This is a genomic window from Duncaniella freteri (assembly GCF_004766125.1).
In the GTDB taxonomy this organism is placed as follows: Bacteria; Bacteroidota; Bacteroidia; order Bacteroidales; family Muribaculaceae; genus Duncaniella; species Duncaniella freteri.
In genome coordinates this window covers 1,033,847-1,264,532 of sequence record NZ_SJSA01000001.1, presented here as the reverse complement: position 1 = coordinate 1,264,532, position 230,686 = coordinate 1,033,847, and the positions used below count along the sequence as shown (strand labels likewise).

Below are 230,686 nucleotides of genomic sequence, written 5' to 3'. Positions count from 1 at the left end.
GCAGGCACCTATTCCCTGTGGTACACGGCAAGAAACAAGAGAACCGGCGTGGAATCACATGCCAAAGGCTCTCTGCGCCTTATCAGCTCGGTGTACGAAGGATGGATGGTGATGTCAAACAACGGTGCTGAAAAGACCATGCGCCTCGACATGATATTCACTGACTCAAAGGGTCGCGAACTGATAGCCAAGGATATCACCGGACCAAACGTGACCGGGCTGACCGAAGGAACACAGGCAATGTACCACCCGAGCCTCTATGCAGGAAAGGAATATGTAAACATCCTGACCAAATCGGGAAGCTACCGTGTGTGGGACGACATGCAGATGAACCCCGCCTACAACCTTAAGCTCCAGGACTTCATCCTCCCCACAGTGAAGGGCAATGCGACCCAAATAGCACAGATCCATTACTATGCCAGCTATGGGCCCACCGCCACGACATGCGTGACAAGCGAAGGTGACGCCTATGCCATCACCTCGTCAGGAGCCGGAGCGTCGTACGAATACCCGATGAACGCTACCACCGTGGGAGGAGACCCCGCCTACAAGGTGGCACAGACTATAGGGACAAGCATGGTGCGCACGGGCAACTCGACATCCGCCCTCTTCTATGACATCACCAACAAGCGTTTCATGGGTTGGAGCTACTATGCCCCCAACAAAAAACTCCTGTTCGCTCTCAACGACAATGACGAGAACCAGCCCCAGGGACTGTTCTCGTTCAATACCGGCATGGACTTTGTCGACATGGAGAGCACACGCTTCTCCAACGGACTTGTCTACACAGTGCTCCAGGACAATACCGGTCACCGCCACGTATACGGCATAAACCTCTCTGGCTACAACAGCATCAAGAAGGAGTCGGCATACGACAATATCAGCGGGGAGAACTTCGACACTGCAACAGACTATGCATTCCACTCACAGTTCCCCTACATGTTCTACTGCAAAGGGAACAAGGTGTATGCCTACGGTCTAACCGACAATGTGACAAAGGATGTGCTTACTATCGACGGAAGCGAGACTATATCCATGATCAAATTCAATCTGTACGGCAACATGGACCTCACATCCCTCAACAAATGGGACAGTGAAGAGTTCCAGAACATGCAGTACAAGCTTATCGTGTGCTCCTCGACCGGAGCAGAGGACGGCGGCATAGTGCGCTTCTACAACATAGACATCAACGGCAAAATGACTCTCTACAAGGAATACAAAGGATTTGGCGAAGAGATCGTGGATGTGACCTACCGCGAGCGCAGAGGATAACCATCCCTTGACAACATACATCAGCCGGAAGAGCTATAGGAAACGGAACACCTTTTTTTGGACTGAGTGTCACCGTCATTCCACAGCTCTTCCGGCTGACTTATTCTTCTTATAAAAGCTTTTCCAGAATCGGATATAAAATAATAAGGCGGGGAGAGTGTCCCCGCCTTATTTTTGTCATCGCACTTACGACATATAGCGCGTTGCTGTATATTGTTGTAAAGTACTTCCTACTCCACAGTGACCGATTTTGCAAGATTGCGTGGCTGGTCGACATTCTTGCCCTTGTTGACAGCAATATAGTATGCCAGGAGCTGAAGGGGTATTGATGCGACAAGCGGAGTAAGGCATTCCGGCACATCGGGTATCTCGATACAGAAGTTAGCAATATCCTTCATGGCTGTGTTTCCCTTGGATACAATCGCCACCACTGCGCCGCCTCGGCTCTTGACCTGCTGCACATTGGATATGATCTTGTCATACAGCGAGTCGCTGGGGGCGATGATCACGCTCGGCATCTCCTGGTCGATAAGGGCGATGGGACCATGCTTCATTTCGGCTGCGGGATAACCTTCCGCATGGATATAGGAGATCTCCTTCAACTTAAGGGCACCCTCAAGCGCGGTGGGATAGTTGTAGCCGCGGCCGAGATAAATGAAATTGTGGGCATAGGTGAAGAACATGGAGAGCTTCTGCACCGCATCATTGCATTTCAGGGTCTCCTCAATGGTCCCCGGCATGGCATTGAGTGCCGTAGCCACGCTCTGGACTGTGCTGCTGTCTATGACTCCGCGGAGCTGTCCCACAGCGAGTGCAAGGAGCGTGAGCACTGTCACCTGTCCGGTAAATGCCTTGGTGGACGCCACGCCTATCTCAGGCCCTACATGGATATAGGTACCGGAATCGGTGGCACGAGGGATGGAGGCTCCCACCACATTGCACACACCATATACGAACGCTCCCTTATCCTTTGCCAACTGTATCGCGGCAAGCGTATCGGCTGTCTCCCCTGACTGGGATATGGCTATGACTATATCCCTGTCGTTAAGCACAGGATTGCCGTAACGGAATTCTGAGGCATATTCCACCTCCACCGGTATCTGGCAGAAGTCCTGGATGAGACGCTTGCCGATGAGTGCCGCATGCCACGAGGTGCCGCATGCCACCAGTGTGATGCGCTCTGCCTGAAGAAACCTGTCCTTGTTGAGCTCCACTCCTGAAAGCGTGACGCGGGAACAGTCGCCTGTGATGCGTCCGCGCAGACAGTCGCGCAGAGTGGTGGGCTGCTCGAATATCTCCTTGAGCATAAAGGTGTCGTAACCGCCTTTCTCAAGCTGGGCAAGCGACAGTTTGAGCTGCTTTATGCTTATCTTGGACGGTGTATGTGAGTCAATCTCGAATATCGACAGCGGCTCGCCACGACGTATGACGGCCATCTCGTTGTTCTTGAGATAGATCACCTTGTCGGTATAACCGATGATGGGTGTAGCATCGGATGCGATGAAGGTCTCGCCGTCACCTACCCCTATCACGAGCGGTGAGCTCTTGCGTGCCACCACGAGGGTATCGGGGTCACCCTTTTCGACCACTGCCACTGCATATGCCCCCTCCACCTGGAGAAGAGCCTCACGCACAGCCTCGGCAAGAGAACAGTCGGGGGTGGTGCTCCTTACATAGTCCACCAGCTGCACGAGCACCTCGGTATCGGTCTCGCTCCTGAAGGTGTAGCCATGCTCCTCAAGCACCTTCTTGAGTACAGCATAATTCTCGATGGTGCCGTTATGCACGAGTGCGATATCCCCGCTCTGGGATACATGGGGGTGTGCATTGATATCGTTAGGCTCTCCGTGGGTGGCCCAGCGGGTATGGGCAATGCCTATTGACCCGGCAGTGCAACCTGCGGCGGCAGTCTGCTCAAGATTAGATACCTTGCCGCGCGACTTATGCACATTAAGGCTGCCATCGGCAGTCACAAGCGCGACACCGGCGGAGTCATAGCCTCGATACTCCAGACGCTTCAACCCCTGAATCAATATTTCATATGCTCCATTGGAGCCGAGGTAACCAACTATACCACACATATAGCGAATTTATTACAGATTAACTTTTTGAGATTAGGATTAGAGATAGAATAACCGACAGGATCAGGGACCCTGTCATGCATACTGATCGAATTTCCCGCAAAGATAGAAAAAATACTTTGATTTACAGTCATCGCGTCAGAGATTACCAGGGCTGGCGCATGAGATTTAACTCAAATTCAGTCAAAAATTCACCTGATTATGTGAAATAAACTTTCAGATATTGCATATGTTGCTGAAAATGGTTATATTAGAGGTATGCAAATAGAAATTTTCAGCAAAGTAAAAGACCCGCGCGACTTGGGCAAGGTTAAACATGAGCTTGAGGATGTGCTCCGAATGGCACTCATCGGCGTGTTGTGTGATTGTGAGGACTGTGACGACATATCGGATATGGTTACAGACCGAGAGGAAGAATTCAAGGCCGCCGGATTGCTGAAGCTTAGCAACGGTGTCCCGTGTGGTGACACGATACTTCGTGTTGTAGAGTCTGTCAATCCCGCTCAGCTCCGGGCAAGTCTTGATTGCTGCCGAGGCCACATAATCGAATCCCTGTGCGGCAATCAGGTCATCATTGACGGTAAGAAACTGCGGGGTGAAAATCCCAGGAGTCCCGGATGCCACGGACTGTATATCCTCAATGCGTGGGTATCTGAAACAGAAATCTGCGTTGCCGAAAAGCCGGTGGATGGCAAGACCAACGAACTTACGGTTCTGCCGTCCGTATTGTCCTCTTTATGGCTTACAGGGGCATTGGTTTCAGTCGACGCAATGGGGACCCACCGTAATATCGCAGAACAGATCATACTCCAGGGCGGCGACTATCTGATGGCGCTTAAAGACAATCAGCCGATACTCAAGGGCCTGACGGAGAGTATCTTTAGTAGCACTACTCCAATATCGGTATACACAACCGAGGAAAAGGGGCACGGAAGAGTTGAGAAGAGAACCTGTTCAATTATGGATACGACACTTTTGGAACAGGAGGGAATGTACGAGAAGTGGCCCGGTCTTAAACGTATCATAAAGATGGAGCGTGAGCGTACTGAGAACGGTGCCCGCTCGCGTGAAACAATCTACTATCTCAGCAGCGTGGAGAAAGATGAGGCTTCTTACTATGCGATGCGTATTCGTGCGCATTGGGGTATCGAGAACAAACTACACTGGCATCTCGACGTGACGTTTCAGGAAGATATGTGCCGCGTACGCGCCAAGAATGGCGCTGTCAATTTTTCAGCGATGCGCAAGTATGCATTGGAAATGCTTAAAAAGCAGAACGATAAACTCAGCCTTAAACGAAGACGCAAAAAATGTATGTGGAGCACTGAATATCTGTACAAAGTCTTTAAGGATAGTTAAATCTCATGCGTCAGCCCTGAGAGATTACTGAGATTTGGGAAAATTAAACAGCTACAGTCTTTTTTCTTCCCTATAAAAATTATAACTTAGTGCCGTAAAACCTTCTGCCATGAAAAGAATAGCAATATTTGCATCCGGTAACGGCACTAACGCCGAAAATATAATACGATACTTTCAAGCATCCGACCTTGACGGGGAAGTAGCTCTTGTGATAAGCAACAACCCTGAAGCCAAAGTGATACAACGTGGCAGAAACCTTGGGGTAGACACTAAAGTGATGACCCGGCATGAGATAAACACCCCAACACTGATGCTCGGACTGCTGGACGAATATTCAATCGACATAATAGTGCTTGCCGGATTCATGCTCATAATTCCGCCATTCCTGATCGAACGCTACCCTGACCATATAGTGAACATCCATCCGGCACTCCTTCCCAAATACGGAGGCAAAGGGATGTACGGACACCATGTGCATGAGGCTGTAGTGGCTGCCGGAGAGAATGAGACCGGGATAACCGTCCATTTCGTGAACGAAAGATACGACGAAGGCAGGATTATATTCCAAGCCAAGACATCCGTGACGCCCGAAGATACCCCCGCCGAGGTGGAGGAGAAGATACACATGCTGGAGAGCCGGCACTTCCCCCGCGTCATAGCCGAGACATTCTTAAAATAAACGGAGCCTGCATTCGCTCGACAGCCCGAAGGCTACGAGAACACTACCGTCTTGTTGGCATAGGTGAGGATCTTGCGCTGGATATGTTTTTCGACAGCGCGGGATAGCACTATCTTTTCCAGGTCACGGCCTTTCTTGACCAGGTCGTCCACTGTGTCCTTATGTGTGATGCACACTGTCTCCTGCTCTATGATGGGTCCGGCATCAAGATCGGTGGTCACATAGTGGCTTGTAGCCCCTATGAGCTTTACCCCCCTCTCGAAAGCCTGATGATAGGGCCGGGCTCCTATGAATGCCGGAAGAAAGTCACTATGTTTGCATCAGATTAGCTGACGGGGCGCTCAACGGGGGCTGTCTGCCCCCTTGCCGCTAAGGCTTTCCCCCGAGAGGAGTGAGGAGAAAAGATAGACGTAAGGGCAATTGCATGTAAATTTGTAAAAGCAAAATACATTAACAGCAAAACCGATACGTCTATGGTACAAAGTAACAAAAAAGATTTCAGCGGACAAAATATCTCTATTGGTATCGACGTCCATCTGAGAACATGGAGTGTCACGGTGCTCACCCCCTCTGGGTTTATGCGCACTCATACTCAAAAGGCTTCGGCCAAAGAGCTCTTTGAACATTTGAACAAGCATTATCCTAACGGTAGCTACCATGCAGCCTACGAGACGGGGTTTTCGGGCTTCTCGACCTATTATGCCCTGACTGAGCTTGGTATAAAATGCACCGTGGTACATGCGGCTGACGTTCCGACCACCCAGAAGGAAAAGGTCTCGAAGTCAGACCCGGTGGATTCAAAAAAGCTGGCCAAAGCCCTTATGCGCGGCGAGCTCGGCAGTGTGTACATTCACTCGAAGGACAGCCTCGATGACCGTGCGCTGGTACGCCACCGCGCCACTATTGTGAAGCTTTCCGGCGGCATAAAATCCAGAATCAAGCATCTGCTGTACAACAACGGCGTGGAGTACCCCGAAGAATATTTCCGAAGCAACCGCCACTGGACAAGAAGTTTCATAACGTGGTTGCAGAATGACGTGCGGTTGCTCTCCGACACCCGGGTCTCGCTTGACCTGCTCATTGCCGAGGTACTCCATTACAGGGAACGCCTCCTTGATGTCAACCGCAGATTGCGCTCGCTGGCGCGCAGCGACAGGTATGCCGAGAAATACGGCATCCTGATGTCGGTTCCCGGCATTGGTTCGACAATTGCCATGAGCCTGCTTACCGAGATTGATGACATCGGTCGCTTCAGTAACCAGCGCCAGTTCGCATCGTTCCTCGGACTCGTGCCGATGATGTCGTCAAGCGGCGACAAGGAATACGTCGGTGAGAAGACTTTCCGGGGAAACAAATTCCTCGGTCCAAAAATAGTCGAGGCCTCATGGATAGCCATACGGCACGACGCGGAACTCTCCGCAAAGTTCGGCGCATTGTGCACTCGCGGAATGAAGTCGCAGGAAGCCATAATCCGGATAGCCCGCAAGCTCTCCAACATAATATTTTCCGTACTGAAATCAAACCGCAGATATGAATGCCGTTAGATAATGCGACACACAAAAGTCTTATAGGCAAATACAGTAAGACGGCTACTCTCGCCTCCTTGATGAGCCTTGGCTGCATCTAAAAGAAAGGTTGTGGCGTCTTTCCTATTATGCTGAATAAGTAAACTGTCAGCCCGATGGGGCGTGACTGATAGAAGTTTGCCTGATAGGACTTTTTTTACTACAAGGCATTTCGGGCTCTAACCGATTGCCGGTTATTTGATTGGGGCAGAGGCCTCGATCATGACTCTTTTGTGCCTACACAATCGGCACAGAAATATAAGCAATTGATTTTTAACGTTAATCTTTTCTAAATCTCAACGAGAATTTTGGAATACAACATAGAAGGAGTGATGGATGTTGATGATGTGATTGGGATACCGGTCTATGAAGTCCTCCGAAAGCACCTGCATATAGCGGGCTAAGACTATAAAGTCAACTTCATAACGGTCAAGAATCTCAAATTCCCTCTGTTCCATCTCGGCTTTGTTGTCGCGTGTCACCGGCACCACCTCAAACGGTATGTCGAACTGCCTGCCAACGATAGCAAGATCAGGGTGGTTGGAAATGATCACAGGGATCTCCACATCCCACTCTCCGGCGATATATCGCGATAGAAGGTCATAGAGGCAATGCGACATCCTGGATACAAATATAGCCATGCGCTGACGATGGCTTGTGAAGCTCAGACGGTGAGTGAGCTGATAGCGCGTGGCATAGAGGGTCTGGAAATAGTCCTTGAGCTTCTCTTTAGGGATAAGGAAGTCGGTGATATCCCATTCCACGCGCATGTAGAAGATGCCGGTGGCACGGTCGACATACTGGTCAAGATAAAGGATATTGCCACGGTTGGAGGTTATAAAGTCGGTTATGACTGCAATTATGCCGGGCTGATCGGGACAGTGCATGCGCAGGACTGCGGTGTCGGCATGTTTCTTGTTTTCCATACTTTTATAAGTTTAGGGTGCAAAGTTAGCAAAATATCACACAAAACATGGCTTAAAAGCTTCTGAATGCAACAGATCTGACAAATCAAGAAAATAAATGTCACACTTACGGCTCATTAAAACAAAAAAAATCTCCCCTGTCGCCGCGAATAGCGACAGGGGAGCAAATAGATTGACGGTACGCAGGCAATGCATGCGGGGATCCGATGCCCCTACGCACTCATGAAAGTCATAGCAAGATTACTTGCCGGCGAGCTTCTCCTTAAGGCTTGCGAGAGCCTCAAGATCGCCGAGAGTAGTCTTTTCGAGCGGAGTGGTGAGAACTGGAGTCTCCTCAGCGCGACGGTTGCCGCCACGACGGCCTTCGCCACGGTTCTCACGCTTGCGGGGCTGCTCAGCGCGCTCGCCCTTCTGCTCGTCCTCGAAGGTACGGCTGTGAGAAAGGATGATGCGCTTGGAATCCTTGTTGAATTCGAGCACCTTGAACTCAAGCTTCTCATCGAGCTGGGCACGACTGCCGTCAGCCTTGGCAAGATGCTTGGGAGTAGCGAAGCCCTCTACACCATAGGGGAGAGCGATGACTGCGCCCTTCTCAACCACCTCGATGATAGTGCCCTCGTGAACAGAACCTACAGTGAAGATGGTCTCGAATACATCCCAGGGATTCTCTTCGAGCTGCTTGTGTCCGAGTGACAGACGACGGTTCTCCTTGTCGATCTCAAGAACCTGAACCTCGATGTCGGCACCTATCTGAGTGAACTCGCTGGGGTGCTTAACCTTCTTGGTCCAAGAGAGGTCAGAGATGTGGATAAGTCCGTCAACACCCTCCTCGATCTCAACGAACACACCGAAGTTGGTGAAGTTGCGTACGCGGGCAGTGTGCTTTGAACCTACAGGATACTTTGTCTCGATATTCTCCCAGGGATCGTTGCGGAGCTGCTTGATGCCGAGCGACATCTTGCGGTCCTCGCGGTCGAGGGTAAGTATCACTGCTTCGATCTCATCGCCAACCTTCATGAAGTCCTGAGCGGAACGGAGGTGCTGGCTCCATGACATCTCGCTTACGTGGATAAGACCCTCTACGCCGGGGGCGATCTCTACGAATGCGCCATAGTCAGCCATAACGACTACCTTGCCCTTAACCTTGTCACCAACCTTGAGCTCTGAGTCGAGAGCGTCCCAAGGATGGGGAAGGAGCTGCTTGAGACCGAGAGCGATGCGCTTCTTCTCGTCATCGAAATCGAGAATTACCACATTGAGCTTCTGGTCGAGCTGCACAACCTCCTCGGGATGGCTTACGCGGCCCCAAGAAAGGTCGGTGATATGAATGAGACCGTCAACGCCGCCAAGGTCGATGAACACACCGTAGCTGGTGATGTTCTTGACTGTACCCTCAAGTACCTGACCTTTCTCAAGCTTAGCGATGATCTCACGCTTCTGCTGCTCAAGCTCGGCCTCGATGAGAGCCTTGTGGCTGACAACGACATTCTTGAATTCCTGATTGATCTTAACGACCTTGAACTCCATGGTCTTGCCCACGAAGATATCATAGTCGCGGATAGGCTTGACGTCGATCTGTGATCCGGGGAGGAACGCCTCGATGCCGAATACGTCGACAATCATACCGCCTTTGGTGCGGCACTTGATGAAGCCCTTGATGACTTCGTCCTTCTCAAGAGCCTCGTTAATGCGGTCCCAAGAACGTGCTGCGCGTGCCTTGCGGTGAGAGAGGATGAGCTGGCCCTTCTTGTCCTCCTGATTCTCAATGAACACTTCGACAACATCGCCGACCTTGATCTCAGGATTGTAGCGGAACTCGCTCATGGGGATGATGCCGTCGCTCTTATAGCCGATGTTAACCACAGCCTCACGCTTGTTGAGTGAGATGATGGTACCTTCGATTACATCCTTGTCACGCACGGTGTTGAGCGATTCATCATAGGTCTTGGTGAGCTCTTCGCGCGACTTCTCGCCCTTGGTCTCACCCTTTTCAAATGCTTCCCAATCGAAATCCTCGATAGGGGAGTTTTTTACTTCTTCAGTCATTAAAACTGGATAATGGGGTTAATAAATATGGTTAATTAATATGCCTCACGCTATCAGGCGCATAAGCGGCGCAAAGATAGTGATTTTTTTTCAAACCGCAATGACTCAACGCAATAATTTCGCACCTGACAATCCATTACAAGAGAAAACAAGCACCCGCCCCATTGGATTTATTCAATCACATGAGGACGGGTGCTGTGGGTCTTGTATATGGACTGTCTTATTGCCTTTATGGGATGGCTCGCAGTGCTTGGGCACAAGGGTGCTTCTACCTGTAGTCCTTGAACTGAGCCTGCAGCTTCTTCCGGGCAAAGAATATGCGGCTCTTGACGGTGCCCAGGGGGAGGCCCATGCGCTCGGCTATCTCGTTGTACTTGTAGCCGGCGACGTGCATCGAGAAGGGCACTCTGTACTCCTCGGGGAAGGAGTCGATGGCGGCGGTGATCTCCCCTGCCCCGTACGACCCTTCAGGGCTCTCAAGGCCCGAGTCCTGCGAGAGGTTCAGGTGGTAGAGGTCCTCGGTCTGGTCTACGACGGTCTGGGACCGCACGCTGCGGCGGTAGTTGTTGATGAAGATGTTGCGCATGATGGTGAACACCCATCCCTTGAAGTTGGTGTTGTCGACGTACTTGCTTTCGTTGTCGAGGGCCTTCAGGGTCGTGTCCTGCAGGAGGTCGTAGGCATTGTCCCGGTCGGACGTGAGCATGTACGCGAAGTTCAGCAGGTTGCCCTGGAGGCTCATGAGCTTGCTTTCGAATTCCTTGTTTGCCATTATGGTGTCGCCTTTAGTGAATGTGTGAACTAGGTCCGGTCTGTGCGGAGGCTGGGCGTGCCATGCCGTTCCGGTGATCCAAAGTTACGGAGTTCCATCCGGTGCTCGCGCATATCAATGACGGTTTTTGGCGCCACGGCGGCCGCATGATGCCGGCAATGCAGGTCCATGCCTGTATGACAGGCAGTTGCATATGTGATGCTTTTGTAACAAAATTGTTACAGGTAACAGTCCGAGGGCCCATCTGACACATATCCGCGCTCCACTGGCGCACTCCCCCGGGCGGCGGACATGCGGGCAGGCCTGTGCCTGCCCGCATGTGCCTGTGAGGGCTCCCATGGGCTCCGGAAGGGCGGCGGAGGCATGGGGGTCCCGCCGCCCTTGGGGCACATAAAAGAATAGCCCCGGGGACTCTGGTCCTCGGGGCTCGGGAAGGGGCGGTTATCTACTTTCCCGCTTTCGCAGTATCATCGACGTGGTGAGGTTTAACTGCTCTGTTCGGAATGGGAAGAGGTGGAGCCCTCACGCTATGGCCGCCTTAGTTCGGTAGAAGAAAGGCACGCTGGAAGCTGCGAACCGTGACTCTTGACGGCACGATGACCGTCCTTGGTCCCCGGTAACACTCCGGCAAGCACCACCGGAAGGTGTGTCTGACGGACCCGCGATGATCGCACGCGGGACTCTCTGGCGTCGGACCACTCCCGGAAACGGGTCCTGTCGCCTCCGATGATGATGCCATCGCGGGGCCACCCGGCCGGTTTAATATTATTTACATGTTTTGAGGGATGTCTCCCTGAGAAAGGGTTTGGGCGATTAGTATCGCTCGGCTGAACGCGTTGCCGCGCTTGCACCTGCGACCTATCGACGTCCTCGTCTCGGACGGCCCTTATGTGGAGATCTTATCTTGAGGGGGGCTTCGTGCTTAGATGCTTTCAGCACTTATCCTGGCCCGACGCGGCTACCCGGCGGTGCACCTGGCGGTACAACCGGCTCACCGGTGGTCGGTCCGACACGGTCCTCTCGTACTAGTGTCGGGGCCTCGCAAATCTCCCGCGCCCACAACAGATAGAGACCGAACTGTCTCACGACGTTCTGAACCCAGCTCGCGTGCCACTTTAATAGGCGAACAGCCTAACCCTTGGGACCTTCTCCAGCCCCGGGATGTGACGAGCCGACATCGAGGTGCCAAACCACTCCGTCGATATGAGCTCTTGGGAGGGATCAGCCTGTTATCCCCGGAGTACCTTTTATCCTTTGAGCGATGGCCCTTCCATGCGGAACCACCGGATCACTATGCTCTAGTTTCCTACCTGTTCGACCTGTATGTCTCTCAGTCAAGCGCGCTTGTGCCATTACACTCCACGGCCGGTTACCAATCGGCCTGAGCGCACCTTTAGAAGCCTCCGTTACTCTTTTGGAGGCGACCACCCCAGTCAAACTACCCACCAAGCAGTGTCCCCGCACCGCGGGTTAGAGACCAAACGTGCGAAGGTCAGTATTTCAACGTCGGCTCCTCGGCGACTGGCGTCGCCGGTTCTCTGCCTCCTGACTATCCTACACATCGCACGCCCGGTCACAGTGCTAAGCTGCAGTAAAGGTTCACGGGGTCTTTTCGTCCCGTTGCGGGTAATCGGCATCTTCACCGATACTACAATTTCACCGAGCTCACGGTTGAGACAGTGTCCGGATCATTACACCATTCGTGCAGGTCGGAACTTACCCGACAAGGAATTTCGCTACCTTAGGACCGTTATAGTTACGGCCGCCGTTTACCGGGGCTTCAATTCAATGCTTCCATTGCTGTGACATCTCCTCTTAACCTTCCGGCACCGGGCAGGTGTCAGGCTGTATTCTTCATCTTTCAATTTCGCACAGCCCTGTGTTTTTGTTAAACAGTTGCCTGGACCTATTCTCTGCGCCCCTCCCGGAGGAGGGGACCCCTTATCCCGAAGTTACGGGGTCAGTTTGCCTAGTTCCTTAACCGTGAATCTCTCGAGCGCCTTGGTATGTTCTACCCGACCACCTGTGTCGGTTTAGGGTACGGGTCGGCATGGGATATGCTTAGCGGATTTTCTCGGGAGCATGGTTACCTCCGCTGTCGGCTCGCCCGGGGGCTCGCCGTACTGTCCCGCTTCGGCACTCCGCCCGGATTTGCCTGGGCGGCGTATACCTTTGCGGTTCAACGCGCTATTCCGTCAGCGCGCGGGAGTGTCACTTCTCCGTCTCCACATCGCTCTCATACCGAGTAACGGAATGTTGACCGTTTCTTCCATCGGCTACGCCTTGCGGCTGCGCCTTAGGTCCCGACTGACTCTGATCCGATTAGCGTTGATCAGAAACCCTTGGTCTTACGGCGGGGGAGTTTCTCGCTCCCCTTGTCGTTACTTATACCTACATTTGCTTTTCCGGGGCCTCCAGCCAGGCTCGCGCCCAACCTTCCGCGGCTACCGGAATGCTCCCCTACCACCCGCCGGAATACCGGCAGGTCCACGCCTTCGGCACCGGGCTTATGCCCGATTATTATCCATGCGGGACCACTCGACTAGTGAGCTGTTACGCACTCTTTAAATGAATGGCTGCTTCCAAGCCAACATCCTAGCTGTCCTTGCGGTCCCACCTCGTTATTGTCTTCAACTTAGCCCGGATTTCGGGGCCTTAGACGGTGGTCTGAGTTGTTCCTCTCTCGGACGCGGACCTTAGCACCCGCGCCCTCACTCCCGGGGACCGTGCCGTGGCATTCGGAGTTTGTCAGGACTTGATAGGCGGTGAAGCCCTCGCATCCTATCAGTCGCTCTACCTCCACGGTACTGAGCCCGAGGCTGCACCTAAATGCATTTCGGGGAGTACGAGCTATCTCCAAGTTTGATTGGCCTTTCACTCCTACCCTCAGGTCATCCGAAAGCTTTTCAACGCTTACCGGTTCGGACCTCCAGTGAGTGTTACCTCACCTTCATCCTGCCCAAGGGTAGATCACTTGGTTTCGCGTCTGCCGACGGTGACTGTGCACGCCCTCTTCGGACTCGCTTTCGCTCCGGCTCCGGGGCTGAGCCCCTTAGCCTCGCCGCCGCCGGCAACTCGTAGGTTCATTATGCAAAAGGCACGCCGTCACCCCACGAAAGGGCTCCGACCGCTTGTAGGCACATGATTTCAGGGTCTGTTTCACTCCTCTGTTCGAGGTTCTTTTCACCTTTCCCTCACGGTACTGGTTCGCTATCGGTCTCTCGGTAGTATTTAGCCTTGCGGGATGGTCCCCGCGGATTCGGCCAGGATTCCTCGTGTCCCGGCTTACTCAGGTGCCGCCTCTGTCACGACGCGCGTTTCGCCTACGGGGCTGTCACCCGCTGCGGCCCCACTTTCCAGTGGGTTCGGCTACGCTTGTCCTGTCCATTCTTTGGCGGTCCTACAACCCCGGTCGGTGCCTCGACACCGCCGGTTTGGGCTCCTGCGCGTTCGCTCGCCACTACTTGCGCAATCATTGGGTTATTTTCTTTTCCTCCGGGTACTGAGATGTTTCAGTTCCCCGGGTTCGCTCCACCCTTCAAGGGTGGTGACGCGGTCGCCCGCGCCGGGTTGCCCCATTCGGACATCCGCGGATCACAGGATATTTGCTCCTACCCGCGGCTTTTCGCAGCTTGTCACGTCCTTCGTCGCCTCCGAGAGCCCAGGCATCCTTCATGTGCCCTTCTCTCCTTTCTTTATGACCTGTAAGTAATCCAATCGGTTTTTCCAGTAGAACACCCTCGCCTGCATCATTCTCACTCAGCAGGGTTGCAGTGTTGCTTGCTCTTTGATTTGTGTTACTCGTTTTCTTCGATTCGCTTCGCATCAACTTTTAATTGATGCGCGCTTCCAGTATGTCAATGTCCTCTCTTCTGAGTAGTCCCTGGCAGAGTTGAACTGCCGACCTCTACATTATCAGTGTAGCGCTCTAACCAACTGAGCTAAGGGACTGTCCTGATCCCTTATGGCAAGGACTCGGGTGAATCCGCCTGCGGGCGGGGATCGTATGAGGTTGCAACGTGACGTAGAAGTGTGTGTCGAGGCGTGTTCTCCCTGTCGTATTGTCCATGTCCCGAAGTCCGAGATAGGTCCCGGCGGGCAGCCACGCCGCATCTGCGGCGGACCGTGAGAGCGGACGTCTCGTCTCGCTCCAGAAAGGAGGTGTTCCAGCCGCACCTTCCGGTACGGCTACCTTGTTACGACTTAGCCCCAGTCACCGGTTTTACCTTAGGGCGCTCCTTGCGGCTGCACACTTCAGGCACCCCCGGCTTCCATGGCTTGACGGGCGGTGTGTACAAGGCCCGGGAACGTATTCACCGCGCCATGGCTGATGCGCGATTACTAGCGAATCCAGCTTCACGGAGTCGGGTTGCAGACTCCGATCCGAACTGAGACAGGTTTTCGGGTTCCGCTCGGCGTCGCCGCCTGGCTTCCCGCTGTACCTGCCATTGTAACACGTGTGTCGCCCCGGACGTAAGGGCCGTGCTGATTTGACGTCATCCCCGCCTTCCTCGCAGCTTGCGCCGGCAGTCTCTCCAGAGTGCCCAGCTCTACCTGATGGCAACTGAAGATGGGGGTTGCGCTCGTTATGGCACTTAAGCCGACACCTCACGGCACGAGCTGACGACAACCATGCAGCACCTCGACGCAGGTCCTGAAAGGACTTTATGCTTTCACATACATCCCTGCGTCGTTTGAGCCCGGGTAAGGTTCCTCGCGTATCATCGAATTAAACCACATGTTCCTCCGCTTGTGCGGGCCCCCGTCAATTCCTTTGAGTTTCACCGTTGCCGGCGTACTCCCCAGGTGGAATGCTTAACGCTTTCGCTGTGCCACCCAGCCGTCATTCCGGCCGGACAGATAGCATTCATCGTTTACTGCGTGGACTACCAGGGTATCTAATCCTGTTCGATACCCACGCTTTCGTGCATGAGCGTCAGTTGCGCGCCGGTAGGCTGCCTTCGCGATCGGAGTTCTGCGTGATATCTATGCATTTCACCGCTACACCACGCATTCCGCCTACCCTTCGCGCACTCAAGGGACACAGTTTCAACGGCGGAGCGGGGTTGAGCCCCGCGATTTTACCGCTGACTTGTGCCTCCGCCTGCGCACCCTTTAAACCCAATAAATCCGGATAACGCTCGCATCCTCCGTATTACCGCGGCTGCTGGCACGGAGTTAGCCGATGCTTTTTCTTCAGGTACTCTCACAGCAGGTCCCGACCCGCCTCTTGCTCCCTGACAAAAGAGGTTTACAACCCGTAGGGCCGTCTTCCCTCACGCGACTTGGCTGGTTCAGCCTCCCGGCCATTGACCAATATTCCTCACTGCTGCCTCCCGTAGGAGTCTGGTCCGTGTCTCAGTACCAGTGTGGGGGACCTTCCTCTCAGAACCCCTACGCATCGTCGCCTCGGTGGGCCGTTACCCCGCCGACTAGCTAATGCGCCGCATGGCCATCCGCAGCCGATGAATCTTTAACCGCCGAGGGATGCCCCTCTGCGGTGTTACGCGGTATTAGACGGAATTTCTTCCGCTTATCCCCCTGCTGCGGGCAGGTTCCATACGTGTTACTCACCCGTGCGCCGGTCGCCGGCGGGAGCATTGCTGCTCCCCCGCTGCCCCTCGACTTGCATGTGTTAAGCCTGTCGCTAGCGTTCATCCTGAGCCAGGATCAAACTCTCCGCTGTTTTCTATTGTCTTATTTTCTTCTTTTCAGTTGAAATCAAGCAACAGAAACTGATTTGTTGTTCGTTGCTTTCGCGGAGAGACGAACCTCTCACCGCACCCATCCGGAGGATGGGGCGTGTCGCCCAGCGGACATGTCTGCCCTTAACGCCGGTCTATTTCGTTTCTTCTTGTATGGGATGGAAATTGACAGGAGAATCATATCGCCGCCGATCGGCAGCGACCGTCTCTTGTACTACTTCTATCGTTGCAATTCTTTCAATGTTCTCATGCCTGACCAGGGGCGTTCCCCGGAAAAGCGATGCAAAGGTACTGCCTTTTCCCATTCCATCCAAATTTTTATCCCTCTTTTAACAGTTATTTAACATATCAGAGCGAACTTTATTCCCAAATCGGTGTTACAGGACTGTTTTTGGCGCAAAATACATCCCACCCAAAAACATGCCCAATTCTGAAAAACGCCCCATATTATAATATTCGGAGACAATCCTCCTGTTAAAACAAGGCAGCATGCTAAAGATACTGATCAATCCCCCTTTCACAACGAGTGGCACCGGATGCAAGAGTGGCACGCAAGCGGTCACCATTACGAGCCAAGGACTCCTCGTCCTTACGCGAAGGATGATAAAGATGGAACTGGATGCCGGAAAAAACCATGGTGCGACGACGTATGCCGAGATTGTTAAGCCTTATGGCAAATTCACGCTCCTCTTCTCCCCATTGTGTAAATGACTCGTCGAATCCGTTGGCACGGATTGCATCATCACGCCAAAAAGCCATATTCGCCCCTATGAGCTGACGCACCGACTTGCCATGATGCTTCACAAGAAAGCGTGTGAGCCATGAGGCATGTATGGAGTGCAGACGCAAGCTCATGGGCGCACTGTACCATGTGAGCGGACCTCGGAATTCATTATTACGAAGCCTGTCGGAGACTTTCGGGTCGAGCATGGAACGCAACCCAGCCACATAATACCCGCTCCGGGCATTGCGCAGATGCTCGGCTATGAACCGACGGTCAAGTATCATGTCACCATCGATCATTATTATATAGTCGGACTTGGCGGCGGCTATGGCACGGTTGCGTATACGTGACAACTGGAAGCCCTCGTCGGGCTGCCACACATGCACGAGCCTGTCGCCAAATATCGGGCGGAAGCTTTCGATCATCTCACGCGTCGGTTCGCGCGAGCCGTCATCGGCTATAATGATCTCATCGGGCATCACGGTCTGCCTCGCTACTGAGAGCAATGTGCATCTGAGGTCGAGAGGAGCATTGTAGGTGGTGATGACAAGGGCTGTAGTCATTAACTATGATGATTTATATTGATTCCGGCTACAAATATAAGTATTATTATGTTACCCCACAACCAAAGGATGGAATGCGCCAACAAAATAAAACGCTGCCCCAAGCCTTACGGACATGGAGCAGCGCATATTGATAATGCCTATTGGTCAGCAGGGATTACTTCTCTACGTGGGGACCTGCGGCCACAAGTGCACGACCGGCATCATTGCCCTCGAACTTCTTGAAGTTGTTGATGAACATCTCGGCGAGCTTGTCGGCCTTGGCTGTCCATTCAGAAGCGTCAGCATAAGTGTCGCGGGGATCAAGAATGCTGGGGTCAACGCCAGGAAGCTGAGTGGGAACCTCGAAGTCGAAGATGGGGAGCTTCTTGGTGGGCGCGCTGAGGATTGAGCCGTCAAGGATAGCGTCGATGATGCCACGAGTATCGCGGATAGAGATACGCTTGCCTGTACCGTTCCAGCCGGTGTTAACGAGATAAGCCTTGGCACCGCTCTTCTCCATGCGCTTAACGAGCTCCTCGGCATACTTCACAGGGTGAAGCGAGAGGAATGCCGCGCCGAAGCATGCAGAGAATGTGGGGGTGGGCTCGGTGATGCCACGCTCTGTACCTGCGAGCTTGCTGGTGAAGCCTGAGAGGAAGTAGTACTTGGTCTGCTCAGGTGAAAGGATAGATACGGGAGGAAGCACTCCGAAAGCGTCGGCAGAAAGGAAGATCACGTTCTTGGCGGCGGGACCACGAGAAGGACGCACGATGTTCTTGATGTGGTCGATGGGGTAGCTCACGCGGGTGTTCTCGGTCACGCTCTTGTCGGTGAAATCGATCTTGCCGTCCTTGTCAACTGTCACGTTCTCAAGAAGAGCGTCACGACGGATAGCGTTGTAGATATCGGGCTCGCTCTCTTTGTCGAGGTTGATAACCTTGGCATAGCATCCGCCCTCGTAGTTGAACACGCCGTTGTCGTCCCAGCCGTGCTCGTCGTCGCCGATGAGAAGACGCTTGGGATCGGTTGAAAGGGTTGTCTTGCCTGTTCCGGAAAGTCCGAAGAAGATGGCGGTGTTCTCACCCTCCATGTCGGTGTTGGCAGAGCAGTGCATTGAAGCAATGCCGCGGAGGGGGTTGTAATAGTTCATGATAGAGAACATGCCCTTCTTCATCTCGCCACCATACCATGTGTTGATGATGAGCTGCATACGGTCGGTGAGGTTGAAAGCCACACAGGTCTCGGAGTTGATGCCGAGCTCCTTCCAGTTCTCAACCTTAGCCTTGGAAGCATTGAGCACAACGAAGTCGGGGGTGAAGTTCTTGAGCTCCTCCTCGGTGGGACGGATGAACATATTGGTCACAAAGTGAGCCTGCCAAGCCACTTCCATAACGAAGCGTACTGCAAGACGAGTGTCGGGGTTGGTGCCGCAGAAAGCGTCAACGACATAGAGAGTCTTGTTGGAAAGTTCCTTGTCGGCGATAGCCTTGAGAGCCTTCCAAGCCTCGGGAGTGATAGCCTTGTTGTCGTTCTTGTATTCTTCGGAGGTCCACCAGATAGAGTTCTCGCTTGTGCTGTCCTTCACGAAGAACTTGTCCTTGGGTGAACGTCCGGTATATATACCGGTCATTACATTGACTGCGCCGAGCTCGGTCTCCTGACCTTTCTCGTAGCCCTCAAGTCCGGGCTTAACTTCATCAATGAAAAGCTGATCGTAGCTGGGATTGTGGATCACCTGTGCACCGGTGATTCCGTACTGGGATAAATCAATTGTACTCATTGTAAACAGTTAGAGTGTTATTTGATATATAAAATGAATAATTGCCTTTTTCTACGTGTGCAAAGGTAGTGACTTTTTTGTTAACAGGACGCATAATTAAAGAAATTTTTCTTTATTAATTAAGATTTGCTGTCATTATGCACAATAGCCTTCACACATTGCATCAAAACCGGAACAAACCTATCCATAAAGGTGTTTAATGAAAATCAACCATCTTAACAATATTTAATAATCCACAGATCCACAGCCGATTGTTATATTATGTTAACCTGCAACTCTTTTGTGTAACAAATATGTTGGAGATTTGTAACTTAGTTGTAACTTTGCCACTGTAAAACACATGTGCAGTACGTAAGAATGGTTAAAAACATTCTCTCTTTGCACTTATGCTATCATTCAATTAGCCAATCACATTAAAATACAATAAACGTATGAGGATCAGTGTGAAATCAACTCTCTTCGCTATAGCCACCATGATTCTGGCAATAGGATGCCGCACATCCGGAGCGAACGATCACAACAAAAAAGACACCAGGACCATAGAGGCAGACATCAAATTTGACAGCGACAGCGCATATGCCTATGTGGAACGCCAAGTGGCAATGGGTCCACGCGTACCTGGCACTCCTGCCAACATAGAATGCTCCCGGTATATACTCTCGGAGCTCACACGCCACGGTGCCGACAGCGTGAGGGAACAGAAAGGGAAAATGACCGCCTACACAGGCGATGTCCTCCCTATCATAAACATAATGGGATGTTTCAATCCCGGAGCCAGGAAACGGATACTCCTTCTCGCCCATTACGACACACGCCCATGGGCCGACCAGGACATAAACCGCGACAACCATTCCACACCGATACCCGGGGCAAATGACGGAGCCAGCGGAGTGGGCGTGCTTCTTGAAATAGCCCGACAGCTGTCCGACCACACTCCCCCTATCGGGGTTGACATGCTCTTTGTCGATGCTGAGGACTATGGACAAGCATCGGGATTCTACAATCATGACGAGTCATGGTGTCTCGGCACGCAATATTGGGCTGCCCACATGCCCTACGCACAGGACTCACTGCCGAGCTATGCCATACTCCTTGACATGGTGGGAGGAATTGATGCCAAGTTCCATCGCGAATACTTCTCTGTGCAGGAAGCTCCCAATGTGGTAGACAAGGTGTGGGGAATAGCGGCACGATCCGGATATGGGCACAGGTTCCCTAACATCGACGGAGGCGCGATAGTGGATGACCATATATTTGTGAATAAAGCCGGCATACCTGCCATAAACATAGTCGAATCGAAAAACGATGTCACAAAATCATTCGCCCCGACATGGCACACCATGGACGATGACATGAACAATATCGACCGAAGCACCCTAAAAGCAGCAGGACAGACTGTTCTGAATGTGATATTCAACGAGAAGCCCTGACCAAAACATTAATGACAACATACAACGGTTCAGCCCCTATGCCAGAACAGGCACAGGGGCTGAACCGTCATATTAAAGGATATTCCCTACAGCATACGCAGCGGCTGAAGAAGCTCCAGGACATCAAGACGCGACAGCGTGCGGCGAGATGAAAGTGCCGAAGCAAAATCATGAGCCACCGCCTGCACACCCTGATGCGAGAAAAGCCTCCACAGGTAGGTATAACTCTTGTTGAATAGGCGGTCAACCTCATCAGGCTCAAGGGCGCAGGCCCCCGCGCCGTCGTCGTGAGCAGCCTCCTTGAGATCACGCGCCACCTCGTCGGGGACAGCATGACCGCCATGCACCAGATGACGGCACATGAGGTTGGCTATGAGCATTGACACGCCAATGCTGAAATTATTCACTATCTGGGTCCACGCAGCCTTAGCCGACACTACGGGATTCCCCGCAAAGAAGAAGTCAGGCGACATCTCCATAATGTCGTGAGGATCATCGGCATCAAGGTTTATCGAATACAGAAGGCTGTCCCCATCGTATATGACGAGACTTATAGCCATACCCGCGGCACCATATGCGCGGTCAACATCGTCGATATATCTGAATTTTTCCATATCATTATTAAGCCACCTACGAGCAGCGGCTTAAGGTTTTATAGGGTTACGCGGTTATAAGACTATAACCATTGGATTTAAACTAAAGTTGAACAACAGGTCAATTGACCACAAGGATTTTTGCCACCACATCACCGGCAGAGCTCTCCGCGCCCTGACCTGACGAAGATGCCAGCACATAATACACACCGCTGCGCACGCGCGTGCCGCCTATGTTGCACCCATCCCAGACTGCCATGCCGCCCTCGGAAGAGGTCTGATACACAAGACGCATCCCTGAGTCCATTATCTTGACAAGCGAGTCCTCCATCAGTCCGGTGATTGTGATCGGACCTGAATAGCCGGAAGTCACAGGGTTGGGATAAGCATAGACGTCGGAATAGTCCGACCTGGGAGGGGATGATGTGGAGGAGTATTCATAAAGCCCCGACAATGTACCTACAAACAGGGAACTGGAATTGGGATCACAGTACAGAGCGGTTATGACGTTGGAAGGAAGAGGAGAATTATCGATAGTGAAATGAGAGATAATCTCATCACCGTCCTCGCTGACAAGATACAGCCCGGAACCGTTGGTGCCTATCCACTTACGGTTGGAACTGTCGACAGCGATAGCAACAATGTGCTCATTGTCAAGAAGATAATCAGCAAGCCCGGAGCCATCGTTACGTGGCACCTTGATACGGTTGATGCGGAAATCATCATTGCATGCCTTTGCAGGATTTGAGACAGAGACCACACCAGCCCTGGTCCCGAACCAGACATGCCCTCGCTGATCCTCGACCAAACATGTCCACGCTTGAGGAGCAAACGACTTTCCATCCTGATCAGTCATCGCAGACCATCCCACAAAGATATCATCGGAGGGGTCGGCAGGAGTGCCACGGTGATTCACAGCAAGGAAACCGCGATTGTCAGTAGCATCTATGCCGAATATCATGCCGGAATGCCTGCAATGCAGCAATTTTATGTCCCTCACCTTCAGATAGAGGTCATAATCCGCAATCGCCCAGTCATCCATCGTCACTTCCGAAGGATCAAGCCGCCGCTTATCCGCAGGAAGGATCGCTATGGGATGCTTCTCGCCTCCCGCACGAGAACACACCCACAGATTCCCATCATTATCTATCGTCACCGATACGGTGCCGCAATAATAATTGGCATGCTTGTTGATGGTCGAGTTGGTGTTGTCGAATTTCTTCAACTCTACACCATCTTCAATAACATATACACCCTCGCAGCCACTGCCTATGTACAATCGCCCGGCGTTGTCGGGGTCCTCGGCAATCTGTGTCGGAGAGAATATGTATTTCCCATAAGATGACTGAGACCCCATGCCGGGACCGGTATTAGCCGTAACCCCTACAGGATCAATCTTTTCAACACCATCTCTTGTGACAAGGTTAAGTTTCAGCCGGATATTAAATCTGTCCCCATCCCCTACAGGATGGTGCTGGGTCATTCCGAGATTCGATATATAGAACCCGCGGTTATCGGATGTCGGAAATATATTGCATATCTCATTGAATGTGATGGCATCAGACGGCACACTTTTTTCCCGGAGCACCGTTACCCCGCCGTCATGTTCAATCCTGTAGTTGCCTATGCCGTCCTCGCCGGCAAACCACACCGAGCCAAGACCATCATGCGAGGCTATAAGATTACTCCTGAACTGTTCCGGCATAGCGATGTCCGCAACAAGAGTGCCGGAATCACTGTAATGCCCTACTATTCCATCCTTAGTGATAAATCTCACCACACCGTCATCCCCCTTAGTCAGACCGGTTGCATTGCATGCCGTGCCATTGAGAAGGATGTCGTGTAACACACATTCTCCGTCCGCACCTATGTCAATGCTGCCAAGGCGTCCGTTCCTGCTCACAGCATACCTCCTGCCATCAGTATCCAACATCCGGAAGTCGGTGATGAGATCCCGGTAGCGGCATATGAGCCTGAAGTTATCCGGTATGTTTATGGACGCGTCACGCCTCACTCCATAGAGAGCGTAATTACCGTTCTCAGGATTCATGCCCGCGAGTATAAGATATCCGGGGGCAGGGATAACAGTCCGGATCGGTAAATTGTACATACGTGACTCCCTCACTTCATAACGGTCGGTATCGTATATCACAAGTCCGCCTCCAGTAGCGACAAACATATCGCCACCATCAAAACTTATATCATTTATGGTCTTGTCGACTCCGGCTCCGGCATCCCTTATCTCCGGGAGGTTCACTCTGCTGCCGTCCGACAGAATCAGATCCATATTTCCGTCGGCATATGCAACGGCAAGAATGCCCTTATCACTGTCGTGACGGATCAGCTTTACAGTGTATCCCGAAAGAGCTCCGGAACCGCTGTAGAAACGTGTCTCGTCAGCATTCTTGTCGTAACTGTAGAGGCATCCTCCGGTAGCATACCACACATGACGGTCGGTCTCGACAAGGTCAGTGACCTCCCCGAACACAGGATACTGCTTCCAGGAGCCGACTGCGATCTGCGCCTGTCCGGAGACAAGAGCCAGCATCGACAGCAGAAATATGAATAATCGTAGTGTCATTAATTGACTAAATAGAATTCAGGTAATCAAGCAGCATGGCAGTCGCTCTCCCGCGATGGCTAATGGCATTCTTGGCATCCGCGCTCATCATTGCGAAAGAACAGTCCTCGCCATCAGGCCGGAACACAGGGTCATAACCGAATCCGCCATCCCCTTCCGGGCTATCGAGAATCGTCCCCTCGACCTTTCCGCAAAACGACATTTCCTTCCCGCCAAGTATCAATGCTATGACTGTGACAAACCGGGCTGTGCGCACCTCCTTGTCCTCCATGTTCTTCAGCAGAAGGCTCATGTTTGCCTTGCTGTCATGTCCGGGGCCGGCATATCGTGCGGAATACACTCCCGGAGCACCGCCGAGCGCATCGACCATAAGTCCGGTATCATCGGCAAAACAATCGTAACCGTAATGCTCTTTGACATAACGCGCCTTCTGCCAGGCGTTCCCTTCGAGAGTCTCAGCAGTCTCAGGAATGTCCTCATGACACCCTATCTCCTCTAACGACAGCACATTAAACCTGTCGCCTACAATACGGCGTATCTCTTCAAGCTTATGCTGATTATTTGTCGCAAATACTATTTCCTGCATATTGTAAATAACGTGTCCTAAGTTTAATTATTGAAACATGAAAGTTTAACATCACAAAAATACGGAAAATTTATGTCTTACGACATCATAATCCATAATCATTTCCCGACTAAAAACCTAAAATGCCGATTTACGACACATATTACAGGCAGACATAACGAAAACGCCACAACCGAAAACATGAATCCCCTCTCAAAATTACAGGTAAGCATCTGCGGATCGACATGAAACCCAAACCACATCACCCCCTTTATGAGAGAAAACATCATCAAATGAAATCCACATATTATCAGGGTCCCGTTTGAAACGAACCTGACAAACCCATTATCCCCGAACCACTCACACAGATACATGCACACCTGCATCATAGCAGCGATACCGAAGATACCCTCCAGGACAAACAACGGATAGCTGCCGTAATCGCAGATGAAGAACTGGATCGCAGAATTATGCCACCAAAGAGCCACCAGTGACACCGATGACACAGAAAGGGTAAGAAGGCACGGTCGTAGCATAAAGCCGAACCGGGATGAATTGTCCCTCACATAATTGCCGAACGCATAGAACCCCAATGCGGCGAATGCCGGACCAAGGCAGAACGGCAGTGTCGACACATGCTCAGAATTATATTCGCAATTTAAATAACTCACAGCCCAGGCAGCAACGGCAATCAGCCATCCATGGCCCACCTTTTTCCTTAAAGGATAATATATCATCTCCACCACAAAGAAACACAGCAAAGACCACAGCGGTATATCATGCACAAGTCCCGGAGGGATTCCTGCAACAATGGCCCATAACGGCTTATGCCAGGCAACAGTGTCGCCGGCATCATTTCCGAAATGCCTCAGGACCAAAAGCCATGCCACATACGCCAATAGATTGATCCACAGATATGGGACAACCAATTGCCGGAATCGCTTATAGGCAAACCTCTTGTAGTCGGGATTGCTCCTATAAGAAAACAGGAATCCGGATATGAAGAAGAACAACGGCAGCCTGAACGCACTCAGAAAGCTCGTAGTGGCATATGTGCAATGAGTGTGCAGAAGCACCACGAGAAATATCCCTGTCGACTTAGCATAATCAATCCATCCTACCCTCTTCATAGCTGAAAAAACTTTGGTTACTTACCACCGCGTCACTTTCCATGCCGGCGGCATCCGCTACAGAATGGAATATGGCATCCGTCGACCAGTCCATGGCTCTGTTCCTCTCCAACGCATATACCCGATGAGGATACAGTCGGGCGTATCTCTCCGAACACCACACAAGGCAAGCCGGGTTATGCAATTCCGGGAAATCATTTGCATGCAGATAATTCCCTTCCTCACCCAACGCCTCGCCATGGTCGGATATGTATATAAGCACGGCATTCCTGTCTCTGAGACAATCGATCACCTTACCCAAAAAGTCGTCCGTAGCCAGGATAGTATTATCGTAGGAATTGATTATCTGCTCACGAGAAAGCTCCGATATCACCCTGCTGTCAGTCTCCGGCTTAAATAGAGCCAATGAATCGGGATAATGTGACCTGTACCACCAATGCGACCCTATGCTGTGTATCACCATAAGCTTCTTCCTATCCGCGTGGCTGTTCAATAATGAATGTATGTCAGGAACAAGCTCAACATCCAGCCATTTATCAAAATTGTACATTGATTTGGCAGGATTTCCCATCACGAGAGAATCTGTCTCATGCATAAAGTAGGCATACGTAGAATTGGAATCCTGATTCGAAAGCCACACCGTGTGATACCCTGCCCTCTTGAACAGGGTGATGAACGACTGTTCCTCATATGCGATATCAGGATTGGCGGAATCGGCACGCGTCATGATGCGGGGCACACTCGTGTGAGTGCACCACGGCTCTGAAAACACATGTGCAAATGATATGAGATTGCTGTCACGGCTCAACCGCGGCATGGTGTTGCGGTGATAACCGTTCATCGGCACATGGTCCGACCTCAGGGACTCCCCTATTACTACCACCACATCCGGGGACACTTCAGGCACACTGACTCCGGTGTTGTCAAACGTGCTCCTCTCATTCCGAACCACCGTCCTGTTGCCCCAATAGTCCTTGACAGAGTAGTAGAACACATAAGGCATCCTGCCAATCACAGGAGCCTTTATGCGGGCTACATGTGTCGCGCCCGCTATTATCAAAACAGCGACTGCCGCATATACGGCATGGTGCCTGTCAGCCACATATCTCCATCGGCATACCACAGCTATGACAGATGCGACAACAGAAACGGCAAGGCACATTGCAAGACACACGCTCATCACCGTGCCCCATACATTCAGATTGTTGACCAATGCAAGCTCTATGCACATCGGTGTCAACGACACCCCCATAGTCAGCTTAAAATACCCCAAAGCCGCCGACATGGCCATAAGCACCGGAAAAGCCACCGAAAACACATATCTGTTTATGCCTATAAGCCCTATCACTCCTGAGGCAGAGACCGCCACCACACACCATTGCATAAGCAGGTTAAGAAATCCGGCAGCTCCCGAATAAGGATTGCCGATAAAGTCGACAGTAGTGAATATGAGCGAATAAAACAATGCCGTACCTGCCCAAAAATACAAGTACGGAATCCTTTTGGTCTTATTATAATATATGTCTGGCTCTTTAACCGACGACCTTGGTGTCATTTTTCAATTGGTATATTCCCTGATGTCCCGCAATATTTTATCAAGATATTCTTGTTACAATTCTGTTCAGGACAGGGATTTATTGCAAAGGTACGCAATATTAATATATTAAGCAATCGGATGTGGCTTTTTGAGTTGTCCTGCGTCCTGCCATTGAGCTCCGGAAATATGAAAAAACCGAATCTTGCTCAAAAAAATTATATGTTATATAACATAATTCAAAAACATTTTGTACCTTTGCAGCGTTTTTAAGATAAGTGATCAGAAGGTTATCGATAAGGTAAAAAAGATTCGTTTTTTTAATTATTTGTATTATGACTAACATTCTTAAGAAAGCAGCTAAACTGTACCGCACCGCCAGCTATTGCATGGCTCGTGCCGAGGTCTATCTCGATGAGGCTAACCGTGCAAACGAGAAATAAGCCGGAGATATCCGACCTGCAAGTCAACCAAACCACTCTAACCGCGCGTTCCTTCACAGATGAAAGGAGCGTTTTTTTATGCCCTTTTTTCTGTTACGCACCCCACTCTATATCTGATTGATAAAAATAAAAAGCAACGGATAGAAATCCTTGAGCAGTTCCCTCATGCGCACTTTGGATCGCTGACGTATCACTTTCACGGTGTTGAGACTTATCCCGAGAGCCTCGGAAATATCCTCGCTCTTCATCTTGTCTATATATGCCATACGGAACACCTGCCGGTAGCGCGGAGGCAGCGAGTCGATGGCATCACGCACCATACGTATGATCTCCGCCCTGACTATAGCCCTGTCACACTCATCTGCCGTGGGTATCTCCACCTGCTCAACATCCCCGAGAGTCACTGTGCGACCACCGTTGAGCCCGTTCAGATGGTCGATACACTGGTTGCGCACAGCAGCATAGACATATTGCCGGAAATGCAGCTCTGAACCGAACTCCACGCCTGACGTAATGATCTTGACAAAAACCTCCTGCACAATATCCTCGCATAGATCCCCATCACGCACCATATTCAACGCAAAGTAGCACAACGACTGGTAATATTTCCGGAAATAATCTTCCATGTCTAAAAACTGAATCTCAAAAGTATGGAATATATTGTTTTCAGGCAAACTTTTAGCCGGATAATTGGCAATTTACATAAAAATGATAAAAATTATTCATTTTTTATTGTTCTCAGTAATACTTTTGGTTAAAAATCCTGTATAGGATAATAGAAGCATAAAGCCATGGAAGATCCAATCATTTACTCCGACCGACTGTTCAGCCGCCTGACCGGCAACGGTGACAACGCCACCTCTTCTGACAAGCGTCCAGCCAAGGATACTGACTACGAGTCGGAAGCATTCATCGATAGCATGAATGATCCCGAATACATCGAATCCCAGATCCGAGAGATGGAACGGTTCGATGTCGATTCGGCATGGCGTCGTGTCAAACAACTATCTGACGCTCAAAATATTACCCCCCCCGATAGAAAAAAGTGGCATTCCCTCAGAATATTAAGGATATGGACATCCGTAGCTGCCATGATAGCTGTGGTGGCATGCCTGACGATATATCTGAAACAAAGCTCGCCGGATATCACTCCGCCGATGATAAGCGAAGAGATATCTCTGGCCATCGAGAAGTGCGAGAAAAGCGGGATGTCAGGAGCCATAATAGAGAAAGGGAGTGCTGTCTCCACTCAAAAATTTGCAGTCAGCAGAAAAAAGGAGACAACCGGACACCATTCGGAGCAAAAAGATGTGGTCGCCGACATGCTCAGTGCCACCAAAGTCACCACATATTACGACAAGGAATTTTGGCTGACACTTCCCGACGGCTCTGTGGTTCATCTCGGCAGCAACACCCGGATTATATATCCCGAGAGGTTTGACAACGACTCCAGGGATGTGTATCTCGAAGGCGAAGCTTATTTCATGGTGGCAAAGAGCGATGTAAGCCGATTCACAGTCCATACATCGACAGCCACCACCACCGTGTACGGCACCGAGTTCAACGTATCGGCACCCGGAGACGACCGCTGCGAAGTGGTCCTCGTCAAAGGCAGTGTCAGCATATCCACACCCACTTCCGGCGAACTTATGCTTAAGCCAGGAGAAGGAGCGGAAATAGCCGACGGGACGATAACTGTAAGCGAGGTCGATGTCACCCCTTACGAGGCATGGAACACCGGAAGGATCGACTTCACCGACTGGACTCTCGAAAAGCTCATGTCAGTGATAGGGAAATGGTATAATATGGATATAAGATTCAGCGATGAAGAGTTCTCTCAGATAGAAATAACAGGCAGCTTCAACAGGTATGAAACCCTGACACCCACCATCGAATCACTGTCGGTCATCACAGGGCTCACCATCACTGCCGATGGCAATACCATAATAGTGGCTCCGTGACTCTCATGTAATGGCGAGAGCAACATCCCGCCACCACACACATAGACAATACATCAAAACCAATCTATTCAAAATCAATCATTATTAAACTCAACTGTATGAGGAAGTTATTAACAACCATCATGTGCGTTGCAGTGTCGCTCTATTGCTTCGCAGCCATGGCTGCGTCGTCGCCTGACACCAAAATAACGCTCAACTGCATCGAGCAATCCGCCGAGCAGGTGTTGAAAGAAATCGAGAAACAATCGGGACTGAACATCGTATACAAAAGCGAGACTGCCCGAAAGTGGCCAAAGATCACACTTAAAGTCTCCGGACAGGCTGCAAGCGAAGCCATCAAGCAGGTAGCAGCCAAGATAGGGGAGCCCTACAGCATCAATAATAACATCGTCACCATCGGACGCGAGACTCCGGTGCGCCTCTCACGCACAATCACCGGAAACGTCAAAGACAACGAGGGTGAACCGCTCACAGGAGCCATAATAAATGTCAAAGGCTCGGGAGCAGCTACAGGCACTGGCACTGTCACCGACATTGACGGCAATTTCTCAATCAAGGTCAACAGCGACAACCCTGTGCTCACAGTGCAGTATGTCGGCATGACACCGTTCTCGATGGAGCTCACCGAGGCAAACACCTCTCGCCCCATCGACGTGACCCTCTCGCCCAACGCCACCATGATGAGCGAGGTAATTGTGACCGGTTACCAGACTCTTTCAAAGGAGCGCGCAAGCGGATCATTCACCGTAGTGACCCCCGAAAAACTTCAGGGCAAGCTCCAGACCGGTATCATGGCACGCCTTGAGGGTATGGTAGCCGGCATGAAAACTGTCAACGGCGGCACACCTGAAATCCGTGGCGTATCCACCATCAGCGGAACAAAAACACCTCTGTATGTGGTCGACGGCATCCCCTACGAAGGAGACCTTGCAGCCATCAACCCAGCGGATATTGTCAACGTGACCGTCCTTAAGGACGCGACAGCTGCATCAATCTACGGTGCACGCTCCGCCAACGGCGTCATTGTCATCACCACCCGCTCAGGCGAGGAAGGACGCACCAAGGTAAGCTACAACGGCAGCATGAAATTCACTCCGCTACCCGATCGCGACTACCTCAACCTCACCACAAGTGCTGAGCTTGTCGACCTTCAGGAAACACTCTTCAAGTATCCTCACTCAGCCTATAACCCTCTCACCGCCAATACTCCCATGAACGAGGTGTACGAGATTCTTTACGACTATGATGCCGGACGCATCACCGAATCCGAGTACAACGAACGCATGAACCATTACCGCGGTCTCAACAACTACGACCAGTTCAAGGACCGCTACGTGAGAAGCAACCAGATGGTGCAGCAGCACAACATATCATTCAGCGGCGGCTCTGGCATATACAAATATGCCCTCTCTGCCAACTATCAGAAGAACTACCCCTACGAGAAGGCCCAGTCCGACGACCGTATAGGCTTCAACCTCAAGAACCAGTTCGACTTCTTCAAATGGATGCGTGTCAACCTCGGACTTATACAGAGCAACACAAAAGCCGACTATGACAACGGCTTCACCGGATACAGCTATCTCTACAGCGGTGCCTCCTACAAGATGCTCTACAACGAGGACGGCACACCCGCACAATGGTACAGCGGAAAGAACCAGCGCGAGATCGACCGCCTCAACTCGCTCGGACTTCTCGACGAGACATTCATCCCTGTCAACGAAGATGACAAGAAACATTACTACAGCCAAAGCAAATATCAGAACATAAATCTCAACGTTCGCTTCAACATAATCCAAGGGCTCAACCTCGACCTTATGTACCAGAACGAGAGCACAAACTCCTACTCAAAGAACTACTCCAAAATGGAGTCGCGTGAAGTAAAGTCGGAGATCAACAACGCCACTGTCATCAGCCCCGACGGCACAGTCACCAACCATATACCTAAGGGCGGCAAACTGAAAGAAACCTGGACCAGAAAAAATTCTTACACAATGCGTGCGCAGCTGAACTTCAACCGTCAGTTTGCCGATATTCACGACGTGCAGGCAATAGCCGGTGCCGAGAGGCGCAAAGTGACATCCGACGGCACCGTCCTCAACAAATGGGGCTACGATGACACAACTCTCGCATTCAAGTACATCAACGAACTCAACCTGGGACAAGCCGTAAACGGCACCGAGTCAACCTCCGGAAACTATTACTATTCCGGACCCTACGACAGCTTCTCGTCCTCCGAGAACCGCTTCGTGTCATTCTACGCCAATGCATCCTACACCTACAACAATCTTATCACCGCTACAGGCAGCATACGTGTCGACAAGTCCAACCTATTCGGCACCGACCCGAAATGGCAGAACAAGCCCCTATGGTCAGCCGGTCTGCAATATCACGCGCTCAAAAACTGGAACTGGGTCAACCGCCTCTCGCTCCGTGCCACCTACGGTATCAACGGTAACGTGGCAAAGAACAGCGGACCTTTCATGATCGCACAGACAAGCTCTCGCCCCAACTCATTCACCAACGACTTCTATTCCTACATCACCACACCTCCCAACCCCGCTCTGCGCTGGGAAAAGACCAAGGTGATAAATCTCGGTGTTGACTTCAGCGTTCTCAACAGCCGCATCAACGGTTCTATCGAGTACTATTCAAAGAATACCGACGACCTGTTGGGCAACCGTCAGACCGATCCCACATCAGGATGGGGATCGCTCCTGCTCAACTACGGATCAATGTACAACCGCGGCGTGGAAGTGACCCTCAACAGCATCAACTACACCAACCGTGACTTCGAATGGACCAGCAGCCTCGTGTTCAGCTACAACAAGAACAAACTGACCAATATCGAGAACTCCGGCACTTCAGCCATAGACTATTTCTATAGCCCGCAGAACCGTGAGGGGAAGCCTATGAGTTCGCTCTATTCCATCCGCTATGCCGGACTCGACAGCAACGGATTCCCCACTGCCTACAAAAAGGACGGAACAGTGGTAAGCTCCTACCGCGATCTTGAGGCCGACGACCTCGTATGGTCAGGCACCACCAATCCCCCCTACTCCGCAGCACTTACCAACCGTCTCACATGGAGGGGATTCAACCTCGAATTCATGTTTGTATATTACGGAGGCCACAAGCTCCGCGATGTAGCTGCAAGCTACGTGTGGAACCGTATGCCGACACTTAACTACACCGGCATTCTTGACCGTGACCGCATGCACTTCTGGCAGAACCCTGGCGACGAGAACGATCCCGATATGGCACCTGCATTTATCTACGGCACAGGCAACACCAACTCGGAGTACCTGTGGAGCGCGGCAGACAAACATATCGAAAAGGGTGACTACATCAAGCTTCGCAACCTCATCGTGGGCTACTCGTTCCCACGCCAGTGGATCAGCAAGGCATACCTCCAGGGTCTGCGCGTCGACCTCCAAATACAGAACCTCTGGTACTGGGCTGCCAACAAGAACAACCTCGATCCCGAAGTATGGACCGGAACATCCCTCACTCCGTCACGCGGTTACCACGTACCACCAACTTACACAATAGGCATCTCAGCTAACTTCTAATCCAACGAACAATGAAATACAACAAAATATTCGTAACTGCAACTTGCGGACTCTCGCTCCTTATGAGCATGTCATCATGCGATGACTGGCTTGACATACAGCCCAAAGGATTCACAATCCCTGAAAAATATGCCGACTATGAGCAGCTGATGAACGACCAGTCGCTCTACCGCGCGCTCGACGTGTACCCCTCGATGATCACCGACGACGTGCAGTTCGTGGAAAAAGGCACTTTCCCCGGCTTCGATCTCTTTGAGTACTACAACAAGTCGGAGCACTTCAAGAACCTCTACTCATTCGAGCACGGACAGGTATTCACTCCGGGCAACTCCGACAACATATGGGAAAATGCCTATGGTAACATATTCACCTACAATGCCGTGATCAACAATGTGCTGACATCAGAGGGGGGCACTGATTTCGAACGTCGCAAGCTCTACGGCGAGGCTCTCGTAGGGCGTGCTTTCGAGTATCTCAACCTTGTCAACCTCTATGCCAACCATTATGACCCTGCGACAGCCGGGTCGGACTACGGCGTACCCCTGGTGCTCAGCGAGGAGATCACCGGAGAACGGTATCCCCGCGCATCGGTCGCAACAGTCTACAGCCAGATCGAAAGCGACCTGAGGGATGCTGTTGACAACTACCTCGCGGAGACCACCGCCACCACATTCGACCCCAACAGAAGTGTGGGATACGCCTTCCTTTCACGCATGTACCTTTACATGGGCAACTACAAGGAAGCACTGTCCAACGCCAACTCGTCACTCGAACTGAACGACAAACTGCTCGACTACAAGGACTACAAAGCCATCAACGGCCAATGGGGACGTCTCGTCGCTGCCGACGACTCCGGTGAGGAGTTCCCCGACGAGCACAAGAACCTGGAGAATGTATACACCCGCGTGCTCAACGGCACAAGCAATCTGTTCAAGAGCGTAGCTGCCAGCGAGGACCTGCTTGAGACATTTGCACGCAATCTCCCTGCCGACGGCGAGGACATGCGCATGTCGCTCTTCTTCTCCAAGGACCAGTTCGACCCATACACACGTCCGGGCAATGAGCCCAACCGCTTCCCCGGCTACACCATCTTCGCACCCTACATAGAGATGAACATCGGCTTCTCAACCCCGGAAGTACTTCTCATAGCTGCCGAGTGCGAGGCACGCGTAGGCGACAAGGACAAGGCTCTCGCCCATCTCGATAAGCTCCGCGATATGCGCATCAAGAACAACGTGCATTTCCCCACCACCTATTCCAAGGATGAGGTGCTTAAGATGGTGATCGACGAGCGTCGCAAGGAGTTTGCTTTCGTAGGGCTCACCCGCCTCATCGACCTCAAGCGTCTCAACCGCGAGTCATGGTTTGCCAAGACCATCACCCATTCCGCCGGGAGCGAAGGCACCTGGACCCTCCCCGCCAACGACCTGCGCTACATCATGCCGGTTCCGGAGAATGTATTGAGCTTCAACGACATGCCGCAGTACGAACGTTAAAAAATGCTTCTCTCATAATATGCCATCATATGTAGGGGACCCGGTCCCCTACATGAATGGTGAGAATCTGAAAAAACTTGACAATCATGAAAAAACTATTTGCAGTTTGCCTCATTGCCTTTGCATTCACCATGTCGTCTCGTGCTGCCGGTATCGAGTTCTTCCACGGCACATGGGCCGAAGGGGTTGCCAAGGCAAAAGCCGAGAACAAGAAAATATTCATCGACTTCTTCACCGAATGGTGCGGACCTTGCCTCAACATGGCTCTCACAGTGTTCCCGCAACCCGAGGTAGGCGAAGCCTACAACAAGGACTTCGTGTGCATGAAGATCGATGCCGAGAAAGGCGAGGGAGTGGATCTCGCACGCAAATACCAGGTGCGCTCCTACCCCAGCTACATATTCGTCGACCCCGCTACCGAGGAGATGATACACCGCAGCGGAGGCAACAAGCCAATGATCGACTTCATCAACGACACCAAGGGTGCGCTCGACCCCAAGCAGAGCTCCATCTATCTCGACAGCAAATACGCCTCGGGCGACTATGACGCCGATTTCCTTATGAGCTATATACGCGGCAAAAAGACCTCGGGCCGACGCAATCAGCTCCAGGACTTCAACAAGCTCATATCAATGGGATGCAAGCTCACCGACCGCAACACCTGGGAGATATTCAACGAATGTGTGACCGGCTTCGACAACCCCTACATCAAGCAGGTATCCGACAACTACAGCGAATTCTGCTCACTCTTCGGCAAGGAAGCAGTCGACTCGAAGCTCGCGAAAGAGACACAGTATGCCTCTCCCGAATACATTGCCGCTCTCTGCGACTTCCAAGGCAAGGACTACAACATCAAGGTTGCCAGGATGTCACGGCTATTCGCCGAGAACAAGACCGACGAGGCATGGGACTATGTGGACCAGCTGCTCGCCGACACCACGATCGATCAGAACGACCTCGTGAGCCGTCTTGCATTCTACACCCGATTCAACCCCACCTACCGCGATCCTGACCTGACATTCGAGCAGCTCGTAAGGAAGATACGCTACACACGCTATGTGGCATACAACAATTACGACCGCGATGACGCACAGCCCCACTACAACTATGCGCTTGCACTTGAATACCTGTGGGCACGCGCTCAGAAAGAGGGTAAACAGCTCCCTGCCGACTTCTTCGACACCCCCAAGTTCGGTAAACAGGAGTACTCCAACCGTCATCCCCTGCTGAAGCAGAAGCCTCGCAGGAAATAACATCACCGACAACACTGCTCCCCGCCTCACGGAGAGCACCCTACACCGCCGGACACTTAAGGCTTTCAGAGCCTAAGTGTCCGGCGGTTCGATGTGATTGCCTCAAGGCGACTTGTGTATAAAATATGTTATCTCAGGTTAGTTTTTGGAGTTTTATTACTAATTTTGCACACTAATCATAACGTTATTTCTACCACCATGCTACCGGTTACACCTCATGTGAAATTTATAGGTGTCGATGATGACAACCTTGACCTTTTCGAAGGACAATACCCAGTCCCTAATGGGATATCATATAATTCCTATCTTATTGATGATGAAAATATCGCTGTGGTAGATGCAGTCGACATACGCCGGTGCAGCGAATGGCTCGCCCTTCTCGACTCCACTCTCGACGGACGGCACCCCGCCTACCTGATAGTCCAGCACATGGAGCCGGACCATTCCGGGAGCATACGTGCAGTGCTTGAGAAGTACCCGGAAATGAAAGTGGTAGCCACCGCCAAGGCGATAGCGATGCTCGACAACTTCTTTGACGGCATGGGATTCAGCGAACGCTCCATATCCGTAAAAGATGGCGACACACTCTCGCTCGGACACACCACCCTCCGCTTCATCACAGCCCCCATGGTACACTGGCCCGAGGTGATGATGACTCTCGACGAGACCGACGGTGTACTTTTCTCTGCCGACGCTTTCGGGACATTCGCCACATCGAACGCCACCGAAGGATGGGACAATGAGGCTCGCCGATACTACTGCAACATTGTAGGAAAATATGGGTCGTGCGTACAGGCTGTGATGAAGAAGCTCACAGGATTGCCGTTCGGCATAATAGCCCCGCTTCACGGACCTATCCTGAAAGAGAATCTCGCACACTACTGGAACCTCTACGACAAGTGGAGCCGATATATCCCCGAAACCGAAGGCGTACTCGTGGCATACGCTTCGATATACGGAGGCACAGCCGAAGCGGCACGCCGCCTCGCTGATATGCTACGCAGCCGAGGAGCCGGCGATGTGGTCCTCATCGACCTATGCCGCCACGACGTATCCTACGCCGTTGCCGAGGCATTCCGGCTAAGTAGCCTCGCGCTCTGCTCCGTCACCTACGACGGTGCCATGTTTCCCGCTATGCACAACTTCCTGCACCATCTCGCAGCCAAGAATTTCAGCGGACGCCATGTAGGCATACTTGAGAACGGCAGCTGGGCACCCACAGCAGGAAAGCTCATGTGCAACACCCTGTCGGAAATGAAGGACATGACCGTGGTAGGCTCCACAGTCACCATACGCAGCCGCCTCCACGACAGCGATCTTGCATCTCTCTCATCGCTTGCCCAGGCCCTCGCAGAAGCTTAAACGACATTCATCACAACATCCCACAGAAGATAATCGCCCCGGGAGCGCGCGTTGCTGCTCCAGGGGCAATTAATTTTACCGGTCAGAACCCGATAATATGTAACTGGACAATAAATCACCATCCTTCTACACATTTAATATATTTAGGCTTAGAATTTTGCCTACTTTTAATTGATACACCCGGTAATCAACGCATTTTAGCCTAACAAACTACGCCATATGAGATGATAAAACACCAATCCGTAATATTCGCGCGTCGATGTTTAGCCCAAATATGCAGAAAGCCGATGTACACAGCCATAGGCAAAACTACCGACCTCAAATCATACTGCTCTTCCGGAGAATGATTATAGATAAATGGCTAATGCATCATTTGATGGTGTGTCATAATGCACAATTATAAAGATTTACCCCTGCTACAGCTACCTGTGGCAAGGGTAATTTCTTCAAAAAGGGGGGTTTGACACAGCCTAAAAATGTCAGACATTATTCGTAATTTTAGCACAATTAACACATTATACAACCAAAAACGTAGATTCCTCCTAAAGATTCGGATTTCAGCACTTTTATACAATCCCTGAGACCATAGACGCTATCAAAAAGCATAAAAATATCAGCCATACAAATAAACTGTATTTGTATGGCTGATTATTAGGTCGTAAGACCTTTAACTCGCCGCTCAGCTTTTCGAATTTGGTCTTCATGCTGTCGCAACTGTTCGCGGTTATCGTCTATAAGAGTTTCGAATTTGGTGTTTTCTCGGTGGAGGTCACGATTGTAGTCAACCGTGCGCCTGTCTCGTGGATGTCATCGCCACGGCCAAGAACGTATTTGCGGTTTACTTCGGCAAGTCGGGTGTGCAGGTCCCTCATGTATTGCCGCACTTCGGCCTTGTTTTTGCCTCCGAGTACCTCCTTTGAGCAGAACTACGACACGAAAACACAATGCGTGTGAGGTCTGGTTTCGTCAAAATGGACGATGAACGATGAACAATACTACGTTTTCTTCTCCGAATTCACGGCACACAAAACCGTACACATCCTTAATATCCATCAAAGTTGCGAAATAAGCTCTGTTCCGGTTATGACATCCATTTTGGAGAATGCAAACAGTTTCTTTCCGAGGTCTTTGAGCGAGTGTCCGATATGATAGACCTCCTCGTCTATTATAAGAAAACGGTCATGAGCCTTGTTATAAGCATGTAAAGTCACGCCCGGATATTGTCGGTTGTGCCTATCGACATCCTGACGAAGCTGTTGTGAAATTCTGCCGTCGTAAATATCAACAGTCACAGCGGGATTTCGTTTTGAGAGTTGCACCAACACAGAATCGTCGATATAGCTGTCGATAACCACGATTCTATGTTTGGCTTTGCGAATCAAATCGGCGACAAAGGCGTATGCGTCAAAAATCTGGCCATCGAAGAAGATGCCCTCCGTAGGTTGAAGCGAACTGCGGACAAAGAAATCGACCTTCTCCGTGAGTTGTAACAGTTGGTGATCGTGCTCAGAAAGTCTTCGGTCAATTCTATCCTCCATTAGCATAAGCCTCTGATTAACAGAATATCCTCGTAAGAGGTATTCTTTCAAAACCTTGTTTGCCCATTGACGGAACAAGGTAGCATTTCGGCTGTTAACTCTATAACCGACTGATAGAATGGCGTCCAAGTTATAGAATTTTGTCTGATAAGACTTACCGTCTGCGGCAGTATATTCCAAAATGGAATGAACTGAATTTTCATCAAGCTCTCCACTCTCAAATATGTTCTTTAGATGCTTGGATATTGCAGGTTGTTTTACCCCAAACAATTGAGCAATCTGTTGCTGCGTTAGCCAAACGGTTTCTTGCTGCACTCTAACATCAAGCTTCATTGTCTCATCGGGCTGATAGAGTATTATTTCGTTGGTTTCCATATGCAAAAGTATAAAATAATTATGACAATTCGTCCGGCAAAAAGGTATAGTTGAGTTTTTATACTTCGGCGGTGAGTGTATGAGACATAAAACCTAATATGCCTTCTCGATGATATCGGTTGAACCGTGTCCGAGAAGACGGCTTACAACCGTCATGGTCACCCCATCATTGATAGCAAGTACGGCAAAACATATCGCGCTAAATGCCTAAAAATAACATGTTTACTTTGCGCTAAAAGAATACAAAAAGCGATTGGCAAGGTTATTTTGTCACTTGTCAATCGCTTGCTTATTAGTTATTTATGTCTTAAAATCGGGCAGATTTTATATCAATACTCCTCCTCGTTGAAGAAGAAGTCTTCTTTGGAGGGGTAGTCGGGCCAGATGTCCTCGATACATTCGTAGGCTTCACCTTCATCCTCCATTTCCTGAAGGTTCTCGATTACTTCCATAGGTGCGCCTGAGCGCATCGCATAGTCAATAAGCTCTTCACGTGTCGCGGGCCAGGGAGCATCCTCCAGCTTTGATGCGAGTTCAAGTGTCCAATACATGTCGTATAAGGTGTTTTGTAATTTTCGCGCAAAGATACAGATTTTATTTATATCTACAAGTCGCTACGCGTTACGGTTTCGAATTTATTAGATAATTTTATAGTTTTCCTGATGCCTGTTCATACAGGCAGGGGGCATATCTCAGAAGCTGAAAGCCTTTCCCGATCCTGTCGATGCCGGAATGTTCTGCTGACCTGAATCGAACGCTCCCGAACGTATGCTGTCGATGATGCGGCGTTCACGCTTGTAGGCGGGATATCTCTCAAGAGTGTCGCATATCGAATCGTCATCAAGCTGGTTCAGTCCGAGTATGATTGCCGACGAACGCTCCTTGGCTCCGGTGAATATCTGGGTCTTGTCCTTTCCGTACTCTTCCATCACTCGCACATCGGGCACCAACTCCATGGGATTCCTCATACCCTGAGACTGCTGAGGCTGCTGTATGGCACCAACCTGCGACTGCTGTGAGCGAGCCGGCTGTGGAAACTGAAATTTGGCAGTGTCAGCACCTACTCCCACATTGTTGCCGGTATGAGGGTTGATATCTATCACAGTGCCCTGATTTGGATTAACGTTCACACCATTGATTATCTCATTCTCTTCATCACGCAGGGTGATCTCAAATCCGGCCGCAAGAATCGTGATCTTCACCTGGTTTCCGATGGTCTCGTCAGGACATACACCCCAGATAACATCGACGCTTGAATTGATCTGACCGATAAACTGGGTGAGCTCCTTGGTCTCGCTCATAAGGAACTTGTCCTGAGCCTGAGGATTGAAATAGAGATTGAAAAGGAGCTTCTTTGAGCCGAGTATGTCGCGGTTCTTGAGCAGAGGCGAGTTGAGTGCGTCCTGGATGGCTGCGGTCACACGTCCTTCCCCTTCACCGAATCCGGTGGATATGATGGCTGCACCACCGTCACGAAGAGTGGTGTCGACATCATTGAAGTCGAGATTGATTATACCCTGGCGGGTTATGATCTCCGAGATCGAGCGTGCCGCCACCGAAAGGGTATCGTCAGCCTTGCCGAACGCATTCATAAAGTCGAGGTCGCCGTATATCTCAGTGAGCCGCTCATTGTTGATCACAAGTAGAGCGTCGACATACTTTGCCATCTCGTCAGCTCCGGCAATCGCTTTCTTGATTTTTACCTGGCCTTCGAAGAGAAACGGGATTGTAACTATGCCTATGGTCAGAAGCCCGCGCTCCTTAGCCACACGTGCCACCACAGGGGCGGCTCCGGTACCGGTGCCTCCACCCATACCGGCGGTGACAAACACCATCTTGGTATCATCGTCAAACAGGCGGCTTATCTCCTCAGTGGCATCCTCGGCAAACACTTTTGCCTTCTCCGGCTTGTTGCCCGCCCCGAGTCCGTCGCCGATACGCAATGTATTGGGGACATCGGAATGACGCAATGCCTGCTCGTCGGAATTTATATTGACAAACGAGACGTTCTTTATACCTTCCTTGAACATGTGGCTTACAGCGTTGTTACCGCCGCCGCCCACTCCGACAGCCTTGATTATAATAGGATCCTCTACCGCTATCCTGCGTGCATCGGTGAATGCCGATGCATCGTCAAGGTTCTGATTTATATTGTTGTCTTCCATCTTTATGTCAAATTTATAAATACCTTTTACTACTATTCTTCGTCGTCTTCTTCATTAAAACTATTGGAAATCGCGTTAGCTACTCTTTCTCGCATTTTATCATAAAGTGCTGACAAGCGGCTTCTGTTTCCTCCCCTGCTATTGTCGATATGCTGAACAGGGGGTGTATATGTAGTAGTTGTCGTCGTTGTATCATTTGTAGTTGTTGTCGCAGCTGCAGGCTGGGATGCATTCACGGGAGAGGCTATGCTTGCGGCTGGCACACGAGCCGGACCAGGGGTCGGATCAGCGACCGTCACCACCGGCTTAGCCTCCGCCACAGGGCGTACAGGGGTCTCCACTACAGGAGCGGGGGTCGACAGACATTCCTGAGGATTGTTCTTGGCGGCTGCATTCAGTATGGCAAGCACATCCACAGCATCGGCAACCTGTATGCGTCCGTCAAGTATGCGCAGACGACGGCTCACAGGGACACCTGTGCGCACCTTCATGCCCGATATCTGGCTCAATCGCTGATTGAATCCCGAAAGCCTTGCACCCTTGCCTACAATGATAATCCCCTCCGAGAGCTGTTCGGGAGTGAGTCCGGCATATTTCACCTGCTCGCATACATTCACAATGATCTCAGCCGCACGCGCCGATACATAGTTGTTGATAGCCACAAAGTCAGGCTGACCGGGAGTGTGGTTAGCCTCAAGAGTGGCAAACGCCGATCCTCCAGCCTTCTTCATCTCCTCAGCCTGCTCCTCAATGAAATTCAGAGCCGTGATGTCGCGTGTGATATTACGCGATCCCATAGGAAGCACCACCAGATGTACAAGCACACCATTCTTGTATATCGCCACAGTGGTGGTCTCTGCTCCGAAATCCACAAGCATACAGCCCAGACGCTTTTCCTCCTCCACAAGCACAAGATCAGCAATGGCGAGCGGACGCACGAATGTATCCATCACCTTGAGCTGCAAGCGGTCCTCGACCATCATGGTAAGATTGCGCAGAGGCTGGTTGCGGCAGCTTATGATGTTGAGCTTAGCCAGGATATGCGACCCGATCTCGCCAAGGGGTTTGGGTGTGAGAGCATTGTTGACATACAGCTCCCTCCTGGTCACAGTGATGACATGACGGTCAGCGAGCGGATAGTCAAGAGCCTCGCTGAAGATATCTTCAAGTATCTCCTGGGTGATAATCGTGTCCGATGCAAGCCTGCGCTCTATAGTGGCAGCCTGAGAAGAGAGCGAACGGCCGCCGATACTGAGATATATGCCTTCAATCTTGCGCGGAGACTCGCGCAATTCCAGACGATCGATCACCTTTCGCACTGCCTGTGCGGTCTCTACGATGTTGCGCACACATCCGTAGCGCACTATGTCCGAGATAGGCTCTCGTTCAACTGCCTTCACATTGATTGCTCCGTCAGGACCTACCGCACCGGTGGCTCCTTTGATCTTGGAACTGCCTATTTCAAGGGCTATGATTATCTTTTCTTCCATGGGGGATTGGGGAGTGTGGGATTGCTGTTTCTGAAAGTTATTAAAGTGGCTGGGCTACTTTAACTTGTGGTGTATCTTATTTTAACTTCTTAAACTCAGTGTATAATTAACCGTACAGGACTAATTTTTAGCCGGAATAGGTTTTTCGGATCGGGCTTTCTGTCCAGGTACTGTCTGGCCCGGAGCTACATTATCGCCGGCGAGCATGGCATCTATCGGCACCAGTTCCTCATCCTCATGAGTGATCACCGGGACATCGGCGGCCCGTCTATGACGCTTGGACGCGACAAGCTGTCCGTTCCATTTCAGCGAGAGGGTGTCATACTTTTCCCACCCCTGCTTCACAAGCACCTTGCTGTAGAATGTCCGTAGGTCGGCAAGCTTCCTTTCGAAATCGACAGGCGACCCGAGATTGATCACATGCTCGCGAATATTGGGGACCAGGATTATATCGGTGGGAGATTTCACCTTTATCATCCCTATGAATGAGTTCCATATGGAATCTCCGGCAATATAATTTACCAGCGGCATAAGCGACAGCGGTGTGAAAGTAGTGTCGGAATCATCGAAATGCCCCTGTATGACAGGCACATTCTTATGGTAGCGGGCAGAAGCCTTCACACGCTTTCCGGCCCGGTTGACATAATAGCTTGACGAACCGTCAAACACCCTCAGCACCGGCACTATAGGTGTCACTGACACACGTATGGTGCCGTCGGTATATCTCACCACACTCGCATCCTCAATCTTATCCAGACTGAGCAGGCGGCGGCGTATATCCTGTGTGTTGATATTCGCAAGGGCTATCCCATGCGCACGGTCGGGCAATCCGTCAAGCTCGCGCGAAAGTTCCTGTGGAGTGACAAACTGCCTGGCACTCACATCGCTGCCGTCGGCATCAAGTACGGTGACCGGCATGCCTTTGCACAGATCATCATCCTTCTCATTTGCCGTGACGGTAATTGCTATCACCAGATAGATGAAAAGCATCAAAGAGAATAATATTTTAAGATACTGCGGCATTGGTCCTATGATTACATTTTTGAGTCAAGAATTTACCCTAAAGATCCTATCAGCTCAGGCAGGCAGTCGCATATGTCACCTGCGCCGGCTGTCAAGAGGATGTCAAAGTTACGATTTTTAAGCGTTTCAACCAATTTTTCTTTGGGTATTAATATCTTATCATCACATTTAACATTGTCAAATATGATTTCAGATGTCACTCCAGGTATCGGCTCTTCGCGTGCGGGATAGATATCAAGAAGCACCACCGAGTCGGATGAGGATAGAGCGTCGGCAAATTCCGCAGCAAAGTCACGTGTACGCGAATAAAGATGAGGCTGGAAAGCAACTGTCAGATGCCTGCCGGGATACAGAGCTTTCACCGAAGCAATGGAGCTGCTTAGCTCCCGGGGATGATGGGCATAGTCATCGATTACTACACGCCCCTGGCCGTTACGCTCCTTAAGCCAGGTCTCAAATCGACGTTTGGTGCCCTGATATGACGATAGTGCCTCACGTATCACCTCCGGCTCAAAAGCCTCGGTGACACATACCGCCGCAGCGGCAGCGATGGCATTTTCGATATTGACCTCAACAGGAACACCGAGATTAACGTTGCGTATGGTGCCGCGCGGGGTCACAAGGTCGAAAGTGATGGTGCCGGGATCACGACGTATGTAGGAGGCATGGAAATCACCTTTGTCCCTGGAATAAGTGTACACCTTGACATCATTTCCGACACGAGGCTTAAGCTTAAGTCCTTCATGGATGATGAGCACCCCTCCCGGCTGTATAAGTTCGGTAAAATGAGCGAAACTTTCGAGATAGGCTTCCTCTGTGCCATAAATGTCAAGATGGTCAGGATCGGTAGCAGTGATAACCGCCACATAAGGTGAAAGATGATGGAACGAACGGTCATACTCATCAGCCTCAATCACTGTGTAATGGGAAGAGGGTGAGAGAATGAAATTGCTATTGTAGTTCTTGAGCACACCGCCCAGGAAAGCATTGCACCCTATCGAGCCTGACCGCAGTATATGGGCAGCCATTGACGATGTTGTGGTCTTGCCGTGAGTCCCTGCAAAGCATAGCGATCTGCTGCTGCGGGTGATGAGCCCGAGCACCTTGGCACGCTTCATCACCTCAAATCCGCCATTGCGGAAATAGGTCAGAATGGGAAGATCGTCGGGGACTGCCGGAGTGTACACTACAAGCGTATGCCCCGCATCACGGAATCCGGCAGGAATACTCTCGGATTCGGGGGAGAATGTCATCTCCACCCCTTCCGCCACAAGAGCGTCAGTCAGAGCCGTAGGTGTACGGTCATACCCTGCCACTGTCTTCCCTTTGGCAAGAAAATAACGTTCAAGAGCGGCCATTCCTATGCCGCCGGCTCCTACAAAATATATGTGAGTGAATGTTTCGAGTGTCATTGCTGTATAATATCAATGATTTTATCAACGATTTGTTCATCGGAATTCCGCATTGCCATAGCCGAAATCCTTGCGGACAGGTCACGGCACGCTTCCGGAGAATCAAGAAGCTCCGATATCTCACCCGAAAGCTCAGCCACAGCATCCCTGTCAAGGATCATACGAGCCGCCCCTACCGACGACAGAGCCTCGGCATTATGACGCTGATGGTCCTCAGCCACATTGGGCGATGGGATGAGTATCACAGGCTTGCCGAGAATCTGAAGCTCCGATATGGTCCCGGCTCCGGCTCGCGACACCACAAGGTCGGCGGCACGGTAGGCAATATCCATTCGGGTGATGAAAGTGTCGGCTTTCACATTGGCATACTCCTTTGCCACCTCCCGGAAATGATCGGCACCGTATCTGCCGGTCTGCCACATCAGCTGGGCACCCTTCTCGGCAATCAGAGGCAGAGAGGCGGCGATAGCCTCATTTACCGTACGTGCGCCAAGGCTTCCTCCCACTGAAAGTATCAGCGGCTTGCCGGGGTCGAATCCAAGCTCCCTCTTCGCCTCCTCAGGTGAGAGGCGGCACTCCTCAAGATCCTTTCTAACAGGATTGCCGGTCAGGATGATACGATCGGCAGGAAAGAACCGTTCGAGCCCGCCATAAGCCACACATATCGCATCAGCCTTAGGGGCGAGGAGCTTGTTGGTCACACCCGGATAAGAGTTCTGCTCCTGTATGAGCGTAGGGACACCGCGACGCTGGGCCTGCTTCAGCACAGGTCCGCTTGCATAGCCTCCGACACCTATGGCGATATCGGGATTGAACTCCCTGACTATCCTGCGCGCTTTACGGAGCGACTTCCACAGCTTCCACAGCACACCGAAATTGCGCCACAGACGCTTTCGGTCGAAGCCAGCCACAGGAAGCCCTTCAATATCATATCCTGCTGCCGGCACACGCTCCATCTCCATGCGCCCGAGCGCACCCACGAAGAGAATTTTGGCGTCGGGACACCTGCGCCTCACGGCATTTGCAATGGATAAGGCGGGGAATATGTGTCCGCCGGTGCCTCCTCCTGATATCAGAATCTTCATAGTTGCATCTTATTTTCATCACGGAGCTGTTCGGGAAGCGACTCCTTCTCCTCCGAGATTTCATGTTTCTTATTACCGTGGCGCGATGCCGTGCGGCTCACCGAGAGCATTATGCCGAATGCTATACACGTCACTATTATGGATGTGCCACCCTTGGATATCAGAGGCAGAGGCTGCCCCGACACAGGGAAAACCCCTGTGACTATACCCATATGGAACAACGCCTGGAAAGCTATCATCACAGCCATGCCCATAACTATAAGTGCCGGATAAGTGATGCTGCACCGCGAGGCTATACCTGCTGCACGTGCAAGCAGCCACAGATACAGTATAAGCACCGCCACTCCACCTATAAGCCCTAATTCCTCGACCACGATCGCATATATGTAATCGGAGAACGCCAACGGAAGGCGTGCCGACTCCCGTGAGTTGCCGGGCCCGACCCCATGTATCCCTCCGTTAGCCTGTGCCATATAGCTTAGAATCTCCTGACGGTTCTTACCCACAGGCTCTATCTCCCACTTGGGTATAGAATCGGACGAGTGTCGCGACATGCGCGCTATCCATGTCTCTATTCGCGATGGCTTCCTCCCCACGCTGCCGTCGTCAGCAAGCTCCACAGCCTGTGACGCATCAGCCGGGATATCGTTATTCACCTCAGTGAAATAGAGGTAACCGACAAAAAACACACCACACATGGCGTAGAATGCCGTCAGGCTTATAAGATGCAGCCATCTCACACCGCCGATGAGCATCATGGAGTAAGTGATGGCAATAAGGAGCAACGTGTTGGTGAGACCCTGCTCTATAAGGAGAGCTGAGAAGAACATTATCACCACGCCTGACCATATCATGCCCTTCTTGGTGATACCTACTCCATGAGGGTCCTGATTGAGAGTCATCACAAGTGCCACAAGAAGCACCGCCGATATCTTCACCATCTCCGCAGGATAGACACCGATACCCAACAAAGAGAATGAGCGTCGGGCACCGTTGACATAGTTGCCGTAGAACATCACATAAAGCATGGCTACCGCACTCAATGCCGAGAACACCACCGTGAATATGGCAAAGTCACTGTAATGACGGCGAGACAGTATCCAGGTGATGGCCACGCCCATGCCGAGCATGAACAGGTGGCGCACAATAGGGCCTATAACACCTATCGACGAAGCTGCCACCTCGCGTGACGACGCGCTGTAGAGCTCTATCACCGATATGATGCAGAGTACTATGAATATGCCCCATATATGCTTGTCGGACCGGGCGAGAGCCTTGGGCTTCGTCTGGGCAACAGCCTCAGGAGCCGGGGATGCGGTGGAAGGGGATGCGTTCATATATTCGGAGGGGAGAAACTTACATTTTAAATATTTTCAGAAGAGAGCCGGCTCACCTGTTCCTTGAACTGACGACCGCGGTCCTCATAGCTATTGAAAAGGTCGAAACTGGCACAGCATGGCGACAGGAGCACGGTGTCACCTGGATTGGCTATCCGAGCGCACGTACGTACAGCCTCTTCAATCGAGTGAGTGTCATGAATCTCAGGCACCTGTCCCGTAAAGAAGTCCAGAAGCTTTCCATTGTCCTTTCCCATACACACCACAGCCTTGACCTTCTCCTTGACCAGAGGCAGTATCTCACTGTAATCGTTGCCCTTGTCCTTTCCGCCGAGGATAAGAACAGTATCAGCCGGCATAGATTCAAGCGCGTACCATGTAGAGTTGACATTGGTGGCTTTGGAGTCGTTGATGTATCTCACGCCATTGACTGTCCCGGCAGGCTCAAGACGATGCTCAACCCCCTCAAAGTTGCTCAGCCCGCGGCGTATGTCATCGTCAGCGATATCCAGGATGCTTGCCGACAGTGCAGCCGCCATAGAGTTGTACAGATTATGGAGACCATTGAGCGACAGCTCCGCCCGCGGCATACGTATCTTCCTGTCAGGTGTGTTCACGTTGAGCATATCATCATCGTCGACCCATGCGCAGGATTCATAGCCGTCCGACACCTCCATTCTCTCAGCGAAAGGATAGCGAGCAGCCTCGGTGGCGACACGCTCCAGCTGACGTCGTATCACAGGATCGTCCTGCCAGTAGATGAATGCATCACGAGGCGTGAGGTTATTGAGTATACGGAACTTGGCATTCACATAATTCTGCATCTCATAATCGTAGCGGTCAAGATGATCGGGAGTGATGTTGAGGATCACGGCGATATTGGCATGGAAATCATACATGTTTTCAAGCTGAAAGCTCGAAAGCTCTATCACATATACGTCGTGGTGCTCCCGCGCCACCTGAAGGGCGAGGCTCCTGCCTACGTTGCCTGCCAGGCCTACATTCAGTCCAGCATCCCTGAGTATATGATAAGTGAGCAGCGTAGTGGTGGTCTTGCCGTTGGATCCGGTGATGCACACCATGCGTGCATCGGTGTAACGTCCTGCAAACTCTATCTCCGATATCACAGGAATCCCTTTGGCAAGAATCGCCTTTACCACAGGTGCTGTAGGCGGTATGCCGGGGCTCTTGACCACTTCGTCAGCGGCAAGTATGCGGTCCATGCTGTGACCACCCTGTTCCCATTCGATACCCTCCTCGTCGAGCTGTATGCGATAACGCTCGGGGATGGTGCCGAAATCGGACAGGAACACATCGAACCCTTTGGTCTTACCGAGGATCGCAGCACCTACGCCGCTCTCACCTCCGCCTAATATCACTAAATTCATATATTGTGTGGTTATCTTATCTTTAATGTTATGAATGTCAACACTGCAAACAGTATTGAAAGTATCCAGAAACGGGTCACTATCTTAGGCTCCGCCATAGCCCTCTTGGGTATCTGGATAAGCGCGTCTATCCCCTCTTTCTGAAAATGATGATGCAGCGGTGCCATACGCAGCACCCTGCGCCCTGCGCCATATTTCTTTTTGGTATACTTGAAATAGGCTGTCTGAATGATCACCGAGAGGTCCTCGGCAAAGAATATCAGACAGAGCAAGGGGATCAGGAGCTCCTTATGTATGAGTATCGCAAACACCGCTATTATGCCTCCGAGCGTCAGCGAACCGGTATCACCCATAAACACCTGGGCGGGATTGGCATTGTACCACAGGAAGCCTATCAGAGCTCCCATAAGCGCGGATATGAACACCACCAGCTCCGACGAGCCGGGTATGTACATTATATTAAGGTAAGTGGAATAGATGACATTCCCACCGAGATATGCCATGATGGCGAGAGCGGCGCATATCACTGCCGAAATTCCGGCACACAGCCCGTCCAGTCCGTCGGTAAGGTTGGCTCCGTTGCTTGTGGCAGTCACAGCCACTATCACAACGATGATGAATAATATCCATCCTCCTGTCTGGGCATGATCACCCATCCATTGCGTGAGTGAGGCATAATCAAAGTTGTTGCCTTTGACAAAAGGTATTGTGGTCTGGGTGGACTTCATATCGGGCGACTGGGAGAACTCGGACACCTCGGCAAACTCCGAACCCTCCGAAACATGCTCAAAGCGAGTGGAGGTATCGCTCACCGTCACCTGACGCTGAGTGATATCAGGGCTGAAACACATGGTCAGACCCACAAGCAGCCCAAGCCCTACCTGTCCTACAATCTTGAACTTACCCTTCATCCCATCCTTGTTGTGACGCTTGATCTTAAGGTAGTCATCCAGGAATCCTATGGCTCCGCACCACACTGTGGCTATAAGCATCAACACCATATATATATTGGATAGATTGCCTACCAGCAGACATGGCACAAGGAGCGACAGGATGATTATCACACCACCCATGGTAGGAGTGCCCTCCTTCTTAAGCTGTCCTTCCAGCCCGAGATCACGCACAGTTTCGCCTATCTGCATAAGCTGCAATCGGTCTATGATCCTGCGCCCTATCACAAGGGCTATGATGAGAGAAAGCAGGAATGCCGCCCCGGAGCGGAATGTGATGTAAGTCATCAGTCGCGCCCCAGGCACATTGCCTGTATGAAGCAGATATTCACTGAGATAATAAAGCATATATAAGACGCTTCCCTTTAGAATGCACGGAAATTAAGACGGAATGTGAGTGTGGGATATACCTTCAGTATGTCCTGCACTTTCTTGAAAGTGTTGTCATCCTCGATGAGTGACTTGTCGATCTCTCCATAGAGAGAATACAGTTCCGGCTTACCCTCAAACTGCACACCCAGTTCGGTAGAGAAGTTGACAAGCTTGCCTGGGATTGCCTTTCCCCACCCTATACCGACATACGGACGGAACTTCTTGACACGGAATCCGCCGGCAATGTCGCCATTCTCACTGGCAGGAATCTTGAAATCACCGATAATTGCCTGCGCCTCACCGCCAAGACCTGCTATCTCGGCGAGTTCATCGCTGTGCCCAGAGATCTTAAGCAGCTTGCCTCCTCCGAAATATGCGCCAGCGGCAACAAAGAATCCTGCCTGCGGAAACGGATATACATTGAATATCACCTGACCCTGCACACGCCCGAGGTCACCTTTAAGGCTTACGGTGCCACTCTTAGGGGTGTTCTCGGTGGGGAGCTTATACTCAAAATCGGCATCGGCATTGAAAGTGATTCCCGGCATTACGGAAACACCGGCACGCATCTGTATAAACTTGGTGATAGGGGTGGCAAGCTCCAGGGATATGCCGTTGGTGCCTACTCCTATGCCGGCTCCGAGATGATTGAATATGCCGGGATTACATCTGTTCTCACGGCAGCATTGAGCATAAGCCGATACTGAAGTCAAGACTAACAATGCAATTGCAATTAGCTTTTTCATAAAAAGTTGATTAAATCGTGATATTCAATGTGATAATTATATCTGTACTTTGTGTTATTGTCAATTGTTCTCGGAAAACGCCGATTTTACCTCCTCGCGGTCATCGAAATGATGCTTCACACCCTTGACCTCCTGGTAATCCTCATGCCCTTTTCCGGCAATGAGTATCACTGTGCCCGGACGAGCGAGAGCCACAGCCGTACGGATAGCCTGGCGACGGTCGGTGATGTGAAGAGTGCGTGTGCGTGCCTCATCATCAAGCCCCTCCTCCATATCGGCAAGAATATCCTCAGGCTCTTCGAAACGCGGATTATCGCTCGTGAGTATAACTCTTTGTGACCTTGCGGCGGCCTCACGCGCCATTATCGGACGCTTGCCCTTGTCACGGTTGCCTCCGGCTCCCACCACTGTTATCACTTCTCCGTTCTGTCCTATGACCTCCCGGATTGCCTGTAGCACATTCACCACAGCATCAGGAGTGTGGGCGTAATCCACGATCGCTGTGACACCCTTAGGGGAATGGAACGCCTGGAAGCGTCCTGCCACCGGGACAAGCGCAGAGATGGCTCTGAGCACACTGTCGCGCTCCCATCCAAGGAGGATTCCGGCACCATAGACAGCTGTAAGATTATAGGCATTGAATTTTCCGGTGAACATAGTCTCCACCTCTACACCGTTGAGGCTCAGGAGTGTGCCATCGAGACGCTGCTCCACTATGCGACCGGTGAAATCAGCCTCCGAACGCAGAGAATACGTGTGACGCGAAGCCTCGGTGTTCTGCAACATCACCTCACCCACCTTGTCGTCGGCGTTAGTGAGAGCGAAAGCCGTGGCCGGCAGATTGTCGAAAAATGATTTCTTGGCATTCAGGTATGCTTCGACAGTCTTATGATAATCGAGATGGTCACGCGTAAGATTGGTAAATATACCTCCGGCAAAATGAAGCCCGGCTATGCGGTGCTGATGAGCAGCGTGCGAGCTGACCTCCATAGCACAGTAGTCACATCCGGCATCAGCCATCTTTCGCAGCATCTCATTTATGGTCAACGGATCTGGGGTGGTATGGTCAGTGTGATAAGGTGTCGACTCCACATAATTGCACACCGTCGACAGAAGTCCGGCCTTATATCCGAGCAGCCTCGCCATCTCATAGATGAGAGTTGCAGTAGTGGTCTTGCCGTTTGTGCCGGTCACCCCCACAAGATGCAGTTCCCTCGAAGGATTGCCCCACCACTCCGAAGCTATGTATCCGAGAGCGATCGCGCTCGAAGGCACCACCACATAGGTCACGGACGAGGATATCTGCTCGGGCAAACGCTCACATACCACTACTGAAGCACCCGACTCCTGAGCTTTGTGGATGTACGCATGACCGTCCACACTTACGCCAGGCACGGCAACAAACATGTAACCATCCCTGACTTGACGGGAGTCGGCGGTGACACCGGTGATTTCCTTGTCGCCACACCCTATGATTTCCGAGATTTCTACCGGGGAGAGAAGCTTATTGAGTTGCATATATTATTTCAGTTTTTTGGATTCATTATCAGCCTTGCATTTTCCATTTCTATCTTGAAAGAGAAAGATGTACTGTGTGACCGGGCGATACAGCTGATCGCGGAGACGGAGTCTGTGTATTTACAAACCCGCTGCCGGATATCGTGACATCATATCCGTTCGATTCAAGCACATCCACCGCCTCTCTTGCGCTGAGCCCGCGCACATCGGGAACTCCCGGTCCGGATGTCTTCGGCCCTTTTATGCTCTTGCGGTTAGGAAGGGCAAATGGTGTACGGAGATGCCTGTAAGGGTCATTGCCGGAAACTGATGCATAGAATGTCGGACCTATGCTTGAGGGTGATGATGTATTGTAGTCGGAACTGTTTCCGAGCATGCCGCGTGAATAGAGCTTCATGGCTATGTTGCGCATCACCTGTCCGGATGTGGTCGCCGCCCCGAAGAAATTCTTGGTGGGATGGCAGGTAAGCACCACACAGGAAAACATCGGTGCCTCAGCGGGGAAGAAACCGCAGAACGCCAAGCGTTTCTTTCCGGTGTTGTACTGACCGTTCTCGATCATATAGCATGTGCCTGTCTTGCCTGCTATACGCACATCCTGATTGCGCAGAAATCGTCCGGTGCCATGTTCGCCCCACACCACATTGGTCAGCATCTCACGCATCACGGCAGCTGTCTGCGGCGAGCATGCACGCCCATTGCCGAGATATGACGGCTGCAACACGGAGTCGACCGACCCGCGCAGCTCCTTGACAAGGCGCGGACGCACAAACACTCCATCGTTGGCTATAGCATTGTAGAGAGCGAGCGTATAGAGCGGAGGTATCTCGGTGGCATAGCCGTAACACTGCCTCGACAGGGCTATACGCCCTCCACGGTCGCTTGGCACCGAATCGACGCGAGGCACCACCTCTCCGGCAATACCGGTGTTGAGCGGTTCGAGAAAACCGATTTCCTTTATGCGGGAATAAAAACCTCCGGGATTGGAGTCATAACGCGATGTTATGATCCGTGCCATACCTATGTTGGAGGACTGTTCTATCACATCGCCCACACGTATACCAGTGGTATGATGCGAGTCAGTGATCGGTCGTCCGCCGGCATATGCCCATCCGTTACCGGTCGGGAGCACCCGGTCAAGACCTCCAAGCTCGTTGACGATACCATCCTCGACAGCTATCATCATTGAAAGAGTCTTGATCACCGAACCAGGCTCATAACCCATCACGGCACGGTTGCGTGCCTCGATATAGCCTGGACCATTGGGGTTTAACTCAAGATTGGAAATGGCTTTTATGTCACCTGTCCTGACATCCATAAGCACAGCCACACCCCAGTCGGCACCACAGCTGTCAAGGACATTGTTGAGCTCACTCTCCACAATATCCTGCATACCGATATCGATGGTTGTGACAATGTCACAGCCCGGGATAGCGGGAATCTTGGCAAGGTCGGCTATATCTTTTGTGAGATTGACCTTACGCGTGGTGCCTGTGCGACCATAGAGGAGCGAGTCGAGAGCCTTCTCAAGCCCGGATATGCCATGTATCTCCTTGCTCTCGCTTGTCTCCCCCACTCCGCCTATTGATCGGCGCGCCATGTTGCCGTAGGGATTGAAGCGGCGCATATTCTTCTCGAAGTAAAGTCCGGTGCGGTTGCGGTTGCCTTTGAAATAGGGGAGCGTCTTTAGCAGCTCCATATCGGCATGAGAGAGGTTGGTGAGTATGCGATAGGCTCTGGGACGCCTGTCCTTCTCTTTTTCGAGAGGCTTGAGAAGATAATGTTTCCACTTCGCGGCATCCTTTTCGGGAAAATTGGCGGCAAGAGCCTCGGATAGCTCATCAATGTTCTCACGCAGTTTCTTGACATTAAACTTCTCGGCGCGGTAGTCGATTCGTGCCGTGTAGTAATTGAGGTTTGTTGCCAGCACCGAGCCGTCCGATGCAAGGATATTGCCGCGGCGCGGTATGATATCCTGCGACATAGAGAGCAGCGAATCAGCCTTGTGGTTCCATTTTTCGGCATTGACCACAGTTGTCTCCGCGAGCTGCACCACTATGCATGCCGAGAGCACGAGAATCCAGAACACTACGAAGCCGTAGCGGAAAAGGATATTGCTGCGATTGTCATTCTTGATTGCCATTGTGGAAAATAGAAGATGATTGGTGTAATACGGTATGAAGCGGATGTCAACGCTCTATGGTGAACGGCGGCTGGGGCTGCACACGAAGATTGAGATGAAGCGAGTCGACAAGCTGCTGCATGGATGTCTCACGTATGCGGCTCATGAACGAGCTGCGCTCTCGTGCGCTCTCGTTCTGCACTATCTCAAGCTGCTTCTGCAAAGCCTCGATTTTTTCGATATTGGTACGATAAGTGAACTTGGTGGTGATATAGACCATCATCACTATGATGAATATGAGTACAGGAAGCCAATGACGGGCGAAAAAATCGCTCGAAATCACCTGTCCGCGAAACACTCGGAATATGTAGGGCGACTTGCGCTGTTTGGTTGCTGACTTCTTTGCCATGATGCTTCTATCCTGAATTTATCCGATTTTTATACCTACCCGGAGTTTGGCTGAGCGCGATCTCGGGTTGCGTGCCACCTCGTCATCATCCGGCACGATGGGCTTGGATGCAAGTAGCTTGAACGGAGCGTTGACACGGCCGAAGAAATCCTTGTCGACCTTTCCGGTGATGTCGCCGGTCTTAAGGAAGTTCTTCACCATACGGTCCTCAAGTGAGTGATAGGTGATCACGGCAAGACGGCCGCCGGGACGGAGCACTCTGAGCGCGCCCTCAAGAAGCTCGCGCAGGGCACCCATCTCATCGTTGACCTCTATGCGCAGAGCCTGGAAGAGCTGGGCGAGCTCTTTTTTCTCTTTCCTTGGGTCGATAAGAGGTGTCACTGTCTCAATGAGAGCACCCACAGTATCGAGCTTCCGGCCCCCTTCTCGGGCTCGGACTATGGCATCAGCCATCCGTCGTGCCTGTGAAAGCTCCCCATAGAGCTTAAGGATGTCGGCAAGACGGTCACGGTCGATGTCGGCAAGGAGACTGGACGCAGCCCGGGATGCCGAGCGGTTCATGCGCATGTCGAGAGGACCGTCCGCACGGAATGAAAACCCTCTGTCGGGAGTGTCAAAGTGATGGAATGACACCCCAAGGTCAGCCAGCACACCATCCACACCATCCACATCGTAATAGCGCATGAAGTTGGTGATAAAACGGAAGTTGGAGTAGACCATTGTGAAACGAGGGTCCTCACCGGCACGTTTCACAGCATCGATGTCCTGGTCGAAAGAGTAGAGGTGTCCGCCCTGACCAGCATCAAGCCGTTCCATGATGGCACGAGAATGTCCGCCGCCGCCATAAGTGGCGTCAACATATATGCCATCGGGCTTAATATCAAGTGCATCAAGACATTGAGGCAATAAGGCTGGTATGTGATAGGGCTGTTCGCTCATAGGCTTTCCTGCTGTGATATAATCGGTCTTCTGATTATTTCTTTTTATTATAGGTGTTATCAGGGTGTAAAATTACTAAAAAATTTGCAAAAGCAAACTTCCATGTTCATTCACATTTCACAAAAAGTTATTAACATACCGATTACAGTGGCTTAAAATACCATTTTTGATGGTTTACAAATGTAAATATCCAATAATTCCACAGCAATAAAAAATCCGGCTGGATCGCCTCTGAACCAACCTCCGCGCACACCGTTATAATTCTAAACTCTGACCAGCCAATATGCACAAGCGAAAAATACTACTTTTAGCGACCGCGATCATGCTGTGCCTTTCATGTACCAGGCAAGAGGATCACAGGGAATTATATCAGGAACTAAAGTCCGCCGATAAGATGATCTTCGCCTCAATGAGCATCACCAAGACAGCAGCAATCGATAAGAGCCGTGAATTCTTCGGCAAACGCATAGCCGTGTATTCCTATGACACCTACATGCACGCCTACATCGACATGTCAGCCTTGAGTGAGGATGACATATCATTCGACGATAAAGCCGGGACCGTGCATATAACACTCCCTCCCATCGTCACAGAAATCTCCGGACGAGACATGGAGCTGAGAAAGGAATATGACAATATCGGGCTGTTCCGCGACAGTATCGATGCCCGTGAGCGTGCCGAGCTGAAAGAGCTTGCCAACACATCTCTCAAAAAGGAGTTGCAGGATAACAAGGCATTCACATCACAGCTCACCGATGCAGCAAAGCATAAGGCACGACAATACTTCGAATCACTTTTCGGTGAAAAAGGATACTCAGCCGTCATTGACTTCAAATCACTCCGAAACATACACATATGATAAAGATAGCTCGCCTCTTACTATGGGTAATAATCATATCGGCAATAGCAGCCGGTGCCTACTATATGATCAACCGCAGCAAAGAGCCATTCCACATAAGCCGAGGTCACGTCAACGACATTGAGACCATGACGCGGCTGTGCGCCATCGACATCTACAACGAAGCCCCGGTACTCGACACAATAAACAATAAGGTAATATTTGCAGTACAAAAACAGAGCGGCTCGATATCATTCGACCTCCAGAACATACACACCGAAAATTCCGGCGACACACTCTTCGTGACACTGCCTAAAGAGATTGTCGAAATCAAAGAATCCACCGAACCTGACTCCTGGCAGGTAATCGATACCAAGAGCCTTGCATTGTTCATTAAGGACAGGATGTCGCTCACTGAAGAAAACGCCGTGAAGTCGAAACTCCGAGGGCGCGCCATACGCCAGCTCTACGAGAACGGCACTGTAGCACGTGCGCGCGCCGAAGCCGCAACCAACCTCCGCTCTTTTCTTGAAAACATATACCGCCATCCGGTAATCGTCATCGACCCCACCCCCAACGGCACTCTATCACATTAATATTCTATAATTTAATTGCTATATACTTTATAAATTTCGTATATTTGCGGTGGATAATAACTTTCCCTATTATGTGCTCCCGACAACAATGCTTTTCCACACTAAATGATGCAGCCCCATATATCCGACAGGAATTTGAGGTCTCCTCGATGTGTGTATTCGGATCGATGGCTCGTGGCGACAATCATGAAGGAAGCGATGTCGATATATGTGTAGAAATGCCACCAAAAGCACTCAAAATGATAGCACTGCGACAATATCTACAAGAATTATTAGGCGTTTCAGTAGATATCATACGTCGCCATGCTCATTTAAACCAATTTTTAGCACAAGAAATTGAACGTGATGGAATCTACATATTCTCATAATCGTACCATCGCATGCAATATACTCAAACAAATAATCGGAGCGTGCGATATGATAATTGGATGGAACTCTGAGGTCAAATCATACGATGAATATCTATCCTCGCAATCCGGAATGCAGAAATTAGCTGCTAATAGCATGATAATACAAAGTATCGGAGAAGGGGTGAAGAAAATTGATCGATTATTACCCGGTTTTCTTAATGATAACTCTCCAGAAATACCTTGGCGAAATATAAAAGGCATACGTGACCATATAGCACATGGTTATTTTGATATAGATGCTGAAATAATATATGATGTGACATTGAATGAAATACCGCGATTGAGGGAAACTTTTGTTCGATTATATAGCTTATTGTCATAAATTTCGACATTTTCGTTAAGATTAACACCCTTTAACGCCGATGTCGTTCATCCGCTCCGAAATGTGATATAACTTTGTATAATCTGTTTTCAGAAAATATATTTCTTACCTTATACCAAGTTACAATCATGAATAAATATCCTAAAATCGGAATCCGTCCCACCATTGACGGCCGTCAGGGAGGCATCCGTGAGAGCCTTGAAGAAAAGACCATGAATCTCGCCAAGGCTGTGGCTGACCTCATAAGCAGCAATCTCCGCAACGGCGACGGCTCCCCTGTAGAATGTGTAATCTCCGATACCACCATAGGACGCGTGGCCGAGGCAGCCGCATGCGCAGCAAAGTTTGAGCGCGAAGGTGTAGGCTCTACCATAACCGTCACCTCATGCTGGTGTTACGGCTCCGAGACAATGGACATGAATCCCTGGCCCAAAGCCGTGTGGGGATTCAACGGCACCGAGCGTCCCGGAGCGGTATATCTCGCAGCAGTGCTCGCCGCCCACTCACAGAAAGGACTTCCTGCATTCGGAATATACGGACATGACGTACAGGATCTTCAGGACAACACAATTCCTGAGGATGTAGCCGAGAAGATACTGCGGTTTGCCCGCTCGGCACAGGCTGTAGCCACCATGCGCGGGAAGAGCTACCTCTCGATGGGCTCGGTGTGCATGGGCATAGCCGGTTCTATCGTGAGCACCGACTTCTTTGAGGACTATCTGGGAATGCGTTGCGAATCGATCGATCTCACTGAATTCATCCGCCGAATGGAGCTTGGCATCTACGATCACGAAGAGTATGCCAAAGCCATGGCATGGACCGAAAAATACTGCAAGCCCCGCGAAGCTGCCGACCGTAACCGTCCCGAAAAGGCAAAGACCCGTGAAGAGAAGGACCAGGATTGGGAATTCGTAGTGAAGATGACTCTAATAGCCCGCGACCTCATGACCGGCAACTCCAAGCTCCGCGAGATGGGATTCCAGGAAGAAGCCCTCGGACACAACGCCATAGCCGGAGGTTTCCAGGGACAGCGTCAGTGGACCGACTTCTACCCCAACGGTGACTTCACCGAAGCCTTGATGAACACATCGTTCGACTGGAACGGCATACGCGAGGCATATGTGCTCGCCACAGAGAACGATGCATGCAACGGCATAGCCATGCTCTTCGGACATCTGCTCACCAACCGCGGACAGCAGTTCTCCGACGTGCGCACTTACTGGAGCCCCGAAGCTGTGCGCCGTGTCACCGGCAAAGAGCTCACCGGCATAGCCAAGAACGGTATCATACACCTCATCAACTCCGGAGCCACCACTCTCGACGCCACAGGCCAGGCAACCGATGCCAACGGTAATCCCGAAATGAAGCAGCCCTGGGATCTTACACAAGAGGATGTGGAGAAGTGCCTCGCCAACACAAACTGGTGTCCCGCCAACCGTGACTATTTCCGCGGAGGAGGCTTCTCAAGCAACTTCCTCACCAAAGGCGGCATGCCTGTGACAATGTCACGCCTCAACCTCGTCAAAGGTCTCGGTCCGGTGCTCCAGATAGCAGAAGGATGGACCGCCGAACTCGACCCCGAAGTGCACAGGACACTCGACGAGCGCACCGACCCCACATGGCCGACCACATGGTTCGTGCCGCGCCTCATGCCCGAACGCGACGCCTTCAAGGATGTATATTCAGTGATGAACAACTGGGGAGCCAACCACGGAGCACTCACCTACGGCCATATCGGCAAGGATCTTATCACACTCGCATCCATGCTCCGTATCCCTGTGTGCATGCACAATATCGCGGATGTCGACGTGTTCCGTCCCAGCGCATGGAACGCATTCGGCATGGATAAGGAAGGCAGCGACTATCGAGCCTGCTCCACCTACGGACCTCTGTATAAGAAGTAAAGCGGACTGAAAGTGAAACAAGACTCCATACTCCGCTCCAACGGGGTCAACTATATAGTCCCCTTTGTTCTTATCACATCCTGCTTCGCGCTGTGGGGTTTCGCCAACGATATCACCAACCCCATGGTCAAGGCTTTCTCCAAGATATTCCGCATGAGCGTGACCGACGGCACTCTCATACAGGTGGCATTCTACGGAGGATACTTTGCCATGGCGTTCCCCGCCGCTATGTTCATACGCAAGTATTCCTACAAGGCAGGCGTGCTTCTTGGTCTGGGACTCTATGGGCTGGGTGCCTTTCTCTTCTACCCAGCCATGCTTACAGGCATGTATTTCCCATTCCTGATCGCCTATTTCATACTCACTTGCGGACTCTCTTTCCTTGAGACGAGCTGTAACCCCTACATACTCACCATGGGGCCTGAATCATCGGCGACCCGACGGCTAAACATGGCACAATGCTTCAACCCCATGGGCTCGCTCCTGGGCATGTATGTGGCTATGAATTTCATACAGAACAGTCTCGACCCTATGGAGACGGCAGAGCGCGCTCAGCTCGATACGGAATCATTCGCCGCACTCCGCGACGCCGACCTGTGGATACTCGTCAAGCCTTACCTCGCAATCGGAGCTGTAGTGGTGCTCATGATGGTGCTCATAGCAATAGTGAGCATGCCGCGCAACGGCGACAAGCAGCGCACCACAGCATTCCTCCCCACCATAAGGCGCATCTTCTCAGTGCCCAAATACAGGGAAGGTGTCATAGCCCAGTTCTTCTATGTAGGCGCGCAGATCATGTGCTGGACCTTCATCATCCAGTACGGCACACGCATATTCATGGAGCAGGGCATGGGAGAGAAGGATGCCGAGGTGCTATCGCAGCAGTACAACATCTTCGCCATGATACTGTTCTGCTCAAGCCGCTTCATATGCACATTCCTTCTGAAATACTTCCGTCCTGGGGCTCTTCTCGGCACCCTCGCCGTGGCAGCAGGGCTTCTCACGCTCGGAGTAATATTCTGCAACGGCATAGCAGGGCTTTATTGCCTTGTAGGCGTGTCGGGATGCATGTCACTGATGTTCCCTACCATCTACGGCATTGCGCTCGAAGGTATGGGAGAGGATGCCAAGTTCGGAGCCGCAGGCCTCATCATGGCGATCCTCGGAGGATCGGTGCTCCCGCCTCTCCAGGCATCAATCATCGACTTAGGATCGGTGGCAGGTTTCCCCGCTGTCAACATATCATTCGTACTCCCCTTGATATGCTTTGTTGTGGTAGCTGCCTACGGATACCGACAGAAACACTTCTGCCAGGCATAGTATCCGGTCGACAAAGACAGAACATAGGCGCATCACCCCGCGGGATGATGCGCCTATGTATATTATGCGGATATCAGATCAGACAATCAGTCGATGTATCCCTCCGACCGGAGCTGCTCACGAAGAGCCACAGCCTTTTCAGAAGGTGACCTGCCCATCATTTTCAGCCTGCGGCTATATGATACATATATGGCATCGAGCACCGATCCGAAACGCTTCTTACCTATCTTGGATGCAACTCCGGCACGATTGTCAACCATGTGGATATAACCATCGCACTCAGCGTCGCCAAGACGCTTAATCAGCTCAAGATTTGCATCACAAGCCATATCGTCGACCGACAGGGTCACTACATAGTCATTGATTATACTTCGGGCTTTCATAGGAGCCGGATGCATGAGAGCATCGACATAAGCCGTAAGCAAATCCACTCCACGATCACCTGCCGTATAACGCTCCTCCATCTCACCGAGAGCAAGAGCACCGTCGACACGATTCAGAAACTTCCCGGCATACTTCACAGCTCCGCCCTCAAGCTTAGCATAGAGAGAGCCGTCAGTGCGCAGGATAAGGAATGTGGGATAGATGCGTACATTGTATTTCTTGGCAATATATGTGTTGCCTTCCGCCTCAAGGTCCTTCATGACGCTCACAAACCGCGGATTCATATACTCTCCGCACGAGTCCATAGGGAAGATGTGTCGTGCCATAAATTTACAAGGACCGCAGGATGGTGTGTAGCAGTCAACAAACACCAATTTTCCCTCCTTCCCGGCAGCAACCTGAGCCTCAGGAAGTGACATATCACGGAACTGTATACCTTCAGCCTGTACACCTGATAAAGAAAAAAGGAGCAACAAGGTTGAAATAAATTTATACATAGAATCTATTTATAAGAGATTATACTTATCTATCTATAATAACGTAGACTTTAACCAAGATATTTAAGACCATAGAACTATTAGCTGAATATACTTATGGTTCTATGGTCTTAAAATTTATGTAAAAAAGTTTATCCTACATCTGCGGACCCTTGTTAATACCTACAATATCAATACCGTAAGTATTCTTCATATCCGATACTATAGCGTCATATACTGCAATGATGCGGGGATGCTTCTCATATTTCTTTACAAGCTCGTCACGGCTGTAATAAAGTGCCACACGTATATAATTCAGGAAGTAGTTATAGGTGATAGGCTCCTTAAGGTTCATATACGCGACACCAACCTCATAACTTGTTGTCTCTTTGAAATCGCTTTCATACAGACGATATGGGAAACCTCTGTTAAGACGGTGATCAGGATTGTCAAGAGCACCAGGCTGCTTTTCCTGATCTCTATCCAGATATGGCTTTTCGAAATTAAGCAAACTTAATGCCTCCGGAGTATCGACAATAGTACCTGCCATATATGCTTCTTTAATGGTAAGATAGATGAAACGTATACGGGCGAGACGCATCTCATCCTTATCTTTCTTATCGATGCCATCACGAGAAAAGCTTACTGCCCAATAATCGAACAGTCTCGAACTGTTATTAAGAGTCAGAATCTGATTGATTTTATTACCGGTGCCGGTGCCGGTGCCAGTGCCGGTGCCAGTGCCGGTGCCGGTGCCGGTGCCAGTGCCAGTGCCGGTGCCAGTGCCGGTGCCGGTGCCGGTGCCAGTGCCAGTGCCGGTGCCGGTGCCGGTGCCAGTGCCAGTGCCAGTGCCGCCGGTGCCAGTGCCGCCGGTGCCGGTGCCGCCGGTGCCGGTGCCGCCGGTGCCGGTGCCGCCGGTGCCGGTGCCGCCGGTGCCGCCGCCGGTCTCAGTACTTGGTCGTCCTGTTCCAATACCTGTTCCACTCAAGTCGGAAGGAATCTTATCATAGTCACCAAGCTGCTCGCAAATATACATTTTCACAGGGAAAGCTCTTTTTGCAAGATCATTGGTTAGATAATTAAACACATGATTGCGTAAGAAGTCAACATAGAAGGGGATGTCAGCCTCCTTTACCGGAACGTAGTCCTGAAGTTTATCGGTTCCCAACGATGTCCATCTACGATTTAGATCGGCTGAGGTAATATCTTTATATATTATGAATATACCATAATCATCATATATGCTCTTGATTTCATGGTCAAAATCATTATCGCCCTGAGGAAACTCGAAACGAAGCACCGAATAGTTACCGGTAGGATCGAGGGCTTCTTCATCACTGTTGCAGGCTGTCAATGAAAGTAAGCCAAGTGTTGTATAAAGAATAGTCCTTTTCATGACTGTCGTTATTTATTCAATTTATTTATTGATATTTACGCCGGGACGTGAGCCAGAATCCATAGGATTCTGCTCAAGATCGGGGTTGAGCTCTATAGAAGTTCGCGGGATAGGGAGTGTGTAGGCATTGTCGCCTGCCTTGAGTGTGTACTCAACATCAGTCTCCCCATCCACGTGCCATACGTGCTTGATTTCAGGCATACCCCAACGGCGGATGTCGAACCACCGGTGACCCTCGTAGCAAAGCTCACGGCGACGTTCTGCACGTATGAACTCACGCGCTGCATCCTGTGACATCGATGGAGTAGGCTTAAAATCCTCCGGCTTGAAACGGTTTTTACGCATCAGATCCACCTTGGCAAAGACACCGGAGATATCTTCGTTAAGCTCAATCTTAGCCTCTGCATAGTTGAGATAAGCCTCCGACAGACGGAAACTTCTACCGAAGTTATCACTTCCTGAACCGAGATTATTGTTCTGGCTGTTAAGGCTGATCTTGCCCAAAGGAAGAGTCTGCCAGTTTCGGGGATAGTTATCCTGCTGTTTGGTGGTAGCGATATAAAAATCTTTACGAAGGTCGGTATCCTCATAGGAATCCAAAAGATCCTGGGATGCTATGAAACAAGGTGTTCCGTTTTTAGGAGTATCGAAAAGCCAGAAAGCGACATCCGCTGTATTTCCAAAGGGCATAATCACCTCCGGCGACGAATTATAGCTCTGGTAATTCATGTAATAGATTCGTGACTGTGCATTGGGATTCATTCGAGGCACGTCATTCACATTGATGAACTTGAAATTACTGTTATTCATGACCTTCTCGGCATATAAAGCAGCCTTTGCCCAGTTCTCCATATAAAGATATACACGTGAGAGCACGAGCTGAACCATAGGGAGACTGGTGCGGAAATTCGACTTCCACTGCATGTCCGCAGGGAGAGACTCATAAAGTTCCTCAGCAGCTTTAAGATCCGACAAAACCTGATCATACACATCTCCGACTGTGTTGCGGCGTATACCAGCTTCTTCGATATTGGAAGTCAATTTCAAGGGTACACCAAGAGACTCAGGACCACCCGGTGAGTTGTAGGGTTTGCCGAATATGTTGACCAGCTGAAAATAATAGTAACCGCGCAGGGCATGAGCCTGAGCAAGTATATTATTTATTTCTTCCTGAGAGTCGTTGGCCTGACCTATGTAGTCAAGAATAGCATTACAACCGAGGATCAGAGAATAATATGCCTTGTACTGGTTGACATTGTGGGAAGGATAAATGACGTAAAGCTGGTCCCACATGTTAGGTTGCCACGTAAAGACAATCTGCATGGCTGACAACTTATTCTCAAAATAATTATCATAAGTCTGATATGGCGCAAACGCAATGTCATCGTCCATCAGATGGAGAAATCCATCCAATGTATTTGCGATATCCTTACGCGGATATGCCTGTCCGAGCAACAGTTCGTTGAGCGATTCCGCATCCTTAGGGACATATTCGCTCGTGGCTTTGGGGTCAAGGAAATCTCCGCAGGAGCTTATCGCCGCCGCCATCATCCCGACTGCCAAATACTTTATATATGTTTTCATAATTATATTCAATAATGTTATGATGGATTAGAAACTAACGTTCAGACCGAACGAATACATGTGGGGCATTCTGCTTGAACCAAGCTCCGGGTCATAGCCATTCCACTTACTGTCGGCGATAACAAAGAGATTGCTGACATTTGCCGAAACACTCAGGCTCTGTGCACCGAATTTGTTGCACCATGCAGTGGGGAGATAGTAGGATAGGCTTATATTATTGCAACGCAGGAATGAGCTGTCAACGACACGAACATCCGAACTTGCCCACAATGAGTATATGTTCTGCATTATATCGCTATTAGGCAATTGTATCTTGGGCTGGCGTCCGGGTTCCGACACAGTCCATAATGCAGGAATGTTAGTGTGATATTCATCACCTGGCTGCTTCCAGCGGTCATTAAGAGTCTTTGAAAGGTTGTCGTAAGGAGAAGGGAGACGTCCGTCGGTATCAAAACTTGAATATGGGTTGGGAAGACGCTTGTGTCCGCCAAGCAAAGCCGAGAACGATGTGGACAAGGAGATGCCCTTATAGCGTAGACGGGTATTGAATCCTCCGGTAAAGTATGCATCCCTCTCTCCTGAGTATACAAGGAATGTAGTGGGATCAAGATCCACATTGACAGGACCTTCGAAATCAAGCATATTGAACGTGGGATAACCCTCCGAGCTAAGACCGGCAAACGAATAGGACCAGAATCCTGACAGTGGATAACCCTCTTTAAGAGGTTTGCCACCTGCAAGATACTCCTGAGTGGTAGGCTTATTGGCTCTCAATATATTCTCAGGAGTCTCGGAACGGTTCCAGTTCTTTGACATATTGAAACCGATTGTCCAAGCAAAATCCTTATTGGAGATCGGAGTATAGTTGACCGTCATCTCAACTCCATGATTATGAATCAATCCGCCATTAAGATTCATACTTCCTCTACCATATTCCTCGGATATTTTTTGGCTGGTCAACGCATTTGACGAGCGAGTGTAATATTCAAGGTTCATCGTCACTTTGCTGAACAACTGGAGATCAAGACCGAAGTTCCAGCTCTTGGTGCTCTCCCATTTCAGGTAAGGATTGGGAAGCGAAGAGATGGTGGATACAAACTGATTGTAAAAGTGCGTGTAGCCACCGTAAGAAGCCAGCAGTTCCGGGCTTACCGAATTCACCACATTACCCTGTATACCGTAAGTGGTACGCAGGTTGAGCTGATTGAGCCACCACAGGTTTTCCTTGATGAAATTCTCCTGTGCTATACGCCATGAGAAACCGAACGAGTAAGTGGGATTGAACCTGTTGTTGGTGTCCTGACCGAAACGGTTGGAGGCATCCCAACGGAAATTGGCATTAAGCACATAGCGATTGTCGTATGAGTAGGCAAGCACACTGAACAATGACAGATAATTGTCGGTACGCTCGTAAGAATTCCAACCGCTTCCGGCACGCAGATAGCTGTCCATGATACCCCATTCAGGCATAGAGCCGCCTACAAGCTGTCCGGGAGGTGGAGGCATAATAATAGTCTGACCGCGCTCGGGTATGTAACCCCATACAGTGTTGGTGTTGCTCTTGTTCTTGACGGAACGCATCTCGAATCCTGCAAGACCGTTCAGACGGTGTTTCTGATCAAACACCTGTGAGTACTGTAGCTTATGGGTCATCGAATAGCTCGTACTTGTAGAGCTTGTGGTGGAGAGCTGGCCGCCACGAGGCAGGAGTGCTTCCTTGTATTTGGTAGAGCCATACTCTTCTGTGCCCGCAGGATAGCCACGGAAATTCTTTTCTATATAAGAGGCGTTTTCTCCTATATATGACTCAGTGTTATTGGTTGACTGGTTGATACTGCCCACGAACTGATATGACAGGACCTCCAAAATCTTGTAGCTTGCGTTTACCGATGTCGAGAAGGTCTTATTCTGATTATTGGAATAAGTGTTGGCAAGCTCGTTTAATATGTTATAGCCATAAAGACGCTGCTTGTCTACACCATAGGGATATGAATAAGTGTTCTGGTAATAAGCAAGAGTGCCATCCTCGTTGTAAGCAGGCAGAGCGCGGCTTGTGTTAAGAGCGTAACTCTGAGGATTGGCTCCGCCGGCATAACCGTCGGAATTACGCACCGAACCGTTCATATTTACGTCGACACGCAGACGCTTGCTGAAGTCGATACCCACATTAAGGCGTGATGTGATCTGGTCCTGGTCATTGCCGATCTCGACACCTTTGTCATTGGAATAACCGAACGACGCATTGTAAGTGACCTTGGATGTTCCGCCCGAAATACTGAGGTTATGGTTGTTTGACACCGATGTGCGTGTGAGCAGATCAAGCCAGTCGGTATTGACTGTCTCAAGACGCTGCATATGGTAGGCAAACTGGTCAGCAGTTATCAGACGGTCATTGAACATAGCCATAAGTCCTTCATAAGAATATATCTGCGGGACAGGAGCTGTTGCATAGCGGGCACCGGCATCGTAAGCTTCCTTGCTGAACTGTATGCGCTCAAGCGAGTTCATCTTGTCGTATTTATCATAACTTGAACGCTCACGTATTGAGACACTCCCTGAGTAGCGCACTGCAACACGTTCCGACGAGCCCTTCTTGGTGGTTATGACAATCACACCGTTGGATGCCTTTGATCCGTAAATAGCTGTCGCAGAAGCATCCTTAAGGACAGTAATGGTCTCGATATCAAGAGGATTAAGCCATGACACCTGGTTGCCGATAAGTGTCGCCATATCATCGGTCAGAGCCTCGGATGCACTTATCTCAATGGGATCGGGCTGTATCACACCGTCCACCACCCATAATGGGCTGGTGTTTCCGAGAATGGTGGATGTACCACGGATCTTGATGTTGGGCATTGAACCGACACGTGCGGAATTGTTTGATACGATCATACCTGCCACTCGTCCCTGAAGCATCTGATCGATGGACTGATAGCCGGGGATGATGACATCCTCAGCCTTGATGGTGGTGTAGGCTCCCACCATGTCACGACGTGGGAGACGGTTATAACCGTCGTCAACTACTGTGACCTCTGATAGCTTGAGCGCATCCGACTCAAGAGTAATCTTCATGGTCTTTTTAAAATCAACCTTGACATCCTTGGTCACCATACCTATATAAGATACGGAAAGAGTGGGAGCAGAGCTGTCACCCTGATAATTGAGGGAGAATGTACCGTTTCCGGCCGTAGTAGTTGCAGAACCTATACCTTTGGACCCTTTGATGCGGACTGTAGCTCCTGGGAGCGGCTCCCCTTCATCATCTAATACTTGTCCCATTATAAGCCTTCCTGAAGCTTGCTGGGTGCTGCTCTGCGCATAGATATCCTGTGTGCCTAAAATCGGCATTGACATCACGAGTGCGCAGAACAGATGTAGTATTGCATTACACTGTTTCATGCACTAACATTATTTGGTTAATTATAAATTTATCACTCTTTTTAGTTACTATTTGCAACAAGGCTTTCAAAAGTAATATAAAAAAAATCACCCATCTTTATTTATTACAATATTTTAACCATAAATTAAGTATTTTTAAAAATTAGCATTTATTAATAATAGATATTTCCACAAAACATGCCTCTACCACATTGATTATCAAAGCATGCATATAATAATTGATTCACAACCTATATCTTTATTAATCTTAAATATAGCAATTATCTAAAATGCTGATAAAAATATAGAAATTTTTAAAATCACCTGAGGCATTCCTGCTGTTATGATTGTTTAATATTCACATGTACATGACAATTTGACTCACGACAAAACAACAACACATATGAACAGAATCATAATCATGGGAGCCACATCCGGATTAGGACTCCGAGTGGCGGAGAGGCTTGCCGAAATGGGCTGGCTCGTCGGGGCCGCCGGACGCAAAGATGATGTGCTCAACGACCTTAAGGTACGCTACCCCGACAATGTAGTCACAGCTCATATAGACGTGACAAAATCCGGAGCACCCAAGGATCTTCTCAAACTCATCAGTAAGATGGACGGAATGGACGTATATTTCCACGTGGCAGGGATCGGATACGAGAATTCCGCACTCAATCTTCATGACGAACTATCCACACTGGAAACCAATGTGACAGGATTCGTGAGGATGACAGCGACAGCCTACAGGTATTTCCGGGACACCGGAAGCAGCGGTCAGATAGCCGCGATAACATCCGTGGCAGGAACCAACGGCATAGGCAGACTCGCATCATACTCATCGACAAAACGTTTCCAGCAGACATATCTGCGTGCCCTCAACCAGCTCGCCACAATAGATGGAGCGGATGTGAAATTCACCGACATACGTCCCGGATGGGTGCGTACACCACTCTTGAATCCCCATGAGGAATATCCCATGACCATGCGTATGCCTTATGCCGTGCCCAAGATACTCAAAGCACTGCTCCGGCGCAAACGCGTAGCGGTAATCGACTGGCGATGGAACCTGCTGGTAGGGCTGTGGAGACTCATACCTGAATCACTTTGGGTAAAAATACCTGTCCCTGTCTCCACCTCATCCGCATCGCCAAAGGATAAAAAGATCAATGCAGCCGAAGCAACCTACGACCCGGCATAACTCTGTGCGTATGCCCCCGGCTGACGTAGCATCATTTTACATACTCACGACACAGACACATGATATACCCCATAGCTGTGGTTTCAATGCCCACAGCTATGGGGTATATCATGTGTCCGGCAAGCAATATATGCCAGGTCTATCCTCGATCGTAGTGAGGAAGTTCCTCCGGGATGATCATGGAGATCTCCACTATACCAGCCACTTCACCATCCTTGCGCCATGGGGTCTGATATATCATCTTTCGCAGACCCTGCTTTCTGATGGTGTAGGAGTTGCTCTCGCCTGTGTCAAGCATGTGGCGGATTATACCGCGCGAACGCTCGGAATGGCATCCGAGCAGATTGGTGCCGATGAGATCACCGTGTTTCCTGTACAATTCACGGGCGGGCGCGTTCATATATAGTATCACACCCTCTTTGTCACACACTGTCACTGCACAATTCATGGACTCTGCCCATTGAAATTCCTGTATCATGTCCATAGTTCAATTCTTTATGATTGGTTATGACAGCGAAATTGCTAATTTTATCACAACTCTCCAAATATTATGTATCACAAAACTGCAAAAACACTCATTTTTTCACGGCCTCCCTTATTGCGCTTGTAGAATCGACAGGGATTTCGTAAATTTGTGAGTAAGTAAATCAGATGTAACTCAGCGGGAAACATATGGACCATTATATTGTATCGGCAAGAAAGTACCGGCCGTCGACATTCGACAGTGTCGTAGGTCAGAAAGCACTGACAGCCACACTCAAAAACGCAATTGCCTCGGGACGACTCGCCCACAGCTACCTGTTCTGCGGCTCACGCGGAGTAGGCAAGACCTCATGTGCGCGCATCTTTGCCAAGACCATCAACTGCCTGTCGCCTACCCCCGAAGGCGAGGCATGCAACGAGTGTGATTCATGCCGCGCATTCAATGAGGGCAACTCGCTGAACATAATCGAGCTTGACGCCGCCTCCAACAACAGTGTGGACGACATACGTCAGCTCGTTGAGCAGGTGCAGATACCCCCTGGTCAGGGCAGATACCGTGTGTTCATAGTCGACGAGGTGCACATGCTCTCCTCAGCAGCCTTCAACGCATTCCTGAAGACACTTGAGGAGCCACCGAGCTATGTGATATTCATACTCGCCACCACCGAGAAACACAAGATAATCCCCACTATCCTATCCCGCTGCCAGATATACGACTTCAACCGTATCACAGTGCGCGATATGGTAGACCATCTCACATATGTGGCAAAAAGCGAAGGGATCACAGCCGAACCGTCGGCTCTCAACATCATAGCCCGCAAAGCTGACGGAGCCATGCGCGATGCCCTCTCCATATTCGACCAGGTGGCGGCATCCTCGCGCGGAAACATCACCTACAGGAGCACCATCGACAATCTCAATGTCCTGGACTTCAACTACTACAACCGTCTGCTCGACTGTTTTCTTGAAGGCAAAGTACTCGACTCATGGCTTATCTACAAGGAGATACGCGACAAGGGCTTCGACTCCCACTTTTTCATCAACGGAGTTGCCGACTACATGCGTGACCTCATGGTGGCACGCGACCCATCGACAATCGTACTGCTCGAAGCTGACGACGACGCACGCAAGGCCATGGCAGAGAAAGCCGTGAAATGCCATCCTGAATTCATCTACAGGGCAATGAACCTGTGCAATGAGGCTGATCTAAACTACCGCACGGCATCCAACAAGCAATTCCTTGTGGAGCTCACGCTCGCCAAGATATGCCAATTGTTAAGCCCTTCTCCCGGCAATAGCGGCGAAGGAGGGGGGCAGTTACAGAAGATCGCCGACTCGAACACGCCATCAGCCCCGGTACAACAGGCTGCCACCACAGCCGCCGCACCGGCTGCTCCCAACGTCCAGCCAAAGACTCCGGTCACAGCCACTCCGGCTCAGACATCCACAAGCGCAGCTTCACCGCAAAAGCCTGTCACCTCTCCCCTGCCGCCACCCGCCGCACCACCGGCAGGCAAGCGAATCATAAAGAAGACCGGCATAGGCACGTTCTCCATATCCGGAAACGACGGCAATACCTCCCAACAGTCATCATCACTCACACCCGCCGCCACACAACAGCGGGATGCTGCCTATACTCCCGGGCAACTCAACTCGGCATGGCAATCATACATAAAGGCCCATCCCACAAGCCATATACTCATCAACACAATGCGTGCATCCTTTCCGTCGCCCATGGAAGGACACACCTATCGCGTGATGGTCGAGAATGAGAAACAGCGAGAGGAGATGATGTCAGCAATGCCATCGATACTATCCACCCTGCATGACGCCACATCCAATGATCATATAATGATCACAGTTGAAATCAACCAGGGGGAGACCTCGCCTCACACATGGAACGAAAGGCAGGTGCTAAACCATATGGTGGAAAACAATCCCGGACTGCGTGATTTTATAGATGATATGCAACTCACTATAGGCTAAGAGCAAAAAAATCATTAACTTTGCAACAATCTATTTTTGCATACAGAAACTTCAGGCTAAAGGTCAAGGGTTAGAGGTCGGGCCGACAACCATGCATAAGCGTGCTACCTTTAGCCCATAATCATTTAAACTTAAATTGAGCCGGGCTCAATTTAATCCTGTAAGAGATGAGATTTGACGAATTAGAGCTTAGCGATGACGTTCTCGACGCGCTCGATGCGATGCGCTTCGGGGATTGTACGCCCATCCAGGAACAAGCAATACCATTGATATTCTCCAGGCGCGACCTCATTGCCGTAGCCCAGACAGGCACAGGCAAGACAGCAGCCTATCTGCTCCCTGTTATCGACATGCTCGCCGATGAGCCTGAACCGGTCGACTCGGTGAGCTGCATAGTGATGTCGCCCACACGTGAGCTCGCCCAGCAGATCGACCGTCAGCTCGAAGGATTCTCCTACTATCTTCCCATATCAAGCGTAGCGATCTACGGCGGTACCGACGGCAAGGAGTTCGCACGCCAGCAGAACGGTCTAAAGCGCGGAGCCGACGTGGTAATAGCCACTCCCGGAAGGCTCATAGCTCATCTGCAACTCGGAGGCATAGACCTGAGCCGCGTCAAATACTTCATTCTCGATGAGGCTGACCGCATGCTCGACATGGGATTCTTCGACGATATAATGCAGATAGTGAAGCATCTGCCCCAGGATCGCCAGACACTGATGTTCTCGGCTACAATGCCTCCCAAGATACAGCAGCTCGCAAAGGCAATCCTTAACGATCCCGCCGAAGTTAAGATCGCGGTGTCACGCCCAACTGAAAAGATAGCTCAGAGCGCGTGCGTGGTGTACGAGAACCAAAAGCCCCAAGTGCTCAAGCACCTGTTCCGCACCATCAGCGACAAGCGTGTGATAGTGTTCGCCTCATCCAAGCTCAAGGTCAAGGACCTCGCGAAAAGCCTCAGGAAAGACGGATGGAAGGTCGGAGAGATGCACAGTGATCTGGAGCAGGAACGCCGCGATGAAGTGATGCTCGATTTCCGCGCAGCCCGGCTCGATATAATCGTAGCCACCGATATCCTCGCACGAGGCATCGACATCGACGACATATCACTTGTGGTCAACTACGATGTGCCACGCGAGGCGGAGGACTATGTACACCGCATAGGCCGTACGGCACGTGCAGGTGCCGGAGGTGCCGCCGTGACACTCGTAAGCGAAAGCGAACAAGGAAAATTCGGCGAGCTTGAGCAGTTTCTCGGTTATACCGTCGAGAAGCGAGAGCTTCCTGAAAAAATAGGTGAGACTCCCGAATACAACCCCAACCGCCGCAACAGAGGCGGCAGAGGAAAACAAGGCTCACGGTCACGAACACAGGGACGGAAATATAATTCCGGCGGAAAAAACAACCGCAGTCCCAGATCAGCGGAAAAGCCGGAGCAAAACGAAGCGAAGCGACCCGCTACGAAAGTCACTAAGTCAAAAGCCCACAAGGCAGCACAGGAACACATCACCAAGGCTAAGGCAGACAATGCCCGCCAATCATCCGCCACAGAGGACAAACCGGAAAAACGCCGCAAATATCCCAATAAACGAAAGAAAAGACCCATGTCGGATACTGCAACACCTGCCGAATCCTGACTGACAGTGCAATACATCAGAAGAGCAACTATTTTTTCCTATTTTCCAATAATTCAGTCACATCGAGAATCAACAAAACCACATGTCAATGAATAATCTGTCATCTTTCCTGACCGTAGCAGCATTGATAGCAGGCTCGTCATCGGTATCAGCCCAAGTCACAAGACTCCTTCCGGAAGTGACACGATCGGTAATATACAACTATACGCCGGTTGACTCCACACTCGCCGACTCCATCCCATCCCTCGACACCCTGGAGTTTGAAGCTCCGGAAATGAACGAAATGTTCTTTGACGGAGTGGAGATGGTGCAGCAGCCCGACAGCATTCACTTCCCGGGTCCGGAAGATATCGAATATGTTGACTTCAACCCCTACCCTCTCCCTACCGTATATCTGCGGCCGACAGTATTCGACCGACTGCACATACTCCCACCCTACGAGATTGATCCACATATCCAGCTCGTACCGGGAGTGGACCATTACGCTACCGAATGGGCGTCACGCTCCATAGCACAGACACAGCTCATGGAACGCACACGCCAGCGTTACATAGTGAATTACCCCCATCTCATCCAATACGACGAAGCACATCTCCCTGAGCCGCCGAAAAAGTTCACTGCCACTGTGGACCCCGCAACGGCGCGTATCCTCATCACTGAAGTTATAGCCAAGGAGATGCCGGTGGCTAATCTTGAGGCTAAGTTCGAGAAAAAACACTGGCTGAAAACATTCAATGCCAATCTGCAATTCTCGCAGGCATACGTGTCGCCCAACTGGTATCAAGGCGGCAACAACAACCTGAACGCCCTGATGAATGCTTACTATAATGTAAAACTCAATCCGGCATTCCATCCCAATCTGCTGTTCGAAAACACCCTTCAGTACAAGCTCGGCATGAACAATGCTCCGGACGACGAGATGCATGACTACAATATATCGGAGGATTTATTCCAATGGAACATGACAGCCGGCTATAAGGCAAACAAACGTTGGTACTACTCAATGAACACTCAGTTCAAGACGCAGATCCTTAACAACTACAAACCCAATTCAAACACTCTGAAAGCCGCCTTCATGTCGCCGGGCGAACTGAATATAGGTCTCGGTATGACTTACAACTATGCCAACAAGAACAAGACATTCACATTCGATGCGTCGATATCTCCGTTGTCATATAATCTCAAGACATGCACCCGCGGAAGAATGAAAGAAACATCATTCGGCATAGAGGAAGGTCGAAAGACTGTGAGCGAATACGGTTCGAATGCCGAAGGTAAACTCACATGGCAGATTCTTGAGAACATCTCTCTGCGCTCACGACTGTTCGTATTCTCGGACTATGACTACATACAGAGCGACTGGGAAAACACCATACAATTCACAGTCAACAGGTTCCTGAGCACTCAGATATACGTGCACATGCGCTACGACTCCACTTCACCCGTGATCGAGGATACCGACTGGCACAAATTCCAGCTCAAAGAGATTCTTTCGTTCGGATTCACCTACAAATTCGGAAACTGATAACACATACATGCGACCTCTCTCCATTCTGCTCATCTTACTGTTCATGTCAGGCACGCTCACTGCGAGCGTGCTTGATGACATACCCTCCCGCTCGGAACGCATTGAAGGCTACAGCAACCCTACCCTTGTCAGGCAACGTATGGCATCAATGCCACTCCACGACATAGAGGGGTTGTGGGAATTTGCCGGAGAGGGCTCACTCATGGCAATAGAGCGTGTAAACGGTACACACGGAGCTGCCACCCTGTACCGACTGGTCAATGTAAAGAGTGCGGACATCAGTATGCGTGAAGGCACTGTTATGGGCTATCTGACTCCCACTGCAAAGCGCAGACAGTACGATGCACGCATATATTCATCACGCTCTGACGATCATACCTTCCTAACCCGGCCGTCACGCAATCTTATCACACTCTCCGACGACGGAACACGGATATCATTCAAGGCTTACGGACGCAAATTCCGGTTCAATTGGTGGCGTCTGCTCCTGCCCTATATGTACCGTCACCTCATCACTCCTGTAGAGAATCATCCAGGCGACATAGAAGGGTGCGTGAAAGTGTTTCCTGAGCCTTCCATACCTCTTAATCCCCGATACTTATGAGAAGCAACGCAAGCCACAGATTATTACTGCCGATGCTGCTATACATCATAGTGGCGGCACCGCTGGCACTCTTAGGCGACAATACCCTGCGTGGAAATAGACTAAAAGCATCAGGGAGAAATATGTATCCTCTCACAGCCGCATCTCCGCAACCACAGCCCGACACCTTAAGACATCCTGTATCACCAACTATAACAGTCTCGGGCTATGACAAGCCACTCCGCTCTTATCGTGAAACTCTTCTGCTGACCAACGGCACAGAGCGCGAAGTACTCTCCATTGCACTGACCATAATGTATATTGACATGCAAGGACGCCAGTTGCACCAACGCACCGATACACTGACTGCAAAGATCCCCTCAGGAGAGACACGTATGGTGCGCATGTCATCGTGGGATACACAGCGCTCCTACTATTATCATCGCGGACAACGTCCGCGCACAGCTAATGTCACCCCCTATGACATATCATGCCGTGTAGAATTCATAACCCTTAAACCTGAAAAAAATGACTGATTTTCTTTCGGAATATCATATCCTCGGACTCGTCATAGGATTATGCACATTCCTTATAATAGGAATATTCCATCCCATCACCATAAAGTGTGAATACTATTTCGGTGCAGGCTGCCGATGGTGGTTCCTTGTGCTCGGAATCATAGCTGTAGCTGGCTCCATATGGGTCAGAGACGCATTCTGGTCATCCCTGCTCGGAGTATTCGCATTCAGCTCCTTCTGGACCATCGGAGAAATCAAGGAACAGCAACGCCGTGTAGAAAAAGGCTGGTTCCCCCACAACCCCAAACGGAAAACAAAATAATCTATTAGATACAAAAACAGACGTTCCTGATATTGATTTTTTCATCAATATCAGGAACGTCTGTTTTTATCTACAATAATTATCTCTATGAGACTACTATATTGACAATCTTATTGGGGACTACTATTACTTTACGTATTGTCTTGCCATCGATCCACTTTGCGGCTCCCTCGTTTGACAGGGCGAGACGCTCCACTTCATCCTTAGGAGTGTCAGCAGCCACCTGTATATTGAAACGAGCCTTGCCATTGAAAGACACAGCATAGTTCACAGTTGACTCCACAAGATGCTTCTCATCCCATTCAGGCCACTTGGCATCGCATATGGTGGTATCGTTGCCGAGTGCCGAGTGCCATAGTTCCTCGGTGATGTGAGGAGCGAACGGTGCGAGTATCACAAGAAGATCGCTGAGCACAGCCCTTGAATGGCACTTAAGAGAGGTAAGCTCATTTACACATATCATGAATGCTGCTATAGAGGTGTTATAGCTGAATGTCTCTATATCACCTGTAACCTTCTTGATGAGCTTGTGAAGAGACTTAAGAGCCTCAGCCGATGGCTGACTGTCATCTACAAGCAGACTTCCTCCCTTGTAGAAGAGTCCCCAAAGCTTCTTTAGGAAACGGTTCACACCGTCTATACCGTTGGTGTCCCACGGCTTGCTCTGCTCAAGCGGACCGAGGAACATCTCATAGAGCCTAAGAGTGTCCGCACCATAACGTGCCACAATATCATCAGGATTGACAACATTGAACATCGACTTTGACATCTTCTCAACAGCCCATCCGCACACATACTTTCCATCCTCAAGCACAAACTCGGCATCGGAATATTCCGGACGCCATGCACGGAAAGCGTCAATATCAAGAATATCATTGCTCACGATGTTGACATCGACATGTATAGGTGTGACATCATACTGTCCTTTCAGACCGTGGGAGACAAAAGTATTTGTACCCTGGATACGATAAACGAAGTTGCTTCGTCCCTGGATCATACCCTGATTGATAAGCTTTCTGAACGGCTCAGACTCACACACGTACCCGAGGTCGTAGAGGAACTTGTTCCAGAACCTTGAATATATGAGGTGACCTGTGGCATGCTCCGTACCTCCTATATAAAGGTCCACATTGCGCCAGTACTCGTCAGCCTCCTTGCTTACGAGAGCTTCATCGTTATGTGGGTCCATATAACGGAGATAGTAGGCAGACGAACCGGCAAAGCCCGGCATAGTGTTAAGCTCTATGGGATGACCGTCCTCTGTCACCCAATTCTTAGCACGCCCCAGAGGCGGCTCTCCGGTCTCGGTGGGCAGATACTTGTCAACCTCGGGGAGCAGAAGCGGGAGCTTGCTCTCGTCCATGAGAGTGGGAATACCATCCTTATAGTACACAGGGAACGGCTCACCCCAGTAACGCTGACGGCTGAAGATGGCGTCGCGCAGACGATAGTTGACCTTTACACGGCCTATGCCCTTCCCTTCTATAAACTTCTTTGTGGCTGCAATGGCATCCTTTACCTCCATGCCGTTGAGATTGAGCTCATCGGAAGCACTGTTGATCATTCTGCCGCTCTTGGCATCAAAGCTCTGCTCGCTCACGTCGCACCCTTCTATAAGCGGTATTATAGGAAGATCAAAATGCCTTGCGAACGCATAGTCACGGCTGTCATGGGCGGGAACAGCCATAATTGCACCTGTACCATAGCCTGCGAGCACATAGTCGCTCACATATACAGGGATATTCTTTCCGGTGAGAGGATTGACCGCGTAGCTGCCGGTGAATACACCCGACACCTTCTTGTCGATCATACGCTCGCGTTCGGTCTTATGCTTTATAGAATCAAGATAAGCCTTTACAGCCTCAGCCTGATCAGGAGTGGTGACCTGAGCCACATACTCGCTCTCCGGCGCAAGCACCATGAATGTCACACCGAACACAGTGTCGGCGCGCGTGGTGAAGATATCAAGCACCACATCGCTGCCTGATATCGGAAAATGCATCTCGGCACCTTCAGAGCGGCCTATCCAGTTGCGCTGGGTCTCCTTCAGTGAGTCGGTCCAGTCGATAGTGTCAAGTCCGTCAAGAAGCCGCTTGGCATATGCCGACACTCGCAGGCACCACTGGTACATCAGTTTCTGCTCCACAGGATAACCGCCACGCACCGACAGCCCCTCGCTCACCTCATCGTTGGCGAGCACTGTGCCCAACTCCGGACACCAGTTCACCATAGTATTGCCGAGATAAGCTATGCGGTAATTCATGAGAGTGTCGCTCTTCTGCTTTGCCGACATCGCCATCCATTCGTCAGCTGAGAAAGAGAGCTCCTCGGAGCATGCTGCGCTTATGCCTTCGGAGCCACAGCTCTCGAAATGCTTCACAAGCTCAGCTATAGGCATTGCCTTTTCAAGGCTGGTGTCGTAATAACTCTCCACCATCTTCATGAATGCCCACTGAGTCCACTTGTAGAACTTAGGATCGCAGGTCTTCACCTCACGGTCCCAATCGTAGCAGAACCCTATCTTGTCGAGCTGCTCACGGTAGCGAGCGATATTCTGCATAGTGGTTTTCTCAGGGTGCTGCCCCGTCTGTATAGCATACTGCTCGGCAGGTAGCCCATAAGCGTCATAGCCCATGGGATGTAGCACGTTGAATCCGCAAAGACGCTTGTAACGCGAGAATATATCGGAAGCTATGTAACCCAGAGGATGTCCTACGTGCAATCCCGCACCCGAAGGATAAGGGAACATATCCAATACATAGAACTTTGGGCGAGCCGAATCTATCTCGGCTTTGTAGATCTTGTTGTCGCGCCAATACTGTTGCCAGCGCGCCTCTATTTCTTTATGATTGTATTCCATAATTCTTTATTATATGTTTCATATAGAGTCAGGGCTGAGTCTTGACTGTCTCAGTCAATCCCGCCACCTCTAATAAAAATCAGCTCATAGAAAGCATCCTTGTGATGGGACGGCGAGCACGGTCAATGATTGCCGCATCCACATGGATTTCGGGAGCCTCGTGCACAAGGGTGAGATAAAGCTTACGGAGAGTGTTGAGCTTCATGAAAGAGCAATCGTTGCATGCACATGTGGAATCATTGGGCGGAGCCGGTATAAATGTCTTTTCAGGGCAACGGCGACGCATCTCATGAAGGATTCCGCTCTCGGTAGCCACAATGAACTCGGTGGCGTCAGTCTCGCAAGCCCAGTCAAGAAGCACAGCTGTCGACCCCACCTTGTCGGCGACGATTCTCACATGAGCCGGACACTCGGGATGAACGAGTATCTTGGCTCCGGGATGCTGTCTCTTGAGTTCAAGAATCTTTTCAAGGGAGAACTTCTCGTGCACATGGCATGCACCATCCCACAGCACCATGTCACGACCGGTCTCAGAATTGATATAATTTCCCAAATTGCGGTCGGGACCAAAAATTATTTTCTCATCCTCAGGCAGAGAATTGACCACCTTCATGGCATTGCCGGAAGTGACGACAATATCGGTGAGAGCCTTGACGGCAGCCGAAGTGTTGACGTAAGAGATCACAGTGTGACCCGGATGATCCTTTATGAATTTTTCAAGTTCGGGAGCCGGGCAACTGTCGGCAAGAGAGCATCCGGCATTGAGGTCAGGCACCAGCACCTTCTTCTCCGGACAAAGAATCTTGACAGTCTCGCCCATGAAATGCACTCCGCACATCACGATTATGTCATTGTCGAGACCTTCTGCGATCCGGGCAAGAGCGAGGGAGTCGCCTACAAAATCAGCCACCTCCTGGATTTCACCCACCGTGTAGTAATGGGCGAGGATGATAGCGTTCTTCTCTTTTTTGAGTCTGAGAATCTCTTCTTTCAAGTCAATGCCTTCCGGCACCGGAGCCTGGACGTAGCCGTTATCGACTTTCATTTATTTATGTTTGAAAAATTTTTTTGAAAAAGAATTTATTAAGAAGAATAATATTAACTGTAAATATATACAATAACTTTATCGGTGTTTCATTGCATATATGGGTTATTGAACCATACTTACATATATAACTGAGTTATTGACATCGTAAACAGTTGTAATACAACTCATTCATATAGTTATTAACATAGTGTTAATAATGTGCAAAGTTAATAAATTTTCCGTAGTTTTACAATGCAATTTGTTGAAAAAGGGGCTTGAAAACAGAGTGATAGTAAATCAATAACTATTTTGGCTTAGAAAGAGTGTTGATTATACAATTATTCACATATATATGTCAATAGAGAGTTATTAAAAGCTATTGAAAAGTTTTTGACAGTTATTTACACTGTTTTCAACACTGTAAAAAAGTATATTTTTTCCATGTGAAATCCCTGATTTAAGAATGGTAAAAAATATTTATAAAAATGTTTTGTGAATTGAATTTATTGTTATACTTTTGTGGTGTACTAATACACTAATACATTTAGAATGCTAAAGTTTGATAATGTCTCATTCTCTTACAGCCGTCGGCGCGGTCCGGTTATCAAGGATTTTTCCTTTGATATAGAACCTGGCGGCGTGTATGGTTTGCTTGGGAAAAACGGAGTGGGCAAGTCCACACTTCTATATCTTATGGCGGGAGCATTGACACCTTCCAGAGGAGAGGTGCTGTATCTCGGAGTCAACACTCGCCTGCGTCTCCCCTCCACGCTTTCGGATATGTTCATAGTGCCGGAAGAGTTTGTGCTCCCTACGATAAGTATCAGGGATTTTGTCAGAGTGAATTCTGTGTTTTATCCCGATTTTTCCAGTGATGACATGAGGCGTCACCTTGATGTTTTCGGGATGGATGAAGGTGTGAATCTCGGCGAGCTATCCATGGGACAGAAGAAGAAAGCGTTAATGAGTTTCGCTCTTGCCTGCAATACTCCCCTTGTGATAATGGACGAGCCTACCAACGGTCTTGACATTCCAGGCAAGGATGCTTTCCGTCGTTTCATTGCAGGAGGTATGAGGGATGACCGTACGTTTGTAATATCCACACATCAGGTGAGAGATATGGACCAGATGCTCGATCATATCATCATAATGGATGACGCGCGTATACTGCTTAATGCCGGGATCAGCGAGATCGGCAGGCGGTTTAAGTTCACACTGACCGATTCTCCGGCAGTTATCTCTTCGGCTCTTTATGCCTCTCCATCGATAGGGGGAACGGCTGTGGTACTTCCTAACAAGGACGGACGTGAGACAGAGATTGACGTAGAGATGCTGTTTAATCTTGCCACGGAGCGGCCGTATATTGTTCAGTCGGTTTTCTCAGATTATAAAACTCAGATAGATAATGGATGCCAATAATATATTCTGTCCTGTGCGTTTCGGCAGACTTGTGAATAAATATATTGTCGAGAACCGTTCGCGGTTGTTGCTGATACTTGCCACACCTCTTGTTGCTATGACTATATTCGCTTTGCTGATGTCGGATGGTGACAGCCGTGAGGGGTATTATACCGGTGTGAATAATGAACTCGGATTCTTTGTAATAATGACATTCATATTCGGTATGAAACTGTCGTCAGGTGCATTCCTGTCTATGTCGAAGCCTAAAGAAGCGTTGGCTTCACTTACGCTGCCTACATCACAGCTGGAAGAATTCCTTGTGAGATGGCTTGCGCTCGTGCCAGGTTTTATGCTGTGGTCGGTGCTCTGTGCTTTATTCGCCGACAGCATGAGAGTGGTGTTTACACGGTTTATATTGCACGGTGTTGCCGACTTTACGCCATGGTGTGATGTCTTTACCGGAAATGGTGGACCGTTGATGTGGTCTGAGAATGCTTTCTATCACATTGTGATTGTGTTCATGCTGTTGCAGTCGTTCTTTTTCCTTGGTGCAATAGTGTGGAGAAGAAATCATTTCCTGAAGACTTTTTTTGTGCTGAGTGTGATATACGGTATATATTGTTTCGTAGCAGTCATTATCACACGAATGCTGTCATGGCATGGAGTAGGATATTTCATCATGACCCCGATGGTGATAATGTCGGTGGTGACCATATTGATAAATTACGTGCTCGTGTATATGAGATTGCGTGAAAGTGAGATCATTAACCGCTGGTGAGTCATGGTGTTCAAAGAAAACAATAAGGCTATTTATCTCCAGATAGCCGACCGCATATGCGATGATGTGATGACCGGCACCATTGAAGAGGGAGCGAGGATACTATCGGTGCGAGAATATGCCGCCTCGCTACAGGTAAACGCCAATACCGTGATGCGAAGCTATGACCATCTCACTCAGGAGGGGGTTCTGTTCAATAAGCGTGGAATAGGGTTCTTTATAGCCGAGAATGCAAGAGCGATAATTACCGGTATGAGACACGAATCATTCTTCAATGGTGAGATTCAGGAGTTCTTCCGCCATTTGAGTCTGCTTGGTGTCACACCGGATGAATTGAGAGAAAGATATGAAAAATATTTAGAGGAGGAAGATAGACGATGAAAAAGACTACTTATATGATGATCGCCCTGTTCTTTTTGGGCTTGGTGGCGTTTTCGATGCTCATATCCTATAACGTCACCAAGGCTGACCGAAATGAACGGATGGAGTATGAAAACAGACCGGTGATAGGTGTGATGCCTGAGATGACGGACACTCTGCCGGAGTTTTCGGAAGTGAAGTTTTATGGTAACGATGATGTGTCGAGTCTCGGCATTGGCGGATTCAAAGGTTTTGCTATACTTGAGAGCGATTGTGTGAAAAGACCGGAATTGGTCGCACCGGCTGACTGGATGCCCTATATAAAGCGTGATGTAGAGGATGGGGTATTGTCAGTGAGCATCGACAGGGATTCCATAGTAAAGGGATGTCTGAGCCCAGACGGATCATTTTCGAAGGACCGTCACTACAAGGTAAAAGCCGATAGTTCCATTATTGCAACCATCAGGGTGCCTCGCGGAAAGTTGAGTAGTGTGAATTCCTCACTCAAGGGTGTGACAATCTATCTCGATTCCTTGCGTGCCGGGAGTCTCAGGACTGATATATGCCACCGTATAGTGCTTAATAATTCTCATTTTGATACACTTGAGAATAAGAGCACAAAAATTAGAGAGCTGAAACTCAATGGCAGCACGGTGGGGATGTTGAAAATGGGTGCGAAGAGAAGAGGATTCACCATCAATTGTGTGGATTCTGTGTCGGCTGTGGGATCCTATTCTTTCGAATCCGGTGGCAGCAAGAATGGAATGAAGATCAGCTTTTGAAAAGATATTGATATGGGGATGGTACCTCTGATACCATAAAAAACTATGAAGAAGAGACAGGAGAACTGGTGAATTTTTAAGGATAAATAATCATGGATTATAATATGTTCTCCTGTCTCTTTATTTTAGTTCTGCACAGAGGGCAGAGTGGCTTTAGCTGAGTCGGAAAGGTGTTATAATCTCAGCGATACTGTACTTTTCACCTTTTTCATTTAGGCGATTCAAAGTTCGTAATAATTTGTATGCAATCCAAATTAAGACCATAGAACCAGAGGACTAAAGATATAGCCCTCTGGTTCTATGGTCTTAGATTTTTAATTTGATATTTTCTTGAAAAGTAAATTATTTTAGTTAAAATTATATAATATAATAAATTGTATTTGTTTTTATTGGATAAAAAAATTAAATTGCAATCGTATCAATCAATTATCAAAATTATGTATTCATCCTCTCTCCCACATACGCATAACCTGAAATACCTTTGTCTATCCGACTGATTTTATATTTATATTAAAAAGTCAGTCGGAACAGTCAGTTGCCAGTTTTGTATGGATGCTATTCTGTTTATAGTGTTCATAATAGTTATTTATAAATTTATCACATAGTAGATGTTATGCGTATACCAATAAAAATATTGTCAGTTCCATTTGTATTACTTTCATTGTTTTTGACTTCGTGCAATGATGATATTGAAGAGCCATCTGAATATAAAGGTAGAAGTACGGAAGATTTTCAGTATCCTCATGTATATGATATAGTTAACAATTTAAGGGTTGATAATGAAATGTGTCGTGCATGGGATAGGATGTTATCATATGTAAATGACAATTCACGACTTGAAATTGGATTTTATATTTATTATGATAAAGGTGATTATTGGTTTAGTGAATGGTTTTATGGTCCAAATACGTCCTATGAATCAGAGATATCACCAATAATTAAATATGGTGATGTAGAAAATAAAAATGCTCTATGTGCTTTTTTTCATTGTCATACGCCATATTATGGTGTTGGTAGTCGTGGTACTGGACCGTCTGATAAAGATAAAGAGGCTGCTCAAATATTAGGAGTACCAGGTATTTTGTATGATTACAATGCTGAAAGCATTTCGTGGTTTTTTCCGTATGAGGACTCATTGCCTATGCCATATTTTTTTGGTTATATGCGTAGACCAAATAGATATTTTTAATGACAAAATAAACAGTATTATGAAAAAATGTATTACATTATTTATGGTTAGTCTGATTTCATCTGCAGTGATGACATTCGGAGACGTGCCTGCTGATATCCTTGCTGATATCCCAGAAGATGTTCCTGTAGAGAAGCCTTTTAATAGACTCTATTTCTCTAAAGATACAGAGGCTAAGATCTTAGAAATAGCTCGGCAAGTGTGTGATGATGTAGCTCCAAAATATAGGTCTGACACTCTTGTTCCTGTTATATTCAGTTTTCCGAAACAAGAAGAACATCCTATATTTAAGAATGATATTATAACAGTTAAATTCATGAGGGATACGGCTGATTATATTTGTCATAGGATGGGAGAAATTAGAAGATATGGAGGAAAACCTGGTCTTAGGAAAGTAAGAATAGTTCCGAGGTTTGTCATTCAGGTATATATGCACAAGGAAACATTAGAACCTATTTTTATCCAAGATGATATTTACAGAAGTGTTCACTTTGATCCGAGTTATGATGAGTTCCGCAGGCTGTTGCCTGATAAGAGGTTTGAGCCGTTTATACCTCCAGCTACAAAGCCCGGAGAGATTATTGTTTACTGATTAGTAGTGGTGCGATAAAAATCCAACCACTGTGATTAATATATTAGTATTTAGTCAAATACAAGAGTACATTGATTTTTTGATTTGAATTTGGTTTATTAGTCTTGTTGTTCAGAAGCATCAAGATTATGAATCAAGGAAAGTTCGTGTTCTCCCAAGTCATCGAGTTTATACCGCGCTACTGGTTCGATAAGCTGGTAAAGCAATATAAAGGCGATTGGCATGTAAAGAATCTCACCAGTTACAACCACCTCCTTCATCTGCTCTTTGGTCAATTGACAGGGTGTGATTCACTTAGAGACATTTGTCTATGTTTGGAAGCCCACTCGAAAATCCTATATCACCTCGGTTTTCGCAACACAGTGAACCATACATCATTGTCTCGCGCAAACGAAAGCAGGGATTATCGTATTTTTGAGGGACTTGGGTTTTATCTTATCGGATTGGTTAGACCAATGTATTCAAAGGTTCAACTCTCAGAGATAACCATAGACAACGTAATTTATGCGTTGGACTCCACGACCATATCCACAAGCATAAAACTCGCAGCGTGGGCGTTGGGCAAATACAGCAAGGGGGCAGTTAAAATGCATACTTTGCTTGATTTACGAGGAAGTATACCCACCAACATCCATATCACTGATGGTAAATGGCATGACAGTAACGAACTCGACATGCTCACACCGGAACCATTCGCTTTTTATGTAATGGACAAGGCGTATGTTGACTTCAAGGCACTGTTCAGATTCCATCAGTCGCAGGCATTCTGGGTGTCACGCCCAAAAGAGAACATGAAGTTCACAACCATAGAGCAGTTGGCTATCCCCGATACGACCCCAAGTATCATAGAAGACTCTCGGATTCGTGTCACCGGATACAAGTCCTGCAAGCTCTATCCTGAGGATATGAGATTCGTAAGAGTATATGACATGGACAATGATGCCATTGTTGATTTCATATCCAATAACTTTGAAGTCAGCGCATTGGAAATCACCAATCTTTATCGTCACCGTTGGGATATAGAGGTTTTCTTCAAGTGGATTAAGCAGAACATCGTCGTCAAGAATCTTTGGGGATTCTCCGAAAATGCCGTTAAAGTCCACATTTGGACTGCCATCATAGCCTATCTGACGGTAGCAAGAATAAAAGCCAATTATAACAGCTGCTATTCTATTACCGAGGTGGCGACCTTGATCAGAATCTCTGCCTTGGAGCGTGTCGACCTGCGATGGCTTATGACCAAACAAGACCCATCAACCAATTCAGACCAAAATGTCAAAGAACTCTCTTTATTTGATGATTTTTAAACTAACGCGATTTTTATCGCACCAGTAGTATTTACTGATAATAAAGACAGGAGAACAGTAATAATCTTACCTGACACAAAAAAGACCATAGAACCAGAGGACTAAAGATATAGCCCCTCGGGTTCTATGGTCTTGGATTTTTTTGTTCAGGTAAGAGTGCTCCTGTTCTCCTGTCTTATATTTTACGTAGCTTTGGTCTCTGTGGATCAGTTCTGAGGCACGATGCGCATGTGGGCGTTGGGGTAGCGTAGCACAAGACAGGAGGCTTCGGTGAGCACTACAGCCTCAGTGTTGCGCACACCTTGCTTGTGGAAGCTGATGCGCTCCGCCGAGAATGGCACATGAGAGTATTTGGTGATGTACTCGGGGTCGACGATCATTCCGTAGTCCTCCATACCGCACAGGTCGAACACTTCGCAGCGGGCAACGTAGAGAGAGCCGAATTTGGATACAACATAGTCGAAATCGACACCCCATTTTGTGACGCGCTCGTTGCCCGATAACACTCGGTTGTGTTCGAGTGAATTCAGCCTTTCGATGAGACCTGATCCCGCGAGAAGCACTTTACGAGTGGATCCGTTGGAGTCGGAGAACGCTTTGCGCATCATGTTGATCAGTATCCTGCTGTCGAGGGTATCTTTGTTGTAGGTAAATTCTTTTGAGGTCTGGTTCCATATGCCTCCGGTCAACAGTATGTCGGAGTTGTCATTGATTTTTATGCATCTCTTGTTGCCGAATAGGAATGTTCGTTCCATGCACATACGCATATCCAGTATAGCTACCTCTTCCTGGTCGGAGAAAGTCCATCCCACCTCCTTATCGGAGAGCCGCTGTAGCATTGACTCCTCTATCTGTGCCTTGAATATCTGACAGAAGTTGAAGTCCTTGGTGGGTAGAGTGGCAAACTGAGGAGTCTGTACATCAAGCTCTCCGGCGGCGCGCCCCATTCTCACTATAATGGTGTTTTCATGGATGGCAGGAAACAGGAATTCGCCATCCTCGTTGTAATTGACATTGACAGGCAGGAGAGTGATTTTCTTTCCGTTTGTCTTGATTACATAAGCCACCAATGGCACACCGTCGGAGTTCTTTATAGTCGGCAAGAGCACGGTATCGGATGTTGACAATACTGATTTCGCATCGATTGTGATCTCGATGGGGTCATCTTTTGTGATGGTCTTGGCGGCTATCGTTCCCTGGGTGTGCGCGCTGCCGGGCTTGAGGTCCACCGAGTAGTATTCGACTTTCATTGAGCCTGCCTTACGTGCTCCCGCCATGCGTGATATCTGATCGAGAGGTGTGGATGACGGGCGTATTTTGGTGATGCGTTCGTCGATCTCGCTGCGCAGGAGTGACGGTGATACCTGTGCGGTGATCTGGGTGGTGACCGGTGTGCCGTTGATTGTGCCTTCTGTGATTGTTGCTGACATGTCTTATGGATTTATGGTTATAGGATTTTTTGGTGTGTGAGCTTTGTCATGCGATGTCCCATATGCTGGGTCGGATATTGGTCAGTACGCGGGATGATGTGTCATCCTTCTCCGTTGGTGTACCGGAGGCTCTCATCAGTTCCCATAGCGAGAGATCGGGCGGAGAGCCTGGAGCGGGTCCTGGCTGTGGGGTTGCTGTTGGAGTGGGGGACTCGTCGGGTGGCAGTTTCTCTTCATTCATAGCAGTGCTGTTGTTATTTTGATTGACATTGCAAAATTACTTGCGTGTGGTGGGAGAAAAAGTGCGGTAATGTCGCGCTGCATAGGAAAAAATTGAGTAATTTTGCTGCCATCTTTAACCATAATCTTTAATTGTATATTTTACGATGAAAAAAATTACAGCAATTCTCGCTGCCGTGCTGATTATGTGTATGGCCGGCACAGCTAATGCCCAGTTCAAGGTAGGTAAACTCGTTGGAGCAGCCGCCAAGGGTGTAAAGGCTCTTACCCTGACCGATGCCCAGATGGCTTCTTATGTAAAGGAGTCGGTGGACTGGATGGATACCCACAATAAGGTATCGGATGCCGACAGCCCTTACACAAAGCGTCTCAACAAGCTTGTAGAGGGTATCAATGATATCAATGGCATACCCTTGAACTTCAAGGTGTATGAGGTGATCGATGTGAACGCCTTCGCTTGCCCTGACGGAAGTGTGCGCGTGTTCTCATCGCTTATGGATATCATGGACGATGACGAGCTCATGGGCATAATAGGTCATGAGATAGGTCATGTGGGCAAGCATCACAGCAAGAATGCTTTCAAGCAGGAACTTCTTACCGGAGCCGCCAAGGATGTGATAGCATCCACAAGCGATGTTGCTGCCGCACTCACCGACTCGCAGCTCGGCAAGCTCGGCGAGTCACTCGCAGGTGCAAAGTTCTCTCAGAAGCAGGAGCATGAGGCTGACGACTGCGGATATGAGTTCCTCGTATCCAATGGCCGCAATCCATGGGGTATGGTAAAGGCGTTTGAGAAGTTCCTTGATATGGAGAACAAGGCAGGCGGGTCATCAAGCTATATCGACCGCATGTTCTCTTCTCATCCCGAGACAAAGGCACGTATCGAGCGTATGACCAAACGTGCCACCAAGGACGGATATCAGCGTCCGTAAATTTTTTATAATCTGACATAAAGTTGTTTCTGTATAGAAATGAATTATTATCAGGATTCATTCTCTATGCCGAGACAACTTTTTCCATTTTATATTGATATGCAATCATTATACTCTCATCTCTAATTCTTCAGAACGGTTTTGCGAAAAATAAGAATACTTGACGGTGCTATGGGCACCATGATCCAGCGCAGGGGACTTTGTGAAAAGGATTTCCGCGGAGATAGATTTGCTTTCTGGCAGGTGGACCTCAAAGGCAACAATGATGTGCTGTGCCTTACACGTCCTGATGTGATCGAGGATATTCACCGGCAATATGTGGATGCCGGAGCCGATATCATCTCCACTAATACTTTCAATGCCAATGCCATATCGCTTGCCGACTATTCAATGCAGGACCTGGCGCGTGAGATAAGCCGTGAGGGTGCGAGGATAGCGCGTAAGGTGGCGGATGCCTCGGGACGTGAGATCATGGTGGCGGGAAGCATCGGACCCACCAACAAGACAGCCTCTATGAGTCCGGACATGAATGATCCGGGGATGAGGGCGGTCACTTACGATGAGCTGTATGATGCCTATACCGAACAGATAGAGGGGCTGATTGAAGGTGGTGTGGACCTGTTGCTTTTCGAGACTGTATTCGACACTCTGAATCTTAAGGCAGGGCTTGATGCGGCTGTCAGTGTGATGAGGGATACAGGGCGTGAAGTGCCTGTGATGCTTTCGGTGACCATAGCCGGAAAGGATGGGAGGACATTCTCGGGACAGACCCTTGAAGCGTTCATCGCCTCTGTGAGCCATGCTCCCATATACTCCATAGGGCTGAACTGTTCGTTCGGTCCGAGGGATATAAAACCATGGGTGGCAGAACTTGCCCGCATAAGTCCTTATCCTGTGTCCTGTCATCCCAATGCGGGGTTGCCTGACGCCTCGGGCGGCTATAGCGAGACACCCGGGAGCATGGCACAGGTGATGGCGGAACTCGTGGACGAGGGTCTTGTAAATATAATAGGAGGATGCTGCGGTACCACTCCCGGACATATAGCCGCATATCCTGCGATAGTCGAGGGGAAGTCCCCGCATATACCGCCGGCTGTCAGCCGGCAGATGAGGCTGTCAGGACTTGAGATGCTTGCTGTGGTTCCCGAAAGGAATTTTATAAATGTAGGGGAGAGGTGCAATGTGGCAGGCTCGCGAAAATTTCTCCGTCTTATCAGTGAAGGCAGTTATGACGAGGCTATTGCAATAGCCCGCAAGCAGGTGGAGGACGGAGCGCAGATAATAGACATAAATATGGACGACGGTCTTCTTGACGCTCGCCATGAGATGTGCCGTTTCCTGAATCTTCTTGCATCCGAACCCGACATAGCACGCGTGCCGGTGATGATTGACTCATCCAAATGGGATGTGATAGAGAGCGCGCTGAAATGCACTCAGGGGAAAGGTATAGTCAATTCCATATCTCTCAAAGAGGGTGAGGAGGCATTCTTGTGGCGCGCGCGCAGGATAAGGAGCCTGGGAGCGGCTGTCGTGGTGATGGCTTTCGACGAGGCAGGGCAGGCTGATGTGTTCGACAGGAAGATAGAGGTGTGCTCACGCGCCTACAGGCTTCTCACGGAGGTTGCCGGATTTCCTGCCGAGGATATCATATTCGACCCCAATATACTATCCATTGCCACTGGCATAGAGGAGCACGACCGTTACGGGCTTGACTTCATACGTGCTGTGGAGTGGATAAAGAACAATCTGCCGGGCGCGAAAGTGAGCGGCGGTGTGAGCAACCTCTCGTTCGCGTTCCGCGGCAATAATCCTCTGCGCGAGGCTATGCATGCGGTGTTCCTTTATCACGCTGTCAAGGCGGGGATGGATATGGGCATAGTAAACCCTGCCGCTTCGGTGAGCTATCCCGACATTGAGCCTGAGCTGCGTAGCTTGCTTGAGGATGTGATACTGTGCAGGCGTAAGGGAGCTTCCGATGACCTTGCGGCTTATGCCTCATCCCACATCCCCTCATCCAAAGGAGGGGAGTCGGCAGGGGAGAAGCGCGTGGAGGAATGGCGGTCACTGCCTGTAGGGGAGAGGCTTGTGTATTCTCTCGTTCACGGTATCCAGGCTCATCTTTCCGGAGATATATCCGAGGCTATAGCCGGAGGCATGAAGCCGGTAGCGGTCATTGACGGTCCGCTCATGGAGGGTATGAACAGGGTAGGCGAGCTGTTTGGCGAAGGTAAGATGTTCCTGCCTCAAGTGGTCAAGACGGCACGCACCATGAAGAGTGCCGTGGCTATATTGCAGCCTGAGATCGACCGCTGTAACAGTTGTGGGGGATCCAAAGTTGTGGGTAGTGCCGGCAAGATACTGTTTGCCACCGTGAAGGGTGATGTGCATGACATAGGCAAGAACATAGTGTCGATAGTGCTTGCCTGCAACAACTATGAGGTGATCGACCTCGGAGTGATGGTGCCGGCTGAGACCATAGTGCAGACCGCGCTGAGGGAACGTCCTGACATAATATGCCTCTCGGGGCTTATCACTCCGTCGCTTGACGAAATGGTCACTGTGGCGCGGGAGCTGAGGCGTGCAGGGGTGTCGATACCGCTTATGGTGGGTGGTGCCACCACTTCCGGGCTCCACACGGCTCTGAAGATCGACCCTGTGTATGACGGACCTGTGATCCATGTCCCGGATGCCGCACAGAACCCGCTGCTTGCCTCACGTCTGCTCAACCCTTCAACCCGGGAGACTTATATAAGGGAGCTCAAGGAGAATGCCAGGCTGCTTCGCACGGATATGGAGCAGAGGTCGGCTCATCCGCTTGTCCCGCTTGCCGAGGCTCGGCTTCGTCCTGCCTGTGTGGCGGCTCCGTCGGCAATGCCTGCATGCAGGGGGCGCAGGGTTGTGGATATACCTGTGGAGGAGCTTGTCCCGCTTGTCAACTGGCGTCCGTTCCTTAATGTCTGGAAGCTCCCGGCTACCCTCTGTGATGCTTTTTACGTGCATTCCTGTCCTTCTTGCAGGGAGAGCTATATCACAGCACATTCCGGCAATGAAGGGCGTGACAAGGCATCTGCCGCACTTTCACTCGCCCGGGATGCCTTTGATGCTATCAGGGCGTTCGACCGGCAGGTGAGGGGAGTGGTCAATCTTGTTGAGGCACGTTCGGAGGGTGATGATATAGTGGCTAAGATTGATGGCACAGAGGTGAGGATACCTACAATGCGCCGTCAGCAGCCCGATTCCTCCGGCAGATTTCCGGCTCTTGCCGATTTTGTTTGCCGTGACGGGGACTGGATAGGGGCATTTGCAGTGAGTGTTGATGTGAGGGAGGAGTGTGAGGTCCTGAGGTCGCAGGGGGATGATTATCGCGCATTGCTTCTTCAGGCGTTGGCCGACCGTCTTGCCGAGGCTGCCTCGGAATGGCTTCACCGCCTTGTGAGGCGAGAACTGTGGAGGTATGCCGCAGAGGAGCCTGACATGCCGCTTCAGGAGCTTTTGCAGGGGAGATATCAGGGGATACGTCCCGCCATGGGCTACAATTCGCTCCCCGACACGTCGCTCAACCATCGTATAGCCGTGCTTACAGGTATGGATGAGATAGGGGTATCGTTGACACAGCCGGGGGCACTGAATCCGTCGTCAAGCATATGCGGACTGTATATCGCCGCGCCGGAAGCGCATTACTTCAACCTCGGACCTGTCGGCGATGACCAGCGCGAGGATTATCTCCGACGGAAAGGTATGTAGCGGACCAAGGCTAATGTAAATCACATGCCCCCGGGACTTCAGTACTATAGTCCCGGGGGCATGAGTTAGTTATGCCGAATGAATACTTAGGGGATTTCTTCAACACATCTGATGAAGCATGCGCTTGTGCCGGTGCCCAAGGTCGGTTCTGTTTCACCAGGACTAAAGTCGAATGTGAAATAGTTGATGTCAAGGAAGCAATATTTTTTGTTCTTATTCGTCGGATTCGTCGGTATGGTGCGTACCCAATATATCGCACCCGGACGGCGGTATACGTCAAGGAACAATGGTCGGTAGCCTAACTCATCTTTCTTCTTGTATTCTTCATTTCGCCATGCGTATTGCAGGCGTCCTGCGCCAAGTTGAGTTTCTCCATACCATGCATGTTCAGTCCTCCTTTGTCCGTAACCGGTAGCACCGATGGGAAAGAACAGATTGTTGCCATTTTCTGTGTTGAATACGAAACAGCCTCTCATACCGCGATTGGATTCAGGATAACCTCTACCACCATTCTCTATGCGGTAATATTCATATACATCTTCAATGCTTTCCATTGTTTCAGTAGCACCGTCACCATAAAGAACTCCGTAGGCGAACTCTCGGTTGGTAGCATCTCGAAGGTTTTCGTAATCCTCTATGGTGGCTACCCTGACGTTAGTTTCGGTATTATTGTCGTAGCCGATCACATTTTTGACCTTGGTATCGGCGAAGCTGACAGGAGTATTAATATCAGTGCTCTCTTGGGATGTTATATCGGACCATTTCTTATCATTACCTCCTGCGAGAGCAAGAGTATTATCCCCCACAGGTGCTTGAAATCCATAGGTCTTGTTGTTGGATGCAAGGATGGCATCATTCCAGTTTCCGAAGCGGAACATGGAGCCCTCTTCAAGCGGAGAGAGGGTCTCCTCTGTCGCGCTGTACATGTTGCATGTGTGCCATTTGATATTTGCATCATTAAGAGCTATGGGGGCATAGCCCTGACGTACCAGTATACGGTGCTTGCAGGTGTAGTTGTTGTATTCCACGAGCACGATTGCGCATCTCACTTCTTCTTTGGATGTGCATGTGCCATTGAAATCAATGTGGAAATCCATCATGGTGAAGTCTTTGCCCTGAAGCCATCCGTTTTTGAAGTTTTCGCCGTTGGATGGACGGAGCGAGATCAGTCCGGTTGGATTGGTCTCCACTTTAGCTCTCCACGGACCGTCGGACTCGTAGCCTGTGAAACTGGTTGCATATTCGCTTTCAAGAATCTTCATCTGCACATGGAATGATTCGCTGTTGTTCCAGCTGCGCCATACACCTTTGGGATTTACACAGCGTCGCACCTGATATATGGTTACGGTCTGGGACTTTTCAGAACCGTCGTCACCGGTGACAGGCTTATTGGTTGTATTGTCGTACAATGTCAGTTTGACTTTTGCGGAACGACGGTATGCCTCATATGGATTGTTTCCCGTGTATCCTGATGTGGGTACCATCTGCTTTGCGCGCGAATAGAACGGCACGTTTACCACAATGCCTTTATCGTTCTGGTCAACTGTATACCCTCCCACTTCATCGTTGGGATACTCGCCTTTACTGAGATTCCGGTAGATGCGGACTCCTCGGCTTTGGGGATCTCCGTCGATGGTTGCGAGGACCTTGTTATATTCATTCTTATTCCATAGGGCATCATTAGTGTGATGCAGGCCGTCACCGATTATTTTTTCTTTGGTATCTGTGAGAGAGAGAAATCCGTGCCAAGGTCCGTCATTATGTACAGTCCCTTTCCAATATACATTGTCGTCAGTGTCGGGATGCCAGTTGTTCTCGATGATTTCAGCCTTGAGATAGACGTTGCTGAAATCGGTGCCTTTAAGGCGTATGGGCAGCACAGCTTCCTGGTCGTAGAGATATGAGATGTAGTAGGGGTCAGGAGCGATCAGATCAACTTCCTCCTCATATTCGATGTGCCAGTCCACGTCGTTGGCATAGCCGTTGAAGCAGAGAGTGAGTTTGAAATGGTGGTTGCGGTCGGCATCATAGTCCTTTATCACATCCTTTCCGAGCATGAAGCGGTATATGATGTCGCCATTGCTCGGGCGGTCGCTGTAGCGTGCGTCATAGTGGGCGTGGACTTCAATGTAGGAACCGTATTTTACGTCGTCCTTTGCTATGTATCCGGGATCGCCGGGGAGACCCGGAGCGTCGAGGGAACCATCCTTGTCATGATCCTGACGCTTGTCCTTGATGTCGGGGTTGTCGGTTTCGTTACCCTGCATGTTTTCGTAGAAAAACAGTGCGGGCACCGTTTCTCCATGGGGATTTTCAGCAGGATATTTAGGGTGACCGAGGTTGATCACCGGCCATTCCTCATAGTTGGTGGCATCGGCGGATGCATTGGGGTAGTAGATTATCTCACCCTGCTTCACCTGGTCATCAGCATCGGGCGTGTTTTTCTTGCCCAGGGGGCAGGATATGGGTATATCCTTTATTTCTACCGATTTGAGATATATTCGCACGCCGTTGACAAGTCTGGAGCCGTCGAAGGCGACTGTGACCTTTGAGGCGGCACGGCGCAGCCAGCAATGCAGCTGCGTGTTGCCGACTACAGCAACAGCCGGGGCTGTGAAATTACGGTCGGCGGTATTGTCCTTGGTGAAATACCCGAGCATCTGATTGTTGGTGTTGCTGTCGATGGCGTAAAGGTCGCCTTCACCTTTGTCGATCCAGTTCAGGCGGATGGATTTGAGTCCGTCCACAGTCTTGCACTGCTCACCAAGATCAGGATCGCGGGTGATATCACCCATGTTGGCAACGGCAAACATCTGGTATTTGCCGTTGGGTATCTTGAAAGTCAGTCGGGCTGAGGGGGTAGTGCCCTCCGCGCTTGTGCCGTTGTCGCCGTCAGGACGTCCGGAGTTGCCCTCCTTGTCGATCGAGAATGAGTCGAAATTGTGGGAGCCGTTCTCGGCATCGGCATAATAATGGTGCTTAAGTTCGGAGCCGTCGGCACTGTAGACGAGGACACAGAGATTGCTTATCTGTTTCACTGCGTTGCCGGCTGACCTGCTGCCTCCAAGGCTGGACTTTGCCAAGTCCTTGAATATGATTGTGCTGCTCACGGTAGCATCGCCTTCGACAATGCCTTGGTTGTCAAGCAGTATCTCGTCGGTACAGCTTGCCACGGCAGAGGCAAGTGTAAAGATGAGAATGTATTTTATGAGTCTGTCAATCATTTTAATACTATCTTACTGTTCGTACGTCAAGTCCGAAGTCAGGGTTAAGAATTATTTCGGTATAGGGTATAAGCTTGACATCACATGTTATACCGGCTTTGCCGAGTGTTATATTCACTTTCACGTGAGTGTTGCGCGGCAGGATGGGAAGGTTGTCAAGCTCTTTGGGGGTGAATGTATAGGGATCGGTGTAAATCACCTTTCCATCCTTGTCGGTGCTTTTCGACGCTACTGTGATGGCTACGGAATATGGTTTGTCATATCCGCTTTCACAGAAGTACATAGGCTTATACCAGGTGTAGGTCTTTTCGGGAGTGGTACCGTCGAGCCCATCAAGCTCCACATTATTGACGGTGAAATCGTAGGTGCTGTGGGTTGTGTCGGCAGGCACTTTGTATTCGGTTATGAAGCGTCCCGGAATATCCGCATCAGGATCGGCAGGGAAATTCGATATTGACGGCTTTCCTTTCTCGGGTGAGTACTTCGTGTCGCGTGGCAGTAGATACTGCTTGTCGGCAAGGCGGTTGAAGCTTATTTTCGACAGGGCGAGTCCGGCTCCGTCGAGAGCTTTCACAGTGAATGTGAACTTGACTCCGGCGCGGGTGAGGAACAGAGGCGAGAGTGTCTGGTTGTAGTCCTCAGGGTTCTGTGGCATCTTTATGTCGATGTCGCTCCACACTTCGCTCATGGGTATGTAACGTTTCTCGGTCCCGGTGTTGTCGATGAGCAGTCCGTCGGTGGCTTGTATGGTAAGGTCGGCTATCTCCGAGGTGGGGAATCTGGAATTGACTTTCAGATTGTCGAAGTTGTAGTCGATGCTCTGCTCATTTGCGAAGAGATATATTCTCTTCTTTTCGCCACCTCTCACCTTGAATTTCATATAGTCGTAGCGCACATCTCCGTCTTCACTGAGGGTGAACACTTTGTTGTGCTCCACGGTCTCATCGTCCTGATGGAGGATTATGACACGGAGAGTGCGTATCTTCTCGTACTTCGAGTCCACACCTTCGAAGAAGTTGTCCTTGTCGGGGATGGTGACTACACTTGAGCGTGATGAGTTGTCGGCAGCATCGTGGACCACAACCGAGAAGCTGAGGTTGACAATGGGACCGTCCTCCGCGGGCATGGTTGCCTGGGTGATATTGTCATCGCTTGAGCACGATGCCAATATCATCCCTGCAATGAGTCCTGTGAGAGATATGTGTCCTAATAGTTTGGTCATCATAATTCAGTGTCGTTGATACGTACCACCCAGTCGTTTATGACTATCTGGGTGTTTATCCAGGTATTGCCTTCGTCAAGGAAGAATACCATTTTCCACCGGCTTTCACGGTCGAGGAACTCCTGAGATTCCATGTCGGCAAACTCCTGGCTCTTGAGCATTAGGAGGTAGTTGACAAGGGGTATCGACACCACCTGCCTGCCGTCGGAGGCGCGGCATATGGTGAGGCGCGGCTCTGCTCCGTGAATGAAGCGCGATGTGCTGAACTCGGCATAGGCTGCCTGCACGTCGCTGCCGTCGAATCCGTTGATTCCGGCGAGCACATTGCCTGTCGCCCATGGATTATAGGTGGTGATACCTGTGCTTACAACATCGTTGGCATGGTCGAGGCGGGTGTTGTCGGCTGTGAGGGTGTAGGTGAAGTCCTCATGGTTGACAGGGCGTCCGCTGAGATGCTGGAGCACGATGCGGAGATTGTTGGTGTCCTTCATCATTTCCACTGTTGCCTCGGTGTAGTCGTCGCTCGCCTCGGGAATGGTGATGTTGAGGTTGCCGTAGAAGAGGTCGTGGAGTTTGGTGCCATTGGGCTGAGTGATGCTCTCAGGCTTTAGAAACACGTTGATGTCCTGCATCTTCGTTCCGGTCGATGGTACGGTGCTGTAGGCAAAAGAGCTTTGTGTGCAGGCCATGCCTCCGTAGGCTATGAGGTTGTATTCCCCTGCCGGGAGGTCGAGTGTCATGCGCCAGTTCTCGTCGGAGAGCAGGTCGCGGGCAGTTTCGGTGCGTGTTGCCACATAGTTCCCGTCTTTGTCGTACACATGGAGTGTCAGGCAGTCGACCTGAGAGTAGAATGCGTTGGCAAACTCCATGTTGTAGTCATAGACGAAACGCAGCCTGAGCCCTTCGGGGCATGGATCCAGATCGTTGTAGATTATGGAGTCGCATGCGGTGAAGGCAATCCCCTGCACGGCTGCTATTGCCGTGCAGATGATTGATTTGATGATATTTCGTCCGAACAGTTTCATTGCTGTTGTTTAGAATTCTATGTTGTTGATGCGTACTACCCATGGGAGGGTCTCAGTCTCGACGGTGATGTATACGTTGTTTACTTCATCGTCGGTGTCGGGGGTGGGGTTCTCGGGATCGTTTTCAGAGATGCGCGGATGTCCGAGACGGCTGAGCTTGGTGACAGCGATCTTGTAGACATTGTTGCGGACCACAGCGAATTCCATCGGACCCATCACGCCGTTGTTTCTGTTGTCGTTGTGACGGTTCCAGTAGTAATAGTAGCAGTAGTAGCCCCATCCGAACTTGTTGTCGTTGCTGCGCTGATAGATGGTGATGTCAGCTCCGGTGACAGCAGCCTTGAAGGCGTCCTTTATATCTCCGTTGGCAGGCTTTCCGGCGTTGTTCCAGTCATTCCATGCCTTGTCGGCGCATTTGTCATTGTATGTTACTTCCGTGTCGATAGCTGTCTCGAAATTGGTGGCGTTTTTGTCGGTCACAATATTGTAGTCGGTCACATTGCCGTTGGCATCTTTGCTGACAATCTGGAATCTAAGAGTGCCGAAACCGCCTTCTCCGAACACGGCCTTGAACAGGCCTGTGCTGCGTGTGATTTCTGTGGGCTGCCAGTTGTCGGTGCCTTCAATCTTCTTGAATCCGGGAATCGCCTCCTTGATGGCTGCTTTGAAGATGTTGTGCCAGCTCACATAGAGGTTGTTGGCGAAGCTGTAGAGGATTGGTGCTGTTTCGTGGTCGCCAAGGCCGGCTCCGTTGTCGTTGAGGATGGTTGCGAGGGTCCTTAGTGCCTCGTCAGTGCTGCTTTCAAGAGCTTTTGGAGCAGACATTTTACCTTTGAACACGATTCCGGTCGAGACGCCGTTCTTCTGGTCGGATATTCCGGCGATGGTGTTTTCGGTGGCATATCGCCATATGTGGTAGTCACCCTTGTTGCCGGGTTTGTTCCACTCTTGGTCATTGTCCTGTTCGCCGTTGATCACCTCTGCGCATATGGATGTGCCCCAGTTGTCCGTTCCGTCACCTGTATTGTCGATGCTTCCGTCGGGGTTGAAGAGCGGATATTCAAGTCCTTCGCTGAAATTGTAGGTGTTGGATGAGGAGATGTTGGCGAAGGCTGCGAGGGCTTCTTCTTTCCATGTGTAGTTACCGTCGACCACATAGTTGCCGTAAGGTTCTACTATAGTGCCGTTCTGGAATACCCATGGCAGCTCAGGCTTGCATATCTCACTGTTGACGGGACGGCCGTCGCCTGACACATGGCGGAGTGCGTAGAACGTCTTGTTCATGTTTACAAACGCCATTTTCTGAAGAGTCACGTTGACAATCGGGTCCTTTGTAGCCCAGTCAGTGACTACCTCATATGTGAAGTCGCCGATACCGTTGAGGGTGGCATCGTTTTTGCCGTCGACAGAACCGTCGCGGAAGTCAAAGCGTGCTGCAACTCGCTCCACGCGTATAGCCTGATTGTTGTCAATGTTAAGGTCAGGATTGTTGCCTGAGAGATTGAATGGTTTGTCCTCGGAGGTATAGTAGTTCCAGTCCTGAATTGTTCTCGGAAGCTCGCAGGTGCTTATGGTGCTGTTGCTCATAAGGAATCCGTTCTTGTTCCATATGGCTGTCTTGGAGGTGTGGTTCAGCACAGAGTTGATCCACTCGGTCGATCCCAGTTCTGGTTTGACTGTTTTTGTGTCATTGCCGAAAAGGATGTCTCTAAGTTCCTGGGTGGGATTACAGAACACAAATATGTTGGCTTTTACCTGCTGATTGCCCGGCAGTTTCTGATAGTACTCGCTGAGCTGTGACTGTGAGAAGCTTGACGATGCTGTGTAGCGGGTCTTGTCGTCGCTTGCATGTAGATTGTTGCTTTTGATCTCTGCTGCTGTGATATATCCGTTGTTGGTTGCATCGGCTATCACTACGATGGCATTGGAGATCATGTTTTCATAGTCCTTGCCTATCTCTACACCGTCGTTGCTGGTGCTTCCGTTATTGTTGTCAGGATCGGTGGTCTCGCTGCGAGATCCTTTTGCGGAAGGAAGGTCGATGGAGAGTGTGAACTGAACGCTTTGTCCGTTGTCGGGATTTTCCGGCTGGTAGGGTACGTCACCTGTGAGCTTGTCGTCGGAACAGGAGCACATGGCTATAGCAGCTGCACTGACGAAAAGTGTGAGTAGTTTGTTCATATCTTATGTGATGTTTAGTTACTATTATTAAGGGTCGATGTTTATTTCTTGGTCAGTGGCACTGTTACTGTTACTGCACTGTGGTTCTGAATGTCGGATATCTTGTCGAGATAGGTCTGTGCCTGAGGTATGCCGGCTTCGCGTGCTTTCTCGAACAGGCTGCGAGCCTCGCGGTAGTCGGCACGACGGGCTGCAAGTACCCCTCTGGCAAAGGTGGCGTGGGGGGTGTTGCCTGCCTTGAGAAGATGGCTCTGCGCCTTGTCGTACTCGCCGCGCCGCATCTCGATATTGGCAGCGTTAAGGTTGCATCCCTGGTCGTCGGGATAGATCTCCACAGCTTTCTCGAACACGTCGCAGTATTCGCGGCTCCCTACCGGATAGCTCTGTGCGAGGGTGTAGAAGTCGATGGCACGCAGGCGTGTTGGGTCGCTGCTGTAGGCGGCACGTATCTCATCGATAGTGGTGTATGTGCGTATCGAGTAGGTGACTGTGTAGTCGGAATGGCGCAGCCATGGGTATATCTCTTTGAGTATGACAGCATAATCCTCAGGGTAGTAGGTGCGGAGCGCGTGGTCGCGTGCATCGTACTCAAGTGTGCCGTCGATTATCGCGAGCAGTCCCTGGCGGTTGGCGAGTGCCGGGGTTACGGAGTCGGCTACCCAGGTGCGCAGTCCTGCCCAGTCCTCAGGCTCGAAGGATGAGGTGATGGTGGTGTCGGGGAATGAGTAGAGGTCGCGCACGTAGCGGCGGAGGGTCTCGGTACGTCCGGTGGCGAGGCGCACGTTATTGAGGTAGGGGCCTTCGGGTGATGCGAAGCCTTTGATGTGGACGTGCGTGATGGTCGCGTCCTTGTCCTTGCGCACGAAGTCGATGGAGTTGATGATCTTTGCAAGCTCCTGGCGGTTGATCATGTAGTCGGGCTTAAGCTCAGTGCGGTTGACTACAAATGTCACGAATGCCGAGCCTTCGATCTTCTTGACTACCGGTCCGGCATCGACCGGCGGTGTGAACACGAAGTCACCTTCGACTGCCGGGCGGCTGGTGTCGATGACAGCGAGCTCCACATTGCCGTGACGCGAAGGTCCGGGGTAGGGTATGGGGTCGTCACAGCATGTGGCGGATTCCTGGCGCATCTCGATGGTGGAGCGGTTCATCCAGGGTTGGAAGTCAATGAGCTCCTTGTACTGTGCGTGCTCCTTGGAGCCTGCGCGGTACACTTTGGTGCCGGGGGCATCGAACTCGGGGTTTCTCATGTGCCAGTAGTAGCGGTTGCGTCCGGCTACTATTATGGGGCTGAGTTCGAGGCTGTCGGCTCCGTTTTCGCTGATAATCATGGGGGTGAACACCATTTCGCGGTCGCGCGACAGGTGCATGTCAGCCATGTTGAGATCGATTGTGATGGCGATCGAACGTGACGACTCGTCCACACGAGCCGCCATGTCGTAGACCTTCAGCGGGGTGTAGGCTTGTGAGGCGTTGATCGCTGTCTCCCCGGCATAGGCAGTCAGCCCCATTGCGAGGAGCATGAGTGATGAAATGAAATGATTACGTTTCATAAGCTGTAAAGTTTCTTGCCCGGGAGGCTGTCAGAATGTGTATATAAGATTGATTGCTGCCTTGGTGGGACCGAAGTAGTTGTGTTGCTGGTTGGTGCGTGTCTTTTTGCCGCAATGTGCACACGGGTATACGTCATACCATGTGTGGACCCATCCTATGCCTATTTCGGCTTCGATGTTCCATCGCTTGTCGAGTATCCATGAATAGCCGTAGGCGATGCCTGCTCCTGCCATCCATCCCTGGTGACGCTCGTCGGAGAGTTTGGAGAAGTCGGTGCCCAGAAACTTGATGTCGTTGTCAAGGTTACCGAAATTGTACTGTCCACCCAGGATGTGTGCACCCACGAAATGACCTGCGAACCGCTGGCAGAACCAATAGCGGCCTTCAGGCATGAGCATCCAGTGCTTCCAGTAGTGGTCGTTGACAGCCCAAGCGTTAAGCTCGGCGGTACCTTCAATGGTCCATTTAGGCGCGATGCCGAATTCGGCACTTACCGTTGGGGTAAGCACAATGTCCTTGAGCAGATCGGTCTTGATTGCTACATCCTGCCCTCTGGCTTCCACCAAGCCAATTAGGCTCAGTAGGATTACTGATAATAGATATTTTAGTTTCATAGCATATGGTGACACTATTTTGCTGTATAAATATAACAAGCGTTGATATGGATTGTATGATTGAGATCTATGTTAATCGTTGTGGATGAGGAGACCTGTGCGGTTAGAACTAAATTTCAGAGAGAGCTATGTGACTGATGGTTAGACCCGGCTTACATGTGTAATGTTGCAGCAGGGTGAGGGCCGGTCGAGCGGGGAGCGAGTCGCAGAGGTTGTGTCCGGTACTTTGGGTACGGATATGACAAACTGCACGGTCAGACTGCGCTTCTGTGGTTGAAGCGGCTATCTGCCGTGTGTCAGGTGAGCTGATGTTTATGTAGGATGTGTAACTTTTTGGAAATGAAGTGTTTAGCGAATTGGGGGGGGGTGATTTTTACTCCTGCAACCGCAATTAGCCTTATACAGTCTATGTCAAGATAGGTTTTCATTTCAACTGTTTTGGTGAACGATAGGTTCAGTAAACGAAGATATAATCTTAAGGTTAGAATGTCAATACCCCCAGTAGAGTTAAGTTAAAAAATGATTGGATATGCAGGGGTAAATATCAGAGAAACCAGATTGTTGTGTCCCGATGTTTTAAGGTCTGAACACGTTGATATACCATTATGCAAAATTACAGTTTTTTTTCTTTTCGGCAAATTAGATTAAGTATGATTAGCGTTTTTTAACATACTGGCATTGAGTACAGTTCTGACGTTGGATTCTGGTGACTGCCGGATGGTTCAGGCATTATGTCAGGAGAGGCGGAATGTGAGCCGGTGCAGGGGGGTGGTGCCGATCTCGGCTATTGCGGCACGATGGTCGGCGGTGGGGTATCCCTTGTTGACTTCCCATCTGTAGCCTGGGTGCTGTATTGCAGCCCGGCGCATCCATTCGTCGCGGTGGGTCTTGGCGAGTATCGATGCGGCGGCGATATTGGCGTACTTGCCGTCGCCTTTGACTATGGTGACGTGGGGGATGTCGCGATAAGGTTTGAACCGGTTGCCGTCAACGGCTATCTGTCCCGGCTGCACGCCCAGTGAGTCGAGGGCACGATGCATGGCAAGGATGGATGCGTTGAGGATGTTGATGTCGTCGATCTCTTCGTTTGTTGCCCATCCCACACCCCATGCCAGGGCGTCGCGCTCTATGATAGGCCGGAGCTGCTCGCGCTGATGCTCGGTGAGTTTCTTGGAGTCGTTGAGCAGGGGATTGGTGTAGCCATCGGGAAGTATAACCGCAGCAGCGCACACCGGACCTGCGAGGCAGCCGCGCCCGGCTTCGTCGCATCCGGCTTCGAGGATGAATGCCGTGGTGGCTGTCGGGAGGATTTCGGGTGGGCGTTTCATTTTGCCCTGTGTCTCACGCTTCATCGACAAAACCGTATCCGAGACCCGACTTGTTGACGAGATGTCGGGAGTAGGTTGAAAGTTTCTTGCGCAGGCGCGATATGTTCACGTCTACCAGGCGCGGGTTGTTGAGCTCTTCGCCAGGCCATGCGGCGGCTAATATCTCTTCGCGCTTGAACATCCTGTTGCGAGAGCGCAGCAGGAGTGTGAGTATGGAGAATTCAGTGGGTGATAGCGATACGGACTCTCCGTCGATGAGTAGTCCGTGGGAATCGACATTGAGTATGAGGGTTCGGTACTCTATGGTGCGCATATTGGATGCGGGAGCCATGTTGCGGTGGCGGCGTAGCACCGATCGCACTCGTGCAAGCATCTCTCGCAGGGAGAAAGGTCGTATTATATAGTCGTCGGCTCCGGCGTTGAGCCCTTTTATAATGTCGTTCTCATTGTCGCGTACAGTGCAGAATATCAGGGGGACGGTCGAGGTCATTGGGTCGTCCTTGACTCGTTCGAGAAGTTCGAAGCCATCAATCTCGCCGGGGAGTTCCACTTCTGATATGATAAGGGAGTAGCGGTCCAGATGCAGCACAAGAGCCTCTAAAGCAGATTCTACGGTTTCTACCGTGTATCCTTCGCTTCTAAGGTTGTCGGCAAGCAGCGATTTTATGTATGCGTCGCTGTCAATTATCAATATTAGAGGTGAATGAGTCTGTTGCAAGATGTTAGAACCTTTATGTTTAATGCAAAATTACGAGATATTGTAAAAATATCCTACATCTGTAACAAAATTGTATAAATTTTGAATCGGAATTGTAATTGCATGTGCTCCGTATCCTAAAATGATGGATAAAATTTTATGCGGTTTCAGGGATTATGCCTATCTTTGTTCCTATCAACAACTATAAAAAAGTTTATGGAGACAAAATATAAACGTGTCCTTCTCAAGCTCAGCGGCGAGTCGCTTATGGGGGAGCAGGGCCATGGCATCGACACAGTGCGCCTCGGGCAGTATGCCGCCCAGATAGCCGAGATAGTCGGCATGGGTGTTGAGGTGGGTATCGTGATAGGTGGCGGTAATATATTCCGCGGTCTCTCCGGAGCCGCAAAGGGCTTTGACCGGGTTAAGGGTGACCAGATGGGGATGCTTGCCACGGTGATCAACTCGCTCGCTCTTTCGTCAGCGTTGGAAAGCATAGGACAGCCGGCACGAGTGCTCACGGCAATAAATATGTATCCGATAGGTGAGCAGTACTCCAACCGTCGTGCCATCGAGGCTATCGAGGGTGGCGAGGTTGCCATTATGGCTGGAGGCACCGGGAATCCTTTCTTCACCACCGATACCGGGAGCGCGCTCCGCGGCATCGAGATCGGTGCCGATGTGATGCTCAAGGGCACGCGTGTGGACGGTGTCTACACTGCCGATCCGGAGAAGGACCCCACAGCGGTGAAGTTTGACGAGATATCCTATGATGAGGTGCTCGCACGCGGGCTGAAAGTGATGGATGTCACTGCCACTGCTATGTGCAGGGAGAACGGTCTGCCTATAGTTGTGTTCGATATGGATACCCCCGGCAATCTTCTCAAGGTCATAGCCGGAGAGAACATAGGCACAAGAGTGTATTAAATTGTAAACCATCAAAATATAGCATGACAATGGAACCTTCCGATTATCTGAACCCGGCAGAGGAGAAAATGGAACTCGCCGTGGCTTATCTCGACGAGTCTCTTGCCCACATCCGTGCCGGCAAGGCGAATCCTAAAATCCTTGACGGAATACGAGTGGAGTATTACGGCTCTGCCATGCCCATCTCTCAGGTGGCAAATGTGTCTGTCCCCGATGCCCGCACCATCACTATCACCCCTTGGGAGAAAGCGATGTTCAAGGAGATCGAAAAGGCTATAATCAACTCGGAGCTCGGCATCACGCCTGAGAATAATGGCGAGGTGATACGTCTGAGCATCCCGCCTCTCACAGAGGAACGCCGCAAGGCTCTGGTAAAGCAGTCGAAGGCTGAGGCTGAGACCGCCAAGGTGTCGGTGCGTAACGCTCGCCGTGATGCAATAGAGGGTCTGAAGAAGGCTGTGAAGCAGGGCATGAGCGAGGATGTGGAGAAGGACGCGGAGGCGCAGGCTCAGAAGCTCCATGACCGTTTCCTCAAGAAGATTGACGATCTCTTCGCCGCAAAGGAGAAGGAGATTCTGACTGTGTAGATACAGGATAGAACGTAGAAACCGAATACAGGGATCGTATGGACTGTCAGGACAATTGGCAGCTTGGTATAATCCCTGTATTCGGTTTCTGCTTTCTATTCTGTTTTGGGAGGTTTATGTGTGATATGTCACACTTCCACCTGAGGAGGTGACGTTAAGTGTGACCGTAGATGAGCATATCATGGGGATGTTGTGGCTCACATGGCCAATGGGCGCTCCGAAGGCTACGGGGTAGCTGTAGGGGCTCACCATCCGGGCTATCATATCCTCCATGGTGTCGTCGTTGCGCGATGGGTCATAGTCAGTGAACCGTCCCACTATCAGCCCGGCAAGATTGGCGAGAGAGCCGTTGAGCCTGAGGTTATAGAGTATGCGTTCCACCTTATATATAGGCTCGGCTATGTCCTCGATGAAGAGGATATTGCCTGGCTTTATTACGTCAAAGGGGGTGGATATGAGTCCGGCTATGACGGCAAGGTTGCCTCCGGTGAGGATGGCTGTGGCTGTGCCGCAGCGGTTGTGGGGATTGCTTGGAAGCCGCACATCCTGATGCTCTCCGCGGAGTATCGAGAACAGCCGCCGGGAATCGTCGTCGCGACCTGAGTTTTCGGCAAGATGCTTGCACATCGGGGCGTGGATCGAGCGGATTCCATGTTTTGTCATGAGGGCATGGAGTGCTGATATGTCGGAGTAGCCGGCTATCCATTTGGGGTCGTCGCGCAGTGGCAGCTTGTCAAGACGCTCAAGCAGATGTACTGCTCCGTATCCTCCTCGGGCGCATATTATGGCGCGTGTGGCAGGGTCGAGCAGGGCTGATTCAAGATCGGAATAACGGTCGTCGTCGGAGCCTGCGTATGTGCCCCGACGGTCGAAAGTGTGTTCGCCAACGTAGGTGGTCCATCCTTGCCCTACGATTACAGGGACTGCGTCATGAACAGTCTGCGGTTTAATGATGCCGGACGGGGCGACTATGGCAACCCTGTCGCCATGCTTGAGGGGAGCCGGGGTCAGTATTTCCATAAATTAAGTTATCAGAGTTGGAGTGCTTCAGGGGGATAGCCGGAGGTTTCCTGAATGATTTTTTGGGGGGTACAGGTCTATGCCACCTGCACTGGTATTCCGGTCTCGGATGTGATGCGTCGGGCGATGGCATTGAGCTCATCATGGGATACTTTCTCAAGATGTTCTGCCGGGGTGGTGCGGTCAATGGAGTAGATCATCACTTCGCGTGGGTTTATGCGCCGGTAGGCTTCGATGAGAGCGGTCACTTCCCGGGGGGTGGTGTTGTCGATGGGATTGCCGTCATGTTCACCACGCAGGAACATAGTCTGGATTATGCAGTCCTTGCCGAACTTTTCCAATTCGCCGATCACTTTGTCTGCCGTAAAGTTTGATAGGGTAGGGCGGTCGATAAGGCGTATGGTATCGGTTATGGCTGAATCGAGCTTAAGTATATTGTTGTCGACTTTCATTAGAGCCTCGCGTACTTCCCGGCGGTCGATGCGTGTGGAGTTGCTGAGCACGCTTACTTTTGCATCTGGGTAGTACCTGTCGCGGATGTGCAGGGTGTCGTCGATTATATTGTGAAAGTCGGGGTGCACGGTCGGTTCGCCGTTGCCGGAGAATGTTATCACATCGAGAGGCTGGTCGGCTGCTTTCATGGCGGAGAGGCGTGATTCGAGCAGGCGAGCCACGGTCTCGCGTGGCGGGAGTCCTGTGGTGCCAGTCCCCTGGGCGTTGAACCCCGCCTCGCAATACAGGCAGTCGAATGTGCATATCTTGCCGTCGTCGGGGGTGAGGTTTACCCCTAACGATACCCCGAGCCGGCGTGAATGTATAGGCCCGAAGATTGTGGAGTGAAAGAGTACGGTCTGCATTTGAGAAGTGTTTCTACAAAGGTAATAATTTTAAAGAGGAAATAAGTTTGGATATTGGAATATTTTTCCCATATTTGCAATATGAACCGTCTTGGAGCGGTTTGTGCACTTAACCTTTCAAAGCTACCAGCATGAAACTTGCTCAGAATTTTTACGACATTTTTTATGCCACGACTCAGAAATATCATGAGACTGACGACGTGGATGCTATCGTTGCTAATCCCTATGAGAAGGGTACGATCGAGCATACGATGTTTGCCAAGAATTGGATTGATGCAGTGCAGTGGCATCTCGAAGATATCATACGTGATCCGAATATCGACCCTGTGGCTGCCCTTGCGCTTAAGCGTCGTATCGACCGCTCTAACCAGGACCGCACCGATATGGTAGAGGAGATCGACACTTATTTCCGTGAGAAGTATTCGGACGTGACCCCACGCCCGGATGCCACTATCAATACCGAGTCGCCGGCTTGGGCTCTTGACCGCCTGTCAATTCTCGCGCTTAAGATTTTCCATATGGCTGCCGAGGTCAGCCGCGCTGACGCTTCGCCGGAACATAAGGAGAAATGTGAGGCGAAGCTCAATATACTGTTGCAGCAGCAGGCGGATCTTACCACTGCGATCGACACTCTGCTTGATGATATCGCCGCGGGCATAAAATATATGAAGGTGTACCGCCAGATGAAGATGTATAATGATCCGGCGACTAATCCTGTGTTGTATAAAAAATAGTCGAAATATTTTTTCAAGGATTGTGACTGCCTCGCCGGTGTGAAATTTTTTGACCGGTAATTGTGGGGTAGGGTAGGGGACAAGTCTCCGTCATTGACGCATTGAACTTGAAAAGACAACCGTTTTTCAGTGAGAAATTTCGTCCTGTCCCACACATCGGGGGCGGATATGCAAATCTCAGAGGGTGAAATTTGCCATAATAAACTATATTTCAGTTTATTATGGCAAAATTTTTGTGTATCTAAAACATACTGAATAAAAATTTTTATCCGCACTCTACTTCAGCTCTCCAAATTTTCACTAACTTTGTGGTATGAACGACATTCAATGGCTCACTGACGGACCGATGCCAATGCCCGCGATCGACACTTCCGCTCTTGCAGGGTGGATCACTGAGGTTGCGCGCAGGCACGACCGCATAGTCGGACCGTTGACCTATATTTTTTGTAACGACGAGAAGATTCTCGAAGTCAACCGTCAGTTTCTTCAGCACGATTACTATACTGACATCATCACCTTTGACTATTCGCGTGGACGCATGATAAGCGGAGACATGTTCATATCGCTCGACACCGTGGCTACAAATGCCGAGAAGGTGTCAGCCACTTATGATGCCGAGTTGCTCAGGGTGATCATACATGGGGTGCTTCATTTGTGCGGTATCAACGACAAGGGCCCCGGTGAACGAGAAATAATGGAGAGGCATGAAAACGATGCCCTCTCATTGCTATAGATCCATTTTATAATATGACATTCACATTTGATGTGATAGTGATCGGAGCCGGCCATGCCGGGTGCGAGGCTGCTCATGCTTCCGCCAAGCTCGGGGCGCGTACGCTTCTCATCACTATCGATATGAATAAGATTGCGCAGATGAGCTGCAATCCTGCCGTTGGTGGTATAGCCAAGGGGCAGATAGTGCGTGAGATTGATGCTTTGGGCGGGATGATGGGTGTGATCACTGACCGTTCTGCCATACAGTTCCGCATGCTTAACCGGTCGAAGGGTCCGGCTATGTGGAGTCCGCGTGCACAAAGCGACCGCATGGCTTTCTCACGCTTATGGCGCGAAGTGCTTGAGAATACCCCGGGTCTTAACATGTGGCAGGATTCTGTCACTGAACTTGTGATCGAGCATGGTGCCGTGACTGGTGTAAGGACAGCTCTCGGGGTCACATTCTCAGCCAAGTCTGTGGTACTTACAGCGGGGACATTCCTTAATGGTCTTATGCATATTGGTCCGGTCAAAGTGGAGGGCGGACGTGTTGCCGAGCCGTCATCCTATGGCATCACAGAGCAGTTGCGTGGACTCGGGTTTGTGACCGATCGTATGAAGACCGGTACCCCTGTGCGCATCGACGGACGTTCGGTTGACTGGTCCAAGACGATCCTTCAGGAAGGAGATGATGATTTCCATAAATTCTCATATCTGCCGGGTGTGTCACGTGAACTTCAGCAGCGACCGTGCCACACTGTATACACCAATGCTGAAACTCACGAGATATTGCGCCGCGGACTTCCTGAATCTCCGCTTTTCAATGGGCAGATACAGAGTATAGGTCCCCGCTACTGTCCGAGCATCGAGACCAAGATTGTGACGTTTGCCGACAAGAATGAACATCAGCTGTTCCTTGAGCCGGAGGGGGAGAACACCACCGAATATTATCTCAACGGATTCTCTTCATCCCTTCCCATAAACATTCAGTTTGAGGCTCTGGAGACTATTCCCGCGCTGCGAGATGTGATGCTTTTCCGTCCCGGATATGCTATAGAATATGACTTCTTCGACCCGACTCAGTTGCATCACACTTTGGAGACAAAGATGGTGAAAGGACTGTTTTTTGCCGGGCAGGTCAATGGCACCACAGGTTACGAAGAGGCAGCGGGTCAGGGTCTCGTTGCCGGAATCAATGCCGCCATAAGTGTGAAGGGTGGAGAGCCATTCACTCTTGCGCGTGATGAGGCATACATAGGAGTGCTCATTGATGACCTTGTGACAAAGGGGGTCGACGAACCTTACCGCATGTTCACATCAAGGGCGGAATACCGTATACTCTTGCGTCAGGATGATGCGGACATGCGTCTCACTCCGCGTGGACATGATATAGGTCTTGCTTCCCGGGAGCGTTATGAAGCCATGCTTTCGAAGCGGGAGCAGCGTGACGCTTTGATAGATTTCTGCCGTGGTTTTTCGGTCAAGGCATCCTTGATTAATCCCTGGCTTGAACAGATAGGGGAACAGCCGTTGAAGCAGGGAGTAAAACTGGAGGACCTTGTGCTCCGTCCCGGTCTTGACATCGAACGGCTCGTGGTGGCTATAGATCCTTTGGCTCTGTTCATCGCCGAACACATTGAGGAGGCTCGTCGTGACGAGATCATTGAGGCAGCCGAGATCCTCATGAAGTATCAGGGTTATATAAAGCGGGAGCAGCTGAATGCCGACAAGCTTCACCGCCTTGAGAACCTGAAGCTCCGCGGCAAGATTGATTACGCATCCGTGAAATCCCTGTCGACGGAGGCGCGTCAGAAACTTATCCGTATTGATCCGGAGACTGTGGCGCAGGCCTCAAGGATACCTGGTATATCTCCGGCTGATGTCAATATACTGCTGTTGTTGTTAGGCAGATAGCGGATCATTGTTCCACGTGGAACAAATCGGCTTTTCTGTGACTTGTTTACTCATGTTTTAACTGATCAAACATAATATTTTCAAACTATGGAATATCTGAAATCTCACATTCGTGATGTGTATGACTTCCCTCAGAAGGGTGTCATATTCCGTGATCTCACAACTCTGTTCAAGGACCCTCGCGGACTTCATATCATTGGTTGGGACCTTTCTCAGCTTTATCGCGACAAAGGCGTTACTAAAGTGGTGGGAATCGAGTCCAGAGGATTCATCGGCGGTTCTATCCTTGCCTTTGAACTCGGTGCCGGATTTGTGCCTGTACGTAAGCCCGGAAAGCTTCCTGCCGACACTATCAAGGCATCCTATGACAAGGAATACGGAAAGGACATAATCGAGATCCACCGCGATGCCATCACGCCTGACGATGTGGTGGTGATACATGACGACGTTCTCGCCACAGGGGGCACTATGGCTGCCGCCTATGAGCTCGTGAAGCAGATGAATCCTAAGAAGATTTACATCAACTTCATTGTGGAGCTGTCAGCCCTTAACGGCCGGGCGAATCTTCCGGCTGAAGCTGAAGTGTCATCCCTGTTGGTATATTGATAAGAAATGCCTAAGCATCGTAAGTCAGCCGCCCTTGAGGAGAAGATATCCATCCTCCCCGACACCCCCGGAGTGTATATGTACTATGACTCCGAGGGGACGGTGATTTACGTAGGCAAAGCTAAGAATCTCAAGAGGCGCGTCAGCTCCTATTTCAACCGCACCCATGACTCCCTTCGCACCAATCTGCTTGTGCGTGCTATAGCTGATATGAGCTATATTGTGGTGCCTACGGAGCAGGACGCGCTCAATCTTGAGGCTTCTATGATAAAGGAGCATCAGCCGCGCTATAATGTGCTCCTTAAGGATGACAAGTCATATCCATGGATAGTGGTGACAAACGAGCCTTTCCCCAGAGTGTTCATGACCCGCCAGCGCATCAAGGACGGGTCAAAGTATTATGGACCCTATACCGACGCCGGGTCGGCGCGGGCCACACTCGACCTTGTGAGGCATCTCTATCGCATACGCTCGTGCCGTCATCTCATCACTCCCGATTATGTAAAGGCCGGCAAGGGGAGATTGTGTCTCGACTACCATCTAAAACGATGCGGCGGGTGCTGCACCGGACTTGTCTCGTCGGAGGAATATTGCTCGGATATAGACCGGGTCCGTGCCATACTCCGTGGCGATGTCTCAGAGCTTCTCGACTATCTGCGGGGAGAGATGGAGAAATTGTCGTCAGAGCTTCGTTTCGAGGAGGCGCAGGTGCTAAAGGAGCAGTATGATCTCATCAGGCGTTATCAGGCAAAGAGTGTCATAGTGTCGCAGACTATAGGGGATGTGGATGTGTTTGGCGTACATGACGAGGACGATGAGGCATATATAAATTACATGCATATACGTCATGGAGCCGTGGTGAAATCGGTGACACTTGAGTATCGACGCCGTCTTGACGAGACGGTGCCCCAGCTTCTGGCTTATGCCATGGCGGAGATATCCGAGACTCTCGGTGTGGTTTATGACGAGGTGGTGGTGGCGGAAATGCCCGACTGCGAGATGCCCGATGTCAGGTTCAGTATCCCCAGGCGTGGCGATAAGGCGAAACTGCTGGAGGTTTCGCAGAAGAACGCCAGGCAGCATCGTGTAGATAAGGTCAAGACCATTGAGAAGCGCGATCCCTCGGCACGTACTGACCGTATACTTGAACGTATGCGCACAGACTTCCGCCTTTCCGAACTTCCGCGTCATATCGAATGCTTTGACAACTCCAATATCCAGGGGACGAATCCTGTCGCCTCCTGTGTGGTGTTCAAGGATGCCAAGCCATCAAAGAAGGACTATCGTCATTTCAATATCCGTACAGTGGAAGGGCCCGACGATTTCGCTTCGATGAAAGAGGTGCTGACTCGCCGTTACTCACGTCTGGTCAATGAAGGTCAGCCTCTCCCTCAATTGATAGTTGTGGATGGCGGCAAGGGGCAGCTTTCCGCTGCCGTGGAGGCTCTTGACGACATGGGGCTTCGTGGCACCATCGCTGTGGTGGGAATTGCCAAGAGGCTTGAGGAGATCTATTTCCCCGGTGACAGCATACCGCTGTATATTGACAAGAACAGCGAAAGTCTGCGTGTGGTGCAGCAGCTTCGCGACGAGGCCCACCGCTTCGGCATCACACATCACCGCAACCGTCGCAGCAAGGGTCAGGCTGTGTCAGAACTCGACAGTATAAAAGGTGTCGGCGAGAAGACCCGCACCGCCCTTCTCTCACGCTTCAGGAGTGTCAAGCGTCTGCGTGAGGCAGATCTTGACGCAATAGCTGAGGTGGTGGGTCCCGCCAAGGCATCGGTGGTCTATGCAGCCTTGCATTCCTGACGATATTATCGCATCTTTTCAGCATTCCGGAGTCATATTTTTGTGGGATTATTCATGTTAAATTCCGCAATTATGACTTCTCGTTTCATTTCCTCTGTTCTTGTGCTGTTGTGTGTCGAATATTCCGGCGTGCTTCTGTCGGTCCTCGCTGATCTTGTCAGCGGTGTGCGTCGCGCTCGTCGCGAGGGACAGTCATGCACATCCCGAGGACTTCGCCGCAGCGTAGCCAAGCTCTCGTCCTATTTCCTCTCCCTGTTCTGCCTCACGGTGGTGGATGGCATGATTGTAGCAGCTATCATCACCTTGTCATCCTTGGGCAAATCATTCTTGCCGCCGTTCCCATATCTTACTACAGTCGGAGCCGTTTCTTTAGTGCTTATCGAGGCAAAAAGCATAGCTGAAAATTCGCCTCATCGAGCCCGGCTGGCTGAGGCGTTGCATGTGTTTATGAGTATACTCAGGAAAGGAAGGCGCGTGTGAAAACGAAGTAATTAGTAGCTGTTTTGTGAGCCTGGGTTGTGAAATATTGCTGTGATCGTGATATGGCTGTTCTGAAAAACATTTGGGCGAAAAAAGTATTTTCACTAATTTTGCCCTGTTGAACCAACACGTTGTAAAATAACTCAACGAAACAAACCCAAATGACTGACTTCAATTATATCCATATAGCTTTTCGCGGAGAGATACAGGGAGCTACCCGCACTCTTTATACCTATGCTCCTGACGATACCAATGTCAATCCTGAATGGGACACTGCTATGGTAGAGCCGGCTGCCGCCATAAAACGTTTCCTTAACACTAATGAATGTTATGTGCTCCAGGACTCGGAGCTCGGACACTACATATCTCTTATCACCCGCAACACCGTGTTTCCTGAGCGTGGCTATGTGATGATATCCATTCTCATCGACAATGGCTGTGCCCTCACCGGCAGGCAGGTGCTTGGCATGTTTGCAGGTCTCAAAAGAGTGTTTATCGAAGAGGAAAATCTCTCTGATGAAGCTGTAGAGACTGTGCTTCTTGAGGCGGGTGTGCCTCGGGAGCCACTTAGGCTTGAGGCATGGAAATATGCCGTGCCTGAATCCTCGGCAGAGATTGTCGGTGAGGCGGCTTACCGTACCTATATTTCCCATCAGGAGCTTGAGTCGATATTCTCTTTTCCCGGTCAGCCCGAATATGACGGCTATCGTTGCATCATAATAGTTTCGGCTTCCACCTCACTGCGTCCTGGCGTAAAGATGCCACGCATCACAGTGCCTATCCGTAAGCAGTATGGGGTCGTGTGTCCCGAAGGTGTTTCCGCATCCTCCACTCTTGTGTATGACGGAGACCGTCTGGTGCTCACCTATTCCAAGGAGGGATTCAATTCTCACTCCGAGACTGTGGTGGCTGGTTCGCCTGCCGCCTATACAAAGTATGAAGGCTCCACTATACTTGTGCGCACGGCTGCGCAGACCGGCATTCGATTCATACGTCGCGTGCCTATAAGCGTGACATCAGTGAAAGGTGTCACTGTTAATGGCTACACCATCTCGGTCAACGGCCGTTCCGTGAGCACGGCTGATCCTTTCATTGACTTCACTGAGCGTGATCTTGATCCTGACGGAGATGTGGAGATTCAGGTTGCCTCCAATAATTACCGTCCTTTGAAACTTTCTATGCCGAGTGCCGAGATGCTTACTACTGAGCAGCTAAATCTCGAATTACAGCCATTGGAGCAGTGTGTGACGCTGCGTCTTGATTTCGGTGACGGACGCGTGTTCGAGCAGCAGATATCCATTGAGAAGAATACGCCTGAATACAACAGGCTTCACTCCGGCAATTTTCATGGATTCCGTGCCAATCGTCAGATTACAGGAGACAATACCGAGGTATATAATGTGGATGTACGTACAGGCAATGCCTCTGCCGGATCGGCCAATTCCGAACAATCACGTACTGAAGATACCGACGAAGCCAAGAAGGCAGCTCCGAAATTTGTAAATGTTTCCGACGAGGCTGTGCAGGAACGTCCGCACATCGATGCCAGAGTCCCTGTTGATGCTCGTCGTGATGAAACATCCGCAACTTATGATTGGGATGGCTCCGATGATGGAGATGACGATTCCGGTTCAGCGTTCTCTCGTCGCAAGGCTGTCAAGTGGCTCGGATTCGGATTGCTCGGTGTTGCCATCGTTGTGATTGTCGCACTTCTGCTTCCTGAAGGAGAGGGTCTTGATACGGTTCTGTCAGATCCTACAGAACTGGCTGCCTCAGGTGATGCCGCTGCCGACTCTATAGCTCGTCAAGCCCAGCCCATGACCACTGAGGAGACTGCCGATGCCGAATATCTCAACGCAAATTCTGAATGGGATTTCTCCAGGCTTGTAAGCCCTATGGGACGATCTCTCGCCAAGGCATTTACCGACGGAGATCTAAAAGCTCTTGTGGAGAACGATTATTTCGCGGTCAAGGGGCGTTGCACCAACAGGGATGCAAATCAGATAGCCGATATGGCTTGGCGTGCTATTGGCTCCCCTAATGAACGTGGAAATGCGCGCAAGCTTCGACAGAGTGTAAGCGGCAATTCTATCGTGCTCCGTAATGCGGTCAACTCCATAGCCAAGGTGCGGCCTGCCGAGAATGCCAACGAGAGTCCACGTCCGCAAAAATAGTTTTATATACGTGAGCAGGACCGCAGCATGTCTCGGACCTGCTCATTTTGAATTTATATAATCTTCCCCAATAAAATTCAACTTAAAAATGACAATCAACGAAATACAGGCAGAGATCGTAGACGAGTTCTCGGAAGTAGACGACTGGATGGACCGTTACGGCATGATTATCGATCTCGGAAATTCTCTCCCCCCTATTGAAGAAAAATATCGCACCCCTGACCATCTTATCGAGGGATGTCAGAGCCGCGTGTGGCTCAATGCCGAGCTTTCTCCTGAAGGTAGGATCCGCTATACGGCCGATTCGGACGCAATAATAGTGAAAGGCATAATATCGCTTCTTGTCAAGGTGCTTGATGACCAGACTCCCGATGATATCCTTAACGCCGATCTTCATTTCATCAACGATATCGGATTGAGCGAGCATCTGTCGCCCACACGTTCCAATGGGCTTCTCGCGATGCTTAAGCAGATGCGCCTGTATGCGCTTGCATTCAAGGCGAAGCAGTAGCAGGAGGGCTGTCTGAGCGGTATGGAGCATCTGATGGCTTGTTGCGCGGAAACAATTCCGATCGGTCCGGCGTTTCAGTGTTGAGATTGTTCCACCATTATATCGGCAGGTATGAATGGGACTGATGCGCCATAAGAGCGGGGATGAAACCCGCGGAGTGTGTGTCAAAATATCCTAATTTACGTATGGATATGGATTTTTTTATTAACTTTGCTCTAAAACCTATCGCTTATGCCAAGAATCCTCACTCTACTGCTCATTTCCATAGCGGCATCCATAGGTGTTCAGGCTCAGGTGCTTCCACAACTCAAGCGAGAGAAGCCTGACCTTGAAGAGATTCGCCGTGCCACACTTGACCACACCTCTCCTTACTATTATCCACGGCTGATGAAGGAGTTCCAGCGTAATGATACGCTGATGAAGATCGACAAGTTCAGGCACCTCTATCTCGGATATATGTTTCAGGAGGACTATAATCCTTACAGGTCCAGCGAGCGTACCATAACATATGATGCAACACTTAACCGGTCCAAGAACCTCACTCGTCAGGAGTGCGATTCTGTTATAGCATATGCCGAGCAGGCACTTTCCGACAACCCTTTCAACCTGGGTGAGATGGTGATGCTCATAAATGCTCTGAGAGGGAAAGGAAAGACTAATCTTGCCAACATATGGCAGTACAAGCTCAACTATATCCTCATGTCGATAGTGTCGACCGGCACAGGTCTTGATGAGGAGAATGCATGGTATGTGATAGAGCCTCAGCATGAATATGTGCTCCTCAACATGATGGACTACTCTGTGAGCGACCATGTGTTCTACGATCCTTCCTATGAGTATATCACGGTCAGGAATGCGGATGGCAAGGACTCCGGAGGCTTCTATTTCAATATTGGACCTCTTCTTGAAGAATACTATCGCAAACACCCGGATGAGCTTTAATGCTTTGTGGGTGATGGAGTTGCATGTAAGGAAAAACCCATGAATCTTACTCCGTTAGTACGACCGTTCTTTTTGCACAAGGCTGCGAACGTGCGTTCGTGGCAAGGGCGGATACGCATGGTGCAGTTGCGACAGCTGCAATGGCTGCTGTCTCGTGGAGCCTCTACAAAGTGGGGGCAGGAACATGGTCTTGATGCTTCGTCGGACCGTGACATCGACAGGGTGTACGATGAGTTGCGCAGGGCTGTCCCTATGGTGCAGTCCTATCCTGATATCAGGGAGTCAGTGATGCGTATGGTAGGCGGAGAGGCTGATGTGCTGTGGCCGGGTGTCACAAGGCGTTTTGCTCAAAGCTCCGGAACCTCGGACGGTAAAAGCAAGTATATACCTGTCACCGATGATTCTCTTCGCGTCAACCATTACGATGGCGGCTCTCAGGTGGTTGCGCAGTATCTGTCGCTCTACCCTGACAGCCGGCTGTTTTCCGGCAAGAGCTTTATACTCGGAGGCAGCTATGCCAATGAATTGTCATTGCGTTCGGGGGTTAAGGTGGGTGATCTCTCTGCCACGTTAATTGACTGCATCAATCCTTTCGCCAATCTTGTGCGTGTCCCCTCCAAGAAAGTGGCTCTGATGGCTGACTGGGAGGAGAAATTGCCCCGGCTCATCGAGGCATCCATGTGTGAGGATATAACAAACATTTCAGGCGTGCCGTCATGGTTTCTTACGGTTCTGAAAGGTGTTATGCAGAAGGCTGGAGTAGGTTGTATACATGATGTGTGGCGTAATCTCGAAGTGTTCTTTCACGGCGGTATCTCAATGGCTCCGTATCGTGAGCAATATGCTCATATCACACGTCAGGGTATGCGTTATCTGGAGAGCTACAACGCTTCTGAAGGATTCTTTGCCGTGCAGGACACCATCGACTCCCCCGGCATGTTGTTGCTTCTTGACAGTGGTGTGTTCTACGAGTTCATCCCTCTTTCGGAGATTGACTCTGACCGCCATTCCACCATTCCGTCCTGGGAAGTTGAGCAAGGCAAGGTGTATTCGATAGTCATATCCGCGTGCAACGGCTTGTGGCGTTACACTCCAGGCGATACTGTGCGCGTTGAGAGCGTCGATCCGCTGCGCATCACAATTGCAGGGCGTACAAAATGCTTTATCAACGCATTCGGAGAGGAGCTTATGGTAGAGAACGCTGAGGCTGCCATGACGCGTGTGTGCCGTGATATGGACTGCTCGGTGGTCAATTATACCGCCGCCCCTGTCTATGCTTCTGACAATAGCCGCGGCCGCCATGAATGGCTCATTGAATTCGACCGGGAGCCGGCATCTATCGAAGCTTTCGCCGCATCCCTTGATATTGCGCTACAGGATGTCAACTCCGACTATCAGGCAAAGCGCGCGCACGGCATATTTCTTGATCCGTTAACTGTGGTCAAAGGGCGGAGCGGCGTATTCAATGACTGGCTTGCATCGACAGGCAAGCTTGGCGGGCAGCGTAAGGTGCCGCGTCTTTCCAATACCCGTAATCCTATTGATGATATCCTTAAATTAAACAGATGATATGAAACTACGATTATTGTCCCTTATCGTTGCCTTATGGTCTGTGGCACATGTTTATGGTGCCCAGGCTCCGAAATATATATTCTATTTTATCGGTGACGGTATGGGGATGGCGCAGGTGCTTTCCGCACAGGTGTACAACCGTACTGTGCTCGGCAATACCGATCCTATTCTTATGATGCAGTTTCCTGTCGCATCGCAGGTCACCACACACTCAGCATCATCCCCTGTCACAGACTCTGCCGCCGCCGGCACAGCTCTGGCTACCGGACATAAGACCGATAACGGGATGCTTGGCGTGACTCCTGATACTGTTGCGGTCACATCAATAGCCAAGGAGCTTTTTGACCGTGGATATGGTGTGGCTCTTGTGACTTCTGTCCCGCCTGATGACGCTACGCCTGGAGCATTCTACGCCCATGTGCCGGACCGTGGCATGTACTATGAGGTAGGGAAACAGGCTGCTGAGTCAGGCTATGACTTTATTGCTGGGTCCAATCTGCGCGGCACAAAAGATAAGGACGGGAACCCTAATGATCTCATCGATTCATTCCGGGATAACGGTGTGGATATTGCTTATGGTATTGAAGGGCTTGATGGTATCCGGTCGCGTCGTGTGCTTCTGCTCAATCCTGAGGAGATCACATTAGGGCAGATCAATTTTACCATAGATTCTGTCCCTGGGGCTATGAGCCTTCCCGATATGACGGAAGCTGCTATAAGCCACTTGCAGAAGAATGGCAGAGACCGTTTCTTTATGATGGTTGAGGGTGGAAATATCGACTATGGCGGTCATGCAAATGACGGCGGCACTATCGTCAAGGAGGTCCTCAACTTCAATCAGGCTCTCCGCCATGCGTATGATTTCTATCTTGCACATCCCGATGAGACTCTTATCGTTGTGACTGCCGATCACGAGACCGGAGGCATGGGGCTCGGCAACAATAATGTAGGTTACGACCTGCGTCTCGGCTATATGGATTATCAAAAGATATCAAAGGATCGCTTCGCCGATATGTGCCGTGCCATGCGCAAGTCACGCCGTATATACGAATGGGAGGATATGAAGGAGATATTGACTGACAAGCTCGGTTTTTGGAGTCATGTCCCTGTGACTGACGAGCAGACGGCTCAGCTTGAAGAGGAATTCAACCGCTGTTTCAAAGGTGATATGGCATCCGATCATCACACGCTGTACAATTCGTTCAATACTTTTACTGAGAAAGTGTATCGTGTTATTGATGGTGTCACTGGCATAGGATTTACCACTAACGGACATTCTGGCGGTCTTGTCCCGCTCTATGCAATCGGAGTCGGAGCCGAATGTTTCTCATCCCTGAATGACAATACATCCATTCCGGCGAAGATTCGCGGGCTAATGAAGTAAAGAACATATATTCAAAGATAAGGGCGGGAACATGTTCCCGCCCTTATCTTTGAATGGTGGTAAGTATTTACACTTTAAAGACTTATTTCTCGGGAAGAGTTACCTTTGAGAGTGCTCCTGTCAGATGGGCTATCGTGATGCCGTAGTTGGTCATCGGAACCCCTTGTGCCTTGGCTCTTGCCACGCGTGAAAGCAGGTATTGACGATTGAACATGCATCCTCCGCAGTGGATCACCAGGTCATATCCGGTCAGATTGTCGGGGAAGTCGCGTCCTGACACATGGTCGATGCGCAGTCCCTGACCGATTCTTTTTCTCAGGAGAGCTGGAATCTTTGCTCTGCCTATGTCCTCGCTCTGAGGTGCGTGGGTGCATGCCTCGGCGATGAGCACATGAGAACTCTCTGTAAGTTTTGATATTGTTTGCGCGCTTTCGGCGAAGAATCTGATGTCACCCTTGTGTGCAGCCATGAGCACCGAGAATGATGTGAGCATAGTACCTTCGGGCACCAGAGGATATACATTTGCAAAAGCCTGTGAGTCGGTAATTATAAGCGATGGGGCTGAATTAAGGGTGGAGAGTGTGTCTTGGAGTTTTTCCGGGACAGTGCATACCGGGATGGCTTTCAGGTCGAGAAGTTCGCGTATGGTCTGTACCTGAGGCAGTATGAGTCTGCCTTTGGGTGCAGAATCGTCCTGTGGCATCACAAGCACTACAGTGTCACCCTCCTTGGCCATACCTCCGGTGATAGATCGGGTGCCGAAATCTGATGGAAGTATACGTAGAATGGCTTCAATCAGGATGGTGCGGTTCTTTGCTCTGTCACGTATGGAGCTTATGGATATGGCATTGTCGGGCACCGTTCTGTTGAGGTCTGCTTTGTTGGCTATCTCTGCATATGGAATGCCGCGCTGTTTTAGGATTTCTTGCCAGTGTGCCTCTTCGCCCATGTTCTCTCCCACAAGCAGGAGTGCGATGTCGGCTTCATCAAGAGCCTTAAGAGTCAGGCTGATGCGCTGTCTGCCCAGCTCTGTGTCATCGTCGAATCCGGCAGTGTCTATGAAAACGCATGGACCGGCTTCGGGCAGCTCCATGTTCCTGCGGACAGGGTCGGTCGTAGTCCCCGGAGTGTCCGCTACCAGGGATGTCGACTGGTCGGTCAGCATGTTGACTAACGATGATTTTCCGCTGTTGCAGGCTCCGAGTATTATTATGTGCAGTCGGTTCATGTCGCCAGTTTTTAGAATCTGAAATCTCGTTGACCCTGTTCGATCATTGCAAGATTCCTTATTGCTATTTCTCGCACTTTAGGATTGGTGATCGAGTTGAGTTCCCGCACTATAAGTGCCTCGCCTTTCTCTCGGAGCGATGGTGACCCATAGTCGACCATAAACTCCTTGAGGGTCATAATCGCGTTTGGACCGCAGCAGTTGGCTATCTGACCTGACTTTACAAGCGACATAAAGCGGTCGCCTGTGCGCCCCTCTCTGTAGCATGCCGTGCAGAACGATGGGATATGCCCTGTGTCAAGGAGCCATTCCACCACCTGGGAGAGTGTACGGTGGTCCGAAACATCGAATTGTGCGGTGTCCTCAGCCTCCGGTTCATCGGTATATATCCCCGACTGTTGTTTTTGAGCCTCCGCTCATCTGTGATACTCCGAGATCAAGAATCTTTGCTCTTACCGCCGGTGATTCACGAGTCGAGACTATGAGCCCTGTGTACGGCACGGCTATACGCAGCACTGCCACAATGCGGCAGAACAGTTCATCGGATATGCCGTCATTGAAATTACCTTTTTCTATGTCGAAAGCCGAACATATTCGTGGCACACTGATCGTGTGAGGTCCCACCCCGAAACGCTCTTCAAGATGTTCGGCATGCATGAGCAACCCTATGAAATCATACAGGTAGGTCGACAGTCCGTATAGAACACCCAGACCTATATCCTCTATGCCCCCTTCCATGGCTCGGTCCATGGCTTCGGTATGGTAGGCATAATCGCTTTTTGGACCTTTCGGGTGAAGCCGTTCATAGTTGTCCTTATGGTAGGTCTCCTGAAAGAGTATGTATGTCCCTATTTTGGCGTCACGAAGGCGACGGTAATTCTCTACGGTTGTTGCGGCGATGTTAACGTTGACACGTCTGATGGCTCCGTTGCGGTGGCGTGTTGAATAGATTGTGTCGATGGATTCGAGGATATATTCGAGAGGGTTGTTGCGAGGGTCCTCTCCGGCTTCTATCGCCAGCCTTTTATGCCCCATGTCCTGAAGGGCTGTGACCTCACGGCGTATCTCCTCCTGTGAGAGTTTGCGGCGTGGGATGTCACGGTTGATGGCGTGGTAGGGGCAGTATGTGCATCCGTTCACGCAATAGTTGGAGAGATATAGGGGGGCAAACATCACAATACGGTTGCCGTAGAACTGTTTCTTTATATCGTGGGCAAGATCCTTTACACGTTCTGTCACTTCCGGATCGGTCGATTCGAGCAGTACGGCGGCTTCGCGGTGGGTGAGCCCCCGGCAGTCCTTGGCTTTGTCGAGGATCGCATCCACAAGATGGCGGTTATTGGCATTTTCAGCCGCATACCGTATGGTGTCAAGTATTTCTGAATGGTTTATGAATTTTGTCGCTGACATGATTGTTGTGTGGTAGAGCGTTAGCCGCGGTAGTCTCCGCGGTCGAATGACAGATTGAAACCGGATTCGGCTAATGATCGGGCGAGTCCGTCAATTCCGTCGATTGATTCAAGTCCGAAAGCCGCCTTGTTATCGTAGAGCCTGTAGGCGTTCCGCGCATCGGGTGGAGATATGTTGGGCATCACGACATTTGCTCCGGCATTCAGCCCGGCAATGCGTCCGCGTGTGGGGTCAAGTGTGGCAAGTGCCGTTGTGGCAGGTATGTTGGCTTTGGGGAATATGAGCCGTAGCACTGATATGAGCCGCAGTGTGAGCTCTACGCTTCCGGCCGGGAAGGTTGAGAACGGAGTGTTGTCGGCAGGAATGAAAGGCCCTATACCTATCATTTCGGGCTGCAGCTCCCTCAAGAAGTCAATATCCTCGATTATATTGCCGAGTGTCTGGAATGGTGTGCCTATCATCATTCCGGTACCGGTCTGGTAGCCTGTGCGTTTAAGTGTGCGGAGGCATCTGATACGGTTGTGGAGCGACATTGATTCCGGATGCAGCCTGAGGTAATGGGTTTCCGAGCGTGTCTCATGCCTGAGCAGGTAGCGTGTTGCACCTGCCTCGCGGAACCTCTGTATATCATTGTCGTCCCATTCTCCAAGAGAGAGTGTTATGGCTGAATCCGGGAATTCCGAGGATATCTCTCTTACGATAGACTCTATACGATCGGCTGTAAGAGCCGGGTTCTCACCTCCTTGGAGAACGAAGGACCGCAGTCCGGCTGAATGGGCAGTCCGGCATGAGCTTACAATCTGTTCGGTGGAGAGTGTGTAACGGCTCACCGATGTATTGCCTGAGCGTATGCCGCAGTAAAGACAGTTGTTGCGGCACACATTGGTGATCTCGATCAGCCCCCTTGCATACACATCGCGCCCGAACACCTCATCGGTGAGGCGTCGGGCATCGGCGTGTAGCTTCCCGATCAAGGCGCGTGGCGCGTCCTTGTCGAGAATTTTCAGTATAAAGTCGTTGTCCACAGATGATTGATGGCGGGGACGAATGCCACTTTAGTATGTTTTCTTCTGCTTTGTCAGTTCTTTTGCGAATCTCCGTTTTCCGTCGGATACTGTTGTGCCCGAACTTGGACCGGTGATGCAGCCACCCTCGCATGCCATGACTTCTATGAAGTTGGCGGGTGCTTTGCCTGTTTTGGCATATATGCCGAGCAGAGATATGTTTTTCTTGTGGAGGTCGGACACTTGAAGTTCATTTACACGGTCGGCATCGAACTTCAGATAGCTCTTGACAGCTCCTGCAACACCTCCTGTAGCCGCAAATCCGTGTGCCTCACGTACGGATGTATGCTCCATGGCATAGGGCTGTTCCTTCGCAAAGTCTATTTCGTAAGCATCGAATATGGAGGCGACCTCTTCAAAAGTCATCACATAGTCCACTGCGTCGTCACGGCGGGCTTCTTTGCGCTTAGCTACGCATGGTCCCATGAACACGACTTTCGCTTCAGGGTCTTTCTCCTTGGCGATTCTCGCTGTGTAGTACATGGGGGAGCCTGTCTCGGATACGTATTTCTGTAGGGCTGGGAGATGCTTGCGTACAAGTTCTATGTACGATGGGCAGCATGATGTGGTCATGAACGGAGCTCCGCCTTCGATGCGTTCGAGTAGTTCGTGTCCCTCATGCTCTACAGTCATCATTGCGCCCTGTGCGACTTCTATCACATCGGTGAAGCCTATCTTGCGTAGGGCACCGTACACCTGTTCGATGGTGGTGTCGAACTGTCCGAGTATTGACGGGGCTACTATTGCAGTCACCTTCTCCCCGCGTCTTATAGCCTCCAGCACATCGAAAGCCTGCGATATTTCGAAGATTGCTCCGAATGGGCAGGCATTCATGCATTTGCCGCAATAGATGCATTTCTCTTCGTTGATGTATTCGATGCCTCTTTCATCTTTGGTGATCGCGCCTACCGGACATGCCTCCTCACAGGGCACAGGGATGTATACGATAGCGTGATATGGACATGATTTGTGGCATATGCCACAGCTTATGCATGTGTTATGGTCAATGCGTGCCTTGCCCGATTCTTCGTCGAGCGAAATGCAGCCTTTGGGGCAGTTGTGTATGCAGGAGCGCGCCACACATCCGCGACACAGGTTGGTGATCTCATAGTTGATCTGTACGCACGATGAGCATGCCTCGTCGATGACGCACATTATATTGTCCTTTATCACGCCGTTCTTTGAGCGGTCCATTGCCATGCGGGCATATTCCGACAGTGGTGTCAGCTCGTCGGATTCATTGGTCATGTCAAGTCCGAGAAGAGGGAGTGATTTATATTTCCACACGGCACGTTCCTTGTGAATGCAGCACCGGCCCGGGTGCCCCGAGTTACGAGGACTCAGTTCGATGGGGAGTCTGTCAATTTTTTCGATTAGTGTACCGTTCTTCCACAATTTGACAAGTTCTGTCAGCAATTTGTGTCGAACAATCATAATATTGTTCTTAAGTGCCATGCGATGGTAAAATAAGTTTAAAATATATGACGCAAAGTTAATTATAATTGCGAAAACAGGCAATTGTTTAGAAACTTTTGCTGCTTTTGGGGCGGTTTGGCAGACATAAACCATGTATGCTGCCTGATGGCACTTTTGGTGAGGAGCCTCTTTGGGCTCCGGTGTGTTTTAGTATATTTCTTTGGCAATACGGCGCACTGAGTCGGTTGCCATAAGCGTATAGAAGTGGATGGATGGAACTCCGTGGGCTATGAGATCACGGCATTGGGCGATGCTCCATTCTATTCCTGTCTCTTTGGCTTGCTCGTCGGTTGAGCATCGGGCAAGCTCTATGGCGAAAGGTTCTGGGATGTCGGTGCGGAACACTCTCGGGAGCACATTCAGCTGATTTCTGAGCACTATGGGCTTTATGCCTGGAATTATGGGTACGGTGATGCCTTCTGCACGGCATCGAGTCACGAAGTCGTAGTATTTTTGATTGTCGAAGAACATCTGGGTCACCAGATAGGATGCTCCCTGCTCTACTTTCATGCGAGCATACCGTATGTCGCTTTCCATGTTTGGTGCGGACTCGTGTTTCTCGGGGTAGCATGCCATGCCGTAGCTGAATGGCGTGGCATTTGCCTCGAATGTCTCACCATCGGCATATATCCCGCGGTTGAAGTCATTGACCTGCTGTTGCAGATCGGTGGCGTGCTGATTTATTTTTGTCGGATCGGCTGATTTGTCCGGTCCTTTCGCGTCGCCTTGCAGGAGCAGGAGGTCGTGCACACCGAGAAAGTTAAGATCTATGAGGGCATATTCGGTTTCATCGCGTGTGAAACCTTTGCATATGATATGCGGCACTGCGGTTATGCCGTATTTATTCTGTATCGCTGATGCTATCGCCACCGAGCCGGGACGTTTGCGTATCTTTTTCTTGATGTAGGATCCGTCGGGCATCTCCTGATACTGGACCTCGCTGTGGTGGGAGGTTATGTTGATGTACTTGGGATCGAATTCGCGGAGCTTGTCGATAATGCTGTATACACGTGTGATGTCGTTGCCTTTAAGCGGTGGCAGTATCTCGAATGAGAATGCAGTGTGCCCTTGTGTGGCTTTGAGTTGGTCTATTACTCGCATTGGCATGTGTCTTGTTTGTACGCCTTTTTGGCTGCGTTGTTGAGGTATATCTGAGCCTCGGGTCCGAGATTGAATATGAGATCGAGGATTGAGAGTCCTCCAAGGAATCCGAGTTTGTCCTGTCTGACCTGGCGGTAGGGGAGCAGGTTGTCGGCGGTGATGTCGGGGATATTGTGTCCGGGGTGGTCTTCCCGAATCGGTCCTTCGGTCGGGGATTCCGTATTGCAGACAGCCATTCCGAGTATGTCGCGGATCTCGTGGTCCCAGGCTTTTGCGAGAGTGTGAAGCAGGGGGAAGCGGTCATCCACTCCTGTGGTGAGCATTGGTAGGAAACGGTCGATGTAGAATTCGAAGTAGGGGGTACGTCCATACGCGCTTTCGAGTGCCACCCGATGTACGTCCCACCATGCTCCATGGGTCGATATTCTCACCTCATCCCACCGGCAACGGCTTGTTGACGGTTTGGCAATGGGGACTGTGAGCTGCAATGTGCCTCTGACGTCCGCTATAGTGAAGCGGTGGGTACCTTTGTCGCGCTTGTCGAACTGTCCGGTCCAGTCCATGTCAGACCATCTGTATGCCCAAGCATGTACATAATCCATTATGCCGCCACATAATCGTGGCGGGAGTTGTATATGGCTGTCTGGATATATTACAGGGCGCATGTCTTGATTTTCCTGAGGGATTCCCGGGATTAGTATGCCGGATTAATATTTTACTTTATCAGGATTTGCGTCACGTAGTATGCGGTCCCAGCGTATGCCGCCGTTGAAGAGAGAACGGTCCTTGTCGAACGATATCAGCACTTTCTCAGGGCGTCCTACGATATGGTCCTCAGGCACGAAACCCCAATAGCGGGAGTCAAGTGAATTATCTCGGTTGTCACCCATCATGAAGTAATAGTCCATCTTGAAAGTGTAGTAGTCGACAGGTTCTCCCCCTATATATACCTTGCCGTCGCGCATGGTGGCGTCATGGTTCCCTTCGTAGTCGCGTATCACTCGGGCATATCTGTCCCAGGCTTCGGGAGTAAGCCGGAGGGCTGTCCCCTTTGCCGGTATCCAGAGCTCTCCGTAATCGGCGCGGGTCCATGAATCGGCAACCCCCGAGGGATACAGCACCTCTCCATGGTTGGCGGGTACTTTCATTACCTTTGCTGTCAGAGGATTCTCCTCAAGAGACTTCACCATGGCAGGGGTGAGTGGCGATACGTATACGGCTGGAACGGAGCCGTCGGGATTCACCATAAATCCGAGGCTTGCGAGGGCTTCGGTGTCCTCGGGTGTTACCGGCACCTCGTGACGGTCGTCGGCTGAGATGCCTAAATCTTCCCATATCTCAGCAGGGGTGGCCCCTGGTTTGAGCTGATAGTAATAATTGAACTGTACATTATCGGGCTGCGCGATGGCTTTGCCGTTGATGTATATCACACCGTCGACAATCTTGATTCGCTCCCCCGGAAGCCCTACGGCTCGTTTCACATAGTTCTCGCGGCGGTCAACCGGACGATAGATTATCTCGCCGAATGTCTGCGGATTTGCGTGTACATTGTCCTTTCCGTACATTTTGCAGAGGGTGTAGTAGTCTGGGTTCTGCACTTTGAGAGCCACAGTGTCGCCGGCAGGGAAGTTGAACACTACGATGTCGCCGCGCTTAACGTTGCCAAGCCCTTTGAGACGGTGGTATTTCCATTGTGGAGAGTCGAGGTAGCTCTTGGTGTTGATGATAGGGAATGTGTTCTGCACAAGCGGAAAATGGACCGGTGTGTTGGGCACGCGCGGACCGTAAGCCATCTTGTTGACCCAAAGATAGTCGCCTACAAGAAGGGATTTTTCAAGTGATGATGAAGGTATCTGATAATTCTGCCCTATGAATGTGAACACGAAGTACACAAGAATCAGGGCATATACTATTGCATCTACCCAGCTCATCACACTTCTCACAGCCGCACTCTTGCTCTTCTTCCACCAGGTGAAAGGTATATATCCGGTGATGTAGATATCGAATAGAAGTATCCATGCCAGGGCTACCCACCAGTTGCCCAGCCAGGCTACCCATAGGAAAAATATGAGTGACACAATGCCGAAGCGTATCCAGCGTGTCCGTGAATTGTCCCTGACACGTCGCTTGAAGTCGGCTGCAAGTTGATTTTTATCCATATTTGTATTTAAGCGTACTTTATTGTACGATAGACTCTTAAAGTATGTCGTCCATCATTTGGTCAATGGTGTAGATCCCTTTGCGGGAAGCGATCCATTCGGCTGCCATTACGGCTCCGAGTGCGAATCCGTCGCGTGACTTGGCTGAGTGGGTGATGGTGATGGCGTCGACTGGCGATTCCCATGACACCACATGTATCCCCGGCACCTCATCCTTACGCAGTGCAAGCACCGGCAGTTTGTCCGACGGAATCTCTTTGGCGCGTCGGGCTATGTCGGCGGTCATTTTTTCCTGTTCCTGCTCGGTGGCGTTCATCCACAGTATGCCTTCATCCTCCCATCCTGATATTCTGGGGCATTCATCGATGATCCCTTCGGCTATGGTGATTGCTGTCCCTGAGGGATGGTCGAGTTTGTGGATATGATGTGTCTCGGCAAGATGGGGGGTGTACTGCGGGAGTTTACCCATTATGTGGGCAAGACGGCGGGAGATGTTGTTGAACACATGGACCCCTATGCTGAAGTTGCTTGAGGCAAGGAGTGCTCCGCCTGCGTCAAGGACTGCTTTCTCCACTTCGGCGCGGCGTTCGGCCCATCCGGTGGAACCGCATACCACCGGGACCCCTTTGGATGCCGCACGCATTATGTTGGCAGGGGCGGTGGAGGGGGTGGTGAACTCTATGGCTGCTTCAGCCGAGGCGAATTCCTCCGAGTCAAAGCTGTCGGTATTGCCGGCATCAATCACCGACACGATCTCGTGGCCGCGCTCAAGAGCGATGCGCTCGATGGCGTGACCCATTTTACCATATCCTATAATAGCTATTCTCATAACACCGCAAAGTTAACTAAAATTTGTCAAACAATCGGGGATGTGCCGCTACGATTAACAACTATTATCAACAATTTTCTGATTGTTTTTATGACGAAGTTCTGCCGCGCATGGTGGATTGTGTGTATCGGTACCGGAGCGGCTTGTCAGTAGTCGCTGAACAGTCTCGGTTTTATGCCGAGGCCGATGCGGATGTTGGAGTGGTACTGTTTGTAGTCAAGGAGGCCTTCGCCGTAGCCGTTGTAGTATTGGACGAAAAGGTACTGGTTGTCACGCTTGAAAAGCCGGTAGTTCAGTTCCACAATAGTGTTGTAGTTTAGTTCCCAGCCTTTGCGTTTCACCAATGTCACTGCCACTCCGAACCGTTCGTTGGGGGTGTAGAACTGGGTGCCTACCTGATAGATGCCGCAGTAATCAAGAATGTCCTTGTTCTCCATTCCGTCGATGATAGGTATCCAGAACTTGCCGTGGACTATCAGCTGCGGCCCGATCATTATGTTGCCTCCGAGCGATATGCGGTTCCAGGAGCGGGATGCTGTGCCGTCACGTCCGTTGGATTCATGCTCAAGGATGAAATTGATTTTGCCTACGAAGCGGTTGCGTACAAACAGCGGCTTGGTAAGACCTATGCCGGGGTTGAAGTTGAGGTCGGTCATAGGCATCGAATTCTCAAGCACATTCCAGAAGCATTTCTGCGTGTAGAACAGGAATAGATAGGTGCCTCCCGGCAGAGTGGTCTTGGTGAGTCGCTGGGCTATGGATATCTGGAATTTTATGTTTGTGTTGTCTTTCCTGATCTTCTGCCCGACAGGTGGCCCGAATATGAAATAGTTGTCCTTGTATAGACCGAAGAACGGTCCTGAGTCAAAGGCTTGGCGTATGCTGTCGGAATTGACAGTGCCAGTCTCCCCCTCAGGGGTTATGTTGACTATCTGTCCGCGCATATCGGGCACGGATATGGCGAAAATGATAAGCAGTATGGTGATGAATCGCATGATTGAAGCTTTAAGGGTACAAATTTAAGGATTTACTCTAAATATGTTGGCTATTAGCAGAAATTTTGCCTAATTTTGTCCCTGAAACAGCTATTTTTGAACGCAATGAGAAAACTATTCAGCATACTTGCACTATTGTGCGTACTGTTTTTGACTGTGGCATGCGGCAGTGAAGAGGAGTTTGTCATCCGGTGCGACATCAAGGGGCTCGGAACCCGCGGACTGGAGATGGTGTATGTGACACGGAGCGGTATATCGCGATTGTCATTTCATCCTGTTGACGGCAAGGTGGATATGCGTGCGTCATCGGTCCAGCCCACTCTTGTGGAGGTCTATACGATTGATGGAAGTCTGCTGTTCACATGTGTGGCGTGCAACGGTGATCATCTGGATGTCAAGATGAAACTTGATGATCCCTCTACACTTACTATCACAGGACAGGATGCTTCGCGCGATTACACGGCTTATGTGGTGGAGCATGATTCAGTTCTCACCCATGGTGACGATGCCGAGGTCAACAGTATGATAGCGGACGCAGTGCGCAGCAATCCGTCAAGCATGATGTCGGCAATGCTTATGGTGACACGTTTCCGCCCTAACGGATATGAGATGCTCGCCGACTCTCTTCTGAACGAGATATCGCCTGAGGCGCGTCCGTTCCTGGTGGTGAGGTCGTTTGCCTCTCCGATAGGTGACCAGGTGTCGACCTCGGCGCGTGGTGAGGTCAAGCCTTTCACCATATACAATGGCAAAGGCTCTATCATAAGGTATTCGCCCGGCATGCAGAGCTATGCCCTCCTCGTGTTCAACGACAAGCGTACCCCCGACAGTATAAGCCGTCGTTTAAGAGAGCTGCGTGACACCCTTACGAAACGTCAGTTCCAGCTGATAGAGATCTCGTTGGCACCCGACTCGTCCATGTGGCACAGAATGGTTGACAATGACAGCTCCACATGGCATCAGGGATGGTTGCCCGGAGGGCCCTCCTCGCTTCATATCCGTCGTCTTGCGGTGCCTCGCACGCCGTTCTATGTTGTTGCTGACAGTGTGGGGCGTCAGTGCTACCGCGGTTCGTCATTCCATAGAGCCGACACACTGCTTCGCTCACGTTTCGGACTGAACGCCGTCAAGGATTCTGTAAGACAGGATTCTGTGTCTGTCATGCCGCAATAATCAACGTGTTTTTCACGTTGTTAGGGTATGGTCAAGACGTCGTTCGCGGCAATCGCCGTAATTCTCATATTGTCCCTATCCTCATCCTGTATCGAGGACGGTATTGACAGTTCGCCCTCCTCTCAGCCTGTATTTTCGGTTGACACCCTCGATATGGGTCATTATTTTACAGGACAGCTTACCCCTACAAGCCGATTTATGGTGTATAACCGTTGTGGCAAGGTGCTGAATATAAGTGATATCTCTTTGCGCGGAGAATCTTCCGGTCTGTTCCGTGTTAATGTGGACGGTTATGCAGGAGTTGAGTTTCATGATGTTCAGATCCGTCCAGGCGACTCGATTTATGTGTTTGTCGATGCAATGCTCCCTGCTAATTCCGATCCCAGGCCTGTCACGGTGGAGGGGCATGTCGATTTTGTCACCAATGGCGTGACATCAACAGTGGTGCTTAAGGCGTCAGGGCAGGATGTGGTGCGTAAGAATGGGGTAGAGGTGGTGTCGGATGAGACGTGGGATGCCACATATCCTTATCAGATTTTCGATTCGTTGGTGGTGGCTCACGGAGCCACACTGCGGTTATTGCCCGGCACGAAGCTTTGTTTCCATGACAAGTCCTATATGCGTGTCTATGGCTCGCTTGTCACGGAGGGTGTCCCCGGGGCGTGGGTCGAGATGGCAGGTGACCGTATGGGCAATGTGGTCGGGGGCATACCGTTTGATCTTATGGCTTCGCAATGGGACGGACTTCATATCGCTCCCGAAAGCTCTGGAAACCGGCTGTCGCATACCATTGTGCGCAACACTGTCGGGGGAGTGCTGGTCGATTCTCTTGCCGAAGCCGATTTCCTTAATTGCCGTATACGAAATTCAGCAGGTTATGCGCTTTCTGCGCGCCATGCCGGGGTCAGGCTCGTGGGATGTGAGGTGGCGGATGCGTCGTTAGGAGCATTGTCTGCGACCGGAGGGGTGATTGAGGCTAACCATTGCACATTTGCCAATTATTATCTTTTCACAGCTCCGCGCGGGCCTGTGGTGCAGATATATCACTACAGTCCGGGTAGCGACGACTCATCGGGGTTGCCGTATCTCAAGGCTTCGATCACGAATAGCATCCTGTATGGGCTCGGCACCGATTTCTCTGTAGGGGATCTTTCGGGTACGGACGTCGTGTTGCGATCGTGTGTGATGAAAAGCGCTGGCAGGGATGACGAGAATTTCGTCAATTGCATGTGGGACACAGATCCGATGTATGCCGTTGTGAGAGAGGAATATATATTCGATTATCGTCTGGCTGACGTGTCTCCGGCTCTAAGCCATGCCGATGCATCACTGACGCTTCCGGATGCCGCCGTTGACTATTGGGGCTGCCCGCGCTTCCCCGCTCCTCGCCCCGGAGCGTATCAGAATAGCCCCGAGTAGCCTTTAAGACTTAACTTTTGCTTGCGAAAATTGAATTATATTACTAATTTTGCCATATAATTATTTTACGGTATAAATTATGGCAACTACACTGGTTAACACCGACTTTAATTTCCCCGGTCAGACGGCTGTATATCATGGAAAAGTACGTGACGTCTATTCTATTGGTGACGATCTTCTCGTGATGGTCGCTACCGACCGCATCTCGGCATTTGATGTGATTCTTCCCAAGGGTATACCTTACAAGGGGCAGGCACTTAATCAGATAGCCGCTTCGATGCTCGATGCTACAGCCGATCTTGTCCCCAACTGGAAGATCGCTGTGCCCGACCCTATGGTCACTGTTGGCTACCGTTGCGAAGGTCTTCGCCTGGAGATGATCATACGAGGCTATCTCGCCGGAAGCGCATGGCGTGAGTACAAGGCCGGCATGCGTGAACTTTGCGGAGTGAAACTTCCTGAGGGTATGGTGGAGAACCAGCGTTTCCCCGAGCCTATAATCACCCCCACCACTAAAGCTGATGCAGGACACGATGAGAACATCTCTCGCGAAGAGGCTATCGCTCAGGGTATCGTCACTGCCGAGCAGTTTGACACAATGGCTGCCTACACACGCGCTCTCTTTAAGAAAGGGTCAGAGATGGCTGCCGAGAAGGGGCTTATCCTCGTCGATACCAAGTACGAGTTCGGCCTGCGAGACGGCAAAGTGATACTCATTGACGAGATCCATACTCCCGATTCCTCTCGTTATTTCTATGCCGAAGGTTATGAGGAGCGTCTTGCCAAAGGCGAGCCCCAGAAACAGCTTTCAAAGGAATTTGTGCGCGAGTGGCTTATGGCTAACGGCTTCATGGGCAAGGAGGGGCAGCAGGTGCCCGAGATGACCGATGCTTTCTGTGAGGAGGTTTCCGAGCGTTACATCGAGCTGTATGAGCACATCACAGGCAAGAAGTTCGAGAAAGCACCCGAAGAGCATCTCGACGAGCGTATCGCCGCTAATGTCCTTGATTGCCTCAACCGTCTGAACCCTTGATATTCCCGGTCCCTCCCATACACGCTATTAACTTTCTGAGACAGAATGCAGGTCGAGAATATCACCCCTTATGGCGAAGGCTCGGGCGACAAGGCCCGGCAGGTGCGCGAGATGTTTGATTCCATTGCCCCGGCTTATGATTTTATGAACCGGGCGATGACTCTCGGCATTGACCGCATGTGGCGTTCGCGGGCAGTAAAGCTCCTCAAAGAGGAGCCGCATGATGATATTCTCGATATTGCCACCGGCACAGGTGATCTTGCTATCAGGCTCGCCCGGGAGCTGGATCCTATCTCTGTTACAGGGGTGGATCTGTCGGAGGGTATGGTGGAGATCGGCCGCCGGAAGGTGGAGAAGGAGGGCTTGCAGGAGATTGTCACCCTCGGGATAGGGGATTGTCTGCTTTTGCCGTTTACCGACGGCTCGTTTGATGCAGTGACGTGTGCTTATGGCGTGCGTAATTTTGCCGATCTGTCCGGAGGGTATCGCGAGATGCACAGGGTGTTGCGCCCTGGAGGTACAGCTGTGATACTTGAACTGTCGACTCCTCGTTCGCGTGCGGTAAGGCCTCTTTACGATATCTACACACGCCATGTAATACCCGCAGTGGGACGCCTGGTGTCGAAGGATGTCAGAGCTTACAGCTATCTTCCGGAGTCCATTGCAGCAGTGCCGCAGGGTGACGACATGACAGCTATAATGCTTGAAGCAGGTTTCTCGTCGGCACGTGCGATATCTCTTACGTTCGGGACATGCACCATATATGTCGCGAAAAAATAATCAGAAAAATAAATTATAAAATATAATCATGGACAACCAGCAACAGGAAATCAAGATAGAGCTTACCCCGGAGGTGGCCAAAGGTATATATTCCAATCTCGCAGTCATCACTCATGGTGCCAACGAGTTCTTCATCGACTTTATCACCATGGCTCCTAACATGCCGGGCGCCAAGGTGCAGAGCCGCATCATCATGAGCCCTGAGAACGCCAAGAACCTTCTGGGCGCGCTTATGGAGAATGTCAAGAAGTACGAGAGCACATTCGGTCCGATCCTTCCCAAACGCCCTGTCAACAACGGAGGTAACAACGGAGAGATCCCCAATCCATTCATAATGGGTGGCAAAGCCTGACAGTATGCTGAATATCTACAATACCCTTACACGTACAAAGCAGCCTTTCAAGCCTATTCACGAGGGGCGTGTGGGCATGTATGTGTGCGGTCCCACCGTATATGGTGACGGACATCTGGGGCATGCGCGCCCTGCCATCACATTTGATGTGCTTTTCCGTTATCTGAGCCATCTCGGATACAAGGTGCGCTATGTGCGTAACATCACTGATGTGGGCCACCTTGAGCATGACGCTGACGACGGCGAGGATAAGATAGCCAAGAAAGCACGCCTTGAGCAGCTTGAGCCGATGGAGGTGGTCCAGCACTATCTGACACGTTACCATAAGGCTATGGAGGCTCTCAATGTGCTTCCTCCGTCAATCGAGCCTCATGCATCCGGGCATATAATAGAGCAGATCGAGTACGTCAAGAGAATCCTTGACAGCGGATATGCCTATATCTCGGACGGATCGGTGTATTTCGATGTGCCGAAGTATAACAGGGATCATCGTTACGGTAAGCTCTCCGGGCGCAATATCGACGAACTTCTCGCCACCACGCGAACGCTGGACGGTCAGGAGCAGAAGCGCAATCCTGCTGACTTCGCTCTGTGGAAGAAAGCTTCTCCGGAGCATATCATGCATTGGCCATCGCCTTGGAGCGAGGGGTTCCCTGGATGGCATCTTGAGTGTTCCGCAATGGGTGAGAAATACCTCGGAGAGACATTCGATATACATGGCGGCGGAATGGACCTGATGTTCCCTCATCATGAGTGTGAGATCGCCCAGTCGATGGCTCACAATGGTCAGGAGGCCGTGAATTATTGGATGCACAATAACATGATCACTATCAACGGCAAGAAGATGGGTAAGTCGCTGGGCAATTTCATAACGCTCGACGAGTTCTTCAGCGGTTCGCATCCGCTTCTCACTCAGCCTTACAGCCCGATGACCATCCGTTTCTTCATCCTTCAGGCTCATTACCGCGGCACTGTCGATTTCTCCAACGAGGCATTACAGGCATCGGAGAAGGCCCTCGGACGTATACAGGAAGGGTATCGTCGCTTGCAGGAGCTCACACCCTCAGAATCATCGACAATTGATGTGAAGGGGATACGTGAGAAGTGCTACGAGGCTCTTGACGATGATATGAACACCCCTGTAGTGATAGCCCATCTCTTTGATGCCCTACGGCTCGTAAACTCGGTCAAGGATGGCAAGGCTACTGCCACGCAGGAGGACATAGACGAGTTGAAATCCGTCTTTGATACATTCCTTGTCGATATTCTGGGCATACGTCCTGAAATTGTCGGCGGTGCTGACAATGCCGATGCCATGAAGCCCTTCGAGAAGGCTATGGAACTCATACTTGACATCCGTGCGAAAGCCAAGGGTGCCAAGGACTGGACCACAAGCGACCTTATACGTGACCGTCTTGCCGAAGCCGGATTCGTAATCAAGGACACCAAGGACGGTGCCGAATGGTCAGTTAAATAATGCCTCAGGTCTCTCTGAATGGAGGTATATTTTATTGATATTGCCACAACGCTGCTCCGTGAAGCCGGAGTGGCAGGCGACATGCTACACCTGCTTTCCACATGCATGGTAGTGGCATGCGCGCTTTTTGTGGCGTGGCTGCTGTTCTGGCTGCTTACGCATTATCTGATACCTGTAGTTGAGAAGTTCACTAACTTCACTTCTGCCAAGTGGGACGATATACTTCTCAATCCGCGGCTGTTGCGTGTTGTGGCGGAGCTTTTGGTGGTGATTCTTATGCAGACCACGCTGCCTCCGGCACTTGTGTATTATGAGGCTGTCAGAGGCATTGTTTCCGTTGCGTGCCGTGTGCTGCTTGTAGCAGTGGCGGTGCATCTTGTCAACCGTTTCATCCTTGCTCTTTACAATCTTCTTGAGGCTAATTCTTCAAGCAGGGTGACCTCACTGAAGGGTATCCGTCAGATGCTTCAGGTCATATCGGTGTCCGTGGGTGTCATAATCGTTATCTCCATACTTGCAGAAAAGAACCCTCTTACGGTGATAACCGGGCTTGGGGCTGCCGCTACGGTGCTCATGCTGGTGTTCAAGGACTCTATAATGGGGGTTGTGGCAGGCGTGCAGCTCACTCTTAATGACATGCTCCGTCCGGGCGACTGGATCACCGTGCCTGCCCGCAATGTAAACGGCACTGTGCTCGAAGTGGGACTTACTACTGTAAAGGTGCAGAACTTTGATATGACGATTGTCACCGTGCCTCCTTACTCACTTGTCACGGAGTCGTTTCAGAACTGGCGCGGGATGTCCGATTCAAAAGGCCGGCGTATCAACCGGTCTGTCACAATCGATGTCAACTCAGTGACATTCTGTACGCCTGAACAGATTGAGGAATTCCGCAAAGAGCCCTGGGGGTATGGTCTTGATGCCGGAGGTCCGTATGTCAATCTTACGCTTTATCGACGTTATCTGGAGCACTACATCTCGCAGCTCCCACAGCTAAAGACCGGTGATGATATGCTGTATATGGTGCGTGAGTTGCAGCCTACACCTCATGGGATACCTCTTGATCTCTATCTGTTCACCTCTCTGACATCGTGGAAGCCGTATGAGCACTTCCAGGCTGAGATTATGGACCATGTGATAGCTTCTGTGCAGAGGTTCGGTCTTCGTATCTATCAGTCGCCGTCAGGTCTTGATGTCAGGTCAGTCAGGCAATGATTGTCGGGCATTTCAGCCCGGTTTATTCAGCATTAACCATCGTGTATTTATGAAAAAACTCCCGCGGGGCCGCTCGGCTTGCAGGAGTTTTAAAAAGAGTGTGTGGATAAGATTTAATATCCAATCATCAATGTTAAGCTGTAATTTCAAATATTAATCATTTCTGCAAATTTATTAAATACTTGCGAATCCGCAAAACATTTTGCTATTAATTTGCAAAATAATATTGCTATTTGAAAAATGCGGTTACATGATGTGATAAGTTGGCAAAAGTAATTGTTTCAAGGACATAATGGAGCGCGGAGGTGTGATGTTATTCCGACTTCTGCTGCTCCATATTCTTTTTAAGTTCCGGATATGAGATTCTGGAATGATACATTGTGCGCAGCCGCTGTATGAAGGACTCCTTGACAGCCTGCACGTCGCGGAATGATAGTGGCGATTCATTGTGAAGCCCATCTGCGATCTGGCTGTCTATGATCTTGTTGACCAATGCGGATATCGCTTCAGGGGTATGCTCCCTCATTGACCGGGATGCTGCTTCCACGGCATCGGCCATCATCAGCAGGGATGTCTCGCGGCTCTGAGGGTTTGGTCCTGGATAAGTGAAGGGGGCGGCATCTACATTTTCCCCTTCGTGTGTGTTGCAGTATGTGTTGTAGAAGTATTTGGCTTTTCCTGCGCCGTGATGTTCCACTATGAAATCGCGTATCTTGTCAGGAAGTTTTGCCTTCTCAGCCATCATTAGTCCGTCGCGCACATGTCCGGTCACCACTCTTGCACTCTGTATGGGGTCAAGGGCGTCGTGAGGGTTTATGCCGTGCTGGTTCTCGGTGAAGAATGCCGGATTCTTGATCTTGCCTATGTCGTGGTACAGTGCGCCTGTACGTACCATCTGTACGTTTGCCCCTATGGCTTGAGCGGCGGCCGATGCGAGGTTGCTCACGGACATTGAGTGATTGAAGGTGCCGGGGCATTCTTCGGACAGTTCGCGGAGCAGAGGGTTGTTGGTGTCGGCAAGCTCTACGAGCGTCACGCGTGATGTGAATCCGAAAACTCTCTCAGCCAGGAACATAAGCACATAGCTGAATGATATGAGTATGGCATTTATCCCGAAGCAGCCGAATGTGCGTCCCTGGAGCTTTGAGAATGAGCCTGTCTGCATGACTTCTATGGAGATATAGCATAGGGAATATGCCACGAATATGAATGCTGCCGTGCGTATCAGCTGGCTGCGGCGTGACAGGTCCTTGAGCGAGTCTATGGCAACTATGCCGGCTATGAACTGTAGGAACACGAACTCAAGTGGATATGCCGAGATGATGACGCAGGCAAGTACCACAATAAGGTGTGTGAAGTAGGCTGTGCGGGAGTCAAGGAACACCAGCACAAGTATGGGGACTATGGTGAATGGCGATATGTATAGTCCCGACCTGAATGTTGCCTGCATTGCAAACGAGAAGAGGGTGAAGATGGTGATGAGCGATATGAGGAACACCACTGTGCGGTCGTCATCGAAATAGTCGGGACGGAAGAAGTAGAGATAGGCGTATATGGCACAGAATATTATCACCATGTAGAGTATCTGCCCCGCCATGGGGTAGTGGTTCTGTGAGATCTTTCCGTCTCCACGGTCCTCGATCATCTCCTCATAGGTGTCAAGGATTGTAGCGAGGCGGATATTTACGATATCCCCCTTGTCGATGATGCGTTCACCCTGCTGTATAACACCCACCGGTGCCATTGCCTTCTGATATGCCTCCTCAAGCAGACGTTTGGTGGTCACGGTGTCGAGATATATGTTGGGTTGCAGCATATCGGACAGGCGTGTAGCTGTGAGGGCCACCCTCACGTCCCGGTCGCGCAGGGTGCTGTCGAGATGTTCGTATGCCCGGAAGGCTGACAGATAGTTGTGAGTGGGCATGGAGATCGCCACATTGTCGTGGACGAATCTTACAGCCGGTAGGTTGCCTCCCGAGATACGTTGATATGTGTCGCGGTCCACGATGCCGTTGTCGTAGATGTCGCGTATGGCTTTGATTATCTGATTCCTCTGTGCAGGGGTAATGTTCAGTCCCTGTGTAGAGTTCAGGCGCAGAGTGTAGTCGGAGATGAGGGTTTTTTCGGCAGCAAGGTCACGTACGTATACCGGTTCGAAATTAGTGTCTATGCTGTCCTTTAGCAGAGCCACGCTCGCCGAGTCGAGATGCACCGGTATGTCGAATGGGGCTGTGAGCAGTGCGTAGCTCCATGGACGGTTCACCTCATAGATGAAATGGTTCTTGTCGGTCCGGGGAAGAAAATATACTATAAGTGTCACTGCCGCAACAAACAGCAGTGCGCGCAGAGAGAGTTTTCGCCTGGTAAGAGAGTTCATATAATCCTTTAGAATTGTATATTGCGTATGATGGTCCAGCCTATTATGGTGATGAGAAATGATATTATCACAATCCTTGAGTTCAGGATTCCGTGCAGTCGCGGATATCTGTCGCGGAGTCGCCATGCCACAGCGATTATGGCTACGAACACTATCTCAAAAGGAAGGATAGCGTTGTAGCTCCATGCCTGAGACCAGTTTCCGTGGAGCATGGCATGTATGGCACGCTGTGATCCGCACCCCGGACAGTAAAGTCCGGTGAGTTGGTGGAACATGCACCGGGGATATAAGCCTGAGCTTGGCTCTATGAGATAATAGGCGGTGCCTGCTGCAAGTGCCGCCGTTATGGCAAGGACTAAGAGTATGCGGTTTCTCACATTGTCAGGAGCGACCATATAATGGAGAATGGGGTCCATATCAATCCTGCAACGAAAGATATTATCGTCCACAGTGCTGCCTTTTCGGAAGCTCTGCGCGACCCATATATGTCGCCTCGTATGTATAGCGGGCTTACCCGGGAGGCGTATATTATGGCTATGACGCCAGTCGGGATGCAGCAGCATATGGTGGAGAGGATGGCCCATGCCAGATAAGTGGACGGCATAGGTTCCTGTGGTGCCGGTTGAGGCATCCCCGGAGCGTATGTGGGCTGTTGCCAGTATTGTTGCTGTTGTCTGAACTGATTGTAGGCATGCTGCACCGGCTGCGTGAACCTGTCTGCAAGTTCCGGCAGATTGCGTGCCGATACCCAATCGGGAAGCCCCTCCCTCCACACCGGGGATTCAGGACCGAATCCCGGTGTGGCGATGAGTTGCTCCAGATCCATCGGACCCAGACGGGTGTCATTGATGATGATCCAGTATTTCATTTAATTAAAAGAATTTAGTCTCTTTTCCGAGGATATCGGTCAGGAGATTGTTGGCAAGGCGTGATGCTCCGATACGGAAATATTCGTTGGTGTCGGCCCACTTCTCTCCGAGCACTTCCTTGACTATGGTGTAGTATTTGAGGGCATCATCGGTTGTGGATACGCCTCCGGCAACCTTGAAGCCTACCATACGCTGTGTCTTTGCATAGTATTCCTTAATACACTGGCACATTACGTAGGCGGCTTCGAGTGATGCTCCTGGATATTCCTTGCCTGTGGATGTCTTTAGGAAGTCAGCTCCGGAGTATAGGCTCAGCACTGATGCGTTGCGTATGTCGAGAGCGTTTTTCAATGCTCCTGTCTCAAGGATGACTTTTAGAAGAGATTCGCGGCAAGCATGTTTCATTTCTGATATCTGGTCAGCGACCTCCTCGTAGTCCTTGTCGTAGTAATCTCCCATGGGGAATACGATATCTATTTCGTCGGCTCCTGCCTCGACAGCGAGTGCGATTTCTGCAACTTTCACCTCTATGAAGCTTTGAGCTGAGGGGAAGCATCCTGCTACGGCTGCAATATCGACCGAACTGACGTCCAGCACAGTGCGAACAATGGGCACAAAGTTGGGGTATACGCATATCGCGGCGACATTGGGGAGATCTCCGTGCTCCTCTTCAAAGGCGTTCACTCTCTCGGTAAAGTCGGCTACGGACTGCTGCGAGTCAGTTGATTTCAGCGTGGTGAGATCGATGGTGTTGAAGAGGTGGCGCAGCACTTCCGGCTTGCGGTTCTCCTCAAGATGTTTCTCAAGGATCTCGTTGACTTTAGCGGCGACAAGAGTGTCGTCGGTGATTACCTGTGATTCAGCTATAGCCTGATTATATTTATCCATAATTCAATTATTTTTCAATTGTTAAACGCTCTGTACCCTTGAATCGTTGGCTGTCCCTGGTATTCTTTTTGGCGATATTGGCGGCAAAGGCTTCTGTGAGGCTGATGCCTGTCTGATTGGCTATTGCCGTGAGCACCCAAAGCAGATCGGCAAGCTCGTCGGCAAGATTGCTCTTGTCTCCCGGCTTTGCTTTTTGGTCGCCATATTTCCGGGCCATTACGCGCGCCACTTCTCCGGTCTCCTCTGCGAGTATGACGGCATTTGTGAGCGGTGAGAAATACCCTCCGCCGGTTGAGCGGATCCATTGGTCCACTATTTCCTGTATCTCTGAGAGAGTTGGGGATATGTGAGTCTCTGTTGTAGGGCAAGCCATGTGCTATTCTCGTAGTTTTGAGTCTATTATAATGGTCACCGGTCCGTCGTTGATGAGTTCGACCTGCATGTCGGCTCCGAATACTCCTGTTGCAGTTTCTTTTCCTGTAAGGCGTGAGCATTCCGAGCAGTAAAGTTCGTAGAGCGGTACGGCGAGGTCGTGACCTGCCGCATGTATGTAGCTGGGACGGTTCCCCTTGCGTGTGGATGCGTTGAGCGTGAATTGGCTCACGGCAAGTATGTCGCCGCCGCAGTCAATTACGGAGCGGTTCATCACCCCTTTGTCGTCAGGGAAAATCCTCATTGCCACAGTCTTTGCTGCGAGCCATCTGGCATCATCGGGATTGTCACCTTCGGCTACCCCTACGAGCACCATGAGCCCCGCGCCTATACTGCTGCGGAGCTCTGTGCCTATGGTGACCGATGCTCGGCTCACTCGCTGGATAACGAGTCTCATGATCTTAATGGAGTGGAAGGGTGGAAAAAGCAGAAAGTGAGGAGGGTGTGCCATCGCGGGTATGACACAGCCTCTTCACTTCATGATGTCAAATTAGATTCCGAGATCTTTCTTAAGAGCCTCGACTTTAGCCTTGGCAGATTTGGAGCATGCATTGTAGTCCTCGACATTGGCCATAGGCACGCGTACCTCCATGTAGAACTTGATTTTTGGTTCTGTGCCTGAGGGGCGCACTGACACCTTTGAACCGTCGGCGGTGAAGTACTGTAGCACGTTGGATGTGGTGGGGAAGTCAAGCTTCTCTACTGTTCCGTCGGCGTGGGTTGCGTTAAGCGACAGATAATCCTTGACAACCTCTACAGGGCTTCCTGCAAGCGACTTGGGCGGGTTCTCGCGGAACTGTTTCATGAGTGCCTGTATCTCCTCGGCTCCGCTCTTGCCGGGACGTACCACTGATATGCCTACTTCGAGGCTGAAGCCGTAGGTCTTGTAGATGTCGGCAAGCATTCCCTGGAAGTCCATGCCTTTGTCCTTGGCCCAAGCACATGCCTCTGCCATGAGTGAGCATGCCGATACAGCGTCCTTGTCGCGCACGAATGTCTCGGCGAGGAATCCGTAGCTCTCTTCGCCGCCTCCTATGTAGCGGAGCACATCCTCGTTGTCGCGCATCACGGCTGCAATCCATTTGAAGCCGGTGTAGCAGTCAAACATCCTCACATTGTTGGCGTCGCATATGCTCTTTATTGTCTCGGTGGTGACAATGGTCTTTACCACGAATTCATTACCCTTGATGAGCCCGAGCTCCTTGTTGCGGGAGATGATGTAGTAAAGAAGTATCATGCATATCTGGTTGCCGTTGAGCAGCACATATTCACCGTTATTGTCGCGTATCACACAGCCTATGCGGTCGGCGTCGGGATCGGATGCGAGAACAATGTCGGCTCCCACTTCCTTGGCTTTCGCGATGGCGAGTGCCATTGCCGAGGGGACCTCGGGGTTGGGTGACTCTACAGTGGGGAAATCGCCGCTCGGGATGTCCTGTTCAGGTACATGGATGGTATCGGAGAATCCGTAGTTTCTGATGGAGGCGGGGATGAGTTCTACGCCTGTGCCGTGGATGGGGGTGTAGACAATCTTGAGGTCTTTGTGACGTTCGATCACATCGGGGCTGAGTGAAAGACCCTTTATCTTGTCGAGATATACCTGATCGACTTCGGCTCCAATTATCTGGATCTTTGATTTGTCGCCTTCAAACTTGATCTCGCTCACATCCTTGATGCGGTTCACGTGGTCAATGATGTTGACGTCGTGGGGGGCGATGATCTGTGCGCCGTCCTCCCAATATGCCTTGTATCCGTTGTAGATCTTGGGGTTGTGTGATGCGGTGATGTTCACGCCGCTCTGGCATCCGAAGTGACGGATTGCGAAAGAGAGCTCCGGAGTAGGGCGGAAGCTGTCGAACAGATATACCTTGATTCCGTTGGCAGAGAAGATGTCGGCAACAATTTCGGCATATTTGCGTGAGTTGTTGCGCACGTCGTGGCCTACGGCAACACTGATCTCCGGAAGGTCCTTGAACGCTTCCTTAAGGTAGTTGGCAAGCCCCTGGGTGGCCGCGCCTACAGTGTATATGTTCATGCGGTTGGAGCCTGCGCCCATTATGCCGCGTAGACCGCCGGTCCCGAATTCGAGATCGCGGTAGAAGCATTCGATGAGGTCGGTCTTGTCGTCCGCGTCAAGCATACGCTGAACCTCTGCGCGGGTCTCTGCGTCGTATCCTTCGCCCAGCCAGACATTGGCTTTCGCGGTGACCTCCTGTAACAACTGGTCGTTTTCCATATCGTTGTAAGGTAAATTATTATGATTATTTATTGTAATTAGATCCTGATGTTTAGTGCGTATGATACACCCAATAGCAAAGGTAAACCTTTTGCTTCAAAAAAGCAAAATTATTTTCGTCCTTTGCCCGACAGATAGCGCAGTATGTGCATGGCCCATAGGTATATGCTTGATGGGGTTGCTGCCATATCGGTAGCCATGGTCTCTGCCATGGTCATAGGTGCTTCGGTGCCGAACTGGCTTGGGTAGAGCACTATCAGGTTTGTATTGGAGAAGTATCTGTGCAGAAATTCGGGCATGGCGTCCATGTCGCTTTCAAAGGATACTGCGGCTCTTCGGGAGCTTACCACAACGAGCAGGTCATCATCGTCGATGTCCTTGGATTTCACCACGAAATCATCAAAGCTCTCCACATTGTCAAAGCTCATCGGGATCTCGATCTTGGCTTGTGACAGCACGGTGCGTATCATGGGGATGCTGGAGTGCTCACACCAGAACTCGACTTTGCACCCTATGTGCCGCCCGAGGTTGCCTATTGCCTGAGCCCAGCGGCGGAATCCGGTCTCGAACTGGGCGTTCTTAGGGAGTGACACCACCATCTTGCGCATCGTAGACAGAGGGTTGAAGCAGCGGGTGATCACCAGCATGCGGTTGGTGCTTTGGAGCAGACGTTCTATCTTGTCTCCGAGGAATGTGTCGAGAAGCGCGTTGCGTCGGTGAAGTCCGATGATCACCTCCGTGATGTCGCGCTCCTCCATAGTGTTGAGCACGCCGGTGATGATGTTGAGGTCGTAACGCTCTATGGGGGTCAGCGATACTTCTACTGATGCGGCAGCGCGTTCGGCCACGTCAAGTGAGTTGCGGCTTATTGAGCGTGCCGATGCCGAGTTATCATTTCTCACATGCAGGGCATAGAAGTCTCCCGGTATGGATGAATCGGGAAATCGCATGGCGAGCGCGAGATCCACAATACCCGGGGCTGTGAGTGGATTCGATACTGCAATAAGGGTGCGCGGGCGTGTGCTTGACTCATCCTTGGAAAGCTCTTCATCGGCTTGTTTGAGCATCTGTACTTTAAGTTTGGATGCCGCGCGGGCTGTGCCCACTGATGACACCGAACATGTGACGAGTATCATCACCACCGTGCCGTTGAGGATCTCTACCCCGAAGAGCCCCATACGATAGCCTATCATCACCACGGCGAGAGCCACGGCTGTGTGGGCATTGGTGAGCTGATACATTATGGAACGGTCCACCGGGGTCAGGCCGAAAAGCCGTTGGGTCACCATGGCGGCAAGCCATTTGGTGAACATTGCCACTGCCGACATCACAGCAGCAATGTAGAGGGTGTCCCATCCGTGGGTGATCACATTGACGTCGATAAGCATTCCCACTCCTATCAGGAAATAGGGGATGAAGATGGCATTGCCTACGAATTCAAGCCGTCCCATAAGTGTGGATCGTCCGGGTATGAAACTGTTGAGCACAAGTCCTGCAAAGAACGCTCCGAACACCCCTTCAAGCCCTATCCATGATGCGACGGCTGCAGCAAAGAACACCATCACCATTATGTAGATGAACTGTTGGATGCCATCGTGGTACTTCTTGAAGAAGTAGCGTGTGAGCCTTGGGTAGACATAATATATCACAGCGCAGTACACTACGAGCGATATCAGTACTCTCAGCAATGAGCTTACCGAGCCGTCGCGGACTACTCCCACCACTCCAGCAAGTACAATGAGCGAGCCGAGCACGGCTACGATTGTGCCGGCAATGGCTATGATGACCGCCGGAGAGCGTGTGACTCCGAAACGTGCTACTATCGGGTAGGCAAGCAGTGTGTGTGCGGCAAACATAGATGCCAGCAATGTTGCCTCAGGCAGCCTCATGCCAAGTATGGCAATGGCTGCGACGGCTCCGAGGATCAGAGGTATAAAGAAAGTGAATGCCCCGAATACAAGCCCCTTGGGAAGATTCTTCTTCAGGTGGTACATGTCAATCTCTATGCCGGCAAGAAACATGAGGTAAAGGATTCCCACCTGACCGAACACTTCGAAGCTCATGTCTCGGTCCAGCAAGGCGAATCCGTAGGGCCCCACTGCGATACCTGCTATGATAAGCCCGATTACATGAGGTATTTTCAGGCGGTTGAGCAGCAGTGGAGTCACAAGGATTATTGCCATCACCGTGAGGAAGATGGGCACCGGTTCAGTGATGGCCGGCATTCTCAAGAGTGGTCCAATCTGCGAAATCATAGTACCGCAAATTTACTCAAAATCCTGCAAAATTGATATATAATCTTTCAAAATTCTGACTTTCATGCGGAATAATTAATATGACGCTCACAGGTGGAGCAGGATATCCGGAAGCTCATTTAGCGAACGGATTGTTATGGTCCTGTCCGGCAGTCTGGGCTGAGGTTTGTCTGCGTCCCACGGAGTGCCTGGGAGCAGCACTGTGACGCATCCTATGGAGTCGGCAGGTAGGATGTCGTTCTTCACACTGTCGCCCACTACCATGTATTTTGGAGCGGCCAATCCGGCAGCAAGCATGTCGGACCCTTCCATGTCGGCGATTCCTTTCAGAAATATCTCAGGATCGGGTTTGCGTATCCCGGCTTCAGTGCTGTCAGTGACGGTCCGGAACAGGTGGAGGATACCGAAATCCCTGAGCACGCTTCTGAGATTGCCATAAAAATTAGATACGATTCCTAATGGATAACTCTGTGCAAGGTAGGCAAGGGCGGTTCGGGCATCTGTCACACACTCGCGTGAGCATTCGTAGCATCGCATAGCAATCGCGTCGGAAAGATATGGGGCATCAATTCCGAGATATCGGAATTGCAGTGACACTTTTTTTCTCATAGACATGAGAAAGTCATCATTCGGCGTTATGATTCCCGACCCTTCCAAAGCTCTTTCGGCATATACATATGCTTTTCTGAAGTTGTCACGGTCTATATCCGCGCCCTCAGTCTCATAAGCACGGTATATAACCTCGCTCCAATGGTCGCCACGGCTATCGATAGTCCCGCCATAGTCGAATATGATTCCGTTTATATCGCTCATGGGGTTTATGAATTAAAAAGTAGGGAGGGGGCGTGCCCCCTCTGTCGGTGTAAGAAATAGGAATGTTATTTTTCTTCATTAAAGATATCATTGCCCCATACATTGACATTATTTTCAATGTATTCCACAATCCGATTCCAGTCGTTTATGTCTCTGATCGCATGATCATGAAAGCTCGTTTGCCATTCGAATGAATAGCCTTTTTCATGAGCGAATTTGGATACTGCGGATTTGATTCTGCCTATGTAATTGGAGAGGAGTGGTGAATGATGTCTGATTAGACGATCCTCTATTGTTGGATTCTCATTAAAACGTTCTTTGTCGTCTATGAGAATTATGGCATGAAAATGATTTGGCATTACAACATGATATGGTATTTCGATTGATGCATGCCTGATATTTGGTGATGACAGTTCTTGATTTAAAAACTGACCGATAGTTGAGTATAATATTTCATTATTGTGGATTTGTCCGAAATAATGTTTTTTATTTTTTGAGCAAACAGTGACAAAAAAAGCTCCATAATTATAGTCGATCCAATATGAACGAGGCGATTTTCTTTTTGGAAGACAGGTCATTGATATATAAATGTTTTTATGTCTGATTTGATGGTGTGTATTCTCGTTCAGCGGAGGGGGCACGCCCCCTCCCTACACTGTTTGTATGGGATAATTTTCCTTACACTGTTTGGGATGAATTCAGTATTTTCCCTCCTTAAGCTGGATGGTCAGTTGCTTGCACAGGTGTTCGTGTCGGTACATCATATAGGCGAGAATGATGTTGAGTATGGTTAGCTCGTATATGAAGTATAGCCATGGTTGTCCGATAAAGAGTGTTATGAACAATCCGATGGTTCGCCAATTGAATGTCAGTATGTTAGTGTATTTCATAAGTGGCAGTGAGAGCCGGCGGAATTCCTCACGGAATTTTAGGGGGATTTTGCCGTCCTGGAAGCGGCGGTTGAGTTCCCGGCGTAGACGTTGCATGGACGGAGAGGATGCCTCCTGCTGGACAGTGTAGTTGAGATAGGTTCTCATTGTCAGGCATTTCCAGAAGTTATTTTTCCACGTTACTCCCGACTCTTTGAGCTGACGGTTGAGATCTTCGGCATTGTCGAGCTCGCTACCCCCTTCACCCTTAAGGAAATAGAGATGGAACTGCCGATAATAATCTGCCATGGATGCTTGCTTGGCATGACATGCTCCCGCAAGCAGGGCTATTGACCACAGCAACCATGGGTGTTCTTGGAACAGGGGGATTGTAAGATTCTCTCGGAGTATGATGGCTATGTATATGGCGGCAAACCAAAAATCGCCGCTAAGTCCGTCGAGAATTCTGCCCAGCCGGGAGTACTGGTGCGTTATACGAGCGAGCTGACCGTCGGCACTGTCAAAAGAATTTGCCCATATGAGCAGGAGCATGCCGGCAATATTTATCCACAGATCCTGATAATAGAACATCACTCCTGCCCCTATTCCGAGAAATATCGAGGCTATGGTGATGACGTTTGGAGTGATGCCTAACCGTGCGGCTATCTGCGCCCACATAAAGCCTATGGGGCGGTAGAAAGCCAGGTCGATGTGTTCCTCTGTATCCATCGACTTGAGCGACTTGCGGTATTCATCACTCCATTTGCTCATTCTGCGATATATTTTTGATATGAGCTGATGAACTTGCGAAATCCACGGAGCCTCATGAGCCCTTGTTCGAATATAAGAGTGCCGATGAGGGTGACACCGATGCCGGCAAGCACATCGATAATATAGTGGTGGGAGGTGTAGACGGCTGTGAACCATATGCCGAGGCATATTATGGCAAACAATATTCTCAGCCATGCTCCGCATCTTGCTTTCAGCGAATATATGAACGCAATGAGCATATAGGCGGCGTGTAGTGACGGGAGTGCGGCGAACACATTGGAGTTTCGTGAGTAAAGCCCGTCGAATATCCCTATACCCATCATTTCGTCCCAGCGTCCCAGTCCGGCTGTCTCGCCGTGTGTGCCCGGAATGAAATCGAAACCGTGCATTGCCACATACCATGGCGGGGCGGCAGGGTGTACATAATATAGCGCGAACCCTAAAAGATTGACAAACAGGAATACGAGTGAGAAATGTAGATACACTTCATGCTGCTTGTCGAAGTATAGCCACAGTCCGAACAATATAGGTACAGGCACCCAGCACAGATAGAAGCATCCGGCAAGGAAATCGAGTATCGGGGAGGCATGCATTGCCCACCACTCGTTAGGAGTGACGATCACACCTGCAACTTCGGATGGCGCAGCAGGCAGGGTGATGCCGAATAGGCTTGACTCGGCGGAGTATAGCCCGAAGATGTCGACCGGATTGACCTCGTAGTTGGGCAGGATGTTCATCCAGTCGTATGAAATGCCGAATACAATGAATGGCATGAGAGCTACCACCAGACGCCTTGTGGTGCCTGTCACCAGAAGCATGAAGGCAAGGAATACGGCGATATAGAGATGCTCGGGGCGGAATCCTACAAATGTAGCTGTCACGGCAAGCCACACTGCGAGGCTCACGATGATGACTGTCGCCTCCTTTCTCGAAGGCAGTATGATGCCGTTGCCGAGCTTTGAATTATGGGTCACGTTCATCAGTGCGGTTATTTGATAAGCTGGCGGCGTGCGTGGCTGACGCGTGCAAATGCTGTAAGGTTGGCAAACACGGCTATTATTCCCATAGCTGTGATGAGGATTACAGTGGCGTCAAATCTTGCCGGATCAACGCATTGTCCTGTAATGCCTGTGGCGAGTGCTCCGGCACTTGTCACAACCACTCGTTCAGGACGCTGCATGAAACCTATTTTGCATTCCAGTCCGAGGCCTTCGGCTCGGGCGCGCACGTAGCTCACCATGATCGAGCCTACGAGTGCTACGAATGTGATGAGAGCTCCGCCCACATAGCCGGTCTGTATCAGATAGTAGCTGATGCCTCCGAGTGTGAAGAGCTCGCAGTAGCGGTCAAGCACCGAGTCGTACATGGCACCGAATACTGAGGACATTCCGCCCAGGCGTGCTACCTGTCCGTCAAGCATATCGAACAGGGAGAAGAGTATTATCACACCTCCCGCCCAGGTCACGAGATCGTAATTCATATGTTCGGGCGATCCTGTGTAGCCGGCATAGACGAGTATCACAGCTGCTGCTATATTGCCGAGAAGTCCGATGGTGGTGACCATGTTAGGGGTGACTCCCATGCGTATGAGAAGGCGTACAAACGGGTTGATCACGCAATAGATGCCCTGCTGAAGAGCATCGCGCATCTTCTTGAATGTTGATGTCTTGGGTTGCATTGTTATATCTGATTCAGGCATATTTGAAATGGATGATGATAGGGTAGAGGACTAATTGTTATTACTTTTCTTTGGATATGCTTTTTGGGGATTTTGCCGGGTGGAGAAAGAGGTTGACAAAGCGTATGGCATGCGGGTCAAATCCTGTGTGACGGTACACAAAGTTCTTCTGCATCAGAAAATTCCAGAATATCGATACAATAAGTGACACGCTGAGGCGTGCGGCTGCGTAGTAGCCGTTGGGCTTGAATCCGAGATCCTGAAGGAAGGTGAACTGGTCAAGCAGATCGTAAGCCACCTGAGTGCCGTACACGTTAAGCATGAGAGATCCGAACCACACCATGGCATATTTCACTGCTACAGCCTTGACCGGGATGTCCGAGGCGTGGAATGTGAACCGGTAGTTGATGCAGCAGTTCACTATGCCGCCACACATCGCTCCGATGGCTGTGGATATCCATGGCGCGAGATGGACGAATGCGAAGAATACGAACCCCACTCCCATGTCGATCCAGGATGCTATCTGTGAGGATATCGATGAGCGCAGAAAAGTAGTCACTATATCGCCTCCGTTGAGAAACCGGTGCTTTATTTTGCTTATATTTGCCATTTAATGTCGTTTTGTTACTTGTGTTTTTTGATTTCGGCAAGGATCGACCGCGCTATCACTGCTGATGCCTCCACCCGGCATGGGGCGAAGCTTGGCCAGTCGTTGAAGTCGATGATGCGGAATGTACCGTCGGCATCGATGATGGCATCTCCGCCGTAGATGCGTATGTCCAGTATGTCGGCAGCGCGGTTGCATGTCTCACGGAATTTCGGCAGGTCAAATCGTGTCTCTTCGTTCTTTTTGGCTGATGCACGGTCGTCCCCTTTGGCGGAGTAGCTTTTTTCAAACGGGAAGAAATAGTAGAAATAGTCGGTGTCCCTTACGCCGTAGAATTTCACTTGGTCGCCGTCAAGATGGCGGTTGATAACGGCTCTCTTTATGCCTCGCAGGAAGTATTCCTGCAACACTTCCTGTGCTTCCTCAGGGTGGCGTACATATGTCACATCCTCCTTGTGCATAGCGTAGAGGTCGCCTCTTTTTATCCATGCTCTCTGCATCCCTATCCGCTCCATCTGTTCGGTGACGGTCTGGTTGGTGTTGACCATCAGGCTTTCAGGATAGGGGATTCCTGAGCCGAGCAGTATGCGTGTGAGGCGTTCGCGGGTGCAGTTCTCAACTCCGTAGCCTGAGTTGATCACCAGTTTCCCTTCATCTTCAAATGCCTGTAGGATGGGGAATGAGCGTTGGTCGCGGCACATATGTATTATTATAGGCTCTTTGACCGCTCCGGCTATGAGTTGTTCCTCGGAGTAGGTCTTGACCTCACAGCCGCGTTTGCGCAACTGCTCACAGGTGAGGTTGAGGATTGCAGCATCGTTGCCTATGTGGTTTGGGGAATATGCCCCGGCACGGAGGATTGCAGCTATTTTAGTGTCCGCCATATTGTGATGATGGTTGATTGTCTGATGGGTGTGCGAGAAGAGTTGCTTTGGGGATATCATCGGCGTGGTCTATGTCGATGATGCGGCTGAAAGGATATGCTTTTAGGCGCATTCCGGATGCAGCGAGTGCGCGCTGGAAGTCGCGCATGCGAGTCAGTCCTGCCTTCATGCATTCGTCAAGTATGTCGAGTGCTGTGGTCGGCAGGGTGTATACACCGCCCGATACATAAATCGTGTCGGGGCGCGCGGTGTCGAAGAATCCGGTTATCATGCCGTCCCGGTCTGTCGAGATGTACAGGGGCTTTTCGTCGTCGATATAGGTAGTGACTGCCATATATCCGTCGGCATCGCTGTCGTTACGGAAACATTCGAGATACCGGTCGAACTCCTCTGGACGGAACACAGTATCGACTGTCGTGAGACAGAATTCCCGGCTTCCGGCTAAACAGGATCTTAATGCGGCAAGGCTGTGCATGGAACCTTGTGTGGTGCCGAATATTACGTTGTCCGCATCCTCCCAAGGTGCTTTGCCTGATGCGCCGGTGCTGTCCAGGTATTTTCCTGACGACGGATTGATTATTATGCTCACACTCTCACAGTCAGGCTGTGAGCGGAACATTCCTATGAGCCGTTCGAGCAGGGTCACGCCACATAGGCGCACCAGAGGTTTGGGGGTATCGATACCCTCTTCTCTAAGGCGTGAACCTTCTCCGGCGGCTATGATGGCGTAGTGCATTGCTCGATGCTTTGGTGGGTCTATTCTCTTGCTCCGCGGTCGAAGTTCTGTTTTTTGAGAGGGTTGGCGGTCGCTTCCTTCTCGCGCAGGCGGTTGCGGTATATGTCAAGAGCCATGTATATGGCTTCCCGGAGCGACTGCGGATCGGCTTCCCCTTTTCCGGCAATGTCAAATGCTGTCCCATGATCGGGGGAGGTGCGCACCACCGGCATGCCTGCGGTGAAATTGATCCCTCGTTCGGCTGCGAGCAGTTTGAAAGGTATCAGTCCCTGGTCATGATACATGGCGAGCACGCCGTCAAACTTCCGGTAGTTGCCGCTTCCGAAAAATCCGTCGGCAGCATAGGGTCCGAAAGCGAATATATGTTTCTTGTAGGCTTCTGCGATGGCTGGTTCGATTATCTCATTGTCCTCGGTGCCTATCACGCCATTGTCGCCGGCATGAGGATTGAGCGACAGTACGGCAATGCGTGGAGAGTGTATGCCGAAGTCGGAGATGAGCGACTTGTTGAAGCGGGCTATGCTGTCGTAGACTGTTTCCTTGGTGATATTGCCGCTGACATCGGCCAATGACTTATGGATTGTGACAAGGGCCACACGCAGGTTCTCTCCTGCCATTATCATCATGGCCTTGGAGCCGTCACCCACGCGGGATTCAAGGAATTCGGTGTGTCCCGGAAATGAAAATTCTTCGCCATGGATGGCGTCTTTGCTTATGGGACAGGTGACGAGTACATCGATCAGTCCCTCCCTGAGATCGGACACCGCACGCTCAAGGGCCGAAAGTGCGGCGGCACCTCCTGCCTGGGTGCATTGACCGGCCTCGGGCATAACACTTTCGGGCACCACATTTATCATGTAGTTGTGCTCGCCGTTGGAGCTGGCTTCCGAAGGGGTGTCAATCTGGCTGAACTTCACTTCCGGAAGTTCCATCATCTTGCGGTAGAATGCGGCTATCTTTGCCGACCCATACACAATCGGTGTGCATAGCTCGGCTATCCGGGGATCCTCAAGTGTCTTGAGTATTATCTCGTAGCCTATGCCGTTGATGTCTCCGTGGGTGATGCCCACTTTTATTTTTCTGTTATCCATTGGGTATTTGCTTTATTTGGCAGTGCCGTCGCTCTGCTCTATGATAGAGACTATACGGTCGAAGTTGACACCCATCTCTTCAAGATCGTGGATGATTGCTTCGGTATCGCCTCCGGCATCGGAATAGTCCTGAAGGAGATATACCATGTAGTAAGTCTCGGCATAGCGGTCGGTCTGCTGTAGGGTGGCGTATTGCCATGGGTCGAGGCTCTGATAATATCTCACGTTGCGTGCGTAGCGTCGCAGCTCGTTCTCAAGGAGTTCGAGGGCGTGGACCGAGGCTTCCTTGTTGCCGGTTGCTATCCCTATGCGGGCATATAGCTGAGCCATCTTCTGTGGTATCTGCACTGCATAGGGCGATGCTGCCTCAGGAAGTTTCTCTTCCATAAGTTTCAGAAGGTTGAGCGACTTGGCATACCTGTCGGCCTTGTAGGCTTCGATGGTGGCTTTGTCGGCATCGCTCATGGCGGTGCTGTCCGCACGTTCTGCCATCACCGCCTCGTTGATTAGCGCGGTGGCTGCCTGGAGAATGTAGGAGCGTGTGGTGGTGACCATACGGCGCACTGTCTCGTCAAGATACACCTGTCCCGGCTCTGTTACCTTGTCGAGGCCTCCCCAGCGGAATTTCTCTGTGATGTTGCGGTAAGCCTTGTCGGTATTTACTGCTGAGATGTCGTGGTCGGAGTTTTCGTCGTTGATCACCGGAGTGATTTCGTAAGCCATACCTGTGGAGCGCATATAGGGTTGCAGTCCGAGGTAATAGTCCGATGGTACTGTTGAGGCGAAATAGATGGGACGGTTCCAGCCGTTCTTGATCGAAGTGTTGATCATGTCGAGGCTCAGCACTTGGCTGAGGGTCATGCCTCCGTGGCCTGATGCTTCCGCATCGTTGTTCATATCCACCGATATAACCGGCTGGGCATGGCTGGCTTCATTCTCTGTGATGCGGCCTGCCTTGACAGCGGCGTTCACATCGACAGGGATATACATGTTGGTATGCTTCATCATCGGTGCGCCCCATGCATTCTGGCTTGACTTAAGGTCGTAGAGCTGTGCGAGCGATGAGTCCACAAGCACTGCCGATGTGTCGGCATCGGTAGCGAAGTAGTTGAAGTTCATGCGGTCGTATGCATAGTCCTCAGGTTTGGCGAGAGTCTCTATGCCGGCAGCTTCATAGGATGGATGCTTCACCTGGTTGGCATACCAGTCGGTAGTGAGGTAGCTGAGGTTGACAACCTTTACATCGGTGCGGTGACCTTCTACCTCCTGGGCGTACCAGAGGGGGAATGTGTCATTGTCGCCGTTGGTGAATATGATTCCGTTCTCGTCCACCGAGTCGAGGTAGTTCATGCCGAAGTCGCGGGTGGTATATCTGCCTGAGCGGTCATGGTCGTCCCAGGTCTGTGACACCATCTGAAGCGGCACAGCCAGACCTATGATGCATGCAATGATGGCGGCTGACAGAGACGCTTTCGGCGATACATTGTCCTCTATGGGAGTCTCTATGCCGTCAGTGAACTCATATGCGTTGTCATCGGAGTCGGAGGCTTCCGATGGTGTCCCCTCGATAGCCTTCGGAGCGGTTTTCTTTGTCATAGCCATGCACACTATCTTCCATACTCCGGCTACACCCATGCCTATCCATATTGCGAAGGCATAGAATGATCCGGCGAAAGCATAGTCTCGTTCGCGCGGCTGTGATGGGGTCTGATTCAGGTATAGAACAATGGCTATGCCTGTCATGAAGAATAGGAAGAACACTACCCAGAACTGTTCGATACCTCTCTTTGACACGAATGCCTGCCATCCGAGACCTATAATGCCGAGCAGGAGCGGGAGCATATAGAACACATTGTGCCCGGCGTTCCCTTCTCCATCACTGTAAGGGAGGAGGCTCTGGTCGCCAAGTCGTGGGGTATCGATGAACGGTATGCCTGAAATCCAGTTGCCGTGGTTGACTTCTCCGTTGCCCTGGATATCATTCTGACGTCCTGCGAAGTTCCACATGAAATAACGCCAATACATGTGGTTGAGCTGGTAAACGAGGAAGAATCGGAGGCTTTCGCCGAATGTGGGCTTTATGCGGTCGGTGTACTGTAGCACATTGCCTTCACTGTCGACATATTGTGTTACTTTTGTGGGTGTGCCCTTGATACCTCCGATCCAGTCGGAATATGCCTGGGTGTGGGCTCCGCTGTATATGCGGGGGAACAGCATGTCGAGCTCGGGGCTCATGCGGTAGTCCTTCTTGTAGCCCTGGAATATGTATTTGTCAGGCTGGTCGGGTGATGATTTGGTGACTTTGGAGTATTGGGGCGCACCGTTGGAGTATTGCGGGGAGAGCTGTCCTGATGGGTCTGCCTCGTAGACGATGCTTGACTGATGGGTCTGCCCATAGAAGAGGGGACGTTCGCCGTATTGTTCACGGTTGAGGTAGGATGCGAGGGCGAACACATTGTCAGGTGCGTTCTGATTCATCGGCGGATTAGCTGACGAACGTATGAGCAGAAGTGCGTAGCTTGAGTAGCCTATGAAGATTACGAAGATGCTCATCACTACAAGGTTGAGTATCCTCACAGAGAGCTTTTGTGACCAGAACAGGTAGCCTATCACCCCTGCCATTATCACCACCGGAATCCACATGCTGTTGCCTATGAACGGGATTCCTGAGAGCAGGATGCTTAGTGCAACGCTCCAGCGTATGCGTTTTACGCTTGTCTGTCGGTACAGCTCGCGTATCGCCCATATGAATGATGCCACGGCAAGGATGGCATAGAAGAGCACGCCTACGTTGTAGCTGAACCCTAAAGTGTTGACAAAGAAGAGTTCGAAATACTGTGATACCTCGATGAACCCTGGGACGAGTCCGTAGAGGATGAGCCCCACCACAATGGCTGATACTGCAAGCGTGATGAGCGAGCCTGTTGCGGATGTGTCCTTCCACAGACGGTAATATATCACGAGCCCTATTGCCGGTATACACAAGAGGTTGAGCAGATGGACGGCAATCGATATGCCGATCACATAAGCTATGAGTATAAGGTATTTGTCGCTGTGGGGCTGGTCGGCTCTGTTCTCCCATTTGAGGATAAGCCAGAACACCAATGCTGTGCAGAACGATGAGAAAGCATACACCTCACCCTCGACAGCCGAGAACCAGAATGTGTCACTCCATGTGTAAGCCAAGGCTCCGCAGATTCCAGAACCGAATATCACAAGCATCTGTGTGAGAGATAACCTTTCGGCGTTATCCCTTATTATAAGGCGTTTTACCAGGTGTGTTATAGTCCAAAAAAGCAGAAGTATGGTTGCAGCCGACAGGAGTGCCGACATTGAGTTGACCATAAGGGCCACTTTGGTTACGTCGCCAAAAGCAAAGTTGACGAAGAAACGTGCTGCAAGCATGAAGATTGGGTTGCCCGGAGGGTGTCCTACTTCGAGTTTACAGCCTTGTGAAATGAACTCGGGGCAGTCCCAGAAGCTTGCGGTAGGCTCTACGGTGAGAAGATATGTCACCGCGGCAACAGCAAAGCATACCCACCCTAAGATGTCGTTGATGAGATTGTATCGTTTCAACTGTATTTACTTTATGTGCTTTATTTACTCGATTTATATTAGCCTTTGAAGCGGATTATGCCCATTGCCTCGCGAACTTCGGATAGTGTCTTTGAGGCACGTTCGCGAGCTCGTTCGGCTCCTTGTTTCACCACTTTTGCTATGTATGCCTCGTCGGCACGTATCTCATTGTAGCGTTCGCGTATTGGGGTGGTGACTTTGAGTATATCCTCGGCAAGCTGTTTTTTGAGGTCGCCATAACGTATGGAGCAGTCGGCATAGGCGTCTCTGTACTGCTGTACGATTTCCGGACCCGAGGTCAGCTCAAGTAGTGTGAACAGGTTCTCTACAGGTTCCGACACAGGGCTGTTCGGCTCCTTGGGGCCTTCGTCGGTCTTTGCACGCATCACTTTCTTGCGAAGCACCTTCTCATCGTCGACGAGATAGATGCAGTTGCCTTCGCTCTTGCCCATCTTTCCTGAGCCGTCAAGTCCGGGCACTTTCACTGCATGGTCTCCGAAGTTGAAGTTCTCGGGTTCGGGGAAGAGGTCGACACCGTAGAATGAGTTGAAACGTCGTGCGAAACGTCGTGTCAGCTCCAGGTGCTGCTCCTGGTCTTTTCCTACAGGCACTTTGTGGGCTTTCTGTATGAGGATGTCAACAGCCATGAGTGTGGGATAGGTGAGGAGCCCGGCGTTGACACGCTTGTTGGTGTCAGCCCCGATAATCTGTTTCTCGATATCCTGTGAGTCGTCGCTGATGCCGAGCTGTTTGCGTGCCTTGTCCTTGAAGGAGGCTGTGCGCATCAGTTCTCCGATGCCTACGTGCATGTTGAGCAGCAGGTACATCTCGGAGATCTCGGGAACATCGCTCTGTACGAATATTGTCGCTTTGTCGGGGTCGACTCCTGCGGCGAGGTATTCTGCGAGAATGTTGTGCACATTCTCATGTAGAGCCTTGGGGTCGGGGTTGGTGGTAAGTGCGTGAAGGTCTGCTATGAAGTAGAGGCAGTCGTAGTCATCCTGCATCTTGACAAACTTGTTGAGTGCACCATAGTAATTGCCCAAATGTAGATTGCCCGTGGCGCGGATGCCCGAGAGCACGATTTCTTTATTTTCCATGTCGATATCGTTGGATTATTTGGGGAGCAAAGTTACAAAAAATACTCCAAAGCACCAAAGCTAATTTTCAGACCTTTATATGTGTTAACGATGGTGAAATCAATCATGCTGTGATCCTCTCCCGGATCTCTTTTCCGGCATGTATTTCCCATCTTGTGATCAGTCTGTGGCAATTATGGTATTTGACGGACCACCCCCGCTACAGGATTCCTGTAGCGGGGGTGGTTATTGCTTTACGGAGTTTATCTGCTCCTGCTTTAGATTGACTGGCGGTTTACTTGTAGAAAGTGTTCATGTTGTTCTTTACTTTCTTGTTGCCGATGAGGATGGCGGGAAGGTTGCCTCCCATGCGGGCTGCACCTCTCTGCTGCATATAGCGCACTGCATTCTCATTGACATCGAAGGGGCGGCCCTCATTGTCGATGCCGGTCACCTGAAGTACGATTACGGCATTGTTGCCTTTGACAGGTCCTACAAGTTCGCCTGCCTTGGCTATAGCCACGCGTCCCTGAAGTTCGCTTTCGCCCATGCCTATGCCGGGTACAAACTGCTGACCGAAGTTTACGGTAGTTGTGTCGACCTCTGCACCCATGAGTTTGGCGTAGCCTGCTATGTCATTCGCTTTTCCGGCGTAGTCAGCGATGAGCTTGGCTGCCTTCTTGTCATTGCGTACACGACGTGCGAGTGCGTCATTGAGCTGCGGGTCGCGGGTGGGAGTATAGTCGTCGTAGATGTCCTCAAGAGCCACAGCGAGGAATGTGCCGCTTTGCAGGTCGCCGAATATCTGTGACACGTCACCCTTGTCGGCATCCATTGCCCATGCTACTGCGGAGTGGCTGTCAGAGATATTGCCCATTGATGGGCTGGAAGCTGAGATGTAGAAGGGGAATACAGTATAACCGCCTGCCTGTGCGCTGTCGGCAAACTCGCGGGCAGTCTTGTGGGTGGACACGTAATCCTGAAGCTTGGATTCGAGTTCGTTTACTGTAGCGTTGGAGGGCTCGGTGGTGAAGCTTACTGTTGCGATGTCATATACGGTAGTGGGGGCATTGCGCTTGGCGATGCGTACTATACGGCCATTCTCAGCGAGTGTGTCAGGGGTGAAGTATACACCTTCTGCGCGGTTGGCGATGAGCTCTTTTACGGCGGTTGCGTTTGCGTCAAGGAGTGATACCTCCATGTCCTTCTGCGACTGTGCCACGAGCGGAGATGCTGCAATGGAGTCGAATGATGCGCCTCCGTTGAGGAGTCCTGCGAGTGAATCGATCTGAGCTTTGGTGCCCTGGATCGCCATGAAGTCGAGTGTCACTTTGTCGGACTGCTGAGACTTGCCGATGAGCTTGGCGATGGTATAGTCGTTGCCGCTCTTGTTCACGAGGGTCGCGTTGCCTACGGAGAGCGAGTCGAGTGCGTTTTTGAGGCGAGCCTGCTTGTCGACATCTGCCTGTGATAGCATCTGGCGTTCCGCCACGAATTCAGGCATGTCGCTCAGGCCTTGGGTCTCTGGCTGGTTGTTGAGGGCGAGGATAGCGTCCTCGACTTTCTTCTGTCCTGCGAGGATGTCGGCCTGTGAGGGGATGATGTTGACTGAGATGTAGTTTACAAGGCGCATTGGCTCGGTGAGAGCGTAGCGGTTCTTCTCTGATTCATAGAGTTTCTTGATGTCAGATCCGTCTACCGGGAATTCTTCATCATTGAGCGATGAGAAGTCCTTTTTTGCATAGATGATGTTGGCTGTAGGTGTGTTCTCGTCATAGAGTGCCTTTGCATCAAGATCGTTGGCGGCGAGAAGTCCTGTGAAGAGGTTCTGGAACTTCTGCTGGAGGAGCATCTTCTCGACGCTCTGTTCCATTTGCAGCCAGTACTGCTGTAGCTGCATTGCCTGTTCCTGGGGCATGCCGTATTTTGTGGGGTTGAAAGCCATGTCGTGAGCAGTGGCGGCATCAGGGAGCCCTAATTGCTGCTGCACCATGCGGTCGACGTAAGCTGAGTTCTTGCCTACCATCATTTCTGTGAGCTCGGCATCAGTGACCGTGAGACCGAGATTCTGCACCTCCTGGTTGAAGAGCTTCTCGGCGATGATTGCGTCAAGCACCTGTTGCTGTAAGAGCGCATTGTCGATGCGCTGTCCGCTCTGCTGGGCCTGCTCTGAGGCTTCCTGGACGCGACGCTGGAATTCCTGTACATCTACTTTCTGATTTCCTACCTCTGCGATAGTGGTCCCGGTGCCGAAGAGTGTGCGGCCCGAGGTGAAGAAGTCACCGATGACAAAAGCCAGCAAGGCGGCTCCAACGATGATCAGCAAGAGCACTGACTTGCTACGGATTTTTTCGAGTGTTGCCATTCTATGTTTAGATGATTTTTTGATTATTCGGTTTGGTATGCTAAGGTGTGCGCATGGGGACTCCTTGCGCAATTAACGCACAAAGGTACAATATTTTCGCTATAATCCAAAAGGATAACAAGGTAAATTAACGGTTTTCACGGTAAAATCTTTGTGAGATCGCAGCTGCAATGCGTGCTATTATGTAGACTGACGCCATCGTCAGTACTATGAGGGCTGAGCATGGGACGTTGATGACGGTGGCAAGCAGAAGTCCCGAGAGAGAGCAGAGCAGTGAGATTGCAATTGACAGCCACATTATGGAGCTGAAACGCCTGACGAATGCTTCGGCTGTCATCTGGGGCAGTGAGAGCATCGACATCAGCAGCATCACCCCCACAAGCCGGATGGTGAGAACTATGCACACTGCCACAAGGACGGTCATGGCAGTGGATATGAATGTGACAGGAAGGTGGCGGACCCTGGCGAAGTCGGCATCGAACGCACATATCACTATCTGCCTGTAGCGAAGGGACATGAATATGATCAGCACGGCAGTGAAGAGGAAAAATGCCCATAGATCGCTGCGCGTGATGGTGAGGATGTTGCCGAAAAGGAATGAATTGAGCTCGGGGACATATCCCGGAGTGAGAAATATGAACAGTGTGCCTACAGCCATGCCGATTGCCCATATTACGGCGATGGCTGAGTCCTCCCGGACCCTGTGGCGTGCTGCCATCCATTGGACTCCGAGAGATGAGCCTATGGCGAATACCGCGGCCATTGCCACCGGGCTGATCCCTAAGAAGTAGCCGAGTCCGAGTCCGCCGAAGCATGCATGGGTGACTCCTCCGGAGATTGACACGAGGCGTCGGCTTACTATGTAGGTGCCTATAATTGCCGATGATATGCTCAGAAGCACCACGGCTATAAGTGCGTTGAGAAAGAAGTCGTAATGAAACAGTTCCATAAGATATCAAAGTGCCCTCCTATTCACATAGCATCATCCATTCATCGCGGAGGGGATGGGGCAGAGGGATGTTGCGTTGAGTGAGTGCCGCCCCCCAGCCATACACCTCGTCATGCCGGAGTGTGTACAGGATCTCGCGGAATTCTTCGATTTCGTCGTCGGTGTAGCTGTCAGGGTCGTGTCCTGCGAAGCGGTCAAGTTCCTCGTCGTTGTAATAAAGATCTTCGGGCCGGGACAATTCTTTCTCGCACACGGCATGACGTCCGCAGCACAGCTCTCCGTTGTCGTTTTCGTCGGGCATAGCGGAGGCATGGTCATCGGCATGCTCTCCCTCGGATGTCGTGTATTTATGATGTAGGCATAGCAGTATGCCTGCGATGACGGTTACGGACAGTATTATCAGCGATCCTGTCATTTGTCTCCCTCCTTTTCAGAATCGGACGGCTCCTCTTCGTTTGCCTCAAGTATAGAGAAACCTGCGGAACTGAGGTCCTGCCAGAATCCGGGATAGCTCTTGGTCACCACTTCTGCGTCGCGGATTATTATCCCGGGGATGTATAATGCTATGGGTGCAAGACTCATTGCCATCCGGTGGTCGTTGTAGGTGTCGAATACCGGCATTTCGGTGATACGTACTCTGCGTCCGTCCCACCGGAGTGTCCCGGGAATGCTGTCGTCGAGCATTATCCCGAGTTTTGTCAGCTCGTTCTTCAATGCTGCCACGCGGTCGGTCTCCTTTATGGCGAGTGTGTGAAGCCCGGTGAAGTTGAAGGGGATTCCGAGCATTACGCAGGTCACTGTGACATACTGTGCGAGGTCCGGACAGTCGGAGAAGTCTATGTTGGCGCGAGCATCCGCGTCAGGATTGGCAAGGAGATCGGTGCCTCCGTCCTCTCCGACCCAGTCGGTGTCAACACCGATTTTTGAATATATGTCGGCAAGGCATCGGTCTCCCTGACAGGAGTCGTTGACAAGATTGTCGATGGTCACTGCGCCTGCCGACAGGGCCTCTATCTCGTACCATGCCGCTGCTGCGCTCCAGTCTCCCTCGATCTCGCGAGGCGAGGATGGTGCCCTGTAAGTTGAGGGGGGGATGGTTATGGTGTTGAGATAAAATTCGCTTTCCACTCCGTGGTCTCTCATCATCCTGAGGGTCATGAGTATATATGGGCGGGAAGTGATTTCCCCAAGAAGGGTCAGCTTGAGTCCGTCAGCCATGGCGGGGGCGGTCATCAGCAGTGCTGATATATACTGTGAGCTCACGGATGAGACGAGCGAAAGCTCTCCTCCCTTTAGTTTCTTGCCGCGTATGCGGAGTGGCGGGTAGCCCTCTTCCCCTATGTACTTTATATCGGCTCCGAGTGTGCGAAGCGCATCCACAAGCACACTTATGGGGCGTTGGCGCATGCGTTCCGAGCCGTCAAGGGTTATGTCACATCCGGGGCGGCATGCGTAATATGCCGTCAGGAAGCGCATTGTGGTCCCTGCCGCTCCTACGTTGACAGTGCGGTGCAAGGATTCGCTGTCATCGCGCAGTGCCGATACCATTGTGTCAGTGTCATCGCATTCGGCAACCTTTGGCAGCGGTGATGAGCCTGAGGTGAGGGCGTTTATTATGAGTGCGCGTGCGCTCATGCTCTTGGAGAGAGGGAGCGATATGCGTGTCTCAAGGAATTCTTCGGGGGGGATATGCGGATGTTCATTGTCCGTTTGGATTTTATGTCGCACCGACACCATTTTGCTGGAGTCGCTGCATTTACTTGGCTGACACGCCTGTCACCACTATCCTTTGAGAGCCGCGCCAGGGCAGAGTGCCGTAATATTTCTGTGTCGTGAGGGTCACTTTCTGCCCTGTGCCCTGATAGGACTGGATGAGGTGTCCCAGAGAGTCGTTGGGGATAGAGAAGTAGAAGTCGCGCGAATAGATCTGCGATGTGTCGTTGAGGTGGCTTTCGGATATCATCTCTCCTTCATAGGTCTTGAAGAAAAGTCCGCGTCTTTCGACGAGCGTTATGTAGCCGGTAGTCTTGGTGTCGGATGTGTACGGCACGTAGTAGCGTATGTGGAATGCTACCGAGAGCATAATTGCCACTATAAGGAAGAACCATATGAGTCGCCTGCGTGCGCGACGGCGTTTTTTTATAGGTGGTTCCTGTTGGATGGCTGGCTCATCTCTTCGTCCGGAGCTCTGGGTTGGTGCCGATGAGCCAGGGAATGAGAATTCGTTGGTTGATGCGGTTGTGTTTCCGCTGTCAGAGGGTGATGTGTCCTCTTGTCCTACGTTGGGTTGGACAGTGGCATTGCTGTCACTGCCGGTGTTGTCTCCTGTGTTCTTCTCAGCTTTGTTTTTGTCGCTGAAGTCCCGCAGGAAATAATCGTCATTACTGTTGATCCATTTCATTTTTTCGAACGTTTGTCCAGGGCTATCCACGCAAATGTGAATAACCCGAGGATGATGGAACTAATAGTCTGTACGCTGAGGGCAAGATTGGCAAACGAGGTCATATACCCCTTGTCAAGTCCCGGGATTCCTGCCGAATATAGTCCGAGACCGAATATCATGGCCCATTGCCATGGTCCGATGCCTCCGTTGGACGGCACAAGCATTGATAGGCTTGTGAGCACGAAGCATACAAGGAGTGCTGTGAATCCGTGCTGAGTTATGACCTCGGCGGTGAGTGGAAACGACATGAACGCGCAGCCAAGCCCCAGTATGTAGCATCCCCAGAGTACTAATGTATAGAAAAACCATTCCCATTTGCCTCGCATACTGGTGATGACGGCAAAGCCTTTCCAAAGCCCTTTCCAGATATTGCGCAATGATGAGACTGCTTTGCTGTCAGGATAACGCAAGTACAGCCACACGGCAATGACTGTGCAAGCAGCTATTGAGCCCCAAAGCAGCGGTGATGTCAGTAGCGAAAGTATGCCCGATATACGGTCGGGGTTCTGCCCGAGGTATGACATTAGCTGAGGTCCTGCCATGGCAAAAGTGGCTAATGTTATTATCGCTACTGCTATGGTGTCGGCAAGGCGGTCGGCAACCATGGATCCGAACACTGTGGTGAAGGGGGATCTATGTCTCTCAGCAATGAATCCTGTGCGCCATATTTCACCGAGGCGTGGGAACACAAGATTGACGGCATAGGTGCCGAACACACTGAGGGTGAGCACCCATAGAGACGCTTTGATGCCGAGAGCACGTAACTGGAGCCTCCAGCGTGCGGCGCGTGCCACCTGGGCTCCGATCACAAGGAGCAGGTTGGCCCCGATCCAACGGAAGTCACACTCGGTGCGTATGGTGTGCCACATCTCGTGCAGGTCAGTCCCTTTGACCAGCATATAGCAAAGGCCGACAGTGATTGTGACCGGGACGCCATATTTCAGCAGGAATCTCAATAGTGAGATCCTGTGGTTGCTGATGGTATGTTGCCTTGGATGCTGCATTGGTGATATGTGTGTGGTTGCTGATCTGAGATGTGTCAGTCGGCGGGCGCGGGTTGGTTATCAATAATTCCTGTAACGGTAGTTGTCATCGTAGCTGTTGCCGTTGATGAGGTTTCCGTTGCGGGTTGCGGAGTTCATGAATGGGTCGTCAAAGAATTCGTCCTCTTCCTCTTCATCGGTGGGACGCTCGTCCGGGTCACCTTTCTTGCGTTTGGGCTTGTTCTTCTTTATTTCCTGAGGTTTCTGCTGGTCCACAGGGAGCTCGTTTATATTCCAGCTCTGCTCAATGGTCCAGTTCTTTTTCAGGTTGATCTTCTTGGGGTAGTAGTACACCTCTTCGGGTTGTATCGAGTCGGCTATGGAGCCAGTGGTCCATTCGCCGTCATCGTTGGCGTCGATGAAAAGTCGGGCATAATAAGTGCCTGGCGAGAGGTATTGTATTGTGGCGAGTGAGCCGTTGACTGGAGCTGCGGCTACCGGCTTGTCAGAACTGCTGAGCACTTCAACGATCCCTTTTCGGCCGTCAAGTCCTGATACGTTGAATGATATTGCCGAGTAGTCCTCGCTCTTCTTGGTTGTGAATTCGTGGACTAACTGTACGTTGTCGAGTCCGTAGATGTCGACTACGGCGGCGGAGTCTATTGTGAGGCGGTATTTTGAGCCTTCTTCCCATTTGTATGGAGCAGTGAACACCATGGGGTGCAGCAGTTCCGGTCGGGAGAAACTTGGCGGCACGATGTTGTACCACAGAGTGTCGACCTGTATCTCAAGTTTCACAGCCGTAGTGTCGAATCTTTGTATCGGTGTGCCTGCGGTGAGAGTGAGTCCCTTGTGCAGATCCTGGCTGTTGCCTGATGAGATTCTGAGTTCCATATGTGGCACAGGCGGTATGGAGTCCTCCTCTTCATCGTTTTTTTTCTTTTTCTCTTTCTTCTTTTTTTCGGGACGCATGTTGAATTTCAGCGTGTCGGTGCCCCATGTGAGATTGTCGAGGGTGTCAGTGCGCAGGTAGGTCGCCTCAATGGTTATGGAGTCGAGCGACACGAGCGAGGTGTCGGATATCCAGTAGGTGAGGGTGTCGAGAGTGGGTGAGGCGTCAAGGGTGGACCAGGTGGATATCTCATCGCCGGCTCTATGGGTGTTGAGCAGGCGCAGTATGGGCAGCGTGTCGGATTTTGCTCCGAACTGGAACGTGATCTTATTTCTCTCAGGGCGTTTGTAATCCTTGAGGTATTGCGATGTGTACCCTTCGTTGAACCATGTAAGGAGCAGGTCGTCAGGAAGGAAGCGGGTGGCGTTGCGTGTCACGAGAGAGTCTCTTTCGCCTGTTGAGCGTGTGAGTGTGTCAGTGACCACGGTTGGCTCGGATGTTGGGGAAATGGTGACATCATAGAATGCCACATCCTCTGAGCGGTCCCAGTGATAGTCGCGGTTGATGTCGTTGAGTGCATACACGCGATAGCTGCCTGCCTTGAGATTGCGCAAGGTGAACTGTCCCAGCTGATTGGTCTTGGTTATACGCTCAAACGGCAAGGTGGAGATTGCTGTGTCGGAGGTGTTGGAGTATACTCCTACGAGCATACCCTGGGCGGGCTCAAGTGTGCGTGCCTCGAACACCATTCCTGATATGCGCAGGGTGTCGATGGTGTCGCCTGTGGCAAAGTCCATTGCGAATCCGTCGAGGACATTCCCCTCGTTCAGATCCTTTACAGCATCGGCGAAATCTATGGTGTAAGTGGTGTTGGGCATGATAGTGTCGCGGAGTTCGATGGTGACACGTCGGCCGTTTGACGATATAGCGGGTGTATTGCGCTGTGCGGGCGACACCACAATCTTGTTCATGGCATCGTCGAGCTGTATGTTCTCATCGAAATCCACTGTGATCTTGTTGCCATTGAAGTTGAGCTGACCCATAGCGGGATTGGACCGCACATAGACCGGTGGCAACTCGTCACGTGGACCACCTTCGGGGCGGCCCATATTGGCGCATGCGACCATCACAGCCGCGGCAACCATCACTAAGAGCAATCTCAACTGCTTGACTGAATGCATCTTCAAAGGTGGACTAATGGATTAATCTTACAAAATTACGAAAAAAACAATATAGTACGCTCAGAAATCCGAAAGTTTTTGTCCCATCGGGCATTGAATATGTTGAGGATAAGATCTCATATCTATGCCACGAGGTCGGATTTGCGCACATTCTGGAGAGCGCGGGTGCGAGTTCTGATCAGCAACGCTGAGCCGAATGTTATGACTCCGACACGCCCGATGTACATCAGGATAATGATTGTGAACTTGCCTATGGCTGACAGCTCGTGGGTGATGCCGGTGCTTAGCCCTACCGTGCCTATGGCTGAAGTGGCTTCAAAGAGTATCTGGGACAACTTGAAAGATTCGCTGTAGGAAAGCACGACACATCCGCAGAATATCATGAGGCTGTAGGTGATTACGCTTGTAAGGGCTGTGTCTATGCGGTAGTGGGGTATGATGTGGTTTAGGAATGTGACGTTCTCCCGGAGCCCGAGTTTTGATATGATGAATCCCCATACGGCGGAGACTGATGTGCATTTCACGCCGCCTCCGGTTCCGGAGGGGGAGGCTCCTATGAACATTATGAGAGAGAACATCAGTATCGGGCCCGGGCGTAAGGCGGAAAGGTCGATCGTGTTGTAACCTACCGTTGTAATTGCCGACATCGTCTGGAAAAAAGAGAGCCATATCTTCTCGCCTGCGCTGTCGCCAGGTGCTATAGAGGGGCTGACTGAAAGTATCACAGTGCCGCCTACAGTCATTATTCCGGTGATAAGGAGTATGACCTTGGATGTGAACGACAGGGAAGTAGTCCTGCCGCGGAGCTTGTTGGTCAGGTCGGTTATCACAATGAATCCCATTGCTCCGGCATAGCTTAGTGCCGCCACAGTTATGTTTATTGTGATATTGTTGCTGAAACTGCACAGGGAGTCGTGAAACGGGCTGAATCCGGCTGTACAGAATGATGACACTGAAAGAAACAGGGCGTTCCATCCCGGCATGGGTGCTCCGGCATGGTGGAGGGCAATGAAGAATGGTATGAATCCTAAGGCCTCGAATATGAATGTGAAGTTTACGACGTTGTTGACCAGGTCGCGCATGTTCATTCCGTAGGGGATTGATATGGCTGTGTGCACCACTTTGTCGGTGTACTTTAGAGTGTGATGGGTCACGCGGTATATTACATATGAGCTCAATGTCATATAGCCTATGCCTCCGAACTGCACGAGTGCAAGGATTATGAACTGTCCGAACAGGGTGTAGCTTGTGCCGATATCGACTGTAGCCAGCCCGGTGGTGGATATGGCGGATGCTGCTGTGAACAGATTGTCGATCCATCTTATATCGCCATTGGTCGATAACGGCAGCATGAGGCAAAGGAATCCCAGCAGCATGTATACGATATACCCTATGAGTATGTTTCGTTCGGGGACCTCCGAGCGGTAGCCGAATGTTATAAGCCGCGTTATGTTGAGTCGTAGAAGCAAATAGCGAAGTCGTCGTGAGATCTTCATAATGAAATGATGTATAATATAATATAATAATACTACTCTACATTATCGTTGGTTCAATATCATAATGTCAATATAAGAAGTCAGGCAAAGATACAGAAAAACTAAAAAATAAAAAAGGTGTGTATCCCTCAGGATGATAAATCATCAGAAATACATGCATGCATGCGACAGAGGTCGCTGTTACGGCTGTGATTGCGAGAATATATATTGCCGTGAGGCGTAGTGGAATGGTGCCGTGGCAGTTGCGGAGATATACCCATAGCATTATGATTGAGTAGGCTGCATGGCTGGCAGTAAACGCTATGCCAAGCCCAGTGAGACCTCCGAGGCGGTAGCCTGTGATGTTGAATATGAGTGACAGTATCGCTATTGTAGTTTCGGTGGCTACATAGGTGCGGCCGTCTCCTCGGGCGAGGATCAGGTAGGAAATGCATAGAGGAAGGGCGTGCAGGAGCATTCCCGGAAGCGCGCAGAACATATATGGTGTCACTCCAAGGAATTCTGAGGAATACAGCAGCCTGATTGCAAGCGGACTGAAAGGGATGAAGATGACCAGCAACGGTGTGATGATGCCGGTGAGGAGCAGAAGCTCATGACGCAATGCTACGATCTGCCTGTGGGGATGAGGATTGGATGATGCGAGGCGTGTGTAGAACTCCATGGTCACAGCTGAGAAGATGACACCCATATAGCGTACCACAACAGTGTAGCCTGATTGGTAAAGCCCCACTTCTTCTGTGCCCCCTGTACAGTTGAGATAGGCTATGAATACATAGTTCATCACCTCTTTCAGTATGGCGGCTATGGTCATGTAGATGCCGAGTCTCAGGATGGGGCCGCCTTTGACCCATAATTGCCGCAGGCTTAGGGCTGGAGTCGGTCGTGTGGGTGTCTGGCGCAGGCATAGGATAGCGATGTATTGGGTTACCGCATAGCTTATCACCACAGGCACTATGCTGCGCATCCTCAGGAAATATATGAGAGGGATTGCGGCTGCAAGTCCTGCCACCACTCCCCACGCTGAGGATAAGGCAAGAGGCTTGAGCCTGTTGGTGCCTTGCATTATTGCCTGTTCGCCAGAGTTTGCTGCCATAAGCAGGATGGCTATGGCAAGCAACATGAACTGTGGTGTCGATGAGAGGTCACCGAAAGTATACAGGCTGAAGAGCGGGGCTGAAAGTAGGGTGATGATGACCCCTGCGCTCCCTAACAGCCATCCCCACCGTCTCACCGTGTGTATGGCGTCGTTGAGGGTGCCGGATGATGATGCCTGGGCTATGTCGCGTACTGCGCTATAGCGCAGATTGAGCTGTGTGGTGGCGAGGAGCAGTTGGGCTGAATTGAATATGCCGAACAGTCCTACGCCTGTGGTCCCGAGCAGCAGTGCCACACATTTTACCCTCACGATTCCGCATAGGATGGTGAGGGCTTGCATACTTCCGAACAGTCCCATAGCTTTGATGACTATGGCGGAAGTAGAGTTGCGTGCTTTATGTCCGGTCAAGGTCACAGGCTCTTGCGGTAGGCTCGGCGGCGGCGGTGTTGGCGTCGATCGAAATACTCCCACTGCGACTGTACATGGATATTCTCTTCAAGTTCGAGATTGGTCTCGGCATACCTTACGCCGTCGCGTATGAAGAGGTTGCACAGGTCGTAGAAGAAGAGTGAGTTGACCCCCTTTGACTGGTATTCGGGCTTGACAGCTATGAGCATGAGGTCAACCACATCGTTGTGCCCTTTGAGTGCTCTGAGCATATGCCACCACCCGAATGGGAAGAGCTTCCCTTTTGACTTCTGCAGAGCCTTGGTCATTGACGGCATACTGATGCCTACACCTACGAGATTTTCATCGCTGTCAACCACTATGCTTACATAGTCAAGCTTGAGGAAGCCGAGGTACATGTCGATATAATAGTCGATCTGGCGGTCGGTGAGCGGTGAGTAGCCGTAGAGTTCGGCATATGCCTCGTTGATGAGTTTGAAGAGGGCTTCACCGTATTGCTCTTTCACCTGTTTTGCCGAGGTGAATTTTTTTATCTTAAGTTTGTACTTGTTCAGGACTATTTCTGCGATTCGCTCCATCTTTTCCGGCAGTCGTTCGGGAATGGTGATGCGGAATTCTATCCAGTCAGTGTCCTTGCGATAGCCCATTTTATCCATGTGCTCAGGATAGTATGGGTAATTGTAGATGGTAGCCATGGTGCCCATCTCGTCAAAGCCCTCCACGAGCATACCCTCGTGATCCATGTCCGAGAAGCCCATGGGGCCTATCATGTCGGTCATTCCGCGGTCACGTGCCCATTGCTCGGCGGCATTGAAGAGCGCGCTGCTCACTTCTGGGTCATTGATAAAGTCTACGAAGCCGAACCGGGCTTCCTTCCTTCCGGTTTTTCCGTTGAGCATCCGGTTGATTATTGCGGTGATGCGCCCTACTGGCTTTCCGTCGCGGTATGCCATGAAGGCCTGAGCCTCGCTGAAGTCGAATGCCGGGTTCTTTTCGGGCAGCAGGGTGTTGACATCATCGAATATCAGAGGCGGCACAAAGTAAGGGTTTCCTTTGTAGAGGTCAATCCCGAATTGTACGTAACGTGTGAGTTCTTTTTTTGTGGCTGGAATGGCGCGAACTGTGACGGACATATTTCTATATTAAATTCCTGTGGAATTTAAGGATTATATTGTTAAGCGTTATCGGTTGTCAGATGCCTGGGCTTCTTCTCCCGCCGTTCCGGTGGGTCGATCGGATATCGGGAGCTCAGTCTGTATCGTTTCGCCGTTATGGAATGTCGGCTCGGGACGATATGGTGAATTGAGCCACAGAAGGAGGGCTATCATTGCTAAAAGGAATATTATCACGCAGATATAGAACTTGTTTCGGCGGTTGTCACCGAGATCGGCACGAAGAGAGTCGAGTGTCGGGTAGCGTTTTGCCGGATCGGCAGCGGTGCATTTCGCCGCTACCTTGCGGAGCTTTGGATGCTGTGTGCTTACCGCATCGAGAGCTTCGTTGAGCATGACGCCATAGTTGTAGATATCGTCGTTGGTGTCCTCGTGAGTGAGAAAATTCTTCTGATCGAAACCTACGTCAATGAGCTTCAGATTGCCTATGTTCTCGGTGAAGATTATGCGTGACGAGTTGAGAGGATGGTGGGCAAGATGATTGCTCTGGATATAATCGAGTGCATCAAGCAGCTGGTGATGAAGCTTGTAAATGTGCTCGTCAGTGACTTTACCCTCACGTATCAGCTTGGCGAGAGAGTCGCCGTATACGTCATCGGTGATGATGCACATACCCACTCCCGGGACCTCCTCGAAGTCGTTTATCATAATGATATGGGGGTGGGCAAGGTTGTAGCGCACCTCAAACTCTTTCTCTATCATTTTCTCGTACTCTTCCTTACCCTTGAATTCAGGACGCAGGGTCTTGAGCATAAGCCATTTGCCAAATTTCTTGGCTGTGTAGACGTGATAGAATTCCTCATCCCATTCGGGGAGGTGTTCGATCTCAGTCCATTTTGGTGCGGAAGTGTCCATATCGGTGCGTTGCTTGATTATTCTTGCAAAAATAGCGAATATTTGCCAAATAGCCAAATAGCCGATGCAAACTGTACAGGGCTGACGCATCTTAATTTTTTACAACATCAAAACTTTTTAAGGCATAAAGTAAGTAGTCGTTATCCCAACCGGCTTTCTTCCTATGTCCTTTGACACCCATTGATGACACCTTGGCGTTCTTGATTATGTTCAGTCCGATACGGTTGAGCAGAGAGAAATTTTGAGCTGCATTATCCTTTTGCTTACGCGAGGCATCATCTCCAAAAGCGACGTCCAATGTCCAATGCAGTTGATTCTCCACGCTCCAGTGTGTCCTGATAGAATGATTAATATATTGAGCGTCAGCCTCAAGGCTCGACAGGTAATATCTGGTCTCCTTGTGGATTTGTCCAGACTTGACATCCCGGGTACGGGATTCTATTCTCACGATGCTTTTAAGACCGGGCCATCTGTCCCTGTCGATGATGTTGTCGAGATTGGTTATGACCGAACAGGCCCTTGTTTCTTCCCGCCCATGAGCCTTCCCGTCCATCGTATGCTCAGATGACGGCTTAATATATGTGAAAGAACGGCTGACACGGTCAAGCATTTCGGGCTGATTCCCTTTCAGGGCAAGGATATAGTCGGCTCCGCGCTCGATTATTGTCTTGGCAATCTCTCTCTGACAGCCCATGGCATCGATTGTGACTATGCAGTTTTTCAACTCCAGGATGCGCAGCAGCCGGGGTATCGCAGTAATCTCGTTGCTCTTTCCGGCGACCTTTTCCTGCGCGAGCAACAGGTTGTTCGCCGAAGCCCATGCGCTGACAAGATGGGTGTATGTCCCGGAGCCGTCATCGCTGCTCCCGCGCATACATTTGCCGTCAATGGCGACAACTTCCCCGTCGGTCAGTTCGGCAATGCTTTTCGTCCATGCCACAAAGGAACCGTTCAATTCTTTTGGGTCTAACATACTGATTACTCGGTTGAACGTATCGTGCGAGGGTATGCCGTTGGGAAGGTGCAGGAACTTCTCAAGCCAATCAATCTTGGCATTACCATAGTCCTCGATTTCATTCCAGCCCTCCGCTCCGCAGATGACTGCGCAAAGCGATATGAACAGGATGGAGTCAAGGCTGTGTTTCTGTGTGCGCTCCACACGAGGATCGCTGATGGATGAAAAGAAATCTATGGGTGAGTTAGGATTTGTCATATAAGATTAACGGCTGTATGCCTATTTATATTGGTAAACAGCCGTTAAGTTTATTTAAGATGCGTCTGCCGTGGCAAACTGTACCGCCATCAGCATAATATCATTATTTTGCAATCAGAAATCCTGTCACGCGATCGTCCATTCGGGATGTGATATTGAAGCATAACCTCTGAGCCTGATTATTTCAGGGCTTGTTCAACGCTGAGGCTGATATCGGCTCCGCGGATGTCTTTTGCGATGATCCTTCCCTCCGGGTCAAAGAGTATGATCATGGGTATTCCGTCAAAACCATATTCATCCATAGGTGTCATTCCGGCGTCAATGATATGGCTCCATTCATATCCTTCTGACCGGATAGCTTGGATGCTGCGTTTCGGATCGTCCCACATTGCTATGCCTAAAATCTCAAACCGTGGGTTGGTCCCGTATTTCTCATATAAAGGCTTCAATGTGTTTGTAGCCTCCTCACGGCATGGTCCGCACCAGGATGCCCAGAAGTCAACAAGTACATATTTGCCTTTGCCTACATAATCTGACAGGCGGGCGTCTTTCCCGTCAACTGTCTTACCCTTGATATCGGCAAACATAGCACCCTTGCTCATGGCTATGGATTTTTTTATCTTGGCGTTCCACATATTGGTGAAATTCAGGCTCAGAAGGTAGGGCGACAGGCAGCCGTAGATCTCCATCCAGTTTTCCGGGGTTGAATTCGTGCCAAACATGTTCAATGCCGCATGCCCTACAGGATTATGCATATTTGCATAAATGACTGATTTGGAATAGTTGAGAAGCACTTGCTGTAGATGGGAAAACATTTCATTTTTAATCTTTGAAAGAGAGTCGGCTGACAGATTTTGTCCTTTTAGATACGTTCTGTAATCTCGAGCGATACCATTAAGTGTAAAGACCTTAGTGAGATAGTCTTTTAATGCAATGTTCAGGCTGTCTCCAGAGACAGGGGTGTGGAGGTTTATGACGTCGATCTCAGTCTCCCCCTTGGAGATAATCAGATTGGCGTATTCACGGTCAACGTCCACCCTTGCGTAAGCCGGTTGGGAGGCTTGTCCTTTTATGATGAAAGATCCGTTGATGACGGTTGCCGAGTCAATTAATCGATTGGTGTCGTATAACATGAGGTAAGCTTTTTTACCGTCATGTTTCGATGTGCCGATATTTCCTTTGACAGTGTATTCAAAGGAAGAAGCCAAGATCACATAGAATATGGCTGTCGCCACAAGAAGCGAGATTCGACCGGTTGTACGCATAGTTTTTTAAGATTGTTTTCGGATCATTCCGCCATTTCGCCGGGATTGAGGTAGAATAGGCGGCTTGTGGCGCGTGAGGTGGCTGTGTAGAGCCAACGGTAGAACTCAAGTCCCTGTGATTCGGGGGCTATGCCTCCAAGGTCGATAACGACATTTTTCCATTGTGCGCCCTGAGCTTTGTGGCAGGTTACGGCGTAGGCGTATTTCACCTGTAAGGCGTTGAAGTATTCGTCTTTGCGAAGGCGGCGCAGACGTGTCTCCCAAGAGGCGTCGGGTGCGTTGGCTTCTGGGTCTGCCATGCGTGCTTCTGCTAGGCGTTGCAGTTCTGCCCGGTCGATTGACGCGCTTTCGTCGGTAAGGGTGTCGAGGAATATTCGGCATGGCACATCCACATCCCTGTCAGGGAGTGTGAGGGTGACGTTGGCGAAGCGGAAGCCGTGCTTTTCTTCGATGGAATGTATTGACGAGACTATCGCTACATCTCCATTGGCTATGAAGTCGAGCTCCTTGATCGTGGCTGACCATGTGTAGTTGTTCTTAGCTATAAGTAGCCTTTCTCCTTTCACCAGTTCCTCTTCATAGTCGAGTATGGCTGACCGGATGCCGAGGTTGAACTGCAATGCTCTGCGGTTGGAGCGGGTCACTATGATGGTTTCGTCCGGACCGTCGGCACGGTAGCATTCACCCACCACGTCAGCCACATCGTTGCCGTCAGTGACATGTATGTCATCGTAGCCTTCTATGATCAGCCGGGGGGCGGGTAGCGGGTCCATGAGCATGGCACGGCGCAGCCATGTGGCGTTGCGGAGTATGCCTGATGTGCGTGACTGCCTCACTGTGTCGGTGAGCACAGCGCGGCTCACGTGTAGCCCGAGCCGCTTGAAGTTGGCAGGTACCATAGCCGGGCTCTCTGCCGATCCGACAGGTGGCAGCTGAGCCACGTCGCCGAGCAGGATGAGCCGGCAATTGTCGCCTGTGAACACATATTCCACCAGGTCCTCAAGAAGATTCACGCTGTTCTCACTTCCGTTGCCGTCACCTATCATTGATGCCTCGTCTACTATGAAAACACCATTGGTGATATTGTTCCTTTGCAGGATAGGGGAGCCTCCTGTGAGATCACCTGACGGACCACGGTATATGCGTCTGTGTATGGTGGATGCCGGATATCCCGAGTGGGAGGAGAATACTTTGGCGGCACGGCCTGTGGGTGCCAGCAGCACGACTTCGCGTCCGGCGTTGCGCAGGCTCTTGACCAATGCGCCGGTCAGTGATGTCTTGCCTGTGCCGGCATAGCCGTTGAGTATGAACACGGAGTCGCTCGGAGTGCTTGACGAGCAGAAACGTGCCAATGCCCCGATGAGCAGGTCCTGCTGCTTATTGGGGGTGTAGGGTAGATTCCTCACTACGTCTGCTGCAAATTCACTGATGGTCATTACTTGTCGACTTCTTCTTCTGTTGACAAAGGTACGCGTAATGTTGTATATAAGCAATAAATGGGTTATAAAAATAGGCCAATCCCTGCATCGCAACTGCGATGCAGGGATTGGCTGATGTTATTCTCTAAGCCCGGCTCCCTGGAAAGGGAGCTTCGGACTTGGATTTACGGAGCTTGTGTCCCTTTGAGGATTATTCCTCAGGGCTTACACCCCACTGCTGCTTTGAAAGGCGCAGATAGTTGTTGTAACGCCACTGTGCGTTGGCCTTGGCTGCGGCGAAGAGTTCGGCGGCTTCTGCGGGATACTGCTTCTGTACGGAAGCGTAGCGTACCTCTCCCTTGAGGAAATCGTCGAATTTATCCCAGTCGGGAGCCTTCGAGTCGAGAGTGAAGGGGTTCTTGCCTTCATCTTCGAGTGCAGGGTTGTAACGCCACAGGTGCCAGTATCCGCACTCTACAGCTGCTTTCTGCTCTTCCTGCGCGTGACCCATGCCCTTGCGGATGCCATGGTTGATACAGGGAGCGTAAGCGATGATGATAGAGGGTCCGTCGTAAGCCTCTGCCTCGCGGATTGCCTTGAGGGTCTGAGCGTTGTCGGCTCCCATTGCAATCTGTGCGCAGTATACGTAACCGTAGGTGGATGCGATGAGTCCGAGGTCTTTCTTGCGTACGCGCTTGCCGGCAGCGGCAAACTTGGCGATAGCGCCGACCGGAGTAGCCTTGGATGCCTGGCCGCCGGTGTTGGAGTAAACCTCAGTGTCGACTACGAGAACGTTGATGTTTTTGCCTGAAGCGAGCACGTGGTCGAGACCACCGAAGCCGATGTCGTAAGCGGCACCGTCGCCGGCGATGATCCACTGTGAACGGTTGGCGATGTGCTCCTTCACAGAAAGGATGCCTTTGCATACGTCGCATCCGCAAGCCTCGCAGAGAGGAACGATCTTCTCGGCAACTTCCTTGGAGGCTGCAACGTCGTTGCGGTTGTCGAGCCACTGCTGGGCAAGAGCCTTGATTTCGGAAGAGCACTTGTCGCATTCAAGAGCTGCCTGCATGTAGGCTGCTACGCGGCTCTGAAGCTTCTCATGAGCGATTGACATACCGAGACCGAACTCAGCGAAGTCCTCGAAGAGTGAGTTTGCCCATGCGATACCCTCGCCCTTGGCGTTCTTGGTGTAGGGGGTTGAGGGCACGGAGCCTGAGTAGATTGAAGAACAGCCGGTGGCGTTGGCTACGATCTCGTGATCGCCGAAGAGCTGAGAGATGAGTTTCACATAAGGTGTCTCACCGCAACCTGAGCATGCTCCAGAGAACTCGAAGAGGGGCTGTGCGAACTGAGAGTTCTTTACTGTGGACTTGATGTCGACAAGATTCTGCTTGGAGGCAACCTTGTTTGCACAGTAATCCCATTCCTTCTGGAGGTCGAGCTGGGTTTCGAGAGGCTTCATTTCGAGAGCCTTTACTCCCTTCTTGCCCGGACATACTGCAACACAGTTCTGACAGCCGAGACAGTCAAGCACGTCGACGCTCTGGATGAAGCGGAGACCTGCGAACTGCTTGCCGGTAGCGGGAAGTGTTCTCTCCTCGCCGAAGGGGGCTGCTGCCATTTCATCGGCGTTGATAAGGAACGGACGGATAGCAGCGTGAGGACATACGTATGCACAGAAGTTACACTGTATACAGTTCTCAGAGTTCCATTCGGGGACGAATGCTGCAACGCCACGTTTCTCGTAGGCTGCTGTGCCCTGTTCCCATGTGCCGTCCTCGCGGCCCTTGAATGCGCTTACTTTGAGCAGGTCGCCGTCCTGAGCGTTGATGGGGCGCACGATCTCGTTGATGAATGCGGGATCGTTGTTTGCAGCCTTTGCATCCGGCTCAAGTGAGCTCCAAGCCTTGTCTACGGGGAGTTCCTTGTATTCGCCGCCGCGGTCGACAGCTGCATAGTTCTTGTCGACAACGTCCTGACCCTTCTTGCCGTAGCTCTTTACGATGAATTTCTTCATCTGCTCAACTGCAAGATCAACAGGGATTACCTCGGTGATGCGGAAGAACGCGCTCTGGAGGATGGTGTTGGTGCGGTTGCCCAGTCCGATCTCCTGTGCGATTTTGGTTGCGTTGATATAGTAAACCTTGATATCGTTGTCAGCAAAGTACTTCTTGATGTTGTTGGGGAGGTTCTTGGCAAGCTCCTCGCCTTCCCAGATAGTGTTGAGGAGGAATGTTCCACCTTTGCGGAGACCACGGATCACGTCGTACATGTGCAGGTAGGCCTGAACGTGGCAAGCTACGAAGTTAGGTGTGGTAACGAGGTAGGTAGAACGGATGGGGGTGTCACCGAAACGAAGGTGAGAGCAGGTGAAGCCGCCTGACTTCTTTGAGTCGTAGGCGAAGTAAGCCTGGCAGTATTTTGTGGTGTTGTCACCGATGATCTTAACCGAGTTCTTGTTGGCACCTACAGTACCGTCAGCACCGAGACCGTAGAACTTGGCTTCGAAAGTGCCTTCGCCGCCGAGTGCGATCTCTTCCTTGGGAGGAAGTGATGTGAAAGTAACGTCGTCCACGATGCCAAGGGTGAAGTGGTCCTTGGGAGTGGGGAGTGCAAGGTTCTCGAACACAGAGATGATCTGTGCGGGGGTGGTGTCCTTGGATGCGAGACCGTAGCGTCCGCCGATGATGAGGGGGGCGTCAGCCTGTCCGTAGAAACAGTCGCGTACGTCGAGGTACAGAGGCTCGCCGTTGGCGCCGGGTTCCTTGGTGCGGTCGAGCACAGCGATGCGCTTTGCAGTCTTGGGGACAGCGGCAAGGAAGTGCTTTGCAGAGAACGGACGATACAGGTGTACGGCTACGAGACCTACCTTCTCGCCTTGGGCGCGGAGGTGGTCGATAGCTTCCTGAGCGGCTTCTGTCACAGAGCCCATTGCGATGATAACGCGATCGGCTTCGGGATCTCCATAGTAGTTGAAGAGACCGTACTCACGTCCGGTGATGCGGGTGATCTCCTTCATGTAAGCCTCAACGATCTCAGGCACACGGTTGTAGTATTCGTTACATGATTCGCGGTGCTGGAAGAACACGTCGCTGTTTTCTGCCATGCCGCGTGCTACGGGGTTCTGAGGATTGAGGGCGCGTGCACGGAACTCTGAGAGTGCCTCGTGGTCAACGAGGGGGGCGAGATCGTCCTGATCCATAGTCTCGATCTTCTGGATCTCGTGAGATGTGCGGAAGCCGTCGAAGAAGTTGATGAAAGGTACGCGGCTCTTGATGGTAGAAAGATGTGCTACACCGGCGAGGTCCATAACTTCCTGTACGGAGCCTTCGGCAAGCATGGCGAAGCCTGTCTGGCGGCAGGACATTACATCCTGGTGGTCACCGAATATTGAAAGAGCGTGGCTGGCAAGAGTACGTGCTGAAACATGGAACACGCAGGGGAGGAGCTCACCGGCAATCTTGTACATGTTGGGGATCATCAGGAGTAGGCCCTGTGATGCAGTGTAGGTGGTAGTCAGGGCACCGGCCTGGAGTGAACCGTGGACTGCGCCTGCTGCACCGCCTTCGCTCTGCATTTCCTGTACGAGAACTGTCTCGCCGAAGATGTTTTTGCGCCCTGCGGCTGACCATTCGTCAACATATTCAGCCATGGTTGACGACGGGGTGATAGGGTAGATGGCTGCAACCTCTGAGAACATATAGCTCACGTGGGCGGCTGCCTGGTTACCATCACATGTCAGAAATTTTTTTTCTTTGCTCATAGTGATATTTATAGAAAATATGTATCGTTAACAATATAATAGGTATTAGACGACTATATTTTTATGGAGAAGATTCCGTGCCTGTTCCGGCTGGGAATACCCCGCACAAAGTTACGAAAATTATTGGAAATCCAAAAGCTAAAACGATGGATGTGTGTTTATAGTAGTTAATTTATTATGCCGGGCATAGTTTATGTTGCCGTATGTGGGGTATGTGTGCGTAAGGATATGGAAAAGCATTGGGGATGTCAGGAGAATCATCAAGTTGTCAGGCAAATAAGCTTTTATAGAGAGAACCATTGTCGGCGGCAGTATGTTATATGTTCAAATCCAAATAAGTGTTTTTATGAAAAAGATATTCCGATTTGTGCCTCTTTTGGCTGCCATGGCTGCTTTTACTGCCTGTAGTGATGATGACAATAACACAGCCGAGAACTTTACGCCGTCTCCTGCCACAGATATAACAGCTCAGATTGATCCTGTCTTTGCCCAGGAGATGCAGGAAAAGGGGTATATCAAGAATGCTGAACGTATCCTCTATGGTGATGTAAAGGACCTTAAGATTGTGGATGTGGGAGGGAATCCCCTTACCGGAGGAGATATCACGTCTCTCAAGGGTGTGGAGTTTCTTACCGAACTTGAACGTCTGACATGTAATTTCAATAAGCTCACGGAGATAGATCTTACTCACAATCCTGACCTTGAGGAGCTCAATTGTGATGCCAATCAGCTCACCTCGCTCGACTTGAACGGAAATCCTGACCTTGAGATCCTTAAATGTGCACGCAATGCGATAGCAACGCTTGACCTCAGGAGCAATCCCGATGCCGAGTTTGTGATGTGTGGAGAGAACAGGCTAACGAGCGTGGATGTGAGCCGTTGTCCGGATCTTGTGCAGCTGCAATGTGAGAACAATCTGCTTTCGTCGTTGGATGTCTCCGCCAACCGTAAACTCAACCTTCTGAATTTTGAAGGAAACCCGGGTGATGGCACTACGTTTGCTGTCAAGGCATGGTTTGACGAGGCTTCTGTCCCTGCCAACTTCACATCCGCTCCGTGGCAATACGATGGGGCTACTGTCACTCCGGTGTATTCAAATGCGGTGAGATGATATATGGCTGAGCCTATCGTGACGCTAGCCTTTTGATCTCACTGACAATCATTTCGACATCCTCTTCTGTGACCCATGGTCCGGAGGGGAGGCATAGCCCGCGGCTGAAAAGGCTTGAGCTCACACCGTTGGTGTAGGCTGGAGCCTTGCTGAACACCGGTTGCATATGCATGGGTTTCCATAGCAGCCTTGTCTCGATGTTAAGCGATTCGAAATGCAGCCTTAGCTCATCGGGAGTGAGGCCTCCGGTGAGTGAGGGGTCAATGGTGATGGTCGACAGCCAGAAGTTGGCATCTGACTCGGGGGAGGGATTGGCGTGGAAGTCAACCCCCTCGACATCTGCCAGAAGCGATGCATAGAGTGCGGCGAGACGGCGATGATGGGCTATATGCTCGTCAAGCACTGTCATCTGTCCGCGGCCTATGCCCGCACATATGTTGCTCATGCGGTAGTTGTATCCGATGTTCTCGTGCTGATAATAGGGGTAGGATTCGCGTGCCTGGGTTGCAAAGAACACTGCTCTGGCGCGCGACTCTTGGTCGGGGCACACTAAAGCCCCACCGCCCGAAGTTGTGATCATTTTGTTGCCGTTGAAGCTTAAAGCCCCGAAATTGCCGAATGTGCCGCAGGCATGTCCACGGTAACTGGACCCGAGTGCTTCAGCTGCATCCTCTACTACAGGTATGTCCCATTTGTCAGCAATCATCATGATTTCATCCATTTTGGCCGGCATTCCGTAGAGATGTACCGGAATGATGGCACTCGGTTTTCGTCCGGTCTTTGCAATGCGGTCGGAGATGGCGAAGTCAAGGAGCGCGGGGTCCATGTTCCATGTATCAGACTCTGAGTCCACAAATACCGGTGTCGCGCCCTGGTATGTCACAGGGTTGGCTGACGCCGCAAATGTGAAGCTCTGGCATATTACCTCATCGCCGGCTTTGACTCCGGCAAGAATAAGCCCGAGATGAATGGCGGCGGTGCCGGCTGAGACAGCTGCGATGCGGAGATGGTCTCTCGAAGGATCTCCTTTCGAGAGGAAATCCTGAAGGCTGTTCTCGAATGCGTCGACATTCGGACCTAACGGTACCACCCAATTGTCGGCGAACGCTTCGTCGATATATCTCTGTTCATTGCCGCTCATATGGCATAGGCATAGATGGATGCGCCGTGGTGATGCTTTCGGGGTCATTTGTATGAGGTGTGGATAGGTTGATATTTCGGTGTGCAAAGATACGGATAAAATAATAGTTTTTAACATGTATCGGATGAATATAATGAAATTTCTTCGCTATATTTGTTGCCGACAAGACTCCGGTAATAACCAACTAACACAACATTTATTTATGAAAAGCAAAATTATCCCAGCTGCGCTGCTTGCGTTCGGTCTCATTGTGCTTGGCTTCACTCTCAAAGCCGGAATTGACAATATTGCATTTCGCGACCGTGAGGTTACTGTGCGCGGCCTTGCCGAGCGTGAGGTGTCAGCCGATCTGGTCACATGGCCTATAGCCTACAGTATTGCCGGCAATGACCTGGTGACAATGTACAATAAGGTCAGCTCCAACAATGAAACGATTGTCAAATTCCTCACATCCAATGGGATTTCTCCTGATGAAATTTCGGTCAATCCGCCGGATGCTTATGATGCGGCAAGCAACAGGTATGCATCTGATTCGTTCAGATACAACTACTCGATAAATTGCACTGTGACTGTTACTACCAGGAAGGTCGACAAGGTGCGCGAACTGCTCAACCGTCAGAGCGAGTTGCTTAAGGAGGGGATAGCATTCTCCAACTCATATATCAACTATCAGTTTACCGGCCTTAATGACATCAAGCCTGAGATGATTGCGGAGGCAACGAAGAATGCGCGTGCGGCTGCTGACCAGTTTGCGGCTGACAGCGACAGCCGGGTAGGCAAGATCAAGACCGCTTCGCAGGGGCAGTTCTCGATTGACAATTCCGATTCGAGCACACCTTTCATCAAGAAGGTCAGAGTAGTCTCTACTATAATCTACTATCTTGAGGATTAGACAATATGACTTTATAGGTCAATGCTCTATAAATACAATAGGACCGGAGTGCTGAATTTTTAGCTCTTTGGTCCTATTGTATTTTTCCGATTTCTCCGGTGTAGAGATGATATTGTGGATTATCTCTTATAACGGTGTGAGATGTAGCGGTACATTATGTAGCCTGGAATACCGGCGAGAATTGTGAGTGCCTTGTGTCGTGAATCCATAATAATGTCATGGCCGCCTGCAAGAAGGATGCATGCCACATAGTGCATGGCGGAACGGTAGGAATGACGGAGCGAGGTGTGTTTCAGCCTCATTTCAAGATGCCTGAGCCTGGCGAAGCTCCGGGGTGACTCGGCATATCTCTTGAATATGCTCTCTTGCGGAGATATATCCATCCTCACCTGTGTGTCAGTTATGGAGAAGCATTCGTTAGCTGTCAGCATAGGCAAAGAGTCGGATATCTGTAGCAGTGCATACAGGAGGGTGAGGTCATCATCTACGTCATCTCCAGTGTGTATAACTGCGTCACGCATGAGGTCGGTACGCGTCACCGGTGTGCAGTTGTGCAGGTTGAACCCTTGTGCATAAAGCTCAGGGAAATATGCTTTGGCGATATCCTCGGGGAATCTTCTGCCGATGGCTTCCATAGTATCCATATGGCAGTTTAGCCCTATTATGCCGGCATTGGCGGTACCCCCTTTCTCACGCCAGTTGGTCGCAATTGTCTCTACGGCATCCTCCGGCATGAAATTGTCAGCATCGATGCATACGCACAATTCGGTGGAGATATTGGCATAGGCGGTGTGGTAAGCGTTGTGAGGTCCGCCATGCTCTTGACGGATATAGGCAATGTGTATTCGCCCTTCGCGCTTGAACCCTTCGATGAGCTGTTGTGTGAAATCGGAGGAGCCGTTGTCGATCACAAGCCATTCGAAATCGGGGCATGACTGTGTGACAAGGCTTTCGTAAAGCCTACGCAGAGTGTGGGCACTGTTGAATGCAGGTGTGAAAACGGTAAGCAAGTTCATCGGCAGGGGATGGCTCAGTCCTAAAGAATGGTATTGCCAGATGATTTTAAGGCAATTAATGTAAACAGGCATGAGGATGTGCTGTGGGCTACAACATATCTTCATGCCTGTTATTTGGTTCGAAGATGTGGATTTATTTTTGAGTGCGGAGCTTTTCGGCGGCTTCTTCAAGGAGGTTGATTTTGGTCCACTGGGTCTCGTAGTTGAGGCCTTGGCGTTCGCGGTTGCGCACCTTGAATCCGCATGTGGGGCTGATGGATATGTATGCCGGGTCCATATGGCGCGAAGCGGCATTGACAGCCTCGACTATGTCGTCGATATCCTCAAGCCCAGCGATGCTTCCGTCCACAAGCCCGAGGATTGCCCGCTTGCCCGCCGGCAGATGGCTGAGCACTTCGGTGTGCTGTGGCTCACGTAGGTCGAATGGGAGTAGGAATGCATCCGTGTCGACATTTTCAAGCATCTTTATGAGATGGCGCAGCTCTTTCTCATCGCCCCAGCGCGGTGTGCGTGTCTCGTCGGCTGCTATGCTGAGTGTTACCTCAAGGTCATCGGGAGTGCCGGCGAGGGTAGTGTTGAGGAGACGGAGGAGGGTTTCAGTTATGACATCGGGGTCCATGCCGCCGAGCAGCAGTATTTTTTCGAATTCGGGTTCGCTGAGCCTGCCCCACACTGAGCTGTCGAGCTGTATGTAACGGCATCCTCGGCGATATAGCTCGTTGATGGTGAGGCGGTAGGCCTCGATTATGTCCTCTTCGAGAGTCTCTGGCGACTCATATATCTTTGCAGGCTCGCCGTTGGTCATCATCATTATGCGCATATACAGTTCGCCGGGCGATGGTATGGTCTGCCTCACGCTGGCTCGCCCTGCAGCAAGTTCCTGCATATGTGAGAATTTCTCGAAGAAAGGGTGTTCGGGATTGTATTTTATGCGTCCGCTGAATCGTAGCAGGTCGTGGTGCACAGGGTCGTCCTGATATATTCGTCCGGTGTCGATACGTTCGCGGCTCATGCCGTCGAGTCCTTCCCAGAAGTCGCGGTCCCATGCTTTGCGGCGCATTTCGCCATCGGTTACTATGCTGAGTCCGGCTTCAATTTCTCGGTCGATGAGGCGGTCGATCACTCGGTCCTCAATTGTGTGTAGTTCGTCGATGGAGAGATTGCCCTGGCATTTCTGCTCGATTGCCTGTTCGAGCTCTTCAGGGGGCAGGAAGCTGCCCACAATCTCTACCCGAGGTGATAACTGGTTTGTCAAAGTCATAATAATGAGTGTATTGATGAATTTAACTCTTCTTATTTTCGTGATGCAAAGGTAAGTAAAAAATCCGAGACGGCAAGTACTGCTATCCACCTTTGATGCTTATACCTCTTTTTCGCCTTCGATATTGAATGTGTTGAAGGTCATAGTGATTGCATCCATAGTGAGTATTCTGTCGGTGAGCAGATCACCCGCTCCGGCGAGGTATTTCACCGCCTCTGTAGCCTGGAGCGAGCCTATTATGCCCACCACAGAGTTGAGCACACCTTCTATGGCACATGGGATGTCGCCGTCCTCGCGGGTTTCGTCTCCGAAGATGTCACGGTAATCGGCACTACCGGGTATGTGGGTGAACACCTGCCCTTCAAAACGCCTTACTGCTCCGAACACATAGGGCTTTCCAAGGGTCACGCATGTGTCGTTGATGAGCAGACGTGTGGCATGATTGTCGGTGCAGTCGAGTATCAGGTCATATCCCTCCATCATATCGCGGGCGTTTGACGGCGTGAGACGGTCAATGACAGGACGTACGTGGATTTCGGGATTGATGCGGAGCATTGATTCGCTTGCGGAGACGGCCTTGGGGCGGCCTATGTCGGGGGTGCCGTGCATTATCTGACGTTGCAGGTTGCTAAGGCTCACCGTGTCGGGGTCGAGCACTGCTATATGTCCCACTCCAGCGGCGGCGAGGTATAGGCATGCGGGGGACCCGAGCCCTCCTGCCCCGATTATCAGCACTTTCCCTTCGGAGATTCGCTTTTGTCCCGGAAGGTCGATCTCGCACAGTGAGATGTGTCCGCGGTAACGCTGGTCACCATTCATATCCTTCCTCCTTTACCATTCGTTTGTCATCTTCGATCTGCGACCCGATTGTTGTGAGCATGTCACCCATTATCGCTCCGTTTATAGCTATCTTAAGAGCCTCGCGTTGGGCTGAGGGCGAGATGCGAGCCCTGCCTCCTGCAAATCTCAGCACCGCCTTGGGGTGTATGATGCGGAATATGGCCGCTGTGTCGAGGTATTCGTCATCGCTGATCGGGTCCATCCCTTCGAGCGGTGTCCCGGGAATGGGCTGAAGCACATTTATGGGTATGCTTGCCGGAGCAATCTCACGCAGTTCAAGGGCAAATTCTATACGTTGGCGCATGGTCTCTCCCATCCCTATGATCCCTCCTGAACATATCTCTAATCCGGCACGGCGGGCTCGCTCGATGGTGGCAAGTTTGTCGTCCTGGGTATGGGTGGTGCATAGGGTGGGGAAGAAGCTGCGCGAGCTTTCCATGTTGCAGTGATAACGTTGTACCCCTGCCTCGCGCAATCTTGTCATGGCGTCATAGTCAAGCAGACCCATTGATGCGCAAAGGCTCATCTCCGGATGTTTTTCCCTGAGGTTGCTGTAGTAGGAGCATATGGTGTCGAGAGCCTTGCCTGTGACGCTCTTCCCGCTCGTTACAAGTGAGAACCGTTGTATGCCTGCCCGATGGTTGTGGTCAGCCATTTCCATGCATGTGTCCCGGTCTACGAGAGGGTAAGTGTCTATTGTCGTGCGGTAATGAGCCGACTGGGCGCACCATTTGCAGTCCTCAGGACATCTGCCGGAACGTGCGCTGATGATGGAGCAGGAGTCGAATCGGCGTGTACTGAAACGAGCAGTGATCTCTGATGCCGCTTCCCTTAGGGCTTGGCGGCTTTCAGGGGTGATATCAGCGAGTGAGAGTGCTTCCTGCCGGGAGATCTTACCTCCGGCGAGCACTCGTTCCTTTATGTCGTGTATCTGTTGGGGATTCATGAATTAAGTATATGGTTGATGTATGAAAGTCTGGCTGACAGCAATTCTACGTGTTTAGGACGGGATATTGGCAGTCGCTCAGTTTTGGATTATGTATCAGTTGCAAAATTACCTTTTTTCGGAGAATAATCCTATCGTTATGGCGACATTATCACACCATATGCCCCGCCTTGCAGCTATAACTTTGCGTTATCTTTTTCACTCACACTACATCTTTTTTACTTACAAGTCATTATGAAATTACATCTCACACGCGAAGAATTCCTTGCGTTATGGCGTACACACAGTGGCTACACGCCATCGGTGTGCGGCGATGCCTGTGTGCAGCGTTCTGACGGAATGGACCTTGATTCGATACTCATGGCCGAAATGGAGGAGTGGTACCGGAAGTTGCTTCTTGAGGCTGACGAATCATTGCTTGCTCCGGAGGACATCGCCGCGGATACCGCTATGCCGGCTCCTTCGGGCGGGTCGGTGACAATCCGCCTTCCACCGGGTGTGCTGAGGGTGCTGTGCGTAAGGCTTTCGGGCTGGAGCCGTCCCGCGTGGATAGTGACCGATCCGGACAGCCCTACCGCGGTCAGCCAGCTCCATCCTTACACCAGGGCGTGTGCCGACAGTCCTGTGGCTGTGCTTCATACGGACGGTTCGCTTTCGCTCTATCCTGCTGCTTCGGGCGACAGGCTTTCCGCCTTGGTATGTGCAATCCGTCGCGATGGCATATACTCATTTGACCGGGCTGCCACTGAGGGGTTTGCCCGGTGTTGAAAAAATATAACAATCCGATAATTCTATGACTATGACTCTGCTTGAATCATCACGTGCAGCCTGGGAGGCGTGTGGCAATATACGCGCCACCCGACGCAGGCTCAAACGTTTCACTTACGGACAGCAATGGGACGATGCCGTACGTGACACTGACGGAAATATGATATCCGATGAGGAGCATGCGCGCCGGTGCGGACGCCGCCCTATTACAAACAATCTAATCCGTTCGCTTGTGAAGAGTGTCGTGGGGCGTTTCCGCCGTGAGCTTATGGACCGGAAAGAGGCCGGTGACGAACGTCTGAAAGCTATCGGTCTCGCTAACCGTCTCGATGAGCTGGATGCACGTGCCCTCGAAGAGTTCCTTATATCGGGATGCGCCATACAGAAGGTGAGCTATGAGCGTCGCTTCGAAGGTTCCGGAGTGTGGATTGACAATGTGAATCCCGACAGGTTCTTCTGCAACCGTTACCTTGACCCGAGAGGTTTTGACATACGTCTGATAGGCATGCTCCATGAGATGTCGCTTCATGAGATGAAGATGCGTTTCGGGCACAATAATCGACGTCGGCTCCGTGACATATCCAATATATTCAGCAAGTCGGTGGCGATGCGTCCGCAACTCGGGTTGCTGGCTTCACCGCTCGGGATATGTGACACAGGTGTGCTGTTCAATGCCGCCTCCGATCCTTCTCTTTGCCGTGTGATCGAAGTGTGGACATTTGAGGGTGACAGCCGGTCGGGAGGGGCTTGGCATGGACGGTTCTTTACACCTGACGGCACTATGATCGACGAGACTGTCTCCCCTTATCGCCATGGATCGCACCCATTTGTGGTGAATATGTATCCTTTGACCGACGGAGAGGTGCATCCGTTCATCGAGGATGTGATAGATCAGCAACGGCACATCAATCAGCTCATCACTATGATCGACCATATCCTTGCACATAGCGCGAAGGGAGCATTGCTTTTCCCTGTTGACGCTATTCCGGCGGGAGGCTCTTTTGAGAGCACTATAAGGATGTGGAGCAAGCCAGGCGCGGTGATACCTGTAAATGCCAGGGCGTCACGCATGCCGTCAGAAGTGGTGTCGTCGGCACGCAGCGAGGGGGCGTCGCAGCTTCTCGACTTGGAAATGAATATGTTCCGTCAGATATCCGGGGTGTCGACAGCTCTCCAGGGACAGCCGATGGGCGGAAATATGTCGGCATCGCTGTATGAGACGCAGGTACAGAACTCGGCAATAGCACTGCTTGACATTTTCGAGACATTCAATTCGTTTCGCAGTGTCAGGGACGGCAAGGCTCTTATGGCGGTGGATTGTTGACGGAATGACCTGTTATAACAATGTTTCACATATATGGGCGGGAATATTGCCCATGTTGTATGGTATATTTGCCAATGAAATGCAAGCCTAATAGTTGTGCACATAACCATTATCAATCATTTAATCCTCACAGAATCATGCTATCTTTAATTGAAACCCGCAATCGTCATTTCCTTGAAGCCTGTCGCCGTGTGATACGTAATCTGCCTGCCGATGAAGAGATCAACATCTCCAAAGTAGCTATGACCGCCGCTCTGAGTCCGGCACCCCATTATTACTGTACCTACACATATGCGTTGCGCATGCTGCGTGTCCTGCGCCACGGACGTATGCCGCTCAGGCGTGACCGCCGTCTTGCCCTTTGGGAAGAACTCAATATGAAGTGTACTGTTTACATGGCGCGTACGGGATGCAATCTTCCGGAGGCTCTCGGATACATTCTCGCATCCGAATCGGCATCGCAGTTCTTCATCGCTCCCTCCACTGCGCTGCGACTTGTGCAGCGACTGCGTTCGGCTTCTGCCGCGGCACGCTCCTGATTCTTTTTACTCATCAATTCTTGTTTTCTATCACTATGACTTATCATTTGTCTTCTAATGCTATATTGAGCACTGTTCACGCGCTTGCAGCCCTTCAGGCTCTTTCATGCAGTGATGATGAGAGAGCCGTGCTTGCTCCGGTGCTGTGCCGGCAGCGATCGGGTGTGCTCGCGCTTATGATCCGTAATGCTTTTGCCGAGGTCATGCTTAAGCTTGGTCCGTTGGTCAGGGATACTTCGCTTGACGGAGAGGCGGGCGACACGGCTGTAGGTTTCACTGAGGCTGATGCAGCTCCCGATGCCGACATGTGGGCGGAGTTGCTCACTCCGGAGTCGTTCACCACCACACGTCATGGAATAGTGCGCCGGGCTATCGAACAGTGTGTGGCTTTTACCGCCCTGAGCACATGGTGTGCGGCATCCGCTTCAGAAGGGGCTGTGCCGGTATCGGAAAATTTCGCCTCGCTGGCTTCCGGATGGCACCGTACGGTGATGTCGGCTCTTTCTCCGGATATTTACCCTGCGATACGTCATGAAGGATAGGGGGAATCTCGATAAAAATTCGTAACTTTGCACCCTCAAAAATGTCGTAATGAAAGGAATCGTAGTATATTGCTCGTCCTCATCATCCGTGCCGTCGGTATATCTTGAGGCGGCACGCGAGATGGGCGCACTCATAGCCAGGTCAGGTTATGCCCTTGTCAGTGGTGGAGGCTACCGCGGACTGATGGCTGAGACCATCGAAGGTGCGATAGGGGCTGGCGGCACCGCCACCGGCGTGCTCCCTCACTTCATGCTTGAGAGAGGGTGGGCGCATCCCGGTCTCACAGAGTGTATCGACACGCCGTCGATGCATGCGCGCAAGGAGACAATGGCTCGTAATGCATGTGCGGCAATCGCTCTGCCCGGAGGGATCGGCACTCTTGACGAGCTGTGCGAGATGATGACCTGGCATCAGCTCGGCATCTTTGAGGGTCCGGTTGTGATTGTGAACACCGATGGGTTCTTCGATCCGCTGATCGACATGTTCGACCGTATGATGGAGCAAGGGTTCATGCGTGGAGGCATAATCCCTGCAAGAATTGTATCGACCCCTTCGGAGGCTATCAGCGTGATCAGAGAGGCTGTTGAACATGGGGCATAAAGTGTTGAATTCATAACCATGACATCCGGTCGTTTTTATCAAATGCTCCCAGACTCCATACCGTATTCACCCTGTTGGCAGCCCTTGGATGTGTCGCTCCTTATGAACGGACCTCTCACCCGGGCTGAGCTTACCGATATGACTCTCGGCGAGATACCTTACACCCATGGGCTTGAACCTATGGAGCGTGCCGGGCTTCCGGGATATGATTCGGGTGTGCTCTGCCTGCTCATAGGGATGTTCCTTCTGCTTGCGGCTAATTTCCGTCATTATTCCACATTCTTCAAGAATTTCTTGTCCGATCTTCTTAGTGTGCGCCGCAGGGAGGAGACATTCGGGGTGCGTACTTTCAGCGAGACAGGTGTACAGATTTCCATTGTGCTCATAGCCTGTCTGTGCGAGGGTATAATCATCAATTCCGCATTTCCCGAGCGTCCGGTGCTGGGGCCTGTGTCGGGCGAATTTGTGATAATAGGGGTTTTCTCGCTCATAGCCATGGTGTACTATCTGTGGCAGCTCGCTGCTTACGGGACAGTGGGCGCGATATTTGCCGACAAGGTATCGGCGCGTATGTGGATGAAGGGGTTCAATGCCTCTCAGTCATTGCTGTGTATGCTGCTTGTGGTGCCTGCGCTGTTTGTGCTGTTCAATCCGGCAGCCTCAAGGATAATAATAATTCTGGGTATCGGTTTCTATATTCTGGCGCGTTTGGCGTTCATTTGCAAAGGTTTTAGGCTTTTTTACGACAATTTTGGCTCGTTGCTTTATTTTATTTTGTACCTTTGCACTCTCGAAATTGTACCCCTTGTTCTAATATACCGGGCAGTACTGGTTTTGCATAACTTGCTGCTACAAACTTAAGAAAAAATACGTCGTGAAAGTTAAGAAAATTTTGGTGTCACAGCCTGCTCCCGAATCGGGTAAATCTCCTTACTATGACATCGCCGACAAGTATGGTGTAGAGGTTGTATTGCGCCCCTTCATCAAGGTCGAGGGATTGACTTCCAAGGAGTTCCGTCAGTCCAGGATTTCCATACCCGATTTCACAGCTATTATCTTCACAGCTCGTACGGCAATTGACCATTTCTTCCGTATCTGTGAGGAGATGCGTATCACCATTCCGGAGACTATGAAATATTTCTGCACCACAGAGGCTATAGCTCTGTATCTGCAAAAATATATCGTGTACCGTAAGCGTAAGATATTCCATGGCGACAACGGTAAGCTGGAGAGCCTTCTGCCGTCGCTCATCAAGCATAAGAAAGAGAATTTCCTTTGGGTGGTGTCCGATGTGCATAAGGAGGATTCCGGGCTTCTTGACAAGGCTGGGATAAACTACACAAAGGCTGTGATGTACCGCACGGTTAGCAACGATTTCGGACCCGACGAGTCGTTTGACTATGATATGCTCATCTTCTTCTCTCCTGCCGGAATCCAGTCGCTTCTAAAGAACTTCCCCGGTTTCGAGCAGGGTGACATAAAGATAGCATGCTTCGGTCCTACCACCTGTCAGGCCGCCCGGGATGCCGGACTGCGGCTCGATATCGAGGCGCCGTCGCCAGGCAATCCGTCCATGACCGGCGCGCTCGACAGTTACCTTAAGGCTTCGGTGGCAGCATCCTGACCACGGTGCGCCTCCTGTCTGTCGCCACAATTAAGTAACAGGGCCGCGGTATGCGCCGTTGCCTGATAAGTGTAATCCATTGCCGATGAAAGGGCTTCGACTATATAAAATCGAGAAACTATGCAGTGAGACGGCCATAGGCCGTCTCTTCTCGCGCAATGACCCGCAGGTGAGCTCTACGCTTGCCTATCCTCTGCGTCTGGCGTGGAGGATTGACGATGTGCGCGGGGTGAAGTGTCCGAGGTTTCTCGTTTCCGTCCCGAAGAAACGCCTGCGTCATGCAGTGGACCGTGTGACGATGCGCAGGCGCATACGTGAGGCCTATCGTCTAAACCGCAGTCTGATATCACCCGACCTTCCTGCCGACCTCGCGTTCATATATGTTGCTGACAAACTTCTGCCTTATGCCAAGGTGGAGCATGCGCTGAAGCGGCTGCTTGCGTCAGTAAAACCACCTGGCGAGGATAAATGAAACGACTCTTTCTGTTGCCCATATATTTCTATCGGGCATGTATCTCGCCCATGCTTCCGCCGTCATGCCGTTTTACCCCTACCTGCAGTGAATATGCCATAGAGGCGATAAATAGGCATGGGGCAATCAAAGGGCTGTGGCTCACCGTAAAGAGGATTTCACGGTGCCATCCTTGGGGTGGTTCGGGCTATGATCCTGTACCATGATTATTGATAGTCATACACATATTTCACGTCCCGGAGCTGTGGTCAACATTGATCCGGTGTCAGTTCCGGCGCGTGGCATAAGGCTTGAGGATGACCGGTATTACTCCGTGGGGATACATCCCTGGAATGCCGGATGCTACACTAAGCGCGATGTTGACAGCCTGAACAGGCTGGCACGTGACCACCGCGTCGTGGCAGTAGGGGAGACTGGGCTCGACTCCGTTCATGTGGCTTATGAGCTGGTGTCACATGGCACCACCAGGGAGGTGGTGCAGGCTCTCCCTGATATCGAACGCCAGCTTGAGCTCCTAATGCTGCATATAAGGCTTAGCGAGGAGGTGGGAAAGCCACTTCTGCTGCATGTCGTGAAGCGTTATCCCGAGATACTTAAGCTCCGCATAGACCTCAAGCCTCGTCAGACATGGATAATACATGGATTCCGCGGACGCCCCGGGCTCGCGAAGGATCTGTTGAAATGGGGATTCTATCTGAGCTATGGCGAGATGTTCAATCCATTGTCGGTGGAGGCTACTCCCGCTGAGCGTATGCTGGCTGAGACGGATGAGTCCGAGGTCCCGTTCGAGGATATTGTCGCTTCCCTCCCTGTCACTCCGGCTGTGTCTCTCCCTGATTTAGCATCCGGGCGTTGCGTTGAAGCCCCGCAAGCTTAGTGCGCTTGATGGCGGAGTGGGTGAATATGCGTGAAAATTCACTCTGCTCCATTTCAAGGATGTCTTTGCATCCAAGACCGAGGATCTCTGCTCTCGGTGAGAATCCGCCTATCTCAGTGGGGATTGCCGTGGCATTATGAGGGCACACTTCCTGGCATACGTCGCATCCGTATATCCTGTCAGGTGTCGCGTCATATTCTCCGCGGTGCTCTATGGTGAGGTAGCTCAGGCACTTGCAGGCATCCATACCTCCTTTGCCGTCAAGGGCGCGTCCCGGACAGGCGCGGACGCATCTCATGCAGCCGTCACAGCTCCTGCCTGAAGGGGTGTCAGCGTCTAAAGGCAAGGTGGTGATGATCGATCCGAGCACACACCATGACCCCGCTCCCGGGACTATCAGCTGGTTGTTTATTCCTATGAATCCCACTCCGGCTCTTTCTGCCCAGTAGCGTTCGCGCAGAGGTGCGGTGTCGACAGTCACGCGGCATTGTGCCCCGGAGGTGATTGTTATTGCTGTAGCCACGGCATCGAGCCGCTCCCGTATCTCCTCGTGATAGTCACGTCCGAGGGCATAACGTGCCCAGCGGAGCTTGCCGTTGTCACGGTTGTAATAGTTGAACGCTGCTACAATTATGCTTTCAGCCCCTTCAAGGAGCAGGCGGGGATCACGACGCACATCCTGGTATTTCTCAAGATAGCTCATGCCCCCATGTTTTCCGGCGGCAATCCATTGAAGGTACAGGCTCTCGGCATCGAGGCCGACAGGTGCGGTCGCGGCAATCCCTACTGCGACGGCTCCTGTGCCGGTCACCAGGCGTTTGATATCCTCGCTGTCCATATTCAATTCATTTGCCGTAAGGCTTTCCCTTGCTGCGGCTACATTGGCAGAGCCTCGAACTCATAGCCCTGCTCCTTGAGCCATTTTATGGCGCGTGGCAGAGCGTAGCGCATGTTCTTATGAGCCTTGATGGAGTCGTGGAACACTATTATGCTGCCGTTGCGTGCATAGCGCATCACATTTTGGAGCACCTGGTCGCCGTTGAGACGTTTGGAATAGTCGCGTGTCACGAGGTCGTACATCACCACATTGTAATGACGCTTTATCAGGCGTGCCTGCCCGGGCCACATGATACCGTGGGGCGGGCGGAACAGTGTGGAGTGGATGAGATTGGAGGCTTCGGTGATGTCTCGGAAGTAGCGTTGGTTGCACTCCTTGATCCCTTGCAGATGGTGCATGGTGTGGTTGCCGTAGGAGTGGCCGCGGCGTTTCACTTCCTCAAGCAGTTCGGGATGGCGTCGCACATTGTCGCCTACCATGAAGAATGTGGCTTTTATGCCCTCCTTGTCAAGAAGGTCGAGCACCCAGGGGGTCTCCTCAGGCACAGGACCGTCATCGAACGTGAGGAACACCACCTTGCGTCCGCGACGCTTCACTCTCCACCATGCTTCGGTGAAGAGCAGACGATAGAACGTCGGGGGCTGCTCAATCCACATCTCCTAACTCGTCGTATTTCTGGAACAGGAAGTCGTTGTAGGGGAAGCGCGTCAGGTGTATCTCCTTGGCACGGTCGTAGAGCATCTGTTTTAGCTTGTCGATGTTTTGCCCTGACTTGGCTGATATGAACACACAGTCGTGGGGAAGTTTTGCCATCCACATCTTTTCAAGCTCATCGAGAGAGATGTTTTCGCGTGTGCGCGGGGTGAGGTCATTCTCATCCTTCTCCACGTGGGTGAAAGCGTCAATCTTGTTGAACACCATTATCATGGGCTTGTCGGCTCCGTCGCACACCTCGCGAAGAGTCTTGTCGACAACCTGTATCTGTTCCTCGAACTGAGGGTGTGATATGTCGACCACGTGGACCAGAAGGTCGGCTTCGCGCACTTCATCGAGGGTCGACTTGAACGAGTCGACCAGATGGGTGGGGAGCTTGCGTATGAATCCTACTGTGTCGGTGAGAAGGAACGGCAGATTGTCGATGATCACCTTGCGCACTGTGGTGTCAAGTGTGGCAAACAGTTTGTTCTCGGCAAACACTTCGCTCTTGCTCAGTACATTCATGAGGGTGGATTTGCCGGCATTGGTGTATCCCACGAGGGCTACACGCGTGAGCTTGCCGCGGTTCTTGCGTTGCACAGCCTTCTGCTTGTCGATGGCGCGCAGCTCCTCTTTCAGCAAGGATATCTTGTTGAGGATTATACGGCGGTCGGTCTCTATCTGGGTCTCTCCCGGACCGCGCATGCCTATGCCGCCTCGCTGACGCTCAAGGTGAGTCCACATGCGTGTGAGCCTGGGGAGGAGATACTGGTACTGGGCGAGCTCCACCTGGGTCTTTGCGTTTGCCGTGCGTGCACGTTTTGCGAATATGTCAAGGATCAGGCTTGTGCGGTCAAGGATTTTCACTTTGAGTTCACGCTCGATGTTTACAACCTGCTTGGAGGACAGGTCGTCATCGAATATTGCCATGCCTATGTCGTTGTCCTCGATGTAGGCACGTATCTCATCGAGCTTCCCTTTTCCGACGTATGTGCGGGGGTTAGGGTATTCGAGTTTCTGTAGGAAAGTCCTGACTGTGACAGCTCCTGCCGTGTCGGCGAGGAATGCGAGCTCGTCGAGATATTCCTTGGCTTTCGTTTCGTTCTGTTGGTTGCTTATGAGCCCTACGAGCACTGCACGCTCCGTGGTCTCTTCGCTGAGTATCTGGTCGATCATCGAATGATTAGTGATTCTTTTTAGCTGATCTGGCTTCTGCCTCTGCCTCCTTGTGGCGGCGTATGTGGGCGTTGAGATAGGAGTTGAATATCAGCCATATTATAACATCCAGCATCACTATAATGTTGATGTTCAGCATCCGGCTCAACCCGAGATTGATGAGAGTGAACAGTGTGGATATAGTGATGATGGTTACCATTGCTGTGCGGGGATTCATCCCTGCGGCAAGGAATTTATGGTGTATGTGGTTCTTGTCGGGAAGGAAAGGGGAGCGGTGCTGGCGTATGCGTACCAGGTACACTCTCAGCACATCGAAGCTGGGGATGATCAGGGGAGAGAATGCCAGGACTGCCGGCTGGAAGTTGAGTACCGGATCGTAGGGATGGGTGAACAGCTTTATGCCGAGCATGCTGAGTATCAGTCCGATGGTGAGCGACCCGGTGTCGCCCATGAATATCTTGGAGTGCTTCTTCACATCTCCGAACACGTTGTAATAGAAGAATGGGCATAGCACTCCGAGAGAGGCTAACGATATTATCGCATAGGCATATTCCCCGAGCAGCAGGAAGGAGATGCCGTATATGCCTGTGGCTATTGAACTGAGTCCCGAAGCAAGGCCGTCGATGCCGTCGATAAGGTTCATGGCATTGATGATGAACACTATTACTATTGCGGTGAACGGCATGCCCATCCATGATGGCATGTTCTCGATGCCTAACGATCCGGCAAGCGTGGTGAACCAGCATCCCGCGCTGATCAGAAGCACGGCACATACTATCTGCACCACGAACTTTGCACGGTACTTTATGCCTATGAGGTCATCGGCGATACCGACAAGGTAGAGCAGTTGCAGGCTGCAAAACAGGGCTATCATCAGCAGGCTGTTGTTGAAGAACACGTTGCCGAACTGAGGCGAGCCCGAGATGATGTTGGCGGCGATTGTAAGTGCAATCGACAGGAGTATTACGGGTACGAAAGCTATACCCCCCAGTCGAGGGATAAGCCCTTTGTGGATTTTTCTTTCATCAACTTCGTCAAAAAGTTTGCGTCGGTATGCAATCAGAAGTATCTGAGGTATCAGCACGCCGGCGAGCAATACGCACAGCGCGAAAACTATTAGCGAATTAATGATCCAATAAGCCATAGACACACGTCCTTATATTGTCAACTTGCAGTGATGATTTTCGGCAAAGATAGGCATAATTTGGGGAATATAAAAGAAAAACACTAAATTTGCCCTCGAAAATAATTAATTCATTTAAACAGATTCCGTTATGTTAAACCCAAAAGTTCAGGACGCTATCAATGAGCAGATTAATGCCGAACTGTATAGTGCCTATCTCTACTTGTCAATGGCGCAGTATTTTGAGGCCGAGGGTCTCGCAGGATTTGCCAACTGGTTCAAGATCCAGTTTCAGGAGGAGCAGGCTCACGCCACTATCTTCATGAACTATGTGAATCAGCGTGGAGGCCGTGTGATGCTCAAGGCTATTGATGCTGTCCCCACCACCTGGGATTCACCCATGGAGGTGTTCCGTGCCACACTTGAGCACGAACAGAAGGTGACCGCTCTCATCAACAGTCTCTACACTCTCGCCATGCAGGAAGAGGATTATGCCACCCGCGACCGTCTCAACTGGTTTGTAGGTGAGCAGGTCGAGGAGGAGGACAACTGCCGCGCTCTCATCGACAAGCTCCGCCTTATCGGCGACAACGGCATGGGTCTCTATATGCTCAACACCGAGCTTGCAGCCCGCACCTATGCCGCACCCTCGCCTCTTGCAGCCGAGTGATTGCCGGTGTTTAAGACCAAAGGATTAAGACAATAGAACAGGAGAACTCTTCAGAGCATCGTCCCGAAATATAGATTTAAATTATAGATCTTACGGTTCATTGCTCCAAAGAGTTCTCCTGTATTCATTCCGCCTGCCCCAACCGTTTTGAAGGGGGTGGCGGATTCTTTTGTTGGTATTTATTGTGTCATTCTTACCTTGCGTGCTTTCTCTTCAAGCTCTTTGGCTTCATCTGATTTGCCTTGGGCTGTGAGCAGACGAGCCTGTAGTCTCATATACTCCGATCTGTAATACCCTATGGGGTATTCGTCAGCAATCTGCCGCATCCATTCGTAGGCTTCGGCTATCAATGGCTGGTTGTCCGTGGTACATAGCTGTATGATATGCCCCTGTATATAGCTGAGTTTGGCGTCGTCATTGAATATTCCGTAACGAAGGGCATTGTGCATCTCGTCGAGCATTGCGCGGTGGTTGCCGTCAATCCAGTGGCGGGCAGTGTAGAGGGTTGCGATGTATTGAGGCTTCTTTTCCCAATTATGAATTCCCTTAACGTATTGCAGATAGTTGTTGTATTCAGTCTCGTTGAATTTGGATGTCTTTGGTTTGTTCCACACGTATTTGCCTATGCGGCTTCGGAATGTGTAGTCCAGAAACATGTCAACACTGTCTTTTGCTACGATCTGATAGAAGCGGTTGCGGTCACGGAACATTTTTTTCAGTACCGGTGACATCGGATCGGAAATATTGTATACCACTATTTGCCAGCAATCGCGCGGCTCATGTCGGTGTCGGAGATCACGGTAAAGAAGCGTAAGGCGCGCCTCATAGAGAAGCTACGCCGGATGCTCGGCAGGGATATTGACAGCTATCTGATATTTTTTCTATTGGCGGCTTAGAGGGTTGCCGGCAATAGATAGCCTATAAAAAGAGACTCGGCATCATGATTGCATTATCATGGTGCCGAGTCGGTCGTTTTGTGTGTGTGTGAATTTTCAGTATTTAGGGTTAGTGTTTGGGAACTTCGAGATCGTGGAGCGAGTAGGCTGTCATGAGCAGCTGTGAGATGGGAAGATCGGGGAGCCGCTTGCGTGCGAAACCGCTGACTTTTTTGATCTGCTCAGGGGTCGAGGGTGCGAAAGTCTTTGAGAGCTGTGCCAGCAGTGAGCCCTGCTCTTCCGTGTCGAGTGTGTCAAAATTTTTGTCACAGAAATCTACGTATGCCTCCACATCCATTGAGGCGTGGGCTTCGGCGAAGCGGAACATGTTGGCAAATTTGGATGTCAGACCCATTTTTTCGACGTTCTGTTTGAATTTGTCATACTCCTGGCGCGATGCCTGGTCGGTTATTACATTGGTGGTGAAGTATCGGTTTGCCTCGAAAGTCATCTGTTGTTTGATCTGTTCGGCTATGTCGTTGCTCTTTGAGGTGTCGAAACGGTCGCGGTTGGCAATCATGAACTGGACGCGGGGAGTGTTGTAGCCGGTGGTATAGGAGTCAAACATGAAGTGGTTTTCAGGTTTCAGACGCTGTTGCTCATTGAGGGATTCGAAGTAGTCGTCGATTATCTTGCCGGCCTGATAGAATGCCGACATGTAGTCGCGAGCGTTGTCCACGATGCTTATGGCATATGCTCTCACCACTTCTGGGGTGCGCTCGCCGGCCTCGTAGCGCGCGGTGACGCGCTCGGGGGAGAGTTCGGGATTTTTGCACATTTCTACTGCGGTGATGAAGTCCTGTCCGTCCTTCATGCCGGCGAATGATCCGAGCTTGTTGCCGTCGGCATCAAACACCATGAGAGTCGGGTAGGCCTTGACTTCGACTGTCTTTGCGAGCGCGGCACCTTCGGCCTCGGCGTCAAGCTTGAGGCATACGAAATTGGGGTTGAGATAATCTCCGATTTCCTTTTTGGGGAATACATTGGCCGCCATGCGTTTGCAGGGTCCGCACCACTGTGTGTAGAAGTCTACGAAGATGAGTTTGCCTTCAGCCTTGGCGGCTGTCTTTGCTTCGTCGAATGTGATGTGGCGGAATTCTGTCTGAGCCGCAGCCGGCATAATGCCAGCCATGGCTATCAGAGCTGAAATGATAGTTTTTTTCATCAATTATTGGAATATTAGATGTTCTGGGTCAGAGACGGGTTGAAGTTGGTGGCGTTCATGGGGAAGGGATAGATCCACAGCGGAGAGTTGGGGCGGATGGTGAAGTCTCCGAAATCGTCCATGTGGTGCACCACATCGGCTGCATATTCAGGCTCGGTGTTGCGACGCTTGCAGTCGAAGAAGTTTTCATATGATATTATGCACTCCACGGTCTTGGCTTTGCTCAGCAGGGCCATGGCCTCCTGTTTGGTGTTGACGGTGCCTTTGAAGGGTCTGTAGAATTCGGGGTGTATGCGGTATTTGCGCACCTTGTCGACCTGGTCGAGACCCTCGTCGATTTGTCCCGCGCGGATAAGGCACTCGCCAAGCACGTAGTACATCTGCTCGGCGCGCAGTCCCCACACGTTGATGCGGGCCGCACCCTGGGGCGAGTAATTTGCGCTCCCCTCGGGTCCGTAGAGCAGGTCGTCATATTCGGTCCAGTCATCCTCGCGCGAATAGTAGCGCACATAGTCGCCCTGTTCGTAGAGGCTGAGGAACTTGGGAGTGAGTGTCATGTTGCCCATTTCGGACTGGTTGGTGACGAAGCTGGTGAGGATAAACATGTAATGGTTGGGCGAGTTGAAAGTGGATTCCCAGGTGCCTTTGTCGACTATGGTAGAGCGGTCTTCGATGGTGGGGTTGATCTCGAGAGCTTTGCGGGCATATGTGGCTGCCTCTTCGTAGCGTTTCATCTGGAAGAGCACACGGGCGCGCACTGCGTAGCCGAAGTCGGCCTCGAAGCGGAAGGGATCGTCGGTCGGGGTTTTGTCGAGGCATTCTATAAGCTCGTCGGAGCAGTCGGCGAGGATCTTCTCGTAGACCTGGGCCACGGTGAGCTTGGTCTTCTCGGCACCGAAATCGATATTATCCACGTAAGGCACGCCTCCGGTCGATGCGGCGGTGGCCTCGTCATACTGTGCGGCCCATAGGTTCACGGCCAGGAAGTGAAACCATGCGCGGAGTATGCGTGCCTGTGCTATGAAGCGGTTTTTCTTGTACTGGTCACCGTCGAGATCAGGCATCTGGCAGGCCACGATGTTGCAGTATTTTATATTCGAGTAAATCTCCTTGTAGCGGTCGTCCTCCTCGCATAGAGCGACGCGGTCAACGGACTCGTCAGCGTAGATGAACGCGTACTCCACGGAGTTTTTCACATTGAATATTTCCTCGGGAGTCGACCACAGTGCGAATGTGTTGCCGGTGATCATCTCGTGGTTGAAATCCCAGTCATATATGCGCCATTCCTTGTTGATGAGCGCGCCGAGGTCGTCGACGGTGTTGAGAGTCGAGAATCCGCGGGGAGTTATGTCGAGCTTGTCGTCACAGGAGGTGAACACGGCAAGCAGTGTCAGGAGGAGTGAAATATATTTTTTTCTCATGATGAAAAAGTCTTTAGAGGTTGAGGAAAATGCTCATGGTGTAGGTCGACGGAGTCTTGACGGGGATTCCGCCCATGCGTGTTGCTTCGGGGTCCCAGCTGCGGCCGTTGCGTGCCCATGTGGCTACGTTGTCGACCTGGAAGCGGAGGCTCAGGTCGCTGAGTCCGATGCGGCGTATGAGTTTGCGCTCAAACTCGTAGGAGAGTGTGATGGAGCGGAGCTTCAGGTAGTCGGCACGCGAGTAGTTGCGATAGTCCGATGAGGCTATCTGCATGGTGCGCGAGTCGTAATATTTTGTGAGATATCCGTTGGGGACGGCACCTTCCACACCGTTCCAGAAGTCAAGTTCGGATGCTGCTGATCCGCCTCTGGTCGAGGTGATGCCCCATACGCGCGGGTCGGTGTTCATGTAGTGGCCGCCGTAGTAGTGCATCATGGCTGAGAGTGTGAAGCCCTGGTAGCGTATCTCCGGGATGATGCCGCCGGTCCATACGGGGGTCGATGTGCCGAGATATACGCAGTCCTCTATCTTGAAGTCGGCCGATGAGAGTGATGTGTTGTGGATCTCGCCGTTGTGGTCACGCCATGTTCCGTAGGTGATGCCCTTGTCGTCGGTGACATATCCGGCATAGTCGACACCGATAACTGTGTTGAGGGGATAGCCCTGCTTGAGTTCCATGGAGCGGAACTCCGAGCCGGTGTGGGGATGGAAGTACACTTTCTTGACCTTGTTATGGTTGTATCCGAATGTCAGTCCGAGGTTGATGCCCAGCTGTTTGCGAGAATTGGAGGGGAGTATGCGGCCGTTGAGCTGTAGCTCGACACCGGTGTTGAGCATCTCGCCCGCGTTGAGCAGCAGGTCCTCGAAGCCCGAGGTGATGTCAAGAGCCACGTCGGTGAGGATGTCGGTGCTGTATTTGCGGTAAGCGTCGACCGAGCCGTTGAGGCGGTAGCCGAAAAGGGCGAAGTCAAGACCCCAGTTCCATGTGGCTGTCTTCTCCCAGCGGAGCTGGTCGTTGGGAGCCTCCTGTATCTCGCCCATGATGCCGCCGTTGAAGCGGTTGGTCGAGAGGCTTGCGGTCATGACTGACTTGGCGTTGGAGTTGATGTTTCCGGTCAGACCGTAGGAGACGCGGAGCTTTAGGGCGTCGAGCCAGTTAAGAGGCTGGAGGAATGCTTCGTTGTGGGCGTTCCATGAGCCGCCTACCGACCATAGGGGACGTCCGCGGAATTTCGGGTCGGTGCCGAAGAGGTCGGCCTTGTCCACGCGGTATGATCCGAATACGCTGTAGCGGGAGTCATACACGTAGCTGCCGGTGAAGTAGTAGCTGTAGAAGCGGTGGAGGGTTTCGGAGGTGCCGAAGTTAGCGTAAACGCCTGAGGGGGGGCAACTTGTGCCGAGTATGCCCATCTGGCCGAAGCCGTTGACGAAGTCCCAGTCGACGTGGGTGTTCTGGTTGGTGAGGGTCTGGTGATCATAGCCGAGATAGGCTGCGGATGAGCCGCTTGACTTGGTCTGGCGGTATTCGAAGCCGGCGAGGACGCTGATGTCGTGCTTGCCGAAAGTGCGGTTGAAGTCGGTCTGCGCACGGAAGGTGTAGAAGCGGCTGTGGGTGTTGGATGATATGAGCATGCCGCCTTCGGGCACGTGGTGTTTCAATGGGAGAAGTTGTTCTACCTGCTTTGCGGCAGCAAAATTGCCGTTTTCGTCATAGAAAAAGTCACCAGTTACGGGGTTGAAGACTGAGTAGCCGGGGTAGGCGTCGGGATTGTCATATACGTCCCAAAAGTCGACAGAGGGGTCAACCTCCCATACCTTGGTGACTCCGCCTGTGGTATAGCGGTTATAGATGTCGCGGGCATAATAGGAGTTTTTAAAGTATTCGGTCTCTGACTGTTGCTGTATGTCCTCGTGCTGATACATCACCGAAGCGTTCCATCCCTGCACAGGGAGGTGGAAGAGGGCGTGTACATAGGCGCGTATGTTGGTGCCGGTAGTTTTGGATGTGTTGAGTCCGATCTCGTTGCGGAGATTGTAGGAGTGGTCCATCAGTCCGAAAGCCGGATTCTCGAACACGGGATTGTCGAGCATGGCGTCGGCTTCCATGCGGGCGAGTGAGCCGTCGGGGTTATACATGCTCTGATAGGGGTAGAAGCTGTTGATTTCGCTGTAGGCTCCGGTGGCATTGCGCTTAGTGCGGTTGTTGATGACGTTGACTGAGAATGAAAGGTCGAGCCACTTTGCAGCCTTGAGGTCTCCTTTGTAGCGGAACTGGAGTGAGCGGTTGTTTTCTTTCTTCATTCCGAGGTTGTCGTCGGAGTAGTTGAAAGTGAAGCTCGATGCGAGCACTTTGCCCTGATTCCGGAGCGAGAGGTTGTAGGTCTGGGCTATGCGTGTGCGCTCGGCGGCGTCCTGCCACTCGCGTCGGTAGTCGTTGCGCGCCCACTGGTCGAGGGTGTTGTTCATGACATCGGTGTCGAGTTCACCGAGATAGTTGCGCACTAACATGCGGGTCACCGGAGAGAGGCCTATGCGCTGGTCATAGTCGTTGTAGCGGCTGAGCAGGGCGTTGAACTGATCGGGATCTTTGTCCTTCATGCCGTTCCAGTTGAGCTGTTCGAGCTGTATGGCCTGTGCCGCCGAGGCCCATCCTGCCTTGGAGTAGTCGGTCTTTCCCGAGATTGAGAGGTCGGCATTGAATTCTACAGAGAGCTTTTCGCGGTCAGCCTGCTTGGTGGTGATGACGATGACGCCGTTGGATGCGCGTGCGCCGTAGATGGCGGCTGCCGAAGCGTCCTTGAGCACGGTCACCGACTTGATGTCATAGTTGTTGACTGTCTCGATGCCGCCCTCGATGGGGAGTCCGTCGACCACAACGAGCGGTGCAGTCGAGGCTGTGAATGTGCCGACACCGCGTATGACGATATTGTTTTCACCTGTGGCGTATTTGTTGCGCTTGTTTACGAGTCCGGGTATGTTGCCTTCGAGGCCCGAAGTGATGTCGGCTATGTGACGCTTGTTGATTTCGTCGCCCGAGAGTATGGTGTAGGAGCCGGTGGCATTTTCGCGCTTGATGTTCTGATAGCCTGTTACTACCACTTCATCCATAGTCGATGCATTGGTGCGGAGGGTGACGTTTAGCGGCTTCCCTATGTTGTTTCTGGTAAGTCGTACAGACTGTGGATGCATGCCCACGTAGGAAAATTCGAGCGATGGGTCGGTGTGGTGTACATGGATGCTGAATCGGCCGTCGATGTCGGCACTGACACCGTAGTGAGTGCCTTTGAGCATGATGGTGGCTCCCGCGAGCGGTTCGCCTGACTCGTCGACCACAGTGCCTGTTATATTAGCGTCGAATGTGGTGGAACCCTTTTTTCTTTCGGACAGTGACACGGTGGTGCCTACAATCTTATATGACAGCCCGAGCTGCTGCTCTACAGTGGCATTAAGGAGGTCCGATAGTGAAGTGTTATGGTAGCTCCCTGATACAGTGGATGAATTATTGGTTATGAGGGATTTCTCATAGACGAAGTCATATCCGGTACTTTGTTTGAGAATCCGGATCGCCGTTTCGGCAGTTGCGTTGCTGAATGTCGCATTGTATGTCGTCTGTGCGCCGGCATACATATGCACACACAATACCATTGCAAGTAACCATAGGAGTCTTGGTTTCATAGGCTGATGTGATTGATATGATTTGGTTTTAAGGTATATATTACGTTTTAAGGTATATATTACTATGTGGTTGGGTGTCATTCTTCCGAAATCAGTATCTTGTTGTCGGAGGGGGAGACGGTGAAGCGTATGTGTCCGCAGTTCTCAAGTACTTGTATCACTGTGCGGAAGTCGGAGTATCGCGGTATGCTTCCCATGAATATGCGGGAGGACAGGGATTGGTCGGTAAATTCGTAATGGAAGTCATACCATCGGCTGAGGTCGCGCATTATGCGTTCGAGCGTCTGATTTTCGAAGATGAAGCGTCCGTGCCGCCAGGATGTAACCACGCCGGGGTCAACTACCGACATGTTGATGCGGTCGGATGTGTGGTCGAGTATTGCCTGGTGACCTTGAGAGAGGAACAGTTCTCCTGACGGGGCTGAGGATTGGGAGAGGGATATGGAGCCGGTCTCAAGTGTGGTGTAGGTGGCCGGCTCATCGTGGTAGGCGCGTATGTTGAAGCTTGTGCCGTATACTCGTACTACCTGACGGTCGGTCTCCACGTAGAATGGCCGGGAAGGGTCTTTCTTTACCTGGAAATATACTTCTCCGGTCACTGCCACACGGCGTTCGCCGGAGCCGAATGCTTCTGGGTAACGTATGGTCGACTCGGAGTTGAGCCATACTTCGGTTGAGTCCTCAAGGATGATTTTGAATTCCCCTCCGCGTGGCACTTCGAGGCATAGCTCCTCGGGGGTAGGGGAGGGAGGGGTGATGAAGCAGTCGGCACCATCGCGCCCTGATTCATTGGCTGAGAGTGAGATGGTCTGTCCTGTGGAGTTTGTGACTGTGGCTTTGGGTGATCCTGCCACAAAGTCGTCGAGGCTTTTTGCCGGAGGTGTCTCGGCTATGTGCTGACGGCTGTCGCCGATACTTGTGGAGAGGCGGACAGGGGAGAGGAAAAGCAGTGTCGTACCGATGGCTATTATGGCTGCCAGTATGGCTGCCGCACGTATTATGCGCCGTGATATGCATGCCCGGCGTCTGGAGCGGATGATCCGGGTCATGTCGAGAGCGGGACGGCGGTAGTCAACCGCGCTTCGCATGAGCATTTCTTCGGACAGGGTGTCATAATCCGACAGGCTTTCGAAGAATCGTCGGTGGGCCTGATCGGCGTCCAGCCATTCTTCCAGCCGTTGGTTGTCGGATGGAGATATGGTGCCTATCATGCGCAGATATATGAGGCGGGTTATGTGACGGTCGTAGTCCATGGATTATAATTGGGTATTTAACATAGATTACACGCGTATTGCATAAAAGTATACTTATTTCACCAAATTTTTTAAAATAAATATTATGGTATATGAATTTGATGGAATATATGGGGCTTTTATCTTAAATAGACTCCTAAAACTTGCATTATTCTTGTGATTTGGGATAAAACTTTATAACTTTGCTGCAATTCAATCAGGCATGATAGATTACGAATCGCTCTATAGATGTTTTCTTGCCGGTCAGATGGTCCCTTTCTACAAGATTATGTATCCGGGATTGTTGACCTTTGCATCGCGTATGCTCGGGGCAAAGATGGCGTTTATGGCGGAGGATGCCGTACAGGATGCAGTGCTTTCGACTTATGAGCACCGTGATGAGATAGAGAGTGCTGTGCACTGGCGATGGTATATGCTTCAGTGTGTGAGGCGCAGGGTTTCTAACCTGTTGCGCCACAGGGGTATTGTCGATGACTATGCCTCGGAGGCACTGAACGATTGCGGAGGGGATGATGTGGAGCACGATTGCTCCTATTGGCTTATGCGCCAGGAGGCTCTCGACACTCTTTTTGCTGCCATAGAGAGATTGCCTGACCAATACAAGGAGATATTCAGGCTGAATTTTGAGCAGGGTCTGAAAAATCAGGAGATTGCCCGAATGCTTGATGTCGCCGAGATCACGGTGAAGAAACGAAAAGCCCGAATGCTTGACCTGCTGCGCGGCTATCTTGGAGCGGATGCCAATACGCTGATTATGCTTTATGTGATGACGAGGGTATCGGATTCGCCGTCGTTATTGATGAGGATTGTCGATGAGATGCGGTCAGGGTGTGAGCTGCTGTGAAAATATAGACAGATCCCCTGTGTCCTGATAGCCAGGACACAGGGGATCTGAGTAAGGTCTGTATTAAGATTAGCTTTCCGGGGAGTGATTACTCCGCGTCGCCATCCTCTTCCTTCATGTTGTGGAACACGTTCTGTACATCCTCGTCGTCCTCAAATTTTTCGAGGAGTTTCTCAAGGGTGACACGCTGCTCGGCGGTGACCTCCTTGAGCTCGTGGGGGATGCGCTCAAACTCGGATGAGATGATCTCAAAGCCGTTGTCCTCAAGGTACTTCTGTATATTGGAGTATTCCTCGAAAGCACCATAGAGCACTACCTGCTCGTCGCCCGACTCCTCGTCAACGATATCCTCAAGTTCGTCCACGCCGTAATCGATAAGCTCAAGTTCGAGGTCTTCGAGTGAGACTCCTTCTTTGGGCTTGATCTTGAATACGCTCTTGTGGTCAAACATGAATGAGAGTGAACCCTGGGTGCCGAGAGTGCCGCCGTGCTTTGTGAAGTAGGAACGCACGTTTGCCACGGTGCGGGTGTTGTTGTCGGTTGCAGCCTCGACCACGATTGCGATACCGAAGGGTCCGTATCCTTCGTAGATGATCTCCTTGTAGTCGCTTGCGTCCTTGTCAGTGGCTTTCTTGATGGCGCGTTCCACTGTGTCCTTTGGCATATTTGCAGCCTTGGCGTTCTGCATGAGAGCACGCAGACGAGGGTTGGTGGAGGGGTCCGGTCCGCCTGCTTTTGCGGCGATGGTGATTTCCTTGCCTATGCGTGTGAATGTGCGGGACATATTGCCCCAGCGTTTGAGCTTGCGGGCTTTGCGGTATTCAAATGCTCTTCCCATTGTAAAGTATTATAGTATAATTTTTTTGATAATTAAGGTCAGTTGAGGCACTCTATCTGAGTTCTGCTCCGAGCTGCTTGGTGAGATTGGTTATCACCTTGCTCATCACAGCTTCGATCTGTTTGTCCTGGAGTGTCTTCTCATCATCCTGAAGTGTGAGGGTGATGGCATAGGACTTTTTGCCTTCCGGGAGATTCTTCCCTTCGTAAACGTCGAATAGAGAGATGTCCTTCAGCAGACGTTTTTCGCTGGCTCGAACTGTGGCTTCGACACGTTCCATAGTGATGTTCTTGTCGAGCAATAGCGCGAGGTCGCGTTTCACGGCCTGGGTCTTCGGCAGTGCGGCGAAAGTCACTTTTTTCTTGACGGAGAGTCCGACAAGGGTGTTCCAGTCAAGCTCGGCATACATGACAGCCTGCTTGATGTCTGCCTTGTTGAGAATCTTCTTGGCGAGGATGCCGAGCGAGCCTATCTGCTTGCCTGAACGAGTGGAGATGTCGAGTCCGGCAGCATAAATCTCGTTGGCTGATGTGGTATATTTTATCTCTGAGGCGGAAATGCCGAGTCGGCGGAGTATGTTGGCTACCACAGCCTTGAGGTCGTAGAATGTTACCTCGGCGGCAGAGCGTGCCCATGATGGCTGACGGAGAAGTCCGCTCATCCATATGCCAAGGCGTGAGTGTTGCCTGTAGGGTGCGAGAACTGCTTCGGGATTGCCTTTGGCTTCCGGGTTGAATATGTATACGTTGCCGAACTCATACATCAGCAGGTCGCTTTCGCGGCGGTTGATGTTGTGGGAGGCTGATTCGAGACCGCCGAACAGGAGTGTCTGGCGCATCACATTGAGGTCGTTGCTCAATGGGTTGAGGAGCCTGACGCAATGGTCCGCCGACATCTGTTCGAGATCGGCGTAGTAGGCTTCGCGTGTCAGGGAATTGTTGAGGATCTCGTTGAAGCCTTCTCCGCACAGCTGCTCGCTGATGAGGTCGCGCAGACTGTTCTCTTCATCCTCGCGGCTCTTGTAGGATAGTGAGGAGTGGACTGTGGAGGAGATTTCCACATTGTTGTAACCGTAGATTCTCAGTATATCCTCGACCACATCGCATGGGCGTGTCACATCGACGCGATAGGTGGGCACCTTGACGGTGACATCCTTCTCGCCGGCAGTCATAATCTCCATCTCAAGGCTCTTGAGGATGGCGATCATGGTGTCGGAGGGGATGTGTTTACCCACAAGCCGGGTGGCGTAATCGAAATCAAGGGTCACTTCTGCCGGCTCGATCACTGAGGGGTATATGTCGATTTCGGGACCTGTGATGGTGCCTCCTGCAAGCTCCTTCACCATAAGGGCGGCGAGGTGGAGCACATAGGTGGTGTTGTTGGGGTCGACACCGCGTTCGAAACGGAAAGAAGAGTCAGTGTTGAGTCCGTGTCGGCGAGCGGTCTTGCGCACCGATGTAGGATTGAAATAAGCACTCTCAAGGAATACAGATGTCGTGGATTCGGTGACACCGGAGTCCAGACCTCCGAACACTCCGGCTATGCACATCGGCTCGCGTGTGTTGCATATCATGAGGTCGCGCGAGTCGAGTGTGTGTTCCACGCCGTCGAGAGTGACGAATTTTGCGCCCTGCTCGGCATTCCTTACAATCACTTCTCCGCCTGCGATCTTATCGACGTCGAAGCAGTGGAGTGGCTGGCCCATTGCATGGAGCAGGTAGTTGGTTATGTCGACGATGTTGTTGATAGGGCGCAACCCTACGGCAGACAGGAGATCCTGGAGCCATTTTGGGGATTCCTTTACTGTGACACCTGTGATGGTGACTCCGCTGTAGCGGGGGCATGCCTCGGTGTTGTCGACTCTTACCTTCACGCCGCCTTCGGGAGCTTCGATTGCGAAGGCTTCCACCGATGGACGTGTGAGATTTCCAGGCTTGGCATGGCATGAGAGCCATGCTCCGAGGTCGCGTGCCACACCATAGTGCGATGCTGCGTCGATACGGTTGGGAGTGAGGTCCACTTCAAGCACATAGTCGGATGTGAGTCCGAAGTACTCGGCGGCAGGAGTGCCGGGCTTGACATCCTCGGCTATAACGATGATGCCGTCATGGGAGTTGCCTACGCCTATCTCGTCCTCGGCACATATCATGCCGAAGGATTCCACACCGCGTATTTTGGATTTCTTTATCTGGAATTCCTCTCCCTCCGCTCCGTAGAGCGTGGTGCCTACTGTGGCGACCACTACTGTCTGACCTGCTGCGACATTGGGCGCGCCGCACACTATCTGTGTGGCTTCGCCGTCGCCGAGGTCAACGGTTGTGATGTGTAGATGGTCGCTGTTGGGATGCTCCACACATGTGAGCACTTTGCCTATGACTATTCCGCGCAGACCTCCGCGGATGGATTCGACCTCCTCGACACTGCCGGTCTCAAGTCCGGTCGAGGTCAGTGCTGCCGCAACTTCGTCAGGTGTGAGGTCAAAATCGATGTATTTTTTAAGCCAATTGTAGGAAATATTCATAAAAGAATGCTTTTTCAATCGGCAAAGGTACAAATTTAAGTGCAATATCTCACTATCTCAAACCATTAAAACAGATAATTTTTTTGTTGTCAAGCAGACGATTGGCGAAATAATCAGAATATCGGAGCATTCTTTCTCCCGGATAGTGCCGGTGCAACTTTTTGTCGCGGATATTGGTTATTATGGATAATGGGCTTGGAGTATAAGCAAAATTTTGATAAATTTGGCAATGACAAGCTGAAGTGTCACATTCATTCATCAGGTTATAGTTATGAAACTCTACTGTGTCAATCTTAAGGAATATGTCCCCTTTGAAGGAGGGGAGACGTTGCAGAGTGTGGTGGGGCGTCTTGCCGGACGCCTTGGTTTCACTCCGTTGTGTGCCCGCGTAAATAACAAGGAGGAGGGCTTGTCGTTCCCCCTCTATGCTCCGAAGCAGGTAGAGTTTGTCCCTGTGGGTGATGCCGCCGGGCAGCGTTGCTATATACGTTCGCTCTGCATGGTGCTATACCGTGCGGTGACGCGTGTGGCCCCCGGTGCACGGCTTGAGATATGCAACGCCGTGTCGGGAGGATACTATGTGCGTATCACGGAAATCGATCTTGACAGGGAGATGGCAGCACGCGACATTGCTTCGGAGATGCGCCGTCTGATAGCCGCCGACCTCCCCATCGAGCGCAAGGAGAAGCCTACAGCCGAGGTGATAGATATGTTCCGTGAACAGGGGCTGTATGCCAAGGTGGCACTGCTTGAGTCGCTCCACGAGCTATATACAATATATTACCGCCTTGACGGACTGGCTGATACCACTCTGTCGCCATTGGTGCCGCGTACAGGGCTTCTGGGTGAGTTTGGGTTTGTGCCTTATGAGGAGGGTTTCCTGCTTCTTGGATGTGACCCTTCGGATGCGGGATGCCCTGCCAAGGAGAGGTATCAGCCCAAACTGTTCCGCGCATTCCAGGCATATCAGGAGTTTAACCGTATCATAGGTATAAGTAATGCCGGTTCGCTTAACCGAGCTGTGGAGAGCGGGGAGTCTGGCATGATGATCAATGTGGCAGAGGCACTTCACACCAAACATATACGCGGGATAGCCCAGACAATCACTGACCGTCACAGGGCAGGGGGAGCCAAGGTAGTGCTCATAGCCGGACCTTCCTCTTCGGGCAAGACCACTTTCACCAAGAGGCTCGCCATAGAGCTGCTCACCAATCTGCTGCGACCTGTGATGATCTCGCTTGATGATTATTTTGTGGACCGTCATCTCACTCCGAGGGACGAGACCGGCGACTATGATTACGAATCCCTTATGGCTCTTGATCTGGAGCTGTTCAACGAGCATCTGTGTGCCCTCATAAAAGGTGATGAGGTGGAGATCCCCACATACAATTTTGAAAAAGGTATACGTGAGTTCAAAGGTAAGAGGATATCGCTTCCTGCTGACGGTGTCCTGCTTATTGAGGGGATACACGGGCTTAATCCGGAACTGACAAGTGCGGTGGCTGACGAGATGAAGTACAGGGTGTACGTCTCCGCGCTTTCCACCATCTCCATTGATGACCATAACTGGGTGTCGACCACCGACAACCGTCTGCTCCGCCGCATAATCCGAGACTATAAGTATCGCGGCACTTCCGCCATGTCGACCATACGCCGCTGGCCGAGTGTGCGCCGCGGTGAGGAGAGATGGATATTCCCTTATCAGGAAAATGCTGATTCGATGTTCAATTCATCGTTCATATTTGAGCTTAGTGTGATGCGCGATGAGGCTGAGCGGGTGTTGCGTACAGTGCCCCGCGATGTGCCTGAATATGCACAGGCTCACCGCCTGAGGCATTTCCTTGGCTATTTTGCTTCGGTCTCGTCGAGGCTTATCCCGCCCACTTCGCTTATTCGAGAGTTCCTTGGCGGCTCCTCGTTCAAGTATTGAATGCAACCTTTTAGGACTATAGGGCCAAAGAGCTATAGGATAATATTAAAAGACAGGAGAACAGGAGAACTTTTTTCAGACCAGGATATGAGCCGGAATATAGATTAAAACTATAGGTCTCTGGTTCTCTGGTCTGAAAAAAGTTCTCCTGTTCTCCTGTCTTTTAATAATATAATCCTATGGTCCTAAGACTTTCTGGTCCCATAGTCATTTTTTTCGGGGGACGTATTTGGCAGGATAGTCGCAACGCACACGGCCGGTGAGTATGCCGTTGAGTTTGCTCTTTATGAGCTGGCGGCGTATCATGGATATATGGTCGATGTAGAGTTTTCCTTCGAGGTGGTCGCATTCGTGCTGTACTATGCGGGCAAGGAATCCTGAGATCTCCTCTTCATGAGGCTGGAAATTCTCGTCCACCCAGCGCAGGCGTATATGTTCCACACGCGGCACGTTCTCTGACAGGCCCGGAAGGCTGAGGCATCCTTCAGCCCGGGTCACGGTGTCGCCGTCGAGCACTTCCACTTCGGGGTTGATGAGAGTGAATCTACGCCCTTCGCATTCCGGGAAAGAATCTTTTACGGGGTCGGCATCTATTACCACTATGCGTTCAGCAAGACCTATCTGCGGTCCGGCAAGGCCTACGCCTTCGCTGTCGTACATTGTGGCATACATGTTTTCGATAAGTTCTTTTAGACCTTCTCGGTCGGGAGCTATGTCGGAGCAGCTCTTGCGTAGCACAGGGTGTCCGTAAAGATATACTGGGAGGCGCATTGCTTTTTCTGCCTGTCAGGCAGCGGTGTTATTGGGTTTATAAGTTCTTGATCTTTGTGTCGGTTGTTATGGGCGGGGGCTCTGTCACATCTCCGTTTTTATATGACGGCTGATGATGACAGGTAGGAATTCAGGATTATCACTGCCGCCATGCGGTCGATGGCTCCCTTGTCGCGCCTGTCACTCTTCTTGACCCCTGCGTCGAGCATGGCACGATGGGCGAGGGTGGAGGTGAAACGTTCGTCCCACATTGTAAATTTCATTCCTGGGAATTCTTTGCGCAGACGTCCCATTGCCGGGGTGATGTAGCGCATGGAGTCGGACGGCTCGCCACGCATGGTGGTGGGAAGCCCGACCACAATCTCGTCGACCACTTCGCGTGACATGTATTCCTTGATGAAGGACACAAGTTCAACTGGGGGGATTGTGGCAAGTGCTGTGGCTACTATGCGCAACGGATCGGTCACTGCAAGCCCGCAGCGACGTCGACCGTAATCTATGGCAAGTATCCGTCCCATTTTTTTACGTCCGCAAAATTACGCAAATAATTTAATCTTAGCAAACTTGATATCATATGGTTGTTGAGGCTGTTGTGCATATGATGCCATTGGGATAACAGATTTTAACTCGCTATCCGCAATATGTGGTCTTTAGGCTTATCAGAAATCATAGTAAATCGAGAATAATATTTAAAAATGTCAGTAGAGTTAAAAATCCTTATCAATGTGTAATTGAAATTTCAATTTTAGCCTATAATTTGTTAACTTTGTATCCAAATTGCGAAATTTAATTCATAATATGGCAAAAGTTACAAAGCAGATGGCGTTGGATTATCACAAGTATCCGCGCCCCGGCAAAATAGAAGTTATACCTACCAAGCCTTATGCCACACAGGCTGACCTTGCTCTCGCTTACTCTCCCGGCGTGGCTTATCCTTGTCTTGAAATACAGGAAGCTCCTGAGAAAGCTTATGATTATACCGACAAGGGGAATCTTGTAGCTGTTATCTCCAACGGCACTGCTGTGCTCGGTCTCGGTGACATCGGTGCGCTTGCAGGAAAGCCTGTGATGGAGGGAAAGGCTCTGCTTTTCAAGATTTTCGCCGGACTTGACTGCTACGACATAGAGGTTGACGAGAAGGACCCTGAGAAATTCATCTCAATAGTCAAGGCTCTCGGACCTACTTTCGGAGGTATCAATCTTGAGGATATAAAAGCTCCCGAATGTTTTGAAATAGAGACCCGGCTTAAGGCGGAAATGGACATTCCGGTGATGCACGACGACCAGCATGGCACAGCCATAATATCGGCGGCAGGTCTTCTAAATGCCCTTGAGATACAGGGGAAGCGTATAGAGGATGTGAAGCTTGTGGTCAATGGGGCCGGAGCGGCTGCGGTGTCATGTACCAAGCTATATATAGCCCTTGGTGTTAAGAAGGAGAATGTGGTGATGTGCGACAGCAAAGGGGTGATCTCCGACAAGCGCACTGACCTCAATCCCCAGAAGGCCTTCTTCGCCACTTCACGGCCTCTTAGCTCTCTCGCTGAGGCTATGAAGGATGCCGATGTGTTCCTCGGGCTTTCGGTTAAGGATGTAGTGACACCTGAGATGGTGAAGTCGATGGCACCGCGCCCTATAGTGTTTGCACTTGCCAATCCTGATCCCGAGATAGCCTATGAGGTGGCAACCTCTGTACGTCCGGATATCATCATGGCTACAGGACGTTCCGATTACCCCAATCAGATCAACAATGTGCTCGGGTTCCCATATATATTCCGCGGCGCGCTTGACTGCGGTGCGACTGAGATAAACGAGACAATGAAGATCTATGCTGTGCGTGCCATTGCCGAGATAGCTAAGCTGCCTGTGCCTCAGGTGGTGAATGCCGCCTATGGCCGTGCCAATCTGAAATTCGGTCGCGAATATATAATCCCCACTCCTTTCGATCCCCGCCTTCTCACAGCGGTGAGTCCTGCCGTGGCACGCGGTGCGATGGAGAGCGGAGTGGCGCGTCGTCCTATCGGTGATTGGGCTGCCTACGATGAGAAACTTCTGCGCCTAAAGGGCAACGACCGCAAGTTTACCCGCCGGCTCAATGAGGCTGCACGCTGCAATCCCAAGCGTGTGGTGTTTGCCGAAGCCAATACTGACAATATGCTCCGGGCCGCAACTATCGCCGCTGCCGACGGTCTCTGCATACCTATCCTGCTTGGCAATGAGGAGATGATCGAGAAGCGTGCTGTGCGTCTGGGACTTGATATCTCAGGTATAGAAATAGTCAATCTTCGCCATGACCGTGAGGCTGCACGAAGAGAGAAGTATGCCGAGAAGCTTTCAGAGAAGCGTCAGCGTCAGGGCGAGAATTTCGAGAGTGCGCTCGACAAGATGTTTGACCGCAACTATTTCGGCATGATGATGGTGGAGAACGGCGATGCCGACGCTTTCATTGCCGGTACACGTGCCGCCAACAATAAGACCGGAATAATAGCCCGCGAGGTGATAGGCATGAAGGATGGCATAAGCCATTTTGCCACAATGCATGTGCTTGAGACCACAAAGGGGACTTACTTCCTTGCCGACACCATGATAAACGGAAATGCCGATGAGGAGACCCTTATGGATATCACGCGTCTCACAGCCGATGCAGTGAAGTTCTTTGCACACGATCCTGTGATGGCTATGGTATCGTACTCCAATTTCGGTTCCAACGAGGAGCCTGAGTGCACCAAGGTCCACAAGGTGGTTGAGCGTATGCATGAGGAGTTTCCCGAACTGCCTATTGACGGTGAGATGCAGATCAACTATGCTCTCAACAGTGCTGTCCGCGACAAGGTGTTCCCGTTCAATAAGCTAATGGGCAAGGAGGTCAACACTTTGGTGTTCCCCAATCTATCGGCAGCCAATGCTGCTTACCGTCTGATGCTTGAGATGGGGGTAGGCGAGTCAATCGGTCCTATCCAGATGGGTCTCAAAAAGCCTGTACACTTTATAAATGTGGATGCCGATGTGCGCGATATCCTTAATCTTATTGCTGTAGCTGTTCTCGACGCTGCCGTGCTTGACAATAAATGTTGAATTAAGGGACAGCTATAGGATAATTTAAAAGACAAGAGAACAGGAGAACTTTTTGACCAGAGAACCAGAGGACTATAGTTTTTTAATCTATATTACGGTTCACATTTTGGTCTATAAAAAAGTTCTCCTGTTCTCTTGTCTTTTAAATTATCCTATAGCTCTCTGGACCTTTGGTCTTTTTGCCCTATGGTCCTATGGACCAAAAAACCGGAGGAGCCTAACCTTTTTGGAAGAGTTTGTTGACAGCAAGCTTGAAGTCGGCGAGCATAGCTGATGCCGGGGTTATGATGGGTTTGAAAGCCTGCTGAGACTCAGGGGCGAACACTTTGAGCTTACGGTGGTGACAACTGATCTCAAGATGACTGTCAAGTACCAATGGCTCGCCGTCAAGATGTGCAGCACCGTCGTGAGTGCGCTCTATTGTGATTGCCGGGGTGCGGAAGGTGTGGATTAACACATTTTTTTCGATGTTGCCTATTAGCATATCGAATCCTACAAGAGCGGTCGACAGTGTGTTGCCTGCATGGATTATAGTCACGTCAAGCAGACCGTCGTCAATAGTGGCATTTGGAGCTATGTAGGCATTGTTTCCGTATTGGGATGCATTGCACACAGCTACCAGGAACGCTTTTTCTGTGATGCGTCTGCCGTTGGCTGTAATGGTGTACAGTTCCGGCTCGTAGTGGGCGTAGGTCTCGAATGTGCTCTGTATGTAAGTAAGTTTGCCTCGTCTTTTCTTCTCGGCGAAAGCAGCACTTACGGCGGCATCGAATCCAACACCGAAGGTGCAGAAGAATTTTCTGCCGTTCACGGTGGCATAGTCGATGCTGCGTGGCATCTCGTCATGTATCACCTTGACTCCCTCACGTATGTCGATAGGGATTCCGAGATGACGTGCGAGTCCGTTGCCCGAACCGCACGGTATTATGCCGAGGGATGTCTCCGAGCCGCACAAGGCATCGGCGGTCTCGTTGATAGTGCCGTCGCCCCCGGCTGCGAACACCGCATCGTAGCCCATCTCGACAGCTTCTGCCGCAAGCCGTGTGGCATCGCCGTGACACTGCGTGTAGGTGACCTCGATTTCCCATCCGCATGATGAGAGAGCGTCGGTCACGTAACGGTCAAGCCCTGCTTTGCTCGCAGTTCCGGATATGGGATTTATGATGAGGCGTGCTTTCATTTTGTTATAGGCTGTTTAGATGGTGACACGTCGGGTGGATGTTCCTGCCTTGAGAATATACACCCCGCGGGCTGAAATGCGAAGCCTGTGGGTCCCTGCATCGAGTGTTGCCTCACTGATGAGCTGTCCGAGGATGGTGAACAGCTTTACTGTCACCTTGCGGGGTGTTGCCACATATACGTATCCGTCCTTGACCGATACATCTATGTTGCTGTCACTGTCGCGGCTGTCAGCCGACAGTTCAGGCACGGGCATATCGACACCCTCCCAGCGCGGAGTTGCGCTCGAAGCCGCAATGGCGCAAATGGTTACAACCAATATGGTCAGTAGCTGTCGCATTTCTGTCGCAAATTTACGATTTCTACTCCATTTCCGCAAACATGCTATTATAAAGGCCGGACAAAGGTGTGCTGCTATATGTTGTATAACATACGATGCGTTCTTGTTTTTCATCAACGTTATCCCTAAATTAGCGCACGGTTTTACCGTTTATTTAAGAGAGTGTATAATATTAAATGTTAAGCCGGAGTAGTTGGATTTTTAGTTGAAACGGACCTGGTGATATGCCACATGGCTTTGGCTGTATGGCTTGGTGCAGAGACAGTTTGACAAATTTACAGCAATGAGGCGGACATAACCTAAAATCTATGATGAAAACAAAAAAACTTCTTCTCGGCGACGAGGCTTTGGCATTAGGTGCCATTGACGCCGGCCTATCAGGGGCGTATGCATATCCCGGCACCCCCTCGACTGAAATTCTGGAATTCGTTCAGTCCAATCCGGTCGCTCGCCAGCGTAATATCCATTCGCATTGGTCATCCAACGAAAAGACTGCTGTGGAGGAGGCTCTCGGCATGTCGTTCTGCGGTAAGCGAGCCATTGTCTCCATGAAGCATGTGGGGCTTAATGTGGCTGCCGATCCCTTTGTTAATTCAGCCATGACAGGTGCTAATGGCGGGCTTCTTGTGATAGCCGCCGATGATCCTTCGATGCATTCGTCGCAGAATGAACAGGACTCGCGGTTCTATGCAAAGTTTGCGTTGATGCCTGTCCTTGAGCCGTCCGACCAGCAGGAGGCATATGACATGGCACGCTACGGCTTTGAACTTTCGGAGAGTCTGCGTATTCCGGTGCTTATGCGTCTTGTCACCCGTCTGTCCCATTCACGTGCTGTGGTCGAGGTGGATGATGCTCCCTCCGACGAGATGCCGTTCTCATATCCGGAAAATCCACGGCAGTGGGTGCTCATGCCTGTAAATTCCCGTGAGCGTTATCGCCGTCTGATCGATGACCGTGACAGGATGGAGGAGCTGGCAGTGTCATCGCCCTACAATCGCCTCACTCCGGGGTCCGACCGCCGTATCGGCATCATTGCTTCAGGCATAGGTCATAACTATGTGCGCGAGGTGCTCGGAGCCGACTGTCCGTTCCCGGTGTTGAAGATATCGCAGTATCCTGTGCCCCGAAAGCTCGTGGCTGAACTCGCCTCACAGTGCGACTCGATTCTTGTGGTGGAAGAGGGGCAGCCGTTCATTGAGGACTCTCTGCGCGGGCTCCTTGACTGCGGACCGAAAATCTTCGGCAAGCTTGACCGAATCATACCTATAGATGGAGAGCTTAATCCCGACAGTGTGGCTCGTGCTGTAGCGGCTCTCGCCCCTGACTATAGCCATCTTATACATGAAGAGAAACCGTTTGCCCGCAATGTGGTGGCGCGTCCGCCGGCACTTTGCCAGGGATGCGGACACCGTGACGTGTATGCCGCACTCAACGCCGCCCTCGAAGAGTTCTCTTCGCCCAAGGTGTTCGGCGACATAGGATGTTACACCCTTGGCTGGCTTGCTCCGTTCAATGCCATTGACACCTGTGTCGACATGGGTGCTTCCATCACTATGGCAAAGGGTGCCGCAGATGCCGGTCAGCATCCGGCTGTCGCCATAATAGGCGATTCCACATTCACGCATTCCGGCATGACCGGGCTTCTTGATGCCGTGAACGAGAATACACCTATGACGGTGATAATCTCCGACAATCTCACTACTGGCATGACCGGAGGTCAGGACTCGCAGGGCACCGGCAAGCTTGAGGAGATATGCCTCGGTCTCGGAGTGGACCGTCAGAGGCTCCACACCATCGACTCCCTGCCAAAGACATTTGAGGACATGAAAGCCCTGTTCACCGGCGAATTCGCTCACGAAGGCTTGTCGGTAATCATTGCTCGTCGCGAGTGCATACAGACAGCCCGACGTCATGTGAAAAAAGCAAAATAGATTCCTCCCGATATATTCAATCCCCGTAACAAGACACGTAAACAATGAAATCAGACATAATTCTTGCCGGCGTGGGAGGACAAGGTATCCTCTCGATAGCCACTATACTCGGTGATGCAGCCCTCAGGCTCAATCTTCATCTGAAGCAGGCTGAGGTTCACGGCATGAGCCAACGTGGAGGTGATGTGATGTCGTGCCTCCGGCTCAGTTCCGACCCCATAGCTTCCGATCTTATACCATCCGGTAAAGTGGACCTGGTGATTTCGCTCGAACCTATGGAGGCTCTGCGCTATGTGCATCTGCTCGCGCCCGGAGGCAGGGTGATAACATCCACCGATCCGTTTGTCAATATCACCAATTATCCTGAGCTTGAGGCTGTGCTTTCCGAACTCACAGCTGTGCCAGGCACTGTCACCATTGCAGCCGAGGCTATAGCTAAGGAGGTGGCATCGCCGCGTTCTTCCAATATGGCTCTTCTCGGAGCTGCGGCTCCATATATAGGTCTGCCCGCCGAGGTGCTTGAAGAGAGCATACGCACTATATTCATGGCTAAAGGTGAAAAAATTGTCGAAAACAATCTCGCTGCATTCCGTGCCGGTATGGAGCAGGGTAAATAGATTCAAGATATGGAACCTGTATCAACCGACTTTCTGAATGCCGAGATGTCGGCGATGAATATAACCGACATTTCTTCAGCCACCATACGTCAGATACTCGCTCTTGCCAACCGTCTTGAAGCACGCCTGGGGGATCCGTTCGTGCATCTTGAGATGGGCAATCCCGGACTACCTGCCTCGCAGATAGGTATAGAGGCAGAGCATGCCGCACTTCTTCAGGGTATAGCCAACCAATATCCCAACATCTCCGGCATCAAGCCGCTTAAGGAGAATGCCTCGGACTTTTTGAAAGCATTTCTCGATATAGATATTCCCGGACGTTGCATTGTGCCCACTGTAGGCTCCATGCAGGCGACTTTCACTCTGTTCCTGCTGCTCGCTCAGCGTATACCTGGCAAAGACACTATCCTGTTCCTTGATCCGGGTTTCCCCGCACAGCATCATCAGGCAAAACTGCTTGGCATAAAGCAGGAGTCGGTCGACATATACGATTGCCGTGGCGAGGCTCTTGAGGCGCGCCTTGAACCGTTGCTTGCCAAAGGTAACATCACGGCGATAGTGTACAGCAACCCCAATAATCCGGCATGGTTCAATCTAACTGACACCGAGTACAAGGTGCTGGCGCGCCTTGCCGAGAAACATGATGTGGTTATCGTTGAGGACCATGCATATCTCGGCATGGATTTCCGTGTGCGTTACGGAGTGCCTTACACAGAGCCTTTTGTCCCGACGGTGGCTAAATACACTTCCCGCTGTCTGCTCCTTGTGTCTGCTTCTAAGATATTCAGCTATGCCGGACAGCGTATCGCAGTGGTGTGTATGCCACCTGAACTGTATGACCGTTGCTATGATTATCTGGAGAGATTCTATGAGATGCCAGCTTTCGGTGATGCCTACATTTTCGGAGTGTTGTACTGTGCGTCGTCGGGTGTCGCCCACTCGGTGCAATATGGCTTTGCGGAGATGCTTAGAGCTGCTGTCGATGGAAGGCTTGACTTCGTTAAAGAGGCGCAGGAATATGGACGGCGTGCCGCTCTGGCAAAGAAAGCTTTCACCGACAATGGTTTCCATATAGTGTATGACGTTGACGGTGACCGTCCCATTTCCGATGGTTTCTTCTTTACGGTAGGATATCCGGGTTTCACCGGGTCGGATCTACAGAGGGAACTTATGCGCTACGGAGTGTCGACCATCTCGCTACCCTCTACCGGCAGCCGTCAGGAGGGTCTGAGGGTGTGTGTGTCGATGCTCAATGATCCCGACACATTTTCACGCCTTGAGGAGCGTCTTGCAGCATTCCATAAAAATCATCCCGCATAATCCAGCCATTTATTGCAATGCAAAATATTCCCAATCTTATGTCGGCAGACGATGCCGCAAAACTCATAAAGAGCGGAGACCATGTGTTTATACAAGGTAGCACATCGGTTCCCGAGACACTTGTGGATGCGATGACCCGCCGGGGCGACGAGCTTCGAGGCGTGGTTCTGTACTCCGGATTCTCTGTGTCGAATCGTGAGGCTCCGTATTGCAAGCCTGAGTATAAGGATTCCTTTCTTGTCGACACTTGCTTCGTGTCGTCCAATGTGCGACGCTGGATTGCTGACGGCTACGGAGCCACAACTCCTCGTTTCCTCGGGGAAGTGCCCGCTCTTTTTCGTGACGGCACCTGGCGTGTGGATGTGTGCCTGCTCAACTGTTCCATGCCCGACAAGGATGGCTATGTGAGTTTCGGAGTGTCCGCCGACCTGGCATTCTCTGCGTCGGAATGCGCCCGCGTGGTAATAGCTCAGCTCAATCCTCACATGCCGTTCAGTTACGGTGACCCTGTCATACATGTGTCGCGTCTTGATGCGGCTGTGCTCGTGGATGATCCGTTGGTAGAAGTCCCCACTCCCGAGCCGGGACCTGTGGAGACTGCCATTGGAGAAGCCATTGCGGCACTCATTCCCGACGGAGCCACTTTGCAGATCGGAGTAGGGGGGATACCTAATGCAGTCATACGTGCTCTCTCCGGTCATCGCCATCTCGGTCTGCACACCGAAGCGATGACCGATGGAGTGCTCCCATTGATAGAGTCGGGCGTGATCGACAATTCTCTCAAGCGTGTTATGCCCGGCAAATCGGTGGCATGTCTCGCTCTCGGATCACGCGGGCTGTACGATCTTATGGATTATAATAAGGATATGGTGTTCAAGGATGTGGCTTGGACTAACGATCCGTTCGTCATAGCGCAGAACCCCAAGGTGATGGCTATCAATTCGTGCCTTGAGATAGACCTTACAGGTCAGATATGTGCCGAATCGATAGGCACACGCATCTTCTCAGGCATAGGCGGACAGCATGATTTCGTTTATGGGGCATCGCGCAGCGAAGGCGGGTGTTCGTTCCTTGCCATGACATCCACCACAACGAAAGGTATGGGCAAGATCAAGCCTGTGCTCACTCAGGGTGCAGGCGTGGCCACAACTCGTTTCCAGGGCAACTATGTGGTGACTGAGCATGGTGCCGTGGATCTGCGTGGTCGCAATCTTCCTGAACGGGCCCGGCTGCTCATATCAATCGCCAATCCCGATGACCGTGAGGCTCTTGACCGCGCGGCATTTGAGCGGTTCGGTTATTCTTATTCACGGTTGAAGTAATCTATTATAAATAATAATGTTAAACAGGATGTGCCTGATCATGTGACGGCACATCCTGTTTTCAATGTATAATGTTGATTTAAGAGAGTTTTGCAATGGTGGTCCTTAAAACCGTATCACCATTTCTGCACATATCTTATCACCCTCTCCAGGGGGAACGATGGCTCCTGAACGGTAGAAATATTTCTCATAATCGAGCCTTAGGTCGCAATGCAGAGCTTTGTGGGCATAGGTGACAGTGGCTCCTGCAGTGACTCGCTGACGAGCCGGGCGGGTGGACCATAGAGCTCCGGTATCGTCGCGCTTTCCGTCGCTGTGGGCTGTCATTCCGTCCCAGCGAGCCTGGAATGATGCGCGGTTGAGCATACCCGCTTTAATGGGCATCGCATAGTCGGCCCATAGGAGCCAGCCGTGTGCCGTCTTGTGGGCATTGTGGGTGTAATGCTTGTTCATGTACTCACCTTCAAGGGTCCATCTGCCTGTGGCCCATGTGCATGATGCGTTCCATAGATTTACCCTGATGGAGTCGGGGGATATTGACTGCACTCCGGTAACGAGTTTGACATTGCCGATGGTGTAGATACCCTTTGCAGCGTAGCTCAGCTCCTTTATCCATACCTCATGGTCGGATATTGATGTGGGGTTGAATGCTCCCCCTTCAATAGAAAGCTGCTGATATCCGGAGATGGGGATGGTGTAGGACAGTTTGGCTCCAACACCTCGCACGTTGCACAGGTCTTTACCTATGAATGAGCGGTTGGAGAACACATAGTTGCCCGGACCGCGGAAAGCGTCAGTGCCGAATGGCAGGCGGAACTGTCCCGCCTGGAATTTCAGCCCCTTTGCCACAGCGATTCTTCCCCATGCATCCAGGATCTTCATTTTGCCGCGGTCGCACAGGTCGGTCTGTATGAAATAGTCGATGGAGGGAGCGATGTAGCCGTTTAAAGATACTCGTGCGTTGCGTACCTGGAATCGTGATCCGCCATTGTCAAAATCATGTTCGAAACGGGTGCGCAGAGCTCCATGGATCTCCGGCACATAACTGAAGCTCTTTGTCCCGGCATTCTTTGAATGGTTTGCGGCATTGTTCTCAGCTCCTTTTATTTCAGATGGAGCGCACATAAGCATAATCAAAAATCCCGAGAGCATTAGCTTCGGGATGTCGATACGTTTCATAGATCAAATTTCAGTATTGATGACATAATGTTTGTAATCACGATTCATATGCCTTGATCCCCTTGCCATTCACACAGCGAGCACTATGTTCTTTTCCTCTGCCATCCGGCGCATATTGATTATGGCATATCGCATGCGTCCGAGAGCGGTGTTGATGCTGACCTTTGTTGCATCTGCGATCTCCTTGAACGACATGTTCCGGTAAAATCGCATCACGAGAACTTCTCTCTGAGGGTCAGGCAGCTCCATCACCATGCGGCGTAGGTCCTCGTCGATTTGCATCTCCACCATCTCGTCCTCAACAGTCCCTTCACACAGGTCGCGGCGGTTGAGGAGGTCGTTGTTGTCATCGTCGGTCGACAGTGTGTTCTCCACCTTCTCCTGCCTGTAATAGTCGATTATGAGGTTGTGGGCTATGCGAGTGAGCCATCCCGAGAATTTGCCATGTTCGGAATATCGCTTCTGCTTTATTGTCATGATAGCCTTGACAAACGTCTCCTGAAAGATGTCGTCGGTAAGCTCCCTGTTCTTTACTATACGAAAGATATAGGTATATATCCTGTCCTTATGGCGTTCAAGCAGGATGTCAAACGCTTCATTACTATCATTGGCGTAAGCTACGACCAGATCACGGTCGGCGAGCTTAGTCATGTCTTGCATTGTATTCTCGGTTTTTGTGGTTAGGGTAGCAGTGTAATCTATAGGCAGTAAAGTTAAATTTTTGTAAATGACGGAGGCTCACACAATATCCTCCTCCTTTACTGCAAAAGTAACAAAAAAGCCGTGCCCTCACAACAATCTTAGCATTATTTAACCTCCCGGTTGACAATAAATCCCGAAAGGATTGTGTTAAGCATTGTTATACGTGATAAAAAATGTATCTTTGCCCTCATATTATCATAATACCAATTATATCAAGCCATTTATGAACACTATCCTTAGATCGATGCTCTCCGTGGCCATGCTGTCTGTGATGGCGGGAGCGTATGCTGACAGTCCTGACAACATTGAAAACTATTTCCTTGGCTATCTGCAAGGAGAGACATCGCCATACATATCAGGAAATATTGTAAAGAGCCGTGATGTCAAGGCTGTGTCGGATCAGGTGTGGAAGTCATGGGTAGATGCCAACAAGGCTTTCGATGAGCAAAAGCTATCGCCGCTTGCAGCTCTCTCCGCTGAGACAGCTTCCGCATGGAATCTTCCTGCCGACCTTGAGCCAAATGCCGTGATGAATTATTACTGGGGTTTCAAGGGTGATTCCATCTCGTCCGCAGGGATTCCGCTCTTCATCTATATGCATGGGTCTGGCCCGCGACAGCAGGAGTGGGAGACCGGGCTTAAGCTTGCTGTACGTTTCGACGATTCTCCCTCGGCATATTTCATACCTCAGATACCTAACGAAGGGGAGTATTACCGATGGTGGCACAAGTCCAAGCAATATGCCTGGGAAAAGGTGTTGCGCCAGTCGCTTGCCTCAGGGGAGATTGACCCCGACAGGGTGTATATGTTCGGAATCTCGGAAGGTGCCTACGGCTCACAACGCCTTGCAAGCTTCTATGCCGACTATATAGCCGGAGCCGGACCGATGGCAGGTGGTGAGCCTCTGAAGAATGCTCCTGCTGAAAATCTTCGCAACACGGCATTCTCGCTCCTTACAGGCGATCGTGACTTCGGATTCTACCGCGACAAACTCACTCGCTACACCAAGCGAGCTCTTGACAGTCTGAAACAGGTGTATCCCGAGGATTATGAGTATAATATACAGCTGATCCCGGGGCGCGGGCATTCCATAGATTATACACCTACCACCCCCTGGCTAAGCAAGCACACGCGCAATCCATATCCAAAGCATGTGAGCTGGGAGAATTTCGAGATGGATGGTCGCTACCGCGACGGTTTCTACAATCTGTATGTCAACGAGAGGAGCAACGCTGACGAGTCAGCACGCACCTACTATGAAATGGATATCGTAGGCAATACTGTGAACCTAACGGCTCAGACTGTAACATATACTGCCACAGAGATTGACCCGAGATGGGGTATAGCTCTTGATTTCAAGCGTGAATATGCTCCTGCCACATCAGGCTCGGTGACCATATACCTCAACGACAGCCTGGTGGATCTGTCAAAGCCGGTGATTGTCATTGTCAATGGCAAAAAGGTGTTCAAGGGCAAGCTCAAGATGCGCATGGAGAACATAGTCAACAGTTGCGCCCGCTATTACGATCCGTCAAGACTTTATCCAGCAGCAGTCACAATCGATATAAGGTAAACGGCTATAGCAAAAGTTAATATATACTAATCCAAATCGTTAGTTTCAAGAATTATTCGTTACTTTGCATTTATAATTCATCATAATTATGAAACCAATCCAAATCCTTGCAACAGCTATGCTGACTTGTACGATGGCAGGATGCCATAATTCAGGGAAAATCAATTATCCTGAGGCTCCGCAGGATGGCACCGTTGACACCATATTCGGTATGAAGGTGTCAGACATTTATCGCCCTCTTGAGAATGATACTGCGCCTGCAACTCTCGCCTGGGTGGAGGCGGAGAACAAGGTGACACAGGACTATCTGAGTCAGATCCCTTTCCGTAAGGCTATCGCTGAGCGTCTTACTCACCTCAATAACTACGTGAAGCGTGGTGTGCCTTCACGTGAAAACGACGGCAAATACTATTATTCCGAGAATGACGGACTTAAGAACCAGGCGGTCATTTATCGAACCGACGATCCGCTGTCGTCAGAGCGCGAAGAGTTCCTTGACCCCAACTCGCTCAGTGACGACGGCACCGTGGCTCTCACAGGTCTTTCCCAATCGAAGGATGGCAAGTACACAGCCTATACCATAAGCCGCAGCGGTAGTGACTGGACCGAGATATATGTGATGGATACTGCCACCAAGCAGCTTCTTCCCGACCATATTGAATGGGCGAAGTTCTCCGGAGCAGAGTGGGATGGCGACGGTTTCTACTATAGCGCGTATCCGCGTCCCGAAGAGGGCAAGGAGTTCTCTAACGCCAATGAGAACCATCAGATATATTATCATAAGATCGGCACTCCGCAGAGCGACGACACATTGGTGTTCTCTGACCCTGCCAATCCCCTTCATTTCCATGGCGCACAGGTTGCCGGCAAGAATCCTGTGATGTTCGTCTCCGTAGGCGGTCAGGGTGTTGGCAACGCACTCAAGATGCGCAGCAATGGAGGATGGGTCACTGTGGCTCCCGACCAGGACTACGAAACTTCGGTCATAGATGTCATTGACGGCAAGATATATCTTCTCACTGCCTTTGGTGCCGACCGCCGTCGTGTGATGGTGGCTGATGTCGCCAATCCTGGACGCGAAAACTGGCGCGAGCTTATTCCTGAGGGTGATGGTGTGCTCAAGGGTGTGCAGCTCTCGGGCAAGGACCTCTATCTCACTTACGAGAAGGATGCTTCCGACCATGTGTCAATATACTCGCTTGACGGCAAGAAGAAATCGGATGTCAAGCTGCCCGGTATCGGTTCTGTAGGTTTCTCCACATCAAGCAAATATCCTGAGGATGTGTTCTACAGTCTCAGTTCGTTCACATCACCTGCCACTGTGTACAAGTTCAATCCCGCCACCGGCGAGAGCTCCAAGGTGTTCCAGCCTGAGATCGAGGGTGTGAATCTTGACGACTATGTTACCGAACAGGTGTTCTTCACATCCAAGG

185 protein-coding genes, 1 tRNA gene, 3 rRNA genes and 3 pseudogenes (2 of these 192 cut by a window edge) are annotated in these 230,686 nt (G+C 51.0%); 75 read left to right on the top strand and 117 right to left on the bottom strand.

The window, feature by feature from the left end:
• Positions 1-1,272: the 3' portion of a PKD-like family lipoprotein gene (locus tag EZ315_RS05380; protein ID WP_160659099.1), read on the top strand. 336 nt of this gene lie to the left of the window's left edge; the window shows 1,272 of its 1,608 coding nt (coding positions 337-1,608); its start codon lies beyond the left edge, outside the window; the stop codon is at positions 1,270-1,272.
• Between the two features lie 230 nt (positions 1,273-1,502).
• Here the strand turns inward: EZ315_RS05380 and glmS are convergent, their stop codons facing one another.
• Positions 1,503-3,353, bottom strand: a complete 1,851-nt coding sequence (gene glmS, locus EZ315_RS05375; RefSeq protein ID WP_135471168.1) for a glutamine--fructose-6-phosphate transaminase (isomerizing) — start codon at positions 3,351-3,353, stop codon at positions 1,503-1,505.
• 258 nt (positions 3,354-3,611) lie between these two features.
• On the opposite strand from glmS, the gene EZ315_RS05370 reads away from it, so the two are divergent.
• Together EZ315_RS05370 and purN are read left to right on the top strand one after the other, a co-directional pair.
• Positions 3,612-4,712: an ISAs1 family transposase gene (locus EZ315_RS05370; RefSeq protein WP_135470077.1), complete on the top strand. Its 1,101-nt coding sequence runs from the start codon at positions 3,612-3,614 to the stop codon at positions 4,710-4,712.
• 109 nt (positions 4,713-4,821) lie between these two features.
• On the top strand, positions 4,822-5,391 hold the full coding sequence (purN, locus tag EZ315_RS05365) for a phosphoribosylglycinamide formyltransferase (RefSeq protein ID WP_135471167.1): 570 nt from the start codon (positions 4,822-4,824) through the stop codon (positions 5,389-5,391).
• Positions 5,392-5,423: 32 nt separating this feature from the next.
• On the opposite strand, the pseudogene EZ315_RS05360 reads toward purN, so the two are convergent.
• A pseudogene (locus tag EZ315_RS05360) lies at positions 5,424-5,705 on the bottom strand (formyltransferase family protein); the annotation flags it as partial.
• Between the two features lie 159 nt (positions 5,706-5,864).
• On the opposite strand from EZ315_RS05360, the gene EZ315_RS05355 reads away from it, so the two are divergent.
• Complete coding sequence (locus tag EZ315_RS05355; RefSeq protein WP_055301324.1) at positions 5,865-6,935, top strand: IS110 family RNA-guided transposase; 1,071 nt, start codon at positions 5,865-5,867, stop codon at positions 6,933-6,935.
• A gap of 320 nt (positions 6,936-7,255) precedes the next feature.
• Here EZ315_RS05355 and EZ315_RS05350 read toward each other — a convergent pair.
• The 9 genes and pseudogenes from EZ315_RS05350 to pckA all read right to left on the bottom strand — a co-directional run.
• Positions 7,256-7,882, bottom strand: a pseudogene (locus tag EZ315_RS05350) (formyltetrahydrofolate deformylase); the annotation flags it as partial.
• A gap of 240 nt (positions 7,883-8,122) precedes the next feature.
• A complete protein-coding gene (gene rpsA / locus EZ315_RS05345; RefSeq protein ID WP_135471165.1) occupies positions 8,123-9,928 on the bottom strand; it encodes a 30S ribosomal protein S1 in 1,806 nt (601 codons plus the stop codon).
• Positions 9,929-10,196: 268 nt separating this feature from the next.
• On the bottom strand, positions 10,197-10,700 hold the full coding sequence (locus EZ315_RS05340) for an RNA polymerase sigma factor (RefSeq protein ID WP_135470762.1): 504 nt from the start codon (positions 10,698-10,700) through the stop codon (positions 10,197-10,199).
• A 432-nt stretch (positions 10,701-11,132) separates the two neighbouring features.
• Positions 11,133-11,241: ribosomal RNA gene (rrf, locus tag EZ315_RS05335) — 5S ribosomal RNA — on the bottom strand.
• Positions 11,242-11,493: 252 nt separating this feature from the next.
• Positions 11,494-14,396 (bottom strand): 23S ribosomal RNA (locus tag EZ315_RS05330).
• 181 nt (positions 14,397-14,577) lie between these two features.
• Positions 14,578-14,651, bottom strand: a tRNA-Ile gene (locus EZ315_RS05325).
• A 203-nt stretch (positions 14,652-14,854) separates the two neighbouring features.
• Positions 14,855-16,386, bottom strand: a 16S ribosomal RNA gene (locus EZ315_RS05320).
• Together the 16S, 23S and 5S rRNA genes with 1 tRNA gene alongside form the textbook arrangement of a ribosomal RNA operon.
• A gap of 511 nt (positions 16,387-16,897) precedes the next feature.
• Entirely contained in the window at positions 16,898-17,692 is a 795-nt protein-coding gene (locus tag EZ315_RS05315) for a glycosyltransferase family 2 protein (RefSeq protein ID WP_135471164.1), read from the bottom strand.
• Between the two features lie 157 nt (positions 17,693-17,849).
• Positions 17,850-19,454: a phosphoenolpyruvate carboxykinase (ATP) gene (pckA, locus tag EZ315_RS05310; RefSeq protein ID WP_135471163.1), complete on the bottom strand. Its 1,605-nt coding sequence runs from the start codon at positions 19,452-19,454 to the stop codon at positions 17,850-17,852.
• Between the two features lie 443 nt (positions 19,455-19,897).
• Between pckA and EZ315_RS05305 the strand changes: the two genes are divergently transcribed.
• On the top strand, positions 19,898-20,884 hold the full coding sequence (locus EZ315_RS05305; protein WP_242452512.1) for a M28 family peptidase: 987 nt from the start codon (positions 19,898-19,900) through the stop codon (positions 20,882-20,884).
• An 86-nt stretch (positions 20,885-20,970) separates the two neighbouring features.
• Here the strand turns inward: EZ315_RS05305 and EZ315_RS05300 are convergent, their stop codons facing one another.
• From EZ315_RS05300 to EZ315_RS05275, 6 genes are all read right to left on the bottom strand, one after another.
• Positions 20,971-21,498, bottom strand: a complete 528-nt coding sequence (locus tag EZ315_RS05300; RefSeq protein WP_135471161.1) for a hypothetical protein — start codon at positions 21,496-21,498, stop codon at positions 20,971-20,973.
• 100 nt (positions 21,499-21,598) lie between these two features.
• Positions 21,599-24,058, bottom strand: coding sequence for a type IX secretion system anionic LPS delivery protein PorZ (porZ, locus tag EZ315_RS05295; protein WP_135471160.1), 2,460 nt, complete (start codon positions 24,056-24,058; stop codon positions 21,599-21,601).
• Between the two features lie 7 nt (positions 24,059-24,065).
• Positions 24,066-24,644 (bottom strand): non-canonical purine NTP diphosphatase, encoded by a 579-nt coding sequence (locus EZ315_RS05290; RefSeq protein ID WP_135471159.1) that lies wholly within the window; start codon positions 24,642-24,644, stop codon positions 24,066-24,068.
• Positions 24,645-24,742: 98 nt separating this feature from the next.
• Positions 24,743-25,753, bottom strand: coding sequence for an acyltransferase family protein (locus EZ315_RS05285; protein WP_135471158.1), 1,011 nt, complete (start codon positions 25,751-25,753; stop codon positions 24,743-24,745).
• Entirely contained in the window at positions 25,731-27,218 is a 1,488-nt protein-coding gene (locus EZ315_RS05280; protein WP_207104617.1) for a phosphoethanolamine transferase, read from the bottom strand. Before EZ315_RS05280 ends, EZ315_RS05285 begins: the two co-directional genes overlap by 23 nt.
• Positions 27,219-27,837: 619 nt before the next feature.
• Positions 27,838-28,356: an RNA polymerase sigma factor gene (locus EZ315_RS05275; protein ID WP_135471156.1), complete on the bottom strand. Its 519-nt coding sequence runs from the start codon at positions 28,354-28,356 to the stop codon at positions 27,838-27,840.
• Positions 28,357-28,521: 165 nt separating this feature from the next.
• Between EZ315_RS05275 and EZ315_RS05270 the strand changes: the two genes are divergently transcribed.
• From EZ315_RS05270 to EZ315_RS05250, 5 genes are all read left to right on the top strand, one after another.
• Positions 28,522-29,691 carry a FecR family protein gene (locus tag EZ315_RS05270; protein WP_135471155.1) on the top strand — a complete coding sequence of 390 codons (1,170 nt, stop codon included), beginning with the start codon at positions 28,522-28,524 and terminating at the stop codon, positions 29,689-29,691.
• 98 nt (positions 29,692-29,789) lie between these two features.
• A complete protein-coding gene (locus EZ315_RS05265; RefSeq protein WP_135471154.1) occupies positions 29,790-33,260 on the top strand; it encodes a SusC/RagA family TonB-linked outer membrane protein in 3,471 nt (1,156 codons plus the stop codon).
• 11 nt (positions 33,261-33,271) lie between these two features.
• The gene (locus tag EZ315_RS05260) at positions 33,272-34,756 is read left to right on the top strand and encodes a RagB/SusD family nutrient uptake outer membrane protein (protein WP_135471153.1); all 1,485 of its coding nucleotides are present in this window, start codon (positions 33,272-33,274) and stop codon (positions 34,754-34,756) included.
• Positions 34,757-34,842: 86 nt separating this feature from the next.
• Positions 34,843-36,009, top strand: coding sequence for a thioredoxin family protein (locus tag EZ315_RS05255; protein WP_135471152.1), 1,167 nt, complete (start codon positions 34,843-34,845; stop codon positions 36,007-36,009).
• Between the two features lie 198 nt (positions 36,010-36,207).
• Complete coding sequence (locus tag EZ315_RS05250) at positions 36,208-37,371, top strand: FprA family A-type flavoprotein (protein ID WP_135471151.1); 1,164 nt, start codon at positions 36,208-36,210, stop codon at positions 37,369-37,371.
• Positions 37,372-38,102: 731 nt separating this feature from the next.
• Here the strand turns inward: EZ315_RS05250 and EZ315_RS16330 are convergent.
• The 16 genes from EZ315_RS16330 to rsmH all read right to left on the bottom strand — a co-directional run bounded on the left by EZ315_RS16330 (position 38,103) and on the right by rsmH (position 56,240).
• Entirely contained in the window at positions 38,103-38,243 is a 141-nt protein-coding gene (locus EZ315_RS16330) for a hypothetical protein (protein ID WP_170957475.1), read from the bottom strand.
• Between the two features lie 180 nt (positions 38,244-38,423).
• The gene (locus tag EZ315_RS05245; protein ID WP_135471150.1) at positions 38,424-39,284 is read right to left on the bottom strand and encodes a RhuM family protein; all 861 of its coding nucleotides are present in this window, start codon (positions 39,282-39,284) and stop codon (positions 38,424-38,426) included.
• Positions 39,285-39,613: 329 nt separating this feature from the next.
• Positions 39,614-39,835: a DUF2795 domain-containing protein gene (locus EZ315_RS05240; RefSeq protein WP_135471149.1), complete on the bottom strand. Its 222-nt coding sequence runs from the start codon at positions 39,833-39,835 to the stop codon at positions 39,614-39,616.
• A gap of 141 nt (positions 39,836-39,976) precedes the next feature.
• Complete coding sequence (locus tag EZ315_RS05235) at positions 39,977-41,449, bottom strand: cell division protein FtsZ (RefSeq protein WP_135471148.1); 1,473 nt, start codon at positions 41,447-41,449, stop codon at positions 39,977-39,979.
• A gap of 32 nt (positions 41,450-41,481) precedes the next feature.
• Positions 41,482-42,939, bottom strand: coding sequence for a cell division protein FtsA (locus EZ315_RS05230; protein ID WP_135471147.1), 1,458 nt, complete (start codon positions 42,937-42,939; stop codon positions 41,482-41,484).
• Positions 42,940-43,059: 120 nt separating this feature from the next.
• Complete coding sequence (locus tag EZ315_RS05225) at positions 43,060-43,929, bottom strand: cell division protein FtsQ/DivIB (RefSeq protein ID WP_135471146.1); 870 nt, start codon at positions 43,927-43,929, stop codon at positions 43,060-43,062.
• Between the two features lie 65 nt (positions 43,930-43,994).
• Entirely contained in the window at positions 43,995-45,374 is a 1,380-nt protein-coding gene (locus EZ315_RS05220) for a UDP-N-acetylmuramate--L-alanine ligase (RefSeq protein WP_135471145.1), read from the bottom strand.
• Entirely contained in the window at positions 45,371-46,459 is a 1,089-nt protein-coding gene (gene murG, locus EZ315_RS05215; protein WP_135471144.1) for an undecaprenyldiphospho-muramoylpentapeptide beta-N-acetylglucosaminyltransferase, read from the bottom strand. The genes EZ315_RS05220 and murG overlap by 4 nt, the downstream gene beginning before the upstream one ends.
• Entirely contained in the window at positions 46,456-47,796 is a 1,341-nt protein-coding gene (locus EZ315_RS05210; protein ID WP_135471143.1) for an FtsW/RodA/SpoVE family cell cycle protein, read from the bottom strand. Before EZ315_RS05210 ends, murG begins: the two co-directional genes overlap by 4 nt.
• Positions 47,797-47,822: 26 nt before the next feature.
• Positions 47,823-49,184, bottom strand: a complete 1,362-nt coding sequence (murD, locus tag EZ315_RS05205; protein ID WP_135471142.1) for a UDP-N-acetylmuramoyl-L-alanine--D-glutamate ligase — start codon at positions 49,182-49,184, stop codon at positions 47,823-47,825.
• 11 nt (positions 49,185-49,195) lie between these two features.
• On the bottom strand, positions 49,196-50,482 hold the full coding sequence (gene mraY / locus EZ315_RS05200; RefSeq protein ID WP_135471141.1) for a phospho-N-acetylmuramoyl-pentapeptide-transferase: 1,287 nt from the start codon (positions 50,480-50,482) through the stop codon (positions 49,196-49,198).
• Between the two features lie 17 nt (positions 50,483-50,499).
• Positions 50,500-51,252 (bottom strand): hypothetical protein, encoded by a 753-nt coding sequence (locus tag EZ315_RS05195; protein ID WP_135471140.1) that lies wholly within the window; start codon positions 51,250-51,252, stop codon positions 50,500-50,502.
• Positions 51,253-51,312: 60 nt separating this feature from the next.
• Positions 51,313-52,770, bottom strand: a complete 1,458-nt coding sequence (locus tag EZ315_RS05190) for a UDP-N-acetylmuramoyl-L-alanyl-D-glutamate--2,6-diaminopimelate ligase (RefSeq protein WP_135471139.1) — start codon at positions 52,768-52,770, stop codon at positions 51,313-51,315.
• A gap of 49 nt (positions 52,771-52,819) precedes the next feature.
• Positions 52,820-54,913 carry a penicillin-binding protein gene (locus EZ315_RS05185; protein ID WP_135471138.1) on the bottom strand — a complete coding sequence of 698 codons (2,094 nt, stop codon included), beginning with the start codon at positions 54,911-54,913 and terminating at the stop codon, positions 52,820-52,822.
• A gap of 46 nt (positions 54,914-54,959) precedes the next feature.
• A complete protein-coding gene (locus EZ315_RS05180) occupies positions 54,960-55,301 on the bottom strand; it encodes an FtsL-like putative cell division protein (RefSeq protein WP_135471137.1) in 342 nt (113 codons plus the stop codon).
• 18 nt (positions 55,302-55,319) lie between these two features.
• A complete protein-coding gene (rsmH, locus tag EZ315_RS05175) occupies positions 55,320-56,240 on the bottom strand; it encodes a 16S rRNA (cytosine(1402)-N(4))-methyltransferase RsmH (RefSeq protein ID WP_135471136.1) in 921 nt (306 codons plus the stop codon).
• Positions 56,241-56,562: 322 nt separating this feature from the next.
• Here rsmH and EZ315_RS05170 point away from each other — a divergent pair, with 322 nt between their 5' ends.
• The 6 genes from EZ315_RS05170 (at position 56,563) to fucP (ending at position 61,630) form a co-directional block, all read left to right on the top strand.
• Positions 56,563-57,099 carry a DUF4230 domain-containing protein gene (locus EZ315_RS05170; protein ID WP_170957474.1) on the top strand — a complete coding sequence of 179 codons (537 nt, stop codon included), beginning with the start codon at positions 56,563-56,565 and terminating at the stop codon, positions 57,097-57,099.
• Positions 57,096-57,674, top strand: a complete 579-nt coding sequence (locus tag EZ315_RS05165) for a DUF4230 domain-containing protein (RefSeq protein WP_135471134.1) — start codon at positions 57,096-57,098, stop codon at positions 57,672-57,674. Before EZ315_RS05170 ends, EZ315_RS05165 begins: the two co-directional genes overlap by 4 nt.
• A gap of 71 nt (positions 57,675-57,745) precedes the next feature.
• The gene (locus EZ315_RS05160; protein ID WP_135471133.1) at positions 57,746-58,042 is read left to right on the top strand and encodes a nucleotidyltransferase family protein; all 297 of its coding nucleotides are present in this window, start codon (positions 57,746-57,748) and stop codon (positions 58,040-58,042) included.
• Complete coding sequence (locus EZ315_RS05155; protein WP_135471132.1) at positions 58,020-58,406, top strand: HepT-like ribonuclease domain-containing protein; 387 nt, start codon at positions 58,020-58,022, stop codon at positions 58,404-58,406. The genes EZ315_RS05160 and EZ315_RS05155 overlap by 23 nt, the downstream gene beginning before the upstream one ends.
• 128 nt (positions 58,407-58,534) lie before the next feature.
• A complete protein-coding gene (gene fucI / locus EZ315_RS05150) occupies positions 58,535-60,310 on the top strand; it encodes an L-fucose isomerase (protein WP_135471131.1) in 1,776 nt (591 codons plus the stop codon).
• A gap of 12 nt (positions 60,311-60,322) precedes the next feature.
• A complete protein-coding gene (fucP, locus tag EZ315_RS05145; protein WP_242452509.1) occupies positions 60,323-61,630 on the top strand; it encodes an L-fucose:H+ symporter permease in 1,308 nt (435 codons plus the stop codon).
• Positions 61,631-61,716: 86 nt separating this feature from the next.
• Here fucP and EZ315_RS05140 read toward each other — a convergent pair whose 3' ends face one another.
• The 4 genes from EZ315_RS05140 to EZ315_RS05125 all read right to left on the bottom strand — a co-directional run bounded on the left by EZ315_RS05140 (position 61,717) and on the right by EZ315_RS05125 (position 68,869).
• Positions 61,717-62,511 (bottom strand): thioredoxin family protein, encoded by a 795-nt coding sequence (locus EZ315_RS05140; protein ID WP_135471129.1) that lies wholly within the window; start codon positions 62,509-62,511, stop codon positions 61,717-61,719.
• A gap of 136 nt (positions 62,512-62,647) precedes the next feature.
• On the bottom strand, positions 62,648-63,886 hold the full coding sequence (locus EZ315_RS16325) for a hypothetical protein (protein WP_170957471.1): 1,239 nt from the start codon (positions 63,884-63,886) through the stop codon (positions 62,648-62,650).
• 21 nt (positions 63,887-63,907) lie between these two features.
• Positions 63,908-65,470: a RagB/SusD family nutrient uptake outer membrane protein gene (locus EZ315_RS05130; RefSeq protein ID WP_135471128.1), complete on the bottom strand. Its 1,563-nt coding sequence runs from the start codon at positions 65,468-65,470 to the stop codon at positions 63,908-63,910.
• Between the two features lie 27 nt (positions 65,471-65,497).
• Positions 65,498-68,869, bottom strand: a complete 3,372-nt coding sequence (locus tag EZ315_RS05125; protein ID WP_135471127.1) for a SusC/RagA family TonB-linked outer membrane protein — start codon at positions 68,867-68,869, stop codon at positions 65,498-65,500.
• 382 nt (positions 68,870-69,251) lie between these two features.
• Between EZ315_RS05125 and EZ315_RS05120 the strand changes: the two genes are divergently transcribed.
• Positions 69,252-70,049, top strand: coding sequence for an SDR family NAD(P)-dependent oxidoreductase (locus tag EZ315_RS05120; RefSeq protein WP_135471126.1), 798 nt, complete (start codon positions 69,252-69,254; stop codon positions 70,047-70,049).
• A gap of 139 nt (positions 70,050-70,188) precedes the next feature.
• Here EZ315_RS05120 and EZ315_RS05115 read toward each other — a convergent pair whose 3' ends face one another.
• Positions 70,189-70,533: a PAS domain-containing protein gene (locus EZ315_RS05115; RefSeq protein WP_286052769.1), complete on the bottom strand. Its 345-nt coding sequence runs from the start codon at positions 70,531-70,533 to the stop codon at positions 70,189-70,191.
• A gap of 188 nt (positions 70,534-70,721) precedes the next feature.
• On the opposite strand from EZ315_RS05115, the gene EZ315_RS05110 reads away from it, so the two are divergent.
• The 6 genes from EZ315_RS05110 to EZ315_RS05085 all read left to right on the top strand — a co-directional run bounded on the left by EZ315_RS05110 (position 70,722) and on the right by EZ315_RS05085 (position 77,106).
• A complete protein-coding gene (locus tag EZ315_RS05110) occupies positions 70,722-72,518 on the top strand; it encodes a DNA polymerase III subunit gamma/tau (protein ID WP_135471124.1) in 1,797 nt (598 codons plus the stop codon).
• A gap of 167 nt (positions 72,519-72,685) precedes the next feature.
• Positions 72,686-74,155 (top strand): DEAD/DEAH box helicase, encoded by a 1,470-nt coding sequence (locus EZ315_RS05105; RefSeq protein ID WP_135471123.1) that lies wholly within the window; start codon positions 72,686-72,688, stop codon positions 74,153-74,155.
• Between the two features lie 88 nt (positions 74,156-74,243).
• Entirely contained in the window at positions 74,244-75,680 is a 1,437-nt protein-coding gene (locus tag EZ315_RS05100; RefSeq protein WP_170957470.1) for a DUF3078 domain-containing protein, read from the top strand.
• Positions 75,681-75,690: 10 nt separating this feature from the next.
• The gene (locus tag EZ315_RS05095; protein ID WP_135471121.1) at positions 75,691-76,287 is read left to right on the top strand and encodes a hypothetical protein; all 597 of its coding nucleotides are present in this window, start codon (positions 75,691-75,693) and stop codon (positions 76,285-76,287) included.
• Positions 76,284-76,802: a hypothetical protein gene (locus EZ315_RS05090; protein ID WP_135471120.1), complete on the top strand. Its 519-nt coding sequence runs from the start codon at positions 76,284-76,286 to the stop codon at positions 76,800-76,802. The genes EZ315_RS05095 and EZ315_RS05090 overlap by 4 nt, the downstream gene beginning before the upstream one ends.
• Positions 76,795-77,106 (top strand): DUF4491 family protein, encoded by a 312-nt coding sequence (locus EZ315_RS05085; protein WP_135471119.1) that lies wholly within the window; start codon positions 76,795-76,797, stop codon positions 77,104-77,106. The genes EZ315_RS05090 and EZ315_RS05085 overlap by 8 nt, the downstream gene beginning before the upstream one ends.
• Before the next feature lie 85 nt (positions 77,107-77,191).
• Here the strand turns inward: EZ315_RS05085 and leuS are convergent, their stop codons facing one another.
• A complete protein-coding gene (gene leuS, locus EZ315_RS05080; protein ID WP_135471118.1) occupies positions 77,192-79,966 on the bottom strand; it encodes a leucine--tRNA ligase in 2,775 nt (924 codons plus the stop codon).
• Positions 79,967-80,045: 79 nt separating this feature from the next.
• Positions 80,046-81,011, bottom strand: a complete 966-nt coding sequence (gene nadA / locus EZ315_RS05075; RefSeq protein ID WP_135471117.1) for a quinolinate synthase NadA — start codon at positions 81,009-81,011, stop codon at positions 80,046-80,048.
• 531 nt (positions 81,012-81,542) lie between these two features.
• On the opposite strand from nadA, the gene EZ315_RS05070 reads away from it, so the two are divergent.
• From EZ315_RS05070 to EZ315_RS05040, 7 genes are all read left to right on the top strand, one after another.
• Positions 81,543-82,412 (top strand): ABC transporter ATP-binding protein, encoded by an 870-nt coding sequence (locus EZ315_RS05070; protein WP_135471116.1) that lies wholly within the window; start codon positions 81,543-81,545, stop codon positions 82,410-82,412.
• The gene (locus tag EZ315_RS05065) at positions 82,399-83,172 is read left to right on the top strand and encodes a hypothetical protein (protein ID WP_135471115.1); all 774 of its coding nucleotides are present in this window, start codon (positions 82,399-82,401) and stop codon (positions 83,170-83,172) included. Before EZ315_RS05070 ends, EZ315_RS05065 begins: the two co-directional genes overlap by 14 nt.
• A 3-nt stretch (positions 83,173-83,175) precedes the next feature.
• Positions 83,176-83,553 (top strand): GntR family transcriptional regulator, encoded by a 378-nt coding sequence (locus EZ315_RS05060; RefSeq protein ID WP_135471114.1) that lies wholly within the window; start codon positions 83,176-83,178, stop codon positions 83,551-83,553.
• Positions 83,550-84,314, top strand: coding sequence for a hypothetical protein (locus EZ315_RS05055; protein ID WP_135471113.1), 765 nt, complete (start codon positions 83,550-83,552; stop codon positions 84,312-84,314). Before EZ315_RS05060 ends, EZ315_RS05055 begins: the two co-directional genes overlap by 4 nt.
• Positions 84,315-84,927: 613 nt before the next feature.
• On the top strand, positions 84,928-85,503 hold the full coding sequence (locus tag EZ315_RS05050; RefSeq protein WP_135471112.1) for a hypothetical protein: 576 nt from the start codon (positions 84,928-84,930) through the stop codon (positions 85,501-85,503).
• 19 nt (positions 85,504-85,522) lie between these two features.
• Positions 85,523-86,095 (top strand): hypothetical protein, encoded by a 573-nt coding sequence (locus tag EZ315_RS05045; protein WP_135471111.1) that lies wholly within the window; start codon positions 85,523-85,525, stop codon positions 86,093-86,095.
• Positions 86,096-86,223: 128 nt separating this feature from the next.
• A complete protein-coding gene (locus tag EZ315_RS05040; protein ID WP_135471110.1) occupies positions 86,224-87,402 on the top strand; it encodes an IS4 family transposase in 1,179 nt (392 codons plus the stop codon).
• Between the two features lie 206 nt (positions 87,403-87,608).
• Here the strand turns inward: EZ315_RS05040 and EZ315_RS05035 are convergent, their stop codons facing one another.
• Positions 87,609-88,832 carry an SU10 major capsid protein gene (locus EZ315_RS05035; protein ID WP_135471109.1) on the bottom strand — a complete coding sequence of 408 codons (1,224 nt, stop codon included), beginning with the start codon at positions 88,830-88,832 and terminating at the stop codon, positions 87,609-87,611.
• 46 nt (positions 88,833-88,878) lie between these two features.
• On the bottom strand, positions 88,879-89,073 hold the full coding sequence (locus EZ315_RS05030) for a hypothetical protein (RefSeq protein ID WP_135471108.1): 195 nt from the start codon (positions 89,071-89,073) through the stop codon (positions 88,879-88,881).
• Between the two features lie 145 nt (positions 89,074-89,218).
• Here EZ315_RS05030 and EZ315_RS05025 point away from each other — a divergent pair, with 145 nt between their 5' ends.
• Both EZ315_RS05025 and metH read left to right on the top strand, forming a co-directional pair.
• Positions 89,219-90,004 (top strand): M48 family metallopeptidase, encoded by a 786-nt coding sequence (locus EZ315_RS05025; RefSeq protein WP_135471107.1) that lies wholly within the window; start codon positions 89,219-89,221, stop codon positions 90,002-90,004.
• Positions 90,005-90,145: 141 nt separating this feature from the next.
• Positions 90,146-93,748, top strand: coding sequence for a methionine synthase (metH, locus tag EZ315_RS05020; RefSeq protein WP_262709752.1), 3,603 nt, complete (start codon positions 90,146-90,148; stop codon positions 93,746-93,748).
• Positions 93,749-93,834: 86 nt separating this feature from the next.
• Here metH and EZ315_RS05015 read toward each other — a convergent pair whose 3' ends face one another.
• The 8 genes from EZ315_RS05015 to EZ315_RS04980 form a co-directional block, all read right to left on the bottom strand.
• Entirely contained in the window at positions 93,835-96,972 is a 3,138-nt protein-coding gene (locus EZ315_RS05015) for a DUF4906 domain-containing protein (RefSeq protein ID WP_135471106.1), read from the bottom strand.
• Between the two features lie 7 nt (positions 96,973-96,979).
• Positions 96,980-98,197: a fimbrial protein gene (locus EZ315_RS05010; protein WP_135471105.1), complete on the bottom strand. Its 1,218-nt coding sequence runs from the start codon at positions 98,195-98,197 to the stop codon at positions 96,980-96,982.
• Complete coding sequence (locus EZ315_RS05005; RefSeq protein ID WP_135471104.1) at positions 98,194-99,219, bottom strand: FimB/Mfa2 family fimbrial subunit; 1,026 nt, start codon at positions 99,217-99,219, stop codon at positions 98,194-98,196. The genes EZ315_RS05010 and EZ315_RS05005 overlap by 4 nt, the downstream gene beginning before the upstream one ends.
• Positions 99,220-99,228: 9 nt before the next feature.
• Complete coding sequence (locus EZ315_RS05000) at positions 99,229-101,400, bottom strand: Mfa1 family fimbria major subunit (RefSeq protein ID WP_170957469.1); 2,172 nt, start codon at positions 101,398-101,400, stop codon at positions 99,229-99,231.
• A 41-nt stretch (positions 101,401-101,441) separates the two neighbouring features.
• The gene (locus EZ315_RS04995; protein ID WP_135471103.1) at positions 101,442-102,956 is read right to left on the bottom strand and encodes a DUF3868 domain-containing protein; all 1,515 of its coding nucleotides are present in this window, start codon (positions 102,954-102,956) and stop codon (positions 101,442-101,444) included.
• Between the two features lie 30 nt (positions 102,957-102,986).
• Positions 102,987-103,571 carry a DUF3575 domain-containing protein gene (locus EZ315_RS04990; protein ID WP_135471102.1) on the bottom strand — a complete coding sequence of 195 codons (585 nt, stop codon included), beginning with the start codon at positions 103,569-103,571 and terminating at the stop codon, positions 102,987-102,989.
• 734 nt (positions 103,572-104,305) lie between these two features.
• Positions 104,306-104,899 carry a ribonuclease HII gene (locus EZ315_RS04985; protein ID WP_135471912.1) on the bottom strand — a complete coding sequence of 198 codons (594 nt, stop codon included), beginning with the start codon at positions 104,897-104,899 and terminating at the stop codon, positions 104,306-104,308.
• Between the two features lie 13 nt (positions 104,900-104,912).
• Complete coding sequence (locus EZ315_RS04980) at positions 104,913-105,617, bottom strand: response regulator transcription factor (RefSeq protein ID WP_135471101.1); 705 nt, start codon at positions 105,615-105,617, stop codon at positions 104,913-104,915.
• Positions 105,618-105,812: 195 nt separating this feature from the next.
• On the opposite strand from EZ315_RS04980, the gene pyrH reads away from it, so the two are divergent.
• Both pyrH and frr read left to right on the top strand, forming a co-directional pair.
• Positions 105,813-106,523 (top strand): UMP kinase, encoded by a 711-nt coding sequence (pyrH, locus tag EZ315_RS04975; RefSeq protein WP_135471100.1) that lies wholly within the window; start codon positions 105,813-105,815, stop codon positions 106,521-106,523.
• Between the two features lie 29 nt (positions 106,524-106,552).
• Entirely contained in the window at positions 106,553-107,110 is a 558-nt protein-coding gene (frr, locus tag EZ315_RS04970; RefSeq protein ID WP_135471099.1) for a ribosome recycling factor, read from the top strand.
• Between the two features lie 114 nt (positions 107,111-107,224).
• Here frr and EZ315_RS04965 read toward each other — a convergent pair whose 3' ends face one another.
• Together EZ315_RS04965 and EZ315_RS04960 are read right to left on the bottom strand one after the other, a co-directional pair.
• Entirely contained in the window at positions 107,225-108,130 is a 906-nt protein-coding gene (locus EZ315_RS04965; RefSeq protein WP_135471098.1) for a S66 peptidase family protein, read from the bottom strand.
• A gap of 77 nt (positions 108,131-108,207) precedes the next feature.
• Entirely contained in the window at positions 108,208-108,987 is a 780-nt protein-coding gene (locus EZ315_RS04960) for a radical SAM protein (protein WP_135471097.1), read from the bottom strand.
• Between the two features lie 131 nt (positions 108,988-109,118).
• Between EZ315_RS04960 and EZ315_RS04955 the strand changes: the two genes are divergently transcribed.
• The 11 genes from EZ315_RS04955 (at position 109,119) to EZ315_RS04905 (ending at position 121,830) form a co-directional block, all read left to right on the top strand.
• On the top strand, positions 109,119-109,721 hold the full coding sequence (locus tag EZ315_RS04955; protein WP_135471096.1) for a DUF4254 domain-containing protein: 603 nt from the start codon (positions 109,119-109,121) through the stop codon (positions 109,719-109,721).
• Between the two features lie 313 nt (positions 109,722-110,034).
• On the top strand, positions 110,035-110,454 hold the full coding sequence (gene ybeY / locus EZ315_RS04950; protein WP_135471095.1) for an rRNA maturation RNase YbeY: 420 nt from the start codon (positions 110,035-110,037) through the stop codon (positions 110,452-110,454).
• Between the two features lie 14 nt (positions 110,455-110,468).
• Entirely contained in the window at positions 110,469-112,349 is a 1,881-nt protein-coding gene (gene mnmG, locus EZ315_RS04945) for a tRNA uridine-5-carboxymethylaminomethyl(34) synthesis enzyme MnmG (RefSeq protein WP_135471094.1), read from the top strand.
• An 87-nt stretch (positions 112,350-112,436) separates the two neighbouring features.
• Complete coding sequence (locus EZ315_RS04940) at positions 112,437-112,955, top strand: adenine phosphoribosyltransferase (RefSeq protein ID WP_135471093.1); 519 nt, start codon at positions 112,437-112,439, stop codon at positions 112,953-112,955.
• 6 nt (positions 112,956-112,961) lie between these two features.
• Positions 112,962-114,767 (top strand): excinuclease ABC subunit UvrC, encoded by a 1,806-nt coding sequence (gene uvrC / locus EZ315_RS04935; protein WP_135471092.1) that lies wholly within the window; start codon positions 112,962-112,964, stop codon positions 114,765-114,767.
• A gap of 72 nt (positions 114,768-114,839) precedes the next feature.
• Entirely contained in the window at positions 114,840-115,247 is a 408-nt protein-coding gene (locus EZ315_RS04930; RefSeq protein WP_160656623.1) for a phage holin family protein, read from the top strand.
• A gap of 161 nt (positions 115,248-115,408) precedes the next feature.
• Complete coding sequence (locus EZ315_RS04925) at positions 115,409-117,421, top strand: hypothetical protein (protein ID WP_135471090.1); 2,013 nt, start codon at positions 115,409-115,411, stop codon at positions 117,419-117,421.
• Positions 117,422-117,509: 88 nt separating this feature from the next.
• Positions 117,510-117,932, top strand: a complete 423-nt coding sequence (locus EZ315_RS04920; protein ID WP_135471089.1) for a SufE family protein — start codon at positions 117,510-117,512, stop codon at positions 117,930-117,932.
• A gap of 231 nt (positions 117,933-118,163) precedes the next feature.
• Entirely contained in the window at positions 118,164-118,874 is a 711-nt protein-coding gene (locus tag EZ315_RS04915; protein ID WP_135471088.1) for a DUF4919 domain-containing protein, read from the top strand.
• A 39-nt stretch (positions 118,875-118,913) separates the two neighbouring features.
• Positions 118,914-120,443 (top strand): GH3 auxin-responsive promoter family protein, encoded by a 1,530-nt coding sequence (locus tag EZ315_RS04910; protein WP_135471087.1) that lies wholly within the window; start codon positions 118,914-118,916, stop codon positions 120,441-120,443.
• Position 120,444: 1 nt separating this feature from the next.
• Entirely contained in the window at positions 120,445-121,830 is a 1,386-nt protein-coding gene (locus EZ315_RS04905) for an alkaline phosphatase (protein ID WP_135471086.1), read from the top strand.
• 82 nt (positions 121,831-121,912) lie between these two features.
• On the opposite strand, the gene hydF is transcribed toward EZ315_RS04905, so the two are convergent.
• The 9 genes and pseudogenes from hydF to EZ315_RS04860 all read right to left on the bottom strand — a co-directional run bounded on the left by hydF (position 121,913) and on the right by EZ315_RS04860 (position 132,092).
• Positions 121,913-123,058, bottom strand: a complete 1,146-nt coding sequence (gene hydF, locus EZ315_RS04900; RefSeq protein WP_135471085.1) for a [FeFe] hydrogenase H-cluster maturation GTPase HydF — start codon at positions 123,056-123,058, stop codon at positions 121,913-121,915.
• An 11-nt stretch (positions 123,059-123,069) separates the two neighbouring features.
• Positions 123,070-124,468 (bottom strand): annotated as a pseudogene (hydG, locus tag EZ315_RS04895) ([FeFe] hydrogenase H-cluster radical SAM maturase HydG).
• 20 nt (positions 124,469-124,488) lie between these two features.
• A complete protein-coding gene (gene hydE, locus EZ315_RS04890; RefSeq protein WP_170957468.1) occupies positions 124,489-125,493 on the bottom strand; it encodes a [FeFe] hydrogenase H-cluster radical SAM maturase HydE in 1,005 nt (334 codons plus the stop codon).
• A 30-nt stretch (positions 125,494-125,523) separates the two neighbouring features.
• Positions 125,524-126,987 carry a monomeric [FeFe] hydrogenase gene (locus EZ315_RS04885; RefSeq protein WP_135471083.1) on the bottom strand — a complete coding sequence of 488 codons (1,464 nt, stop codon included), beginning with the start codon at positions 126,985-126,987 and terminating at the stop codon, positions 125,524-125,526.
• Between the two features lie 168 nt (positions 126,988-127,155).
• Complete coding sequence (locus EZ315_RS04880; protein ID WP_135471082.1) at positions 127,156-128,109, bottom strand: methylenetetrahydrofolate reductase; 954 nt, start codon at positions 128,107-128,109, stop codon at positions 127,156-127,158.
• Positions 128,100-128,774 (bottom strand): WbqC family protein, encoded by a 675-nt coding sequence (locus EZ315_RS04875; protein WP_135471081.1) that lies wholly within the window; start codon positions 128,772-128,774, stop codon positions 128,100-128,102. Before EZ315_RS04875 ends, EZ315_RS04880 begins: the two co-directional genes overlap by 10 nt.
• 42 nt (positions 128,775-128,816) lie before the next feature.
• Entirely contained in the window at positions 128,817-130,268 is a 1,452-nt protein-coding gene (lepB, locus tag EZ315_RS04870; protein WP_135471080.1) for a signal peptidase I, read from the bottom strand.
• Positions 130,269-130,305: 37 nt separating this feature from the next.
• Positions 130,306-131,097, bottom strand: coding sequence for a 4-hydroxy-tetrahydrodipicolinate reductase (locus EZ315_RS04865; RefSeq protein ID WP_135471079.1), 792 nt, complete (start codon positions 131,095-131,097; stop codon positions 130,306-130,308).
• A gap of 146 nt (positions 131,098-131,243) precedes the next feature.
• Positions 131,244-132,092 (bottom strand): phospholipase A, encoded by an 849-nt coding sequence (locus EZ315_RS04860; RefSeq protein ID WP_135471078.1) that lies wholly within the window; start codon positions 132,090-132,092, stop codon positions 131,244-131,246.
• Between the two features lie 105 nt (positions 132,093-132,197).
• On the opposite strand from EZ315_RS04860, the gene EZ315_RS04855 reads away from it, so the two are divergent.
• From EZ315_RS04855 to EZ315_RS04825, 7 genes are all read left to right on the top strand, one after another.
• The gene (locus EZ315_RS04855) at positions 132,198-133,265 is read left to right on the top strand and encodes a hypothetical protein (protein WP_135471077.1); all 1,068 of its coding nucleotides are present in this window, start codon (positions 132,198-132,200) and stop codon (positions 133,263-133,265) included.
• A 27-nt stretch (positions 133,266-133,292) separates the two neighbouring features.
• Positions 133,293-134,684, top strand: a complete 1,392-nt coding sequence (locus EZ315_RS04850) for a hypothetical protein (RefSeq protein ID WP_135471076.1) — start codon at positions 133,293-133,295, stop codon at positions 134,682-134,684.
• 79 nt (positions 134,685-134,763) lie between these two features.
• Complete coding sequence (locus EZ315_RS04845) at positions 134,764-135,717, top strand: phosphoribosylaminoimidazolesuccinocarboxamide synthase (RefSeq protein ID WP_135471075.1); 954 nt, start codon at positions 134,764-134,766, stop codon at positions 135,715-135,717.
• Between the two features lie 45 nt (positions 135,718-135,762).
• A complete protein-coding gene (gene ubiE / locus EZ315_RS04840) occupies positions 135,763-136,497 on the top strand; it encodes a bifunctional demethylmenaquinone methyltransferase/2-methoxy-6-polyprenyl-1,4-benzoquinol methylase UbiE (RefSeq protein ID WP_135471074.1) in 735 nt (244 codons plus the stop codon).
• 28 nt (positions 136,498-136,525) lie between these two features.
• On the top strand, positions 136,526-136,849 hold the full coding sequence (locus EZ315_RS04835) for a DUF3467 domain-containing protein (protein WP_135471073.1): 324 nt from the start codon (positions 136,526-136,528) through the stop codon (positions 136,847-136,849).
• A gap of 4 nt (positions 136,850-136,853) precedes the next feature.
• Entirely contained in the window at positions 136,854-138,326 is a 1,473-nt protein-coding gene (gene cysS / locus EZ315_RS04830) for a cysteine--tRNA ligase (protein WP_135471072.1), read from the top strand.
• A gap of 18 nt (positions 138,327-138,344) precedes the next feature.
• Complete coding sequence (locus EZ315_RS04825) at positions 138,345-139,541, top strand: mechanosensitive ion channel family protein (protein WP_135471071.1); 1,197 nt, start codon at positions 138,345-138,347, stop codon at positions 139,539-139,541.
• A gap of 313 nt (positions 139,542-139,854) precedes the next feature.
• Here EZ315_RS04825 and EZ315_RS04820 read toward each other — a convergent pair whose 3' ends face one another.
• The 34 genes from EZ315_RS04820 to nifJ all read right to left on the bottom strand — a co-directional run bounded on the left by EZ315_RS04820 (position 139,855) and on the right by nifJ (position 182,141).
• Complete coding sequence (locus tag EZ315_RS04820) at positions 139,855-141,918, bottom strand: HD family phosphohydrolase (RefSeq protein ID WP_170957467.1); 2,064 nt, start codon at positions 141,916-141,918, stop codon at positions 139,855-139,857.
• 8 nt (positions 141,919-141,926) lie between these two features.
• On the bottom strand, positions 141,927-142,334 hold the full coding sequence (locus tag EZ315_RS04815; protein WP_242452507.1) for a DUF2752 domain-containing protein: 408 nt from the start codon (positions 142,332-142,334) through the stop codon (positions 141,927-141,929).
• A complete protein-coding gene (locus tag EZ315_RS04810) occupies positions 142,292-142,786 on the bottom strand; it encodes a CD225/dispanin family protein (protein WP_135471069.1) in 495 nt (164 codons plus the stop codon). The genes EZ315_RS04815 and EZ315_RS04810 overlap by 43 nt, the downstream gene beginning before the upstream one ends.
• Positions 142,787-142,790: 4 nt before the next feature.
• The gene (gene deoC / locus EZ315_RS04805; protein WP_135471068.1) at positions 142,791-143,675 is read right to left on the bottom strand and encodes a deoxyribose-phosphate aldolase; all 885 of its coding nucleotides are present in this window, start codon (positions 143,673-143,675) and stop codon (positions 142,791-142,793) included.
• 7 nt (positions 143,676-143,682) lie between these two features.
• Positions 143,683-144,048, bottom strand: coding sequence for a nucleotide pyrophosphohydrolase (locus tag EZ315_RS04800; protein ID WP_135471067.1), 366 nt, complete (start codon positions 144,046-144,048; stop codon positions 143,683-143,685).
• Between the two features lie 3 nt (positions 144,049-144,051).
• Positions 144,052-144,504, bottom strand: a complete 453-nt coding sequence (gene dtd, locus EZ315_RS04795; protein ID WP_135471066.1) for a D-aminoacyl-tRNA deacylase — start codon at positions 144,502-144,504, stop codon at positions 144,052-144,054.
• Positions 144,505-144,597: 93 nt separating this feature from the next.
• On the bottom strand, positions 144,598-146,343 hold the full coding sequence (locus tag EZ315_RS04790) for a phospho-sugar mutase (protein WP_135471065.1): 1,746 nt from the start codon (positions 146,341-146,343) through the stop codon (positions 144,598-144,600).
• A 110-nt stretch (positions 146,344-146,453) separates the two neighbouring features.
• Positions 146,454-148,568: a cation:proton antiporter gene (locus EZ315_RS04785; protein ID WP_170957466.1), complete on the bottom strand. Its 2,115-nt coding sequence runs from the start codon at positions 148,566-148,568 to the stop codon at positions 146,454-146,456.
• 117 nt (positions 148,569-148,685) lie between these two features.
• Entirely contained in the window at positions 148,686-149,411 is a 726-nt protein-coding gene (locus tag EZ315_RS04780; protein WP_135471063.1) for an HAD family hydrolase, read from the bottom strand.
• A gap of 65 nt (positions 149,412-149,476) precedes the next feature.
• Positions 149,477-149,989, bottom strand: coding sequence for a transposase (locus tag EZ315_RS04775; RefSeq protein WP_135471062.1), 513 nt, complete (start codon positions 149,987-149,989; stop codon positions 149,477-149,479).
• Positions 149,990-150,109: 120 nt separating this feature from the next.
• The gene (locus EZ315_RS04770; RefSeq protein ID WP_135471061.1) at positions 150,110-151,051 is read right to left on the bottom strand and encodes a CDP-alcohol phosphatidyltransferase family protein; all 942 of its coding nucleotides are present in this window, start codon (positions 151,049-151,051) and stop codon (positions 150,110-150,112) included.
• Complete coding sequence (locus EZ315_RS04765) at positions 151,048-152,031, bottom strand: phosphoinositol dihydroceramide synthase (protein WP_135471060.1); 984 nt, start codon at positions 152,029-152,031, stop codon at positions 151,048-151,050. Before EZ315_RS04765 ends, EZ315_RS04770 begins: the two co-directional genes overlap by 4 nt.
• An 8-nt stretch (positions 152,032-152,039) precedes the next feature.
• Positions 152,040-152,750, bottom strand: coding sequence for a CDP-alcohol phosphatidyltransferase family protein (locus tag EZ315_RS04760; protein WP_242452501.1), 711 nt, complete (start codon positions 152,748-152,750; stop codon positions 152,040-152,042).
• 40 nt (positions 152,751-152,790) lie between these two features.
• The gene (locus tag EZ315_RS04755; protein WP_135471059.1) at positions 152,791-153,339 is read right to left on the bottom strand and encodes a GtrA family protein; all 549 of its coding nucleotides are present in this window, start codon (positions 153,337-153,339) and stop codon (positions 152,791-152,793) included.
• A gap of 14 nt (positions 153,340-153,353) precedes the next feature.
• Positions 153,354-154,220, bottom strand: a complete 867-nt coding sequence (locus tag EZ315_RS04750; RefSeq protein ID WP_135471058.1) for an ATP-grasp domain-containing protein — start codon at positions 154,218-154,220, stop codon at positions 153,354-153,356.
• Positions 154,207-154,956, bottom strand: a complete 750-nt coding sequence (locus EZ315_RS04745; protein WP_135471057.1) for an NTP transferase domain-containing protein — start codon at positions 154,954-154,956, stop codon at positions 154,207-154,209. The genes EZ315_RS04750 and EZ315_RS04745 overlap by 14 nt, the downstream gene beginning before the upstream one ends.
• A 20-nt stretch (positions 154,957-154,976) precedes the next feature.
• Entirely contained in the window at positions 154,977-156,047 is a 1,071-nt protein-coding gene (gene pdxA, locus EZ315_RS04740; RefSeq protein WP_135471056.1) for a 4-hydroxythreonine-4-phosphate dehydrogenase PdxA, read from the bottom strand.
• Between the two features lie 12 nt (positions 156,048-156,059).
• Positions 156,060-159,623 carry a protein O-mannosyl-transferase family gene (locus EZ315_RS04735; protein ID WP_135471055.1) on the bottom strand — a complete coding sequence of 1,188 codons (3,564 nt, stop codon included), beginning with the start codon at positions 159,621-159,623 and terminating at the stop codon, positions 156,060-156,062.
• 38 nt (positions 159,624-159,661) lie between these two features.
• A complete protein-coding gene (trpS, locus tag EZ315_RS04730; RefSeq protein ID WP_135471054.1) occupies positions 159,662-160,723 on the bottom strand; it encodes a tryptophan--tRNA ligase in 1,062 nt (353 codons plus the stop codon).
• A gap of 274 nt (positions 160,724-160,997) precedes the next feature.
• Positions 160,998-163,067: a SurA N-terminal domain-containing protein gene (locus tag EZ315_RS04725; protein ID WP_135471053.1), complete on the bottom strand. Its 2,070-nt coding sequence runs from the start codon at positions 163,065-163,067 to the stop codon at positions 160,998-161,000.
• Positions 163,068-163,194: 127 nt separating this feature from the next.
• Entirely contained in the window at positions 163,195-164,016 is an 822-nt protein-coding gene (locus tag EZ315_RS04720; RefSeq protein WP_135471051.1) for a metal ABC transporter permease, read from the bottom strand.
• 19 nt (positions 164,017-164,035) lie between these two features.
• The gene (locus tag EZ315_RS04715) at positions 164,036-164,431 is read right to left on the bottom strand and encodes a phospholipase (protein WP_135471050.1); all 396 of its coding nucleotides are present in this window, start codon (positions 164,429-164,431) and stop codon (positions 164,036-164,038) included.
• Positions 164,428-165,744, bottom strand: coding sequence for a 3-phosphoshikimate 1-carboxyvinyltransferase (locus EZ315_RS04710; protein WP_242452499.1), 1,317 nt, complete (start codon positions 165,742-165,744; stop codon positions 164,428-164,430). Before EZ315_RS04710 ends, EZ315_RS04715 begins: the two co-directional genes overlap by 4 nt.
• 28 nt (positions 165,745-165,772) lie before the next feature.
• Positions 165,773-166,417, bottom strand: coding sequence for a hypothetical protein (locus EZ315_RS04705; protein ID WP_135471047.1), 645 nt, complete (start codon positions 166,415-166,417; stop codon positions 165,773-165,775).
• Entirely contained in the window at positions 166,414-167,463 is a 1,050-nt protein-coding gene (locus tag EZ315_RS04700; RefSeq protein ID WP_135471045.1) for a lysylphosphatidylglycerol synthase transmembrane domain-containing protein, read from the bottom strand. Before EZ315_RS04700 ends, EZ315_RS04705 begins: the two co-directional genes overlap by 4 nt.
• Before the next feature lie 60 nt (positions 167,464-167,523).
• A complete protein-coding gene (locus tag EZ315_RS04695; RefSeq protein WP_170957465.1) occupies positions 167,524-169,479 on the bottom strand; it encodes an Ig-like domain-containing domain in 1,956 nt (651 codons plus the stop codon).
• A 158-nt stretch (positions 169,480-169,637) separates the two neighbouring features.
• Positions 169,638-171,011: a TrkH family potassium uptake protein gene (locus EZ315_RS04690; protein WP_135471042.1), complete on the bottom strand. Its 1,374-nt coding sequence runs from the start codon at positions 171,009-171,011 to the stop codon at positions 169,638-169,640.
• Between the two features lie 67 nt (positions 171,012-171,078).
• Entirely contained in the window at positions 171,079-172,521 is a 1,443-nt protein-coding gene (locus EZ315_RS04685) for an oligosaccharide flippase family protein (protein ID WP_135471040.1), read from the bottom strand.
• Entirely contained in the window at positions 172,518-173,648 is a 1,131-nt protein-coding gene (locus tag EZ315_RS04680) for an N-acetyltransferase (RefSeq protein WP_135471039.1), read from the bottom strand. Before EZ315_RS04680 ends, EZ315_RS04685 begins: the two co-directional genes overlap by 4 nt.
• A gap of 48 nt (positions 173,649-173,696) precedes the next feature.
• Complete coding sequence (locus EZ315_RS04675; RefSeq protein ID WP_170957464.1) at positions 173,697-174,542, bottom strand: protein kinase domain-containing protein; 846 nt, start codon at positions 174,540-174,542, stop codon at positions 173,697-173,699.
• Positions 174,543-174,633: 91 nt separating this feature from the next.
• A complete protein-coding gene (locus EZ315_RS04670; RefSeq protein ID WP_135469899.1) occupies positions 174,634-175,755 on the bottom strand; it encodes an ISAs1 family transposase in 1,122 nt (373 codons plus the stop codon).
• 179 nt (positions 175,756-175,934) lie between these two features.
• A complete protein-coding gene (locus tag EZ315_RS04665) occupies positions 175,935-177,020 on the bottom strand; it encodes a TlpA disulfide reductase family protein (RefSeq protein ID WP_135471036.1) in 1,086 nt (361 codons plus the stop codon).
• A gap of 23 nt (positions 177,021-177,043) precedes the next feature.
• Positions 177,044-178,456, bottom strand: a complete 1,413-nt coding sequence (locus tag EZ315_RS04660) for an ATP-dependent DNA helicase (protein ID WP_135471034.1) — start codon at positions 178,454-178,456, stop codon at positions 177,044-177,046.
• A gap of 193 nt (positions 178,457-178,649) precedes the next feature.
• Complete coding sequence (gene nifJ / locus EZ315_RS04655) at positions 178,650-182,141, bottom strand: pyruvate:ferredoxin (flavodoxin) oxidoreductase (RefSeq protein WP_369698947.1); 3,492 nt, start codon at positions 182,139-182,141, stop codon at positions 178,650-178,652.
• A 409-nt stretch (positions 182,142-182,550) separates the two neighbouring features.
• Between nifJ and EZ315_RS04650 the strand changes: the two genes are divergently transcribed.
• Positions 182,551-183,315, top strand: coding sequence for a leucine-rich repeat domain-containing protein (locus EZ315_RS04650; protein WP_135471030.1), 765 nt, complete (start codon positions 182,551-182,553; stop codon positions 183,313-183,315).
• 13 nt (positions 183,316-183,328) lie between these two features.
• Here the strand turns inward: EZ315_RS04650 and EZ315_RS04645 are convergent, their stop codons facing one another.
• Positions 183,329-184,504: a DegT/DnrJ/EryC1/StrS family aminotransferase gene (locus tag EZ315_RS04645; RefSeq protein ID WP_135471028.1), complete on the bottom strand. Its 1,176-nt coding sequence runs from the start codon at positions 184,502-184,504 to the stop codon at positions 183,329-183,331.
• 154 nt (positions 184,505-184,658) lie between these two features.
• Here EZ315_RS04645 and EZ315_RS04640 point away from each other — a divergent pair, with 154 nt between their 5' ends.
• A complete protein-coding gene (locus EZ315_RS04640; protein ID WP_135471027.1) occupies positions 184,659-185,348 on the top strand; it encodes an SIMPL domain-containing protein in 690 nt (229 codons plus the stop codon).
• 119 nt (positions 185,349-185,467) lie between these two features.
• Here EZ315_RS04640 and EZ315_RS04635 read toward each other — a convergent pair whose 3' ends face one another.
• The 4 genes from EZ315_RS04635 to bioB all read right to left on the bottom strand — a co-directional run bounded on the left by EZ315_RS04635 (position 185,468) and on the right by bioB (position 189,411).
• Entirely contained in the window at positions 185,468-186,364 is an 897-nt protein-coding gene (locus EZ315_RS04635) for a glycosyltransferase family A protein (protein ID WP_207104616.1), read from the bottom strand.
• Positions 186,365-186,497: 133 nt separating this feature from the next.
• Complete coding sequence (locus EZ315_RS16320) at positions 186,498-187,625, bottom strand: uroporphyrinogen decarboxylase/cobalamine-independent methonine synthase family protein (RefSeq protein WP_170957462.1); 1,128 nt, start codon at positions 187,623-187,625, stop codon at positions 186,498-186,500.
• 99 nt (positions 187,626-187,724) lie between these two features.
• The gene (locus EZ315_RS04630) at positions 187,725-188,444 is read right to left on the bottom strand and encodes a HesA/MoeB/ThiF family protein (protein ID WP_135471023.1); all 720 of its coding nucleotides are present in this window, start codon (positions 188,442-188,444) and stop codon (positions 187,725-187,727) included.
• A complete protein-coding gene (gene bioB, locus EZ315_RS04625) occupies positions 188,434-189,411 on the bottom strand; it encodes a biotin synthase BioB (protein WP_135471022.1) in 978 nt (325 codons plus the stop codon). Before bioB ends, EZ315_RS04630 begins: the two co-directional genes overlap by 11 nt.
• A 234-nt stretch (positions 189,412-189,645) precedes the next feature.
• Between bioB and EZ315_RS04620 the strand changes: the two genes are divergently transcribed.
• The 10 genes from EZ315_RS04620 to EZ315_RS04575 all read left to right on the top strand — a co-directional run bounded on the left by EZ315_RS04620 (position 189,646) and on the right by EZ315_RS04575 (position 196,158).
• Complete coding sequence (locus tag EZ315_RS04620; RefSeq protein WP_135471020.1) at positions 189,646-190,179, top strand: hypothetical protein; 534 nt, start codon at positions 189,646-189,648, stop codon at positions 190,177-190,179.
• Positions 190,180-190,204: 25 nt separating this feature from the next.
• Positions 190,205-191,503 (top strand): portal protein, encoded by a 1,299-nt coding sequence (locus tag EZ315_RS04615; protein ID WP_170957461.1) that lies wholly within the window; start codon positions 190,205-190,207, stop codon positions 191,501-191,503.
• 137 nt (positions 191,504-191,640) lie between these two features.
• Positions 191,641-192,042, top strand: coding sequence for a hypothetical protein (locus tag EZ315_RS04610; protein ID WP_135471017.1), 402 nt, complete (start codon positions 191,641-191,643; stop codon positions 192,040-192,042).
• A gap of 35 nt (positions 192,043-192,077) precedes the next feature.
• On the top strand, positions 192,078-192,584 hold the full coding sequence (locus EZ315_RS04605; protein ID WP_135471015.1) for a hypothetical protein: 507 nt from the start codon (positions 192,078-192,080) through the stop codon (positions 192,582-192,584).
• A 49-nt stretch (positions 192,585-192,633) separates the two neighbouring features.
• Positions 192,634-193,185, top strand: a complete 552-nt coding sequence (locus EZ315_RS04600) for an LOG family protein (protein WP_135471013.1) — start codon at positions 192,634-192,636, stop codon at positions 193,183-193,185.
• A gap of 102 nt (positions 193,186-193,287) precedes the next feature.
• Positions 193,288-194,046 carry a DUF4271 domain-containing protein gene (locus tag EZ315_RS04595; protein ID WP_160653073.1) on the top strand — a complete coding sequence of 253 codons (759 nt, stop codon included), beginning with the start codon at positions 193,288-193,290 and terminating at the stop codon, positions 194,044-194,046.
• A gap of 13 nt (positions 194,047-194,059) precedes the next feature.
• Positions 194,060-194,809 carry a uroporphyrinogen-III synthase gene (locus EZ315_RS04590; protein ID WP_135471010.1) on the top strand — a complete coding sequence of 250 codons (750 nt, stop codon included), beginning with the start codon at positions 194,060-194,062 and terminating at the stop codon, positions 194,807-194,809.
• An 85-nt stretch (positions 194,810-194,894) separates the two neighbouring features.
• A complete protein-coding gene (locus tag EZ315_RS04585; protein ID WP_135471008.1) occupies positions 194,895-195,281 on the top strand; it encodes a ribonuclease P protein component in 387 nt (128 codons plus the stop codon).
• Positions 195,278-195,487 carry a membrane protein insertion efficiency factor YidD gene (yidD, locus tag EZ315_RS04580; RefSeq protein WP_135471006.1) on the top strand — a complete coding sequence of 70 codons (210 nt, stop codon included), beginning with the start codon at positions 195,278-195,280 and terminating at the stop codon, positions 195,485-195,487. The genes EZ315_RS04585 and yidD overlap by 4 nt, the downstream gene beginning before the upstream one ends.
• Positions 195,484-196,158 (top strand): TatD family hydrolase, encoded by a 675-nt coding sequence (locus tag EZ315_RS04575; RefSeq protein ID WP_135471004.1) that lies wholly within the window; start codon positions 195,484-195,486, stop codon positions 196,156-196,158. Before yidD ends, EZ315_RS04575 begins: the two co-directional genes overlap by 4 nt.
• On the opposite strand, the gene queG is transcribed toward EZ315_RS04575, so the two are convergent.
• Genes queG through EZ315_RS04555 form a run of 4 tightly spaced genes read right to left on the bottom strand, consistent with a single transcriptional unit; the run spans position 196,094 to position 200,012 of the window.
• Positions 196,094-196,996, bottom strand: a complete 903-nt coding sequence (gene queG / locus EZ315_RS04570) for a tRNA epoxyqueuosine(34) reductase QueG (protein WP_135471002.1) — start codon at positions 196,994-196,996, stop codon at positions 196,094-196,096. The two genes, EZ315_RS04575 and queG, sit on opposite strands and share 65 nt — an antisense overlap.
• Before the next feature lie 38 nt (positions 196,997-197,034).
• Entirely contained in the window at positions 197,035-197,652 is a 618-nt protein-coding gene (locus EZ315_RS04565) for a polysaccharide deacetylase family protein (protein WP_135471000.1), read from the bottom strand.
• Positions 197,642-198,868, bottom strand: coding sequence for a GTPase HflX (hflX, locus tag EZ315_RS04560; RefSeq protein WP_135470998.1), 1,227 nt, complete (start codon positions 198,866-198,868; stop codon positions 197,642-197,644). Before hflX ends, EZ315_RS04565 begins: the two co-directional genes overlap by 11 nt.
• A gap of 7 nt (positions 198,869-198,875) precedes the next feature.
• Positions 198,876-200,012 carry an MraY family glycosyltransferase gene (locus EZ315_RS04555; protein WP_135470996.1) on the bottom strand — a complete coding sequence of 379 codons (1,137 nt, stop codon included), beginning with the start codon at positions 200,010-200,012 and terminating at the stop codon, positions 198,876-198,878.
• Positions 200,013-200,142: 130 nt separating this feature from the next.
• Here EZ315_RS04555 and EZ315_RS04550 point away from each other — a divergent pair, with 130 nt between their 5' ends.
• Complete coding sequence (locus tag EZ315_RS04550; protein ID WP_135470994.1) at positions 200,143-200,661, top strand: ferritin; 519 nt, start codon at positions 200,143-200,145, stop codon at positions 200,659-200,661.
• 179 nt (positions 200,662-200,840) lie between these two features.
• Here EZ315_RS04550 and EZ315_RS04545 read toward each other — a convergent pair whose 3' ends face one another.
• Positions 200,841-201,392 (bottom strand): hypothetical protein, encoded by a 552-nt coding sequence (locus tag EZ315_RS04545; RefSeq protein WP_137070924.1) that lies wholly within the window; start codon positions 201,390-201,392, stop codon positions 200,841-200,843.
• A gap of 27 nt (positions 201,393-201,419) precedes the next feature.
• Between EZ315_RS04545 and EZ315_RS16315 the strand changes: the two genes are divergently transcribed.
• Positions 201,420-201,557 carry a hypothetical protein gene (locus tag EZ315_RS16315; RefSeq protein ID WP_160653057.1) on the top strand — a complete coding sequence of 46 codons (138 nt, stop codon included), beginning with the start codon at positions 201,420-201,422 and terminating at the stop codon, positions 201,555-201,557.
• A 109-nt stretch (positions 201,558-201,666) separates the two neighbouring features.
• On the opposite strand, the gene EZ315_RS04540 is transcribed toward EZ315_RS16315, so the two are convergent.
• The 4 genes from EZ315_RS04540 to EZ315_RS04525 all read right to left on the bottom strand — a co-directional run bounded on the left by EZ315_RS04540 (position 201,667) and on the right by EZ315_RS04525 (position 209,111).
• Positions 201,667-202,761 carry a thioredoxin family protein gene (locus EZ315_RS04540; protein WP_135470990.1) on the bottom strand — a complete coding sequence of 365 codons (1,095 nt, stop codon included), beginning with the start codon at positions 202,759-202,761 and terminating at the stop codon, positions 201,667-201,669.
• 14 nt (positions 202,762-202,775) lie between these two features.
• Positions 202,776-204,182: a RagB/SusD family nutrient uptake outer membrane protein gene (locus EZ315_RS04535; protein ID WP_135470988.1), complete on the bottom strand. Its 1,407-nt coding sequence runs from the start codon at positions 204,180-204,182 to the stop codon at positions 202,776-202,778.
• Between the two features lie 13 nt (positions 204,183-204,195).
• Entirely contained in the window at positions 204,196-207,858 is a 3,663-nt protein-coding gene (locus EZ315_RS04530; protein ID WP_170957460.1) for a SusC/RagA family TonB-linked outer membrane protein, read from the bottom strand.
• Between the two features lie 77 nt (positions 207,859-207,935).
• Positions 207,936-209,111 (bottom strand): FecR family protein, encoded by a 1,176-nt coding sequence (locus tag EZ315_RS04525; RefSeq protein WP_135470985.1) that lies wholly within the window; start codon positions 209,109-209,111, stop codon positions 207,936-207,938.
• 202 nt (positions 209,112-209,313) lie between these two features.
• Between EZ315_RS04525 and EZ315_RS04520 the strand changes: the two genes are divergently transcribed.
• Positions 209,314-209,955 carry a sigma-70 family RNA polymerase sigma factor gene (locus EZ315_RS04520; RefSeq protein WP_135470983.1) on the top strand — a complete coding sequence of 214 codons (642 nt, stop codon included), beginning with the start codon at positions 209,314-209,316 and terminating at the stop codon, positions 209,953-209,955.
• Positions 209,956-210,043: 88 nt separating this feature from the next.
• On the opposite strand, the gene EZ315_RS04515 is transcribed toward EZ315_RS04520, so the two are convergent.
• Together EZ315_RS04515 and pheT are read right to left on the bottom strand one after the other, a co-directional pair.
• Positions 210,044-210,793 carry a YebC/PmpR family DNA-binding transcriptional regulator gene (locus EZ315_RS04515; protein WP_135470982.1) on the bottom strand — a complete coding sequence of 250 codons (750 nt, stop codon included), beginning with the start codon at positions 210,791-210,793 and terminating at the stop codon, positions 210,044-210,046.
• Between the two features lie 52 nt (positions 210,794-210,845).
• On the bottom strand, positions 210,846-213,314 hold the full coding sequence (gene pheT, locus EZ315_RS04510) for a phenylalanine--tRNA ligase subunit beta (protein WP_135470980.1): 2,469 nt from the start codon (positions 213,312-213,314) through the stop codon (positions 210,846-210,848).
• Between the two features lie 271 nt (positions 213,315-213,585).
• Here pheT and EZ315_RS04505 point away from each other — a divergent pair, with 271 nt between their 5' ends.
• A complete protein-coding gene (locus EZ315_RS04505) occupies positions 213,586-215,244 on the top strand; it encodes a nucleoside kinase (RefSeq protein ID WP_201757132.1) in 1,659 nt (552 codons plus the stop codon).
• 207 nt (positions 215,245-215,451) lie between these two features.
• Here EZ315_RS04505 and def read toward each other — a convergent pair whose 3' ends face one another.
• Both def and ruvX read right to left on the bottom strand, forming a co-directional pair.
• The gene (gene def / locus EZ315_RS04500; protein WP_135470976.1) at positions 215,452-216,015 is read right to left on the bottom strand and encodes a peptide deformylase; all 564 of its coding nucleotides are present in this window, start codon (positions 216,013-216,015) and stop codon (positions 215,452-215,454) included.
• Between the two features lie 98 nt (positions 216,016-216,113).
• On the bottom strand, positions 216,114-216,533 hold the full coding sequence (ruvX, locus tag EZ315_RS04495) for a Holliday junction resolvase RuvX (protein ID WP_135470974.1): 420 nt from the start codon (positions 216,531-216,533) through the stop codon (positions 216,114-216,116).
• 280 nt (positions 216,534-216,813) lie between these two features.
• Here ruvX and EZ315_RS04490 point away from each other — a divergent pair, with 280 nt between their 5' ends.
• Complete coding sequence (locus EZ315_RS04490) at positions 216,814-219,090, top strand: NADP-dependent malic enzyme (protein ID WP_135470973.1); 2,277 nt, start codon at positions 216,814-216,816, stop codon at positions 219,088-219,090.
• Between the two features lie 217 nt (positions 219,091-219,307).
• Here EZ315_RS04490 and EZ315_RS04485 read toward each other — a convergent pair whose 3' ends face one another.
• Together EZ315_RS04485 and EZ315_RS04480 are read right to left on the bottom strand one after the other, a co-directional pair.
• The gene (locus EZ315_RS04485; protein WP_135470971.1) at positions 219,308-220,270 is read right to left on the bottom strand and encodes a diacylglycerol/lipid kinase family protein; all 963 of its coding nucleotides are present in this window, start codon (positions 220,268-220,270) and stop codon (positions 219,308-219,310) included.
• 15 nt (positions 220,271-220,285) lie between these two features.
• Positions 220,286-220,609 (bottom strand): T9SS type A sorting domain-containing protein, encoded by a 324-nt coding sequence (locus EZ315_RS04480; RefSeq protein WP_135470970.1) that lies wholly within the window; start codon positions 220,607-220,609, stop codon positions 220,286-220,288.
• A gap of 311 nt (positions 220,610-220,920) precedes the next feature.
• Here EZ315_RS04480 and EZ315_RS04475 point away from each other — a divergent pair, with 311 nt between their 5' ends.
• Genes EZ315_RS04475 through EZ315_RS04460 form a run of 4 tightly spaced genes read left to right on the top strand, consistent with a single transcriptional unit; the run spans position 220,921 to position 225,799 of the window.
• Positions 220,921-222,540 carry a thiamine pyrophosphate-dependent enzyme gene (locus tag EZ315_RS04475; protein WP_135471909.1) on the top strand — a complete coding sequence of 540 codons (1,620 nt, stop codon included), beginning with the start codon at positions 220,921-220,923 and terminating at the stop codon, positions 222,538-222,540.
• 44 nt (positions 222,541-222,584) lie between these two features.
• Entirely contained in the window at positions 222,585-223,157 is a 573-nt protein-coding gene (locus EZ315_RS04470; protein ID WP_135470968.1) for an indolepyruvate oxidoreductase subunit beta, read from the top strand.
• Between the two features lie 9 nt (positions 223,158-223,166).
• On the top strand, positions 223,167-224,477 hold the full coding sequence (locus EZ315_RS04465; protein ID WP_135470966.1) for a pyridoxal phosphate-dependent aminotransferase: 1,311 nt from the start codon (positions 223,167-223,169) through the stop codon (positions 224,475-224,477).
• 17 nt (positions 224,478-224,494) lie between these two features.
• Positions 224,495-225,799: an acetyl-CoA hydrolase/transferase family protein gene (locus EZ315_RS04460; RefSeq protein WP_170957459.1), complete on the top strand. Its 1,305-nt coding sequence runs from the start codon at positions 224,495-224,497 to the stop codon at positions 225,797-225,799.
• Positions 225,800-225,904: 105 nt separating this feature from the next.
• Here EZ315_RS04460 and EZ315_RS04455 read toward each other — a convergent pair whose 3' ends face one another.
• Complete coding sequence (locus EZ315_RS04455; RefSeq protein ID WP_135470964.1) at positions 225,905-226,978, bottom strand: porin; 1,074 nt, start codon at positions 226,976-226,978, stop codon at positions 225,905-225,907.
• A gap of 69 nt (positions 226,979-227,047) precedes the next feature.
• Complete coding sequence (locus tag EZ315_RS04450; RefSeq protein ID WP_135470963.1) at positions 227,048-227,638, bottom strand: sigma-70 family RNA polymerase sigma factor; 591 nt, start codon at positions 227,636-227,638, stop codon at positions 227,048-227,050.
• Between the two features lie 265 nt (positions 227,639-227,903).
• On the opposite strand from EZ315_RS04450, the gene EZ315_RS04445 reads away from it, so the two are divergent.
• Complete coding sequence (locus EZ315_RS04445; protein WP_135470961.1) at positions 227,904-229,253, top strand: alpha/beta hydrolase family protein; 1,350 nt, start codon at positions 227,904-227,906, stop codon at positions 229,251-229,253.
• An 88-nt stretch (positions 229,254-229,341) separates the two neighbouring features.
• A protein-coding gene (locus tag EZ315_RS04440) for a prolyl oligopeptidase family serine peptidase (protein WP_135470959.1) crosses the window boundary here: on the top strand, positions 229,342-230,686 show its 5' portion. It continues 797 nt past the right edge of the window; the window shows 1,345 of its 2,142 coding nt (coding positions 1-1,345); its start codon is at positions 229,342-229,344; its stop codon lies beyond the right edge, outside the window.

Excerpts from the sequence above, each read along its gene's own strand:
- EZ315_RS05125 (WP_135471127.1), bottom strand. The coding sequence starts at position 68,869 with ATGAAACAGTGTAATGCAATACTACATCTGTTCTGCGCACTCGTGATG.
- EZ315_RS05055 (WP_135471113.1), top strand. The coding sequence starts at position 83,550 with ATGAAAAAGACTACTTATATGATGATCGCCCTGTTCTTTTTGGGCTTG.
- EZ315_RS05315 (WP_135471164.1), bottom strand. The coding sequence starts at position 17,692 with ATGACTACAGCCCTTGTCATCACCACCTACAATGCTCCTCTCGACCTC.
- rsmH (WP_135471136.1), bottom strand. The coding sequence starts at position 56,240 with ATGAGCGAACAGCCCTATCACATACCAGCCTTATTGCCTCAATGTCTT.
- EZ315_RS04780 (WP_135471063.1), bottom strand. The coding sequence starts at position 149,411 with ATGAGCGATATAAACGGAATCATATTCGACTATGGCGGGACTATCGAT.
- EZ315_RS05255 (WP_135471152.1), top strand. The coding sequence starts at position 34,843 with ATGAAAAAACTATTTGCAGTTTGCCTCATTGCCTTTGCATTCACCATG.
- EZ315_RS04635 (WP_207104616.1), bottom strand. The coding sequence starts at position 186,364 with ATGAACTTGCTTACCGTTTTCACACCTGCATTCAACAGTGCCCACACT.
- EZ315_RS05185 (WP_135471138.1), bottom strand. The coding sequence starts at position 54,913 with ATGGCAATCAAGAATGACAATCGCAGCAATATCCTTTTCCGCTACGGC.
- pckA (WP_135471163.1), bottom strand. The coding sequence starts at position 19,454 with ATGAGTACAATTGATTTATCCCAGTACGGAATCACCGGTGCACAGGTG.
- EZ315_RS04810 (WP_135471069.1), bottom strand. The coding sequence starts at position 142,786 with ATGAAATACTGGATCATCATCAATGACACCCGTCTGGGTCCGATGGAT.
- EZ315_RS05210 (WP_135471143.1), bottom strand. The coding sequence starts at position 47,796 with ATGAACGCATCCCCTTCCACCGCATCCCCGGCTCCTGAGGCTGTTGCC.
- EZ315_RS05050 (WP_135471112.1), top strand. The coding sequence starts at position 84,928 with ATGCGTATACCAATAAAAATATTGTCAGTTCCATTTGTATTACTTTCA.
- EZ315_RS04680 (WP_135471039.1), bottom strand. The coding sequence starts at position 173,648 with ATGTCCGTCACAGTTCGCGCCATTCCAGCCACAAAAAAAGAACTCACA.
- EZ315_RS04545 (WP_137070924.1), bottom strand. The coding sequence starts at position 201,392 with ATGTCACCGGTACTGAAAAAAATGTTCCGTGACCGCAACCGCTTCTAT.
- bioB (WP_135471022.1), bottom strand. The coding sequence starts at position 189,411 with ATGAATCCCCAACAGATACACGACATAAAGGAACGAGTGCTCGCCGGA.
- EZ315_RS04630 (WP_135471023.1), bottom strand. The coding sequence starts at position 188,444 with ATGAATGGTGACCAGCGTTACCGCGGACACATCTCACTGTGCGAGATC.
- EZ315_RS04460 (WP_170957459.1), top strand. The coding sequence starts at position 224,495 with ATGCAAAATATTCCCAATCTTATGTCGGCAGACGATGCCGCAAAACTC.
- EZ315_RS04915 (WP_135471088.1), top strand. The coding sequence starts at position 118,164 with ATGCCAAGAATCCTCACTCTACTGCTCATTTCCATAGCGGCATCCATA.
- EZ315_RS16325 (WP_170957471.1), bottom strand. The coding sequence starts at position 63,886 with ATGAAAAGGACTATTCTTTATACAACACTTGGCTTACTTTCATTGACA.
- EZ315_RS04820 (WP_170957467.1), bottom strand. The coding sequence starts at position 141,918 with ATGAACTCTCTTACCAGGCGAAAACTCTCTCTGCGCGCACTGCTGTTT.
- ruvX (WP_135470974.1), bottom strand. The coding sequence starts at position 216,533 with ATGGGACGGATACTTGCCATAGATTACGGTCGACGTCGCTGCGGGCTT.
- EZ315_RS04770 (WP_135471061.1), bottom strand. The coding sequence starts at position 151,051 with ATGAGCAAATGGAGTGATGAATACCGCAAGTCGCTCAAGTCGATGGAT.
- EZ315_RS04675 (WP_170957464.1), bottom strand. The coding sequence starts at position 174,542 with ATGGACACTTCCGCACCAAAATGGACTGAGATCGAACACCTCCCCGAA.
- EZ315_RS04515 (WP_135470982.1), bottom strand. The coding sequence starts at position 210,793 with ATGGGAAGAGCATTTGAATACCGCAAAGCCCGCAAGCTCAAACGCTGG.
- EZ315_RS05340 (WP_135470762.1), bottom strand. The coding sequence starts at position 10,700 with ATGGCAAACAAGGAATTCGAAAGCAAGCTCATGAGCCTCCAGGGCAAC.
- EZ315_RS04605 (WP_135471015.1), top strand. The coding sequence starts at position 192,078 with ATGACTTATCATTTGTCTTCTAATGCTATATTGAGCACTGTTCACGCG.
- EZ315_RS05270 (WP_135471155.1), top strand. The coding sequence starts at position 28,522 with ATGGAAGATCCAATCATTTACTCCGACCGACTGTTCAGCCGCCTGACC.
- EZ315_RS04520 (WP_135470983.1), top strand. The coding sequence starts at position 209,314 with ATGATAGATTACGAATCGCTCTATAGATGTTTTCTTGCCGGTCAGATG.
- ybeY (WP_135471095.1), top strand. The coding sequence starts at position 110,035 with ATGAACGACATTCAATGGCTCACTGACGGACCGATGCCAATGCCCGCG.
- EZ315_RS04600 (WP_135471013.1), top strand. The coding sequence starts at position 192,634 with ATGAAAGGAATCGTAGTATATTGCTCGTCCTCATCATCCGTGCCGTCG.
- EZ315_RS04555 (WP_135470996.1), bottom strand. The coding sequence starts at position 200,012 with ATGGCTTATTGGATCATTAATTCGCTAATAGTTTTCGCGCTGTGCGTA.
- EZ315_RS04930 (WP_160656623.1), top strand. The coding sequence starts at position 114,840 with ATGACTTCTCGTTTCATTTCCTCTGTTCTTGTGCTGTTGTGTGTCGAA.
- EZ315_RS05290 (WP_135471159.1), bottom strand. The coding sequence starts at position 24,644 with ATGCAGGAAATAGTATTTGCGACAAATAATCAGCATAAGCTTGAAGAG.
- EZ315_RS04955 (WP_135471096.1), top strand. The coding sequence starts at position 109,119 with ATGAAACTTGCTCAGAATTTTTACGACATTTTTTATGCCACGACTCAG.
- EZ315_RS05355 (WP_055301324.1), top strand. The coding sequence starts at position 5,865 with ATGGTACAAAGTAACAAAAAAGATTTCAGCGGACAAAATATCTCTATT.
- EZ315_RS05160 (WP_135471133.1), top strand. The coding sequence starts at position 57,746 with ATGTGCTCCCGACAACAATGCTTTTCCACACTAAATGATGCAGCCCCA.
- EZ315_RS05120 (WP_135471126.1), top strand. The coding sequence starts at position 69,252 with ATGAACAGAATCATAATCATGGGAGCCACATCCGGATTAGGACTCCGA.
- EZ315_RS04530 (WP_170957460.1), bottom strand. The coding sequence starts at position 207,858 with ATGAAACCAAGACTCCTATGGTTACTTGCAATGGTATTGTGTGTGCAT.
- murD (WP_135471142.1), bottom strand. The coding sequence starts at position 49,184 with ATGAATTTAGTGATATTAGGCGGAGGTGAGAGCGGCGTAGGTGCTGCG.
- EZ315_RS04490 (WP_135470973.1), top strand. The coding sequence starts at position 216,814 with ATGGCAAAAGTTACAAAGCAGATGGCGTTGGATTATCACAAGTATCCG.
- EZ315_RS04465 (WP_135470966.1), top strand. The coding sequence starts at position 223,167 with ATGGAACCTGTATCAACCGACTTTCTGAATGCCGAGATGTCGGCGATG.
- EZ315_RS04610 (WP_135471017.1), top strand. The coding sequence starts at position 191,641 with ATGCTATCTTTAATTGAAACCCGCAATCGTCATTTCCTTGAAGCCTGT.
- EZ315_RS04645 (WP_135471028.1), bottom strand. The coding sequence starts at position 184,504 with ATGACCCCGAAAGCATCACCACGGCGCATCCATCTATGCCTATGCCAT.
- EZ315_RS04715 (WP_135471050.1), bottom strand. The coding sequence starts at position 164,431 with ATGACAGGATCGCTGATAATACTGTCCGTAACCGTCATCGCAGGCATA.
- EZ315_RS05240 (WP_135471149.1), bottom strand. The coding sequence starts at position 39,835 with ATGTATTGGACACTTGAACTCGCATCAAAGCTGGAGGATGCTCCCTGG.
- EZ315_RS04470 (WP_135470968.1), top strand. The coding sequence starts at position 222,585 with ATGAAATCAGACATAATTCTTGCCGGCGTGGGAGGACAAGGTATCCTC.
- EZ315_RS04985 (WP_135471912.1), bottom strand. The coding sequence starts at position 104,899 with ATGAAACGCCCACCCGAAATCCTCCCGACAGCCACCACGGCATTCATC.
- EZ315_RS05000 (WP_170957469.1), bottom strand. The coding sequence starts at position 101,400 with ATGAACAAACTACTCACACTTTTCGTCAGTGCAGCTGCTATAGCCATG.
- EZ315_RS04910 (WP_135471087.1), top strand. The coding sequence starts at position 118,914 with ATGAATCTTACTCCGTTAGTACGACCGTTCTTTTTGCACAAGGCTGCG.
- EZ315_RS05155 (WP_135471132.1), top strand. The coding sequence starts at position 58,020 with ATGGAATCTACATATTCTCATAATCGTACCATCGCATGCAATATACTC.
- def (WP_135470976.1), bottom strand. The coding sequence starts at position 216,015 with ATGCGCCTCCCAGTATATCTTTACGGACACCCTGTGCTACGCAAGAGC.
- hflX (WP_135470998.1), bottom strand. The coding sequence starts at position 198,868 with ATGATCGACCAGATACTCAGCGAAGAGACCACGGAGCGTGCAGTGCTC.
- lepB (WP_135471080.1), bottom strand. The coding sequence starts at position 130,268 with ATGGATAAAAATCAACTTGCAGCCGACTTCAAGCGACGTGTCAGGGAC.
- EZ315_RS04745 (WP_135471057.1), bottom strand. The coding sequence starts at position 154,956 with ATGCACTACGCCATCATAGCCGCCGGAGAAGGTTCACGCCTTAGAGAA.
- EZ315_RS04565 (WP_135471000.1), bottom strand. The coding sequence starts at position 197,652 with ATGTGGATTGAGCAGCCCCCGACGTTCTATCGTCTGCTCTTCACCGAA.
- queG (WP_135471002.1), bottom strand. The coding sequence starts at position 196,996 with ATGGACAGCGAGGATATCAAACGCCTGGTGACCGGCACAGGAGCCGTC.
- leuS (WP_135471118.1), bottom strand. The coding sequence starts at position 79,966 with ATGGAATACAATCATAAAGAAATAGAGGCGCGCTGGCAACAGTATTGG.
- EZ315_RS05010 (WP_135471105.1), bottom strand. The coding sequence starts at position 98,197 with ATGATGACCAAACTATTAGGACACATATCTCTCACAGGACTCATTGCA.
- EZ315_RS04480 (WP_135470970.1), bottom strand. The coding sequence starts at position 220,609 with ATGCGACAGCTACTGACCATATTGGTTGTAACCATTTGCGCCATTGCG.
- EZ315_RS04875 (WP_135471081.1), bottom strand. The coding sequence starts at position 128,774 with ATGCGCCCTGTAATATATCCAGACAGCCATATACAACTCCCGCCACGA.
- ubiE (WP_135471074.1), top strand. The coding sequence starts at position 135,763 with ATGCAGGTCGAGAATATCACCCCTTATGGCGAAGGCTCGGGCGACAAG.
- EZ315_RS04990 (WP_135471102.1), bottom strand. The coding sequence starts at position 103,571 with ATGAAACTAAAATATCTATTATCAGTAATCCTACTGAGCCTAATTGGC.
- EZ315_RS05225 (WP_135471146.1), bottom strand. The coding sequence starts at position 43,929 with ATGCTTTTCATCTATCTGGTGATAGCAATTACCGTCACGGCAAATGAG.
- EZ315_RS05250 (WP_135471151.1), top strand. The coding sequence starts at position 36,208 with ATGCTACCGGTTACACCTCATGTGAAATTTATAGGTGTCGATGATGAC.
- pyrH (WP_135471100.1), top strand. The coding sequence starts at position 105,813 with ATGGAGACAAAATATAAACGTGTCCTTCTCAAGCTCAGCGGCGAGTCG.
- EZ315_RS04725 (WP_135471053.1), bottom strand. The coding sequence starts at position 163,067 with ATGGCAACACTCGAAAAAATCCGTAGCAAGTCAGTGCTCTTGCTGATC.
- EZ315_RS04485 (WP_135470971.1), bottom strand. The coding sequence starts at position 220,270 with ATGAAAGCACGCCTCATCATAAATCCCATATCCGGAACTGCGAGCAAA.
- EZ315_RS05180 (WP_135471137.1), bottom strand. The coding sequence starts at position 55,301 with ATGGCAAAGAAGTCAGCAACCAAACAGCGCAAGTCGCCCTACATATTC.
- EZ315_RS04960 (WP_135471097.1), bottom strand. The coding sequence starts at position 108,987 with ATGCAGACCGTACTCTTTCACTCCACAATCTTCGGGCCTATACATTCA.
- EZ315_RS04450 (WP_135470963.1), bottom strand. The coding sequence starts at position 227,638 with ATGCAAGACATGACTAAGCTCGCCGACCGTGATCTGGTCGTAGCTTAC.
- EZ315_RS05095 (WP_135471121.1), top strand. The coding sequence starts at position 75,691 with ATGCGACCTCTCTCCATTCTGCTCATCTTACTGTTCATGTCAGGCACG.
- EZ315_RS05045 (WP_135471111.1), top strand. The coding sequence starts at position 85,523 with ATGAAAAAATGTATTACATTATTTATGGTTAGTCTGATTTCATCTGCA.
- EZ315_RS04575 (WP_135471004.1), top strand. The coding sequence starts at position 195,484 with ATGATTATTGATAGTCATACACATATTTCACGTCCCGGAGCTGTGGTC.
- pdxA (WP_135471056.1), bottom strand. The coding sequence starts at position 156,047 with ATGGATAACAGAAAAATAAAAGTGGGCATCACCCACGGAGACATCAAC.
- EZ315_RS04865 (WP_135471079.1), bottom strand. The coding sequence starts at position 131,097 with ATGAGAATAGCTATTATAGGATATGGTAAAATGGGTCACGCCATCGAG.
- EZ315_RS05015 (WP_135471106.1), bottom strand. The coding sequence starts at position 96,972 with ATGATTGACAGACTCATAAAATACATTCTCATCTTTACACTTGCCTCT.
- EZ315_RS04620 (WP_135471020.1), top strand. The coding sequence starts at position 189,646 with ATGAAATTACATCTCACACGCGAAGAATTCCTTGCGTTATGGCGTACA.
- EZ315_RS04845 (WP_135471075.1), top strand. The coding sequence starts at position 134,764 with ATGGCAACTACACTGGTTAACACCGACTTTAATTTCCCCGGTCAGACG.
- EZ315_RS05190 (WP_135471139.1), bottom strand. The coding sequence starts at position 52,770 with ATGCAACTCAATAAGCTTCTCTCCCCGGTAGAAATCTCGGAAATCATA.
- EZ315_RS04535 (WP_135470988.1), bottom strand. The coding sequence starts at position 204,182 with ATGAGAAAAAAATATATTTCACTCCTCCTGACACTGCTTGCCGTGTTC.
- EZ315_RS04455 (WP_135470964.1), bottom strand. The coding sequence starts at position 226,978 with ATGAAACGTATCGACATCCCGAAGCTAATGCTCTCGGGATTTTTGATT.
- EZ315_RS04690 (WP_135471042.1), bottom strand. The coding sequence starts at position 171,011 with ATGAAGATCTCACGACGACTTCGCTATTTGCTTCTACGACTCAACATA.
- EZ315_RS05070 (WP_135471116.1), top strand. The coding sequence starts at position 81,543 with ATGCTAAAGTTTGATAATGTCTCATTCTCTTACAGCCGTCGGCGCGGT.
- EZ315_RS05140 (WP_135471129.1), bottom strand. The coding sequence starts at position 62,511 with ATGTATAAATTTATTTCAACCTTGTTGCTCCTTTTTTCTTTATCAGGT.
- EZ315_RS05260 (WP_135471153.1), top strand. The coding sequence starts at position 33,272 with ATGAAATACAACAAAATATTCGTAACTGCAACTTGCGGACTCTCGCTC.
- EZ315_RS05300 (WP_135471161.1), bottom strand. The coding sequence starts at position 21,498 with ATGGAAAAATTCAGATATATCGACGATGTTGACCGCGCATATGGTGCC.
- EZ315_RS04755 (WP_135471059.1), bottom strand. The coding sequence starts at position 153,339 with ATGGCAAATATAAGCAAAATAAAGCACCGGTTTCTCAACGGAGGCGAT.
- EZ315_RS04595 (WP_160653073.1), top strand. The coding sequence starts at position 193,288 with ATGAACGGACCTCTCACCCGGGCTGAGCTTACCGATATGACTCTCGGC.
- EZ315_RS04665 (WP_135471036.1), bottom strand. The coding sequence starts at position 177,020 with ATGCGTACAACCGGTCGAATCTCGCTTCTTGTGGCGACAGCCATATTC.
- EZ315_RS05060 (WP_135471114.1), top strand. The coding sequence starts at position 83,176 with ATGGTGTTCAAAGAAAACAATAAGGCTATTTATCTCCAGATAGCCGAC.
- EZ315_RS05245 (WP_135471150.1), bottom strand. The coding sequence starts at position 39,284 with ATGGAAACCAACGAAATAATACTCTATCAGCCCGATGAGACAATGAAG.
- EZ315_RS05165 (WP_135471134.1), top strand. The coding sequence starts at position 57,096 with ATGATAAAGATAGCTCGCCTCTTACTATGGGTAATAATCATATCGGCA.
- cysS (WP_135471072.1), top strand. The coding sequence starts at position 136,854 with ATGCTGAATATCTACAATACCCTTACACGTACAAAGCAGCCTTTCAAG.
- deoC (WP_135471068.1), bottom strand. The coding sequence starts at position 143,675 with ATGGATAAATATAATCAGGCTATAGCTGAATCACAGGTAATCACCGAC.
- EZ315_RS05025 (WP_135471107.1), top strand. The coding sequence starts at position 89,219 with ATGAAAAAAATTACAGCAATTCTCGCTGCCGTGCTGATTATGTGTATG.
- EZ315_RS16320 (WP_170957462.1), bottom strand. The coding sequence starts at position 187,625 with ATGACTTTGACAAACCAGTTATCACCTCGGGTAGAGATTGTGGGCAGC.
- EZ315_RS05030 (WP_135471108.1), bottom strand. The coding sequence starts at position 89,073 with ATGAATGAAGAGAAACTGCCACCCGACGAGTCCCCCACTCCAACAGCA.
- EZ315_RS05265 (WP_135471154.1), top strand. The coding sequence starts at position 29,790 with ATGAGGAAGTTATTAACAACCATCATGTGCGTTGCAGTGTCGCTCTAT.
- EZ315_RS05235 (WP_135471148.1), bottom strand. The coding sequence starts at position 41,449 with ATGGAAGACAACAATATAAATCAGAACCTTGACGATGCATCGGCATTC.
- EZ315_RS04800 (WP_135471067.1), bottom strand. The coding sequence starts at position 144,048 with ATGGCTTGCCCTACAACAGAGACTCACATATCCCCAACTCTCTCAGAG.
- EZ315_RS05230 (WP_135471147.1), bottom strand. The coding sequence starts at position 42,939 with ATGGAAGAAAAGATAATCATAGCCCTTGAAATAGGCAGTTCCAAGATC.
- EZ315_RS04790 (WP_135471065.1), bottom strand. The coding sequence starts at position 146,343 with ATGGAAAACGACCAGTTGTTACAGGAGGTCACCGCGAAAGCCAATGTC.
- EZ315_RS05065 (WP_135471115.1), top strand. The coding sequence starts at position 82,399 with ATGGATGCCAATAATATATTCTGTCCTGTGCGTTTCGGCAGACTTGTG.
- EZ315_RS05035 (WP_135471109.1), bottom strand. The coding sequence starts at position 88,832 with ATGTCAGCAACAATCACAGAAGGCACAATCAACGGCACACCGGTCACC.
- EZ315_RS04475 (WP_135471909.1), top strand. The coding sequence starts at position 220,921 with ATGAAAACAAAAAAACTTCTTCTCGGCGACGAGGCTTTGGCATTAGGT.
- EZ315_RS05105 (WP_135471123.1), top strand. The coding sequence starts at position 72,686 with ATGAGATTTGACGAATTAGAGCTTAGCGATGACGTTCTCGACGCGCTC.
- EZ315_RS04765 (WP_135471060.1), bottom strand. The coding sequence starts at position 152,031 with ATGAACGTGACCCATAATTCAAAGCTCGGCAACGGCATCATACTGCCT.
- EZ315_RS04825 (WP_135471071.1), top strand. The coding sequence starts at position 138,345 with ATGGAGGTATATTTTATTGATATTGCCACAACGCTGCTCCGTGAAGCC.
- murG (WP_135471144.1), bottom strand. The coding sequence starts at position 46,459 with ATGAAGATTCTGATATCAGGAGGAGGCACCGGCGGACACATATTCCCC.
- EZ315_RS04525 (WP_135470985.1), bottom strand. The coding sequence starts at position 209,111 with ATGGACTACGACCGTCACATAACCCGCCTCATATATCTGCGCATGATA.
- uvrC (WP_135471092.1), top strand. The coding sequence starts at position 112,962 with ATGCCTAAGCATCGTAAGTCAGCCGCCCTTGAGGAGAAGATATCCATC.
- EZ315_RS05110 (WP_135471124.1), top strand. The coding sequence starts at position 70,722 with ATGGACCATTATATTGTATCGGCAAGAAAGTACCGGCCGTCGACATTC.
- EZ315_RS04925 (WP_135471090.1), top strand. The coding sequence starts at position 115,409 with ATGACTGACTTCAATTATATCCATATAGCTTTTCGCGGAGAGATACAG.
- EZ315_RS04995 (WP_135471103.1), bottom strand. The coding sequence starts at position 102,956 with ATGAAACGTAATCATTTCATTTCATCACTCATGCTCCTCGCAATGGGG.
- EZ315_RS04720 (WP_135471051.1), bottom strand. The coding sequence starts at position 164,016 with ATGGAACTGTTTCATTACGACTTCTTTCTCAACGCACTTATAGCCGTG.
- frr (WP_135471099.1), top strand. The coding sequence starts at position 106,553 with ATGGAACCTTCCGATTATCTGAACCCGGCAGAGGAGAAAATGGAACTC.
- EZ315_RS05130 (WP_135471128.1), bottom strand. The coding sequence starts at position 65,470 with ATGAAAACATATATAAAGTATTTGGCAGTCGGGATGATGGCGGCGGCG.
- EZ315_RS05085 (WP_135471119.1), top strand. The coding sequence starts at position 76,795 with ATGACTGATTTTCTTTCGGAATATCATATCCTCGGACTCGTCATAGGA.
- EZ315_RS04850 (WP_135471076.1), top strand. The coding sequence starts at position 133,293 with ATGGTCAAGACGTCGTTCGCGGCAATCGCCGTAATTCTCATATTGTCC.
- EZ315_RS05370 (WP_135470077.1), top strand. The coding sequence starts at position 3,612 with ATGCAAATAGAAATTTTCAGCAAAGTAAAAGACCCGCGCGACTTGGGC.
- EZ315_RS04445 (WP_135470961.1), top strand. The coding sequence starts at position 227,904 with ATGAACACTATCCTTAGATCGATGCTCTCCGTGGCCATGCTGTCTGTG.
- glmS (WP_135471168.1), bottom strand. The coding sequence starts at position 3,353 with ATGTGTGGTATAGTTGGTTACCTCGGCTCCAATGGAGCATATGAAATA.
- EZ315_RS16330 (WP_170957475.1), bottom strand. The coding sequence starts at position 38,243 with ATGAGGGACCTGCACACCCGACTTGCCGAAGTAAACCGCAAATACGTT.
- EZ315_RS05005 (WP_135471104.1), bottom strand. The coding sequence starts at position 99,219 with ATGAAACTGTTCGGACGAAATATCATCAAATCAATCATCTGCACGGCA.
- trpS (WP_135471054.1), bottom strand. The coding sequence starts at position 160,723 with ATGGAAAATAAAGAAATCGTGCTCTCGGGCATCCGCGCCACGGGCAAT.
- EZ315_RS04760 (WP_242452501.1), bottom strand. The coding sequence starts at position 152,750 with ATGCCTGAATCAGATATAACAATGCAACCCAAGACATCAACATTCAAG.
- EZ315_RS04750 (WP_135471058.1), bottom strand. The coding sequence starts at position 154,220 with ATGGCGGACACTAAAATAGCTGCAATCCTCCGTGCCGGGGCATATTCC.
- EZ315_RS05220 (WP_135471145.1), bottom strand. The coding sequence starts at position 45,374 with ATGACACTCGAAACATTCACTCACATATATTTTGTAGGAGCCGGCGGC.
- EZ315_RS05195 (WP_135471140.1), bottom strand. The coding sequence starts at position 51,252 with ATGAAAAAGCTAATTGCAATTGCATTGTTAGTCTTGACTTCAGTATCG.
- EZ315_RS04905 (WP_135471086.1), top strand. The coding sequence starts at position 120,445 with ATGAAACTACGATTATTGTCCCTTATCGTTGCCTTATGGTCTGTGGCA.
- porZ (WP_135471160.1), bottom strand. The coding sequence starts at position 24,058 with ATGACACTACGATTATTCATATTTCTGCTGTCGATGCTGGCTCTTGTC.
- EZ315_RS04965 (WP_135471098.1), bottom strand. The coding sequence starts at position 108,130 with ATGGAAATACTGACCCCGGCTCCCCTCAAGCATGGCGACAGGGTTGCC.
- nadA (WP_135471117.1), bottom strand. The coding sequence starts at position 81,011 with ATGAAAGTCGATAACGGCTACGTCCAGGCTCCGGTGCCGGAAGGCATT.
- EZ315_RS04700 (WP_135471045.1), bottom strand. The coding sequence starts at position 167,463 with ATGCAGCATCCAAGGCAACATACCATCAGCAACCACAGGATCTCACTA.
- fucI (WP_135471131.1), top strand. The coding sequence starts at position 58,535 with ATGAATAAATATCCTAAAATCGGAATCCGTCCCACCATTGACGGCCGT.
- EZ315_RS04920 (WP_135471089.1), top strand. The coding sequence starts at position 117,510 with ATGACAATCAACGAAATACAGGCAGAGATCGTAGACGAGTTCTCGGAA.
- EZ315_RS04815 (WP_242452507.1), bottom strand. The coding sequence starts at position 142,334 with ATGGACCCCATTCTCCATTATATGGTCGCTCCTGACAATGTGAGAAAC.
- EZ315_RS04585 (WP_135471008.1), top strand. The coding sequence starts at position 194,895 with ATGAAAGGGCTTCGACTATATAAAATCGAGAAACTATGCAGTGAGACG.
- purN (WP_135471167.1), top strand. The coding sequence starts at position 4,822 with ATGAAAAGAATAGCAATATTTGCATCCGGTAACGGCACTAACGCCGAA.
- EZ315_RS04940 (WP_135471093.1), top strand. The coding sequence starts at position 112,437 with ATGGAATATCTGAAATCTCACATTCGTGATGTGTATGACTTCCCTCAG.
- EZ315_RS04705 (WP_135471047.1), bottom strand. The coding sequence starts at position 166,417 with ATGAAATGGATCAACAGTAATGACGATTATTTCCTGCGGGACTTCAGC.
- EZ315_RS04660 (WP_135471034.1), bottom strand. The coding sequence starts at position 178,456 with ATGACCATCAGTGAATTTGCAGCAGACGTAGTGAGGAATCTACCCTAC.
- EZ315_RS04885 (WP_135471083.1), bottom strand. The coding sequence starts at position 126,987 with ATGGCACTTAAGAACAATATTATGATTGTTCGACACAAATTGCTGACA.
- EZ315_RS05275 (WP_135471156.1), bottom strand. The coding sequence starts at position 28,356 with ATGGAAGATTATTTCCGGAAATATTACCAGTCGTTGTGCTACTTTGCG.
- mraY (WP_135471141.1), bottom strand. The coding sequence starts at position 50,482 with ATGCTTTATTATCTCAGTGAATATCTGCTTCATACAGGCAATGTGCCT.
- EZ315_RS04640 (WP_135471027.1), top strand. The coding sequence starts at position 184,659 with ATGAAAAGCAAAATTATCCCAGCTGCGCTGCTTGCGTTCGGTCTCATT.
- pheT (WP_135470980.1), bottom strand. The coding sequence starts at position 213,314 with ATGAATATTTCCTACAATTGGCTTAAAAAATACATCGATTTTGACCTC.
- EZ315_RS04775 (WP_135471062.1), bottom strand. The coding sequence starts at position 149,989 with ATGACCTGTCTTCCAAAAAGAAAATCGCCTCGTTCATATTGGATCGAC.
- EZ315_RS04615 (WP_170957461.1), top strand. The coding sequence starts at position 190,205 with ATGACTATGACTCTGCTTGAATCATCACGTGCAGCCTGGGAGGCGTGT.
- EZ315_RS04695 (WP_170957465.1), bottom strand. The coding sequence starts at position 169,479 with ATGGTTGCCGCGGCTGTGATGGTCGCATGCGCCAATATGGGCCGCCCC.
- rpsA (WP_135471165.1), bottom strand. The coding sequence starts at position 9,928 with ATGACTGAAGAAGTAAAAAACTCCCCTATCGAGGATTTCGATTGGGAA.
- EZ315_RS04650 (WP_135471030.1), top strand. The coding sequence starts at position 182,551 with ATGAAAAAGATATTCCGATTTGTGCCTCTTTTGGCTGCCATGGCTGCT.
- EZ315_RS05040 (WP_135471110.1), top strand. The coding sequence starts at position 86,224 with ATGAATCAAGGAAAGTTCGTGTTCTCCCAAGTCATCGAGTTTATACCG.
- EZ315_RS04540 (WP_135470990.1), bottom strand. The coding sequence starts at position 202,761 with ATGAAAAAAACTATCATTTCAGCTCTGATAGCCATGGCTGGCATTATG.
- dtd (WP_135471066.1), bottom strand. The coding sequence starts at position 144,504 with ATGAGACTCGTTATCCAGCGAGTGAGCCGAGCATCGGTCACCATAGGC.
- EZ315_RS04785 (WP_170957466.1), bottom strand. The coding sequence starts at position 148,568 with ATGCCGGCCATCACTGAACCGGTGCCCATCTTCCTCACGGTGATGGCA.
- EZ315_RS05285 (WP_135471158.1), bottom strand. The coding sequence starts at position 25,753 with ATGAAGAGGGTAGGATGGATTGATTATGCTAAGTCGACAGGGATATTT.
- EZ315_RS05170 (WP_170957474.1), top strand. The coding sequence starts at position 56,563 with ATGCTGTGCCTTTCATGTACCAGGCAAGAGGATCACAGGGAATTATAT.
- EZ315_RS04880 (WP_135471082.1), bottom strand. The coding sequence starts at position 128,109 with ATGCGAGTAATAGACCAACTCAAAGCCACACAAGGGCACACTGCATTC.
- EZ315_RS04550 (WP_135470994.1), top strand. The coding sequence starts at position 200,143 with ATGTTAAACCCAAAAGTTCAGGACGCTATCAATGAGCAGATTAATGCC.
- hydF (WP_135471085.1), bottom strand. The coding sequence starts at position 123,058 with ATGAACCGACTGCACATAATAATACTCGGAGCCTGCAACAGCGGAAAA.
- EZ315_RS05115 (WP_286052769.1), bottom strand. The coding sequence starts at position 70,533 with ATGGACATGATACAGGAATTTCAATGGGCAGAGTCCATGAATTGTGCA.
- EZ315_RS04505 (WP_201757132.1), top strand. The coding sequence starts at position 213,586 with ATGAAACTCTACTGTGTCAATCTTAAGGAATATGTCCCCTTTGAAGGA.
- mnmG (WP_135471094.1), top strand. The coding sequence starts at position 110,469 with ATGACATTCACATTTGATGTGATAGTGATCGGAGCCGGCCATGCCGGG.
- yidD (WP_135471006.1), top strand. The coding sequence starts at position 195,278 with ATGAAACGACTCTTTCTGTTGCCCATATATTTCTATCGGGCATGTATC.
- EZ315_RS04835 (WP_135471073.1), top strand. The coding sequence starts at position 136,526 with ATGGACAACCAGCAACAGGAAATCAAGATAGAGCTTACCCCGGAGGTG.
- EZ315_RS05100 (WP_170957470.1), top strand. The coding sequence starts at position 74,244 with ATGAATAATCTGTCATCTTTCCTGACCGTAGCAGCATTGATAGCAGGC.
- nifJ (WP_369698947.1), bottom strand. The coding sequence starts at position 182,141 with ATGTTCTCAGAGGTTGCAGCCATCTACCCTATCACCCCGTCGTCAACC.
- EZ315_RS04855 (WP_135471077.1), top strand. The coding sequence starts at position 132,198 with ATGAGAAAACTATTCAGCATACTTGCACTATTGTGCGTACTGTTTTTG.
- EZ315_RS04670 (WP_135469899.1), bottom strand. The coding sequence starts at position 175,755 with ATGACAAATCCTAACTCACCCATAGATTTCTTTTCATCCATCAGCGAT.
- EZ315_RS05090 (WP_135471120.1), top strand. The coding sequence starts at position 76,284 with ATGAGAAGCAACGCAAGCCACAGATTATTACTGCCGATGCTGCTATAC.
- EZ315_RS04860 (WP_135471078.1), bottom strand. The coding sequence starts at position 132,092 with ATGCGATTCATCACCATACTGCTTATCATTTTCGCCATATCCGTGCCC.